The sequence below is a fragment of the Nocardia sp. CY41 genome (genome assembly GCF_009829325.1).
Classification (GTDB): Bacteria; Actinomycetota; Actinomycetes; order Mycobacteriales; family Mycobacteriaceae; genus Nocardia.
In genome coordinates, this window is record NZ_VUOS01000018.1 from 1 (window position 1) to 230,686 (window position 230,686).

Sequence of the window (230,686 nt, forward strand, 5' to 3'; positions counted from 1 at the left end):
TACGACTATCCGCGCGTGTATGCCGACCTGCGGCAACGTCGTATCACCGGGCACATCCCGCGCCGCGGCACCCGCGACAAGGTGACAGGGCGATGGATCGTCGAACAATCCCTGGCCCTGCTACACCGGTACCGCCGCCTGGCCACCCGCTGGGAACGACGCACCGACATCCACCAAGGATTCCTCGACCTCGCCGCCGCCCTCATCTGCTGGCGAAGACTCCGCAACCGAACCTGATAGGAGCTCTAAGCACTACGCGATGAGAGCGCGGGCGAGTCGCGCCGCCTCGTGCGCGAGACCTGTGGGGTCGGTCGCAATGAAAGTCGAGGTGCTCGCGATATTGCCCTGTGCGTACCACATGTCTCGGGGCCGACCGGAGATGAGAAGCTTGCCGGTGCCGGGTTCGGTGGTCAGGCCGCCGAACGGGTGCCGTTCGGCGGACGCGGAGGTCAGGAGCGAACGCACCAACCCCTCGGCAGCCTGTGGCACAGTGTAGGCCGGTGGGTTGACGGCATTGATCACCACGTCGGCGGTCCATTCGGTGTCGTCGGTCACGGTGAATCCGGTGCGGGAGTGCGGGTGGATCTTCTGCAGTCCCGCTCGCAGCCGTACCTGGCCGGAATCCAGCAGGCGCAGCAGGATATTCGCATTGTGCGGCACCATAGGTGAACTCAGGCAATTGATGGTGCGGAAGTGTGTGCCGCGCAGCAGGGCCTTGTCTTGCTCGCGAAACATCGGCCACACCGCAGGCGCGACGGTTCGGATGGCCCGGCCGAGCAGTCGCCGCCCCTGATGCGGGTCCGCAACCAAGGACAGCTGGCGCCGCAGCCGTTGCACGGGAGGTTCGGTGTCGTTGCCGATGACCTCATCGGTCAGTGTCCGGAAATCGTGCCCCAGCTCGGAGAGTTCCGCCTTCATCAGTTCGATCAGCATGGTGAGTGTCACCTGCCCTTGGTTGTCGCGAACTCGTCGCAACGCGTATTCGGGTGTCAGATACCGCGGCTCATATGGGATGGGACGTTGCTGTACGGCGGGCAGCACGCCGCTTCGCGACATCAGGGTGATCGGACCGGTGTGTCCACGGGAGACCAGCCCGGTGACGATGTCGACGGCGGTCAATCCGCTGCCGATGACAGCGACGTGCCGGTCCGCGGGAACTCCTGCCAATCTGCGGTGCAAGGGGTACGGCTCATGCACGTAACCCGGCGTGTCGGCCAGCCCATAGCTGTCGTGTGGCTGCCCGCCGCCGATGGACAGCACCGCGCGATCCACGGTGTACGCGCCGCCGGCGGCGGTGCGCAAGGTGGCTACAGGGTGTCGAGAGAACCCGGTGACGCCGGAATTGACGACGCTCACCCGCCACCCGTTCTCGCGCAGGTCGGCGATGGCGGTATGTGCGGTGTGTTCCAGGTATCGTCCGTACACCGCGCGCGGAACGACCGGTAGGCCGAGTCCTTCGTCGAGGTAACAGGCGAGTTCCGGGCGTTCCCGCAACCAACGCAGGTAATGATCCAAGTCTCCGCCACGGGCGGTCATGGCCATCGGTGGTGCATTCACTCGCACGGAGTCCTGGTCGCGTTGGTATGCGCGGCCGCGCCAGACGGCGGATGAACTCTCGAACACCGTGATTTCGCCCGGCTTCGCGGCCGAGCCGGCGAGCGCGTCGAGCAGGGCCACCGTAGCCATTCCTGCGCCGACGATTCCGATATGCATGGTCGATTCCCTTTCGAGTCAGGACGTACGTCGACCAGAATTGCGGGTCACCGTGCGACATCCCATCCCTCGATCGGGGGGTTCCGAGACCGTCCGACCACCCCTCAGGTGAGGGGTTGTCGGACTCCTCGTGCGCGGGAATCATGGCGGGCATGAGCAGGTCGACCAGTGATCCGTCGGGTGGTCTCCTGGCTGGAATCGCCGCGGCGTCCGACGCGGTGCGCCTGTTCGCCGTGACGTCGGACCGCCTGCGCCGCATCGCGCCCTTCGACGCGGCCGTTTGGGTTGCCACTGATCCGATCAACGGGTTGACCGCCGCGCCGGTGCGGATCGAAAACCTCCAGCAGGGCGGCTGCGGCATCTACTGGGAATCGGAATTCCTCGCCGATGCCGTCAATCCCTTTCGGCATTTGACGAAGTCTCCGGTGCCGGCTGCCGGATTACGGGAGGCAACCGGTGATCGTCCGTTGTCGAGTCCGTTGTATCGAGACTTCATGCGGCCGAGAGGCTTCGACGACGAACTGCGTGCCGTGTTCCGGGTCGATGGCAGGCCGTGGGGACAGCTGAGTCTGTTCCGCGAGCGCGGTCGAGCGCCCTTCCGGGCCGAGGAGATCGCGATGGTCGGCTCGTTGTCGAGTCCGATGGCGCAGCGGCTGCGCGCGTACGCCCAATCGGCGGAGCCGCCGCGTCGGTCCTCCGATACGCCGGGGATGCTGCTTTTCGACCGTGCGGGAAACCTGGCCTCGATCAATGACGAGGCCCGCCGCTTCCTCGCCGATATGCCGCCGGGCCCCCGCGCGGCGACGCCGTCCGGGATCGACCTGCCCCTGCCGGTGTGGATTCGTAGCACCGTCGGCCGTGCGCGCGAGACGGGTGGGAATGCGCGAATCCGCATGCGCGCGGTGACCGGCGGATGGCTGGTGTGTCATGCCTCGTGCCTGCGCGGTGCCGATGGCACCGCGGAGATGACCGCGATGACGATCGGGCCCGCGCCGGTGTCGGAGATCGCCACGCTGGTCATCGCCGCCTACGAGCTGACATCCCGGGAGCGCGAAGTCACCGAACTGATCGCGCGCGGGCTGTCCACCACTGAGATCGCGAGCCGATTGTTCTTGTCGCCGCACACCGTCCGAGACCATGTGAAGACGATTTTCCAGAAGGTTTCCGTAGCGAGTCGGGGAGAACTGGTCGCGAAGCTGTACACCGAGCACTACGAGCCGCTCGTGGCGCCCGAAAGCGCCCGCCGTCGCCACCCCTAGCAACAGTGTCCGGGAAGGGTGACTCAGCAGCGGCGAGGCTTATGCTTGCGGCTGACTCAGCGGGCAGTCGCCAACCATGCGCGTGGCGAGCATCCCACTCTTTGCGTGAACGCCCGCGAGAATGCCGGAGGGGTGGCGTACCCGAGTTCCGCGGCCGTGTGGGCAACCGAGGCGCCAGCGCGTAGCCGGTCCTGAGCGACCGTGATCCGCCACCCGGTCAGATACTCGGCGGGGGGCTGCCCCACCATCTCTTTGAACCGGGCGGCGAAAGAACTGCGGGACATGCGCGCTTCGCGCGCCATCGCAGCGAGCGTCCAGGGTCGCCCAGGCGACTCGTGGATGGCGACGAGTGCGCGGGCGAGGCTTTCATCGGAGAGCCCTGTCAGCAGCCCGGTGGGCAGCGCGAGTTCGTCGGCGTGGTCGAGTATCCAGCGGAACAGCTGGATGAGGACAACTTCGAAGAGCCGATCGGCGAGCACTTTTCGACCGCACCGCACATGGTCGATCTCTGCGAACAGCAGATCGAGCGCTGGTTCGAGAGTGTCGACTGCGTCCAGCGGGAGCACGATCACGGGAGGGAGCGTGCGCACCAGAGGGTGGGTCGGGCCGCCGTCGAAGTCGAGCGTCGCGCAGGCGAAGTCGGACTCCTCGGTGGGTGCGTTGTGAAAGGCATGGTCCAGCGGGCGTGGGTAGAACAGCAGGCTGGGCTTATCGATCTGTCGCTTTTCCAGCCGACCGCCGACACCACGGTGCGTCACCTCCATCTCACCGCATCGGAGCACATGGAGGAAGCCTCGCCCCGGTTGTGCGTCGAAGGTCGTTACGCCACACAACGGTCCGGCATGGAACAGGCGGGTTCGCACCCGGAAGCGTTCGAGTAGGGGCGAAAGCTGGTCGAGTGAAGACACAGACCAAGGATGGCAGACGATCTGGTAAGAAATCGAGATGATACGACTCAATAAGTCCATGTGAGCCAGGAAGTCTGAGAGTGCGTCGCCCGGCAAGACACTGCCGGGGCGTCGTCCGAATCACGACCCGAGGAGCACTCCATGTCTTTCGTCCCCCTTGTCGATCGCGAGTCCGCGACCGGAACCGTCAAGGACCAGCTCGATCGTGTCCATGCCGCGTTCGGCACCGTGCCCGCCATGTTCCGAGCCGTCGCGAACTCGCCCGCGGCTCTGACCAGCATGTGGGCGTCGTTCGGCGCCTTCAGCGGCGGTGCCCTGGGGCCGGCGCTGAGCGAGCAGATCGCCGTGGCTGTCGCCAACCGAAACTCCTGCGAGTACTGCCTGGCCGCACACACCGCTCTCGGACGCAAGGCCGGGTTGAGCCGTGCGGCGCTGGAAGCCGCGCAGACGGGCCGGTCCGACGACCCTCGGACTGCCGCACTCCTGGGCTTCGCGCTGAAGTTGGTGGAAGAGCGCGGCCAGGTCACGGCAGAGGACGTGCAGGCGCTGCGTGATCAGGGCTGGAGCGACGAGCACATCGTCGAGGTCATCGGACAGGTCGCGCTCAACCTGTTCACCAACTACCTCAACGTCGCTCTCGCGGTCCCGGTCGACTTTCCCATGGTGAGTCTGCGGCGGGCGGGCTGATGTTCCACCGGGTGCCGACGCCGACCGGATGCTTCCATCCTGCCGACGTCATGGCGTGGACGGCAGCGCTGACCATCCCGGCGATCGGCCCGATGCGGCCTGCGAGAGCGCTGAGGCCGTAGATCGCTCCGCGGCGGGCGCGCAGCCACTCGGACGCGCGCCCGCCCCGCTTCGGGAGTCGCAATCAGCCCGACCGACTCCGGTGGTCGAAGTTCTGCAGGAGAATCCCGCTGACCGGCGCCGCCGTCGTCATCCGCCACTCGCCGCGGCATTCGATGACACTTGGCGGCAGACCGACACGGCGATATCGGGGCAACCCTCCGACCGCCTGGTCACCACCCGATGGGGCGACGGGATCCAGTTGCGCGAGTTCATGATCACCCGCGTAGTGGAACTGGTTCTGCACGGCCTCGACATCGCCATCGCGCTCGGCGTGCCGGCATGGACCGCACCGGAAGCCGCTGCGGTAGTGTGTGACTTCTTGCAGATCGAGCCCGCCGCCACCCACCTGGGTTGGGACCGCCGGACTGCGTTGGCCAAAGCCGGCGGCCGCGCCGCGCTCTCTACTGAAGAGTCGGCCGAACTCGCACGCCTGAACCTCACCTGGAGACGGCTCGGCTAGTTGGACGACTGGTTCGCCGTCGGCGAATCTCGTCCGGCCAAACGGCATCACACAGGCGGACGGCCGCTCGCAGAGCATGCGTGGCTGGTTTCGCCGGCCTCGGCTATGCCGCCGCGATCATCGCGCACCGGACCGGTCGTCCATTGCTCGGGGTTGTCGTGGTCGGGTTGATCGGATGCGCCGTCGTCGTGATTCTCACGCGGCAACGGACCAGACGGCGAAGACCGGACTCCGTCGCCGAACAGCCCCGCGTTCGGGTACACAGCACCAACATCGCACCGTGCCCACTCGCCTGACATGAGTAGACTTCTCGCCCCGGTCGTGCATCAGGTCGGGCCGTCGCGTCACTGGCCGGTCGGCGCGTTGTGCGCCGACGCGGGACGCCCCAGCGCCTGAGCTTTCAGTTGCTCGAATTCCGCGTCGGTGATGACACCGGAGTCGTGGAGGGCTTTGGCGTCGGCGATGCTCTCGGCGGGGGACTTACCCGCCACCTCCCGGATGTACTGATCCGTCGCCTTCTGCGCCTCCGCCTGTGCGCGTTGGGCGCGCAGCGCCATGCCGCGCCCGCGGACGATCAGGTACACCAAGGCCGTGAGGTAGGGGAATATCACCAGGGCTATCACCCACAGCGCTTTGGCGACGCCGGATACGGAGTGGTCGCGGAACAGATCCACGAGAATCTGGAACAGCACGATCAGGTACGCCACGAAGGCGAACACGAGGATCGTGTACCACACGTAATCCCAGAACGAATCCATGTTGTGAACCTCCTGTGGCGGATCTTTCCCGTTTCGTAGCAGGCGGTGGATTCCGGCTGTGAAGTAGATCGAACCGCCGGTCGGCCGCTGGGGCGAAAACAGACCTTCGTTACGGTGACAGCATAGGAGCGCAGTTCGAAAATAAGCACAGAGCGACATCGGCGCCACAGAACGACGGAATTGTTCGAAATTCGGTACATGAGTCGGCGACTCTTGCCGAGGTACCGGAGGTCCGGCTGTCCAGCGCTCCGCTGAAACGTGATCGTCGACGTGCGGCGCTGATGATATCGCCACGTAGGCATCGCCGCCGAGCAAGTCTGCGGTACCGGAGACCGGGCTTACCCAGCTGTCGTTACCAGGAGTCGCAGACCCGGTGGGCGCTCCTCGGAATCTATTCGATACCGCGTTGATTTCGATTCGAACAAAGAAGCAATAAGCCTGAGAGCGAGGGAGAGCTCGATGGTCATCGGCGGATTACGGCTCCTCGATCATCGCGCGGTCGAACCCGGTCGCGCGCAGGCGATCCGGGAATACGGGAGGGGATAGCGAGGCCGCGGTAGCAGGGAACCCCGCAGTCCGCTGCGGTTGCACTACTGCGGCGGAGGCTGTTCGAGGGTTCATCCAGTGATCCGCATTTTCCCGTCGGCCGCCGACATGGGCGGTCGATTGCTCGCGCGACTCGATGAGCGCCTGGGTCGCTCGGTGGCGCGGGGGAGCGCCCGACACCTGATTGTGGGGTAGCCAAGATGTCGCTGAGTTATTCTTATCCGATGAGGCGAGCCGGTAGCGGCGGCCGTTGCATGGGCGCCGAGGGCCGATCGAACCCGGGTGTGCCAGACGACCCGAGAGGCACGGACGCGTCCCTCAGTCCACCACGATTCCAGTTCCTGCGCAGGCACCTCCGCTGCGCTACCTACGTAACCCGTTCGCGGCGGCCAGCGCTCCCTGCGAAGCGGATGCGGCATACCGCAACTGGAGAATCCCTCACATCGCCGACGAGAAGAGGTGAACGGCAATGTCAGCAACCGACGAGCATTCCGTCAAACAGGCGGTCGCCGCGGTAACGTCGATCGGCGCGGCAGTGCTTCTGCTCTCCGCCGGGATCCTGTCGATCTTGCAGGGAATCTCCGCCCTCGCCAAAGACGAGGTTCTCGTGTCCGGGCCCAACTACACGTATGAGTTCAGCACCACCAGCTGGGGTTGGATCCATCTCGTTCTCGGGATCTTGATAGTGATCGCGGCAGTCGGACTGATCGCCGGAGCCATGTGGGCGCGGGTGATCGCGGTCTTTCTCGCCGCGCTATCGATCCTGGTCAATTTCTTATGGCTGCCGTACTACCCGTGGTGGTCGACGGTGGTGATCGCCTTGAATGTGGTGGTGATCTGGGCCGTTACTACCTGGCGGCCCGGCCGAATCTGACCTGAACCGCACCGCAGGGGTGGAACAGCAGGGAACCCACCTGAGTCTCGGACTAGGTGTCGGCCCGCACCGTGGCCTCGGCATCGCGGTTCGTCCCGCGTTGTTCCCAGGCGAGGACAGGGCGAAGCAGAAGTTCCAGCGCGAGCAACGCCAGCAGCGCGCCGAGGATGATCCACACCACCACGAGCCCGGTGGGGTAGCGCCAGAAGACCAGCAGGAGCGCGGCGACGCCGACAATCGTCCAGCGCAGCGCCGTGCGGGCTCGGAAGGCCCACATCTCCACTCGATTCGGCGGACGCGATCGCCGCAGCTGCTGCACCGAGTCCATCCCGCGCCCGAACTGACGGCGTATCGCCGTGGCCGAAGCCGAACCGCCGCTGAGGTAAGCGACCAGTGCGATCGCCAGGCCGAGCACGGCGACTCCGCGCAACGCGGTCCGCAGTGGCAGGAGCACCGTGTCGGCGATCACGGTGGCCGCCTCCGGTGCCAGCACGTCGGCCGGGATCTCGTCCAGATACAGGGCCCGCGCCACGATCAACGCGATGGCCAGGATCAGCATGCCTGCCGCGAGCGCGACGCCGACGAAGACCAAGGCGCGCCTGCGACGCCCCGCAGGCGCCGCGGCGATCGCGGCCACGGCGGCCGCGATCGTCACCCACGGCAGCACTGCCGCAGCTTTGTCGAGATTGTCGACCGCGTGCTGTGCCCGGACCAGTTCCGGGGATCGGAACAACACGAACTGTTTGTCGACCGCGGGAATCTTCTCGGCGAAGGTGAATCCGCGGTCGAGCAGCCGGCCTTTGACGTTCTCGATCACCGTGCGCAGGGAGAGGGTCACCGTGCCGTTCTCGTCGACGGTCACCGACTCGGGGCCGACATGCCCGGTGGCCACCGCCACCAACGCGGTGTGGGCGGTGCGGTTGGCTTGCAGCCACAAGTCTTCGAACTGGTCGCTGCGCACGAAGGACAGCACGGTGTCGTTGACGAAGCCGCGGGCCTGCTGCGTGATCACGGGCGCCAGCCCTTCGACCGCACGATCCACCCGTGGCCGGTTCGCGGTCGCCGGGACCGCGTCGGTGAGTGCGGCGAGCGCGTCCGCGGTGAGGCCTTCGATGTCGACGCGGGCGAAGATCTCATCGGTGACCGTATTGGAGACCTCCGTCTGCAACACCGGATCCGAGCCGAGTGGCGCCACCGTGCTCAAGTACCGATCGGTGTCGAGCACCTCGCCGCGCACGAACCGCGACACCACCGTGGTGATCGCGAGAACAGCGACCAGCACCGTCAAGATCGCTACCGCGGTCCAGCGCCACGCATGCCGCGGCGGACGGCGAACCGGTGGCTCCGCACCGCGGCCCTTGGTTCGCAGCGCAGCCACCTCCACACGCAGCCGCTCCAGTTCGGCGCGCTCGTCGGCGCTCAACTTGCCGTCGGGTGCGTTATCCGGCGCATCGGAAGCCATCGGTATCCTCACTGCAAGAACGGATACGGGTTGTTCGCCGCTCGGTCACCGAGATCGACAGTGTCGGCGGCCGATGCCGCTGCCTCGGTCGGTCACGACCAACCGAGGCGACCGCGATCGTGCGGTCGGGTCGGGTGGCGCCACCCTGGTCTCGGGCGAGGGCGGCGCCACCCCGGTCTCGGCGGGCGAACCGCCGAGGGCGCGGTGAGCTGAGGGTTCCAGCTCGAGAGGGCCCTAGATGCCGAAAGCGGTGATCGAGTCGAGCACAGCAGCTGGTACGCAGTCTTTTCGGGACAGCATTCGCATCGAAGGCATGCGCTGAAATATTTCGGATCGAATCCGGTCAGCGCTCCCGAACCGAGCCGAAAAATAATGACCTGGTGGCGATCAGCGGCGTACGCTGACACTGACATTAGCACTGCCCGCGCCGATAATTCGCAGATTCTTCTCCTACCGGCGACACTCGGACGGGATGAATTTTCAGCGAGCTTCGCAAGAGTCGGGCTGCTACGACTTCCTTTCTGTAACGAAAGTGGGCTACAGTGACGGAAACCGATATCGACGTGTTAGGCCCGATCGACTATCTCGTGATCGAATTCCCGGCCGATAGACCTCCGAACGGTTCGGCGCTGCCCTTGCTGCGCGACCTCGTCGAGCGTGGCATTATCCGCGTATTGGATCTGGCGTTCGTCCGCAAGGACACCGACGGCTCACTCTCCGGAATCGACATAGCCGATGTCGGTCTCGAAGGAGCCTTCGACATCACCCTGTTCGCCGAGGCGGGATCCGGCCTGCTCGACGACGCCGACCGCAGGGAGGCCGGCGCCGCGCTCGAGCCGGGATGTTCGGCCGCGATACTCGTGTACGAGAACAGGTGGGCGGCGCCGTTCGCGTCCGCGCTGCGCCGCAACGGCGCCGAACTCGTTGCCGCCGGTCGGATCCCCGTACAGAGCATCTTGTCGTCCCTCGATGTCGTCGAGACGGAGAACTGAAGGAGAGTGTGATGCCTGGACTGCTCCGCGGCGTAGCCCGCACCGCCATGGTCGCCGGAACCGCGACCGCCGTCTCCAATCGCGTCTCCCGACGGCAGGGACAGCGCTGGGCGGTACAGGATGCGCAGTACGCACCTGAAGCGCAGTATGCGACACCGCAGCCCGCGCCCGCGCCGTCCTCGGGCGGCGGCGCGGGAATGGACCGGATCACGGCATTGAAGGAACTTGCCCAGCTCAAGGCGCAAGGTGTGCTCACCGATGCCGAGTTCGAAGCGGAGAAGGCCAGAATTCTCGAATCCTGACCGATTCGCCGAACAGCCGATGGGTGACGATGCGTCCGTCACCCGGCTCCCGGGCTCGTGGCGGCCGCGGCGGCTTGTCGAGGCAGCATCGCTCCGGCAAAGAATCCGGCCACCGCGATGGCGGCCAAGACGATCATCGCAGCGGCATAGGCGTGAGCCGTGAGCCCGGCTACGAGGATGGTGCCCGCGATAGCGGTGCCGAGCGAGGAGCCGAGGTTGGACACGCTGCGCGACAGCCCCGAGATTTCGCCCTGCTCGTCCTCACCGAAACTGGACTGGACGACATCGACCGCCGGGGTCAGCATGACACCGAGCCCTAGCCCGATCAGCAGCAGCCCGGGCGCGAACGCCCACGGGTGCGCGAAAGTCCCTGCGAGCGCGATCAGCACGCCGATGCCGGCGATGGTCACGAGAAACCCCGCCATGATCAGGGTGCGCTGAGCACGCCGCCGCGCCAGCCGTGCGGCGGCCAATGACGACACCAGCAGGCCCAGGGTGGCCGCTGTGAAGATCACGCCGGTCTGAATCGCGTTGTATCCCCGCACAACCTGGAGGTAGGCCGCCACCACGAACGACGTTCCCATCAACAGCAGCCACTGGATGTGTTCGGTGATCAGCCCCAGGTTGGAGATGCGGTTGCGGAACAGACCGGTCGAGATGAGCGGCTCGCGTCCGGACCGTTCCCGTGCCCGGATGTGCAGATAGAAGTACCCCAGAACAGCCGCGCCGAGCACCAGCAGGGCGAGCATGAGCCAGCCGTTGTCGTCGGCCGCCAGGATGCCCGTCACCAGCAGGATCAGACCGGCCGCCGACAGCACTGCGCCACCGACGTCGAACGCCCGGGCCGGGTCCGCGGGCAAGGGGTCGGCGATGCGCCGACCGAGCAGCACGATCAAGGCGACGACCAGCGCTTGGAACGCGAATGCGGCTCGCCAGCCGAACGTGGAGGTGATGACACCGCCGAGCAACGGTCCCGCCGCCGCGCCGATGCCACCCAGCGCCATGATCGCGCCGAATGCCCGTGCCCGCGAGGCGGTGCCGGTGAACAACAGAGTGGTGAGGATGTACACCGGTGGGATCAGCAACGCGGTGCCGACACCTTCGAGGATCGAATTGCCCAGGATCAGCACACCCAGCCCTGGCGCGAGCGCGCTCAGTATCGCGCCGACACCGTAGATCATCAGACCCAGTTCGAAACAGCGTTTGCGGCCGTAGCGGTCGGTGAGTTTGCCACCGGGAATCATCAGCGCCGCCATGACGAGCAAGAAGATCGTGATGACGATCTGCACGCCCTGCGCCGTGGTGTTCAGGTCGGCGCTGATGTCGTTGATCATCACGTTCATGTTCGAACCCGCGAAGCTGCAGATGAACTGCGCGAGCGCCAGCGGAACGAGCGCTCCGCGGGGCGGGGTGGACACAGCGCTGTCAGCCATCCGGCTGTACGTGCTTATCCGGACGTGGCCGGGGACGGGGCCTCGGCGCGATCGAGTTCGTCATCGAGGGCCATGGCGGCCGCGACCAGGGCCAGGTGGGTGAACGCCTGGGGGAAGTTGCCCAGCTGCTCGCCGGAGGGACCGATCTCCTCGGCGAAGAGCCCCACATGATTGGCGTAGGTGAGCATCTTGTCGAAGGCATACCGCGCTCGAGTCACCCGGCCGGCCCTGGCAAGAGCCTCGACATACAGGAAGCTGCACAGATTGAAGGTGCCTTCCACGCCGCGCAGACCGTCCGGAGATGCCTCCGGGTCGTAGCGGTAGACGAGGCTGTCTCGCACCAGTTCGTCGTCCATCGCGTCGAGAGTGCTCAGCCAGGCCGGATCCCGGGGTGACAGGAACCCCATGCGTGGCATCAGCAACAGGGAAGCGTCCAGCACATCGGTGGCGTAGTGCTGCACGAAGGCTTGTCGCTTCGCGCTCCAGCCGCGTTCGACGATCTGGGCGAACACCGCGTCCCGCACCTGGATCCAGCGAGCCACATCGGCCGGCCGGGAGTATTCGGTGGCCAACCGGATGCCCCGATCGAAAGCCACCCATGTCATCAGTCGGCTGTAGGTGAATTCCTGCCGGCCGCCGCGTGTTTCCCAGATACCCTCGTCGGGCCGGTCCCAGTGCTCGGTCAACCAGTCGAGGAGGTCGGCGAACGACCGCCACCCCCAGATGCTGCCGATGTCCGACGATTGAGCCAGGGCGTCGGCGGCCTCACCGTAAATATCCAGTTGGATCTGGTCGGCCGCCGCGTTGCCGACCCGCACCGGTGCGGAACCGCCGTAGCCCTCGAGATGGTCGAGCACCTCCTCTTCCAGATGCGGGTCACCATCGATGCGGTACATGATCTGCAGCGGCTCGCCGGACGCCGTGTCGCCGGCGTCGAGGCGGTCACGCATCCAGCGCCGGAACGCCAATGCCTCCTCGGTGAACCCGAGGTCGATCAGGGCCCGGACCGACAGGGACGCATCGCGGACCCAGGTGTAGCGGTAATCCCAGTTGCGTTCGCCGCCGAGTTGCTCCGGCAGACCCATCGTGGCCGCGGCGATCGGCGCACCGGTGGGTGCGTAGGTGAGCAGCTTCAACGTGATCGCCGAACGGTTGACCATATCCCGCCACCGGCCCCGGTAGGTGGACGAGCGCAACCATGACTGCCAGAAACTGCGGCACTGTTCCAAAGCGGTGGCGGTGTCCTCGCGCGAAGGATGCGGCGGCGCCGAACCACCGCTCGCCATGCTGGTGAGTACGATGACGGCGGTCTGCCCCTCCGAGAGCGTGAAACGAGCGGTGACGTCGTCGTCCTCGGTCTGCAGCTGCACCGGTTCGGTGGCCTGCAGATGCAGATCCGTGCCCGGACCGTGAAAGACCGCGGCCCGGTCGCCGAGCTGCTCCAAGCTGTGCCCCGCGCGTCCGTAGTCGAATCGTGGGCGGCAGGCGAGGGTGAGCGGCAGACTTCCCCGCACCACTCGGGCCAGGCGCACCAGCCGATGTCGGTCGGTGGGTTCGGAATCCTGGATCGGCTCCATGAAGTCGGCGACCTCGCCGACGCCTTCGGGCGCCATGAATCGCGTGACGAGAATGGCCGTGTCCGGCAGGTAGAGCTGGCGGATCGCCACGTCCTCCGTCGCGAGATCGGCGGCCAGCCGACAATGCCCGCCCCGCTCGCTGTCCAGTATCGACGCGAAGATGCTGGGGGAATCGAACCGCGGCGTGCACCACCAGTCGATCGTGCCCGCAGACGAGACCAGTGCCGTAGTCTGCAGGTCGCCGACGATGCCGTGCTCGGCGATCGGTGGGTAGGCGTTCACAACTCGCTCCTTCGTACCGGGGACAACCGGATGGCCGGACGTGGCCCGCCCGAGCGTCGGCACCTCCTCTCCGGAAGAACTGTCTTCACAGTGTGCGCCGCGCCGTCGCCGAACGGGTGGGACTGAAGAAAGAAGTTCCGCTCATCGGCAAATCTGCGGCGATCGCGCTGACAGTCTCCACTTCCTCCGAAGTTGCACCTCGTCCATGTCTTGCTTTCGACTATGCCCAGCAAGGCATGAGGATTGAATGGACCAGCAATCATCCGAGAATCTCGATCGCGTCGGCACTGGGACCCGGGATCGCCCCGACGAACGTTGTGAGGACCGATGGAACGCAGCAGACACCAGCTCTTGCACGGGCCGCTGTTCACCCGCAGCGTTCCGCTCGACCGCCGAAACGCGGCGAGCCGGATCAGCGCATACGTCTACGGCAACGTCCTCATCCTCGCCGCATTGATCCCGGTCACGCCGTCCGCCGACCACGTCGGCATCTTGGTCGTCCTCGGAACAGCCCTCTCGACGTTCATCGCACATGCTTTCGCTGAAGGCGTGGGTCAATCGGTGCGCCAGAGCCATGGCTTGTCGCCTCAGGAACGATGGGCGGACCTACGTGACTCCGTGCCCATCCTCAGCTCGGCCGTGCTGCCCTGCGCGATCCTGGCGGCCGCGGCGGTCGGGTGGATCGAACCGCGTCTCGCGCAGGTGCTCGCGGAGTCGGCCATGCTGGTGCGGATCGGCGGAATCGTGTTCGTCATCGGCCGACTCCACGGCGAGCGACCCCGGCGTTCGACGCTGCTGGGAGCGGTCCTGCTGGCCTGCACGGCCACGACCGTCGTGGCGGTCAAGATCATCCTGACCCACTGATCCCACTGGGGCGCGGAATCGGGCACCCCCGCGAAGCGGCGTCCACGTGCTCTTCGCCGGCTTCCTCGGGTTGGGTCGCGATCGAGCCGCAGTTACGCGATCCCGCGCACGTGGGGAGTGCACCCGGTGCAGAATCGCGCATATCCGAGCGGCTCGTCGAGGAAGGGAGCGCATCATGTCCGAGAATTCATCGGTCAAGCAGGGAGTCGCGGCAGGAACCTCGATCGGGGCCGCGATCATTCTTGTCACCGTCGGTCTACTGCAGTTGTTCCAAGGCATTGCGGCGGTGGCGGAGGACGAGGTCTTCGTCGTAGGCGTCGAGTACACCTACAAGTTCGATTTCACCACGTGGGGCTGGATCCACATCGCGCTCGGAGCGCTGATGCTGGCGGTAGGGCTCGCGTTGTTCACGGGAGCGCGCTGGGCGAGAATCGCGACGATCGTCATCGCGTCGATTTCCATTCTCGCGAACTTTTTGTGGCTGCCGTATTACCCGTGGTGGTCGGTATTGATCATCGCACTCGACATCGTTGTGATCTGGGCGGTCACCACCTGGAAACCGGACGTCTCCAGCGAACAGCGCTCGAGCGAGTTCTCCCACGGTGGGTCGCGGCCATGACCGATCGAGACGGTTCCTCCCGCCGCGGAGCCTGACGTGCGCACAGCCGCGCGCGACCGATGGACCAGGGCCGAGCGCGCCGAATACGGCAGATCGGCACGGCGCCGAACACCCGTCGGCGGGATGGCCGAATTCGAGCCCAGCACTGATCGCGACCCGCTCGCACTGCTCGAAGTCCAGGCCGCGACGCGAATTCCAGAACTGGTTCCGGTGCGCTACGGGCGAATGGCCGCCGCGCCGTTCGCGTTCTACCGCGGCGCCGCCGTGGTCATGGCCGAGGATCTCGCCCGCGCCCCGGCCACCGGCTTGATCACTCAACTGTGCGGGGACGCCCACCTCGCCAATTTCGGCCTCTTCGCGACACCGGAACGCAACCTTGCCTTCGACCTGAACGACTTCGACGAAACCTACCCCGGCCCCTTCGAATGGGACGTCCGAAGACTCGTCGCGAGCCTCGCGGTCGCCGGGCGCGACAACGACCACAGCGGCAAACAACGCAGAAAGTACCTGCGGGCCTGCGCCGCCGAGTACCGCGAAATCATGAACTCCCAGTCCGCGCGCGGAGAGCTCGCGGTCTGGTACGCGCACATCGATGCCGAGACCCAATTCGAGGAACTGCGCGAAGTTCTCGATTCGCCGACCAGGAAACGCATCAAGAAGACGGTCGACAAGTCCTGGCGCCGAGACAGCGTCCAGGCCTTGTCCAAGCTGACCACCGTGGTGGACGGGCAGCCGAGGATCACGAGCATGCCGCCGCTGATCGTCCCTGTCGAGGAGATCTTCACCGGCGCCGACGCCGCGCAGGTGAACCGGGCACTGATCGAACGGCTCGGCCACTACCGCGACACGCTGCCGCCCAACTGCCGGGCTTTGTTCGACCGATTCGAATACGTTCAGGCAGCGCGGAAGGTCGTCGGCGTGGGCAGCGTGGGCACCCGGGCCTGGATCATCCTGCTCCGCGGGCCGGGCGACGACCCGCTGTTCCTCCAGGTCAAGGAAGCCCAGCCATCGGTTCTCGCGAAGCACCTCGATGGTCCGTCGTTCACCGGCCAAGGCGAACGGGTCGTGGCCGGGCAGCGGCTGATGCAAGCTGCCGGCGATATCTTCCTGGGCTGGCAGCAGGGTGCGGGCGAAGACGGAGCGGTGCGGGACTACTACGTCCGTCAACTGCGCGACGGCAAAGGATCCGCCGATATCCAGACCATGTCTCCCGAACTGATGACTCGCTACGGCAGGCTGTGCGCACGCGTTCTCGCCCATGCCCACGCCCGCGCCGGTGACCGATTCGCGATCGCCGGCTACCTCGGCACGGACGACGACTTCGAGGAAGCGATGTCCGTGTTCGCCGAGAGTTACGCCGACCAGAACGCCCGCGATCACGCCGCGCTGCGCAAGGCGATCGATGACGGCACGATAATCGCCCGACCCGGGGTATAGATCGGTGCACGGCGACCGAGTCGTTCCCGCCGACGCGGTGCCCCGCGCCCGGCGTTGGTGCGGGCGCACGGCATTCGCTGCGGCCGTCTTCGTGGCGTCCGCAGAGGAGTCGCTGCTGCCCGCCACCGGTGAACCAGGTTTTGTCCAGGAGAGGAGCATCCGATGTCGTCGGCGCCGACAGTGAGGTCGAGCAAGCTCGTACTGGCCGTCTTGGCGTCGGGGCAGTTCTTGATGACGCTCGACAGCTCCGTGATGAATGTCTCCATGGCCACTGTCGCCCAGGATCTCGGTACCACGATCACCGGCATCCAGACCGCGATCACCCTGTACACGCTGGTCATGGCTTCATTGATGATCACGGGTGGCAAAGTGGGCGCCATCCTCGGCCGGCGCCGGACGTTCGGGCTCGGCCTCGTCGTCTACGGCGCCGGTTCGTTCATCACCGGTCTCGCCCCGAACCTGACGACCCTCCTGGTGGGGTGGTCGCTCCTGGAGGGAATCGGTGCCGCCCTGATCATGCCCGCGATCGTCGCCCTCGTCGCCGGGAACTTCGCGCCCGAACGTCGTTCCGCGGCTTACGGTCTCATAGCGGCGGCAGGGGCGATGGCGGTCGCCGTCGGCCCGTTGCTCGGTGGCGCCGTGACGACGTTCGCGTCATGGCGGTACGTCTTCTTCGGCGAGGTCGTCATCGTCGTGTTGATCCTGCTGGTCCTGCGCCGGGTCGAGGACGCCCCCGCGAGCCGGGTCCGGCTGGATGTCGTCGGCTCGCTTCTGTCGGTGATCGGTCTGGGCTCGGTCGTATACGGGGTATTGCGATCGAGCGAATGGGGGTGGGTACGGGCGGAGTCCGACGGACCGGCCGTGCTCGGTCTGTCGCCGGTCATCTGGCTGTTGATCGGTGGCCTGCTGACCTTGTACTTGTTCCTGCGCAGACAGACGTCTCTGGTGCGGCGGGGCCGCGATCCGCTCGTCGATCCGAGTCTGTTGCGGAACCGGCAACTCGTCGGCGGCTCCAGCATGTTCTTCGCGCAGTTCACCGTGCAAGCCGGAGTGTTCTTCGCCGTGCCGCTGTTCTTGTCGGTGGTGCTCGAACTCAGCGCGCTCGAGACCGGTGTGCGGATCCTTCCGTTGTCGGTCGCGCTCGTCCTGGCGGCGGCGGGCATTCCCCGGTTCCGGCCACATGCCGACCCGCGCCGGGTCGTTCGGCTGGGTCTGATCGCGATGATCATCGGCGTTCTGATCCTGGCGGCCGGGATGGACCCGGGCGCCAACGCGGGCGTCGTGTCCATCCCGATGCTGCTGATGGGACTGGGTCTGGGTGCGTTGGCCTCGCAACTGGGCGCCGTCACGGTGTCCGCCGTGCCGGATTCGCGGAGCTCCGAAGTCGGGGGACTACAGAACACCGCCACCACTCTCGGCGCGTCCCTCGGCACCGCGTTGATCGGGTCGATCCTGATCGCCACCCTCACTTCGAGCGTCGTCAGCGGCATCCAGAACAATCCGGCTGTTCCGGTGTCCGTGCAAGAACAAGCCACCACGGAGCTGGCTGCCGGGGTACCGTTCCTGTCCGACAGCCAGTTGGTGGCCGCGCTCGACAGCGCCGGTATCGATGACGCCACCGCCGACGCCGTTCTCGCCGTCAACTCCGACGCCCGCCTGGAGGCTTTGCAAGCGGCGTTCGCGGTCACCGCCCTGCTCGCGATCGCGGCGTTGTTCGGCACCGGCCTATTGCCTCGCCGGCCGGTAGCCCTGCGCAACGGGAAGGACCAGTTCTCGTCAGGAAAAGCCGAGCCCGAAGCCGAGCGATGACTGGGGCGGCCTCGGATGTACGCGCCCGGCTAGCGTCGTTCGCCGTCGCCGTTGTCCCGGCCGCGCAGGTAGCGGCCGATCGTGGTCTCGTCCAGAGCCAGTGCCTTGACGATCGATGCGGCGCCGACGATCACCACCGACAGGACGAAAAGCCAACTCACCGAGGTGAATGCCAGACCCAACGGACCGAAATGCTCTTGGGCGTTCGTCGTGATCCGAGGCAAGAGGACCCGGCCCGCCGCGTGCACCGCGGTCAAGCCGATCGCGGTGAGCATCCCCGACACCCACAACAGACGCCCGGTCAGCGCTCCCTTCGTCAGAAGATAAGGAGCGAGCATCCAGACGAACACCCAGATGACCACCTCGCCGAGCAGGGCGAGCAGCCGACCGGCGTAGCGGATTTGCTCGAGGTCACGTATCTGCCCCACCAGCCCGGCGGCGAGCGCCACCGCGAGTAGCGCGACCAGCCACCGCCACGCCTCTCGCGGACCGATCGCGGGAACCTTCCAGACCGCCTCGTACACCCGCGCGAGAGCCCGCGCGAACGAGGTACCGCCGAGCAGGACCATCAGCAGGCCGACCACACCGAACGCGGCTATCGCCGGATCGGCGGACAGGGATCCGCCGTCGGAATACAGCGTTCTGGAGTCGAAACCGAACTGGTCGTTGATCGTCTTCGCCGGCGCATGCCAGCCACTGAAGACGGACGCGGCGATCATCACCGGCAACACCGAGGTGAATATCTGGGCGGCGAGCGCCAGAGACCGATCCACCAGTTGGATCTCGGCCAGCCCCTCGATCACGCGGCGCAGCGTCCGGCCGTACGGCGTTCCGCGCAGCCGGCCGGTTGCGGCCTGCGTACGCGCGATGGACACTTCGCGGGCCAATGCCACCGACAATTTCACGGACCGCACCGCGCTCACTGTCCTTCTGCTCGTTCCGTCAGGATGTCGAATAGTGCGCAATGGTCTCGGTGGAGACGAAACGAACGCTACGCCGACATCCCGGCAACCACGTCGACTTGGTCGATTCCGATGGCAAGCCGAACCCACCCCGACGAGATCGCCGAGCGCCGCGGAAAACGGCACGCCGGATGGCCTGCCTGTGCCAGGATCATCGTGCGAGGGTCACCGATCGACGTATCCGTGGGACCCACGATCCGGTCCTGCGGAAGCGCCGGTGTCCACGCATCGAAGGCGCAAGCGGAATTCTCCACCGAATACGGGAGTAGGCCGATGAGAGCCAGGAAAAGCGTCAGCGGAATTGCGGCGACCGCGGTGATTCTGATCGTGGCCGCTGGGTGCGAGTCCGACAGCGGGTCGAATTCGACGACGTCGACGAGCGAGACGACGCACGATATGCGGAGCAGTATGGGCGCGACGGCGTCCTCTGTCGTGAGTTCGGCGCTCGATACCGCGCAGCAGAAGATCCAGGACGTGATCAACGCGGCGATCGCTGCCGCGCCGATCACCTTCGACAGTGGAAGCTCGGATCTCGGCGCGGGGGACGTCGCCACCATCAAAGCAGTCGCGATTCCCCTGAAAGGGAACGACACGAAGATACAGGTCACGACTTACGCCCAGGACTCGAATGCCGCTGCCGCCAAATCGCTGGCGAAAGCCCGCGGCGACAACATCGCGGCCCAACTGGAGTCGGAAGGAATCGACAAGGCGCGCGTCCTCGTCCGTGCCGAGGCCAACCCCGCAGCGCCGGATGTCGAAGTCGACGAGGCGAAGATCGAGGTGGTCGCCGGATAGGCACGAGCACGCGGGCACTTCCGCCGGTGTCATCCAGGGTTGGCAGGTGACGTGTCCGAGGTGTCGGACCGTTGATCCCACCGGGTCGGCTCCGCGGTCGGTCAGCGAGCGGAAGATGTCCCCGACGGTGGCGCGGCGTCACAGACCGAGTAGCACCGGGCGGCGCGGAATACCGTCGGTCATCAGCGCCTGCAGCAGGGTCGCGAGATCGCGTGGTGCGAACAAGTCGGCGCCGCGGTACCCGGAGATGTCCGGTAATCGCCACCAACGAAATGCCGTGATGTTCTCGGCCGCCAGTTGCTGGTCGGTCAGCGCGCCGCGGGGGGTGAACGACGTGGTCCGGACAAGGTAGAAGTCGTTGACCACGCCGTCGAAACCCGGTGCATGGTCGGGCGCGTCGACCTCTTGATGCCAGATGTGCGGCGGTTCCGCCTCGACCGCGAGGCCGATCTCTTCGCTCAGCTCACGCCGCAGCGCGGCGAGCGGTTCCTCCGCGGGTTCGATCCCCCCGCCCGGAGCGGCCCACACCACTGTTGCCGCAGGCTCCGTCACGGAGTGACCGCACAGCAGGATGCGGTCGTCGGCATCGAGAACGATCGCGCGCACCGCGTGACGCAGACGGGGCGAGGACATCACGACAGACTATGACCCGCGCCGCCCGTGCCTTCCGGCGCGGGTCATGGCCGCACATCGACAGCAACCGGTCGGTGTCATCGACGACCGGCACCCGACGTGCGCCGCGGCCGATGCCTGCGCCGTCCCGGGCGAGCGACCGGCTTCGGGCTCGTGGTGGGATGGTGCGGGATAACGACACGCACAGAACACCTTTCGGCGGCGTCACCCATCATGGTGATGACCACGACCCAACACGATGTGCGAAGCGGTGAGCCGATGACCACGACCGATACCCTGCTGTACGGCGGCACCCGATGGGACGAGCGCGGTCGCTGGTGCTACGAGCTGATCCGCGCAGACGGCACGACCGAACGTCTGCCCGCTCCGGGCGCGCGCTTGGCGTTCCGGGTCCGCGACACGGCGCGATACTGCCTGGGATACCACGGGTTCGGCAGTTTCCCAGGGCGGCGAGCGTGTCCGGATTCCGTGCAAGTCGAGAGCGGCCGGCAGTGTCCGCAGTGCCGGGTACGGGAGGGGTGGACGGCGGTGCACACGCACCGCGGCCCGATTTCCGCACTGCCCGAGCAGATCCGCGACTACGTGTCGCAGCCGCACCATCTCTACATCGCCTATTTCGGTGACGGGTTGACCAAAGTGGGTACGGCGTCGGCGATACGCCGGCATCGCCGCCTGTACGAACAGGGCGCGCTCGCCGCACGATTCGTCGCCGACTCACCGGACGGCTTGCATGTGCGCGAACTGGAACGGGTGGTATCGACACAAGCCGGTTTCCGGCAGGCCGTGGGCAGCGCTGCTAAAACCCGCGTCCTGGCCAAGCCGCTGGCTCCGTGGGCGGCAGTGGAGGCAGCGGTAGCCGCCGCGGCCGCCGATGCGCTCGCTGTGCTGCCCGCCGGGACGACTCGGACCGACACCACCTGGTCGGGTGGCAGCGAGTTCTACCGCACCGTCGCGCAGCGAGGCCGCTACGCGACCGTCGTCGATTTCAGTGGGGCGGCGCCGGGGGAGTACGTCCTCGACGCGGTGACCGCGCACGGGCACACCATCGCCTGCCGGCACGGATCCGAGACCGGAGAACTACTGCTGGTCAACGATACTCAGCTCATCGGACGACGTATCGAGCTCGACGACTCGATCACCGTCGCCCCCGTCGCCGCGCAGACCAGCCTTTTCTGATCCACTCAGCCGCACTGGCGGACTCCGGCCAGCCTCTCGGAGACCTCCCAGAGGCGGAGCTCCCTTTCCCGGTCCAGCGAGCGGGAGCTCGATTTCACCCGATCGTGCTCGGCTACGGCTCAGGACGCGTACACGTAGCCGGTACTCGAACTCGTATGGACATGTGCCAGCGGAGATGAAGTCGAGAATGCTGACCAATTGCCGCATGCGCTCGGTCGACGCAAGACGAGCCACGATCGGCGATGCGACAGGTCGAGGTTTGGACGCCACGAATACCCAAGCGAGATCCTGAGCTGCCCAAAGTCGTCAGATTACGTGCAGCCGATTCCGGCGCAGTGACGATCTCGGCGCGATGCCGCAGGTAAGCGGGCCGGAAAACGAGTAGTTAGCTACTCGCGTCGTGCAGGGCGGGAAGGGGCCAGACTCGGACTGGACCTCGAGAGCGTGCCGGTCTCGGGGGGAGGCGATCATGAGAAACGACTCGCGAATACTACTGGTCGCGGCGGCCTTGGCAGGACTGCTTGGCGCCGTGCCGGTATCGGTCGCGGCACCGGAGCAGGTACCCACCGCACCCGGCCCGCCGCCCAGCACGCCGAGACCGGCGTGGCCGGTTGCCACGCCGACGGATTTCCGGCTGCCCACCACCGAGGGGCATGATCCGCAAACGACCACGACCACGTCCGCGCAGCCCGAGCCGACAACCACGACCACGCAACCCGAGCCGACGACCACGACCATGAAGCCGGAGCCGACGACCACGACCACAAAGCCGGAGCCGACAACCACCACCGGGCAACCGCTCACGACGACTCCGCGACCGACAACTGCCGGTACGTCCATCGTTCCGAGCGGAAGTTCCGCTGTGCTTCCCGCACCCACCCTCGTCGCGCCGGCCACCGCCGAGCGGGGCACCGTTATCACGGTGCACGGCGATGGCTGGCCCTGCGAGTCGGTGCGCGCCTTTCCGGATTGGTCCGAGGCCGTGGACGCCCGGGTCCGAGGCGGTTCGTTCGATACACGCGTCGACGTTCCCGACGGAGTCGAACTGGGTGTGCACTCCGTTCCCGCCGCCTGCCTGGGTACCGCTCAGCGCATCGTCGTGAAGGCATCCGTCGAGGTGATCCCCGCGCGACTGGTTCCGACTACCGGTGAACCGACGGACACTGATCCGACCGGCGAGCGTCCGAGCCCGCCGTCGCAACCCGGTGACCGTGACCAGGACACCGGTGCCGGCGACATGCTGGGCCTCGGCGGGCTCCTGGTCGCACTCGGTGCCGCAGCGCTGGTCGTACGCAGCCGCCGGAACCGCCCGGGTGAAGCGCCACGCAACGCGGATCCGCCTCTCCCGCGGGTGCATGTGCGCGTGGTCGCCGACGGCCCCCCATCGATCCACGTGCGCCAGGCCGCCCGCACTCCGGACGTGCGGGTCCGGCTGCGGGCCTGCGAGCCGTGGCTGACTGTCAAGGAGGTGCTCTGATGACGAGTCCAGCGTCGATCAGGGCTCGGACGGTTCTGTTCCAGAACGCCCCGCACGAAGCCGGGGTGGGCGAACTGGCCGAGTGCCTGCACGAGAGAGGTGCCGAACACTTGGCCCTGCGTCGGGCGCCGGGCGTGGCCCCGATACTGGCGTCGACGGCGCTGCACGAGGTGGCCGAAACCATCGACGGGCTCCTTCAGGTCGACCTGGGCAGTGTGGCGATCGGAGGGTGGCGCCGCTACGACCTGCTGCGCCGGGCGGCGATGCGCACCCGCGCCGGAGGAGCCGAACAGGTCACGCTGCTCGAGCACGAAATCACCCAGACCTACCGTCCGTGCTTGGACGTCACCATCGACGAACAGCCGGTGGGAGAGTTCACGATAGAACTCTGCGTGGCGATATTGCTCCAGCCGCTCGCCGCCACCGTCCGCAACGGGACGCTGGTGGCACTGGGCCCCGGCGACTGCACCGTGACGGTATCGATCGGCGCGCCGGAGCTGGGCCCGATCATGACGCGCGAACGCACCCTGCGTACGGCGACGATGATCGACCTGCGGTGGCCCATACGGCTCGTCGAACAGCCTCCGACCGCGCCCGGCGTCGTGCCGAGGGTCCGGCCTCCGCAACCGAGGTGGGCCGGTGGCTGATGGACTCGCCCGCCACCGAGCCTCCGAAAAGCCGTTGCCGGAGCATGGCGTCCACTGCTACTTTTCGGGGGCCGTGCGAAAGACCGAGGAGGTGGTACCTGTGAACGCAGTATCGACATGGGTGCTCCCCTCTGGGGTCACGGTCGGGCGATAGGTCGTCCGGGAGCGCCGTCCAACAGCACTCCCGAAAGGCACGACCGTGCAGTTCACTTCCGAACAGCGCTTCGACGACGATGTCCTCGAGCGCGAATTCACCCGCGGCGAGATCCCCGGCATCCTGTGGACGCCCGGATCCGCATCCGCATCCGCACCAGCGCCGCTGATCCTGATCGGCCACCCCGGCGGGCTGCGCCAGATGTATCCCCGCCTGATGGGCCGGGCCCGGCACTCCGCGGCGGAGGGCTTCGCCGCGGCCACCATCGAGCTGCCCGGCAGCGGTGACCGGCCCCGGTCGGCCGCCGCCGAGCAGGCCCGCGCCGACCTGCGCCGGGCGGTGACGGCCGGCGAGCAGGTCGACGACGAGATCGTGGAACGGCTCGTCCTCCCGCTGGTCGAACAAGCGGTCCCGGAATGGCGGGCCGCTCTGGACGCCCTGCTCTCACTGCCCGAGATCGGCGGCCCGGTCGGGTACTCGGGAGGGCTGATATCCATCGGCCTGCGGCTGGCGGTGGTCGAGCCACGTATCTCGGCCGCCCTTCTGTTCGCCGGAAGTTACGTACCTCGCAGCATGTTCCAGGAGGCCCGGCAGGTCACCATTCCGCTGCAGGTCCTGCTGCAGTGGGACGACGAAGGAAACGACCGGCAGATGGCCTTGGACCTGTTCGACGCCTTCGGCTCCAAGGAGAAGACGCTGCACGCCAATATGGGCGGACACACCGGCGTCCCGCAGTTCGAAGGAGACGCCGGGAACCGGTTCTTCGCCCGGCACCTGAAGTGAGGCCGGGCCGTCAGGCCGGCAGCGGACGGTAGGAACTGTCGGCCGGCACGCCGCCATCGAGCACAGGCCCCGGCCGTGCTCGATGGCGGTTGCGGCAGGGGCACGAACCGCCCCGATCGCGGCGTGGTTCCGCCCATCGGCGGCACCGGCCGGTCGGGGCGGTGCTCGGCCACCCGCCCCAGCACACCAACGCCTTGTCCGCCCGAATCCGGGCTGAGCTACGGACACCCCTCCTCACGATATCCGCGTTGGGGAGGTCTCGACCTTCCCCAAACGGCTAGGAGACGGCGATCGTGACCGTCCTCGTCTGCGTCTGGGCGGGCAGCTTGGTGGTGTCGATCATCAGCACCTCGCCGGAGTCCTGCACGCCGTTGGCGAGCAGTTTCGCTTTCAACCCGAACGGTGGACGGTCGCCGGTGGCGGCGTCGATGCCGAAGTCGCTGTCATTGGCGATGTAGAGGGTCTTGCCGCCGTCGCGGGTGGCGATGCCCTCGATCTTGTCGTGGCCGAAGAACTTGCCGTCGGCGTTCAGACCGTCCAGCAGGCCGCCGAGGTCCAGGTTGGACTTCTTGGCGACGGGGGCGATGCCCGCCTTCCGCAACGCGGCGACGCCGTCCGCGGTCGGCACCGCACCGACGAGGAGTTCCAGCGGTTTGCCGTCGACCAGCAGGCCCAGCTCCGAATGGTATTGCGCGCCCGGGACTTTCGCCTGTGGACCGATGTCGGTGGCACCGGTGATGTCGATCGTCCACAGCTTCTTGTCGGCTTTGGGCGTTTGTTTGCCGTCGCGCTCGTCGACCAGGAAGGTGGTGTTGCTCAGTGCGGTGATCTCGGAGACCGCGAGTTTATGCTTCGGCTCCTCGAGCGGATACATGAATTCCTTGACGTCGCGGGTCTTCAGGTCCACGGTGACGATTCGGGTCATCGGCACCTCGCGCGCCGATGCGACACCCGGCGCGCTGAGCCCGCTCTGCATGATGCCGACCAGCGTGCTGCCATCCGGCGTGACGGTCAGCCCCTCCATGCCCTGGTTGGGAGTGCGCAGGGAAAGCTCCTTGGGCAGGCCACGTCCCGGCGCCAGCCGCTCCAGCTCGGTGCCGTTGGCGTCGAAGTGGACGATGAACGGTCCGTACTCGTCGGATACCCAGAAGGTCCCGTCGGGCAGCGCCACCAGACCCTCACTGTCGATGCCGTGATCGGTGGGCGGCAGGATGGTGCCGTCGAGGTCGCGGATGGTTTCGCCGGTGCCTGCGGAGGTATCGACCAGGCCGTTGAACGGCCGGCCCGCCGAATCCTTCAACAAGATGGTGCTTGTCGGCACCATCTTGTTGCCGACCACCTTGAATTCGGCGATGGCGGGCGTGAAATTCGGCACCGGATCGAGTTTTTCGTTCTTACCCTTGCCGTCCACATTCGGACCGCGGTCGGTCAGTCCGTAGAACTCGTCGGTCGAGCCGGGCACCGGCGTGAAGGCCGACCCGTACCCGCTGCCGGGCAGGCTCACCCCGCCGAAATCGCCCAGCGGTGGAATATCGGTGGTGAATACCTTGACGGCGTCGGTGGTGGTGACGGTGAGGCTGTCGGGCCCGGTATATCCGGCCGCCGGCGTGTACACCACCGCGCCGTCGGTGCGCCGGGTGATCGTGCCGTGCTGCGGATCGGCGATCCCGACCGCGGCGCTGCCGCCGGTCTCGGCGAGCAGATCATCCAGCGAGATCACCAAGGACTGATCCCTGGCGGCGGTGAAGTCCGCCTCCGAACTCGACGGCGAGCAAGCGGACAGGACGGCGGTCGCGCACACAGCGGCCATGACGAGTGCGCTTCGGATATTGCGGTGCGTTCTCACCAGTGATGCGTACCGTCCCGGCCCCACCATCGGTTGGCATCCAGCTGAACATGAACCGTCGATCCCCACAACCATCCGATGATTGTGCCGTGCCACCAGCATTGGCGAGGGTGGGGCAGACACCTCTAGTCGGGCCAGACAGGTGGGCGCTTCGCCAGGAAAGCCGCCATCCCTTCCCGGGCGCCAGGAAGTTGCGCGGCGGCGGCCATGACTTCCAGGGCGAGGGTGTAGGCATCCGCTTCGGGGCGGTCGAGTTGGCGATAGAGGGTGCGTTTACCGAGTGCCTTGCTCGCTCGGCTGCCACGGGTAGCGCGGGCGAGCAACTCGCCCACGGCGGTGTCGAGGTCGGCGTCCGGCACGGCTCGATTGATCAGGCCCCATTGTTCGGCGGTGCGGGCATCGATCGGGTCGCCGGTGAGGGCCAACTCCATCAGTCGTTTACGGCCCACGGCGCGGGCCACCGGCACCGCGGGGGTGTGGCAGAACCAGCCACCCTTACCGCCGGGGAGCGCGAAACCGGCTGATTCGGCGGCGACGGCCAGATCGCACGAGGCCACCAGTTGGCAACCGGCAGCCGTGGCCAGACCCTGCACCCGGGCTATCACCACCTGCGGCACCGACTGGATGGTCGACATGAGCTCGGTGCACAGCGTGAGCAGTTCCCGCACGCCGAGCAGGTCGCGCGCGGCGACGTCGGCGAAATCGTGTCCCGCGGAGAACACCGGACCCTGCGCCCCGAGCACGATGCCGGTGGCGTCGGTCTCACCGGCCGCCCGGAACGAGGCGAGCAGTTCGGCGAGATGCTCGCCCGACAGCGCGTTGCGCCGCTCCGGCCGGTTCATGGTGATGCGCACCGTGTCGCCGTCCCGCGCGACCAGCAGATGCCGATACTCCAAGGCGGTCATATCTCCACCGTAGAACGCGACGACACGCCATGTCGCGATCGCCGGTGGTAGGCATGGCCGAGCAGCGGACCGCGCTGCCGTTCGAGATGAGACGGCACCCATGGCCGACTCGGGGAACGTCGACCGAATCGCTGACGCAGGGTTCGCGCCTGACATGACTGGTCACGATCGGTAGCAGCCGCGACCGTACCGGTCCGGCGCTGCTCTGAGGAGCAGGTCGGCTCGGCGGCTGTAGCCAGTCGCCGGCGAACGAGGGGCGTGACCGCACAGGACGGTGCGGTCACGCCGGGAGCCGCGCCATCGGTCAGCTGCAGCAAGTGGCACCGGAGGCGATCGCTTCCTTCTTTGCCGTCGGACTGCAGCACGCACCTTCGGCGGCGGCTTCCGCTGTGGTGCCACAGCAAGCCTGAACCGCCTCGTTCTCGGCGGGCCCGGCCGCGCCGGTGAGTGCGGGTGCGGTGCCGAAGGTCTCACTGTCGGCCAGGACGGTGTAGACCTCCCAGCGCTCGTCGTTCGGTCCGGTGACCCAGACCTTGTCCTGTGTGGCGAAGCAGCAGGTCGTGGCGATCTGTTCTTCGGTGAACAGCCCCGCTTCCGACAGGCGGGCGATCTCCGCGTGCACTTGGTCGGAGCTTTCGACCTCGACGCCCAGATGGTTGAGGCCGCCGCCGTGGCCGGGGTTCTCGATCAGCACCAGTTTCAGCGGCGGCTCGGCGATGGCGAAGTTGGCGTAGCCGGGCTTGCGCTTGGCGGGCTCGGTCTTGAACAGGGTCGAGTAGAACCGCACGGCCTGGTCGATGTCGTCGACGTTGAGGGCGAGCTGGATGCGGGACATGACTACCTCCACTTATGTGACATATATCGAAGAACCGGTTCGGTGCCGAGTCTGCCACCTTTTCGACATATGTCAATAGAGCCGGTAGAGTCGATCGCATGCCCAAGACGCTGCCCGTGATCGACATGTCCGCCCCGGTCTGCTGCGCGCCGGTCGCGGCCGGGCCGATCGACGACGACGCCGCGCTCGCGGTGGCGCTGCGGTTGAAGGCGATCGCCGACCCGGCGCGGGTCAAGCTGCTGTCACTGCTGCTGACCAGCACTTCCGACGAGGAGAACGGCGGCGACCTCGCCGCGGCGGTCGGACTGTCGGAGTCCACGGTCAGCCATCACCTCGGCCAGCTCCGCAAGGCCGGGCTCGTGGCATCCGAACGCCGCGGCATGAACACCTTCCACCGCGCCCGCCGCGACGCCCTCGCGGCATTGTGCGTGGTGTTGGACCCCAACTGCTGCCGCTGACCTGTGCGCCCCGGCCCGATCGCGTCCTCACGCCGAGTCGGTGAAGCGCGCCGTCACCCCAGGGCCTGCTGCATGGCGACTCCGTCGACGTAGGAATGCTTCTCCTTGACCGCTCCGTCCTCGACCAGGACATAGTCCGCGAGATCGACGTGAACCTGCTTGCCGGTCGCGGAGGTTCCGGTCAGCTGCCACTGCACCACCCAGAAATCCTCCCCGACACGCAGCGATACCAAGTGGAAGGCCAGGTCGGGAACCAGGGCGAAGGTCCCCGCCGCGGCCTCGCGGATGGCGGGCCTGCCTCGTGCGGGCTCCTGGCCCGAGTGCAGGTGGAACACCGAGTCGACGGTGTGGAGTTCGGCGATTCGGTCCGGGTCGCGGTCTACCCAGCAGGCGTGGTAGCGCTCGAACAGTTCGCGCGTGGCAGTGGTCATGATGGTGATCTCCGGTACTCCGTCGTGCGGATCATGTCACCTCAGTGTCGTCGGCGGTGGTCCGTCGCGGCGACAGGCGCACGCCTCCACTTCATCCATTTTCGTTGTGCCCGTGCACAATGCGCGCTAGGTTGACGGCAGTGACCCAGGACACTCGTCTCGCGCACCCGCGCCTGCTCCGCGAGCTGCGGGCGGACCTGGCCGCGATCTCCGAGATGATCACCAAGAGAATCGAACACGATGAGAAGGACTACGGCGACGCCGTCCTCGCTCACCACGAATTGGCCACGCTCGTCACCGACAGTCTCGCGGCATTGCTGGACGCGATCGCCGGCAGCCGGTACTCGCTCGAACCCGCGCACCGGGCCGGACGTCTCAAAGCCGAGCGTGGCATTCCGCTGGACAGTTTGCTGCACGCGTTCCGCGTCGCGGGCATGGCGTTCTGGGAGGTCATCGTCGAACGCGCTCGGCCCGACGACCGTTCCGCGCTGCCTCACCTGTCCACCCGCGTCTGGGCCACTGTCGACGCGTACTCCGTCGCGGCCGCCGACACCTATCGGCGCGTCGCCTTCACCGGGGGCGATCACCCCGATCAACGGCTGTTGCGAGCACTGCTCGATCCCGACCTCCCACCCGCGCAGCGCGAGGACGTGGGCACACGGATGCGGCTGCCCGTCCGCGGCACGTTCGTCATCCTGGTCGGCGACATTCGCTTGGCCGCGGCCGAAGTGATCACCGTACGGACGATGCTCGCCGACGATCGCGTCACCCTCGCCGCCGCGCACTCGCCACTCGTGCTCGTCCAGGCGCTCCACGACGCCGCAACGCGCGGTGGCGCCAGCAGACCGTTCACCGACCTGGGCTCCGCGCCTGCCGCACTCGACCAAGCCCGCCTTGCCTTCCGGTGTCTGCTCCCTTCGGACAGCGAAATCCACACCTACGCTTCGTCGCCGGCCCGTGCTTTGATCGCGGCCCAACCCGCGCTTGCCGCGGACCTCTTCGCCGAGACGCTCACCGCATTCGACCGACTCCACCCCGGTGACGCCGATGCTCTGGTGCAGACCGCTCTGGCCTGGTACGAGCTCGGCGGTTCGACATCGGCGGTGGGGGAGCGCCTGCACCTGCACCGCAACACGGTCTTACACCGTCTCAAACGGATAGAGCGGCTCACCGGTTCGACATTCGCGGTGCCGGCCGATGCGGCGCTGTTGTATCTCGCGTTGCAAGCACGGTTGCTCCGGGCACCGGGCGACCGGTCCTGACGGCAACGCTTCTCCCGTTGCCGGGGCGGACGTGCGTCGGTGCGAAGGACGCATGAACTATTCGTCCGCCGACCGAATCGCCCGCTACGTCGCGGCCTCGCGCACACGCGGCGATCACCGAGCCGTCAGGCGCTCAGCGAATGGCCAACCCGCGTCACTGCTCCGGCACTTGTCGGCCGGGCGGGTCACGTCCGAGCCGGACCGTGCGGGTCGGTGTGCTAGCGGCGCTTCTTACCTGTGTAGTCGGAGTCCCAGCGGAGAAGTGCTCGGTAGAGCCAGTATTGAGCGGCTCCGGACGTGGTGGCTCCGGTGATCTCGGTGGTCAGTGTCCAGTAACGGTGGATGCCGGGGTGGTTGTCGGTGGCGTTGTCGAGGAGCCTGCGCCGCAGGCGTGGGGTGTCGCGTTCGCCTCGTGCGGTGGCGTGCGCGTCGATGAACCGGTCGAGCTCGGGGCCGGGACCTGGGCGGCGGTGTGCGGTGACGAGCGGATCCACGGTTTCGCATACTTCGGCGACCGCGGTCACCAGGGCGCGTTTGTCGTGAATTCCCCTGGGGTCTGTTCGCCACAGTTGACCTGCCATCGCGACGCTCAATGCGGGATCGCTGACGCGCGCGGCGAGTTCGGCGTACGCCGCCAGATGCTCGGACGGCGGATCGGCCGGCAGGTGCGGAATGTTCATCGCGACGAATGCGTCGAATATCGCCGTCGGCAGGGGAGCCAGTAGCCGCCGCCAGAACGCTACGAGACGATCCTGCGCGTGGCGGCGGTCCTGCACAGCGGCAAGCCATTCCAGTCGAGCGGCGCGTTCCGTGGGTGCCGCATCCTCGACGGCGCGCAGCGACGCCCGCCGCCAAGCCAGCACGCCGAGTTCGCTGTCCAGCGCCGCACGCTCGGCGGCGACCGCTTCGGTGATCGACGTGCGTCCGGCGAGGACGTCGATGATCGCCGACAGTCCCAGGCCGAGCGCGCGGAGTCGGCGCAGCAGCAGTACCCGGTCCACCGCGGTCGCCGGATCGAACAATCGGTGCCCGCCGGAACTACGCCGTGCCTCCAGAATCCCTTCGTCGCAGTAGAAGCGGAGCGTGCGGACGGGCACGCCGGTCGCGCGCGACAGTTCCCCGATGCTCACCAGGCCGTCACGGCATGTGTTCTCGGTCACGATCGCTGGAACCTCCACCCCGGTGGAGTTCCTACCGTACTGGAACACCCACCGAGACAAGGAGTGACACCGATGAACGAGCACACGACGATGAGCGCCGAGCGGATCTGGCGGGCAGTGGCCGCGGAGCGGGCCGGACTGGCCGAGATGCTGGCGCGACTGCCCGAAAGCGACTGGGACCGCCCTTCGCTGTGCGCGGGCTGGCGGGTGCGTGAGGTAGTCGCGCACCTGGTGTTGTCGGCGCGCGCCGATATCCGCTGGATCATGGTCGATCTGATCCGCGCCCGCGGCAGCCTGGACCGGGCCATCCGCGAGACCGCTGTCCGCCACGCCCGGCGTCGCGCGACCGGGCAGTTGCTCGGCGAGTTGCGCGACAGCGTCGACGCGCGAGTCACGGTCATCGGCACGACACCGGCGGATCGGCTGATGGATCTGCTGGTGCACGGCCAAGACATCGCGCTGCCGCTCGGGATCTCGCGGGAGATGCCGGGCCCCGCCGCCCGGACCGCGATCGACCGGATCTGGGCCACGGGCGCACCCTTCCACGCTCGCCGGAGGTTCGCCGGTTACCGCCTGGTAGCCAGCGACATCGAATGGGCAGCGGGCGAGGGAGCGGTCATCACCGGCCCGATCGCCGCTCTCCTGCTGGTCGCGACCGGTCGCCGGGAAGGGTGGGACCGGCTCACCGGCGACGGGGCGGCATCGGCGGCGGAACGTGATCGAGTGTGATCGCGGTCGCACCCGATGTCGTGTCGCGGGCCCGTCAGCCCTTCAGCGGATCGTGGCCCCAATTCATCAGCGAGTACCGCCACCTGCTGTTCTCGATCTCCCCGGAGGGTCGTTGCTCGAGATGGCGGTGCGCGTAGCCGACGACTCTGCGCATATGCGCGTAATCGTCATCGGTCAGGTCCTTCTTCTCGAGGATGTCCACGATGCGGCGTCCGCTCCGGTGCCCGGTCGACTCGCCGCCGTCCTCCGGTTTCTGTCCCACCGATTTCGACTCGTCGGTGTCGAGCCACCGACGTAATTCTGTCGCCGTCATATTGACGACGTCGTCGAATTCCGCGCGCGTGTCTTCGTTGTCTGCCGTCATGGCGGTTTCGACTGCCCGGTCAATCATTCCGTGGACGGAGAGCGTCGGGTTTGTGCACCGCGTCGCGACCGCTTTTCGCACTGCGCACGCGATACTGCGGATCTTCCTCGGATGCCCGGACGGTCCGGCCGGCGGCCTCGGTGGAGGAGGTGATCACCTCCTCCACCTCGCCTTCGGCGGTACTGCCGTGGCTGTTCCATTCCACTTCGTCACCTTTGCTGAAGGATCGCTTGCTCATGGTCACTTCCTTCCCTCTGCTCGGTTCGACGTGCACGTGGTACCCCTGGGAAGACATCGGAAACCGATAGCTGAACCGATACTGCATCGACTCGAGCGCCGGTCAGGAAGCATCCGGCCGGACCGAACAACAGGCGTCGCGGACGCACGGCCCGACGCGAGCACGTCACCCGCTCGTGACGCCGAGAAATTCGACAACCATGAGAAGCGAAATCCTGGAGCACGGGTCAGAGGAGTTCTTCGAAAGTTCGTTCAAACCCCAGCGCGCCGCGGCCGTCGGCCACCTGACGGTCGAGAAGATTTTTCAACGGCGCGACGAAATCGAGGGTGACATTCGCCTCGCGACTGGCGCGGCTGATCGCGTCGAGCGCGGCTTTGTGAAAGGCGATCGATTGGACGGGATCGGTGTAGGCGGCGGCGTCGACGACGGCGCCTTGGTGTGGCAGCGACTCCGCCATCGCGCTGACCCACGCGGCGGCCCGCCGGCCGAACTCGGCGGCCGAGACGCCGACGGAGCGCATCATGGCCGCACCGTGCAGGAAACCGCCGAACATGGCGTACATGGTCGCGAGCAGGGCGAAGTCATAGGTCGAGGCGAAGCCCGCGTCGTCGCCGAAAAATTCTGCCGAGGCGAGTAATTCCAAAGTCTCACGGTGCGCGTCGAAGATCGCCCGCGAGCCGCTGTAGAGGATCGCGGCGCCGGGCCCGCCGATCATGGGCGGCACCGCCATGATCCCGCCGTCGAGGTAGTCGCAGTCGAGGCCGGCCGCCCAAGTCGCGAGTTCGCGCGCCTCGCCCGGGGCGGTGCTGGTCAGGTTGATCAGTTGCCGTCCGGCAAGTCGCTCGGCCACGGGGTCGAGGGTGGCGTGCACCGACGCGTGGTCGAGCAGGACGGCGATGATCGGACCGCCGGCCTCGATCGCCTCGGTGAGGGTCTCGGCTCGGACGGCTCCGGCGGCGAGAAGGTCGGCATCCTTGCCCTCGGTGCGGTTCCAGACGGTCGTCGGCACGCCTGCCTTCAGGAATGCCGCGGCGAGTGCGCGGCCCATCGCGCCGAGGCCAAGGATGGTCACCGGGGTCTTCATGGTTTCCGCCATTGCGGAATCAACTCCTTGGGGTAGAGGAACGTCCTGGTCAGCGCGCTGGAACCAAGATTGCTCGCTGCCCGAGAAGGAGGCAAGTACCTACTATTTTGTCCGGTACTTACCTATTGGTTGGTGAACAGGTGGAAAGGGTGGCGATGGGTGCGAAAAGATCAGGGCCGTACTTCTGCGGCATCGACGCCGCGATGGATGTCGTCGGCGGCAAGTGGAAGGCGCTGATCCTGTGGGAGCTGGCGAACCATGGCGTACGACGCTTCGGCGAGCTGCGCAAGGGACTGCCGGGGGTCTCGGAGAAGATGCTGATCCAGCAACTGCGCGAGCTGGAAGAGGACGGCATCGTCAGCCGGACCGTGTACCGCGAAGTGCCGCCGCGGGTGGAGTACCGGCTCACCGAGATCGGGGTCGCGCTCAACGCCGCGCTGGAACCGTTGGGCGCGTGGGGAGGCGACCGGATCGCCCGGATCGGGGCGCGTCGCGTGCAGCACCAGCCTGAGTGAATCCTTCAAAAGTGAATGTTTCACTCGGGCAACATCGTTGACCGAAAGATCAAGCTACTAGTTGGTAACTTGAGTTACTTTTGTGCATACAGCGTGTAATTGACGCATAACCGGGCCCGTCGTATGTTCCACGTCACAACTTTGGCAAGATGTGGGTGGCGGCGCGGATGTCGGATGATGGGTATGACCTACGGGTCTTGCTGACGCGGGCGCTCCGCCGAATTCAGGAGTTGGAGGCACGGCCACAGCGTGAGCCGATCGCCGTCGTGGGTATCGGTTGCCGCTTTCCCGGCGGCGCGGAAACCCCGCAGCAGTACTGGGAACTGCTGTCCTCGGGCCGCGACGGGATCGTCGAGGCGCCGGAAAACCGTTGGACTGTCACGGATTCGGCGCCTCGACGAGCGCGGCGGCGGGCCGGCCTGCTGGCCGGGCCGATCGATGAAATGGACGCCGGGTTCTTCGGGATCGCACCGCGCGAAGCGGCGTCGATGGACCCGCAACAGCGGCTCGCACTCGAAATCGCCTGGGAAGCGATGGAAGACGCGGCACTGCGGCCCGACAGCCCGGCCGCGGCACGCGCGGGGGTATTCCTCGGCGTCAGCTGGCAGGAATACCAGCGCACCATCACCCCGGACTGGGTGCGGTCGGTGGACGCGCACACGCTCACCGGGACGATGTCGAGCATCGTGGCCGGGCGGGTGTCCCACGCGCTCGGGTTGCGCGGCCCAGCGGTGGCGATCGACACGGCGTGCTCGTCGTCGCTGGTGGCGGTGCATCAGGCGTGTCGCAGCCTGCGCGGGGGCGAATGCGACGTCGCATTGGCGGGTGGGGTGAATCTGCTGCAATCCGAACTCACCTCCGAGGCGCTGGCCCGCATGGGCGCGCTGTCGCCGGACGGGCACTGTCGTCCCTTCGACGCCCGCGCGAACGGGTACGTGCGCGGCGAGGGCGCGGGTGTCGTTGTGCTGAAAAAGCTTTCGCGGGCGATCGCCGACGGCGACGCGATCAGGGCGCTCATCCGAGGCTCGAGCGTGAACCACGACGGTCGTTCCATGGGCCTCACCGCGCCGAATCCGACAGCACAGCGCGAGTTGCTGCTCGACGCGCTGGCCGACGCCGGGTGCACCGCCGACCGGATAGGCTACGTCGAGACGCACGGCACCGGCACGCCACTGGGCGATCCGATCGAGATCGAGGCGCTGACCAGGGTTCTCGGCGCGCCGCGTCCGGATGGATCGGTGTGCCTACTGGGTTCGGTGAAGTCGCAGATCGGCCATCTCGAGGCGGCGGCGGGCATCGCCGGGCTGATCAAGGTGGTGCTGCAACTGCAGCATGAACGAATTCCGCGCCAGCACGATTTCGCCACGATGAACCCGAAGATTTCGCTCGACGGCACGGCGCTGGCGCTCCCGACCCGCGATGCCGGCTGGCCGCGTACGGAGCGGCCCCGGCTGGCCGGGGTGAGTTCGTTCGGTTTCGCGGGCACCAACGCGCACGTGGTGCTGGAACAGGCGCCCGAACCGCAGCCGCGCGCGATACCGGAAGGCCCCGCACTGCTCGCTGTCTCGGCGCGCACCCCGGCTGCGCTCGACGCGGTGTCCCGCCGTTACGCGGAGCAGTTGAGCCGGCCGGAGGCGCCGCTCGCCGATGTCGCTGCCACTGCGGCGCTGGGGCGCACGCATTTCGCGCATCGGCGCGCGGTCGTGGCGCGCACCGCCGAGGACGCAGCCCGCGAACTCGCAGCTCCGTCAGATCGGTCGACCGACTCGTATGCGGGCAAGCCGCGGGTCGCGATGCTGTTCACCGGGCAGGGCGCACAGTACGCGGGGATGGGCGCGGCACTCGACCGCAAGTATCCGGCCTTCCGCGCGGGGCTCGACCGCTGTGACGAGTTACTCGGACCACTTCCCGGCGGCATGCGCCTTCGATCGGTGCTGTTCGATGCCGCCGACGAGTTGCTGACCCGCACCGAGTACGCACAACCGGCGCTGTTCGCGATCGAATGGGCCTGCGCCGAACTGTGGTCGGCATTCGGCGTGCGTCCCGACGTCGTACTGGGCCACAGCCTCGGTGAACTGGTGGCGGCGACCGTCGCGGGAGTGTTCGACCTCGCCACCGGGTTGCGTCTGGCCGCCGAGCGTGGCCGGCTGATGCAGGCGGTCGCGCAGCGCGGGGCCATGGCGGCGGTGTTCGCCGCGCCCGCGGAATTCGAAGCGCTGATGGACGCGCTCGCGGCGACTGTGTCGGTAGCCGCGGTCAACGGTCCCGGACAGTTCGTGGTCTCCGGTGCGGTGGACGCGGTGGATCGAATCGTGCGCGCCGCCGAGGAGCGGTCGATCCGCACGGTGCGGCTTCCCGGTGCGACGGCCTTCCACTCGCCGCTGCTGGAGCCGATGCTGGAGGACTTCGAGACCCGGGTCGCGGAGCTGGTGCCCGACCCGCGCGCGGCGAGAATCGCGCTGGTGTCCAACGTGACCGGCGCGCCGATCGAGACCCGTATGGATGCCGCGTACTGGCGGGCGCACGCGCGCGGCACCGTCCGATTCGCCGACGGTGTGCGCTCGCTCGCCGAGTCGGGCGTGGACGCCTATCTCGAAGTGGGACCGCACCCGGTGCTGCTGGAGTTCGGGCGGCACACCGACCCCGGCGCTCTGTGGCTGCCGAGCATGCGCCGAAGTTCCAGTGACGACGAGGTGTTGCTGACCGGTCTGGGGCAGCTGTACTGCGCCGGTGCGGAGATCGAATGGACCGCGGTGGTGCCCGAGGGCGCGCGGCGGCGCAACGACCTGCCCACCTACCCTTTCGAGCGGGAGCAACTCGCCGTGCCGAACGCGGGCACGTCGTCGAGCACCGGATATCTTGCCGAGCACCGGTTCCGGGACCGCCCGGTGGTGCCCGCGGCGGATCTCGCGCTGCGTGCTCTGCGGGCGGCCGGAGACACCGACCACGAGCTGATCGACTTCGTCGCGGCGCGGCCGGTGCCGCTGGAGGAGTTGGCCGAGCCGGCCGTGTCCGAAGCGGGGGATCGCACCGAAGTGCGGTTCCACGTCGAGAACGGCAGTGTCACCGCGGTGTCCGCTGCGGTTCGAGCCGCTTCGGCGGGCCCACGCGAAGCCGGGGACCTGTCCGAGGCGCGGCGCGCGCTCAGCACCGAATGGGACGTCGCGGACTTCTACCGGCGGTGTGCCGACGCCGGATTGACCTTCGGCCCGCGATTCCGCTGGATCACGCGCTTGCAGGCCGGCGAGGGCAGCGTGCTCGCCGAAGTGCGACGCCCGGCCGAACTGGCCGGTGAACCGCACGCCTGGCTGCCGTGCCTGCTCGACGCCGCGGTGCAGACCGGCCTCGCGCTGGCCTCCAGGGACACCGACGCGGCTCGACTGCCGGTCGGTATCGGCCGTCTGCGGTTGGCCTGCGAAGACGCGGGTGCGGCCGCGTGCGTGCTGGCCGAGCGCACCGGCCGCACAGTTCGCATCACGGTGTTCGATACCGCGGGCGCCGTGATCTGCGATATCGAAGACGTATGGTTCGCCGAGTCCGGCGCCGCCGGACAGTCGCAGGATCGGGATCGCATGTCCGGCCTCACGCATCGTCCGACCTGGACGCCCGCCGCAGCGTCGCCGAGCGGACAGGGACCCACCGCCGCGCTGGTGATCGGCGTCGGTCAGCAAGCCGACCGGCTCGCCGCCGCGTTGCGCGCCGCAGGTGCCGATGCCGTTGCGGTGGAACGCACCACGGATTACGTTGTCCGGCCCGACGACGACCGCGCGGTGATCTACCTCGCCGACGTCGAGGCGGACGACAGCGCCGACGCGGCGCGGCGGGAAACGCACTTCGCCCTGAGTGTGATCCAACGGATGGCTCGCAGCGTCGCCGACGCACCCTTGTACCTGGTGACCCTCGGGGCAACCGGAGCGCTGCCCGGCGAACCCGTGCGCCCTGCTGCCGCGGCGCTGTGGGGATTGGGCGCGGTCGCGCGCACCGAACTGCCCGAATTGCGCTGCCACCTGATCGATGTGCCCGTCGACGCACCCTGCGACGACCACCGCTTGGTGAGCGAAATCTGCTCGGGCGCGGCAGATGAGGCGGTCGCACTGCGCGGGCACCACCGCTACACGCCGCGATTGCAGCCCTCCGACGACCTCGGCCCCCTGCCTCGCCTCGATCGTGGCGGCGCGTATCTGATCACCGGCGGGCGCGGAGCGCTGGGGTTGTCCGCTGCGCGGACGCTGGCCGAAGCCGGCGCCGGGACCGTGGTGCTGGCCGGTCGCAGCGACCCCGCTCCGGGTGACGAGCGGGAGATGGCGCGAATCGCCGCCCTCGGCGCGCGCGTCGAGACCGTGGTGGTCGACGTCGCGGATCGAGCGGCGCTGTCGCGCCTGCTCACTCGCTTCGATGACGAGCTGCCGCGGCTGTCCGGGGTGGTGCATTGTGCGGGCGTCCTGGACGACGCCCTGCTCGTCGAGCAGACGCCGGGGCACATCGATCGGGTGTTCGCGGGGAAGGTCGCCGGGGCGTGGCACCTGCACGAGCTGACCGTGGACAGATCGCTGGAGCTGTTCGTGCTGTTCTCGTCGGTCAGCGCCGCGGTGGGCACCGCCGGGCAGGGCAACTATGCGGCGGCAAACGCGTATCTGGATGCCCTCGCTCGCCTGCGCACGGCGCGCGGGCTGCCCGCGGTGAGCATCGCGTGGGGCCCGTGGGCGAACACCGGCATGGCCGGGGGACTCGGCGACGCGGCCCGCCGCGCGTGGTTGCGCCACGGCGTCGCCGAATTGGCCGTCGAGGACGGCGCCCGAGCGCTGCGCTCGCTGCTGTCGGCCGAGGGCGTCGTCGCGGTATTCCCCGCCGTCACAGAGGCTCCCGCGCAGGCGGAATCGATCGCCGAGGTGCACGCGCAAGACGCCCGGCCACCGAGCGAGCCGGCGGATCTGCTCGAACTGGTGCGTGGCCACGCCATGACCGCGCTGGGCCGCACGACGGCGATTTCCGAGCGCACGCCGCTGCGCGAACTCGGACTGGATTCCATGATGGCCGTCGAACTGCGCGACGCGCTCTCCGCCGATCTGGGCGTGCGACTGCCGGCGACCCTGCTGTTCGATCATCCGACCGTCGCCGCGGTGTCCGAGGAGATCGCCCGGCTCGGCGCGCGGTCCGCCCCCCGCCGCACGGCGCGAGAGCAGGCCGGACAACGACCGATCACGCGCACCTCCGAGCAGCTCACCACCCCCGTGTACCCAACCGAACTCCCGGTTACACCTATTACTTCGAACGTGTCGCAGCTCACAAAGCGTGAAACCGGCACTGCCCCGGACGAAGACGCCGATGCTATCGCGATCATCGGCATGGGCTGCCGTTATCCGGGCGCGGTCCGCGGGCCGGCCGACTTCTGGCGCGTGCTCGCCACCGAGACCGACGCGGTGACCGAGGTCCCCGCGCACCGCTGGGATGCGGACGCCTTCTTCGATCCGGACCCGGACGCCGAGGGCAAGACCTACACGCGCTGGGGCGGATTCGTCGACGACATCGAGGAATTCGACGCCGGATTCTTCGACATCTCCGTCGGCGAGGCGCGGATGCTGGACCCGCAGCAGCGTTTGTTGCTCGAAACAACCTGGGAGGCGCTCGAACACGCCGGATATCCGGCGAGTCGTCTGGAGGGCAGCCGGACCGGTGTCTTCGTCGGGTTGATGTCCAATGACTATGCCGAGCGGATGGCGCGGGCCGACCTCGCGCCCGATGCCTGGTTCGGTACCGGCAATCTCTCCAGCGTCGCCTCCGGGCGGCTGTCGTACTTCCTCGGCGTGCACGGGCCCAGCCTCACCATCGACACCGCGTGCTCGTCGTCCTTGGTGACGGTGCATACCGCGGTACGCAGCCTGCGCAGCGGCGAATGCGATCTGGCGCTGGCCGGTGGCGCCACCGTGGTGCTCACGCCCTCGCTCGACATCTATTTCGCGCGGGCACGGGGTCTGGCCGCCGACGGCCGGTGCAAGAGCTTCGACGCGCGCGCCGACGGCGTGGTCTGGAGCGACGGCGCGGGGATGCTGGTGCTCAAGCGACTGTCGGACGCCCGGCGTGACGGCGATCGGGTGCTGGGGCTGGTGCGCGGATCGGCGGTCAATTCCGACGGCCGCAGTCAGGGATTGAGCGCGCCGAACGGTCCGGCGCAGGAACGGGTCATCCGCGCGGCGCTCGCGGACGCGGCGCTCGCGGCGGAGGACATCGATTACGTCGAGACGCACGGCACCGGTACGGCGCTGGGTGATCCGATCGAAGTGAACGCGCTGGCCTCGGTGCTGGGGGAGGGGCGCACCCCAACGAGCCCCTTGTGGATCGGATCGGTGAAATCGAATCTCGGGCACACCCAGGCCGCGGCGGGCATCGCGAACATCATCAAAGTGATCGAATCGATGCGGCACGAGCGCATTCCCGCCTCGCTGCACTTCCGGTCGGGCAATCCGCATATCGACTGGGACTCGGTCGCGATCCGCGTGGTCGCCGAGCAGCGGCCGTGGCCGCGTTCGCGGCGACCGCGGCGGGCGGGTGTGAGCGCGTTCGGTATCAGCGGGACGAACGCGCACGTGGTGCTCGAGGAAGCGCCGCAGGAATCGGAGCACGCAACCGCCGACGACTCCGGACCCCATCTGCTGGTCCTCTCGGCGAAGAGCGCCGAGGCGCTGCGTGAACTGGCTGCTCGCTACCGGGATCTGCTGGCCACCCGCCCGGAGACCGCGCTCGGGGATTTGTGCGCGTCCGCCGCGGTGGGCCGAACCCACTTCGACGAGCGTGTGGCCATCGGCTTCGACACCGCCGCGCAGCTGCGCGCCGCACTCGGGAATGTCGCCTCGGGGACGATCGAGAGCGGATCGGTCGTCACGGAGTCGATCGGTTCGGCAGATCTCGCTCGCCGCTACGTCAATGGTTCCGAAATCGACTGGGCAGCTGTGTATTCCACTCGCAAGTGGCGTCGGGTCGATGTGCCGACCTACCCGTTCCAGCGCAAACGGCACTGGCTGGAGCTGACGCCGCGCTCCACGGACACGCCCTCCCCGCGCACGGTGCGACTCACTCCGGAGATGTTCGAAGGACACCGCCTGCGGGGTGTGCCCACGGTGCCCGCGGCGTGGCTGTGCGCTCAGCTGAACGAGATCGCCGCTGGACTGCCCGGGGCATGGGAGGTCACCGGGCTGCGACTGCTGCAGCCGCTGGAGGTCACCGCCGAAACGGTGCTGCGGGTGGAGCTCGAGCCCCGCCCGGATGGTCATGGCGTGCGTTTCCTTCGCCGCGATGACGACGTCACCTGCTATGCGCAGGCGAACCTGACTGTGGCGCAATCCGATTCGATGGCATCGCTCGGGGCTGCGGCGCGTGACCCCGAGCCAGGGATATGGCCCGCCTACTACAACAGGGTGGCAGGGCTGGGCCTGGATCTGGGTACCGACTACCGCTGTGCACTCGAATTCCGGCGGATCGGCGACACCGAAGCCGAAGCCGTGTTCCGGCTGCCCGGTGACCGCGCGACAGCGCTCGATCCGATCTTGCTCGATGCCTGTTTGCACACCATCGTGGTGACCGCTCGGGCCGAGGGGTTGTTCCTGCCGTCCGGTATGGGGAGAGTTCGATTCTTCGACGGACCACAGGCCGGGGATACGACCGTCCGGTGCCGGGTGCGGGTGACCGAACGAGGGGCACGCGTCATCGTCGGTGACGCCACACTGCACTCGCTCTCCGGGCGACCTCTCGCCGGTGTGCACGGGGTCGAGCTGATGGCTACGGGGTCAGGGTTTGCGCCCCACTCGTCGGCCGGCGAATCGGATTCGTCCCGGCTCACGCGTCTGCTGCACCACGTGGAATGGGTTCCCGCCGAGAGCGGCGCGTTCGGAGCAGAAGATCCCCCGGGCCGCTGGTTGATCTTCGGCGACGGGCCGGTCGGTGACGGCGTCGCCGCCGAGCTGGCTGCGCGCGGCGCGGACACCGTGGTCGTACGCCCGGACGACGCGGCCGATCCGCTCTCGTCGCCGCCGCGAGGCGTCGTCTTCGCGTGGACCGCGGCGTCCGCCCAGACCCGCATCGAAGCCGTCCTGCGGTTGACGCGCGCGCTGGACGCGGCGGCGCACCGGCCGTCCGCGCTGTGGTTGCTGACCGTCGACGCCCAGCACGTCGCGCCCGCCGACCGGCCGGATCCCGACCAGGCGCTGTTGTGGGGTCTCGGGCGCACGCTGAGGACCGAGCATCCGGAGTTCGGGTGCCGATTGCTGGATCTGTCCGCCGGGTTCGCCGCGGAGAGTGTCGTCGACGGGTTGCTCGGCGACCGCTCCGGTGAGTTCGCGATTCGCGACAACCGTTGGCTGACCGCGCGTCTCGCCGACGGCCCCGCGCCGTCCGCCGAGTACCGATTGGTCGCCGACCGCTCCGGCGAATTCGACCGGATGCGATTGATCTCCGGTGTCCGACGTGCACCGGCGGCCGGGGAGGTCGAGATCGAGATCGCCGCCGCCGGTCTCAACGCCCACGACCTGTGGGTGGCCTCGGGCATACATCCGCAGGGTGTGCTGCCGTTGGGTACGGAATGCGCGGGCCGGATCACCGCGGTCGGCGCCGGGGTCGACGGGCTCGCGGTCGGTGACCATGTCGTGGCCTTGGCGAGCGAGAGCCTTGCCCGCCACGTGACGGTCGACCAAGGCATGGTGGCACTGCTGCCGGATCACCTGTCCTTCGCCGAAGGCGCCACCGTGCCCTACGCCTTCACCGCCGCGTGGCATGCGCTGTTCGACCTCGGCGGCCTGCGCGCCGGGGACCGGGTGCTGGTCCACGGCACCGCCGACGGCATAGGTATGGCTGTGGTCCAGCTGGCCGCGCACGCAGGCGCGCAGGTGTACGCACCTGCCGCGCTGTGTCGCTGGGCGGCGACCGCGGGCCTCCCCGTGACACAGATCGATAGCTGGCGTAGCCACGGATTCGGCGAGAGCGCGCGGGCGGCAACTGCGGGGCACGGCGTGGATGTCGTCGTGCACACCCTGGGCGACGGATTCGCGGCGCGCGCCTCCGAGATACTGCACGCCGACGGCCGCGTGGTGGAAATCGTCGACCCGGTGCAGACCGGCGCGATCGACCGCCACGGCGATATCGGCGATCGGGCTTTCGATCCGGCCACCGTCGACCCCCCGCAGCTGGGCGCTGCCCTCCGCGCCGTGATGGCGCTGTTCGCACAGCGTGCGCTGACTGCGCTGCCGCACGCGATGCACGGGATCGATCGTGCCGCCGAGGCGTTCCGCGCCATGGCGCAACGAGATCATCCCGGTCGCGTCGTGGTGCTGGGCCGAGACGCCTCCGCCGCCGCGCACGAAGACCGGTTGCCCGATGGCACCTATCTGGTGACGGGAGGTTTCGGCGGCCTCGGCGCCGCGGCCGCGCGGTGGCTGGCCGATCACGGTGTCCGGCACTTGGTGCTGGTGGGCAGGCGCGCACCGGACGCGGCGGGAGCGCGCCTGATGGAATCGCTGCGCGCCACCGGTGTGCGGGTGACGGCGCGGCAGGCGGATGTCGGTGACCGTGGTGCCGTCGCGGCGCTGCTGCGGGGCATCGCGGAATCCGGGCTGCCGCCATTGCGGGGCGTCATCCACTGCGCGGGAGTGCTCGACGACGGCGTGGTGACCGAGCAGAGCTGGCCGAGGTTCCAGACCGTGCTCGGACCCAAATATCATGCGGCGCGCCACCTCGACGAACTCACCCGCGACCAGCCGCTGGAACTTTTCCTCATCTATTCGTCCGTGGCAGGCGTGCTCGGCACCCCGGGCCAGTCGAACTACGCCGCGGCCAACGCGGCATTGGATGCGCTGGCCTGGCGGCGGCGGGCCGAGGGACTGCCCGCACTGAGCATCGGGTGGGGACCGTTCGCCGATGTGGGTATGGCCGCGGGCCGGGCCGACGTCACCGCGCGGCTCGTTCGACGTGGGTTGCCGCCGCTGTACGAGGGGGACGCGGCCGCGGCGCTGGATCATCTCGTCCGGTCCGGCAGCACCGCCCCGGGCGTCTTCGACTTCGCGCCCGAACGGTGGCACGCGCAGCGGGCGCCGCACGTCACGGCGGCCGCCCCGCTGCGGACTCGACCGGAGATTGCCGAATCCCCGGCCACACCCGATGATGTCGCCCCCTGGGAGGCGCTCGTCCAGCGCGTCGCGATGCGGGTATTGGATCGAGCCGGTGCACTGGATCCGGAGGTCCCACTGCACGACACGGGCGTGGATTCGCTGACGGGGATGGAATTGCGTGCGGCACTGGCCGCCGAGGTCGGGATGCCGCTGCCCGCCGGGCTCGTCTTCGACTACCCGACGGTGCGTGACATCGCGCGGTTCCTGCACCGCAAGGGCGCGTCCGCTCCCCCGGCGGCACAGCACCAGACCGCCGCCCAGGCGTCTGCGCTCCCGTCCGCACCTCCGGAAACGTCGTCCTCGGAACATCCTGTGGAGCCACATTCTTCGACCGAAGCCGACTTTGGAAGCGACCAGCCCGACGACGATCCCATCGTCATCGTCGGCATGAGCTGCCGCTTCCCGGGCGGAGTACGCACGCCCGAGGACTTCTGGGATCTGCTGTGGCACGGCCGGGACGCGATCACCGAGGTGCCACCGCAGCGTTGGAACATCGACGACTACTACGATCCCGACCCGGCAGCGCTGGGCACGATGTACACCCGCTGGGGCGGGTTCGTCGACGACGCCGACGAATTCGATCCCGCGTTCTTCGGCATCGGCGCGGCGGAGGCGCGGGCGATGGACCCGCAGCAACGCCTCCTGCTGGAAACCACCTGGGAGGCGCTCGAACGCTCCGGTCGCGCGCCCGGCGCGTTGGCGGGCAGCCGCACCGGCGTGTTCGTCGGTCTGTGCTTCAGCGAGTATCCGGCGACACCGATCCGGGCCGCCGATCCGACCGCGATCGGCGCCTATTCGGTGATCGGTTCGGCGCCGAGCGTCGCGGCCGGTCGCTTGGCCTACGTCCTCGGGCTGCAAGGTCCCGCGATGACGTTGGATACGGCATGCTCGTCGTCGCTGGTGGCGTTGCAGGCAGCCGAGGACGGGCTGCGCGCAGGCCGGTGCGACCTGGCACTGGTCGGCGGAGTCAACCTCCAGCTGGCCGCGGAGACCACCGTCGGCTTCTGCCGTCTGGCCGCGCTGTCGCCCGACGGACGGTCACGGGCGTTCGACGCCGACGCCGACGGCTACGTCCGCGCCGACGGGTGCGGCGTGCTGATACTGACCCGACTGTCGCAGGCCCGCCGCCACGGTGATCGGGTGCTGGCCGTCGTTCGTGGCGTCGCGGTCAATCACGACGGACGATCCAACGGTCTCACCGCGCCCAACGGCCCGGCTCAGCAGCGCGTCATCAGCGACGCGCTGGCGCGGGCGGGGCTGCGGCCGGAGGCGGTGGACTACGTCGAGACGCACGGCACCGGAACCCCGCTCGGTGATCCGATCGAGGCCACCGCACTGGCCGAGGTGTACGGCGCCGGCCGTGCGCGGCCGCTGCTCATCGGGTCGGTCAAGACCAATATCGGGCATACGGAGGCGGCGGCCGGCGTCGCGGGAGTCATCAAGGCCGTGCTCATGTTGCAGCACCGCCGGATTCCGCCGAGCCTGCACTTCCGGACACCGAACCCGCTGATCGACTGGGCCGGTCTGCCGCTGGAAGTCGTGCGCGAGGGCCGGGAGTGGCCGCGTGCCGATCACGACCCGGCGATCGGCATCAGCTCCTTCGGGATGAGCGGCACCAACGCGCACATCGTGCTCGCCCAGGGTGACCCGGCGCAGGCGCCGCGCACGGAATCACCGGGCGCGCAACTGCTCGTCCTGTCCGCACGCGACCGGACCGCCCTCACCGACACCGCCAGGAACTGGGCAGACGAAATCTCCTCGGAGCATGCCTCCTTCGGCGATCTGGCCTACACCGCCGCGACCGCGCGGACCCATTTCGAGGAGCGGTTAGCGGTGGTCGCCGATACCGGCGCGGCGGCCGCGCGGCAGCTGCGGGACCGGCCGCCGACGCTGATCCACGGCCGCGTGGAACGAACAGCACGGGCGAAGGTGGCCCTGCTGTTCACCGGGCAGGGTTCGCAGTACCCCGGCATGGCGCGTGAGTTGTTCGACTCCGAACCGGTCTTCCGGGAGGCGCTGCGCAACTGCGACGCCGTGCTCGGACCGATCGCGGACGGCATCGGGCTGGTGGAGGCCGTCTACGGCGACCACGGTCCGGAGCTGCTGCGGCAGACGGCGTTCACCCAGCCGGTCCTGTTCGCCGTCGAGTGGGCGCTGTGGGAGCTGTGGCGGGCATGGGGGATCACCCCGGCCGCGGTGCTCGGGCACAGCGTCGGGGAATACGTCGCCGCATGCGCCGCGGGCGCGATGACCATGGCGGACGCCTTACAGCTCGTCGCCGTGCGCGGGCGGCTGATGCAGCGCCTGCCCGAGGGCGGCGCGATGATGGCCGTCGACGCTCCCGCCGAGCAGATCTCGTCGTTGGTCGCACGGTATGAGCCGGCGGTGTCCATCGCGGGATACAACGGACCGGCCCAGGTGGTGATCGCCGGACCGGAAGCCGCGCTCGACCGGCTCCGAGACGAACTGGCGGCCGGAGGTTTCCGGTCCGCCGCCCTCACCGTGTCGCATGCTTTCCACTCCGCGGCGATGGATCCGATCCTCGACGACCTCGCCGTGGCGGCGGCCAGGGCGACGATGACCGATCCAGCGATTCCGCTGGTCTCCAATCTCACCGGTGCACCGCTGCGGGCGGGCGAACTCACCCCGGAGTACTGGGCAGGGCATGCGCGCCGGCCGGTGCGCTTCGCCGAGGGGATGCGGGCCATGGCCGAGCTGGGCATCGGTGACTTCCTCGAAATCGGTCCGCAGCCGACGTTGTCGGCGCTCGGCGGGCGCGTGCTGGGCGACTCGGCACGGTTCGTCGCGTCGCTGCGCCGCGGCCGCGGCGACCGCGAGACGATGATGACCGCGCTCGGACAGCTGTATGTCGCGGGTGTGCCGGTGGATTGGGAGCAGGTGCACCGGCCACACGGACGACGACGGGTGCTCGCCCCGACGTATCCGTTCCAGCGGCAACGCTATTGGTTCGAGCAGCGATCGGATACCGCCGAGTTCGCGGTATCCGGCGCCCCGGCCGAGCACCCCGATCGTGCGATGCGTTTCGAAGACGCACATGCGGGGGCCGCACCAACACGATCCGGGAGCCTTTCACCACGAACCGGCAATGCGCCGCTCACGGTTCCGAGCACCGTTGTCTCCGGGCACGCGAATATCGCGGACAGCACGCCGCCGGAGCCGGATACGAGGCTCGCCACGCTGCCCGAAACCGCACTCTCGGACCACCGTGGGACGCCGGAAAACCTCCGCACGCTTGCGGAGGCCACTACCGTCGCCGAGACGTCCGGTTCGACGCGGCCTGGCATTCCGTATGCCCCGAGCGGCGCTCTCCCGCCGCACACGGACGCTTCAGCGACAACGGAAAGGGCCGCGGCTTCGACCGCCGGTCGATTGATCTACGGCGCGGCGACTTTCGATGTGCGCCTCGCCCCGGACTCACCGAGTTACCTGGCCGACCACGTCGTGGACCGCGCTGTCGTCGTACCGGGGGCCTGGTTCGTCGCGACCATCGCCGACAGGGCGCGCTCCCTGGTGGCCGGTGCGGTCATCGCGATCGACGACCTCGTGATCACCCACGGACTCACCCTGACCGGCCCGCGACCGGTGCGGGTGGGCTTCGAGCCGCTCGCCGACGGGTTGGCGGTGCGGGTGACGACCGAAGATTCCGGCACGCACGCGCGCGCTCAGGTCCGTGCCGCGGCGCAGCGGATCCCAGACGGCGCGGGCTTGGCCGAGGTCCTCGGCAACTGCAGGGAACATCTCGCCGCGGCGGCCTTCTACGAGCTGCTGGCCCGAGCGGGCCTGCCGTACGGACCAGCGTTCCGTCGCGTCGTCGACGTGCGCTTCGGCCGGCACGAAGCCCTGGTCACGTTGGCGGACCCGGAGACAGGGACCGGCACCGCGCCGGTGCACCCGGTGCTGCTGGACGCGGCGTTCCAAGCCACCTACGCGGCGATGTCGCCGCGCGCCGAGCAGCAGACGTGGGTGCCGTTCGCGGTGGACCGAGTGCTCGTCTCGCTCGCCGCGGACACCGTTCGATTCGGCCATGTGCGCGTCGTCGAGCAGACGCCACAGCTGTGCGTCGCCGATGTTCGACTGCTCGACGAGGAGGGTAACCCGGTGCTGGTCGCGAACGGATTGCGAGTGATGCCGAGCCCCACACCGCACTCGGGCGGGCAGCCGTCCCGTGTGCCGCACGATCGGTTCCTGGCGGACACCTATCGCATCGACTGGCAGGAGACCGACGCCGCGCTCCCCGCCCCGGCGACCGGACGCTGGCTGATCATCGGCGCGTCCGGGGACTTCGCCGACGTGCTCGCCGACGCCTTGCGGGCGCGTGGCGGGGAGTGTGTACTCGCCCGTCCCGGCCGTGGTTTCGCGTTCCGCGCAGACGACGAATTCGAGGTCGACCTGGGCGTACCCGCGGCGGTGCGCGCGCTGCTCGGCGCGGTGCGCGACGGACGCACACCGTTGCGCGGGATCGTTTCGGCGGTCGCGCTCTCGGCCGACGACGCGCCCGCGCCGGTCGTCGCCGAACGTCTGGTGGTCGGCGCTGTGCACCTCGTGCAGGCCGCCGCGGCGGCCGGGGAACCCGCGGTGTGGCTGGTCACCCGGCACGGGCAGCGGGTCGGTTCCGCCGATCCGGTGGCGCCCGAGCAGTCCGCGCTGTGGGGCTTCGCCCGCAGTGCGCAGCTCGAGCACCGCGAAATGGGTTGCCGCGTCCTGGATGTCGATCCGGTGACCGATGCCGGAACCGTCGCCGACGCACTCGTCGTGCCCGACGCGCCACGCCAGCTCGCGCTGCGTCAGGGACGCCGTCGCGTGCCGCGGCTCGTTCCGGTGCAAGCCGTGCCGGACGAGTCGGCTTCCGGAGCGGGACAGACCGTACTCATCACCGGTGGGCTCGGTGGAGTCGGCTTGCGACTGGCCCGCTGGCTCGTCGACCGGGGGTGGCCGGAGCTGGTGCTCGCGGGGCGGTCGGCGCCGGACGGGCGAGCCCGGTCGGTCATCGCCGAACTGCGGGAGCGTGGCGCCCGGATCCGGGTGCGGTCGCTCGACGTCGCCGATCGCGACGCCGTCGCGGCCACGCTGGCATGGATCGACCGCGAGCTGCCGCCGCTGGCCGGAGTGGCGCATCTGGCCGGGGTGCTGGACGACGGCGTGATCGCCGAGCAGACGGCCGCGCGGGTCGGGCACGTCCTCGGACCGAAGACCTTCGGGGCATGGCACCTGCACGAACTGACGGCGGATCGCTCCCTGCGTTTCTTCCTGTTGTTCTCCTCGGCCGCGGCGGTGGTCGGTTTGCCCGGCCAGTCGAGCTACGGCGCCGCCAACGCCTTCCTCGACGGCGTGGCCGAATCGCGCAGCTCCTCGGGCTCGCCCGCGCTGTCGATCGCGTGGGGCCCCTGGGCGGACACCGGCATGGTCGAGCAGCTCGACAGCGGCGCCGTACAGCGGCTGGCCCGCCGTGGTTACGGGATGCTGCGCCCCACGCAGGCCTTGGACACGCTCGCCCGCCTCATCGGTTCCCCGACGCCGGCAGTCATGGCGATGCCGCTCGCGCTTGCGGAAAGGACCGGTGCCGACGTGCCGGATGTGCTGCTGGATTTCACCGCGCCGGTCGAGAACGTGGCCGTGGCAACCGATACCGCCGGTCTGTCCGACAGGATGGAGGCTCTCGTGCGGCGCTGCCTGGGGTTGGCGCCCGGTGACGATCTGGATCGTCCGCTGCACGAACTCGGGCTGGACTCGGTGGCGGCGCTCGAGATCCGCGACGAACTGTCGCGCTCCAGCGGTCACCGCCTGCCCGCCACGCTGGCTTTCGAGTACCCCACTCCGCGCGCGGTGGTCGGCCTGCTGGTGCGGCTGGGCTCCGCGGACAAGCCGTCCGCGCCGCCGTCGGTCGAGAGCCGTGGCGATTCCTCCGATCGGGCGGCGGCGCGGACGCCCACGAGGTACCCCGCGGGGACTTCGACCGCATCGAACGGAGCCGTAGCTGCTCGACCGCAGGCGGCGGGCAACGGTTTCGCCGCGCACACCGACGGGCCGGGCGCGAACGGTGCGTCGAGCGCGGTCGATCGCCCGCCCATGAACGACATCCCGCCCGCACCGCAGCCGATGACCCGGCGCGCTTCGGACAACCCGGGCACCCCTGGTGCGGCCGACGCCTCGGGTTCCGGCCACCCCACCGGCGCGGTAGGAGATATCGCGATCGTGGGCGTCAGCGGACGCTACCCGGGTGCGAACGGTCTCGACGAGTACTGGCGGGTGCTGATCGAGGGACGCGACTGCGTCACGGAGATCCCCCGGGAGCGTTGGGATCACACCCGCTATTTCGTTCCGGACCGGAACAACCCGTTCACCGCCTACACCAAATGGGGCGGATTCCTCGACGACGTCGACTGCTTCGACCCGCTGTTCTTCGCGATTTCCCCGCGCGAGGCGGAGATCCTGGACCCGCAGGAGCGACTGTTCCTGCAAACGGCATGGGCAGCATTGGAAGACGCCGGGCACTCCCGGGCCGATCTGGCGCGCGGCGGCCTGCGCCCGGAACAGGCCGGTGTGTTCGTCGGCGTCATGTGGGGCACCTACCAGATGTTCGGGGCCGAGGAGTCCCGGCTCGGGCACGGCACGTTGCCCGGGTCGACATTCTGGAGCATCCCCAACCGCGTCTCGCACGCCCTGGACTTCCAAGGGCCGAGTATGGCGGTGGACACCGCCTGCTCGTCCTCGCTGACCGCGCTGCACCTGGCCTGCCAGAGCATCCGCACCGGCGAATGCAGGCTGGCGGTGGTCGGCGGGGTCAATCTGTCACTGCATCCCTACAAATTCGTCGCCCTCAGCCAAGGGCAGTTCGCCTCCACCGACGGCCGCTGCCGCTCTTTCGGCGCGGGCGGCGACGGATATGTGGCCGGCGAGGGTGTCGGGGCGATGGTGCTGCGGCCGCTGGCCGACGCCGAAGCCGACGGCGACACCATCTACGGCGTCATCAAGGGTTCGGCCATCAACCACGGCGGCCGAGTCAACGGGTTCACGGTGCCCAATCCCGACGTGCAGGCGGCGGTGATCCGTTCGGCGCTGCGCGCGGGCGGCGTCGATCCGGCGTCGGTGTCCTACGTCGAAGCGCACGGCACCGGCACCGCATTGGGCGATCCGATCGAAATCGCGGGGCTGGCCAAGGTTTTCGGTCGGTCGGGTGTATCGGAGCTGCCGATCGGTTCGGTGAAGTCCAATGTCGGCCACCTCGAGGCGGCCGCCGGTGTCGCGGCGCTGACGAAGGTGCTGCTGCAGATGCGCCATCGGACCATCGTGCCGTCCCTGCACGCCACGCCGCCCAACCCGAATATCGACTTCGCGGCCACACCGTTCCGGATCCCGGCTCAGCCGCTGCCCTGGCCCGGCGGCGATCCGGCGCGGCCGCGCCGGGCGACGGTGAGCTCGTTCGGCGCGGGCGGGGCGAACGCGAACGTGGTGGTCGAGGAGTACGTCGACCGCAGGCCGCAGACCCGGTTCAGCGGCGGGCAGGTCGTCCCGGTCTCCGCACGCGATCGCGAACGCCTCGCGGAGTACGTGGCCGCACTCGACGGCTACCTCGCCGCGCAGCAGCCGAACCTCGCCGATCTGGCCTACACCATGCAGGTGGGCCGTCAGGCGGGCCGCGCTCGCGCCGCGTTCGTCGCACGGGACGTCGACCAGTTGCGCGCCGCCGTCCGCGCGTGGGTCGACGACGCACCCGGCGCCAGGGCGTGCCGGGATGCGGGGGAGGACTCCCGGATCGCGCGCTGGCTCGGCGGCGGCGACATCGACTGGGCGACCGTTCGTGATCCCGGACCTCGACGCCGTATTCCCGCCCCCACGTATCCGTTCGCGCGTGAGCGGTACTGGATTCCGGACGTCACGCCTGCGCCCGAGTCCGAATCCGCGCCGGCCCGGCGAAGCGCTCCGACCACGGGAACCGTTGCCGCGCCGCAGTCGACGCCGAGTCGGCAGGCCGGAGCGGGCACCGACCCGGTGGCACAGTCCGCACACGCGGAGCCGTCCACGTTCGGGCCTGACCTCACATCGCTGCCACAACCATCAGCGGCGAATCCCGCCCTCGGGCCTCAGCCTGCTCTCGATCCGAGGTATGCGCGCACGCCGGAATCGCCGCGACTCGCGTCAGGGCAATGGTCCGACGCCGCGCCGCCGCCACTTCCGGCGGACCGGTCGGCAGCGGAATCCGCGCAATCCGCGTCGGCCGCGTGGCCCGCACCCGCTCAACAGCATGCGCCGACCCGGCAAACCGTCTTGCCGGAACGTCGATTGCTGGTTCCGGTCTGGCGGGAAGCTCCGCTGCCTCCCGGTGACCTGCGCGATCGCCGCGCCTTGGTGGTATACGACGCGCGCACCCCGCAGCCGCTGATCGAAGCGCTCGTCGACGCGGTGGGCGATTCCGGCCGTCTGGTGCGCCTGTCGGACGTGCCGGGAGACCTGAACCGTGACGACTTCGGCGCGGGCGCCGCGCTCGGCCGGGAGCTGGCGACGCGATATCCCGGCACCGACTGCGTGCTCGACGTGGGCGACCTCGTTCCCGCGCCCGGGGGCCGGCCCACCGGCGACCTAGGCCGGATGGGCCTGTATCAGGGTGTGCTCGAGGCGCGCACCGGTGCGCTCGTGCTGGTGCACGTCGCGGCGGGACATCCCGGCGCCGACGGACCGGAGTCGGCGCCGCTGGGTGGTCTGGTCGCGGCGCTCGCCGAGGAAATCCGGGACGTGCGCACACGCAGCGTCCACGTGGTCGCCGAGCGCGCGGCGGTGTGCGCCGATCCCACGCGATTGCTGGCGATCCTCGGCGCGGAGTGCGCCGAGGACAGCGCCCCGCGGGTGCGGTACCGCGACGGAAGACGCGAAGCCGTGGAACTCGCCGACGCCACGCCGCGCGCGGGTCTCGTGGTGGATCCCGCTCGCACCTACGTGGTGAGCGGCGGTACCCGTGGCCTCGGCGCGGAGTTCGCGGCGGCGCTGGTCGAACGCGGAGCACGCCGCTTGGCCGTCCTCGGCCGCGAAACACTGCCCGCGGAACCGGACTGGGACCGGGTGGCCGCAGGTTCCGGGCCCGTGGCCGACAAGGTGCGGCGGCTGGTCGCGTTGCGCGATCGCGGCGTCGCGGTGCGGACCTACTTCGGCAGCCTCACCGACGAGACGGCGTTGTCCGGCTTCTTCGATCGCGTGCGGCGCGAACTGGGCCCGATCGGCGGCGTGCTGCACTGCGCGGGCAGCGTCTCCGGCGAGAGTCCGGCGTTCGTGCGCAAGACCGGACCCGCCGTCGCGACCGTGCTCGAACCCAAGCTGGCGGGCACGGCGGTCCTCGCCGACCTACTGGCCGCCGACCGTCCGGACTTTTTCGTGTTGTTCTCCTCGGTGTCGGCGGTACTGCCCGGTCTGGCGGTGGGTTTGTCGGACTACGCTATGGCCAACGCGCACCTCGACCGCTTCGCCGAAGCCCAGCACGCCGTCGGACGGCCGTATTTCCGGTCGATCGAATGGCCCTCGTTCCGCGACACCGGATTCGGCGAGGTGACCAGCGCGGCCTATCGAGCCACCGGGCTTCCGGCGCTGAGTGCCGCGGAGGGATTCGAGCTGCTGGACGCTGTCCTCGGCCTGCCGGAGCCGGTGATTCTGCCCTATTACGGTGCGGCACTTGATCTTCCGACACGGACGAGCCGTCTCGCACCGCAGGCTGCCCCGGCGGTGCGGCCCATGGTGGCGAACGGATCCGCGGCGGCGTATCAGGAACTGTTGCAGATCTTCTCCGACGAATTGAAGCTCGCCCCGGCCCGTTTCGAGGGTGACAAGCGGTTCGAGGAGTACGGCGCGGACTCGGTGCTGATCGCCTCGGCGGTGCGCCGGATCGAGCAGGTCGTCGGCCGGCCCTTCGACCCGGCGCTGGTGCTGGAATTCCCGACGCTGGACGCGCTGGCGGGCCTGTTGACCGAACAGTACCCCGAACGTTTCGCGGCGGCCCCGGCTGCCGAAACGCAGCGGACGCCGAGCGATCCGCCGCCCGCGGAACAAACGCGGGAGTCGCGTCCCACCACAGCCGCCTGGGCCGCCGATGCCCGCCGCGGCCGGGCCGCCGAGCCGATCGCCGTGATCGGCATCGGTTGCCGCCTGCCGGGCGGGGACACTCCGGACGCGTTCTGGCGTCTGCTCGCCACTGGCGCCTCCGGCATCCGCGAGGTGGACTCGGCTCGCTGGGACCCTGCCCGCTTCTACCGACCGACCGGCGGGCCCGGACTGACCAACAGCAAGTGGGGCGGCTTCGTCGACGGCGTCGATCTGTTCGATCCGGAGTACTTCGGGGTCACCGACGAACTGGCCTGGCAGATGGACCCGTTGCAGCGGTTGCTGCTCGAGACCTCGGTGCTGGCGACCACCGACGCCGGATACCGGCGCGAGGAACTGGCGGGCAAACGGGTCGGCGTCTACGCGGGCAGCCGGGCGGCGAACTACTTCCACCGGATCCCGGTCCCGGACCGGCACACCGTCATCGGCATCGGCCAGAACTTCATCGCCGCGCGCATCTCCGACTATTTCGACTGGCACGCGGGCAACGTCGTGCTCGACAGCGCGTGCTCGTCGTCGCTGCTGTCGGTGCATCTGGCCTGCCAGGCGCTGCGCTCGGGCGAGGTGGACGCCGCACTGGCCGGCGGCGTGGAGGTGCTGCTCGACGAGATGCCGTTCGTCACCCTGGCGGCGGCGGGCGTGCTCTCACCGCACGGACGGTGTGCGACGTTCTCCGAGGACGCCGACGGTTTCGTACCGGGCGAGGGCGCGGCGCTACTGCTGCTCAAGCGGCTCGACGACGCGCTCGCCGACGGCGATCGGGTCTACGCGGTGCTGCGCGGCTCGGCGATCGGCAACGACGGGCACACCATGGGCATCACCACACCGAACATGCGGGCGCAGATCGAGGTGGTCACCGCGGCGCTCGAGGTGGCGGGCATGTCGCCGGACGCGCTGTCGTATCTGGAAGCGCACGGCACCGGCACCATGATCGGCGACCCCATCGAACTGAAAGGGCTGGCGACCGTGCTGGGCGACCGGTCGCGCGGTCCGGAGCCGTGCGCGGTCGGCAGCGTGAAAACCAATATCGGACATCTGCTTTCCGCGGCGGGCATCGCCGGCGCGGTCAAGACCATTCTGGCCGTCCACCATGCGGCGCTGCCGCCGTCGCTGCACTGCGACAACCTCAATCCGCGTTTCAAGTTCACCGGTTCGCCCTTGCAGGTCAATCGGGAACTGCGCCCGTGGCGGCCTGCCGACGGCAGGCCCCGCGCGGCGGGCGTCAGCTCGTTCGGCTTCGGGGGCACCAATGCCCACCTCGTCGTCGAGCAGGCGCCCGACGGGCACCGGCCGACGCGCCGTCCCCTGGATCCACCCGCATTCCGCAAGAGGAGCTTCATGCTGCCGAAAACGGTTCCCAGCACATCGACGGAGCCCGCGCCGCGGATCGTGGTGCCGATGACGACGAGCGCCCCCGCACCGTCGTTCCTGCGTGTGGAGCCGCTGGTATGAGCGGGATCGACCTGAACAGCTTCGCCACCACCCTGCGGGCCGAGGACCCGGTGGTGCGCGACCACCGAGTGCACGGTGTACGGATCCTGCCGGGTGTGGTGTATCTCGACATGATCCTGCGCGCGGCGATGGCGGCCGGGTACCAGCCCGGTGACCTGACGATCCGGGAAGCGTTGTTCCAGCGTCCGGTCGCCCTCGCCGACGACGGCGCGGCGCGCATCGCGTTCCGGGTAGATCGCCCGACCGGCCGGGTCGCCATCGACGTGCAGCGCTTGGATGCGGTGGGCGTGCCCGTCGGGGCGGTCGAACCGGTCGCGGAATGCCTTGTGCGGCAGACGCAATCAGCAGAGGAGCCGCAACGAATCGATGTCACCGGATTCCGGGCGTCGGCGGGGGAGCGCGGAATCGCCGAGATGTATGCCCAGAGCGGGAGCCGGGGTATCGAGCATCGCGCGTTCATGCGCGCCACCGGGCATTTCGCCCGCCGAGACGACGTGGTCACCGCGACGCTGGGGCTCGGCCCGGAGGCAGCCGAGCATCTCCCCGGCTTCCTGCTGCATCCCACCTTCTTGGACGCCTCCACGATCGTGCCGTTCATCGACCCGCACCGGCTCGGCGTGGACGCCGACAGCGCGTTCATCCCGATCTACTTCGGTGACGTCCGCGCGTGGCGGGCCACTCCCGAGGAGGTCTTCGTGCGGGCCTCGCTCCGCGGCGGGCAGGGTGGGGATCTGCTCGAAGCCGAGGTGGCGCTCTACGATCCGGACGGGTCACCGGTGGCGCGGTATCGGCTGACATCCAAGCGTGTGCGTGGCAGCGCGGACATCCAGCGGTTGCTGACCCAGCCGGAGGTGGCGTCCCCGCAGCGACCGGCCGCGCCCACCGCTGCAGCCGCGCCCACCGTCCCGGGCGACGCGCGTGCGGTGATCACCGCCGACTTGGCCGCACTCGTCGCGGGCGAACTCGGCGCCGAGCCCGCAGGCATCGCGACGGACGTGGGGTTCTACGAACTCGGCCTGGATTCCGGTCGCCTGCTGCGGTTGACCGCGCAACTGGAGGCCCGGGTCGGCGAGCCGCTCTACCCGACGTTGTTGTTCGAATACCAGACCATCGAGGCGCTCGCCGGGCACCTCACCGACACCGTCGGCGCGAACTACCGACCGGGTGACATCGCCGTCCCCGCGGCGGCGCCCCTCGGAACGGATGTCCATCCAACTGAATCAGCGTCGAGCGCACCACAATCGACTACCAGCGCCCAGACATCGGAAGCAGTCGCCACGCCGGTGGCATCCGCCCCGCCCTCCGCCGCGGACGACCTGATCACCTTCGGATTCGACTGGGAACCCGACCCCACCGCGCACCCACGTCGCGAACCGGCCGCTTTGCTCGTCTTCGATACCGCTGACCACCCTTACCCGCACGGCGCGGCCACGGTCGTCCGCGTTCGCCCCGGCAACGAGTTCCTGGCAGGAGCAGACGGTTTCGACGTCGACCCGGCGAACCCAGAGCACATGGAGCGGCTGGTCGCTCAACTGGCATCGCGGCGGGTGCGCTTCGATGCCGCGTTGTATCTGTGGCCCGAGGCGGTGACCGAGACCGACCCGCAAGCCTTGGTCGAACGGGTGTATCTGCCGCTGCGTGACCTGCTGCGCGCGGCCGCGTCGGCGCCCGAACCGCCGACACGGCGGATCCTCGCTCTCACGCCCGCCACACCCGCAGGTGAATCGAGTTGCGCCCTCCTGGGCGGTTTGGCGCGCACACTGCGGCTCGAGCAGCCACAACCGATCCTGCGGGCCGTTCAGCGCGAGCCCGGCGGTGCGATCGAGGACATCGTGGCCATCGAACTCGGCGTCGACGAACGTGACTCCGCCACCGAGATCCGCTATCTCGGCGGGCGACGCCAGATCCGCCGATCCCGGCTGATCGCCGACACCCCGAGGTCCGGGTACACGGTGCCGCGACCGGGGTCGGTTGTCGTGATCACCGGGGGGTTCGGCGGAATCGGCAGGCAGCTGGCCCGCCGCCTCGCCACCGCATACCGCGCCCGGATGGTGCTGGTATCGCGCCGTCCGCTCGACGCGGCGGCCGCCGCGCTGCTCGCCGAACTCGGCGACCTCGGCGCGGAAGCCGTGCACGTGCGCGCCGACGTGTCGGTGGCCGCGGACGCCGACCGGGTCGCCGCGATCGCCCACGCCACGTTCGGACCCGTCGAGGTGCTCTATCACGGCGCCGGACAGCTGCGCGACGGACTGCTGGCGGGCACCGGCCGTGACGACGCGATATCCGTGCTGGCGCCGAAGGTCTACGGCGTCACCCACCTGACACGGGCGCTGCCGGAGGTCCGCCTGACCGTGTTGTTCTCCTCCGTCTCCGCGGTGCTGGGCAACCCCGGGCAAGCGGATTACGCCGCGGCCAACCGCTATCTGGACGTCTTCGCCGAACAGCGCGATCAGGCCGGAAGCAGAACCATCAGTGTCGGCTGGCCGTTGTGGGCCGAGGGCGGCATGCGTCCACCCGCCGAACAGATCGCCGCGCTGCGGCGGGCCGGTGTGGGTCTGCTGCCGACCGCGACCGGCCTGGACCTGCTGTTGTCCTGCGCCACCCTGAACCGAGCGCACTCGGCCGCGGTGTGGGGTGAACCCGAGACGCTGCGCGCACGACTCCAACCGGCAGCCGCGCGGCCGACTGCCACCGTCACCGAGCACGCACCGGCCGAGCATCGCCCGTCCGTCACCGAGCCCATCGCGATCGTCGGAATCAGCGGTCGCTACCCGGACGCGGAGGACATCGAGGAGTTCTGGCGCAACCTGCGCGACGGACACGACGCGGTCGGCCCCGTCCCCGCCGAACGCTGGTGGCTCACCGCCGCTCGCGACGCGCCCGGCGCGCCCCCGATGATCGGCGGATTCCTGCGTGACGTAGGTGGTTTCGACCCGCAGTTCTTCCGCATCCCACCCGTCCAGGCGCCGCTGCTGGACCCCCAGGAGCGGCTGTTCCTGCAGCAGGCGTACGCGGCGCTGGAGCACGCCGGCTACCACCACACCGATCCGGCCGTGCGGGATCGCCGCGTCGGCGTGTTCGTGGGCTCCACCTGGAGCGACTACCGATTGCTCGGCGTCGCGGCCGGTCGCGAGGGCGATCCGGTGGCGGTGGCCTCGATCCCGTCGTCCATCGCCAACCGCACCTCCTACACTCTCGGCCTGCGCGGGCCGAGCCTCACCGTGGACACCGCCTGCTCGGCGTCGCTGACCGCGCTGCATCTGGCGCGGCGCAGCCTGCTCGACGGCGAATGCGACGCGGCGCTCGTGGGCGGGGTGAATCTGCTGCTGCACGAGGACAAATTCCTGCTGCTGCACAGCTTGGGCATGATGTCCGACACCGGACGGTGCCGACCCTTCGCCGCCGCGGCCGACGGTTACGTGCCCGGCGAAGGAGTCGGCGCCTTGTATCTGAAACCGCTGTCGACCGCCCGCGCCGACGGCGACACCATTCACGGGCTGATCCTGGGCAGCGCGGTCAACCACGGTGGCCAGACGTCCGGATACAGCGTGCCGCACCCCGGCGCGCAGGCCGAGGTGATCGTTGAGGCCCTGCGCGCGGCCGGGGTCGACCCCGCCGCGATCGACTACCTCGAGGCGCACGGTACCGGGACCCCGCTCGGCGACCCGATCGAAATCGCCGGTCTGGCTGCCGCATTCGGCAGATCTCCCGACGCCGGGCGCTCCCGCGCCCTGGGGTCGACGAAGTCGAACATCGGCCACTTGGAAGCGGCCGCCGGCGTCGCAAGCCTGACCCGGGTGCTGTTGCAGATGCGTCACGGCCGGATCGCGCCGACACTGCATGCCGAACAGGCCAATCCGGCCATCGCGTTCAACTCGGTGCCGTTCCGCCTGCCGCGCGAAGTGCAGGAGTGGCCGCGCCACACCGTCGACGGCGTCGCCGTGGCGCGTCACGCCGGAATCAGCGCGTTCGGAGCGGGCGGCGCCAACGCCCATGTGGTGCTCGCCGAATACCTCGACGACCGGGTCCGCCCGGCCGCCACGGGCGAACCGGAGATCTTCGTGCTGTCGGCGCGCAGTCCGGAGCGACTGCACCGCTACGCCGAGACCATGGCCCGGCACTTCCGCACCCTCGACCCCGCGGATTTCCGCGACGCGGTGCGCACCTTGCAGGTGGGCAGGCCCGCGCTGGCGCACCGCCTGGCGGTGGTCGCGTCCTCAGCTGCCGAGGTGGCCGACGCGCTCGACCAGTTCCGCACCGACCAGCTCGGAGCCGTGGTCACCGGCACCGTCGACGCGCAGACCCGGCCGCCGCTCTCCGCCCCCGCGGCCGACGATCAGGAGCTGGCCCGCCAGTGGGTTGCGGGCGCGGAGGTCGACTGGCGTGGGCGCGGCGGGCCGCGGCGTCGGATCCCGCTGCCCGGCTATCCCTTCGAACGCACCGATTACTGGATCATCGCACCGCCGCGATCGGGCTTCGACGCCGCGGTGGAGCGGTTCGAGGCGGCCGTCGAGACCGCGGGCGTCGTGGAGCCCGGCAAGGCCGAACTCGGCCGTTACGCGGCGATGCGACTGTTCGCCACGCTCGCCGGCATGGGGCTCACGCCGGGGGAGTGGACCGCGCGGTCGGTGGACGCGCGCCTGGGCATCCGACCCGAGTTCGACCGGCTGCGCACCAGCTGCCTGGACATCCTGCGGCGCCACGAGCTGGTGCGCTCGCAGGACGGCCGGATCGTGGTTCCCGGCCCGCCACCCGGCACCGGTGGGATGCGCGCCGACCTGCTCGCGCGCTTCCCGGAAACCCAGCCGTACGTCGCGTTGCTGGACGCCTGCCTGACCGCGTATCCGCGCGTCCTGCGCGGCGAGTTGTCCGCGACGGAGGTGCTGTTCCCCGGCGGCGACCTCGAACTGGTGGGCGCGATCTACCGCGGCAACGCCGCCTACGATTTCACCAACGGCTTGCTCGCCGCGCTGGTGTCGGCGGTAGCGCAGCGGCCGGGCCCGGCGCGGCCGCTGCGCGTCATCGAAATCGGCGCGGGGACCGGCGGTTCCACGCACGCGGTGCTCGACGCGCTCACCGAGCGCGGGATCGCGTTCGACTATCTCTACACCGACGTCTCGCACAGTTTCGTCGCGCACGGACGACGCACCTTCGGCAACCGCGAGCATCTTCGTTTCGCGGTGCTCGACATCGAAGCCGATCCGGTCGCGCAGGGATTCCCCGCGCACGAAGCCGACCTGGTGCTCTGCGCCAACGTCCTGCACGCGACACGGTCGATCGACGCGACGTTGCGCAACGTCCGGCGGCTGCTGACGCCCGGCGGTGTGCTCGCGTGCACGGAGGCGACCACCGACCTCGAGGTCCTCGCGCTGACCTTCGGGCTGCTGGAGGGCTGGCACGCCTACCGCGATCCGGAGGCGCGGCTTCCGCACTCGCCGTTGCTGTCCGAGTCGCAATGGAACACAGCGCTGGCCGCGGCGGGTTTCACCGGGATCCGCTCGTGGGGATCCGGCCTGTCCATGGATTCGGAGCCGAGTTTCCGGCTGCTGGCCGCCGTCAGCGCCTCCGTGCCCGCGCAGTCTCGCTCGACGGTCGCCGCCGTGGCGAAACTCCACCCTGCGGCCGCCGCGGAATTGCACGTCGAGCCTGCGCTCGTCTCCGGTGCGCAGTCCCAGCCGACAGTTGCCGCCGATCCGCAGCTCCAACCCACGGTCGCCGACTTGCAGGTCCAACCCACGGTCACCGACTTGCAGGTCCAACCCACGGCTGTCTCCGGCGTGCAGTCTCAGCCGACGATCGCCGCCGATCCGCAGGTCCGACCCGCGCTTGCCGTGGAATCGGCCCCCGTTGCGCCGCTCCACCCAGCAGGCGCCGCCCTACCAGTGGCCGAGGCGCGGACCGAACCCATTGTGACCGCACCTTCACAGCCCGGCACTGCGCAGGCGCTAGAGGCCGAGCTCACCGCCATAGTCGCTGACGGACTCGGTGTGGCACGTAGCGAGGTGCGGGTGGATTTGCCGCTTTCGGAGTATGGGGTCGACTCCATCCTCGCGGTGAAGATCATCGACCGGGTCAACGCCCGGTACGGCCTGGCGCTGCGCCCGACAGTCGTGTTCGACCATCCGTCGGTACGGCTGCTCAGCGCTCGCCTGGCCCAAGAGGGCGCCGAGGCGACGAGCGCATCCGGGGCACCAGCGCCCGCCTCGAACCTGCCGACGCCCGGCACCCGAACCGCCGCCGAGCGGTCCAGCGAGAGGCCTGCATCAATGGACATCGCCATCATCGGCATGTCCGGGCAATTCCCGGGCGCGGCGAACCTCGACGAGTTCTGGCGCAATCTCGCCGCCGGGCACGACGCGGTGACCGAGATCCCCGCGACGCGCTGGCCGATCGCCGACCACTTCCGGCCGGGACCGGCCACACCGGGCAAGACCTACTCCAAGTGGGGCGGCTTCCTCGACGGCGTCGAGGAGTTCGATCCGGCGTTCTTCGACCTGGTACCGGCCGAAGCCGACTACATGGACCCGCAGCAGCGGTTGTTCCTGGAACACAGCTGGCTGGCCCTGGAAGACGCCGCCATCGACCCGAAGTCGTTGCGGCGCAAGCGATGCGGCGTGTTCGCCGGGTCGCCGGGGTCGGACTACGCCACCCTGCTGCGCAACCGTGGAACGGTCGGCTCCCATCACCTGTTCACCGGCAACAGCCCGGCCATCCTGCCCGCCCGGGTGGCGTATCACCTGGATCTGACCGGTCCGTGCCTGGGGTTGGACACCGCGTGTTCCTCCGCGCTGGTCGCGCTGCACCAGGCCTGCCGCAGCCTCGCCTCGGGCGAGTCGGAACTCGCGCTGGCGGGTGGTGTCGCGGTGTTCGTGACGCCCGAATACCACCTGCTCGCCTCGTCGATGGGCATGCTGTCGCCGCGCGGGCGGTGCGCGAGTTTCGACGCCGACGCCGACGGTTTCGTGATCGCCGAGGGCGTCGGTGTGGTCGTGCTCAAGCCGCTGGCCGCCGCCGAACGCGACGGCGACCCGATCCACGGGGTGATCCGCGGGATCGGCATCAATCACGACGGCCGCACCAATGGCATCACCGCGCCGAGCGTGCGCTCGCAAACCGAACTGGAACTGGCGGTGTATCGCGACGGCGGGATCGATGCGTCCACCATCGGCTACGTCGAAACACACGGCACGGGCACGCGGTTGGGCGATCCGATCGAGATCGAAGCGCTCACCGCCGCCTTCCGCCGTTACACCGGCGCGGTCGGCGCCATCCCGGTGGGATCGGTGAAATCCAACATCGGGCACGCCTCGCATGCCGCGGGCATGGCGAGCCTGTTCAAGGTGCTGCTGGCGATGCGCGCGCGACAGTTGCCGCCGTCGCTGCACGTGGCGGCGGTGAACCCGCTGCTCGGGCTGGCGGATTCGCCGTTCGTCGTGAACACCGAACTGCGCGCGTGGGACGGTTCGCCGCGGCGCGCCGCGATCAGTTCCTTCGGATTCAGCGGCACAAACGCGCACCTGGTGGTCGACGACGCACCGGCCGTGGCAACCGCCGGGCCTGCGGCGCCGGGCGCACCGCAGGTGGTCGTGCTCTCCGCGCGCAGTGCGACGAGCTTGACCCGGATGGCACGCGCTCTGCGCAGGCATCTGTCCGCGCATCCGGATGCGGTGCTCGCGGATGTCGCGCGCACGCTGGCGTTCGGGCGCAGCGGCTTCGAGCATCGCCTCGCGGTGGTCGCGGACACGGTGGACGCCCTCGTGGCCCGGCTCGCCGCCTTCGCCGAGGGTGATCGGCCCGCCGGGGTCTTCACCGGCACGATCGACGCGCCCGCCGACCGAACCGGAGCCACCGTGCTGAACGACCCGGCGGCGACGGCGCAGGCGTGGGTCGACGGGGTGCGGGTCGAATTCGCGGGCTGGACCGATCCGGCGGCCCGCCGTATTCACCTGCCCGGTTACGAGTTCGACCGGGAAAGGTGCTGGGCGCCGGAGGTGGGTGCGTCTTCGGCCACCCGGCCGGCTGCGGTCGGGCGCTCGCCGCAGGGGGTCTTCCAACCGGCCGACAGCGAAGCCCCGGGCCTCGCCGCGATGCGTGGGCCGAGTTCCTCGACCGGCACGCGAAAGCTTCGGGCGTCCGCCACCGCCGACGGGACGCTTCCCGTCCCGCCCACGGTCGAGCAGGTTCTCGAAAACCTCTCCGCACCCTCGGAGAGTGCCGAAGAGAAACCCGCGACGGCTGCTCCGCGCCACTACAGCATGCTCCGGAACGCAGCCGACCACCTCGCCGGGGAGACCGGGATCGCCAAAGTGCAGGACCCCGACTTCGACGCGGCTCACGGATTCGCGTCGCCTGATGTCGGATCCACGTCGCCGGGCTCCCTGCCTGTGCGGCAATCCGCCGAGACCTACCTCAAAGGTCTGCTCGCCGAATACTGCAGACTCGACCCGCAACGGATCCGCACCCGTCTCCCGTTGCAGGACTACGGCATCGACTCGGTACTCATCAGCAAGATGAACGACCGGTTGGAAACCGATTTCGGCCCGCTGCCGAGCACCCTGTTCTTCGAATACCAGACCGTCCGCGACCTCGCGGGCTATCTCGCCGACGAGCACGCGCCGCGCCTGGCCGTGCTCACCGATTCGAAGCCCGAGACGACCTCGCCCGGCGACGTCGTCGCACCCGCGCACACGGCCGTACCCACCTCCGCCCGCGACAGCGCGGACGACGCCGAGGACATCGCCGTCATCGGCATGGCGGGCAAGTTCCCGATGGCGGGGGACATCGAAGAATTCTGGGCCAACCTGGTCGCCGGCCGCGACTGCATCGTCGAGGTCCCACCGCAACGCTGGGACCACCGCGAATACCTCTCCGACGACCCGGACGAACCCGGCACCACCTACGCGCGCTGGGGCGGATTCCTCGACGACGTGGACAAGTTCGACGCCCGCTTCTTCGGCATCACCCCCAAGGACGCCGAAGAGATGGACCCGCAACAACGGCTTTTCCTGGAAACATCCTGGGCCGCGCTGGAAGACGCGGGTTACTCACCGGACCGCGTGCGCCGCAGCGCCGCGGCGCGCGGCCTGCCCGATGCCGGAGTCTTCGCCGGGGTGGGTTACGCCGAATACCAGGCGTTCGTCGGCGTGCCGATCTCGGGATACTTCGCGGTGGCCAACCGGGTCTCCTACCACCTCGGCTTCAACGGCCCCAGTCTCGCGGTGGACACCGCGTGCTCGGCGTCGCTGACGGCGCTGCATCTGGCATGCGAGAGCCTGCGCCGCGGCGAAGCGGCCTACGCCCTGGCCGGCGGGGTGAACGTGTCGATCCACCCTGGCAAATACCTGCTGCTGGGCTACGGCCGCTGGGCATCCACCGACGGCCGCTGCCGGTCGTTCGGAGCGGGCGGCGACGGCTACGTGCCGGGCGAGGGGGTGGTCACCCTTGTGCTCAAACCGCTGCGGCACGCCCGCGCCGACGGTGACCGCATCCTCGGCGTGATCCGGGGCGGCACGCTCAACCACGGCGGACGCACGAACGGTTTCACCGTGCCCAACCCCGTCGCCCAAGCCGATCTCATCGGCCGGGCGCTGACCGCGGCGCGCGTCGAGGCGAGCGACATCGGCTATGTGGAGGCCCACGGCACCGGGACCGCGCTAGGCGATCCCATCGAGATCGCCGCGCTGACCAAGGCATATCGCCGCTCGACGGCCGAGCGCGGCTACTGCGGCATCGGCTCGGCGAAATCCAGTGTGGGGCATCTGGAGGCAGCGGCGGGCGCGGCGGGCGTGGTGAAGGCCCTGCTGCAATTGCACCACGACACCATCGCGCCGAACCTGCACAGCGACCCGCCGAACCCGGGAATCGACTTCGCGGCGACACCGTTCCGCGTCATCGATCGGGCCACGCCGTGGCCGCGCCCCGGCGACGGCAAGCCGCGCGTCACCGCCGTCAGCTCGTTCGGTGCGGGCGGATCGAACGCCCACCTGATCCTCACCGACGCCGAGCCCATCGCACCCACCCCCGAGGACGGACGACCGAGGATCGTGGTGCTGTCGGCGCGCGATGCCGACCGGCTCGCGGAACTGGCCGCCCGTACCGCCGACCGGCTGCGCGACAATCCGCTGTCGCTGCCCGACGTGGCGTGGACGCTGGCCGTCGGCCGGGCCGCGTTCGACCATCGCCTCGCGGTGGTGGCCACCTCCACGGCCGAACTGGTCGCCTTGCTCGACAGCACCGCCGATGCCGGCGTCCCCGCGCCCGCCGAGGGTCTGCTGGTCTTCCACGGCGTGGCACGCACCCACCGCGACCTCGACGAACTGCCCGGCGAGTCGGACGCCGACCGCGCCGAGGTGCGCGCGCTGCTGCGCTCGGGCAACCTTCCGCGAGTGGCCGAATTGTGGGCCGGCGGATGGACCGTGGACTGGGAACAGGGCTACGAGCAGCCATTCGGCCGGATCGTCGGCCTGCCCGGCTATCCGTTCGCGCGGCACAGGTACTGGATCGTGCCCGAGGACTACCGCAGACGCACGCACCCGGCGACGCAGGTGGTCGCGAAAACGGTGGTCGCGCAGGAAGCCGAACCGCCGCAGCCACAGCCGCGCAACGGCCATGCCACCAATGGCAGTGCTAGCCAGGCGATTCCGAGCGAACCGGTCGAGACACCTGCGGTCGTTTCCCCCGAACCGGCCGGCACCGAGCCGTCCGGCGACGAATCCGACAGCGCGTGGCGCGATCGGCTCGCCGAGCACATCCGCGACATCTTCGCCGATCTGACCAAGACCGACCCGGACGATCTCGATCTCGACGCCGAGTTCGCCGACTTCGGTTTCGACTCGGTGGCCACCGTCCGGATGCTCAACCGCCTGATGAAGCACTACGACGTGAAGATCCCGGCGGAGTCGACCGAGCTGTATCCGACCATCGCGTCGCTGTCGCGCTATCTGGTGTCCGAAGGCATCATCACCGGCGCCACGAAGGAGCAGGGTCCGCGCCCCACCACGGGCGCCGCGGCCACGGCTGCGCAGCAGGACATCCCCGTGGTGACCATGGACGCCCCCATCCCGGTGCGGTCGGTGTTCATCACCGGTGTCACCGGCGTGCTCGGCGGCAAACTGCTGCACGATCTGCTCACCCGCACCGATGTGCGGGTGACCTGCCTGGTGCGCGGCAAGACCGTGGCCGCGGCCGAGCGCCGGATCAAGCACTTCCTCGGCACCTACGACCCGGAAGCGACCCTCGACGAAGCGTTCGCAGAACGCGTCACCACGGTGCTCGGCGACGTCTCCAGTGAACGACTCGGCCTGGACGAGGTCACCTGGCGGCGCCTGGCCGACGACGTGGACCTGACCATCCACGCCGCGGGCCGCACCACCTTGGTCACCTTCTACGACGCGCTGGCCCCGATCAACGTCGAAGGCACCCGCCGCGCCGTGGAATTCGCGCTGCGCTCGCGCGGCAAGTACCTGCTGTACGTGTCGAGCTTCAGCGCGCTGGGCGACCGGCTCAACTTCAACAACCCGCCGTTCACCGAGCGCGATCTCGAACTGGGCCAGGGCTACGACCATCTGCCCTATCAGCAGACGAAGTACGAGTCGGAGAAACTGATCCGGGCGGCGAGCGAGCAGGGGCTGCTGTGGGACATCGTGCGCCCGGGCAACATCATGGGCGACAGCCGCACCGGCCGTTACCCGTTCTCCGAGGTCAGCGTCAAAGGCGCGTACTACGACATCCTCAAGACGATGATCGAGACCGGCGAGACGATGCTGACGCCGGTGCACTGGGACATCACCCCGGTCGACTACGTCAGCGCCGCGATGGTGCACATCGCCACGCAGCGTCCCACCTATCGAGAGACCTACCACCTGACCAATCCGGACATCCGCCGCTATTACGACGTGGTGCGCTATGTCCAGCGCGCCGGGTACGAGGTGGATCTGGTGCCGCTCGAGGAATTCCATCGCAGGGCCACCGACCGGCAGATCTACCGGCTGGGCACCGACGAGGTCTACGACAGCCAGACCCTGGAGATGTTCAAGTACGGCATCGAGTTGTTCGGCACGATCCACTACGAGGAAAGCTCCTACGCCGACTGCGCCTACACCCGGCGGGTGCTCGGCGCGGCGGGCATCGACTGCCCGCCGACCGAGGATCTGGTGCGGACCTACCTCGCGCACTGCACCGAGGTCGGCTACATTCCCGCGCCGCGCGGGGCCGAACCGGCCGCGGAGGTGCTGCGATGAGCGACGAGTACACGGTCGTCTTCCCGGGCCAAGGCGCCCAGCGGACCGGGATGGGCGCGGACTTCTGCGCCGAATTCCCCGTCGCACGCGACACGTTCGCCGAGGCGAGCGACGCGGTGGGCGAGGACCTGCTGCGGATCTGCGCCGAGCGGGATCCGCGACTGCATCGCACGGAGTACACCCAGCCGTGTGTGCTGACGATGGAGATCGCCGCTTACCGGGTGCTGGTGACCGAATTCGGCAGCAGGGCGGTATCTTTCGGCGGGCACAGTCTCGGCGAGTATGCGGCGCTGGTCGCGGCGGGCGTCGTCGAACTCGCCGACGGGGCGCGGCTGGTGCGCACCCGGGGCGCGCTGATGCAACGCGCGGTGCCGGAGGGCGCGGGTGCGATGGCCGCGCTGATCCTGCCGGGCATCGCCGAGACCGGTGTGGCCGAACTGGTGGCCGAGGCGGGCGCCGAGGTGGCCAACGACAATTCGACCGACCAGCTGGTCATCAGCGGTGCGCGCGACGCGATCGCGGCCGCGCGCGTCGTGCTCGCCGAACGTCATCCGGATCTGCGGTTCGTTCCGCTGCGGGTGAGCGCGCCGTTCCATTCCCGCTGGATGCGCGGGATCGAGGCCGAATTCGCCGGACACCTCGCCGACTGCGCGCCGCGGATGCGCGCCGAGCGCGCGGTCGCGGTGACCTCGAACTACACCGGGGAGTTCCACCGGCCCGAAACCGTTGCCGAGCATCTGGTCCGCCAGATCTCGGCGCCGGTGCGCTGGACCGCGAACATGCGCGCACTACTGCGCATGGGCACACCGCGCTACGAGGTCGGTCCGTCCGCGCCGCTGTCGAAGTTCTTCGCGACGTTGGGTGCACCGGTTACCCGGATAGCGACGGTCGCCGATCTGCGTGCCCTGCTCGAGGAATCGGCCCCGTCCACCGCCGGCGCCGCGTCTGTTTCGAATTCGGCGGCATCACCGGCCCTGCCCGGACTCGGAAGCCTCACGGCCGACGACCTCGCCGCACCGGTGACACCTTCGGCCACCATCGAACCGGAACCGGCTGCGGTGAAGATCGCTCCGGCTGTGGTCGCAATGTCGGTCGCACCCGTCGAACCGCACCCGACCGAGGCGGGCGGGCTGACCATCCACCGCAAGACCGCCGGCGCCCCGGCCCTGCGGTTGTTCTGCTGGCCGTTCGCCGGGGGCAAAGCCGCCGCCTACACCCCGTGGCGGCGCAGCCTGCCCGACTGGGTGGAGCTCTGCGTGATCGAATTGCCCGCCCGGCAGCGGCATCTGGCGCAGACACCGATCCGCCGCTTCACCGAACTCGTCGACGTCGCGCTGGCCCAGGTGCTGCCGCTGACCGATCTGCCGTTCGCCTTCTTCGGCCACAGTCTCGGCGCGCTGACCGCCTACGAGGTCGCCCGCCGTCTACCCGAGGGCATCGCGCCGCGGGCGCTGTTCCTCGGCGGCGCGGTGGCCCCGCACCTACCGAGGCCGGGGCGCCTGTCGCAACTGCCGGATCACGAGTTCGCCGCCGCGGTCGGCCATTACGGCGGGATCCCGCCGGAGGTGCGCGAGACCCCGGAGGTGATGGCGCTGTTCCTGCCCGCGCTGCGCAGCGACTTCGAGATTTTCGACGACTACCGTTTCGCCCCCGCCGCCGCGCCGACGTGCCCGGCCCACCTGTTCGGCGGCCGCGACGACCGCCAGGTCGCGGTCACCCAGTTGGAGGCCTGGCGCGACGTGCTGCCGGGGCTGCGCTCCACCGAGCTGCTGCCCGGCGGTCATTTCTTTCTCGTGGAGCAGCGCGCCGCGCTGCTCGGCTCGATCGCGGACAAGCTCGCCGCTGTCCGCCCCGACGCGGTATCCGCCTGATGAAGGGATGCAGTAATGAAGGTCGAAGTCCTCACCCCGTCGTGCAACCTCGACACCGTCCGCGACGGGCGCGGCGGCATTTTCACCTGGGTCCCGCCCGAGCCCCTGCTCGAGTTCAACCTGATCTACATGCACCCCGGCAAGGTGCGCGGCCTGCACTACCATCCGCATTTCGTCGAGTACCTGCTGTTCGTCGAGGGCAACGGCGTGCTGGTGACCAAGGACGACCACGAGGATCCGGACTGCCCCGAGGAGTTCATCCATGTCGGCAAGGGCATCTGCACCCGCACGCCGATCGGGGTGATGCACACCGTGTACTCGATCACCCCGCTGACGTTCGTCGCCATGCTGACCAAGCCGTGGGACGAGTGCGATCCGCCGATCGTGCAGGTGGCACCGCTGCCGCACACGTTGGAAGGCAACGGCGCGTGAACGCCGCGACCGGACGGCCGAGCCACGTAGCAGCGCTCGCGTACGGGCCCGGTGTGCCCGGCCCCCGGGCGCGGCGGCGCAGTCTCGTGCCGCCTGAAAAGGACTCGCGGTGAGCCGGTTACGTGTGGCCGTGGCCGGCGCGGCCGGATACGTGGGTTCCGCGCTGGTGGGAGCGCTGGAGCGGAGCGGCCGGGCGGAGGTGGTGCCGGTGGTGCGCGCCGACTACGAAGGGCATCGCACGGCAGGTCGCTACGACGTGCTGATCAATGCCGCCTGCCCGTCGAAACGGTTCTGGGCCGAGCAGCATCCCGGCGAAGACCGCCGGGAGACGGTGGACAAAACGCGCCTGCTGCGCGAGCAGTGGCGCTGGGATCGCTTCGTGCAGATCAGCAGCATCTCCGCGCGCACCCAGCTGGACACGGTCTACGGCCGCCATCGCGCGGAGGCCGAGCAGCTGTGTTCGGGCACCGACACGCTCGTCGTGCGGCTGGGCCCGATGTACGGCGGGGACTACCGCAAGGGCGTGCTGGCGGACATGGCCGCCGATCGTCCGGTGTTCGCCAGTGGCCGCTCGCGGCAGAGCTTCGCCCCGGTGGACTGGTGTGCCGAGTGGATCACCGGCCACCTCGACAACACCGGACTGCGCGAGGTCGGCGCACGCACCACCGTGACGCTGACCGAGGTGCGCGACGCGGTGGGCTCGCACTCACATTTCGCCAAAGACTATGTCGACGACCAGTTCCCGGTCACCGCCACCGGCTCCGACTGGCCGGAGGCGGCGGCGGTGATCGACTGGCTGGCCGGGCGCAGGGTCAGCGATGCGCAGGCGAGGTGACGCGATGCCTGCCGGGCCGCAAGTACTTCTCCGCGCACAGCGTGAGCAGGAAACGCACGCTGGTCGCCACGTCACGGGTGCGCATCTTGGACGCGCCCGCGGTGCGGTTGAGGACGTGGATCGGCACCTGCTCGATCCGGAAGCCATTGGCGGCGAGAATGTAGAGACTTTCGAAGAAGAAGGAGTATCCGGTCGATCGGACGCGATCGAAAACCGCCACCGGAACGACGTCCAGCCGGTAGTATCGGAACGCGCCGGTGGCATCGTAGGGCATTCGCAACAGTGTCACGGTCAGAAAATGCCCGACCCGGGTGAGGACCTTGCGGAAGGGAGTCCAGTCGGCCAGGCTGTCCTCTTTCAGATACCGCGATCCGACCACGACGTCGAACCCGGCAGCGGCGGCGCGCAATGCCGGAAGATACGACGGCGGATGCGCGAAATCGGAATCCATCGTGATGATGTGCGCGTATCCCTGCGCGTAAGCCCAGCGGATACCCGCCTGGTGCGCGGAGCCCACGCCCTGACGGCCGTCCCGGTGCAGCACATGGATGCGGGGTGCGTGCTGTCGGGCCAGCTCATCGAGCAGATTCCCGGTGCCGTCCGGGGAATTGTCGTCGACGAACAGGACGTCGAAATCGGAGCCCTGTTCCAGGATCTGAGCGAGCAACGGGCCCACGTTGCGACGCTCGTTGTACGTCGGAATCATTACCAGAGTTTTTTCGGAGGCCGCGCTCATGCAATCGAATTCTAATACCGGCGGCGACCGAAAGATAGGTATTGCCCGCTTTTTGGCTACCCGTTAGTCTCGGGGTTGGAGGTTTGATGAGAAAGGCGCTGATAACCGGCATCACGGGCCAGGACGGGTCTTATCTGACGGAATTCCTGTTGCAGCAAGGATATGAGGTGCACGGGATTATCCGGCGTGCCTCGAATTTCAATACCGATCGGATAGACCACCTGTATTCCGACACGCATTCCCAACGCCGGCTGTTTCTGCACTACGGGGATCTCATGGATTCCAGCAGTCTCAACCGGATCCTGGAGGACGTGCGGCCGGCCGAGATCTACAACCTGGGCGCGCAATCGCACGTGCACATCTCGTTCCAGATCCCGGAGTTCACCGCGGAGACCAACGCGATCGGCACGCTGCGCATCCTGGACGCTATCCGCAAGACCGGCATCGCGACCCGGTTCTACCAGGCCTCGTCCTCGGAGCTGTACGGCGGGCTGCACGACGTGGCGCTGAGCGAGCAGACACCGTTCCATCCGCGCTCGCCGTACGCCGTGGCGAAGCTGTACGCGTACTGGATCACGGTGAACCACCGCGAGGCCTACGGCATGTACACGGTCAACGGCACCCTGTTCAACCACGAATCACCCCGGCGCGGGGAGGTTTTCGTGACCCGCAAGGTGACTCGCGGCGCGGTGCGCATCGCGCAGGGCAAACAGGACAAGCTCTTCATCGGCAACCTGGATGCCCGCCGGGACTGGGGATACGCCAAGGAGTACGTCGAGGCGATGTGGCTCATGCTGCAACAGGCCGAGCCCGACGACTACGTCATCGCCACCGGCGAGACACACAGCGTGCGGGAGCTGTGCGAGACGGCCTTCTCGGCCACCGGTGTCGAATTGGTCTGGGAAGGAACCGGTTTGGACGAGAAGGGGATCGACCGGCGGACGTCGCGGGTGCTGGTCGAGGTCGATCCGACCTATTTCCGGCCCGCCGAGGTGCATCATCTCACCGGTGATCCGAGCAAGGCGCGCGAGAAGCTCGGATGGGAACCCCGTACGAGTTTCACCGAACTCGTCGAGTTGATGGTCGCCCACGATATGGAGAACGCGTGACGCAAACAGTGGCGGTGCAGGCCTGCCGGGTGTGCGGGAACACCCGGCTCGAGTCGGTGGTCGATCTCGGCACCATGGCGTTGACCGGGGTGTTCCCGGCCACCGATCCGACCGAGGTGCCGCGCTACCCGTTGGAGTTGGTGCGCTGCGTGCCCGAGAGCAGCGCGGAGTGCGGGCTGGTGCAGTTGCGCCACACGGCCGATTTCGACGAGATGTATTCCCCCGGCTACGGATACCGCTCCGGGCTGAACCGCTCGATGATCGACCACCTCGCCCACCGGGTGGCCCGCATCCGGCAGCGGGTGCCGTTGTCGCCGCAGGATCTGGTGATCGATATCGGCAGCAACGACGCGACGCTGCTGCGCGCCTACCCGGAAGGGTCGGCGACGATTGTGGGCATCGACCCACTGGGGGAGAAGTTCCGCCGGTTCTATCCACCGCACGTGCGGCTGGTCACCGGGTACTTCACCCGCGAACTGGCCGAATCGGTGCTGGAGGGGCGACGGGCCAAGGTGATCACCTCGATCGCCATGTTCTACGACGTGCCGAATCCGCTGGAATTCATGGGCGCGGTGTACGACAGTCTCACCGACGACGGCGTCTGGGTGCTCGAACAGAGCTATCTGCCCGCGATGCTGGCCACCACCTCCTACGACACGATCTGTCACGAGCATCTGGAGTACTACACCCTCGACCAGATCGAGTGGATGGCGCGGCGGTGCGGATTCGTGGTGCTCGAGGTGGAACGCAATGCCGTCAACGGCGGCAGCTTCGCGCTCACGCTGGGCAAGCGTGGGGTTGCCTCGGCTGCCGATGCCGCGGTGCTGGACCGGATGCGGCAGGAGGAGTCAGCGCTCGCGCTGCACACCTCCCAGCCCTACGCGGACTTCGCCAAACGGGTCGACCAGCACCGCGAACAGGTGCGCGATTTCTTCGACCGCTCTCGTAAGGCCGGTCTGCGCACGCTCGGTTACGGCGCCTCCACCAAAGGCAACGTGGTGCTGCAGCACTGCGGGATCGGCCCGGAGGACCTGCCGTACATCGCGGAGGTCAACGACGACAAGTTCGGCAAATTCACCCCGGGCAGCGCGATCCCGATCGTCTCCGAGGCGCGGGCGCGGGAGCTGGCGCCCGACCAGTTCTTCGTGTTGCCCTGGCATTTCCGCACCATGATGCTGGAGCGGGAGAGCGCCTTCCGCGCCGCGGGCGGGCGGCTGGTGTTCCCGCTGCCGGAACTGGACGTGGTGTGAGATGACCGTCGTCGTCACGGGCGCGGCCGGGCAGGACGGCACGCTGCTGTCGGATCTGCTCGCCGCGCGCGGCGAACGTGTGCTGCGGATCGGCCGCGCCGGCCCTGTCGACATCACCGACGCGGCCGCGGTCGAGGAACTGATCGCCACCGAACGCCCCGCGCAGGTGTACCTGCTGGCGGCGGTGCAGCACTCCTCGCAGGACGACCACGGCGACCCACACGAACTGGCCCGCGCCTCACACCGGGTGAACACGCTGCCGGTGCAACACTTCGCGGAGGCGATCGACCGGCACCGCACCGGAACCCGGCTGTTCTACGCGGCCTCGTCGCATATCTTCGGCTCCGACGCCGCCGCGGTGTGCGACGAGCGCAGCGGGCTGCGACCGGACTCCATCTACGGCGTGACCAAGGCGGCGGGCCTGCTGGCCTGCCGCGCCTACCGCGCCAGGGGCGTCTTCGCGGCGGCGGGGATCATGTTCAACCACGAATCGCCCTTGCGCGCGGAGAAGTTCGTCACCCGCAAGATCGTGCGCGCCGTCGCCCGAATCCAGCGCGGCGAGACCGCCACGGTGGAGGTGGGCAGGGTGGACGCGGGCGCCGACTGGGGATACGCGCCGGACTACGTCGAGGCGATGACACGGATCCTGGCCCTCGACGAGCCGGACGACTTCGTCGTCGCCACCGGCGAACACCACACGGTCGCGCAGTTCTGCGCGGCGGCGTTCGGCATGGCCGGACTGGACTGGAACGACCACGTCCGCGAACGCTCCACGGTGCTCACCCGCAGCGGGCAACCGCTGGCGGGCGACGCGACGAGGCTGCGCGAGCGGAGCGGGTGGCGTCCTTCGGTGGATTTCCACGGCATGGTGCGCGCCATGCTCGTCGCCGAGGGCGTGCGCCTGGTGGAGGAATCGAGGCCGGTGCGCACCGGCGGAACGGATGGATGACGTGACCTTGAACGACGAGAATGTCCTCGCCGCCCACTTGATCTCCGTCGCCGACGGTGTCTACGAGGAGACCGCCGCGCGGATCGGCGAGATCGGCACCGAGACCGTCGCCGACGCGGTGCTGAAAGAGATCGCCTGGCGCGCGAACTACGGTCCCCGGCCCGGACAACCGGTGACGGCGGTGTTCGAGCTGACCCACGACGGCAAGCAGCTGGACTATCTGCTCACCGTGGGCGCCGACGACCCCGCCGTCGCTCCCGGCACGCTGGAGGATCCGTGGCTGGTGGTGCGGCAGGATCTGGTGGAGCTGCTGCGCGCGGTCTACGGCCCGCCCGACGCCGCGCTCGGCACGCGCGCCATCGCGATCAAGGACGAGCCGGGGCCGGGCAGCTTCGCCCCGGACGATCCGTGGCGGCTGGCCCGCGACGCCGCGGCGGTCGCCGCCGACCGCATCGTCACCGCCTGCCGCCCGCACCACTACGACCTCAACGCGCTGTCGCTGCACTTCGGTTCGGACAAGTGGGGCGGACACTGGTACACCCAGCACTACGAGCGCCACTTCGCGCCCCTGCGCGACAGCCGCGTGCGCGTCCTCGAACTGGGCATCGGCGGATACACCGCGCCCGATGTCGGCGGCGCCTCACTGCGGATGTGGAAACAGTACTTCCGCCGCGGCCTGATCTTCGGGCTGGACTTCTTCGACAAGTCCGGCATCGCCGAGCCCCGCCTGCAACCGCTGCGCGGCGATCAGGGCGATCCGGTGTTCCTCGACGGGCTCGGCAGCTCGCTCGGACCGTTCGACATCATCATCGATGACGGCAGCCACATCAGCGGCGACGTCATCGCCTCGTTCCAGGCGCTGTTCGCGCACCTGCGACCGGGCGGGCTGTACGTGGTGGAGGACACCCAGACGTCCTACTGGTCGGGCTGGGGCGGCAGCAGCACCGCCACCGACGATCCGGCCACCACCATCGGCTACCTGAAAACCCTGGTGGACGGTCTGCACCAGCAGGAATTCGAGAAGGAATCCGGCCGCGCGGCAGGCGCTTTCGACGACTGGATCGGGGCGCTGCACTTCTACCACAACATCGTGGTGATCGAAAAACGCCGCAATGCCGAGCAATCGGCTCCATCATGGGTGCCTCGGCACACCAATCCGATGGAGTGGATGAAGCCGAAGGAGTGATCGGATGAAGTTTATTGTCGTGCCGGTGCCCTCGTCGGGACACCTGCTGGCGATGGTGCCGTTCTGCTGGGCGCTACGGCTGGCCGGCCACGAAGTGCTGGTCGCCTCACGCAACGACGTGACGGCCACGGCGCTGCGCTCCGGACTCAACGCGGTCGAGCTCACCGCGCTGAACGTGCCGATGGACCAGTTGCGCACGCAGGTGAATCCGGGCATGTTCCCGCTTCCGCTGTTCGCCGACCGCGACCGGTCCAGCGGACAGGGCCTGTGGCAGGTCGCCGCGCAGAACTGGCACAACCATGCCCGCCAGTACCTCGAGACGTTCGCGGAGGTGGCCGCCGACTGGCAGGCCGACATCGTGCTCACCGACCCGCTGGCCACCATCGGCCGTGCGCTCGGCGCCGAACTGGATCTACCGGTCCTGGTGCACCGCTGGGGAATCGACCCGACCGGCGGGCCCTTCACCGAACGCACCGCAGCGCTCGCCGCCGAGGCGGGCACGCGACTGGCCGATCCGGTGGCCGTGCTCGACATCTGCCCGCCGCGGCTGCAGGCGCCCGACGCCGCGGCGGGCATCCCGCTGGGGTACGTTCCGTTCAACGGCACCGGCGCGTTGCCGCCGTGGCACCACGCCGAGCACGGCCGCAAGCGGATCGCGGTGTGCATGGGCGGCAGCACGCTGGGCCTGACCGGGCCGCGACCACTGGAGTCGGTGCTCGCGGCGCTCCGCGCCATCGACGACGCCGAGGTGGTCGTCGCGCTGTCGGCACGCGACCGGGCCACGGTCGGCGAATTGCCCGGCCATGTCCGGGTCGTGGAAGAGGTTCCACTGAACCTGTTCCTGCCCGGCTGCGATCTGCTCGTGCATCACGGCGGCTCGACCACCGGCCTCACCGCGGGGTGGTTCGGGTTGCCGCAACTGGTGCTGCCCCAGATGTTCGACCAGTTCGACTACGCCCGCGGCGTGGTACGCAGCGGGGCCGGGCTGGCCGCCGAGACCCCCACCGGCCAAGGCGACATCGAAGCGCTGACCACCTCGATCCGCGCGCTGCTGCGCGAACCGCACTTCCGCGCCGCCGCCGAACAGATCGGCGCCGACCTGCGTGCCGCTCCCGCCCCGGGCGAGGTGGTGTCGCAGATCGTTCCGCTGCTGGCCGAGCACACCGCAGCAGCGACCAGATAGACCGTCCGCGCGGCCCGACCCGGGCGACGCGGGAACCGAAAGCCGTAGGTTGCAGATGATATCCAGGACATGGACCCGGTTCCGTGGTTCGCTCGACTACTTCGCCGCGATGTACGCGGTGTTCGTCGTCGGCATTCTCGTCCCCGTGGTGATGATCGTGCTCTCGCTCACCGGCCTACCGGGGCCGGTGACCGCGGTGCTCGGTGTCGCGTGCGCGGCGGTGTTGTTCGTGCTGTTCGTGCCCACCGTCCCCCACGAGTGGCGGCAGGTGATGCGCGGCAAACCGATCGTGGTGCGGCTGCTGTGGAGCGTGGTGATCCTGCTCGTGGTCGCGGTGCTGGCGCGGCTGACGCAGTTCATCCTCGACGCCGACAACGTGGACGCCTCGCTGTCGGCCGACGACGACTTCCTGGTGAAGAAGACCCACCTGTCGGGTTACATCAGCGGCGCGCTCATGGCCGAACACGACCCGGCCGGTCTCTACGACCGTCACCGCTACGAATCGCCCCAGGCGGATTCGGTGCTGCCCGCGGTGACCCCGCAGGATCGCGACGCCTACCTCTACCCACCGCCGTTCCTGCTGCTGCCGCGGTTGCTGCTGCTGTTCAGCCATGATTTCGCGACGTTGCGGGCGCTGTACTACGCGCTGTACGTGGCGATCGTGCTGGTGGCCATGTTCGCCATCGCCCGCTGGATCGGCGGCAGGCAGGGCGGGGTGCTGGCGGCGCTGACCCCGGTGGTGTGGCTCAGCCTGCCTACGTTGGCGACCGTGCAGATCGGCAATATCCACGTACTGGCGCTGTATGTCGGCGGTGCGGGCGCCATGGTCCTGTTCCAGCTGCGGCGCAACATCTTCGGCGGCGCGGCGCTGGCGTTCGCGATCATCGCCAAAGTGTCCCCGGCGATCCTGCTGGTCTACCTGCTGGTCCAGCGACGGTGGCGGCCCGCGGTGTGGACCGCGGTGTTCGGTGGGCTGTATTCGCTGGCCACGCTGGCGATCTTCGGCTGGGAGCCGTGGCGGCAGTTCCTGTCCGACGGCACCTGGCAGCGGCTGGCCAGTGGTGAGTTCCACCAGTTCGTGCTGGTGGAACGGGCCAACCAGCTGGTCAACTATTCACCGTTCGGGCTGCCGTACAAGGCGAACATCATGGGCTGGGACATCGGCGATCCCGTCGGACCCGCCCGCGTGATCACCAACATCTACACCTTGCTGCTGCTGATCTTGGTGGCGGTCACCGCGATTCGCATCCACCGGCGGCTGTCCGCCGGGGCCGAAGGGCCTCGGGTACGCGCGGAGCAGCTGGCCATCTGGCTGGCGGTGCTGACGCTGGCGTCGTTCCGCGCCCCGTTCGGGCCGTGGGTGTACATCGCCGTCGGCGCGGTGTGGATGCTGGCGGTCTACGCCGGACTGATGCGCGGCGGCAAACGCACCGTCGCCCTGCTCACCGTGGCCTGGCTGATCATCGCGGTCTACAACGAGAACGTCTACTTCACGCTGGTGGCGCAAACGGTCGTCTACGTCGCCTGCTTCGTCGTGGCCTGGCGGGCGAGCGCGGGCACCGAGCCGGAACCCGCGCCACCGCAGGAAGACACGCACCAGACCGAACGGGTCGGCGCGGCATGAGCGGTCAGGCCCGGAGGCGGCAGCGAAGCGTGACCACGCAGGGCCCCGCTCATGCCGGAATCGGACACAGCATGAGCGGTCAGGCCCGGAGGCCGCAGCACAGCGTGACCACGCAGGGCCCCGCTCATGCCGGAGACGGATACGGCATGAGCGGTCAGGCCCGCGGGCAGCGGAGAGGGAACAGATGAGCACCTATTGCGTGATCGGCGCGGGCGCGGCCGGTTTGGCCACCGCACGTGAGTTCGCGGCGGCCGGTTTGGATTTCGAGGTGCTCGAGGCGGCCGACGGAATCGGCGGGATCTGGGACGCACGGCGACCCGATTCACCGGTCAGCCGTAACACCCATGTGATCGCTTCCAAAGGAGTACAGGCGTTCTCCGGTTTCCCGATGCCCGAGGACTATCCAGACTATCCCGGACACGAACTGGTGCTGCGCTATCTGCACTCCTACGCCGACGCCTTCGATCTGTGGCCGCGCATCCGGTTCAACACCGCTGTGCAGCGCGTCGAGCCGGGCGCGGACGGCTGGTCGGTGATGCTGGCCGACGGGTCGCAGCGACGCTACGCGGGTGTCGTCATCGCCACCGGGCACGACCGCACCCCGCGTCGCGTCGACATCCCCGGCTCGGGCACAGTGCCCGTGCTGCATTCGAGCGAGTACCGCGAGCCCGAACAGGTGCTCGGCAAGCGGGTACTGGTGATCGGGGCCGGCCAGTCGGCGGCCGACATCCTGTCCGACTGCGCAGTGAATGCCGCGCTGACCCTGCACAGCAGCAGGCGTGGGTTCTATTGCATGCCCAAGTACATGCTGGGCCGCCCGACCGACAGCATGCTCCAAGGCCGGATGTGGCGGCCGCTGCGCAAGCGGGCCTTCGAGCGGCTGTTCTCGTATCTGCGCAGCCGCTCCCGCTCGTTCGGGCTGCCGGTGCCCGATTTCGGTGCGGGCATCGTCATCCCGATGCTCGGCGACCAGCTGCACCATCACTACACCCACGGTGACATCACGCCCAAACCGGATGTCACCGCGATCGACGACGACCGGGTGACCTTCGCCGACGGCACCGAGGAGAAAGTCGACCTGGTGGTGCTGGCGACGGGGTTCGTGCCGAGCTATCCCGTCGTCGACCGAGCCGAGCTGAACTGGTCGGAGGGCAGCTTGCGACCGGGCTTGTATCTCAACATCTTTCCGCCGCACGCTCGGAACCTTTTCGTGGTCGGAATGGTGCGCCCGATCGGCTCGCACTGGGACGTCTACGAGAAACAAGCCGGACTGGTCGCCGAGTACCTGCGTGTCAAGGCGAGCGATCCCCGTCGGGTCGAGCGATTCGATCGCGCCACCCGGGGCCGCCAGCCCGACCTGTATGCCGGGCTGCGGCTCTATCACGCCGACCAGTACCCGCTGGTGGTGGAGAAACAGGACTACGTGAACCAGCTGCGCAAGCACGCCAAGCTCTTGAAGTGAAAGGTCGGACCATGAAAGCACCCGGGCCCGGTCTGGTGGAAACCGGACGCATGCTCCCCAAACTGGCGAAGAACCCGCTGACGACAGTGGGCGCGCTGCTGGACGGCTACGGTGACGTCGTGCGGGTCAAGGCGGGCCCGATGTTGGTCTACCTCGTCGCGGACCCGGCGATGACGGAGTACGTCCTCAAGGACAACTACACCAACTACCGCAAGAGCCCGATCTACGACGAGTTCAGCATCCTGCTCGGCGACGGGCAGCTGACCACCAACAACCTGGAGTACTGGCGCAAACAGCGCAAACTCATCTCCCCGGCGTTCTCCCACTCGCACGTCAAGGGTTTCGCCGACGACATCACCGACAGCGCCGCGGCGATGCTCGACGGCTGGGACGCCGCGGCCGGGCAGTTCCGCGACATCTACGACGACTTCGTCGAGCTGCTGCTCGCGGTGACCGGCCGCATCCTGTTCGGCATCGACCTGTCCACCGACACCACCCAGGTGACCGACGCGATGCGCGCGGCGTTCGCGTTCATCATGAAGCGGGTGAACGCACCGGTGAAACTGCCGCAGTCGTTCCCCACCCCGGAGGCCCGCCGGGTCGCGCGCAAGGTGGGCGAACTCGACGACGTGGTGCGCCATCTCATCGATGAACGCCGCCGCGGCGGCGACACCACCGACGTGCTCACCGCCCTGGTGCGCGCCCGCGACGAAGGCGGCCAGGGCATGCGCGAAGAGGACCTGCTCAACGAGATCAAAACCTTGCTCGTGGCCGGGCACGAGTCTCCGGCCAACGCCCTGTCGTGGGCGTGCTACCTACTGGCCACTCACCCCGAGATCCAGGAGAAACTCGCCGAGGAGGTGCGCACCGTACTGGGCGACCGCACACCGTCCTTCGCGGATCTCGGACAGCTGAGCTATTGCCGCATGGTGATCGAGGAAACCATGCGACTGTATCCGCCCGCCTGGATCGTCGAGCGCACGCCCATCACCGATGACGAGATCGGCGGCTACCACGTACCGGCGGGCGCACGAGTCACGTTGTGCATGTACTACATTCACCGCGACAAGCGGCTGTGGGAAGACCCCGAGGAATTCCGTCCGGAGCGTTTCACCGACGCCGCGGTGGCCGAGCGGCACAAATTCGCGTTCTTCCCCTTCTCCGGCGGCCCGCGCATCTGCCTGGGCAAGGACATGTCGATGACGGAAATGGTGCTGATCCTGGCCATGACGGTGCAACGCTTCCGGCTCGAACTCGACGCCACCCACCCGGTGGTGCCACTGGCCTCGGTGAACCTGCGCCCGGAGTTCGGCATCCGCATCCGCCCGGTCCGCCGCGTCACCGAGCCTGTGACGACCTGACGACCACACGCCGGTTGCCGCGATGGCAGTCCATGTCTCGCGGGCACTGGACATCGCGCGCTACCGGCCCAGCAGCGCGACGCTACAAGAGATGATCCAAACCGCCCACCCCAGCCACCCGATCAGGCCGACGACCGCGATGCGGCCTGCACCGTCGACGTTGTAGGGACCGGCCGACGCCGAGACGAACAGTAATGTGGCGCTCACGTACCCGAGCCAGGCGGTCCAGTCCGCCAAGAGCCCGGCGTCGGCCCCGGCGATGCTGAAACCCAGCAGTGCCGCCGCGAGGAAGACCTGATTGAAGCCGAACAGGACATTGCTCGTTCCCCACAACCCCGCAGTCGTACCGCGGCTGTGGGTGGCGGCCGCGGCCATGCCGAATCGTAGCGCCTCGATGAGGGTGAACGTCGCATTCTGCATCAGTACTCCGGCGAATCCGATCAGCGCCCACGCTTGCGGGCCCGCGCCGCCGCGCCACAGCACCCCCAGCAGCCCCGCGGCGAAAACGGTGAGGCACAACCACATCGCGGGAGCGAGCGTCGAAGGTCGCGGCAGTGCTCGGCCGACGGTGGCGAAGGCTTCCTCGACCGCGTCGATCTTCTCTGCCGACATCGGCAACGGTAGCCGCGCGCGCACGTACAGGAGGTTGACGGCCAGCGCCGCCGCCACGAATCCGATGCCGCCCAAGCCCGCCACGGTGGTGAATTCCATCGAAGTGCCTCTCCGCACAGAGGTTGCTCGCCGGACGTCCCCGCGCGGCAGCCATTTGGATTTACGTAGTCTATATTGAATATAGGATCAGACAATCCGGAGGGCAATGGTGAACGCACAGCCAGAGCGTCGGCGCTACGACTCGCTGCGCAGGCAGACGCAGGCGAAACGCACTCGCGCCGACATCGCCGCGGCCGCAGGCCGGCTGTTCGTCACCCGAGGCTGGGCCGGGACCACCATCGCCGACGTGGCCCGCGAGGCCGGTGTGTCCGTACCGACGGTGTACGCGGCGTACGGGGGCAAGAAAGCGCTGGTCTGGGCTTTGGTGGACGCGGCGGACCTGTCCGGGGACATGCCCCGCATGCTCGCGGAACTGGAAGCCTGTCCCACCCCCGCCCAGCAGCTGGCCGCGATGGCGGGCTACGACCGGCGCCTGTTCCAGCGCGCCGGAGACCTCATCGCACTGGTCCGGGAATCCGGGCGCACCGAGCCCGAGCTCGCCGACCTCTACGAGCAGGCACGTCACGTCGCCGATCGGACACGCGTCGATGTGTTCTCTTCGTGGCCCGACGGCACGCTGCGCTCGGGTCTGGACATCACCACCGCCACCGACGTCTACGCCGCGCTGTGCAACATCGACGTCTACGCCACGTTCGTCACCGAACGCGCGTGGGCCCCCGAGGCGGTCGAACGCTGGTGGAGTGAAGCGCTGGCGCGCGAACTGCTGTCCCCGTGAACCACGCTCAGAGCCGGTCCCTGTTGTCGGCGAGCCAGCGGCCGGTCGCGGGGGACACCGAGCACAGCAGTCCCGTGCAGGAGAAGAACAGGACGGTGCCGAGGAACACCCAGTCGCTGCCGCGAGCGCTCTCACTCAGGCCGGCTCCGACTCCGACCAAGCCGACCAGCGTGAGAATCCCGGTGCCCAGTGCCACGGCGATGCGGCCGGCTCGCTTGCGCCGGAACAGGGCGATCGAGCCGCCGATCAGTAGCAGTGCCATCGCGGTGGAAATCGCCATGGGGGCGAGGAGTTCGAGCGCGACCTCACGCAGCGTCTGGCGACGACCGTATTCGATCTGCGGGGTCATCAGCTCCATCACCCCGTTGGCGACGATCAGACAGAAGACCAGACCGAACCCGAGCGCGACGACAGCGCCGATCCTGGGAACGACGCCGGAGGGCCGGACCGGATCGTGGATGGGCGTGAGAGGTTGCAGCGGCGGTAGGTGTTCGGCCCGCCACCGTGGTTCCGAAGGCTGGTTCAGCCGGGTCGGGGCCGAACGCGGCCACGGGTCGACCGCCGTGGCCGGGTGGGCGGAGCGCTGGTTGACGAAGGTCGGCGCGGGCGCCGCGGCGGGAGCGTCGCCGCGCAGGGCCGCCGCCGCGGCTGCCGCGAAATCGCCGCAACTGGCGAATCGTTCGTCCCGATGCTTGGCCAGCGCGCGAGCGATGACCTCGTCGAGTCGCCGTGGCAACTCAGGGCGGGTATCGCTGAGGCGCGGCACCGGCTTGGCGATGTGCCCGGCGACGATTTGACCGGGATTGGTCGAGGGGAACGGTGGTTGCCCGGCCAGCATCGTGTAGAGGGTGCAGCCGAGGGAGTATTGATCGGCGCGGTGATCGACCGGCTCACCGGACAGTTGTTCCGGTGAGGCATAGGCGAGGGTGGCGGTGAACGTTCCGGTGGCGGTCAATTTGGTATCGGCGTCGAGCAATCGCGCGATGCCGAAATCCGTGATCAGGGCGCGTGTTTCGCGACCTGCTTCCGGCTCGGCGATCAGGATGTTGGCCGGTTTGATGTCACGGTGCAGCACACCTCGGCTGTGGGCGTAGTCCAGCGCCTTCGCCGTATCGCCGACGATCTGCAGGACCTGCTCCGGACGGGTGGACCGGGGATCGAGCCGGGCGGCGTCGGTGCCGCGGACGTACTGCATGGAAATCCACAGGTGCCCGTCGTGGGTGCCGCGATCGTAGACGCCCACGATGCCCGGATGTTCCAGTCTGGCAACCACATTTGCTTCCAGCTCGAAACGTCTGCGCAGCTCCTCGTCCTCGGACACCGCGCGATTGAGCAGCTTGAGCGCCACCAGTCGTGGCAGACGCGGGTGGCGGGCCAGATAGACGGTGCCCATGCCGCCTTGCCCGAGCACGCCCTCGATCAGATACCCGGCGAACGATTCCTGCTGCCTCAACACCAATTGCCCCCTTCCAGACCGCAGCCCACCCGGACCGCAGGCAGCATAACCCCCCGTTTCCGGATCAGCGGTGCTCAGCTCGCGATCACGCGGCCGATCCATTGCGTGGACCTTCTCGGCATACCGGCTCGTCTCGGTCGATCACTTCCAGCACCCCGTCGGGTGTCGTCACCGGACGCCCGGATGGCCTGCCGACACCTCGACCCGGCGGCGGAGCAGACAGAATTCGTTCCCCTCCGGATCGGCCAGTACATGCCACGGTGCGTCGGCGGGCTGGCCGATGTCGACCTTGCGCGCACCGGCGGCGAGTAGCCGCTCCAGTTCGGCGTCCTGATCGCGGTCGGTGGGATTCACGTCGAAGTGCACCCGCAGTTTCCCGCGCTTCGGCTCGGTGCTGCGAAGGAACACCACCGTGGGTTGCGGCCCACCGAAGCCGGTTTCCGGCGGCCCGATCTCCAGAGCGTCGTCACCCTCCCAGCCGAGCTCGACGTAGCCGAGGACTTCGCACCAGAAGTCGGCCAGCCGTCGCGGATCGGCGCAGTCGATGACGAGTTCGGTGATCCTGCAAGCCATGCACGCGACACTACGCGTGCACGGCAATTCCTCCGGGATCTCAGGCCCTCCCGGCGGCACAGAGCACGCCGGCTCCTCGAGCCCAGCCGCTCGTTCGACCCTGCACGGCTGTCGCGCAACTGCAAGAGGGAGGAACGCCTGCTCACGGCCGCGTCGACGGCGGCGACGCTCGCGTGTCGGGGCTCAGCCGAGCAGTTCCCGGCTCAACGCCAGCAGTTCAGCGGTCGAGAGGACTTCCTCCACCAGCGGTCGCTGATCCGCATCCGGCGCAGCGGGGGCCGGGGACGCCGCCTCCGTCGCCGGGTTAGCCGGGGTGAGGCGGAGGTCGAGTTCGGCCGCCAATAACTCGACGGTGGGGCAGCCCCAGATGATGGCGGCGGGGACGTCGACACCGAGGCGGGCCCCGAGGCGCGCCGACAGCTCCACAGCGTGCACCGAGCCGATCCCGAGCTGTTCGAAGTTCTGCCGCACGGCCACCCGGTCGGGCGCGATGCCGACGACTTCGGCCAGTTCGGTGGTGACCAGAGTGGCGAGCGCCGCTACACCAGGCGTAGTTCCGTGCTCTCCGGCCCGGGAGGGCGACGCGAGCGCTGCCGGGCGCGGTAGCGAGTCGGCAACCGTCGCGGTGTTTCCGATTCTTTCCGGAGTCGTCACCGACGCCCCCGCAGGCGACCTTCGAACCGATCCGTCAGGAGGAGCGATTTCGACGAGCGATTCGTCCCGCGAAGGCGTCGCGGGCGCGGCGACGCCGAGTGCCCGGTCCTGGGCCTGCGGGTCCGCCCAGTGCCGTTCGCGCTGGAACGGATAGGTGGGCAGCGAGATCGTGCGGCCCGGTGGGTTCACCGCCGCCCAGTCCGGTTCCACGCCACGCTCGAACAGCGTGCCCGCCGCGTGCAGTAGGTCGCGATGAGCCACGGTGCCGGGACGCAGGGCCGCGCTCAGCAGTAGACCCAGCACCTCGTTCTCGTCTGCGTCGGCGTCCTCGGTGGCGCCGTCGAGATAGGCGTCGAGGAATTCCACAACTTGGTCGATATCGTCGGCGACCGTCGCAATTCGCTGCTGGAGAACGGATCTCGTGGCGAGAGTATGTGCGAGGTCCCCCAAGCGGATGTCCGGATGGTTCACGAGATACTCCCGCAGCCGACGCGCGTGCTCCCGCAGCGCGGCTTCACTGCGTGCGGACAGCACCACCAACCGCTCCGCGACGCCGCTGTCGCCGACCGGTTCGAACGCGGGCGCGGCTTCGACGAGGACGTGAGCGTTCGAGCCGCCGAAACCGAACGCGCTCACCGCAGCACGCGCGGGGCCGTCGTGGCGCGGCCAGGCCATCGCGGTGTCGGCCACCCGCACTCCGGTCGCGGCGGGACCGAACCCGTCGGGCACACGGTCGAAATGGAGACTGCGCGGGATCCGCCGACGCGACACGGCGAGCGCGACTTTCACCAGTCCGGCCATGCCCGCGGCCGCCTCGGTGTGCCCGATATTCGTCTTGACGGAGCCGACGATCAACGGTGCGCCGGGAGCCCTTCCCGCGCCGTACACCGCGGCCAACGCGGAAAGTTCGGCCCGGTCCCCGACGGCGGTGCCGGTGCCGTGCGCCTCGACGTAGTCGATCGTCGACGGGTCCACTCCCGCCCGTTCGCAGGCTCGCCGCAGCAGTTGCCGCTGCCCGTCGGCGCTGCTGGCGGGCATGGAGTGGTGCCTGCCGTTGTTGTTGGTGGCGCTGCCGAGCAGGGTGCAGTAGACGCGGTCGCCGTCGCGCAGGGCTTGGCGCAATGGTTTGAGCACGATCACCGCGCCGCCTTCACCGCGCACGTAGCCGTCGGCGGAGGCGTCGAAGGTGCGGGATCGGCCACCGGCGGACAGCACACCCAGCGCGGACAATCCGATCGCGGTCTCCGGTATCAGGTTCAGTTGCACGCCACCCGCGAGGGCCAGCGCGCTCTCACCTGCCCGCAGGGCCTGGCAGGCCAGATGCACGGCGACCAGCGATCCGGCGCAGGAGGCGTTCACCGTCATGCTGGGTCCGTCGAAACCCAGGACGTACGACACCCGATTGGCGATCACACCTTCGACATCTCCGGTGCTGGTGAACGGCGTGATCGCGGTGGCGCCCCTGGCGAGTTTGACGGCGCGGTAATCGTTGAACTTGTTGGCGAGGTACACACCGGTGTGCGGCGCCCGATCGGGCCGGATCCCCGCGTCTTCGCATGCCTCCCACGCCAATTCCAGTGCCAACCGTTGCTGCGGATCCATGTCGGCGGCCTCGCGCGGGGTGATGCCGAAGAAATCGGCGTCGAAGCCGGCGACATCCGCCAGATACCCACCGGCGACCGACACCGTCTTGCCCGCGGCCGCTCGGTCCGAGCCGAGATGATTCCCCGGCCAGCGACCGGGCGGGGGCGCGTCGGCGATCGCGTCGGTCTCCTCGATCAGCAACCGCCACAACGCTTCCGGCGAATCGGCGCCTCCGGCGAAGCGGCAACTCATGCCGATCACGGCGATGGGCTCCGCGGCACGCGCCGCGGCGTCGACCTCCGGCTGCGGACGGATGCGCCGCTTGGCCTTCTTCACGCTATTCACCTGCCCGCGATCCACCGGCCGCACACCCGCGCAGCGGGTGACGCGGTGAATCCGCCGATCTTGTTGTGGGGGAGGGACATGTGCCGGAGACTTTACCTGTGCTGTTTTCCGAACGTCCCGTTTTCGCTCGGGTGACGTCCGCGCTGGGGGGCGAGGCACGGCGTCGAGAACTATTACGTTTCGCCTCTGTCGGTGTCGCCGCGTTCACGCTGGACACCGCGGTGTTCCTGACGTTGAAGAGCACTGTGCTCGAGGCGCATCCGGTCACGGCGAAAGTGGTCGCGGTGCTGGCGGCGATCACGCTGTCGTATGTGCTCAACAAGCAGTGGTCCTTCGACGGGCGCGGCGGGCGGCGCGGTCATCACGAGGCCGCGCTGTTCTATCTGGTCAGTTTTCTGGCCGTCGCGATCAACACCGCACCATTGTGGGTGTCGCGGTATGTGCTGCATCTCGAGGTGCCCGAGGTCTCCCGCTTCACCCAGAACCTGGCCGACTTCGTCGCCGCGCAGCTGATCGGCACAGCGCTGGGCATGGTGTTCCGGTTCTGGGCCTTCGTGCGAGTGGTGTTCCCGGACGAGGTACAGCCGCCCGGCGCGGCGGGAGAGTTCCGCTCACCCTGACGACAAACCTGCCGTGCGCGATCGCGCACCGTGCGGGCCGAATCGCCTCGCCTCGACACCCCGGCCGGACGTTTGCCCGGCCGCGCGGGTGGTAGGAAAGGGAGCGTGTCCGCAACTGGCGAAGGAATCGACCCGAACAGAAGCTCCCGCGCGGTATCGGAAGTGGTGGAGCTGGTCAGTACGCTGATCCGCTTCGACACCTCCAACACCGGCGAGCTGGCCACCACCAAGGGTGAGCGCGAATGCGCCCAATGGGTGGCCGACCAGCTGCACCAAGCGGGATATGTCACCGAATACGTCGAGTCCGGCGCGGACGGGCGCGGCAACGTCTTCGCACGGTTGGAGGGCGCCGACCGCAGCCGTGGCGCGCTGATGATCCACGGGCACCTGGACGTGGTGCCCGCCCAAGCCGCGGACTGGAGCGTGCACCCGTTCTCCGGCGCGGTGCGCGACGGTTATGTGTGGGGTCGCGGCGCGATCGACATGAAGGACATGGTCGGGATGACGCTGGCGGTGGCCCGCCAGTTCAAGCTCGAGGGCACGGTGCCGCCGCGCGATCTGGTCTTCGCCTTCCTCGCCGACGAGGAGAACGGCGGCAAGTGGGGCTCGCAGTGGCTGGTGGACAACCGCCCCGACCTGTTCGACGGCGTCACCGAGGCGGTGGGGGAGGTCGGCGGGTTCTCGCTGACCGTACCGCGGCCCGACGGCACCGAGCGCAGGCTGTACCTGGTGGAGACCGCCGAGAAGGGCCTGGGCTGGATGCGGTTGCGCGCCAAGGCCCGCGCCGGTCACGGTTCCTTCCTGCACGAGGACAACGCGGTCACCATCCTCGCCGACGCGGTGGCCCGGCTGGGCAAACACACCTTCCCGCTGGTCGTCTCGGATTCGGTGGCCGCGTTCCTCGCCGCCGTCGCCGAGGAGACGGGTCTGGAGTTCGATCCGGCGAGTCCCGATATCGAGGGCCAGCTGGCGAAGCTGGGCACCATTTCCCGCATCATCGGCGCCACCCTGCGCGACACCGCGAACCCCACCATGCTGCAGGCCGGTTACAAGGCCAACGTGATCCCGCAGACCGCCGAGGCGGTGGTGGACTGCCGCGTGGTGCCCGGGCGGCAGGCGGCGTTCGAGCGGGAGGTGGACGAGCTGATCGGTCCCGACGTCGAACGCGAGTGGATCACCAAGCTCGACTCCTACGAGACGACCTTCGACGGCGATCTGGTCGACGCGATGAACAACGCCGTGCTCGCCCACGATCCGCGCGGACGCACCGTGCCCTACATGCTCTCCGGCGGCACGGACGCGAAAGCGTTCGCCCGCTTGGGTATTCGCTGCTTCGGCTTCGCACCGCTGCAGCTGCCGCCGGAGCTGGACTTCACCGCCCTGTTCCACGGCGTCGACGAGCGGGTGCCGGTGGAGGCGCTCGAATTCGGCACCCGCGTGCTGGAACACTTCCTACTGCACAGCTGATCCGATCACCGGAAGAGAGGTTCCATGACCTACAACCCCTACGACGCACTGCCGCAGGTGCCGTCGTTCACGCTCACATCCGACGATGTCACCGACGGGCAGCCGTTCAAGAACGAGCAGGTCAGCGGCATCTTCGGGGCGGGAGGCCAGGACATCTCCCCGCAGCTGTCCTGGTCGGGTTTCCCTGCGGAGACCAAGAGCTTCGCGGTGACGGTGTACGACCCCGACGCGCCCACCGCCTCCGGCTTCTGGCACTGGGTCGTCGCGGACATTCCCGTGAGCGCGACCTCCCTGCCCGCGGGCGCGGGCAGCGGCGAAGAGGGCGGCGCGATGCCGACCGGCGCGATCACCCTGCGCAACGACGGCGGCTTCCACGGTTTCGTCGGCGCGGCCCCGCCGCCCGGCCACGGACCCCACCGCTACTTCATCGTCGTGCACGCCGTCGACGTCGAGAGCCTCGGCATCGACGAGACCGCCAGCCCCGCCTACCTGGGCTTCAACTTGTTCTCCCACACGTTGGCGCGCGCCACCCTGATCGCCACCTACGAGCAGAAGTAGTCCTTGACACGATTGTGGCCCCGAGCGAAAAGCTCGGGGCCACAGTGCTCTCTCCAGCGAGGTTTACGGAGCGGTAAACGATCGCCGTGAACCTGGCGCAAGCCGTGGTCGCGGGATCCCGCCGCCAGCGGCCGAGCGCCGACCGCGACCCATCACGGCTGGCAAAGCACCGTGAATCGCGCCTATTTCGTTCCGTATGGCGAGCTCGTAGCCGAGTAGGACCGCAACCCGATCCGACCGGTTGGTCTTCCCAGTATTGGTTCGTTTCGCGCCGAGCCGCAACCGACCGGAGGGGCTACGCTGCCGCTGGACAGCCGCCCAAGAGGGCGTGCGAGGACTGATGAGGGTACGAACTTGATCATTCGCACGGAAACGGCCTGGGTGCTCTTCTTCGCCGGGCTCATCTTCCTGTGGGCACTGGCGCTCGGCGTATGGAAGTGGCAGGCGATGACCACCTCGCCGGACGGCCTGGCCCACCCCTACGTGGACATCGCGCACCGAGCCGCACTGCTGTACTCCTTCGCGACCGGATTGATCGCGTGGTTCGTCGAGTTGTCCGGCTGGCCGACCGCGGTGAACGCCGTCGCGGCGGGGGCCATCATCCTGCTGTTCGTCGTGACGATCTCGAACTACATCCGGCTCGGCTTGCAGCGGGAGACCGACAACCAGATGCGCAATCCACCGCCGTCGATGCGGTTCGTCCTCGTCGCGCTGATCATCGGCGAGATCGGCGGATTCGCCGTGCTGCTGGTCGGCTTCGCGGTAGAACAGCTGGGGTAGCGCCGCCTCGGAGTGCCCGGCTCGCGGCCGCCACGTCGAAGCAGGGCGACCGCGAGCGCGGCACTCGAGCACAACCACCGACCAGCCCGTTCGGCGTTTCTCGGGCGCGATCGGTCGCTCATCCTCCTTCACTCGACATGCGCTGGCGCAGGGTTGCCGCCCGGAGCGTCAGGTGGTTGCGTTCGGCCAGGTTGTGCGCCTGTGCGGCGGCCCGCGCGTAGAGCTGCGCTGCCGTGGCAAGGTCTCCGGCCCGCTCATGCAAGTAAGCGGACGAGGCGGTGTACCGCGGCAGCGCCGGGTCGAGCTCGGCGAGCGCGGCCAGCCCCGCCCGCGGTCCGTCCGCCTCCCCCACGGCGACGGCGCGATTGAGCCGCACCACCGGGCTGTCGGTGAACCGGAGCAGTTCGTCGTACCACTCGACGATCTGCACCCAGTCGGTTTCCTCGGCGGTCTGCGCGTCGGCGTGCAGGGCCGCGATCGCGGCCTGCGCTTGGTATTCCCCGAGCCGGTCGCGGGCCAGCGCCGCTTGCAACACCAGCACGCCTTCGGCGATCAGGTCGCGCCGCCATAGGCTGCGGTCCTGCTCGGACAGCGGCACCAGGCTACCGTCGGCGCGCGTGCGGGCCGGGCGTCTGGCGTGGTGGAGCAGGAACAGGGCCAGCAGGCCCGCGACCTCCGGGTCCCCGGTGGTCGCGGCCAGCTGCCTGGCAAGCCGGATCGCCTCGGCGGCGAGGTCGACGTCGCCGCTGTATCCCTCGTTGAACACCAGATACAGCACCCGCAGCACGGTGCTCAGGTTTCCGGGACGGTCCAGCCGGACCTCGGCGACGGTGCGTTTGGCGCGGCTGATCCGCTGGGCCATGGTCGCTTCGGGCACGAGGTAGGCCTGCGCGATCTGGCGGGTGGTGAGACCGCCGACGGCCCGCAGCGTCAGGGCGACGGCCGAGGCGGGGGTGAGGCTCGGGTGCGCGCACAGAAAGTAGAGCTGCAGCGTTTCGTCCACCGAGGTGGTGGGTCCGGGCGGTGGCTCCTCACAGTCTCGCAGCTCCCGGCGGTACCGGGCGAGGTCGGAGCGGGCCAGATCGAGGAAACACCGCCACGCCGTGGTGATCAGCCACCCCTTCGGATCGCCGGGGCGCTGCTTCGGCCACGCCTCGACAGCCCGGATCAGCGCTTCCTGCACGGCGTCTTCGGCGGTCGCGAAATCCGCCCCGCGGTGGACGACGGCCGCCAGGACGCCCGGGATCAGGTCCCGCAGCTGGGCTTCGTCCACCGCGTCGGCATCCGTCATTCGGTGACGGTCGGCGCGGCGGTCAGCAACGGCCGCACCTCGAGCCACTCGTGGATCGGCTTGCCGCCCGCACCCGGCGCCGCGGACAACTCGCCGGCCAGTTCGACGGCGCGCTCGTAGGAGTCGACGTCGATGATCATCCACCCCGCGATCAGGTCCTTGGTCTCGGCGAACGGGCCGTCGGTCACCGGGGGTTTGCCCTCGCCGTCGTAGCGCACCCACGCGCCCTCCGGTGCCAGGGCTTGGCCGTCGACGAACTCGCCGGTGCCCTCCAGGCGGGCGGCGAAGTCGTTCATGTACTGGATGTGCGCCGCGATCTCGGAGGGCGTCCACTGGTCCATAGGCACGTCGTTGACCGCCGCCGGAGCGCCGCGGTAGTGCTTGAGAAGCAGGTACTTGGCCATGACATTCATCCTTCCCGAACCCGCGACCCCGGTTGGTCGCTCACCCCTGGGACGGAGCCGCCACGACGTTCTCGACATCCGTCGGCGAACTTTTTCGAATTTTTTCCAAAGAATCTGTCCGTCCCGGCGACACGGCGCTCGAACAGACCAGCCGACGTCGGCGGTCCGCGTGCTACTCCGTCATGCCGCGAGCAATCCCCGGGTTCGTTCGCTGAAGTCCGCGACCAACGGATGCGAGCCGAAACCGGCCATGCGCTGCTGAATGTCGCGGACGGCTTCGACGGAGCGGGAGGACTTGACCTTCCGCGCGAGATCCACTGTTCGTACCCCGGCGGCGTGCGCGGCTTCGAGGTCTCGTTTCTGCAGGTGGGTCACCGCGAGGGCGGCGTGCGAGAGAGCACCCCGGCGGGCGCGATTCTGCATGCGGGCGTGGGCGATCGATCGGCGAGCGTGCGACGCGGCTTCGTCCGGTTGTCCGAGATCGCGGAACGCGTTCGCCCACTCGCCGCAGATATAGGCCTGATCTATGAATCGCGCCCACTCGGGTTCTCGATCGGGCTCGACGCGGGCGAACGCGCTTTCGGCGGCGTTGATCGCGCGGGCAGTACCGGCCTTGTCACCGATGACCGCGAGCGCGCGGGCCTCCAAGGTCCACAGATCCGCCAGACAGGCGGGCGCATCCACCTTCGACAGACCCTGGCGGCCCGCCTGGGCGAGTCGCCGGCCTTCGTGCGGATGCCCGAGCAAGGTTGCCTGGTCGGCCAGCCCAGCCAGAACGTGCGCGCCGAGCGCGGGATCACGCGATTCTTCGGCCAACCGCAGCGCTTGGATCAGATAGCGCTGCGCGGTGCCGTGCTCGCCGTTGTCGAACGCCATCCAGCCGAGCAGATAGGTCTGCTCGGCTGCCGCACCGCAGAGCGCCGAGCGGATCTGCTCGGTGTACGTCCGCCGCAGCAGCGGGTAGACGTGCTCGTTCATATAGGCCGCCAACACGAGCCGCCCCGAGCCTCCGCCCTGGAAGATGTCCATCTGTTGGAATGTGCCGAACATGTTCTTCACGGCGGTGACGTCTTCGAGTCGTACCCGTCGGCGTTGATCCGGTAGCTGGTCGAGAGTGTTCAGCAGCCAGTCGCGGGATGGCCCGATGGCCGCGGCTGCGGCGAACGGAGCTGTAGCGAGGAATTTCCTGCGATCCACGTCTGCCCTCCCGAGGTCGGCGACTGCTTCGAGTGTTCTCGTCCACGATGGGTCGTAGACGAGGGCGCGGTCAACGGGCGGCATTTCACCCAGGCCCAGGTCGTAGGTTGTCACGCGATAACCGAAGCGCGTGGAGAACAGATCGGCGAGGATCGCCGGAACCGGCGGGCGTGGGCGCTCGCCCTCGTCCACCCAGCGACGCACGCTGGACGCGTCGGGTCTGATCTGGGGCTCGCCCCATTCGATCGCCACAGTGCGCACACGCCGCGCCAATTCGCTGCGACTCCAACCGGAACGGGACAACCACTCGGAAAGGTGCATGTTCGCACTGTTCATCACGCCCGCCATTTCGTCACCGGAAGAGGTCGATCCACCACCTTTCAACACCCGCTGCGACCTTACTCGCAGCAACTTCTCGGTGTGTGCTGAATACGCGCCCGGTGGGGGAGTTCAGCGCAGATTCGGCGGAAATCCCACGCAAGGACTCGGGCGCTCCACCGTCCGACCAGGCCGGTAAGCATCTGCAGCGTCGATCGCTTGAACAGGGGGTTTCATAGTGCGCCACATGTCTTTCGGGAATACGCCGCTGTCGCGGTGCGCCTACTACCGGCGGGTGTGCGATCTGCCCGCGGAGGTCGATCCTCCCCACGTGGGGCGCATAGTCCTACGCATGGGAGTGGCGTGGGCGGTGATCATGCCCGCCACGCTGGGCCAGGATGTGAAAGTCTGGATGCAGCGGCAGGGCTATGCGATCGGGCCGATCATGTCGCATCCTCGATCCAAGCGATGGACTTATCTCACGCGACCCGATCTACCGGACGACAGGTCTTTGTTCGCGGAGATGTTTCGGCTCAACGTGTCGGTGGTGCGGGCGGGCGGCACCGTGGCGTTGCCGAGTCCGGCCGATCGTGGGACGACGTTCCGTGCGTGGGTCGAGCGGCCCGACAGCGCTTTCCGTCCTTCCGGCAGTGTGGTGGTGGCGGCGATCCGTGGATGCGTTGCCGAGTGCGTCCAGCGGCGCAGGCGGGGCCTGGCGTATGGCTGAGAGTGTCACCGAGATCCGGAAGATGTTGGCGCACTGCCGAATGGTGGCATTCGGACGCCAGGAGGCCGGTGCTCATGCGCGATGACGAAGCGCCGGCGAATCGTGCCGAGCGCCGTGGCTCTCCGCGGCCGTCCGAGCCGGACGTCCATCTGTCGGTCTTCTGGCACGGCGTGCGGATGGACTTCGTCGCCTGCGTCACCGCCGCGTGCTTGTTCGTCCAGGAGTGGCGTGCCCGGCACTGGCACGATGCGGTCGAGGTGTCGATGGATGGCACCGACGAGTATCCGCGACTGCCGTGCGAGCGGTTGTATCTGGAGCCGTGAGACAGCGCTGTGGCCCGGGAAACCCAAGGCCACAGCGCTTTCGAGGGAACTTACTTGACGCTGATCACCCGTTCGGAGGGTTCCTTGGCATACAGCGCTTCGATCTCGGCCTGGTACTTGGCCGCGATGGGGGCGCGCTTGAGCGACATCTTCGGGGTGAGCTCGTCGCCGCCGGGTTCCCAGACCGCGCCGAGGATGGTGAACCGCTTGATCTGCTCCACGCGGGAGAGTTTGGCGTTGCCCGCCTGGACCGCGGCGAGCACCTCGTCGACGATCTGCTTGCGGGTGGCCAGGGTGGCGATGTCCTCGCCGGTGGCGTCGAGTTCCTTCGCCCGCAGCGCGGCGACGTCGGGGTCGAGCACGATCAGGGCCGCGATGTAGGGCTTGGCGTCGCCGAGGGCGACGACCTGGCCGATCAGCGAGGAGACGGCCTTCACCGAGTTCTCGATATTGCTGGGGGCGATGTTCTTGCCCGCCTCGTTGATGATCAGTTCCTTCTTGCGGTCCACGATCCGCAGGTAACCGTCGGCGTCGAGGGTGCCGATGTCACCGGTGTGCAGCCAGCCGTCGGAGTCGATGGCCTCAGCGGTCTTGTCGGGCATGTTGCGGTAGCCGCGGGTGACGATCGCGCCGCGCACCAGCACCTCGCCGTCGGCGTCCAGCCGCAGCTCCACGCCGTCGGCCGCGCGCCCGACCGAGCCGGGGCGCGGCTTGTCGAGCTCGGTGTAGGTGCCCACGCCGGTGGTTTCCGACATGCCCCATACCTCGCTGACGGTGAAGCCGAGGCCGAGGAAGTACTCCAGGGTCTCCGGCGGGATGGGGGCGGCGCCGGAGGAGGCGACTTTCAGTTGCTCCAGGCCCAGGGCGTGGCGCAGTTTGGCCAGCACCAGCGTCTCGGCGATCTTGTGCTGCGCGCTCAGCAGCGGACCGCGGCCCTTGCCCGCCAGATCGGCGCGGGCGGCGGCAACACCGGTGGCGATCGCCCAGTTGGCCAGCGCCTTCTTGACCGGGCTCGGTTCTTCGGCGAGTTTGCCCTCGACACCGGCCTTGATCTTCTGCCAGACGCGCGGGACGCCGAAGAATGTGGTCGGGCGCGCGTCGGGCAGGGCGGCGGCGACTTCGCGCGGGTCGGGCACGGTGGTGATCTGGATGCCGGTGAGCAGGTTCAGCGCGTGGGCGGAGATCCGGTCGGCGACGTGGGCGGCGGGCAGGTAGGACACCACGCGGTCGTCGAGGCCGACCTGCAGCGGGCCGTTCACCAGCACGATGATCTGGGCCAGCACGTTGCGGTGGGTGATCTCCACGCCCTTGGACGGCCCGGTGGTGCCGGAGGTGTAGATGAGGGTGGCCAGGTCGTCGGGGCCGACGGCCTGCCAGGCGGCGTCGAAATCGAAGTCGGCGGCGGGTGCGGCCTCGACCTGTTCCAGGGTGAGGGCGCCCTCGGCGGGTCCGTCGACCATGATGATGTGCTCCACCGGCACTCCGGCCGCGATGATGCGGTCGAGGAACACCTGTTCGGTCACCACGACTTTGTTGCCCGCGTTGGTGAACAGGTGGGAGATCTGGTCGGGGGAGCTGGTGTTGTAGATGGAGAACGGGGTGGCGCCCAGGTGCAGCGCGGCGGTGTCGACGAGATTGAACTCGGGGCGGTTGGTGAGCATGATGCCGACGGTGTCGCCGTGGCCGACGCCGAGGCCGGCCAGGCCCGCGGCGATCGAGCGCACCCGTTCGGCGTACTCGCGCCAGGTGTATTCCTGGGTGCCGCCCACCTTGCGCAAGGCGATCTGGTCGGGGCGCAGCCGCGCGGTCTCCTGGAATGCGGCCGGCACGGTGTAGACCGTTTTGCCCGACTGGTGCGCGTATCCGATTTCTGTTGTCGTCATATCCCTGTTCCCGGTAGCGCTGGCGTGAACCGGGGGCCGGTCCGCGCCGGCGCCCGATCCGGACTCGAAGCCCTGACACGGCGCGGCGATGGCGCTGTCAGCCTCTCACGAGTCGGCGCGCCACATGTGGCGCGGCTCACTCATGGTAGCCACATGCGGCAGACGGGGTGGGGCAAACTTCAACAATCCTTCAGGCACCGATCAGATCCGGCGCGGAGCCCGGCCCCGGCCGCGGCCGAACGTGGTCACCGGGGGCGATCACGACCGGATCGACGGCCGTGGGCTGCTCGGCGGCGGCGCGGTCGCCGTCGTCGCCAGGTGCCCACGGCGCGGAATCGGTCGGGATCCAGTGCTTGCGCCGGGTGCGCTTGGCCTCCAGATAGTCGCGGGCCCGCTCGCTGAGCGCCCTTGTGCGCAGCGGCACCGCTGTGACCTGCAACCCCTCCTGCCGCAGCGCGTCGACCTTGGCGGGATTGTTGGTCAGCAACTGCACCGAACGCAGGCCGAGATCGGCCAGGGCCCGGGCGGTGGCCACATAGGTGCGGGCGTCGGCGGGGTAGCCGAGAGTCTCGTAACTGGTGAAGGTGTCCGCGCCGGAGCGCTCGCTTTCCCGGTAACCCAGTGCCTTGGCGATCAGCCCCGCGCCACGTCCCTCCTGCTCGAGGTAGACCAGCACTCCGGAGCCGGCGGCCTGGATGAGATCCAGCGCCTTGTCCAGTTCCGGCCCGCAGTCGCAGTCCTGCGACCGCAGCGCTTCCCCGTACAGGCAACGCGAATGCACCCGCACCAGGCAGCCGTCGGCGACCGCGCCGAACAGCAACAGATGCCCCTGCTCACCGCCCCCGCGCAACTCCACCACCCGAACTCGCAGATCTTGCCCGTTGCGACGGAACCGATGCTCGGTGTCGGCAGGATCCACAACGTTGGTCAATGCTCCTCCGTAGCGAGTTTGTAAATTCGCTCGACCTCACTCACCAGTGGCATTGCCCCGGGGACGTCCCCGATCGATTGCGTCGCCACCATTGCGGCGGTCGCCCAGACGTAGTCCTTGCGTGCGGCGGGGCGGCGCGTCGAAACGAGACGATATACCAGGGCGGCGGAGAAGGCAGCGTGAGCGCCGACCGAGTCGTCCAGCGCCGTCGGGAACGGCTGGAATCGGTCGCTGAGCTGGTCGGACCACACGGCGCACCGGAAATCCTGGATCGCGCAGACCGCGCCGACACCGAGGGCGCGCAGCCGGGTGGCGGTCTGCTCCTCGTCCGAGGGCGCGCCGTCGGAGGCCATCGCCAGCGCGTGCAGGTCCTTGTCGCCACCGACGAGGTAATCGACCACACCCAGGTGCTGATACAGGTACTGCGGCCGCTCCAACCGCGGCGCCGGATGCACGACCACCAGCGGCCGCTGCGGCAGGCCGCGCAGCTGCCCCATGACCTGCTCGATCACCCCGGTGGGTTGTTCGAAGGTCAGCAACACCGCCTCCGACGCCGCGATCGCCGAGCGGATCGCGTCACTGCGTAGATCCTGGGCGCTCAACCGGATCCGCTCGTCCTTGCAGCCGATCGTGCTCGCCGCTCCGGTGCCGGCCACGATCACCGCGGTCACCGGAGTCGGGGCGTAGGGCACCACTTTGACCAGTTCGGTGTCGACGCGTTCGCTGCGCAGGTATTCCAGGATGCGGCCGCCGGCGTCGTCGTCGCCGACCGCCGAGATCAGCCGCACCCGCAGTCCGAGCCGGGCGGCCGCGACCGCACGGGCGAGCCCTTTACCGCCGGGATGTTCGCGATAGCTGCCGCGTGTGGTGCCCCCGGGCCCGGGAATCCGGTCGACCACGTACAGGTGATCGATCACCGCGTCACCGATCACCGTGACCACACCGCGGGATTGCGACGCAACCGGTTCGGTCGCAACGGTTTGCGCGGACGCACCGAAGTCGACGACGTGCGCGCCGTCGAACACCGAAGCCGTGGCCAGCTGCGCGGCCAGCTCGGTGAACGCCCGGCGCTCGGGAGCCCCGCGCAGCGAGCGCACCGTCAGCCTGTCCGGAATCGGTTGCGCGCCAACGGCTTCGTGCAGCGCCGCCCACTGCTCGGCGAGGTACTCGCGCCGCTCACCCAGATCCGCGGCGTAGAGCAGGCCGGGATCGACACCGGCGGGCGGGTTTTCACGCAGCAAACCCAGCGACAATTCCGCGTCGACGACGAGCCGGTCGGTGGGGTCGAGCCGCAGGGCCAGATCACGCACCAGCGGCAGCACCGCCTCTTCCCGATCGATGCCCGCGCGCCGCGCGTACTGCCGCACGGCCAGCAGATCCAGCAGGGGCAGCACGTCGATTTCGGTGCTGCGCAATCGATCCGAGCTCAGCCCCGACCGTTTGCACAACCGGGTGAGGATATTGCGAACGGCAACCATCCCCGAATCCTGCGGGACCATGGCGATGCCACCCTCCTCTATCGGCGCGACACCGGGGCGTCGCGCGCATGTTGGCCACGCAAATCGGGTTTAGCCAGCGGGCAAATAGTCAATTACCAAACTACAACGGCAATTGCGCGCGGGGAACGGCAAATGCCACACTGGATGTGGCGATCCCCATCGCACCACCAGACACATCGGGAGGGCTGGTGAGCAGGATGATTCTTCAGATACGGCAGCCGCGACGGCGGCGGCGACACCGTCCCGCCGGATCCGATACCGAGCTGGTGCCGAAGCCGGTGATGGACTGAACGAGCCGCCGCCCACCCCGCACGGCAACGCAACCGTCACCGCCCGCACCACGCCGGCGCGCAAGCAAGCACCGTCTCGGGCTCGCCCCCTGGGCGTCGCGCCCGCCACGCGGCCGGAGCCACGAATCCGGCCACCCGCGCGGCGCCGGCCGCCACGCGGATCCGACCGCGCACGCCCCGGTCGCCACTATCCACCCCGCTCGCCCCGCGCTGCGATTCCCCCGACCGCCGCACACCTGCGAGCCGCCCCCTGGACCACCGGGCCGGGCAGCGGACTTGCTCCGCCCGGCCGACCACACCGCCGACCACGGCGGAATACATGAAGCGGCGGCCCCACCGCGCCGCACCAGCGCAGGCACGACGCGAGGCATTCGTGACCATCAGACTCAGCGCCCTGGAGCCGGCCTCACTCCACCTGTCGCACCGGAGACCGCGATGACCATCCACACCACCGAATGGACGATGACCAGTGACATAACCCCGGAATCGGCCTACCGCGACACCGACGCGCCCGACAGCTGGCGGCTGAGCTGGCTACCGGACCGACGGCTGACCCGCAGCCAGGCCCTGGCCGGGATGTCGCTGGATGAACTGCTCAGCGACCCCGACGTCGTGCATGACCGCATGACCCAGGCCCGCGTCGAGGTCTACGCCGACCACTTGGGCATCCTGCGCGATCACGCGGTGATCCTGCTCGCCAAGGCCATGGCGGCGCGGTTGGGCCAGGAACTGCGACCCAAGGGAGATCCCGCACCGCCGGGGCACAGCCGGTGGACCCGGCGAGTGCGTACTCCCGAACCACCATTCGTGCACGGCTGAGCACCATGGTTCAGGCGTGCGCCGTGTGCTCCGCTCCGACGGCCTCACCGATGCTGTGATACCCGCCGGCGCGCAACCGCTGCGCGAGGCCCCGATGGATGCGGCGCATCCAGAACGGACCGCCGTAGATGAAACCGGTGTAGCCCTGCAGCAGCGTCGCCCCGGCGAGAATGCGTTCCCACGCCTGATCGACGGTCTCGATGCCGCCCACCGAGATCAGCACCAGCCGATCACCCACCCGCCGGTACAGCCGCCGCAACACCTCGAGCGAACGATCGGCGACCGGCGGGCCGGACAACCCGCCCGCGCCCATGGCGGCCACCTCCGCCGGATCGGTGCGCAGACCGTCGCGGCGGATGGTGGTGTTGGTGGCCACGATGCCCGCCAAACCGAGTTCCACAGCCAGATCGGCGACCGCGTCGATGTCCTCGTCGGACAGATCCGGGGCGATCTTCACCAGCACCGGCACCCGCACACTGTCCAGCACCGCCCGCAGCAGCGGGCGCAGCGACTCCACCGCCTGCAGATCCCGCAGGCCCGGCGTGTTCGGGGAACTGACGTTGACCACCACGAAATCGGCCAGCGGCCCCAGCAAGGCGGCGCTGACGGCGTAGTCCGCGGCCGCGGCCTGCGGCTCGACGATCTTGGTCTTGCCGATGTTCGCGCCGATCGGCACCCCGCCGCGGCGCACGCGCAGTCGTTCGGCGGCCGCGGCCGCGCCGTGATTGTTGAAACCCATCCGATTGATCAGCGCACGGTCGGCGGGCAGCCGGAACAGCCGCGGCGCGGGATTGCCCGGCTGCGGTTGCGCGGTCACGGTGCCGATCTCGGCGAAACCGAACCCCAGCGGCGCCCAGGCGTCGACGCCATCGGCGTTCTTGTCGAAACCGGCGGCCAGCCCCAGCGGCGCGGGGAACTCGACCCCGAACGCCTCGGCGCGCAGGATCGGATCACGGGTGACGAGAAGTTTGCTCATCGTCCAGCGCAACGGCGCGAACCAGGCGGCGAACCGCATGGCAGCGAAGACGACATGATGGATGCGTTCCGGTGCGACCAGGAACATCAGTCGGAGTAGCAGGGCGTACATCGGCTCACATTCCGGGTTCGGGCTGGGGTAGTAGGGCGGATTTTCGCCGCCGCAGCAGCACCCGCCTGCTGCCGTCGGTGTAGGCGCGCACCCGCGAGAGTTCCCAGCCGCCGAACTCGGCCTGGATCGCCAGCCGCATGGACGCGGTCACCCGCGTGACATCCGGTGGCAGCCGCAGCGGCACGTATTCGTAGTCGTCGCTGGTGGTCTCCCAGCCCGCGGGCAGTGCGCGCCCGCGCCCCCGGTGTGCTGCCGGATCGGCAGCTGCCGCGGTATCCTCGCCCGCGCGTGGTGTCCGAGCCATCAGTGCCCTCTCTTCCGATCCTCCGCACCGATCCGTTGCAGACCGTCGCCGGTCGCGGACCCCACGAACAGATCACCGGTGCGTTGCTCGACGGCCACCGAGTTCGGTTGTCGGACGGTGGCGTAGCGGCCCACTTCCTTCGGTATACCAGTCGACAAGTCGAATCCGACGACTTCGTTGCGCTGCGTGCACGTCACCCACACGGTGTCGGACCGCTGATCGTAGGCGAGTGCGTAAGGCGAAGATCCTACCGGGAAACGCTGGCGCAACACGAGCGGTCCCGCGGTGTAGACCAGCAGTTCGCCGCCCGCGGTGTCGGTGACCACGAACCGGCCGCGCGTGTCACCGATCAGCCGCGTGGCCCCGTCACCGGCCCGCAACGCCAATCCGGGCCGCTGCTCACCCGGGTCGAGCTCGAAGATCGCGGTCTGACGCCGATCCAGCACGGTCAGCTCGCCGCCGGCTTCGGCCAGTTCGTCGGCCGACACCAGCCCCGAGACCGTGGCGGTGACCGCACCATCGGCCGCCACATCCAGCACCCGGCCGTCGGCGGTGCCGACCAGCAGCCCGCCGTCCGCGCGGGCCAGCACCGACCGCACCTCGCCGTCCACGGCCACCGCGGTGACCGCCCCGGAGGCAAGCTCCACCCGCAGCACCCGTCCCGGCGCGGCCGCCAGCATCTCACCCGGCCTGCCCGCGGTCAAACCGCTCGCGCGCTCGGGCAATGTCACCGTGCGCACCACCGGCTGGGCCGCCTCCGGGTCGACCACGGTGAGGGTGGCCCCGTCCAGGGCGGCCAGCAACCCGCCGGCGGAATCGGCGGCCAGCTCGGCGACCGGACCGGCGGGCAGCACCCGCCCGGCCGGCGGCGTCGAGGCCGCGGGCGCGAGCGCCGCGGTGGCCGGCTCTCTGGTCGGCAGGTCGGGACCGCCGGCACCGGAGGAGCATCCGGCCAGCAGCACCAGCACCGCGGCACCCGCGAATGCCGAGACGAGCCAGGCGCGAGGGCGCATCGACCGAACTCCTTCTACCGACGAATCTTCCGCAACCTCCCCATCTGACCATGATGACGCAACCAACCGACCGACCGGGGTGTCGGCTCGAGCGGAATGTCGGTAACCGGAGTTACGGTGGAGACCACACCGTCCGATATAGGGAGACCTGGGTTGAAAGCCGACCATACGTCGGGATTTGTCATCGAAGACATCACCGTCGGCGCGTACGCGCACGGCTTCGGCACCACCGCCGACGGCCATCCCTTCGCCTTCCGCACCGTCCGCGCCACCCTGACGCTCGAGATCTACCGCCGCGATCTCGCCGACGCCGTCCCCGGTCCCGAGGACGTTCTGGCGGTCGCCGAAGCCACGGTCGCCGACATCGACCTCGACGACGAACGCAGTATCGGGGCCCTGGTGCGGGATATGATCCCCGACGCCGCGACGATCGACGCCGCCGCGGAACGGGACGTCACGACCGTGCGTGCCCTGCTGGGACGGATCAGCTCCGTCATCGAAGGTATGTAGGAAGCGATGACCCACACACGACTCGCCCGCACCGCGCTCGCCGTCGCGGGCCTGCTGATGGCGGTGGCCGCCGCCGCGTGCGACAGCGGCACCGACGAAGCCGCCGTCGACGCCGCCCGCTCCTCGGCGAACGCCTCGCTGTCGTCCTCGATCGCCGCCTCCTCCAGCGCCGCCCACCCCCCGCTGCCCACCGCCGCCGACCTCGACGCCCAGATCAAGCGGGCGCTGGACCCGGCGCTGCCCGACAGCGAACGCACCGCCCTCATCGAGGACGGCGACTCCTTCCGCCAAGCCATCCCCGACATGTACAAGGCGCTGCAGGACAATCCGCGCGCCGTCTACGGGGTGACCGACCCGGTGTTCGACAACCACGACGGCACGCTGACCGCCACCATGCGGCTGGACAAGGACGGCACCGGCGCCGCGGTCCGCACCACCGTCGTGCACTTCGTGCTCATCGACGGCAAGTGGAAGATCTCACGCACCGACCTGTGCGGCATCCTGCGCTCGGCCGACTACCGCACCCCGGCCTGCGGCTGACCGGGCACCGCGACGCGATGCACCGTTCCGGATCACTGCGGTGGGGGCGGTTCGTGCACCGCCACCGCGTCCTCGTCCTCGGCTTCTTCGTCCTGTTCGTCCTGGTCTCCGGCTGGTACGGCCGCGACCTGGCCGGACGGCTGACCCAGGAGGGCTGGTTCGACGAGAGCAGCGAATCGGTGGCCGCCGCCGAACTGGCCGACCGCACCTTCGGTCGCGACACCGACAGCGACCTGATCCTGCTCTACACCGCCCCCGACGGCGCCACCGTCGACGACCCGGCCGTCCGCGGCCCGGTCACCCGGCACCTGGCCGGGTTGCTGACCACCTATCCCGATCGCATCCAGAAGATCGACAGCTATTGGGACAGCCCGTTCTCCGCCCAGGCCACCGACGCCACCCGCACCCATGCCTTCGCCAGCGTCGGGTTGCGCGGCTCGGGCACCGCGACGGTGGAGAACTACCTGGCGATCAAGGACCACCTCGGCGCCGGGCGCGCCGGCGGCGGCCCGGGCGGCACCACGGTGCAGCTGGCGGGACTGCAGCCGATCGTGGAGGGCATCAACACCGGCATGCAGCGCGACATCAAACGCGCGGAGATGATCGCGCTGCCACTGGTGGCGATCCTGCTGTATTTCGTGTTCGGCGGCGTCGTCGGCGCGCTGCTGCCGGTACTCATCGGCGGCATGACGATCCTGGGCACCCAGGGCGGACTGCGGGCGCTGACCGACCACATCGAGGTCAACGTCTTCGCCAGCGCCGTGATGACCTTGGTCAGCCTGGGCTTGGCGATCGACTACGGCCTGTTCACCGTCACCCGTTTCCGGGAGGAACTCGCCGCAGGTCACCCCGTCGAGGAAGCCACCGCCCGCACCGTCGCCACCGCCGGGCGCACCGTGCTGTTCTCCGCGGCGATCATCGCCCTCAGCCTCGGCGCGCTGTTCATCTTCCCCAACGGCGTGCTGCGCTCGGTGCCGCTGGGCGGCATCAGCTCGGTGCTGCTGGCCGCGCTGCTGTCGGTGACCGCGCTGCCCGCGGCGTTGAGCGTCGTCGGACACCGCATCGACTTCCTGGGCTGGAAGCGGTTCTCCCGCACCAGGACAGAAGCGCAGATCGACGCCGGATTCTTCTCCCGCCTCGCACTGTGGGCGATGCGCCGCCCCTGGGCGGTCGCCGTGCCGATCGTGCTGGCCCTGCTGGCGCTGAGCATCCCGATGCGCCACATCGAATTCGGCGGACTGAGCGAACGCTACCTGTCCGACGACAACCCGGCGCGGGTGGCGCAGGAACGTTTCGACGCCCTGTTCCCCAGCTTCCGCACCGAACCGCTGAAACTGGTCGTCCTCGGCGCCGACCCGCAGCAGCTCGGCGACATCCGCTACGCCGCCAACCAGGTCCCCGGCCTGACCGGACGTTTCGAGCCCGCCGCACCCACCAAAGACGGCCTCAACGTGCTCGCCGCCGGACTGACCGACAAACGCGACGCCGACCGCGTGATCGCCGCGCTGCGCGCCATCCCCGAACCGCCCGGCGTGCGGGTGATGGTCGCCGGGGTACCAGCTTTGGAACGCGACAGCATCAACGGACTACTCGACGGCCTTCCCGTGCTGCTGGCCATCCTCGTCGCCGCGGCGCTGGCGCTGATGTACGCGGCCTTCCGCTCGGTGGTATTGGCAGTGAAGGCGGTCGCGATGAGCGCGCTCAGCCTCGTGTCCACCCTCGGCGTCCTGACCTGGGTGTTCGTCGAAGGCCACGGCGCGGGCATCTTCCACTTCACGCCGGGACCGCTGATGTTCGCGGTGCTGGCGCTGATCGTGACGGTGGTGTTCGGGCTGTCCACCGACTACGAGGTGTTCCTGCTGTCGCGCGTGTCCGAAGCGCGCGCCGCCGGCGCGGACGCGCCCGAGGCCATCCGCTACGGCATCGCCCACACCGGCAGCGTGATCACCTCCGCCGCCGCGATCCTCATCGTGGTCACCGGCGCGTTCGGCTTCTCCGATCTGGTGCTGATGAAATACATCGCCTACGGCATGATCGCCGCGCTGATCCTCGACGCCACCGTGATCCGCATGCTGCTGACCCCCGCGGTGCTGAGACTGATCTGGCGGTAGGTCCCGCCGGTCCGCTTTCCCCTCGCGACACCGGCGTCGGCCGCTGGAAGAACCGGCAGCCGAAACTTCGGGTGCGCCGCGCCGCGAACGGGCGACGCTGACGATCGCCGGTGTGTACCGGAATGCCGGACTGCCCGGGCCGCCCCACACCGGACGGTCGCTACGGCTTCGGGCACCGGCCCAACGCTCGAGCCGTGGCATCTACACCGCCGTTCGGCACAGGTCCTCGGCACCGAAGAGACGACCGGCGGGTCGACTCGATCAGCGGCGGACAGGCAGCACCAGTTGGGCGCCGGTGACCGGATGGTCGAGCACTTCCACCGGGTGCTGGTAGACCTTCGTGAGCAGCTCGGTGGTCAGCACTTCCCGGGGCGGGCCGTCCGCGGCGATACAACCGGCATCCAGGACGGCCACCCGATCGGCGTAGGCGGCCGCGACACCGAGGTCGTGCAGGACGACGACCACGGCCGCGCCCGCCGCGGCGCGCTCGGCGGCCAGACGCAGCACTGCCTCTTGGTGGCCGAGGTCCAAGGCGGCGGTCGGCTCGTCCAGCAGCAGCGTCGCGGTGTCCTGCGCCAGCACACGCGCCAACGCGACCCGGGCGCGTTCACCACCGGACAGGGTGGGGAACGAGCGCGTGGCCAGATGCGCGACGTCGGTGACGGCCATCGCGGCGGCGATCTGTTGCTCGTCGTGTTCGCGGCGTTCGGTGCGCACCCACGGCGCGCGGCCCATCGCCACCACTTCCCGCGCGGTGAACGGGAACCCGACGGTGTGGGTCTGCGGCAGCACCGCCCGCCGCCGGGCCATGTCCAACGTCGTCCAGTGCGCCAACGGCTGCCCCTCGAGTTCCACCGTCCCCACGCTCGGCGCCAGCTCCCCGGCCAGCACGGCCAGAAGCGTCGACTTACCGGCGCCGTTGGGCCCGACGAGCGCCACGACCTGCCCCGCGACCGCCTCGAAATCCACACCGTCGAGCACCCGCCGCGCCTGCCCGCCTCCGCGCCGCTGCACACTCACCCCCGACGCCCGCACGGTCACATCCCCCCGCACCGGCCACCCCGGCGCCTCGTGCACCATCCGCACCCTCACCCCACACCTCCGGTCGAGTGGCACACCACCGAGAGGACTGCTCGGCAGTCACCGCGACCATGTGCCACTCGACGATGCCCGATCACGCCCAGCCCCCGGAGCGAGCTCGAGTGCGGCGCAACAGCCAGAAGAAGACGGGGCCGCCGATGAGGGAGGTGAGCATGCCCAACGGCAGGTCGGCGTTGTCGACCAGCGAGCGGGCGGCGACATCGGCGGCCAGCAGCACCACCGCGCCGACGACGGCGCTGAGCGGGATCAGGATCCGATGGGCGGGACCGACCAGCATCCGCACCAGGTGCGGAACGATGAGCCCGACGAACAGGATGATGCCGGTGAACGCGACACCGGCGGTGGCCAGCACCGCCACCACGACGATCACGTTGCGGCGCAACCGCTCCACATCGACACCCAGATGACGAGCTGCCGACTCCCCGAGCGCCAGCAGGTCCAGTCGCGGCGCCAGCAGCACCGCCGCCGCGACACCGACCGCGCTCAGCGGCGCCACCACACCCACCGACTCCCACGTGGCCCCGTTGAGCGACCCCAACTGCCAGAACACGATCTGATCGCGCGCGGCGGGGGAGGCCACGAACAGCAGCAACGCGATCAACCCGCCCGCGAACGCGTTGATCGCGACACCGGTCAACACCAGGGTGACGACCTCGGTGCGGCCGCCCGAGCGCGCCAGCAGATACACCAGCAACGTGGTCGCCAAACCCGCCACGAACGCCGCCGCCGCCACCGACCACGCCGCCACGAACGCCCCGCCCACCACGATGACCGTGCCCGCACCGACCGCCGCCCCCGCCGACACCCCGATCACACCGGGCTCGGCCAGCGGGTTGGCGAACACGCCCTGCAACAACGCACCCGCTGTCGCCAGCGCCGCACCGACCAGCATCGCCAGCACCACCCGCGGGAACCGCACCTCCCACAGCGTCACCTCACCCGCGGGATGCGCGGGCATCGGCCCCAGATCCACCCCGATCCGATGCAGCACACTGCCGGCCACCTCGGCGGGTGTCGTCGGCACCTGCCCGATCGCCGCCGACGCCACCGCCAGCGCGACCAGCCCGGCCACCGCGACCACGAACACCAGCAGCACCCGCGAGCGGCCCCGCGACTTCGGCAGCGGCGGCACCGGCGGCCGCGCCGTCTGCGTCCCCGAAACACTCATGCGTGACCGGTGCCGTACACCGCCGCACTCAACGCCGCGATCACCCGGCCGGTGTTGGGCCCGAAACTCAGCAGCACCGCATCCGACATGTCCACCACCCGCCGGTCGCGCCCCGCCGGGGTCTGCGCGATCCCGGGCACCTTCTGCAACCCCTCCACACCGCCGACGGACTTCAACCCGTCCGACATCACCAGCAGCACATCCGGCGCCGCACCGATCATGGCCTCACTGGTGATCGCGGTGAACGGCTCTTTCAACCCCGCGACGGTACCCGCGTCCCGCGCACGCAACGCCGCGATCAACGCGTCCGCCCCCGACCCAGGCCCGGCCAGCATCGTGATCGCGGTGGACCGCAGATACAGGAACGCGATGGTCGGCTGCGGATCCTGCGCGGGCACCGCGGCACTGGCGGCGGCGATCTCGTCGCGGGTGCGCTGCGCCAGCGCCTGCCCCCGCTCCGGCACCCCCAACGCGCCCGCCACCGCCTCGATCTGCGGCACCACCCCGTCCATCGTCCGCTCCGGATCGAAATACACCACCGTCACCCCGGCCGCGCGCAACTGCTCGCGCACCGCGGGCGCGGCGCTGGTGGTGTCGGTGAGAAACACCGACGGCCGCATCGCCAGCACCGACTCCACATTCAGCGACCCGTTGCCCCCGGCCACGTTCGGCACGTCCCGCACCGCCGGAAACGCCGCCGAGGTGCTGCGCCCCACCAGCTTGGGCCCCAACCCCAGCGCGTACACGATCTGGGCGAGGGTGCCGTAGCGGTCCACGGCGATGATGCGGGAGGCGTCGGTGACGGTGACCTGCGCGCCGTCGAACGAGCGCACCGTCACCGGCAGCGCCGGGGTGGGCTCCGGCCCGATGGGCACCGGATCCAGATCGGTCAGCGTCGCCGTCGTCGGCCCGTGCCCGCCGTGCGAGGACCCCGCGTCGGCGCCACACGCGACCGTCCCCGCCAGCAGGCCCACCGCGAACAACGCCGCGACGGCACGCCACCACCCGGCTCGGACTCCGCTCCCACGCCCACCCCCGGTCGCTGCAGTGCTCATGCAGGCAAGGCTAATCTGTGTCACTCGGCGCGCGCACTGACGTCGTCCAGGGCCGCGGCGATCGCCCGCGGCAGCTCCAGCGTCTCCGCGGCCAGCACACCGGTGAGCTGCCCGATGTCGCGGGCGCCGACGACCATGCTCGCGATACCCGGCCGGTCCCGGATCCAGGCCAGCGCCACCGCCAGCGGCGAGGTGCCCAACCCGTCGGCGGCGGTCACCAGCGCATCCACCACCCGGGTGGCGCGCTCGTCGAGACCACTGCGGATCTCCGCCGCGGTCGCCTCGTCGGCGCCGCGCGAATCGGCGGGCACACCGTCGCGATACTTGCCGGTCAGGATGCCGCCCGCCAACGGCGCCGAGGCGATCACCCCGACCCCGTGGAACTGCGCCGCGGGCACCACATCGGCCTCCGCACCCCGCGCCAGCAGCGAATACGGTGTCTGCGCCGCCGTCACCGGCGCGACCGCGGCCAGGCTGGCCAGCTGCCAGGCCCCGAACCCGCGCACGCCCGCGTACCGCACCCGCCCCGACCGCACCGCCTGCTCCAACGTCGAGGCGACCTCCTCGAGCGGAGTGCGCGGATCCCACACCGCGACATTCCACACGTCGAGGTGATCGGTGCCGAACTCCAGCAGCGTGCGATCCAGTTGCCGCAGCAGCGCCCGCCGCGAGGTGTCCACCGTGACCTGCGCCGCCCCGGGCACCCCGGCATCGGCATACCCCCACGGCGCGGTCCCCGCGCACCCGCTGAGCACCAGCTCGTCACGCGAGACCAGATCACCGAGCAACTCGGCCAGCATCCGCTGGGAAGCCCCGCCCGCGTAGGCGGGGGAGGTGTCCACCAGCGTGCCGCCCGCCTCGACGAACGCCACCAGCTGCCCCGCGGCGTCCTCGGCGTCGGTGTGCGAACCCCAGGTATGGGTCGCCAGGCCCATCCGCGACACCCGCAGGCCGCTACGGCCCACCGTCCGCTGTTCCATCACCGTGTCCGCGCATTCGTCACGGCGCCAAGCCTAGAGTGTGGAGACGCGACCGGCCGCCCACCAGCACAGTGGGTCGCGCTCCGGTGCGCCGGAAACCTGGGTACCTGCGCGCCGGCGCCGGCGCAACAGCCGGACACGCTGCTGCGGCCTCGACACTGTACTGTCGCTGCGTGATTGGGGCGGCAGGCCCGACGACGCGACCGGCCGCCGCGGCAATGCCCAGGTAGCAACCCGTATTTCGGGCGGAAGTGGAGGATGGTTCGTGGTTGGCGAGTCGATGACCTGGGTGCAGGCGTTGGTGCTGGGTCTGGTGCAGGGACTGACGGAGTTCCTGCCGATCTCCTCCTCGGCGCATCTGCGCATCGTGTCGTCGGTCTTCTTCGGCGACGACGCGGGCGCCTCGTTCACCGCGGTCACCCAGCTGGGCACCGAGGCCGCGGTACTGGTGTACTTCGCCAAGGACATCTGGCGGATCGTGTTGGCCTGGTTCGCGGGTCTGCGCGAGCGGGCGACCGCGCGCGGTCGCCAGCAGCTGCCACTGCACGATCAGCCCACCACGAGACTGCCGGTCCTCACCGCCGACCACCGGCAAGTGCTCGACGAGCAGGCCCAGCGCGAACTCGACTACCGCATCGGCTGGTATGTGATCATCGCCACCGTCCCCATCGGTGTGCTGGGCTTCTTGTTCAAAGACGAGATCCGCACCGGCGCCCGCAATCTGTGGCTGGTGTCGTTCATGCTGATCTTCTTCGCGCTGGTCATCGCCGCTGGTGAGCACTTCGGCCGCAAGGAACGCCCGCTCGAGCAACTGACCACCCGCGACGGGCTGGTCATGGGTTTCGCCCAGTGCCTGGCGCTGATCCCCGGTGTCTCCCGGTCGGGCGCGACCTCCACCGCGGGCCTGTTCCTGGGATTGGAACGCGAAGCGGCCGTACGGTTCTCGTTCCTGCTGGCCATCCCCGCCGTGACCGCCTCGGGCCTGTTCAGCCTGCCGGACGCGTTCGAACCCGCCGGAGAGGGACTCAACGCCAGCGGCCCGCAACTGCTGGTGGCCACCGTGCTGGCCTTCGCGGTCGGCTACGCCTCGGTGGCATGGCTGCTGCGTTTCGTGGCGCGCCATTCGCTGTACTGGTTCGTCGGCTACCGCATCGTGCTCGGCGCGATCCTGCTCGGTCTGCTGGCGGGCGGGGTGGTCTCGGCGACATGATCGCTAGGCTGGCCGCATGACGGTGATCCTGTTGCGGCACGGTGTGTCGACCTCGAACACCGCCCGCACCCTGGCCGGTCGCAGCACCGGCGTCGAGCTCACCGAGCGCGGCGAGGAGCAGGCGAGGACCGTGGCCGAACGACTGGCCGGGCTGCCCATCGAACGTATCGTGCACTCCCCGCTGCTGCGCTGCCAGCGCACGGTCGCGCCGCTGGCGGAAAAGTTCGGGCTGGAACCGGTATTCGACGACCGGCTGCTCGAAGTGGACTACGGCGCGTGGACCGGCCGCCCCATCGCCGAACTGCTGGCCGAACCGCTGTGGAAGGTCGTGCAGCGGCACGCCTCCGGCGCGGTGTTCCCCGGCGGTGAGGGCCTGGCGCAGGTGCAGGCGCGCGCGGTCGCCGCGATCCGCGAGCACGACCGCGCCCTCGCCGAGCAGCACGGCCGCGACGCACTGTGGGTGGCGTGCACCCACGGCGACGTGATCAAGTCGGTGCTGGCCGACGCGCTGGGCATCCACCTCGACGGCTTCCAGCGCATCGTCGTCGAACCCGCCTCGATCAGCGTCGTGCGCTACACGCCGACCGCACCGTACGTCTGGCGGCTCAACGACACCGGCGCCGACCTGTCGGCCCTCGCCGCGTCCGGCGGGCAACCCCGCGCGGCCGGGTCGGCGTCGCCGGAACCCGAGACCTCCGGACCAGTCCCCGGTGGCGAACTCGGCAATAGCGGGAGTGCGGATAATGGGAATGCGGAGCGCCGAGATTCCTTGTAGACAACCGGACGGTCGTTGTATGGAACCCCCGCACCGCGGGTAGTCGTTCAGGGTCACGTATCAGGAGGTGCATGTGTCACGCGCAATCCATGTATTCCGCACCCCCGATCGTTTCGTCGCCGGGACCGTCGGTGAGCCGGGCGATCGCGCGTTCTATCTGCAGGCGGTGCAGGAGCCGCGCGTGGTCAGCGTGCTACTGGAAAAGCAGCAGGTCAAGGTGCTCGCCGACCGGATGGGTCTGCTGCTGGACGAGGTCGCGCGCCGCTTCGGCGCCGAAGTGCCCCCGCAGGCCGAGGACGTCAGCGACAACGCACCGCTGGTCACCCCGATCGACGCCGAATTCCGGGTCGGCACCATGGGCCTGGGCTGGGACGCCGACGCGGGCGCGGTGGTGGTGGAACTGCTCGCGATCACCGAGACCGAGGTCGACGAGTCGGTGGTGCTCGACGACACCGAGGAGGGCCCCGACGCGGTGCGGGTGTTCCTCACCCCGATCCAGGCCCGCGAATTCGCGCTGCGCTCCACCCGGGTGATCGCGGCGGGCCGCCCGCCGTGCCCGCTGTGCGGGGAGCCGCTCTCGGCGCGCGGGCACATGTGCGTGCGCACCAACGGCTACAAACGCGGTGACATCTTCGGCGCGGCCGAACTAGAGGAGTGATTCGGTGGCCGAGGCCGGGGACGGATTCCACAGCGGCGAGCTGACGGTGATCGGGCGGGTGAGCACCGCCAGCAACGTGACCCTGGTCTGCGACGTCGGCGACAGCACCGGCGCGGCGCCGCTGCGGGTGGTCTACAAACCCATCCGCGGCGAACGACCGCTGTGGGACTTCCCCGACGGCACCCTCGCCGGCCGCGAGGTGGCCTCCTATCTGATCTCCGAGGCGATCGGCTGGGGCGTGATCCCCGAAACCATCCTGCGCGACGGCCCTTTCGGTGTCGGCATGGTGCAGCGCTGGGTGGTGGGCGTGGACAACCACACCGACCGTGGCGACCGGCTCGACCTGATCGACCTGTGCCCGGCGGGCGCGGTACCCGACGGATTCCGCGAGGTGCTGCGCGCGGTGGACGACATGGGCAACGAGGTGTCGCTGATCCACGCCGACGATCCGCGGCTGCACCGGGTGGCGGTGCTGGACGTGCTGCTGAACAACGCCGACCGCAAGGGCGGGCACGCGCTGGAAGGGGTGGACGGGCAGGTCTACGGCGTCGACCACGGCATCTGCCTGCACGCCGAGCACAAACTGCGCACCGTGCTGTGGGGCTGGGCCGGTCAGCCCATCGACGAGGCGTTGATCGCGGACATCACCGCGTTCGCCAAACAGCTGCCCGGCGCGTTCGCCGACACTCTCAGCGAGCACATCACCGACGCCGAGATCGACGCGTTGATCGAACGCACCCAGCAGGTGCTCGACGAGCCGGTGATGCCGGTGCCGCGCACGTCGCGGCCGATTCCGTGGCCCGCCTTCTGACCGCGGGCCCTGCCGGGGGCGGCGTTTCCTGGCACAGTTGAAGCTTCCGGCAGCCGGCGCGACGAGGAGGACGCGATGCCCCACTCCACTCCCGACCGCACGGCACCGACGGTGCGGATCGTCATCGGCGCACCGACCTACCGCATCGCGTTGCACTACGTGCACCTCTACGACAAGAAACCCTATCCCGACACCGACCTTCACCTCTACGACAACGGCGTCTACTGGCTGAGTTCCGCGGGGGAGAACCACTTCGGCGTCTACGTCCTCACCGAGGGTTCGGTGGACTCCGGGCGGTTCACGATGCGGTTCATCTCGTTGCCTTCCGCGGACTGGGGCGATACGGTCGCTTATCACGAGCTCGAGTTCGACGTCGCTCGCGGCGCGTTCACCCAGATCGCGCTCGCCGACACCGATCCCGACATCCCGGAACTGGACGGCACCTTCGCGATCACGCCCAACACGATCGCCGACCCCACCGGCCCCGCCGACAGCTGATTCAGCGAAACCGTAAGTATTGACATCCCACGATTTGCTGGAAGACGCAGGTCGCGGCGGGCGGCCGCCGCGGCGGAACGGTCGGGGCCACCGGGCCGGGGAAGGATGATCTCGCCCACACCTCTACCCTCGTAAGCATGCAGTCCTGGTCCGACACCGCCATCCCCACCGTCCCCGGAGCAGGACCGCCGTTGCGGTTGTACGACACCGCCGACCGTCAGGTGCGCCCGGTCACCCCCGGCGCCACCGCCACCATGTACGTCTGCGGCATCACCCCCTACGACGCCACCCACCTCGGCCACGCCGCGACCTACCTGACCTTCGACCTGGTCAACCGGCTGTGGCGCGACGCGGGCCACGACGTGCACTACGTGCAGAACGTCACCGACGTCGACGACCCGCTGTTCGAACGCGCCGCCCGCGACGGCGTCGACTGGCGCGAGCTGGGTGCGGCCGAAACCGATCTGTTCCGCGAGGACATGGCCGCACTGCGGATCCTGCCGCCGCGCGATTACATCGGCGCCGTGGAATCCGTCGACGAGGTCGTGGAGGTCGTGCAGAAACTGCTCGCTTCCGGCGCGGCCTACATCGTGGAGGACGCCGAGTACCCCGACGTCTACTTCCGCGCCGACGCCACCGAGCAGTTCGGGTACGAATCCGGCTACGACCGCGCCACCATGGAGCGGTTGTTCGCCGAGCGCGGCGGCGACCCGGACCGCCCCGGCAAACGCGACCCCATCGACGCGCTGCTGTGGCGCTCGGCGCGGCCCGGCGAACCGTCCTGGCCCGCCCCCTTCGGCCCGGGCCGTCCCGGCTGGCATGTGGAGTGTTGCGCGATCGCGTTGAACCGCATCGGCCCGGAATTCGACATCCAGGGCGGCGGCAGCGACCTGATCTACCCCCACCACGAATACTCCGCCGCGCACGCCGAGTCGCTCATCGCCGGCCGCCGCTTCGCCCGCCACTACGTGCACGCCGGCCTGATCGGGCTGGACGGGGAGAAGATGTCGAAATCCCGCGGCAACCTCGTGCTGGTGTCGGCGCTGCGCCGCCAGGACGTCGACCCGGCCGCCATCCGCCTCGCCCTGCTCGCCGGGCACTACCGCCAGGACCGGATGTGGACCGACGCCCTGCTCGAGCAGGCGCAGCGGCGCCTGCAGCTGTGGCGTGCGGCCGTCGCACCGCAGGCAGGCCCCTCGGCCACCGACACCGTCACCCGGCTGCGCATGCATCTCGCCGACGACTTGAACACCCCCAAAGCGCTCGACGCGCTCGACAACTGGGCCCGCCAAGCCCTCGACTACGGCGGCCGAGACACCGACGCGCCCGCGACGATCGCCACCGCCGTCGACGCACTGCTCGGCATCCGCCTGTAACGACCTCTTGCCCGCGGCACCGCACCCGTGATGAGGTTGGCGCGTGTGCGGCTTTCCCGGCGCGGGACTGTTCGGTTCCGGCGGCAAACTGGCGACCCTGGCGGCCGGGCGACTGCGGCCCGCCGCCGACCCCACCGATGCGCGCACGATCGCGGCGCGCACCCGATTCTTCGGCGCCGACACCGTCGATCCGGCAAGCGGTGCCCTGCGCACCGACCGGGTCGTGCTGTCGTGGGTGGGATGCACCACCTTCGCGCTGGCCATCGGCGGTTCGGTGTTCCTACTCGACGCGTGGGTGCCGCGGCTGACCAGCACGGGCTACGTCCCGGCCACCCCGCAACAGCTGGCGGACCTGGCCCCGGCGGCCATCTTCATCGGACACGGCCACTTCGACCACGCCGGGGACGCAGGCCGCATCGCACAGGCCACCGGCGCCACCGTGCACGGCACCGCCGAGCACTGCGCGAGGATCGCCGCGCAGATCACCGATCCCACCTTCCCCCTCGCCCCCCACGGTGACGCCGCCACCGCGATCGGCGCCCGGGAGGACTGCACCGTCGGCACGGTGGAGGTGACCGTCATCCGGCACCTGCACTCCGCGCGCACCCCACCCGACCCCGCCGGCGGATCACCACGCTTCTTCCCACGCCCGGAACCGGGCGTCGTGCGCACCCACCCACCGACGCTCAGCGGTCTACTGCAAGGCCTGCCGCGACTGCGCGACCCCGAAGGCGGAGTGCTGCTGTATCAATTCCGGGTCCCCGGCTTCAGTCTGGTGTGGCACGACTCGTCCGCGCCGCTGACCGAACGCGCGCCGCAGGTGTTCGACGCCTTCGCCGCGCTACCGGCCACCGACGTGCAGATCGGCGCCGTGCAGGGCCACAACCAGATCAACAACGGCCTGCGCGATCCCCGCACCTACATCGAGGCGCTGCGCCCGGCGCTGTTCGTCCCGAGCCATCACGACAACTGGCTGCCCGGGCTCACCGCGAGCGCCGCGACCTACGACGCGCCGCTGCGCGCGGAACTGCACAAGATCCCCGCCGCGCGCCGACCGCAACTGCGCCCCCTGCACGACCCGGCCGACTACATCCGGCCGCAGCGGCTCACGTTCCCGCTGTGACCGAGTCCGCTCCGCCGACGCGGGATGGCCGCGGCTGGGGTTCGTGCACGGTCGCGGCGAGCTCCTCGGCGTAGAGCAGCGCGATCTGTTCGGCGTATTTGTCCGCGATCGGTGTGCGCCGCAACTTCATCGTCAACGTCACCTCGTCACCGCCGGGCTCCCAGAACACCGGCAGCACGGTGAACCGTTTGATCTGCTCGACCCGTGACAACGTGGCATTGCCCGCGGCCACCCCGCGCGCGATCTCGGCGATCACATCGGCGTCGGCCGCCAGCGCCGCCGCCGACGCGTCCGGCAGCGCGCGCTCGGTCGCATACAGTGCCGCGGTCTCGGCATCGATGACGATCAGCGCCGTGTTGTAGGGGCGCGCGTCCCCGATGGTGGCGATGGCGCCCACCAGCGGCGTCGCGGCCTTGATCGCGTTCTCGATGTTGGCCGGGGACATGTTCTTGCCCGCCGAGTTGATGATCAGCTCCTTCTTGCGATCGACCACCCGCAGATACCCGTCGGCGTCGACGGAGAGGATGTCACCGGTGTGCAACCAGCCGTCCGCGTCGAGCGCTTCGGCCGTCTGCTGCGGCTGTTTGCGGTAGCCCTTCATCACCAGCGGCCCGCGCACCAGGAATTCCCCGTCCTCGGCGATGCGCCACTGCATCCCCGGCAGCATCCGGCCCACCGAACCCAGCCGCGCCTGCTGCGGCGAGCAGGCGCTGGCCACACAGGTCAGTTCGGACATGCCCCAGATCTCCGAGATCGGGATGCCGATGCCGAAGAAGAACGCGAGGGTCTGCGGCGGAATCGGCGCGGCCCCCGACATCGCCCACTTCAGTTCGTCCAGACCGATTCTCGCGCGCAACCCCGCCAGCACCCGTTCGTCGGCCCGCGCCCATTCGGCCGCCAGCCGCGCGTCGATCGGTTCGCCGCGCAGCCCGGCGGCGGCTTTGCGCGCCGCCACGCCCAGCCCCCACTCCAGGGCCACGCGCCGGGCGTGGTCGGGTTCGGCGGCGACGGAGAACTCGATGGCGGCCTTCAGCTTCTCCCACACCCGCGGCACCGCACCCCAGATGGTGGGGTGGACGTCGGCGAGCGCGGCGGGCAGCAGCGACCGGTCGGGCACCACGGTGATCTGGGTGCCGTATACCTGCTGCAGATACAGCGAGCAGAACCGGTCGGCCATGTGCGCCGAGGGCAGGTAGGAGGTCTGGCGGTCACCGAACTCGACCGGCAGCACCGCGTGGAAGGCCCGCGCCTCGGCCATCAGGTTGGCGTGGGTGATCTCCACGCCCTTGGGGTTGCCGGTGGTGCCGGAGGTGTAGACGAGGGTGAGCACGTCCTCGGGCCGCACGGCTCGCCAAGTGGCCTCGAAGTCGAAATCGGGACGGCCCATGGCTTCGAGCTCGTCGAGCCCCACGGTGCCCTCGGCGGCGGCATCGAGGCAGACGATGGTCTCGATCGGCGCGCCGCAGGCGCGGATCCGCTCCACGTACTGCTGCTCGCAGATGACCACTCGGTTGCCCGCGTTGGCGAACACGTAGGCCAGCTGCTCGGGGGCGAGGGTGTTGTACACCGAGAACGAGGTGGCGCCGGTGTGCTGCGCACCGACTTCCAGGGGATAGAACTCCATCCGGTTGCCCATCATCAACGCCACCGTGTCGCCACGGCCGACACCCAGCGCGGACAGGCCCGCCGCGACCGCCCGCACCTGGTCGGCGTACTCGCGCCAGGTGAGCGTCTGTGTCCCGCCGATGGACCGGACGGCCACCGCGTCCGGGTCGATCGCCGCGCTGCGCTGGAATGCGGCGCAGGACGTGTTCGGTTCGGTCATCGCACAACCCCGTTCGGTACAGCCGGCTTTGTCAGACCGTAAGTGCCCGAGTGCGCCGCGTGGGGCGTTTTCGACCGTTTCCCGACCCGCGACCGGTTCATTCCGCGCACCGCCGAACCACCTCTGCCACAACAGGTTCGGCGGATGGGGACGGACAGGCGGGGGTGTCGCGCAGCCGGGGTGCGCCCGGTCGCGGACGAACGCCGCGACCGGGCGGGTCAGGCCGCGCTGCCGCTACCGGCTCCAGCGGGGCCAGTAGCGCCACGGCGGAGTCGGTCACGGCGCCTTCGGCGGCGGTGGCATCGACGATGTCGTAGGCCGCGGCGTCGACGCCGCCGAAGCGGCGGGCGGTGGTCATCGAGGCGACGGCGCTTTTCGGAGCGAGCTTGGCCTGGATCAACGCGGCCATGCCGGGGGTGAAGCATATGCGGAGGTCGACTTCGGGGAAGCAGAAGTAGCCGCGGTCGGCGCGCATCACGCGGTAGTCGTGTGCGATGGCGAGCATGGCGCCTGCGCCGAAAGCGTGACCCGGTAGCGCGGCGGCGGTGGGCACGGGCAGGGTGAGCATCCGCGCGAGCAGCGCCTGCACTCGCGCGACGTACCACTCGGCGCGATCGGCGTTGGCGCCGAGCCAGTCCACGTCCAGTCCGTTGGAGTAGAATTTGCCGCTCGCGGTGGTGACCAGCCCCTGGGCGCCGTCGGCGAGGACGGTGTCGAGGTGGGTTTCGACCTGGTCGAGGAAGTCGGGGGAGAAGCGGTTTTCGTCGGCGCCGAGATCGAGAACGGCGATCTTGTCCTGGTAGTCGAGTGTGGGCATGGCGAATCCTTCCGGTAGGGGTGAGAGCGAAGATCAGGGCGGTGGCGGGCCGACGGCGAGGACGGCGCGCACGGCGCCGCGCAGGTATTCGCGCGCGTGGGGATCGGCCAGTCGGTCGCGGCGCAGCAGCACGGCGGTGGGCAGATCGACCAGGCACAGCGTCATGACGTCGACGGCGTGACGATCGCCGCGCTGCCACAGCCGCCGCGACAGTCGCACCAGCAACTCCACCAGCACCGCGTCGGTGGCCGCCAGCTCGGCGGCGACACTCTCGGGTACCTCGCCGAGCAACTCCTCACGCCGCACGGCCAGCAGCAGCCGCGACGAATCGGGATGCCGTTCGGCGAACAGCGCGGGCGCCTCCGCGGCCGAGACCACGGCTTCGACGTCGCCGCCACGGTCGAGTGCGGCGTCCACGAGCGCGGTTTGCAGGTCGAGAAACCGGCGCGCGGCGCGCAACCAGGTACGGGCGAGCAGCTCCGCGCGTGATCCGAACGTGTGGTAGATCGCGCCGTTGGACACGCCGGTGACGGCGGCGACCGCGCGCGTGGTGACCGCGGCGGGGCCGGAGCGAACGGCCAGCGTTTCCGCGGCGTCGAGCACGGTGTCGGGGTCGTGCGTGCGGGGGCGGGGCATGGCGCCACTATAACAGAGCAATTGCTCTGTTATAGGGGTGCGTTCTTCCGCGACCAGATCACCTACGGGCGCTGAATATCTCAGCAGGTAACAGGTACCGACGCGTCTTCTCGGCGTACGCATCGGTACTTCCCGAGCGCGGTCCGCCCGACGCTACGATGGGGTACTGTTCGGTCCCTTCCCCCTTGACCGAACGAGAGAACGGCGCGCGTATGTCACGAGTGGTCACCAAGGAGCAGTACTTCGACACCGGGTTGGAAGTGCTCGCCGAACTCGGCTTCAAAGGCCTGAACATCGGGGTGCTGTGCCGGCAACTCGGCGTCACCAGCGGATCGTTCTATCACCACTTCGGCAGCTGGCAGGGCTTCGTCGACGCCCTGCTCGAGCACTGGGAGAACCGGCAAGTGCGCATCCTGGGCACCATGCCGTTCAACCAAGGCAATCCCGACGACGACATCCGCGCCATGTCCGACCTCGCCGCCGGACTGCATCACGCCGCCGAAGCCGCCATCCGCGCCTGGGCGGCCAACGACGAATCGGTCAACCTCGCCCTCAAGCGCGTCGACGAATCCCGCAGGCGCACCGTGCACAAAGCGATCAAAGGTGTCGTCGGCGACGACGACACCGCCGCCGTGGTCACCTCGCTCGGCATGGCCATGCTCGTCGGCTACCAGCAGATCGCCGCGGGCGGGGAGAACCTGTCACTGGACCAACTGCTGGCCGAATACGCACGCCTGATCTACTCCCACGCCCAGCGCTGACCCGCCCCTCACCCGAGCAGTTCATCGACGAAACACCAGCGCCACGCCTCACCCGGCTCCACGCTGCGCATCACCGGATGACCACTGGCCCCGTGATGCTTCGTCGCGTGATTGCCCGGCGAGGAGTCGCAGCAGGCCACGTGCCCGCACGCCAGGCACATCCGCAGATGCACCCACGCCAGCCCCTCCGCGACGCACTCGGCGCATTCGTCGGGCCCGGCGTAGGCACGCACCAGCGGCGCTTCCCGCAGATGCGCGCACGCCTCCTGGGCCGCAGGCGCGGCCAGCGGTTCGACGCGTTCCTCCTCGGCCTCGTCGAACCGATCGATGATCGACTCCTCCAGATCCAGTTGCGCCAGCACGTGCTGCAGGATCTCGTAATCGACATGGCCCGAATCGCGCACCCGCAACACCGTTTCGCGTTCGGCCTGCAACATCGCCAACCGCAGCCGCCGGTACTCCGCGGTCGGGGTCACCTGTTCGGACTCCGCCCGCCCGAGCCGCTCCCACGCCGCATTCGCCTTCCACGAGACGCGATCACGCAACGTCTGCACGACACCGGGCGGCGTATCCGGTGTGATCTGCTGTTCGAGCGCCGCCAAACCGGCCGCCGTCGCCTGCTGCAACACATTCGCCTTCTGCAACGCGTCCTCGGCGCGACTGGGCGCACGCAACCGCAGCCACCGCACCAGCCACGGCAGCGACGTGCCCTGCACCAGCAGCGTTCCCGCCACCACCAGCGCCAGCAGCTTGAGCACCGCCAGCAACGGCGTGTCCGGCGACAGCAGCAGCACCGCCGCCAACGTCACCACACCACGCATCCCCGCCCAGGACACCACCACCAGCTCACGCACTCCCACCGCCGCGCCGCCACCGAGGCTGCGCGACACCAGCGAGGAGCCGAACACCCAGATCGGCCGCGCCAGCATCGTGGTGGCCAGCACCGCCAGCGCCGACCCCACCAGGGTGGCGTGATCGAGTTCGCTGTGCCACGCACCCTCCACGATCCCGCGCACCTGCAACCCGATCAGCACGAACACCGCGCTTTCCAGGATGAACTGGATCGTGCGCCAGTTGATGCGCTCGGCGATGCGCGAGGCGGCGCTCTGCCAGGCCGGCGCGTTGTGCCCGAGGATCATGCCGCACACCACCACCGCGATCACCCCCGAGGCGTGAATCCCCTCGGCGGGCAGGTACGCCGCAAACGGCGCCAGGAACGACAGCGTCGTGTCCATCACCGGATCTGTGATGCGGCGCCGCAGCATCGCCAGCAGATAGGCCACCACCACCCCGACCGCCGCGCCGCCACCGGCCGCCAGCAGGAAGTCGGCCCCGGCCGCCCACACCGACACCGTGCCCGCCGTCGCGGCCAGCGCGGTCCGTAACGCCACCAACGCGGTCGCGTCGTTGAACAGCGACTCGTCCTCCAGGATCGTCACGATCCGCCGCGGCATCCCGATCCGCCGCGCCACCGCCGTCGCGGCCACCGCGTCCGGCGGAGCCACCACCGCACCCAACGCCACGGCGACCGCGAACGGCACCGGCAGCAGCCACCACACCACCACCGCCACCGCGAACGTCGTGAACAACACCAATCCGACCGACAACAACGCGATCGTGCGCACATTCGCCCGGAAATCCACCAGCGACGTGCGGATCGCGGCGGTATACAGCAAAGGAGGCAGGAAACCGAGCAGAATGATCTCCGGTTCCAGGTGGATCTCCGGCACGAACGGCAGATACGACGCCGCGACCCCGCCCACCGTCAGTACCAGCGGTTCGGACACCCCGAACCGACGCGCCAGCGCCGCCAACGCGGCCGCCGACGCGACGAGAACAACCAGGCCGATCGCGACATGCACGGTGGAATTCTCGCAGAGCGCACGATCGGCAAATGGACCGCGCGGTAGATGACACGTGCGCGGTCCACCGAACTACTGTGCCCGGGCGCACCCACGCGCCATGCTTGTCGACGACAAGGAGGTAGATATGGAGGAGTTCGCGTCCTGGCGGGCGAACGGACGACGCCACACTCATCGCGGCCACCAGATCTTCTGGCGCGACGGAGGCGCAGGCGCCGACGGGACGCTGGTGTGCATCCACGGATTTCCCACCGCGTCCTGGGACTGGCATCGCATCTGGCCCGGTCTGTGCGAACGGTTCGCCCGCGTCATCGCCCCCGACATGATCGGTTTCGGCTGGTCGGCCAAACCCCGTCACTACGACTACCGCATCACCGACCAAGCCGACATCCACGAGAATCTGCTGCGCGAACAGGGCATCGGCCGCTACCACATCCTCGCCCACGACTACGGCGACAGCGTCGCCCAGGAACTGCTGGCCCGCGACGCCGAACGCCGCGCGGCCGGCGACGAATCCCTGGTGCTCGACTCGGTGTTCCTGCTCAACGGCGGCCTGTTCCCCGAAGCGCACCGCCCCCGCCCGGTGCAGCGACTGCTGGCCGGCCCACTCGGCCCGCTGGTCGGTGTCCTCGGTAGCGAACGCACCTTCCACCGCAGCCTGGCCGCGGTGTTCGGACCCGACACCAAACCCACCGACGTCGAACTGCACCAATTCTGGCTGCTGTGGTGCAGCAAGCACGGCAAACGCAACGGCCACAAGCTCATCCGCTATATGGCCGAACGACGCAGGCATCGGCAGCGCTGGGTGGGCGCGCTGCAGCAGGCTCAGATCCCCATCCGGTTCGTCGACGGCGTCACCGACCCGGTCTCCGGCGGCCATATGGCGCGCCGCTATCGCGAGCTGATCACCACTCCCGACGTGGTGGAACTGCCCCGCATCGGCCACTACCCGCAACTGGAAGCACCCGAGCAGACCCTCACGGCGCTGCTGGAATTCCACGGCGACCGGGTACAGAAGCCCACCGCGTGACCCTCGTCGTCGCGGACCGGCCGAGCCGGTCCCCCACCGAGAACCCATAGCAGGTGGACGCCCTAGTATGGCGGTATGGCAACCACACGTCGATCCCGCAACGCCCAAGCCCCACGCCCACCCAGGGGCCAGGCACGGCAGCGCATGATCGACGGCGCGATCGACTCCCTGCGCGTGCACGGCGCCACGGCCACCAGCGTCGATCGGGTCCTGGCCGCCACCGGCGCTCCACGCGGGTCGGTGTACCACCACTTTCCCGGCGGACGCACCGAACTGATCACCGACGCCCTCGGCACCGCGGGGGAGCTGATGTCGACCTTCATCGAACGTCTGACCGGCGACAACGAACCCGCGACCGCGCTGGACCGCTTCGCCGCGATGTGGCGGCGCACCCTGCTCGACAGCGATTTCCGGGCCGGCTGCCCGATCTTCGCGGTCGCCGTCGAGACCAACGACGAAACCCCGGAGTTCGCCCGCCTCGCCGGGGAGATCTTCCGCCGCTGGCAACAAGCCCTCACCGGGATGCTGACCCGTCACAACGTGCCCGCCGACCGCGCGCACCGCCTGGCCACGCTGACGGTCGCCGCGTTCGAAGGCGCCATCGCGCTGTGCCGGGTCCAGCGCGACATCACGCCTCTCGACGACGCCCTCGCCACGTTGCACGAGCTGATGCCCGCCGCGAGCTGACCCACCCCACCGCAGCCCGCATCAACCCTTGACACACCGACTATGGTGAATGCCATAGTCGGGAACAAGGGCCGCGCCACCCCCGAATCACCCTCGCGCGGACACCATCTCGCCTTCCGACCGCTGACATGCGCACCGAAGGAGCCGCCGATGCCCGCCGCCGACCTGCACCTGGAAACCATCCAACTCGAACAGACCGGGCGGGTACTGACCGCACGCGTCGTCGCACCACCCTTGAACTTCGTCACCACCGCCGTCGTCCGCGACCTCGACACCCTCACCGCCGCGGCCGACACCGACGACACGATCGGCGCGGTCGTGCTCACCGGAGGCCTGCCCGGCCGCTTCCTCACCCACGCCGATCCCGCCGCCCTCAGCGGCATGATCGAACGGCCCCACCCCTTCGTCCCCGCCCGCGCCGCCGCCCCGTTCCTGCGTGCCGCCGCGGCCGCGCTGCGCGTACCCGGCGCCGCGGGAATGGTCGAACGCCACGGCGGAGGCCTCGGCGCCGGCCTGGTCTGGGGCCACCGCTGGAAACGCACCACCCTGCGGATGAACCGCTCCGGCGTCGCCTACCTCGCCGCCGTCAACGGACCCGCACTCGGCGGCGGCCACGAGATCGCACTGGCCTGCGACCTGCGCTACGCCGCCGACGCCGACCACGTACGCCTCGGCCAGATCGAGACACTGGCCAACCTCATCCCCGGCGGCGGCGCCACCCAACGCCTCACCCGCCTGCTCGGCGCCGCCAAAGCCATCGAGATCACCCTCGAAGGCACACCGTTCACCGCCCGCGAAGCATTGCGCCTCGGCCTGGTCCACCGTCTGCTGCCCGCCGCCGACCTCCTCGCCCAGACCCAGGCCACCGCGGCGCGGCTGGCCGCCCGCAACCCCGTCGCCGTCGCCGAACTCAAACGCGCCGTCTACTTCGGACCCGACAAAACCCTCTCCCGCGGCCTGGACGCCGAACAAGCCGGATTCGTCTCCGTCGGCACCACAGCCGCGGCCGCCCGCACCACCCGAGCCTTCTTCCAGGACCTCGACCGTCTCGCCGACACCCCCTTCCTCGCCGACCCGCAACCCTGGCTGGACGGCACCCGCGTCGACCAGGTGAGCCGATGACCACCCCCGCCGCCACCGCACCGTGGCACAAGACCGCCTGCATCCTGTGCGAGAACAACTGCGGACTGCTCATCCAGCTCGACGACCGCCGCTTCGCCAAGATCCGCGGCGACAAAGACCACGTCGCCTCCGCCGGCTACACCTGCAACAAGGCACTACGTCTGGACCACTACCAGAACGGCGCAACCAGGCTCACCACCCCGCTGCGCCGCGAACCGGACGGCACCTTCACCGAAATCGGCTGGGACACCGCCATTTCCGAGATCGCAGCCCGCTTGACCACGGTCAAGGACACCTACGGCGGCGACAAGATCTTCTACTACGGCGGCGGGGGACAGGGCAACCACCTCGGCGGCGCCTACAGCACCGCCCTGCGCCGCGCCCTCGGCAGCCGCTACCGCTCCAGCGCCCTGGCCCAGGAGAAGACCGGCGAAGGATGGGTCGACGCCCACCTCACCGGCGGCCACACCACCGGCGACTTCGACCACGCCGAAGTATCGATCTTCCTCGGCAAAAACCCCTGGCAGTCCCACGGCGTCCCCCGCGCCCGCACCGTCCTGCAACAGATCGCCAAAGACCCCGCCCGCACCATGATCGTCATCGACCCGGTGCGCACCGAAACCGCCGACCTCGCCGACATCCACCTGCAACTACGTCCCGGCACCGACGCCTGGTGCCTGGCCGCCCTCCTGGCGATCCTCGTCCAGGACGACCTGCTCGACCACACCTTCCTCACCGCACACACCACCGGATCCGACACTGTCCGCACCGACCTCGCACACATCGACGTCCCCGCCTACGCCGACATCTGCGGTGTCCCCGAAAACCTCCTGCGCAGCACCGCCCACCGCATCGCCGCCGCGACCAGCGTCGCCACCTACGAAGACCTCGGCGTCCAGCAGAGCCCCAACAGCACCCTCATCTCCTACCTGAACAAACTGCTGTGGCTGCTGACCGGCAACTTCGCCAAACCCGGCGCCATGCAACCCCATTCCTGGATGGCACCCCTGGCCGGCTACAGCCGCGAGGTCAAACGCAGCCCCGTCACCGGCGCACCCCTGTTCGGCGGCATGCTGCCCTGCAACGCCATCGCCGAAGAAATCGACACCGACCACCCCGACCGCTTCCGCGCGATGATCATCGAATCCGCCAACCCCGCCCACTCCCTGGCCGACTCCACCGCGTTCCGCGACGCATTGCACACCCTGGACCTGGTCGTCGTCATCGACATCGCCCTCACCGAAACCGCCCGCCACGCCGACTACGTCCTACCCGCCGCCAGCCAATTCGAGAAATGGGAAGCCACCTTCTTCAACCTCGAATTCCCGCACAACCCTTCCACCTGCGCGCCCCCGTCCTCGACCCGCTCCCCGGCACCCTGCCCGAACCCGAGATCCACGCCCGACTGCTACGCGAACTCCACGCCGTCGGCCGCGGCACACTCGCCCTGCTGCGCACCGCCGCGAAACTCGGACGACGCCCCTACGCCTGGACTTTCGCCGCCCTGCTGGCCACGAACAAATCCCTCCGCGGCCTCGCCCCCTACCTGCTGTACGAAACCCTCGGCCCCACCCTGCCCGACGGCGCGCGCTCCGCGGCCGTGCTGTGGGCACTGGCCCAGCGCGTCGCCAAGGTCTACCCAGCCGCGATGCGCCGCGCCGGACACCGCGACGCCGACACACTGTTCGACGCCATCCTCGCCGGCCGCTCCGGAGTCACCTTCACCCTCGACGACTACGACGACGCCTGGGACTACCTCCCACACGCCGATAAACGCATCCCACTGGCCATCCCCGAACTCCTGCACGCCCTGCGCGAACTCGCCACCACACCAGCCACCCACACCACCCCGGAATTCCCGTTCGTGCTGGCAGCGGGGGAGCGCCGCTCCTTCACCGCCAACACCATCTTCCGCGACGACACCTGGCGGCGCCGCGACCCCGAAGGCGCACTACGCCTCAACCCCGGCGACGCCGCCCGCCTCGGCCTCACCACCGGCGACCGAGCCCGCATCACCACCCGCCGCGGCAGCGCCGTCGCCACCGTGGAAACCAACGACCGCATGCAACCCGGCCACGCCTCCCTGCCCAACGGCCTCGGCTTGGACCTGCCCACCGGCGACGGCACCCGCCGCACCGGCGTCGCCCCCAACGACCTCACCGACCTCACCTGGCGCGACGCCATCGCGGGCACCCCCTGGCACAAACACGTCCCCGCCCGCATCGAACCCGCGTGACGATCCGGCACCGAACCGCGGTGGACACGGCAATTCCGCTCGCGCCGCTATCCTGATCGGCCACAGCTACGTGCCCCGGACCACCCCGGACGCACCACCGTTCCGCACCCGCCTGCCCGCACCACCGACGAGATCCGATCGCGCGCTGTCCTCTACCCGGGCACCCCCGGGAAAGGATGTCGGATACGCCCGATTGCACAACACGGCACCCGCCTCCAACCCGCACACGGCGCACGCCAGGGGAGGGGAACAGCACAGAAGCAGCACACCCGACGTCGGCTACCGGATCACCGCGCACACGCGGAACCGGCAGTCGGCGCAAAACGGCATCACCCGCACCGCCTCAGGCGGTCACCGCGGACACGTTCTCACTCACTCCGACGCCCTCGTCGTTCTCGACAGACGCACGCGTCACCGTCACCCACGTGTTGTTCACCGCCGCCGTGCCCGAGAACGTGTCCGTCAACGCCGGATCGTGCAGCAGGTTCACATTCGCGCCGGGCAGTGACGCCGCCACCGTCCATCCGACACCGGGCTCCTGATGCCCCCACCCGTGCGGAATCGCCACCGTCCCGGCCCGGATATCGTCGCTGACCTCCAACGGCACCACGATCGAACCGGTCCGCGAACGCACCGTCACCGATTCACCATCACGCAACCCACGCGCCGCCGCATCCTGCGGATGCATCAACGCCGTGCACCGATCCCGACCCTTCACCATCGACGGCACATTGTGCAGCCACGAATTGTTGCTGCGCAGATGACGACGACCGATCAACTTCAAGTCGTACCCGTCCGCAGGCGCGGTCACCGCCCTACCCCGCCGCGCGTCCGCAAGCACCTCACGTGCCGCCGCCACGAAATCCTCCGGCGCCACATGCACCTTCCGATCCTTCGTCCCGAGCAACGACCGCAACCTCGGCCGCAACGGCCCCAGATCGATGCCGCCCGCCGACGCACGCGCCTTACCCACGGTCAAACCCCGGCGGCCCCGCCGCAACACCCCATACGGCCCCGCCGCCACCCCGAGCGCCGCGATCCGCACGGGACTGACCCGATCGAACAACGCGTTCAGCACCCGCGCGGTGAACCGGCGCGCCGGCAACGGCACCACCTCGGTGACCAGCCGCGCCATGATCTGCCAATCCTCCAGCCCATCGGCAGGCGGCTCGAACACCCGCGCGTCGAAACGCAGATTGTTGCGCACACTGAACATCGGGAACAGGATGTTGACGTCCTCGCGCTCCAACGGCGAGATCGGTGGCAGGATGATGTCCGCGTGCCGCGTCGTCTCCGTGACGTACATGTCCACGGCCACATAGAAATCCAGCCCGTCCAGCGCCGCGCCCAACCGGCCGCGCTGCGGCGTGGACAACACCGGATTGCCCGCATACGTGATCATCGCGCGGATCCGGCCCGGCCCCTCGGTCAACATCTCCTCCGCCAGCGCCGCCACCGGCAACTCCGAGCGGAACGACTTGTAGGTTCCCGAGCTGTCGGTCCACGCCCCGTACCCCATCGGCAGATACTTCGCATACCGCGGCGCGTCGATCGGCGGCGTCGCGAACATCTGACCACCCGCCCGATCCAGGTTGCCCGTCACCGCGTTGATCGTGTTCACCAGCCAATGCGTCAACGTGCCGGTCACCTGCTGACACACCCCGATCCGCGCGTACAGCACCGCCGAGGCCGCCGCCGCGTGCTCCCGAGCCAGCCCCCGAATCGTCTCCGCATCCACCCCCGCGTACTGCGCCATCTGCTCCGGCGACGCCTCGGCCACCAACGCACGCAACCGCTCCCAGCCCGTACTCGACGCGCGAATCGCCTTCTCGTCACACAAGTCCTCGGCGACCAGCACATGCAACATCGCCAACAGCAGATACACATCCCCACCCGGCGCCACCGCGACATGCTGATCGGCCAGTCGCGCCGTCTCCGTCCGGCGCGGATCGATCACCACGACCTTCCCACCACGCCGCCGCACGTCCCGAATCCGCTGCTTCGCATTCGGCATGGTCGTCACCGACCCGTTCGACACCGCCGGATTCGCCCCCAGGATCACCAGCCGATCGGTCCGATCGATATCGGTCACCGGCATCAGCACATTCGAGCCGAACATCCGCCACGCGACGAACTCCTGCGGGAACTGATCGATCGAGGAAGCCGAGAAGAAATTCCGCGTCAACAGCACCGACCGCAGCAGCACCGCGTACAGCACCGACGAACTGTGCGCGGCCGGATTCCCCAGATACATACCGATCGCACTGTTCCCGTGCTCCCGACGCACCTGCCGCAACCGCTGCCCGATCTCCCGGAACGCCTCGTCCCAGCCGATCGGCTCGAACGACGAACCCACCCGCCGCACCGGCGTACGCAACCGATCCGGATCGTGGTGCAACCCGCCCATCGCCGTCGCCTTCGGGCAGATGTACCCCTTCGACAGCACATCCTGCGGATTGCCCTCGATCCGCGTCACCTGATCACCGGAGACCGTGACAAGGATTCCGCAGTGCGCCTCACACAGGGTGCACTGGCGGGCAATGGTGGTAGCGCTCATCAATTTTCACCTTCTGCCGGATCACTTCCCACAGGCTATCTGGGACAGCTCATTCCGTACAGATCTCTATGGTGGACGGATACGGGCATGCAGATGCATGTCGTGCCAACCATCCACGTGCAACCCCGCACTACGCCGGACACTCTCCGGCGCGAACCCCGCCTTCACCGCCGCACGGCACGACGCCGGATTGCGCACCGAATGCGACACCTCCAACCGATGGAAACCCACGCCGAAAGCCCACCGGGTCACCGTCTCCACCGCCGCGGGCGTCACCCCACGTCCCCGCCATCCCGGAGCTGTCCAGTACGCGATCCCCGCCGACCCATCCGGCGGCGACATCCCCCGCAACCCGACCCGCGCCGCCACCACACCACCGACCACGACCGCCCACTGCGGACCGTCACCATCGCGCCACCCCGCCCGCCAGCGCGTGATCAACTCCAGCGCCTCACCCTCGGACACGACGTCGCGCACATGCCAGCGTTGGATCTCCGGATCCTGATAGACCGCCCGGATCACCGCCGCATCGGCCTTCACCCACGGCCGCAACAACACCGCCTCACCCCGCAGAACGGGCTGAGACCCGGCCGCGAACACGTCGGCGGCGACCACATCGGGCAGCAGAGCGGACACACCCGGATTGTCACCCGCACAAGCTGCCCGCCGCCACATGTTCATCGGCAAAGTCTTCGATGACCGTTCGCACCAGACCGTCTCGTGCGTACCAACCTTCGAGCCGACCTCCCACACCGGAGGGCCACCAGCGCGTCGCGAGGTACGACCAACCGAGCATCCGCGCCGACCTCCCACGCGGTCGACGCCCGATCCGATCACCCGAAGAGACGACCGCAGCGAATATCTGGGCACGCAGCCGATCGAACTAGTTCACCGACGAAGCCGATCCTATGGGACACCCCGCCGCAACAGTTCGACAGCTCCAGGAGCCGCATCGGTCACGTGTCAGCCGGGTTGAAAGAATTCGAGCATCTTCCGGCCGGCGTCCGGCGACATCAAGATCTCCTGCACCCGCGCGGACATCCGGGCGGCAGCGCTCGTGCGTTCGAACATCTCGCGTTCGTATTCCTCGACCGCGGCGGGCAAGTCGTCCGGGTGCGCGGCCAGCGCGAGGCCCAGCACGGCGCCGTCGATCATCGCCATGTTGGCGCCCTCGCCCACCGGCGGCATCAGATGCGCCGCATCGCCGACCAGCGTGACGTCTGGCCTCGACGGCCAGGTCAGACCCGCCGGAAGAGCGGTGATCGACCGCGGCACCACCGTGTCGTCGCAGGCGGCGATCAGCGCGGTGAACCGGAAATCCCAGCCGGAGAGCAACTCGATCAGCCGCGCCCGAGCCGCGGCCGGGTCGTCGAAAGGGATCCCGCTGGTAGCGAACCAGTCCTCACCGGTGCGATAGAAGCTGACGCCGATGCGAACGCGACCGTCGCCGTTACGCTGCGCCGCCAGGGACAGTCCGTTGCCGAGCACCCAATAGTTGCCGCGCCCGACCATCGCCGCGAGATCGGGGTGGGTACGGTCGATGTCGGGAATGCCGAGTTCGACGACGTTCTGGCCGATATGCGCCGGGCGGGCGTCGGTGAGCAACGCGCGGACCCGAGAGTACGCGCCGTCCGCGCCGACCAGCAGGTCATACGACGCCCTGCCGCCGTCGGCGAAACGCAGCAGTCCGTTATCGGCCGAGTCGAACGCGTGCCCCCAGCGCACCATGTCTACGGGAAGCGAATCCAGCAGCAAGCCACGCAGATCGGCGCGGTCGACCTCGGGACGATCGAGTGGGGCGTCGTCGGGCGTGTCCTCCCGGAGCAGCAACGTGCCGTCCGGTTGCAGAAGCCGCATGTCCTGCCCTTCACCGCGGGCGATCGCGTGGAACCGGTCGATCAGACCGGCCTCGCGCAGCGCACGCTGCCCGGAATGGATGTCGAGCATGCCGCCCTGATCACGCGCGTGGCGCGCGAGTTCACGTTCGTACACGACGGCGTCGATGCCGTTCACATGCAGCACTCGGGCGAGAGTCAGACCGCCCAGCCCGGCTCCGACGATCGCGATGTCCATGACCCTCCTTCGATACACCGCACGTGTCGATACACTGTATCGAACGGTGCGATGTATGGTCATCGGCATGTTGGTGTGGGAGAGGCCCGAGCCGCCGGAACGACCGACACCCGCCCCATTGAGCCGGGAACGGATCGTAGAAGCGGCGATCCGGCTGGCCGATGCGGACGGTCTGGCGGCCGTGTCGCTGCGCAAGGTAGCCGCCGCACTGAACGTCGGACCGATGCGGCTGTACGGCTACATCGCCACCAAGGACGAGTTGCTCGACCTGATGGTCGATGCGGTCTACGCCGAGATCCGGCCCGCCGGAGACAGTTGGCGAGAAGTGCTGCGCTCCCTTGCCGAAACCACCCGCCAGGCCGCCCATCAGCACGAATGGCTCGCCGACCTGATCGGAGGACGACCCCAACTCGGGCCGCACGCGCTGGCCAGGGGAGAGGCCGTGGTGGCCGCGATGAACGGTGTCGACGTGGACGCCATCATGCCCGTGGTCGACGCCGTCAACGCGTACGTGATCGGCGCGGTCCGCCGCGAGATCACCGAGCGGCGCGCCGAGCGGACCACCGGGATGGACAGGCAACAGTGGCAGGTATCCTTCGGACCCTATCTACAGCGAACCTTCGCAACCGGCCGATTCCCCGCGCTGGCCACCGTCATCCGCGATGCCGCACACCTGGACGCCGACCAAACCTTCCGGACCGGGCTCGACTTCCTCCTCGACGGCATCCAAGCCCGCATCTCCAGCTGAACGCGGACACGGCACTCGTGGCGCCACGAACCCCGCCGGCCATGACCGATCGGCGCCGAACGAACAGCGTCTCGAGCATCGTGGTGCCGCGGCCAGCGCGCATGGTTCTCTTCCGGATCCGCGACTAGAAGCGTCACAGTGACGATTAGGATGCTCTTGCGGGGAGAGAGTAGGGGAGCCCTGGCCACCCGACTAAGCGGTCGGGACCCCCGCAGCCACCTCGACAACAGGCGCCGGCTTCGGCGCCGCAAATCCCGGCAGGAATCGGTTCACCGCGGGAATCATCAAATGGATCAGCGGGCCGATCCCAAAGGCGTACACCAACGTACCGATGCCGACACTGCCGCCGAGCACAAACCCCGTCGTCAACACCGCCACCTCGATCGCCGTGCGCACCACCCACACCGATCGACCGGTCCGCCGAACCAGTCCAGTCATCAGTCCATCCCGCGGACCCGGACCCATACCCGCCCCGATGTACAACACACTGGCCACCGCATTCAGCACGACCGCGGCCCCCATGGCGCCGACCCGCACCACCATCGCATCCCACGACGGCAACCACGCCAGTCCCGTGTCGACCGATACCGCGATCACCACGACATTGCTCACGGTGCCCAAACCGGGCATCTGCCGCAACGGAATCCAGGCCAACAGCACCACGACACCGGTAATCGCCGTCACCGCACCGAAACTGACCGGCACATGCCGCGCCACGCCTTGATGGAACACATCCCACGGATCCAGCCCGAGCCCAGCCCGCACCATCCCCGCCATCGACAACCCGTACAACCACAAACCCGCGTACAACGCGACCAACCGACGAACCAGCACCGACCCAGCGTGCCCACAACTGGCCACCACAACCAGAGCCAATCACCGATCACTGGACCCATGCGCGGCAACCACCCAACACCCGGCAGCACCCTACGATTCGTCACTGTGACGTTTACATACACTCCGGAGCTAGCTCAGGGGAGGTCAATCTAGAGAAATCCCAAGATTCACCAAGCAAGGCAAGAAACACCGAAAAATTTTCACCAACCGGACAAACCCGCCGAGCGTCCCGCCGATCCGGCAACGACATCGACCGCCCGAGACCCGAGACCGACTCGGTGGCACGCCCAAACAAGCTGCGAAGCAACGGAAAACCAGCCGTAAGCCACCTCGCCGACCCGCGCCGAAATCGCGCCGATAATCGACATTATGTCAACTAGAGGTGCATCGACGCTCCGGGGAAGCAATCAGCCCTCCCCGCCCCTCAGATGAGACGTGTCCGCCAGGCTCACCATCGAGCGGTTGCGCCAGTAATCATCGTGCCGCAAATGGGTGATCGCGCCGGGCGAAGTCGCGAACGACGCGAAACCGACCGCCTCCACCGGCAGCATCATCCAAGTGGTGATGACGAAAGTCAGCGCGTAGCCGTGCGTGACGACGATATGGTCGTGCTCGGCGTCGGCCATCAACTCACGCACGCACGCGCCCACCCGTGTCGCGACCTCACGCCGCGTCTCCGCACCATGGATCGGCCCGCGATGGTCGAGCCGATCGTGATCCGGTGCGGGAACCTGCCGCTGGGCGAGCCACGCATTCGGCCGGCCGCCCGCTTCGCCGAAACTGATCTCCCGCAACCGCTGATCGACCGTCACCGGAACGCCGAACTCGGCCTCGATAAATCGCGCCGTCTCCACACAACGGGCCAGATCCGACGTCGTGATCCGCACCGGCCGTACCGCACCGTCACGCCGACGTACCAACTCGGCGGCGACAAGACATGCCTCGCGCCGTCCGCGCGGCGTCAGTTCCGAGTCGTACCACCCACCCACGAGATCATGTTCGGTGTGCTCCGCATGCGGGTGACTCACCACATAGAGATCCTGCATCCCACTCCCCCCATTCCCAGACCGACCTGTCCGGCCCCGACGCATCACCCTACCGGCCCGCGACTCACGGCCGCGCCTCGGCGCCGGGCCCAACCCCGAAACAGGCCCGGCGCCGCGGTCCGGGAACTCAACCCAGCATGTCGGCCAGTTCCGCGTGCAGGTCGAACAGCGCCGGAATCTGCTCCGCAGGCCGGCGTCCCATGCCGCACTCGGTGGCGATGCCGAAGTCGGCGACCACAGAACGGGCGGCTTCGATGCGCTGCAGCGCGCCCGCACGGCCATCGGTGGCGTGCACCAACCCGAGGTGCAGATCCGTCTCGGCCGGAAGGGCGAGATCGGCAAGGGGCTTGAAATAGTCCGCGTCGGTACGCGAACGCGGGACCGGCAAGTGGATCCAGTTGACCGGCCGCTGCAGCCCGGCCAGGATCCGGCCTGCGACCGCCGCGAGCCGGCCGGTGTCGGCGGGTTCGGCGAAGTGCCGGTGCCCGAAGTCGCCGTAACAGAGGTGGTAGCCGAGCTCGACCGGTCGGGGCACCGCGGCGCCCAGCCGGACCAGACGCTGCCCCACTTCCTCCAGCTGCGTCGCGTAGTCCGAACCGAACCAAGACGGGAAGATCCCCTCGAAAATGGCGAACTCGACCGCGGCATCCCATTGCACAGCAAGGTCTTCCGCCGGTATCGCCGCGACGATGGCGGCCAGCTCGTCGAGCAGGCGCGCTTCGTATCGGCGTTCCAACTCCCCCTGCGGTCCCGCAACGAACGCCCCGATCACCGCGATCGGAGTCGGCAGGCTCACTTGGAACCGGATGCCCGCCGGGATCGTGCCATCCGCGCGCAACTGCTGGAATACCTGCCAGGATTCCACCGCCGCCTCCGCGTACCCCAACGGACCGAAGTCGATCGATGCCGCGTCCACGCCGGGCTTGGGCTGCACCCGTTCGCTCGGCCCGTACTCCGGGCTCGGCGGAGGAACGGTTTCCAGGTCGGGATGTGCCTGCATCTTGGGCAGCTGCCACACCACCCAGTTGTCCCGTATCCCGGTCTCGCCGTCCGGAATCCGTTTCACATGCTTCCCGAGGCGCATCGCCGCTTCGGAGAAGACGGTCCGCGCATCCGCCAGCGGAACACTGCCGCACAAATGAACTCCACGACCCTCACCCACCGCAACCTCCTGCACATGGCCTACCGCTGATCCAGCCGGGCCCGGTTCGAAACCAGACGTTTGCCACACGTGCTACCCACGAGTCCGGCCAACGCGGGCAATCGATCAGGCCGAGCTATGCGATGCAGCGTAGGCGGGCCCTCATCGCTCGGATCCCCAGCTTTGGGAAACAGTCAGCCACCCAGTTACTGATCGGGCTTTCGGCTCGCCTCTTGCCCCCATCACGCTCGCCGCCTTGCCGAGCATGCTGCGGAGCAACGAGAATCACGAGACGACGGTCAGAGGATCGCCGACCCGGCGCCGCTGGCCGCTCTGGAGGTCTCGTCACATCTGCGAACTACTCATCATGGTCAACGGCCTACCCGGCTCCGGCAAATCGACGTCGGCTCCCCCGCTGGCACGAGAACTACGCGCGCACCTGATTCGCAAAGACCTCGTCAAAGCGGCACTGGTTTCCGGGCTGGACGGCACCGCTGTCTTGCCGAACATCGGAGCGATCGCGATGGAAGCGGTGTGGGCGCTGGCCGCCGCGTTGTCCGGCGTCGTCGTGGTCGACTCCTGGTGGTTCAAGCCTCGTGACACGCGGTACGCCGCGAACGGGATCGCGATCTCCGGTGCCACACGCGCCGTGGAGGTCTGGTGCTCGGTCCCGTCCGACGTCGCTCTCGCGCGATTTCGCAGCCGCGCCCGCGCGGATCTGTACCAGGACGACGCGCATCTGGCGCAGGACTGGGACCGGTGGGCGCGATTGGCCGAACCCCTCGCACTCGCTCCGGTCGTCACCGTCGACACCACCGCCCCCGTCGACTACCCCGAGCTCGCGCGCCGGGTGATGGCCGCGGCCACAGTCACCATCGGCGACGTCCTCTAGCGGAAAGTCCTCTGCCGCCGAGCTACTCGCTCCTTCGGGGCCGGTCCAGGGTTGCCTCTCGGCGTCCATGCTCTTTTTGATGGGTAGGTGGCTTGATTCGAATGCTATGCAGAGTTGCTTTATATGCATATATACGCACAGGAGCGTATCGCAATGGTATTTCACCGAGGCGTTTACTTCAGGGCCACAACAACTCCCGCAACGAGGAAGCACTCAGTCGGCTCGATCTCTATGCCCCGTTGTGGATTCCGACTACAGCCTGGACCCCACCCACCCTCCTCTACCCCGCAGGTAGACAACTACCCCGCCCCGACAACGTCATTCGCAAACAGATAGCAAGCTGAACTAACGTTCGAACGGTGCTTGGACATTCACACGCGACCAGTGGCGCGCTGGCCTGGTCGGCGGCAGCGGCGACGCTGCCGGTCACGATCTTGACGTTTCCCGCTCTCCAGGATGCGACGGGACACCTCGGCACCGTCGATCTGCTGCTGGGCGTCTTCCTGACCGCCGGGGCGGCGCTGCTGCCCGACGCCGACCATCCCGACGGGACGATCTCGCACACCCTCGGTCCGATCACGCACACCGCGTGCAAGGTGATCTCGTGGGTCTCGGGTGGCCATCGCGGCGCCACCCACTCCTTGGCGTTCGTCGCGGCCGTCGCCTACGGCACGTGGGCCGGCGAGCATTGGCTCGGTCGCTGGTTCACCCTGAGCCTGGTCTTCTTCCTTCTCGCCCTGGCCGTGCGCGCCCTGCACCTGTGCCCCTCCGGCAACAACTTCAAGGCGTGGGGGCCGATCGTGGTGCTCGCCTCCGCGGGCACCTTCGCGATGGAGCATTGGATCGCCGACAAGCCGGTCTGGCTGCCGTTCGCGGTCGGATTGGGTGCGTTCGCACACCTCCTCGGCGACTGTCTGACCGAGCGCGGCTGCCGCCTGTTCTGGCCCTTCGGTCTTCGAGTCAGCATTCCGGTCATCGATCGCACCGGGAACAAGGTCGAAACATTCCTTGTGGCACCGCTGTTCACGCTCGGCACCCTGGCGATTCTCTGGTACACCATCACCCATCAGCCCTGACAACTCGGCGCCGCCGCCGGGGCGTTCCACTACCCCGCCCCGGCGGTCGCCGCGTCACAGCGCGCGGGGCCGCTGCGTGGTAGTACTCGGGTCTTGCCGGTGACTCCCTCCCCTCCTTGCCGTACTTGTGGTGGCTTGTCAGGGAATGTTGAGTGCTTCAGCTTATATAGTTGAATGCGCATATCTACGTAAGGACATTTTACATACCTTCCATTCACCACTTTCGTTCGTTCATCACCCCGCCGAGGGCGGTCCCCTACCCGGAACCGTTTCTTCCCGGAACTCCGCACTCCCCCGGCTACCCTGAGGCCATGCTTGCCTCGACCATGCAGCCGCAGCGATGGACGCCGCCGCCCTCCCCCGCTCGGGCACGCCGCACGCACAGCACGCCGCCCCTTCCCGCAGTCCGGCGCCTCGAATTGCCCGGCGCGGGGCCCGAGGATGTCGTGCTCTCCCCCGACGGCAGGATCATCGCAGGCATCGAGAACGGCGCGATTCTCAGCATCGATCCGGCCACCGGCGATATCCGCGAACTCGCGAACACCGGTGGTCGCCCGCTCGGCCTGCACGCCGACGCCGACGGGCGCGTGCTGATCTGCGATTTCGAGCGTGGGCTGCTGGAGTTGGACACCGACGGCACGCTGACCGTGCTGGTCGACAAGATCGATGGTGAGCCCCTGCAATTCGCCAGCAATGTCGTGCGGGATGCCGACGGCACGATCTACTTCTCTGCGTCGTCGCGCCGATACTCCCTCGACGAGTACATGGGCGACATCTTGGAGCACTCCGGAACCGGCCGCCTGTTCCGCCGGGATCCGGCAGGCGGGGTGCACACGCTCATGGACGATCTGCAGTTCGCCAACGGACTGGTCCTGGCGCCGGATCGCGCCAGCGTGGTGGTCGCGGAGACCGGCGGTTATCGGTTGACACGCTATTGGCTGTCCGGCCCCGAGGCCGGCACGTGGGAGAGGTTGATCGAGAATCTGCCCGGGTTCCCGGACAACTTGGGCCTCGGCAGCGACGGCCTGATCTGGATCACGTTGCCATCGCCGCGGAATCCCTTGCTGGACCGGCTTCTTCCGCTGCCGGGCATTCTGCGGCGCATCGTGTGGACGCTGCCCAGCTGGGTGCAGCCGAAACCGGCGCGGACGGTGTGGGTGATGGCGGTCGATTTCGCGGGCGAAGTCGTGCACGACCTGCAGGTGGAAGGCACCGATTATTCGATGGTGACCGGCGTGGTGGAGCAGGACGGCGTGTTGTATCTCGGCAGTCTCACCGAGCGGGCGGTGGCCGTCTCGCGCGTGCCGTAGGGTTTCGCGAACACTTTTTCAGTGCACATTTGTACACTGAAGTCATGACGGAGAGCGCGCGCCAACGGCAAGCGGAGGTCAGGGCGCTGGCCCGGCTGGCCGGTGACGAACTGGGCGGAGCGGTGGATGGGATCGCCGCCGTGCACCGGGCCATCGCGCACCGGGCCATCGCGCACCGGGTGTTCGCCGCGGTGCGGTGGCGTGTGGGACCGGCGGCCACGCCGGTCGAGCTGATGCACGATGCGATCGCAGAGAGTGTCTATCGTGTGGTCAGCGGATCGGCGGTGGCGGCGGGCATGGTCGCCGAGCGGATGGCGGACCTGCCCGGCGAAGCGCCGTCACGCACGGTGTACGGCTCGGGGTTACTCGCCGCGCTGCAGGGTCTGATCGGTGACGATCTCGAGCAGGCGCGACCGATTCTGGCCGCGCCGATGACGTTCCGGATCGACGGCGCGCCCGTACGAGCCGAGTCGGTCGGTGCGCGAGTTCAGCGGCCCGGAGCGCACGTCGTGGTGTTCCTGCACGGGCTGGTGGAGAGCGAGCACGCGTGGCGCCTGGGCGGCGGGCCGACCTATGCCGAGCGGCTGGAGGGCGACATCCGTTGTACGGCGCTGCAGGTCCGGTACAACTCCGGTCTGCATATCTCGGAGAACGCGGCGCAGCTCAGCGAACTGATGCAGTGCGTGGTCGAGCGATGGCCGGTGCCGATCGAGCGGGTGTCGCTGGTTGGTCATTCGATGGGCGGGCTGGTCGCTCGGGGCGCGTGCTTCGTGGCGGGTGAGGCCGGATTGCCGTGGGTGCGGCTGGTGCGGCAGGTGGTGTGCCTGGGTTCGCCTCATCTGGGTGCACCGCTGGAGCAGGTGGTGCATTTCGCGTCGGCGGCGTTGGTGCGGTTTCCCGAGACTCGTCCGTTCGGGCGATTGTTGCGTCGGCGGAGCGCGGGGATCCGGGATCTTCGAGACGGCTCTCTGGTGGACGAGGATTGGCGTGATCTGGACGCCGACGCTTTGCGTCGGCGGGTGGTGCGCGAGGTTCCGCTGCTGGTGGGCGCGGACCACTATTTCGTCACCGCTACGGTCACTCGCAGTCCTCGGCATCCGCTGGGGCGTGTGCTCGGTGACGGGCTGGTTCTCACTCCTAGCGGTTCGGGTAGTGCTCGGGCTCGTCGCATCGGGTTCGACGTCGAGAAGGGAATGCATCTGGCGTCGGCGCATCATTTCACGTTGCTGAATCACGAAGCGGTGTATCGAGCGCTGCGTACTTGGTTGACGTCGGAGGTCGCCGAAGTCTCTCCGTGAGCCGTTCAGGGGCGGGACCGGCGTGGCCGTGTCCCGCCCGTGGGTTCAGAGGAGGTCTTCGGGGTCGGCGTCGGCTTCCAGGCGTACGTCTTCGGCGAAGTGGGCTTCGGCGTCGTCGTGGTCGGTGTGGGCGGCGTAGAGCAGCAGGCAGCCGCGGATGCCGTCGAGGAGGTCTTCGAGGAGGTCGAGGGCGGGGCGGGCGGGGTCGAGGCGGCTGATGCGGAAGCCGGTGAGCATTGCTTCGCGGGTGTCGGCGTCGACGCCGAATCGGTGGGCTTGGGCTTCGATTTCGGCGACGCGGGCGACGAGGCTCCATGGCGCGGGGACGCGGCCTTCGTGTACGGCCATCGCTTCGGCGATGAGGTCGAGGACGACTTCGGTGGGGGTGTCGCCCGCGGCGAGTCGTTCGAGTACGAGGGTGGGGGTTTCCACTTGCAGGGCTTCGAGGTCGTCGGCTTCGGCGACGACATCGGTGGTGGGCACGTTGGCGGCTTCGCCGGCGACTTCGGCGGCGGCGTAGAGCCAGTGTGCCGCGGCGACGGAGGCGGAGGCGGGGTCGAGTTCGGTGAACAGTTCGATGCTGCCGAGCGGGTCGGCGCGCAGGAGTGCGTCTGCGGCGTGGACCTGGGCCGGGGAGACGTCGGGGCGGGATAGTTCGACGGCTTGGCGGGCGCGGCCGGAGAGATCGCCCCGTTCGGCGGATTCGATGGCTTCTTGTTCGGTGCGTACTTCGGCGGCGACGGTGTCGAGCAGGGCGGCGTCGTCGATGTCGTGGAGGGTACGTCCGATGCGGTGGGCGGATTCGACAACGCCGCTGTAGGAGACGAGCAGTCCTTCGTCGGTGGGCAGGTGGGGGCTGCGCAGGCCGGTTTCGACTTCTTTGAAGTTGCGGCGTTCCTCGGCGCGGCGCCAGGCTTCGCTGTTGGGGACGTCGGGGTCGCCCGCGGCGCTGGCCGGGTGGGTGTAGGTGCGCCATTGGAATCGCGAGAGTGTGGTGAGGTTCGACGCGAGATCGGTTGCCTGGTCCTTGGTCACCCGCGGGGGCAGGGTGGCCACCGTCTGGGCGAGGTCACCTCGTCCGGTCGCCCAGGTGGCGACGAGGGCGGCGCGGTCGGCATCGAATGCGTATCTGGTCACGTGGGCAAGTCTGGTCGATCGGCGGCGGTTGTGCTCGGTCAATTGCCTCGCTTGTGTGATGTTGTGCGGCGTTTCCGGGGGGGTTGGGGTTGGCGTGGATCGTGACGGTGGCGCAATCGGCGACACGCGGATTCCTGCACGGCCGCCAGCAATCCCACAGCTACGCTACGTCGATGCGTATACGGACTCACCGGCGCGGGTTCGCCGCGTTGTCGGCCGCTGCGGCTGTGCTGATGGCTTCTGGTGTTTCCGCTGCTCAGCCGAGCCGGGAGCTGCCTGCGTTCGATGCGGATTTTCTGTGGGGTGTGGCATCGTCCGGGTTTCAGTCCGAAGGTCATGCGCCGGACAGCAACTGGTCGCGTTTCATCGCATCGGGTGAGACGGCGGATCCGTATCACGATTCGGTGGACTTCGCCCGCCGCTATGGCTCCGATATCGATCTGGCGGCGCGACTGGGTGTGCGGGTGTATCGGGTGGGGATCGAGTGGGCGCGATTGCAGCCGGCGCCGCATGCCTGGGACGAGGCGGCGTTCGGGTTCTACGACAAGGTGATCGCGCGGATCGTGGCGGCGGGGATGCGGCCGATGCTGACCTTGGATCATTGGGTGTATCCGGGGTGGGCGGCGGACCGTGGTGGGTGGCGCGATCCCGGAATGGTCGAGGATTGGCTGGCGAACATGCGCAAGGTGGTGCTGCGGTATGCCGCGCGTGATCCGTTGTGGGTGACGTTCAACGAGCCCGCGGCGTATGTCGGCACCGAGTTGCGGACGGGTGGGATCAGCGTGGCGGAGGCTCCGGTGATGCTGGATCGGATCGCACAGGCGCACAACGAGATCTACGACGTCATCCATCACTATCGGCCGGGGGCGCAGGTGACCAGCAATCTGGGTTATGTGGCGGGCGCGGAGACGGAGGTGAATCAGCCGATCGTGGATCGGATCGCGGCGAAGCTGGATTTCATCGGGGTGGATTACTACTTCGCTCCGTTGCCGCAGACCGGGGAGGCGGCGCAGGGTGGCGCGGAGGGTGGTCCTGCGATGTGGGAATTGCCGGTGCACCCGGAGGGTATCTACTACGCGTTGCGGCATTACGCGCGCCAGTTTCCGGGGCGTCCGCTGTATGTGGTGGAGAACGGTCTTCCGACGGAGAACGGGCAGATACGTCCGGATGGCTATACCCGCGCCGACCATCTGCGGGACACGGTGTACTGGCTGCAGCGGGCGAAGGCCGATGGGATGAACGTCATCGGCTACAACTACTGGAGTCTGACGGACAATTACGAGTGGGGTTCGTATGCGCCGCGGTTCGGGCTGTACACGGTGGATGTGCTGACCGATCCGGCGTTGACGCGCCGTGCGACCGATGCCGTCGACGCGTATGCCCGGTTGATCCGTGCGGGTGGCGTGGCGCCGTCTTATCGGCCGACGCGGGCTCCGGTTCCCTGTCTGCAGATCGACGCGGCGGATACGTGCGCCGGGGACGACCCGGCTTAGGGGTTCGGGTCGGGCGATGGCGGTTGCCGCCGTGCGGTGGTGGGGTTGGGGTAACGTCGGCGGCGAGCACGTGTCGCGTTCGCGGGTGGTGCAGGCTCCGCCCGGAAAGGTGATTCATGACCATCGACAGTCACCTGCCGCTCGGCTTGCAGTATCCGGCGGCGTCCTTCTCGGAGTTCCTGCGCCGGTATGCGCCGCAGTTGTTGCCCGACGTGGGTTTCGATGCCGGTGGCGAGGTCGATTTCGCGCCGCACGGGACGACGATCGTGGCGATCGCTTATCGCGGTGGTGTGCTGGTGGCGGGTGATCGCCGGGGCACGATGGCGCATCTGGTGGCGACGCGGGACATGCAGAAGGTGTTCGTCACCGACACGTATTCGGCGGCCGGTTTCGCGGGCACGGTGGGTATGGCGCTGGAGATGATCCGGTTGTTCGCGGTGGAGCTGGAGCATTACGAGAAGATCGAGGGGGCGTCGCTGACGTTCGACGGCAAGGCCACGAAGTTGTCGGCGATGGTGCGCGCGAATCTGCCTGCGGCGTTGCAGGACATGGCGGTGATTCCGGTGCTGGTCGGTTATGACGTGGACGCCGCCGAGCCGGAGCGGGCGGGCCGGATCGTGTCGTATGACGCGGTGGGTGGGCGGCAGGAGGAGCGTTTCGGTTACACCGCGGTCGGTTCCGGGTCGGTGTTCGCGAAGTCGTCGTTGAAGAAGACGTATCACCGCGATATCGATGAGCAGGCGGCGTTGCGGCTGGCGGTGGCGGCGTTGTTCGACGCGGCCGACGACGATACCGCGACGGGCGGGCCGGATCTGTCGCGGGCGATCTATCCCACCGCAGTGCTGGTGGATGCCGAGGGCGCGGTGGAGGTTCCGGCGGAGCGTCTGGCGGAGATCGCCGGTGTGGTCGCCGACGCGCGTGCGGCGGCGGAGGGGCGTTGAGAGTGTGCGCCGCTTCGTGCGGTGTCCGGGGATTCCGGTGTGGCGCTGCGGGTCCGCGGTTTGTGCGGTCGTGCGAATGGGTGTGGTGCGGGTTTGTGACCGATGTCCCACTGCGCACTTGTTAAGCCTGTCACAGCAATTGAGGTGAGCAGAGGTTCTGCGTCGGGCGGCGAAACTGCGAATGCCGAGTTCAACGCCGTGCGTGAAAAGTTACTCATCGGTTGGGTCACTCTCCGCTGGTATGCCTCAGGAGCTGCGGCGATGTGTGGGAGATCGATCACGCTTGCCTGCTGTCGCCGCGCTGCTTACGGTGATTTTCGTCGATGGCCGATGACGCCCGATCGAATTACATCTCATTGATGTGCCGCGATTTCCGGCCTTTGGGCAATTCCACTGTTATTGCATTGAGCGTCCGGGAAATTCATGCGGCACCGGCGAAACTGGAGCAATGGTACAACCAACCCCCTGGCAGGTAAGCGAAGCGCGAGACGGCCGGAGCCGCGGCTCCGGAGGCAGGGCACGCGACGCGAAGCCACCACGGGGCCTGGATTGGGGATTCTTGTTCGCCGCGGCCACGAGCGCGGCCGGCTTCGCCTTGCTGTTCCAGCCGTGGCTGTCGGCGTCGGGTTCGGGTGGCGAGGCTCGCTCGAACGCATTCGGGCGGGTCACCGGGGTCACTCACGGTTTCGACGAGTGGTCGGTGTCGAAATTCCGTGACGTGAACATCAGCGGCGCCTGGGGTCTGCTGGCAGCGGCCGCGATGATGGTCACCGTGTTCGCGGTGGCGGCACAGGTGCGGTCGCGTACCCGCGTGCTGGCTCACGTGATCATCGGTTCCAGTGTGGCCGCGGCGATCCTGGTGCTCATCGGACTGCTGTACTTGAATGCCAGGGCGCCGGAACTGCGGATCCTGGTCGATCCGGGTGAAGGTCTCGGTGCGGGGTTGATGCATCGCCTGTTCGGTGAGGGTGCGTCGGCCACTTCGGATAACGGTGATCGGCGCATGGCCGCCGCCGGGCTGACGCCCGTCGCGTTGATCGCGGGTGTGCTCAGCTGCTCCGCCGCGGTGGCCGCCGTCGCGCAGGGCAGTCGGCGCTACGGTTCGAGCCCGATGCGGGCGCTGGCTTGGCTGGTGACGCCGCTGCCGGCCGAGCAGGCACAATCTCCGGCCGCCGCCGAGGCACCCCGCCCGACCGTCGCCGAGGCGCCGCGTCCGGCCGCTGCCCAGGCGCCACGTCCGGCGGCGCAGCATGAACCGGACGCGGCCGAGCGGCTGTTGCTGTGGGACGAGCTGGTCTTCGACGACGATCTGGTCGCCAATGTCACCTGGGTGCGCAACACCGAACCACCGGGGCATGCGACCTCCGGGCATCGGTCCAAGACATCGACGCCGGTCCTCACCCGCTAGCGGATGCGGGCTGATCCGGTCCCAGCACGCGTGCCCGCGTTTGGGGCGACCACTGCACGTATTCCAGCTGCGCCCCGTCGGCGTGCCGGACGTACACGAAGGTCCCGGTGGCGCTGGTGAACGGTCCGGCGATCAGTTCCGCCCCGTATTCGGTCACCGTCCGCAGCAGGGCGTCGAGATCGTCCACTATCACCGGGCCGACCGTGGTCCGGTACTGCTCGACGTCTTGCGGCCGGCCGGCGATGAGCAGGAAATCGCCGACCGCGGCGAGTTCGGCGTCCTCGAAGCCGAAACGCAGATCCGCCTTCGCGCCGACCAGCTGTTCGTAGATCGGCAGGGCGGTGTCGAGGTCGGTGACGAAAACTCTGGCATAGGTTTTCAGGATGCGCACCGCGTCACTCCGGGAGCGGGGGAAGTTCGAGGTTGTCGCGGAAGGTCGCGCCGACGTAGTCGGTGCCGAGGATGCCGCGGCGTCGCAGTTGCGGCAGCAGTCCGTTGACGACGAAGTCGCGGGTGCGTTCGTCGGCGAGCCCGCCGAGGGAGATCACGTCGAGAACGCCTGCCCGGTAACGTTCTTCGACGGCGTCGGCGAGTTGTTCGGGGGTTCCGGCCGCCGCCCAGTGGCCGGTGTCTTTGGCGGCGATGATCAGCTCGCGCAGTGTCTTTCCCGATCGCGCGAAGTTGCTGAAGATCTCTACCCGGCCGCGCCTGCGGTGTACCGACGCCACGTCGGGCAGCAGGCTCTCGGGGAGAGGCTTGTCCAACGGCAGGCCGGACAGGTCGACGCCGCCGCCGAGCATGTCGGCGAGGGCGGCGCGTCCGGCGTCGAAGTCGGTCGCTTCCGCTTGTTCCCGGGCCAGGCGCCTGGCCTCGGCTTCGGTGGCGCCGTAGGTGGCGTGGAACGAGCTCATGATCAGCGGCAGGCCTCGGGCGCGGCCGAGTTCGCTCGCCCGGGCGCGAATGCGTTTGGTGTAGGTCACCGCGTCTTCGAGGGTGGGCAGCGAGGTGAACACCACTTCGGCGAAGCGCGCGCCCAGTTCGATGCCGCCTGCGGACTGCCCGGCCTGGAACTGGACCGGTCTGCGTTGCGGCAGGGGCGGGATGTTCAGCGGTCCGCGCACGGTGAAGTACCGGCCCGCGTGGTCGATGGGCCGGACGCGGGTGGGGTCCAGGATCGCGCCGCCGTGTCCGTCCGGGGTCAGCGCGCCGGGCCGCCAGCTGTCGAACAGGGCGTTGACCACCTCGAGGGATTCGGTGGCGCGTGCGTACCGGTCTTCGGGGCTGGGCAGGTCCTGGTCGCCGTAGTTTTCCTCCCCTACCGAGGAGGTCACCGCGTTCCAGGCGGCGCGGCCGTTGCTGATGTGGTCGAGCGTGCCGAAGAGCCGGGCGAGGTTGTAGGGGTGGTGGAAGGTGGTGGTCACCGTCGCGATGAGTCCGACGTGTGCGGTGACGGCGCTCAGCGCGGACAGGAAGAGCAACGGTTCCTGTGCGCCGATCGCGCCTTGTGCGCCGAAACTGAGCAGGTCGGCGGCGAAGAGGGCGTCGAATCGGTGTTGTTCGGCGAGCTTTGCGACCTCGATCGATGACGCGAGTGTGGTCGCGGTCGGATCGATGGCCGCCGCGTATACGCTGACCGCGCCGCTGACTCCCGTGACGGTTTTCAGCGGCCGCCGTCGTCCACCCGCATTGCCCATTGCGGCGACGCTACCGGCGCGCGCCTGCGGGGTAACGGGTTGCGATCAGCGAGATGTTTTCTGTGTGAGCAGTATTGGATATGCGGGCGGGTGTGCCCATCCGCTGCCGAACTGCGTGCTGGGCGGCGGTTGCCGAGTTGGAGTGCGGAATGTGCTCGAGCCACCGGTGTCCGGACGTTCCGAGGTATGGGAGACGGTCCTAGGCGTCTTGCTCGCGCCGGTCGCAGTGGTCGTCGGCTGTGGGGCGCTCCACGCGCGGCACCCGCACCACTCCGGTGTCGAGGTCGATGTCGAATCGCGGCGTGTGGGTCTGTCCGTCGCTGTCTTCGCTGCCCTCGTGGGTCAGCTTCTTGCCCGGAAACAGCTCCCCGATGACGCCCATACGATCACGATACGCGCGCGGCGGCCTGGAGCCGGGCCGGCCACTGCCGAGCCGAATGGCGAGTCGCCACGCGATAGCCGAGAACGGTCCCATTTCGGCACCCGGGGGCCGCGGCTCGGTTAGCATCATGTTCTGCTCCTATCGGCCGGGGACCGCGGCACGGGGGCACTGGGCGACCGGCACTTGTATCGAACGACAGATCGGCCACCGCATGGAACAAGACGCCGACCTCGCCCAGGCTCGGGTCTTCTTGGAGCTGCTGACCCGGCAAGCCCGGACCTTGGCGCGGGACATCGAATTCTCCTACCGCGGCGACCCCGCCGCGCGGCACCAGTTGCACAGCGAACTGTGCGTCGTGCGCCGCTATATCGAGCGGCTGCACCGTAGGTTCCCGGAAACCGCAGGGCCACAGGGTGATCGGCAGCTGGCGGCGGTCCAGGGCGTCGGGCTACGGCGGACGCTGGGCTGAGCGACGGGAACCGCGCCGATCTCAACGTCCGAGCGTGGTGGCGGCGCGCTCGGGAATGGGCACGGTGAGCATGGCGACGATCATGTCCACGATTTCCGCGCCGTCCCCGGGATGGGCGGTGCGCACCCCCGATTCCAGGGTGCGCTCGTAGTCGGCGATCAAGGCGAACATGACGGTGGCCATGGTCTCCAGGCGCTGCCTGCGCAACTGCCGCGGCAGGCGGGTCAGCGCCGCGTCGAGGCGGGTGGCGATGATGCGGACCGCGGCGCGGTCGGCGTCCGCGAGACGGTGCGCGTCCGCCACCACGGGATGGGTGCGTACGACTTCCAGGAACCGGCCCAGGTGGGTGACCCGGTCGTGGCCGAGCAGTTCGAGGATCGGTGTCGCGAGCATGGCGACGAGGGTGTGCACGTCGTTGGCGCGGCCGTCGGCTTCGTGGGCGGCCAGCAGTTGCATCCGCCGCTGTTCGAGCCAGTTCATCCGCCGCTCGACGATGGCCTCGATCAGGCCGGTGCGCGAAGCGAAGTAATAGTGGACCGCGGAGTTGTTGCGCTGCCCGGCGGCGGCGGCGATGTCGCGCAGCGGCACGTCGACGCCGCGTTCGGCGATGAGGCGTTCCCCGGCGTCGAGCAAGGCGGTGCGCGATGCGTCGCTCGGCATATCCGCACTGTACTAAACACTGGTATTGACGATGTTAAACACAGATGCTTAATTGAACGGCGTGGTTGATGTGGCGGTGGTCATCGGTGCCGCGTCCGGTTTGGGCGCCGCGCTGTGCCGCCTGCTGGCGGCACGCGGCGTCGCGGTCGTGGCGGCCGATATCGACGCGGCAGGGCTGGTGGGGTTGGCCGCCGACACCGCGATCCACACCCAGGTCGTCGACGTCTCCGACGACGATCAGGTACGCCGCCTGATCCACGGCGCGGTGGCCGAACTGGGGCGCATCGACTTCCTGTTCAACAACGCGGCCATCCGCCTCGGCGGCACCGTCGAGCACATGCCGTTGCCGCAGTGGCAGCGGATCGTGGAGGTGAACCTGTGGGGTGTGGTGCACGGCACGCGGCACGCCTACCCGCTGATGCGCGCGCAGGGTTCCGGGCACATCGTCAACATGGCCTCGCTCGCGGGACTGACGCCGGTGACGCCGTCGGCCGCCTACGCGATGACCGAGCACGCCGTGGTCGGACTCAGCACCGCGCTGCGCGTGGAAGCGGCCGCCGCCGGAGTCAAAGTGAGCGTCGCGGTGCCCGGCGGGGTGGCGACCGACATCGTCGATTCCGGGATCGACCTGCCCGGGTACTCCTATCGGCAGGCGGCGCGCCGGACGCCGGTCGGGATGATCAGTGCCGAACGGGCCGCGCGGCACATCTTGCGCGGCATGCGCAAGAACAAGCCCTACATCGTGTTCCCGCACTACAACAGGGCGGTGGTCGCCGCGCACCGATGGTGTCCCGGTCTGATGAGCCGTCTCGGGGGGCGCGGATGATCGCCCGCGGTCAGATCTTCCAACTCTGCTGGGTGGTCGCCGATCTCGCCGCGGCCTGCCAGGCGTTCACCACGCGGTACGGGGTCGGCGAGTGGTTCACCATCCCGGAGGTCCACTTCGGTCCCGGCGCCGCCGAACTGCGCGGCGCCCCGGCGGAGTACACGATCGCCGTGGCGCTCGGCTATGCCGGTGGCCAGCAGTTGGAGCTGATCGAGCCGCGCGGCGGAGCGAGCCTGTATGCCGAGCATCTGGACCGTCTCGGTCCCGGACTGCATCACGCCGCCTGGGTACCCGAGGACTACGACGCCGCGCTCGCGGAGGCCGCCGCGGCGGGGATCGAGATCGCCGCGCGCGGCAGGTTCGAGGGCGTCGGTATGGAGTTCGCCTACCTCGCGGGCGGCCCGATCGGCTCGCATATCGAACTCCTGCGGTTGTCGCCGGAGATGAAGGCCCTGTTCGACCACTTGATTCCGGAAGGCTTCACCAACCCATGGCAGTAGGCGGTGATCTCCCGGGTGGCCTCGGCTCTGTCGGGGCGGCTCGGGTCCGCTTGCGGCCTTTCCTCTCCCGTTCCGGTCACGGCCCGCCGCGCGGGTACCGGCGCCGGGACCCGCGCGGCGCGCCGGACGCGCCGGGAAGGCGAGCATCATGCGTTTCACCTACGCCGCGACGAGGACCGATCCGTCGTATTACCTCGCTCTGGCCAAAGCCGCCGAGGAGGCGGGCTACACCTCCATGGCCGTGGCCGACAGCGTGGCGTATCCAAAGGAATCCGACGCGAAGTACCCCTACACCCCAGACGGAAGCCGCGATTTCTTGGAGGACAAGCCGTTCGTCGAGGCGTTCGTGCTCAGCGCGGCGATGGCGGCGGTGACCACCACGTTGCGTTTCACGCCGTTCGTGCTGAAGCTGCCGATCCGGCCGCCCGTGCTGGTGGCCAAGCAAGCCGCCTCGGTGGCCGCGCTGAGCGGCAACCGGTTCGGGCTCGGTGTCGGCATCAGCCCGTGGCCGGACGACTTCGAGATCATGGGGGTGCCGTTCGACAAGCGTGGCGCGCGGATGGACGAGTGCATCGATATCGTGCGCGGGCTCTCGGCGGGCGGGTACTTCGAATACCACGGGCAGTTCTACGACATTCCGCCGATCAAGATCAGCCCGGTGCCGACCGAACCGGTGCCGATCCTGGTCGGCGGGCACAGCAGACCCGCGCTGCGGCGGGCCGCGCAGCGTGGTGACGGGTGGATGCACGCCGGCGGCGACGGCGCCGAACTGGACCGGCTGCTGGCCGAACTGGACGCGCTGCGTGCGGAGTACGGCACCCGCAAGGACTTCGAGGTGCACGTCATCTCGCTGGACGGGTTCACCGTCGACGGCATCAAACGCCTCGAGGACAAAGGGGTCACCGACGTGATCGTCGGCTTCCGGCTGCCGTACACCACCGAGCAGGACACCGAGCCGCTGGAGACGAAGATCGCCAACCTGTCGCGCTTCGCCGAGAAGGTCATCGCGCGGGTCGACGGCTGAGGACCGCCGCGGGTCACGCCGCGAGCGCCGCGGCGGCCGCGGCGAGGGTCCGCGCCCGGTAACCGGCGCCGAACAGCGCGACGTGCACCAGCAGCGGATGCAGCTGGTGCAGCGGCGTGCGGGTGCGCCACCCGTCGGCGAGCGGACGGGTCTCGTGGTAGGCGGCCTGGATGCGGTCCAGGTGCGCGGTGCCGAAGAGGGCGAGCATGGCCAGGTCGGTCTCACGGTGGCCTGCGTGCGCGGCCGGGTCGACGAGCACCGCGCGTTCGGCAGTCCACAGGATGTTGCCCGACCACAGGTCGCCGTGGATGCGGGCCGGTGGTTCGGGCGGTCCGGCCAGCTCGTCGATGCGGTCGATGACGCGCTCGATCAGGCGGGTGCCGTCGGCGCCGAGCGCACCGGCCGCCCGGGAGAGGTAGGGCGTGAGGCGATGTTCGGCGTACCAGCGCGGCCACGGTCCGTCCGTCGGGGTGTTGGGCAGCGGCAGGCTCGCGATCCATCCTTCCCACGGCGCCCCGAACTGCTCGGATCCGCCCGCGTGCAGCGCGGCCAGTTCCCGGCCCAGCCGCTCGGCGGCCGCGGGCGTGGGGCCGGTCTCCCGCAGCCATGGCAGCACCAGCATCCGCTCGTCTGCCGCCAGTACCCGCGGCAGCAAGCTGCCGTCGCCCGCCGGGCCCGGCGCGCCGCTCCGCAGCCAGGTCAGTCCCGCCGCCTCGGCCGCGAAGACGGGTGTCGGATCGGTCGAGGCCTTCACGAAGACGATCCGGCCGTCGGCCAGCTCGGCGCGGTGCAGCGTCCAGGCATGGCTCGCGCCGAGATCGGTGACGGTGCGAATCCGCGCCGCCAGCAGTGCCGACAGATGGGCGGCGTAGCTCAACGGACGCCCGCGGTGAGCCGTTTCATGGTGTCCTCGTCGGCGGGGAAGAACGATTCGATGGCCAGTTCGGCGACGGTGACGTTCATCGGGGTGCCGAACACGGTCGTGACACTGAGAAACGACAACTCGGCGCCGTCGTAGTCGATCCGCAGGGGAACCACCGCCTGGTCGGGTTCGGGGACGGCGAGTTCCACTTCGCCGCCGGGGTAGGACCGCAGTTCCTCGAGCAGGTCGGCCAGGTCCCGGGATCCGGTGACCTCGGTCTGGCGCGCCAGGCGGGCGAAGATGTGGCCGCGCCATTCGGCGAGGTTGCGGATGCGCCCGGCCATCCCGTCGGGGTGCAGGCTCAGCCGCAGGGCGTTCACCGGCGGTTGCGTCAATGCCGGGTCGATGCCTGCGATGAGAACGGCCACGCCGCTGTTGGCGTCGATCATCGTCCAGTTCTGGTCGATGGCCAGCGCGGGATAGGGCTCGTGGCCGGCCAGGATCTGGCGCATCGCGCCGCGGACGGCGTCCATGGCCGGGGTGTCCAGGCCGGGTTGCGCATAGGCCGGGGCGTAGCCCGCGGCCAGTAGGACGCGGTTGCGTTCGCGCAGCGGGATCTCCAGATGCTCGGACAGGTGCACGATCATCGTCCGGCTGGGGGTGGCGCGTCCGGTCTCGATGAAGCTGAGGTGCCGCGCCGAGGTGTCGGCTCGTCCGGCCAGCTCGAGCTGGCTCAGCCTGCGTTCCAGGCGCCAATGTCGCAGCAGGTCACCTGCCGTCGGGGTACTCACGCCCCGATCCTACGAACGGTCACCCGGTGGGGCCATTACCTCGCGGGTAATCGACAGCGCTACCCGCAGGTCGCGGCGCCGGTCGTCGACCGCGCGCCGCGCGTCACCGGCCGGAATGCTGTTCCGGCCGGGATGCGCTTGCGGTCAGGCCATCTCGGGGACGCGCAGATGCGCGAAGGCCAGATCGAACTCCCCCACCTCCAGGACGTTGGCACCGACCCGCTGGGTCGCCGTCGCCCTGATCCGATTGGTCTGCTCTCGGCTGCCCTCCATCGCCGCCCGGTTCTCCCACACCGTCGCGCCCACCGCTCGGCCGCTGTTCCGGTCGATGAACAGGCTCGCGCTGCAGAAACCGTCGAGCATTTCCGTCTGCGGCAGCACTTCGTTCTTGAATGTGTCGGCCAGCCGATCGAGCTGGCCCGGATCCACCTGAACCCACGTGCACCGGGTGCAGGAGCCGTCCCCGGCCGGATGGTCGCGGTGCATCACCGCGATCTCCCATTCCTCCACCCGCTCGGCCCGCCCGCCGAGCCGCCGGGCCAGGCCCTCGCGCAACGGCTGCACGCGTCCTCTGCTGGCGTGCAATGCCTCCTCGGTCTCCCAAGAGGTCGCGGCGATGCAACGTCCCGTCGACCGGTCGGCCATCAGGGACAGACCGACCCACCCTTGGATCTCGGGCAGATTCGGCATCAATTCATCCCGCAGATACGCGAGCCCGTCGTCGATCGAGGACGGCTGGGCCGCGATGGTGCTGGAACGTGCGTACACGGGCCACCTCCCGCCTGTCAGGGTGGTGCCCCGGTGGCGCCACCGGACATATTCACCTTCCTCCAGCCCGCCTCCGCATGCAATGCCCCCGCTACCGTCCAGCTACCCGGCGTCCCGGCGGCCGCGGGCCAGGCGCGCCAACGCCGCGCGCAGCTCCGGGAGGGGCCGCGAGGCGGTGAGTTCGGCCAGTGCGATATCCGCGATCGCCGCGACGAGGAGCGTCGCGACCGGTTCGGGGTCGTCCCACCCGGCGGCGGCGAGATCGTCGATGACGATCAGCGCCGCTTGCCGATTGCGCGCGGCGACCTGCTCGCCGAGGCCCGCTACCGAGCGCGCCTGGATCAGCAGTGCTTTCGTGGCGGGCTGGCCAGGCATGGCCGATTGGTGAAGGATCCGATCGACGCGGCCATCCATCAGGCCGTCGCGTTCCAGGAGACCGCCGGTCACTACGTGCTCGTACGGAGCCGACCGGCGGTCGCGCCGATTGGGCTCGCGGATACCGGGTAGGCCCCGGGCATGGAACTGTTGGTGATTCTCGGCCTCGCGGTGCTCGTGGGCGCGGTGATCCTGTATCGCAAGAGGACCGGCAAACGGCCCGGCGCACCCGAGGTACCCGGCAACGACGGCGAGTAGGGAGCGGCTATGAGCGCGATGGATCCCGATCCCGCGAAGACCCCCGATCTGGAACCGGGCGGCGGCGTACCGCCCGGTTCCACGCCCCCGGACACGCCGCAGACCTCCGGGCCGTCGGCGCCGGAGCCGAGCACAAGACACCACTTCCCCGTCACCGGGGTCGTGGCGATGCTCATCGGGGCGGTAATCATCCTGCTCTTCGTCGCCGCGGCGGTCGGCATCGTGGTGTCGATGCTGTGACCGGCGCCCCCCACGGTCGGCCGCCCGGAGTGCGGCCGACCGTGGGCTCATCGTGCGCGCACTCTCACAGGATCGGCCTGCCCCCGGTGACCGCGATGCGGGCGCCGGAGATGTAGCTGCCGTCGTCGGAGGCCAGCATCACGTAGGTGGGCGCCAGTTCGGCCGGTTGACCGGCACGACCCAGCGGGGTGTCGTCCCCGAACTTCGCGACCTTCTCCACCGGCATCGTGGCCGGGATCAGCGGGGTCCAGATCGGCCCCGGCGCGACGCTGTTGACCCGGATCCCGCGTTCGCCCAGCAACTGCGCGAGGCTGGCGGAGAAATTCGCGATGGCGGCTTTGGTCGCCGCGTACGGAGCCAGGGTGGGGGAAGGCATGTCGGAATTGACCGAGGAACTGCCGATGATCGATGAGCCCGGAGGCATGTGCGGCAGCGCCGCCTTCACCAGGTAGAAGTACGCGTTGATGTTCAGTTCGACGGTGTGCTCGAATTCCTCGTCGCTGATCTCCTCGAGCGTCTCGTGCGTCATCTGGAACGCCGCGTTGCTCACCAGGACGTCGATCTTCCCGAATTCACGCACCGCCCGATCGATGACGGCGCGACAGTGCGCGGCCTCGGACAGGTCGCCGGGCACGAGCACGGCTTTGCGTCCTGCCTGCGTCACCAAGTCGGCGACCTGCTTCGCGTCCTCGTCCTCGTCGAGGTAGGAGATGAGCACGTCCGCGCCCTCGCGCGCGTAGGCGATCGCCACCGCCCGTCCGATCCCGCTGTCGGCGCCGGTGATGACGGCGGCTTTACCGGTCAACTTCCCGGAGCCGCGGTAGCTGTCCTCACCGCAGTCCGGGACCGGGGTCATCCTGGCCTGGATGCCGGGGACGTCTTGCTGCTGTTCGGGAAAACCCATGTCGTCTCTTCCTCCTGTGCACTTCGGCGCTACGGGTGATTCACGTGTCCTGCTGCTGCCGCCAGTCGCGCACCGCGTCGCGCGTGCGGTCGAACAACGCCAACGGTGGGCCGGCCAGCAGGTTCGCCAGCGCGGACTCCCCCGTGTGCGGATGCGGGCGGGTCGGCGCCACCGCCTCGGCAGCTCGCACCGATCCGGCCATCCGCTTCAGCTGGCTGCTGGAGAACTGTGCGCGCAGCAGCGGGAACTCCTCGGCTTCCTCGTGCGTGGCGTGTTCGTCGACGGCGTCGGCGAGCCGGGCCAGCCTGGCATCGAACTCCGGATGGTCCACGCCGAGGTCGTAGAGGTCGGCCAGCGCGCGTTTGGCCGCGTTCTCCTCCTCCAGTCGCGGTTGCACGATGTCGGCGTCGGCGCCGAAACGGGCGCGCCCGGCGACCGGGTGCACGACCTCCTCCTCGGCGCTCTCGTGCACGGCCAGCAACCGCACCAGATCGGTGAACAGATCCTGTTTCGCGTCGGGACCCGCCTGCAGTCGCGCCAGCAACTCGCGGATCTTCGCGTGCTGGGCGGTGAGCAGGTCGACGACATCCTGGTCGGTCATCGCAACACTCGTTTCTGTCGCTACGGAATGAATTCCTGGACTTTCGCTTTCGCGCCCTGCGCGACCAGGTGCCAGGCGTCGGGGTCGCCGCGCAGCACGGCTTCGGCGGTGTCCTTCATCTGATCCCAGGTCGCGTGCGGCGGGATGGGCGGCACGTCGGGGTCGCAGTGCACGTCGAGCACGACCGGGCCGTCGGCGTGCAGGGCGCTGTCCCAGGCCGGGCCGAGGTCCTCGGGTGTCCGAACGGTGATGCCCGTCAGGCCGGCGCTGCGGGCGACCTCGGCGTAGGAGACGTCGGGAAGTGTTTGCGACTGCTCGAATTTCGGCGCGCCGCCCATGGCCCGAAGCTCCCAGGTGACCTGGTTGAGATCGTTGTTGTGGAAGACGCAGACCACCAGACGCTGGTCGCGCCAGCGGGGGCGGTAGCGGGCGATGGTGAGCAGTTCGGCCATGCCGTTCATCTGCATGGCGCCGTCGCCGACCAACGCGATCACGGGCCGGTCGGGGTGGGCGAACTTGGCTCCGATGGCGTAGGGCACACCGGGGCCCATGGTGGCCAAGGTGCCCGACAGCGATCCGCGCATCCGTCCCCGGAAGCGCAGGCAGCGGGCGTACCAGTTGGTCGAGGAGCCGGAGTCCGCGGTGACGATGGCGTCCTCGGGAATGCGTTCGGACAGCTCCCACACCACCCGCATCGGGTTGACCGGTTCGGCGTCCAGCAAGGATTGGCGTTCGACGGTCTGCCACCAGCGGGCGACGTTCTTCTCGATCCGCTCCCGCCAGCTGCGGTCGTCCTTGCGCCGCACCAACGGGATCAACTCCGCCAGCGTCGATTTCGCGTCGCCGACCAGGTTCACCTCGGTGGGGTAACGCATGCCGATCATGGCGCCGTCGAGGTCGATCTGCACCGCACGCGCCTGCCCCGGTTCGGGCAGGAACTGGCTGTAGGGGAAATTCGAGCCGACGATCAGCAGCGTGTCGCAGTCACGCATCAGCTCGTAACTGGGCCTGCTGCCGAGCAATCCGATCGCGCCCGTGACGAAAGGCAGGTCGTCGGGCAGCACGTCCTTGCCCAGCAGCGCCTTCGCCACGCCCGCTCCGGTGCGCTCGGCGAGCTCGACGACCTCCTCGGCGGCCGCGCGGGCGCCCTGACCCACGAGGACGGCGACCTTCGATCCGGCCTCGAGCACCTCCGCCGCGCGCCGGATGTCCCCGTGCGCGGGCACCACGCGCGTCGAGATCGAGCCCGGTGGGCTCGACGGCACCTGCTTGAAGGCGTGCTGTGGTGGATGATATTGCTCTTCTTGCAGATCCGACGGGATGATCACCGCGGTCGGGGCCCGGCGCGCGGTCGCGATCCGGAAGGCGCGATCCAGCGCGTTGGGCAGCTGGCTGGCCACGTTCACTTCGACCAGATAGTCGGACGCGACGTCCTTGAACAGGCTCTGCAGATCGACTTCCTGCTGATAGCTGCCGCCCATCGCGCTGCGCGCGGTCTGCCCGACGATCGCCACCACCGGGACGTGATCGAGCTTCGCGTCGTACAGCCCGTTGAGCAGGTGAATCGCCCCCGGCCCCGAGGTCGCGGTGCACACGCCCACCTTGCCGCTGAATTTGGCGTATCCGGTGGCCTGGAACGCCGACATCTCCTCGTGGCGGGCTTGGATGAACGCCGGCTTGTCGTCGGCGCGGCCGAAAGCGGCGATCAGGCCGTTGATCCCGTCGCCGGGATAACCGAAGACCTGCTCGACGCCCCATTCCCGCAGACGTCGCACGACGTAGTCACCGACCTGTTGAGCCATAGGGTTCCTCCTGTCCGTGTGCCGGTGGCAGGGTCCGTCGCCCGGCGGATACCCGGGCGCTGGGGCGCCAATCAGCGCGCGGCCGCCCCTAGGCGGTCTCTTGCGCGGGCAACAGCCGCGGAAGCAGCACGGCGGCGGCGGTGGCGGTCGTCGCGCACGTGGTCGCGATCCCCCACCCGACGGGATCCAGCGGGCGGCAACCGAAGTAGCCGCACAGCCCCGGCGTCATCACCACCGCGCCGAGCACCGCGCCACTGGCCGCCGTGGTGAGCCACACCAGCGGGCTGCGGTACCCGGAGACCAGCGTCTGCCCCAGCTGCGTGCCGATGAGCGCGACCAAGCCGATCGTCGCCGCACGCCGCTGCGTGCCGGTCATGCGGCCGAGGGTCCAGGCGACCGACGCGCTGGTGGCCGTCGCGACACCGCGGACGCCGAGCGTGCGCAGCAGGTCGGTGCCCAGGTCGGCGCGCGGGAGTCCGGCTAGCCGCTCTCCGGCTCGCTCCGCCTGCGCCCGCGGATCGTCGGCGTCGTCGGGATCGGCCGCATCGCGCTCGCGCGACAGCGCCAGCGCCATGGCGGGGAACATGTCGGTGAGCATGTTGACCAGCAGGAATTGCCTGGTGCCCAGCGGCGCCCTGCCGCTGACGGCGGTGCCGTACAGCGTGAAGGCCACTTCACCCGCGTTGCCGCCGACCAGCACGCCGACGGCGTCGGTGACCCGCTGCCACATGCCGCGGCCTTCGACGAGGGCGTGTAACAGCACCAGCGGGTCGGGATGGGTGAGCACCATGTCGGCGGCATTGCGGGCGGCGATCGAACCCTGGGCGGCCAAGCCGATTCCGACGTCGGCGGTGCGGATGGCGGCGGCGTCGTTGCTGCCGTCGCCGGTCATGCCGACCACGTGCCCCGCCCGCCGCAGCGCGGACACGATGCGCACCTTCTGTTCCGGGTCGACGCGGGCGAAGACGGTGCTCTGCTCGATCAGCTCGGTCTGCGCGGTCTCGTCCAGACGGTCGAGATCCGCGCCGGTGACCACCTGGCCGGCTTCGATGCCGAGCTGGCGGGCCACCGCCGCGGCGGTCACCGGGTGGTCGCCGGTGATCATGCGCACGCTGATCCCGTTGCCTTGCAACGCGGTGACCAGCGGCAGCGTCTGGGGGCGCGGGGCGTCGGCGAGACCGAGGAAGCCGAGCAAGGTGAGTTCCTCGACGGCCGCCTCGACGTCGTCGGGTTCACTGGGCAGATCGCGGCGGGCCACCACCAGCACCCGCAGGCCCTGCTCGGCGAGGTCGCGCACCGCCTTCTCGGCGCGTTCGCGCATGTGCTCGTCGAAGGGATGGTCGGTGTCGTCGGTGCGCACCCTGGTGCAACGCGACAGGACGACTTCGGGAGCGCCCTTCACGATCAACCGCAGTTTGTGGGCGGTGTGGCCGAGTGTGGCGGCGTAGCCGCGGTTGGATTCGAACGGGATCTCCTCGATCGGATCCCAGCGGCGTGCGTCGTCGCCGAGCGCCTCGGCCGCGGCGTCGACCACCGCGCGGTCGGTGGCGTGCACGATGGGGCCCTCGGCGGGATCGGGGCAGGCGCGGGCCGCGGCGCGCAGCAGGCGCTTGGCGTGTTCGGAGCCTGCGTCCGGGGACCACTGGTCGTCGAGATCGGCGAGGGTGGTCAGCCTCAGCCGTCCTTCGGTGAGGGTGCCGGTCTTGTCGAAGCACAGGGTGTCCACCCGGCCCAGGGCCTCGACGGTGCGACTGGCGCGCACCAGCACGCCGTGCCGCGACAGTCTGCGGGCGGCGGCCAGCTGAGCGACCGTGGCCACCAGCGGCAGTCCCTCGGGGACCGCGGCGACCGCGACGGCCACACCATCGGCGATCGCGGTGCGCAACGGCCTGCCGCGCAGGATGCCCAACCCGGTCACGACGCCGCCGCCGGTCAAGGTCAGCGGCAGGGCGCGGTCGGTCAAGCGGCGCAATTGCGCCTGCACGCCTGCCTTCTCCGGCGGGATGGCCCCGGCCGCGGCGCGGCCTGCCTGGGTGTCGGGGCCGACGGCCACGACGATCGCCCGCGCGGTGCCGTTGACCACGGTGCTGCCCTCGAAGACCATGCAGGCGCGGTCGGCCACCGACGTGCCCGGGGTGGCGGGCACCTGCTTGTCGACGGTGATCGACTCGCCGGTGAGGCCGGATTCGTCCATCTCCAGGTCGTCGGCGCGCAGCAGTCGCGCGTCGGCGGGGACCACGTCGCCGCCGCGCAGCACGATCACGTCGCCGAGTGCGAGCACAGCGGCGGGCACCTGCCGTTCACGGGGTTCGCGCGCGTCGAGGTCGGCGCGATCGATCACGCGGGCGGTGAGCCGCTCGCCCTCGAACAGGCGATACAGTGCGCCCTCGGCACGCTGCCGTTGCCAGGCCGACACCAGCGCGTTGACCCCGAGCACCGACGACAGCAGCACCGCGTCCGACGGCGCGCCCAGCACGGCGGTGGCGACCGCGCCCACCCCGAGGATCGGAGTGAGCGGATCGGCCAGCTCGCGGCGCAGTTGGCCCGCGAACGACGCCGCCGAGGCGAGCACGCGCGCGCCGGGGATGCGGGCGGTGGGACTGGGCGCGGCGCGCTCCTCGACGGGAACGGGCCGCGGCAACCGGCTCAGCACCTCACCGGGTTCGAGGGCGTGCCACGGAAGCAGCGGCGCGAGGGTGGCCGGTGGCTCGGCGCGCGCCGTGCGCCAGCCGGTGTAGGCGCCGCTGAGCAGGCCGGTGTAGTGGGCGGCGGTCATCGGCGAGGACCGGCCCGCGCTGTCCGGGGCGACGGCCAGCAGCAGCCCGCCCAGCGCGGCCGCCGACAGGGCCAGTGAGCGGCCGCGTTCGCTCACCTGACGGGCCGGGGCGATGGCGGCGAGCACCCGATGGGCCTGTCCGAGATCGCGGCAGACCGCGTCGGCGGTCCAGGGCATCTGCAGCGCGTTGTCCTCCCGCACCGCTATCCCGATGCCGACATCGGCGAAGGCCAGGGCCTTGTGCGCGCGGGGGCTCAGCACGGCGACGACGTGGCCGTCCCGTTGCAGGGTGCGCACCCGCTCGCTGAGCGAACGCGACGGGGAGACGAATTCGTCGGCCATGGACCGCAGTTCGGCGGCGTCGGCGCCCGCGGCCAGGGTCACCCGCAGGCCCGCGCTGCGCGCCCGGCTCAGCAGGGCGTGGGCGCGCCGGTCGAGTTCGCGTCCGACCAGCACCCGTCCCACCGGTGTGCCGTTGTCGTGGAGTTCGCGCCATACGGCGCGGCGGGTGTCACCGTCGTCGGGCCTTCCGGTCGCGGGGTGCACCAGCCGCCGGTGGCCGCCTGCCGACAGGTAGCGGTCGGTGTCGTCGGGCAGCAAGTCGTCCTGGGCGCCTTCCCCGGCCTCCTGCTCCCACAGCAGCCGCTGGCTCGCGCTCCATACTTCGGCGACCGACCATCGTGGATCCGTGGCTTCGGCGTCGAGGATCAACCGGCGTGCGGTCAACAGCGACTCTCCGTCGATGACCAGCGCCGACAATCGGTCCAGCCGCCGCCACACGCGCGGGTGCAGCGTCAGCACGCCCGCCCGGCCCAGCATCGTCGAGACCAGCGCCCCGTAGGCTTCGCGGCTGGCCCGCGCCGCCTTGGGCGCGCCCAGTTCCAGTGCGTCGGCGGCGCCGAACAGGCCGCGGCCGCCGAGCACGGAGGTGACCGCGCCCACCAGCGCGCCCGCGGCCGTTTCGTCGGCGACCCGCTCGATCGGTCCCTGCGGCATATCGACCACGCGGGCGGGCGGCGTCAGCGGATCGCAGACTTCGGCCGGGCGGCGGTCGATGTCGGCTTCCCAGTCGCGCCATTGCGCGTACCGGGTCAGCGACTCGGTCAGGGTGAGCCCGCGGTGCACGGCGTCGATCACCAGGTTCGCCGTGCCCGCCGCCGCGGTATTGCCCAGGGCGTTGCCGATGGCGTTGGCCGTGGTGAGCAGCAGATCGGTGCGGGGACGGCCGAGCTGTTCCTCCAGGGGTTTGCGCAGGCGGGGCTGAGTGTCGACGAAGGCGGCCGCCGCGCGCAGCACGCGGGCGGGCTTGCGCAACGGCAGCACCGCGGCCACCGTCGACAGCGCGATCGCGCCCACGTCGCCGGCGACCTGGATCCCGGCCGCCAGCAGCGGCTCCCGATCACCGGGGTGCTCACAGCCGCGGCTCCAGTCCAGGTCGCCGACCGCGGTGTCGGCCTCGACGGATTCGATGGCCGACACCAAGGCGGGCAGGTCCGCCGCGCCGTGCTCGAGCGCGGCGACCACGCGCCCGGTCACCGCGTTCACCCGCCACCAGCGCACGTCGCGGCGCCGGTCCAGGGTCCGGTGCAGCGCCTGGGTGACGTCGCCGCTCTTGCCGGAGTCCAGGCCGCGCACCTCCACGGTGGCCCGGTCCTCGTAGAGGGCCACCCGGCGGCGGGTGCGCAGCGCATGCGGATCCATCAGCGCCGCGAGTTCGTCGCGCAACTCCTCGTCGCGTCCCAGGTTCAGCAGCGACGCGCCCGCCCGCGCGCCCGCCGCCACCGCCTGCACCGGCGCCTGTGCCGCTTTCGCGCCCAGACCGACGGCCTTCTCCACCCCTGCGCGGGCCATCTCGGCGGCGACGGAGGTCGGCGCCTCGAGCCACCACGGCGAGACGGTTGCGCGTAGTAAGAAGCTCATACACGGCAGCTACCCAGGCCCGAACAGAGCAAACCGTCCGCGGCCGCGGTCTCGGACGACCGCGGCCGGGTCCGGGGACCCGCCGCGCCGGTCAGTTCGTGGCGGTCGGGTCGAGCACGACTTTGATCGCCCCGTCGGTCTTCTGCTGGAAGTCGGCGTAGCCCTGCGCCGCGGCGCTCAGCGGCAGCCGGTGGGTGGCGAAGCCTTCCACGCCCAGCGGGTCGCCGTCGCGTAGCAACGGCATGATGTCCTCCACCCATCGTTTGACGTTCGCCTGGCCCATGCGCAGCTGGATCTGCTTGTCGAACAACACTCGCATCGGCAGCGGATCCCGCATGCCGCCGTAGACGCCGATAACCGAGATCGTGCCGCCGCGGCGGACGATGTCGATCGCGGAGTTCAGCGCCGCGAGCCGGTCCACGCCCGCGGTGTCCATCACCTTCTGGGCCACCGCGTCCGGCAGGAACGCCGCCGAACGCTGAGCCACCGACGCGATCGGCGACCCGTGGGCCTCCATGCCGACCGCGTCGATCACCGCGTCGGTGCCGCGGCCTTCGGTCCAGCCCCGAATGATGTCGCCGACCGGCTCGTCGGCGGCGGCGAGGTCGATCACCTCCACGCCGCGCTCGGCGACCCGCGCCAGCCGCTCGGGCACCCGGTCCACGCCGATGACGCGATAGCCGCGCTGCGCCGCGACCCGGCAGGCCATGTCCCCGATCGGGCCGAGACCGAGTACGGTCACCGATCCGCCGTCGGGCACCCCGGCGTATTCCACCGCCTGCCACGCGGTGGGCAGCACGTCGGACAAATACAGGAAACGGTCGTCGGCCGGTCCCTCGGGCACTGTGATATGGGTGGCGTCCGCGTGCGGCACCCGCAGATACTCCGCCTGGCCGCCGGGCACCTGCCCGTAGAGCTTCGAATAGCCGAACAGCGCTGCGCCGCAACCGTACCGGCGGACCTGGGTCGTCTCGCACTGGGTGGGCAGGCCGGTGCGGCACATGTAGCAGGCGCCGCAGCTGATCTGGAACGGGATCACGACACGGTCGCCGCGGGACAGCCCGGTGACCGCCGAGCCGGTCTCCACCACCCGTCCCATGGCTTCGTGACCGAGGACGTCGCCGGTGCTCATATAGGCGCCGAGCACCTCGTACAGGTGCAGGTCCGAACCGCATATCCCGGTGGAGGTGACCTCGATGATCGCGTCCGTCGGGGCCTCGATGCGGGGATCGGGCACCGTTTCCACGGCGACTTTGCGTCGTCCTTGCCAGGTCACTGCCTTCATCCGGACGCTCCTCGGGTCGGTGTCGATACAGTCCCGGTCCTACCCGGAGGCCTGTGCCCGAAACGACCGCCGGTGGATCGGCTGACGACCCCGCTGGTGCGAGTCGACGGCGAACTCGTGGCGACCGACTGGGACACCGCGATGGACCGGATCGTCGCGCGGCGCTCGAGGTATGGGTCGTGAGCTCCGCCACCGACGCCGAGGCCGCGCACGTGCGCGAAGGCGACCTGTTCGAATCGCCACGAATCACCGGAATCCGGCCCGGCGTCGTCTTCCCTTCCACTACGGGTACTGGGATCGCGGCGACGGCGCGCACGACCGGGCGGCGAACGAGCTGACGCGCACCGATGTCGATCCCGCGTCCGAGCAGCCGCTGTTCGAAACCTGCGGCGCCCGCATCCGGCGGGCATCGTAAGACGCAGGTGTGCCGTCGCGGATTCGGGGTAGGCGGGAGCCGTGGACCATACACGAGCTCCTCTGCTGGAAGCGCTTGCCGACTATCACCGGCTGGGCCGGTACGGCTTCACGCCCCCTGGGCATCGGCAAGGACGCGGAACCGACGAACGCGTCCTGGATGTGATCGGCCGGGACGCCTTCGGCTCGGATGTGCTGGCCGTCGCCGGGCTGGACGACCGGCTCTCCCGCGGCGGTTTCCTGGCCCGGGCGGAGGCACTGATGGCCGACGCGGTGCGGGCGGAATCGGCGTTCTTCTCCACCTGCGGCAGTTCCCTCTCGGTCAAGGCGGCCATGATGACCGTAGCGGGCGGCCACGACGGCGGCCTGCTCGTGGCGCGGGACAGTCACAAATCGGTTGTCGCCGGGCTCATCTTCTCCGGCGTCCAGCCGCGGTGGATCACGCCGCGCTGGGATACCGAGATGCACTTCGCGCACCCGCCCTCCCCGCAGCAGGTCCGCGAAGCCTGGGACGCCCACCCCGACGCAGCGGGCGCGCTGATCGTGAGCCCGAGTCCGTACGGCACCTGCGCCGACATCGCCGGCATCGCCGAGGCCTGCCACGAGCGCGGCAAGCCGCTCATCGTGGACGAAGCGTGGGGCGCGCATCTGCCGTTCCACGACGACCTGCCGACCTGGGCCATGGACGCCGGCGCCGATCTGTGCGTGGTCAGCGTGCACAAGATGGGTGCCGGGTTCGAACAGGGTTCGGTGTTCCACCTGCAAGGTGATCTCATCGACCCCATCCGGCTCAGCGAATGCGCCGACCTGCTGATGACCACGAGCCCCAACGTGCTGGTCTACGCCGCGCTCGACGGCTGGCGCAGGCAGATGGTCGAACGTGGCCGGGAACTGCTCGGTGACGCGCTGCTGGTCGCCGACCAGGCCAGGCGGCAGCTCGGGGAGATCCCCGGTATCAGGGTGCTCGAGAACGAACTGCTCGGCACGGAAGCCTCCCACGACCTCGACCGGCTCCAAGTCCTCATGGACGTGTCCGGCACCGGAGCCAGCGGCTATCAGGCCGCGGACTGGCTGCGCGAGCACCGGCGCCTCGACCTGGGTTTGAGCGATCACCGCCGGCTGCTCGCCACCCTGTCGCTGGCCGACGACAAGGACACCGCCGACACCCTGATCGACGGCATCGCTGCCTGGCGCGATCAACTGGACGATCCCCACCCGCCGAGCATCGACCTGCCCGCACCGGAGGATCTGCAGCTGGAATCGGTGATGCTGCCGCGCGACGCGTTCTTCGGGCCGGTGGAGACCGTGGACGCGCACGAGGCCGTCGGCCGGATCGCCGCCGAGCAGCTCACGCCCTACCCACCGGGCATACCGGTGGTCGTGCCCGGTGAACGCATCGACGCCGCCGTCGTCGACTACCTGCGCACCGGGCTGGACGCGGGCATGAACGTGCCGGACGCCGCGGACTCGCGGCTGCGCACGATCCGTGTCGTCGCCCGCGACCGAACCGGAAGTTGATGTCGAACAGGAGGTTTGCTTCATGGCCGGACCGACCGCCCTCGCGCTGGTGTGCACGCTGAAGAAGTCACCCGCCGAATCCAGCAGCGACCTCATCGCCCGGCAGGTGCTCGACGAGCTGGCCCAGCACGACGTGCCGGGCACGGCGCTGCGCGTGGTGGACTACGACGTGCTGCCCGGCGTCACCGGCGACGAGGGGCCCGGCGATCAATGGCCGTCGATCCGTGAGCGGATCGCCGCCGCCGACATCCTGCTGATCTCGACCCCCACGTGGGTGGGGCACATGTCGTCGGTGGCGCAGCGAGTGCTGGAGCGTCTGGACGCCGAGCTGTCCGAGACCGACGACGAGGGGCGTCCCGCGATGGTCGGCAAGGTGGCCACGGTGGCGGTGGTCGGCAACGAGGACGGCGCGCACAAGATCGTCGCCGATCTGTACCAGGGGCTCAACGACATCGGATTCACCATCCCCGCGCAGGGCTGCACGTACTGGAACGATCAGGCCATGGGCGGCACCGACTACCAGGATCTCGATTCGGTGCCCAAGGCGGTCGCCTCCGCGACCGCGGCGCTGGCCCGGAACGCCGCACACCTGGCCCGGGTGCTCAGCGCCCAGCAGTACCCGCCCGCCGGATGATCCCCGTTCCTGCTCGCGCCGGCACCTCCCCCCGGGTGCCGGCGCGTTCGCGTGGTCAGGCGAGGACGGCGTCGACGGTCTTCTTCAAGGCCGAGGGCTGCGCGGGTGAGGTCGGCGCCTTCTTTCTGAGTTCCTGCATCCGCGCGCCGATCTCCTGCAGTTGCTTACGTCCCAGCTGTTCGCGCACCTTCGGGAACCACTCGTTCTCTTCCTCGTCGATGTGATGGTCGACGTTCTCGATCAGCACGGTGGTCTTGGCGGTGAAGTGCTCGTCGTCGGGCTTCATCGTGGCCAGCTCGGTGACCAGCACGTCGGCGACGTGATGCTCCTCGTAGGACTCCAGGATGTCCTCCTCGAGGTCGGGAACGAGTTTGCGCACCTCCGGGTACATGCACTCGTTCTCGAGATAGGTGTGCACGGTGAGCGCCTCGATGATCTTCTTCACCACGTCGCCCTTGGTGTCGACGGCGTCGTCGCCCGCCTTCTCGAACTGCCGGAACAGCTTCCGGATCGCCTTGTGGTCGTCGCGAAGCAGCACGATCGCGTCGGTGGTCATTGCTTTCTCCTTGCGTCGGGGGCCGAGTCTTCTGCCGACATTCCCGGCGCCGCGGCGCCGAAACCGTGGTGTGCGCCGCGCGGCTCACCTCGTCGCCGGCCGTATGGTGAACAGGCAGCGAACACAGGAAAGGACGAAGATGCCCCACGCGGACGACTACGCACAGGAGCTGGCCGAATTGGCGCAGAAGGCGGAGATCACCGTGGCGGTCGCGGAATCGCTCACCTCCGGACGGCTTTCGGCCACCCTCGGCGCCGCGCCGAATTCCTCCGAGTGGTTTCGCGGCGGCCTCGTGGCCTACAGCACCGAGGTCAAGCAGACCGTTCTCGGGGTGCCCGATGTGCCGGTGGTGTCGCGAACCGCGGCCGAAGCGATGGCCACGGGCGTCCGGACACTGCTGAAAGCGGTTGTGGCCGTGGCGGTCACCGGCGCGGGCGGGCCGGATCCGCAGGACGGCCAGCCGCCAGGGTCGGTGTGGTTCGCGATCGCCGGGGAGCAGGGTGTGCGGGCCTGGCACCGTCAGTTCGACGGCGAACCCGCGGACGTGGTCGCGCAGACCGTCGCCTGCGCCACCGAAACGCTGCTCGACACCGTCCGGTCACTGTGCCCGGACGGCTCGTCGTCGTGACCCGCGGTCACGACGAGCGGCGCCGCTTGCGGTGGCTGGTGTCGCAGAACGGGTAGTTCTTCGAGCGCTTGCACAAACACAGCGCCACCACGAACCGGTCGGACCGGACCGTCCGGCCGTCCGCGGTGACGAATTCGACCGGGCCCTCGATCAACGCGGGGCCGTCGGCGGTGAGCGTCACCCGCCGCCACTGCTCATTGCCGGATGCGGTCGGCACGGATCACCACCAGGTCTTCCATTCGCTGACCGGGTTCGATCAACCCGGCCGATTCCAGCCATTCCGCGCGGCGGCGCAGCACCGGCCCGAACGGCACGGTCGCCCGTGCCACGATCGCGGCCTTGAGCTCCCGCTCACGCAACTGCGCCAACGTCTCGTCGGGATCGCTCAACACCGAATGCACGATCAACGCGACGCCCCGCGGTTTCAGCAGGGTGGGCAGCGCCGCGCACAACTGGTCGAGGATCGCCCTACCCCCGGCTCCGGCGTCCCACGCCCGGGCGAGGCCGCGGCTGTCGGTGCCTTCGGGAGCGGGCACGTAGGGCGGGTTGGCCAGCACGAGATCGAAACTGCGCCCGCCGAGGACCGCCCCGAAATCCCCGCGCAGCACCTCGGCGTCGATCCCGCGCAGCCGGCAGTTCAACCAGGCCGACACGACAGCGGCACGGGAGACGTCCACCGCCGTCACCCGCGCGGCTCCGGTGTACGCGGCGGCGACGGCCAAGGCGCCGGTGCCGGTACACACGTCCAGCGCATGCCCGCCCTGCGGTACGCCCGCCTCGGACAGGGCACGGACGAGCAACCAGGTGTCGAGCTGCGGCGGATAGACGCCGGGAGGTCGAATCAACATCACATCCAGCGGATAGCCCGCCGAGCACTGCTTAATCCCCCGCGCCGCCCGGGCCGCTGCCGGTCGCGAGCAACGAGCTGCCACCAGAGCGCCACGCCGCCAGCACATGATCGGCGAATCGGTCCTCCAGCAGGTTCGTCACCTGGATGCCGAAAGCCACCGACTCGGTCAGCGCGGGTTCGCGCCGCAGCAGGTCACCGATCACGCCGGTGCGCATCACCTGCTCGTGCACCGCGTCGGCTTCGACGTGTTCGCGGTAGAACAGCACACACGCCGGATCGGCGTCCAAGCGCTCCAACGCCTCCACCAGACGCTGAGCGCCGGGCGGGGAGGTGATCTCCACCGTCGCGAAATGGCCGACCAGCGCGCCGCGCCACGAGCGATGCAGCCCGAACAGCGACATCATGTTCACCAGCGCGAGCATCGGCGCGGGCACCGCGTCCAGATAGTGCAGGTATTCCGGGTCCAGCCCGGCGCCTGCCAGCAGATCGGCATACAGCTGCGCGTGCACCCGTTCGCCGCGCCCGGCACCGAATTCGTCGAACTCGACGGCGACCAGCGATGCCTTGGCCTGGCCCCGCAGCCGGGGAATCACCCAAGCGTAGGGGTCGGCCTCTTTGTGGTGGTAGATCGAACGATGCACGAAGTATTCGCGCATCTGCCACCACTCGCCCTCCTCGCGGAGGAAACCGCTCAGTCCGTCCGGCTCGGCCGGCGTGACCAGCAAATGTTCGAGTTCCGCATCCAGATTCGCTCCCTGCGGCACGTCGTCGCGCAGCGCACCGAGGAACTGCTTTTCCATCGCGGCCCGCAGACTCAGCAGACCCGGGTCCCACTCCCACCCCGCATCGACCGGACCGAAACCGTGATAGTGCAGCTCGTAGCAGGTGTGCAGGGCCAGATGCAGGTCTTCGCCGTACGGGTCCACCGCGCCCAGCCCCGGCACCGGGTCACCCGGCCTGCCGCGCAGCAGTTCCACCACCGCCTCCGACAGCTCGCCACGCGGGCGGGGCAGATCCTGCTGCTGGGGGTCGATCATCACCGTCATACCGGTCGCTTACCCCGGCCCGGCGACGTTATCGCTTATCCGTTCGCCTTCTTGTACGCCTCGACGACCTCGGCGGAGATCCGTCCCCGCGCCGACACATCGATGCCGTTCTTGCGCGCCCATTCCCGGATCACCGTGGCCTGTTCCCGATCGGTCGCCGACCGCAGGACACCGCCGCGGCCGCGGCGCGCACGACCGACCTTGCGGGCATACGGAACCCACTGTTCGAAGAATCCGCGCAACTGGCCGGCATTCTCCGTCGACAAGTCCATCTCGTAGGCCACGCCGTCCACGGCGAAAGACACGGTTTCCTCGGCCTGAGACTTGCCGTCGTAGTCATCGACCAGTGTCACGACGACCTTGCGTGCCATAGAGATAATCCCTTCACGGTTACCGAGCGCGTGCAGTCGAAAAAAATTCGTAGCCAGTAGATAACAGATCAGTTCGGCCCACCGGACAGCGGGGTCCCCCACCGCGGCACGGAGTGCGTCGCAACCGGCGACGCAGCACCGGCGACCGTCGAGCCTCCACATATTGCCCGCGCACCCGGCGCGACTGCAAACGGCCCCTCGGCGAATTGCCGAATCCGGCCGCACCGACCCAGTCGCATTTCACCGGAGCCGGTCCACACCTGCGGCCGGTCGAATTCAGTCGGCGATCTCCTGCCGCACCGAGACGTGCCCGCGGCTTTCGCCGGTGAACGGCTCGCGGGCCCATCCGTCCCAGGGTTTCACGCAGCCGCGGACCGGCCGGCTGGGCCATCAGGTCAGCTCGGCGGGCCACACGTAACGGGAGCCCGCACCCTGGCACCGTAACGTGCCGAAATCCCCTGGGCCCCCCAATTTTTCGGGGCATTCCGGCTCCCACCGCTGAGAAGGCCGCGACTCCTCCCCCGCCTAGTCTGGACGGCGCCCGGTCGAGCCGGAATACTGGCCTGCGCCGGTTTCACAGGAGCCGACCATGCCGGGTGCGGGTAGCCGGTCGGTTCACGGTTCGGACGAAAGGATCAACTCTCGATTCTGCAGGCAGGCAATCGGCCCGTTGAGGACGGCGGGGGGCCGAGTACCGTTCCGAACTCTGTCGAGCGAGTGGGACATCCGCGGGAGGCGGACCCCACAACGAACCAGATGTCGGCCGATTCACCGGACTCGGCCCGACGAGCCCAGTGCACGAGCGGAAGTCGATAGTATGCGTGTGGCCTTGTTGCCCGCAGGTACCAGGGGCGATCATCAACCGTATCTCGCGTTGGCGCACGAATTCCGCGCCCGCGGGCACGACGTGGCGATCACCGCCACCCGCAATCAGGCGCACATCGTGCGCAACGCGGATTTCGAACCCCAGGTGATTCCCTTCGACGCCGCGGAACTGCTCGAGACGACCGCGGCCAAACGCGCTTTGGCCTCCGGCAAGACGCTGCCGTTCGTGCGCATCATGCTCGACACGGTGAAGATCATCGAAGGCGAGCGGGGCGTGGCCATGCACGACGTGCTCGCGCAGACCTGCGCGGCCGCCGATGTCGTCGTCGCCTGCGCGTCGACGCTGCCGTGGGCGATGGAGTTCCGCGAGAAGACCGGAACGCCGGTGCTCGGCTGCCTGCCCTACCCGCTCGAACGCACCGACGAGTTCCCGTCGTCGTTCATGGCGAAGAACATGACCTCGTCGCGGCTGCTGTCGCGGGCGACCTACAGCCTCTTCGAACTGTCCTACACGTTCCTGTACCGCAAGGTCGACCGGCAATTGCGGCAGCAGATGGGTCTGCCGGGCAGGCCGCGCAATCCGTTCCGGCGACTACGTGCCGAGCAGATTCCGCTGGTTCACATGGTCAGTCCCGTGCTGTTGCCGAAGCCGCACGATTGGCCGGAACGGGCGACGATCGTCGGCGCCTCCATTCTGCCGTCGGCGCTGCGGGACGCCTGGGGCGAAGCGATCGTCGACCCGGAACTCGACGCGTGGCTCGACGAAGGGGAGCCACCGATCTATTTCTGCATGACCGGAATGCCCGTGCTCGATCCGGTGGAATGTCGCGAGATGATCGCGACGGTCTGCGCGCGCTTGGGCGCACGGGCGCTGGTCACGGTGAAAGGCGAGGGATTCCCGAAAGGATTCAGCGCCGACCGCTCCCTGTTGATCATCGATTCGTTCGACTACGACCGCGTGCTGCCGCGCTGCAGCGCCGTCGTGCACCACGGTGGCAGCGGGAACACTCACGACGTCGTGCGGGCGGGGATCCCGGCCGTGGTGATCCCGGTGCACAGCGACCAGTTCTTCTACGGATGGCGCATCGCCGCGCTCGGTATCGGAGCGACCTTTCCGTATCGGACGATCACCACCGACCGCTTGCATCGCGCGCTGGCGCAGGTCCGCACACCGCGGGTGCGGCAGCGAGCGACGGAGATCGGCCGCACGGTCGCGGCGGAGAACGGTGTGCTCGCGGTGGTCGACGCCGTGGAGAAACTCGCTGCCGCGACCAGCCGACCATGAGCCGCCGGTCGGCTCGCGGGCGATCCCGGCGTCGTCCGGCGCGCGCACGACAACCGTGACAGTCGAGTTCCGAAGGTTGAACCGCATGACCGAATACCGTTCGTTCGTCGATGTCCTGCTCAGCCGTGGCGAAACCCACTCGGCCGGCACGGCTTACCGCTTCCTGCGGACGGGTGACGCCGACGGTCCCGTCGACGAGATCACCTACGCCGCCGTGTCGGTGCGGGCGCGGGCGATCGCCGCCGCTGTGCAGGATCGCGGCATCCGCCGGGCGCTGCTGCTGTATCCGTCCGGATTGGATTTCATCGCGAGCTTTTTCGGCTGCCTGGCCGCGAACGTCGTCGCCGTGCCCGCACCGCTGCCGCAGCTGGACGCGCGGTCCCTGCGGCGGTTGCGGCACATGGTCACCGATGCCGGCGTCGACGCGGTGCTCACCACCGGCCGGGTCCGCGCCGACGCGGCCGCGGCGGTCGAGCAACTCCCCGAGCTGCGGGCACCCGCTTGGCTGGCCACCGACGAGATTCCCGACGACGCGGCGGCCGCGTGGCGCAGGCCCGACGTCGGCCCGGACTCGGTCGCTTTCCTGCAATACACCTCGGGTTCGACGAGCGCGCCGCGCGGCGTCGTGGTCACCCACGCGAACCTGCTGCACAACGAGGGCGCCATCGCCAGGGCGCTGGGCCATACGCCGGAGGTGCTGGCGTCGCTGCCCGACGCGTTGTTCGTCAGCTGGCTGCCGATGTACCACGACATGGGGCTCATCGCGCCGGTGTTGCAGACGATGTTCGTCGGGGCGAACGCGGTGCTGTTCTCGCCGAGGCACTTCCTGGAGCGCCCCGAGCGCTGGCCGCAAGCGGTGTCGGCGTTCGGCGCGCACACCAGCGGCGGCCCCAACTTCGGCTACGAGCTGTGCCTGCGCCGGATGACGTCCGAGCAGATCGATCGGCTCGACCTGCGCGGCTGGCGGGTGGCGTTCAACGGCTCGGAGACGGTGCGTCCGGCCACCGTGCGCCGGTTCGCCGACACCTTCGCGAGCGCGGGATTCCGGGCGGAGTCGTTCCAGCCGGTTTACGGCCTGGCCGAGGCGACGCTCATCGTCAGCGCCGCCGAACTCGGCGCGCGGCCGACGGTGCTCCTGCCGCCGGGCCGGTCGGAACTGGTCGGCGTGGGGCGTGCGGCCGACGGACTATCGATCGTCGTCGCGGACCCGGAGCGGCGCACCGAGTGCGCCGACGGCGTCGAAGGCGAGATCTGGGTGTCGGGCACCAGTGTCGCGGCAGGGTATTTCGGCAACGAAGCGGCCACCGCCGAGACCTTCCACGCCCGGCTCGACGGTGACGCCCGCGCCTTCCTGCGCACCGGGGATCTGGGTTTCCGATCCGGCGGCGAGCTGTTCGTCACGGGCAGGCGCAAGGATCTGCTGATCATCGACGGCAAGAACCATTACCCGCAGGACCTGGAGCTGACGGCCGAAACGGCGCACGAGGCCGTCCGCGCGGGGTGTGTGGCGGCGTTCTCCGTGGACGAGGGCATCGAGGGGGAACGGCCTGTCGTCGTCGCCGAGGTGCGCAGCGAGGATCCGGCCGAACTAGCCGACGCCGAAGACGCGATCCGCGCGGCGATCGGCGCCGAGCACGGGCTCACGCTGCGTTCGGTGGTCCTGATCCGGCCCGGCGCGCTCCTGAAGACCAGCAGCGGCAAGGTGCAGCGGCAAGCCTGCCGCGCGGCGTATCTCGACGGCGAGTTCGCCCCGGTGCTGCCCACAGGCGGTGAGTTCGAGGAGTTCGGCGCCCCGGAGAGCGCGCCGGCCGGTGCCGCGATGACCGCCGAAGAATTGCAGAACCGGCTGGTGGAGATCATCGCCCGGTTGGCCTACCTCGATCCCGCCCGCATCGACGTGCATCGTCCGCTGGTCGAATTCGGCCTGGGCTCAGCGGATCTCGTCGAGCTCGTCGTGGAGTTGTCCGACCAGGTCGGACGGACGCTGGACACCAACTTGTTCTTCGAGCATCCCACCATCGCGCAAGTGGTGGCGGCGCTGCACCGCACCGGAGCCGAGACCGCGCCCGTCGCGCGCCAGGAGCGCACCGACGACGCCATCGCGATCATCGCGATGGCCTGTCGTTTCCCCGGCGGCGCCGACGATCCGGAATCGCTGTGGCGCATGCTGGACGACGGACGCGACGGACTGTCGGAGGTGCCGCCGGGGCGCTGGAGCGTCGACGGGCTCTACGACCCGGACCCGGCGGCGGAGGGCAAGGCGTACACCTTCCGCGGTGGGTACCTCACCCAGGTCGACGAGTTCGACGCCGCGTTCTTCGGCATCGGTCCGCGCGAAGCGGCGGTGATGGACCCGCAGCAACGGTTGATGCTGGAACTGAGCTGGGAGGCGATCGAACGCTCGGGCCGCGACCCGAGACAGCTGCAGGGCAGCATGACCGGCGTCTACTTCGGGGTGTACAGCACCGGCTATCTCGCCGACCCGGCACCGCAGCAGCTCAACGGGCAGGTGGGCACCGGTCTCTCGCCGAGCGTGGCTTCCGGCCGGGTCGCGTACACACTGGGCTTCCACGGACCCGCCGTCACCCTCGACACCGCGTGCTCCTCCTCGATCGTCGCCATGCATCTGGCCGCGCAGGGCTTGCGCGCGGGCGAGTGCGATCTCGCGTTGGCCGGGGGCGCGACGCTGCTGATGGGCCCGACCGCGCACGTGGAGTTGTGCAAACTCGGTGTGCTTTCTCCGTCGGGCCGCTGCGCGCCGTTCTCGGCGGGCGCGGACGGCACGGTCTGGGCCGAGGGCGCCGGTCTGGTGTTGTTGAAGCGGCTCGAGGACGCCCGGCGCGACGGCGACAAGGTGCTCGCGGTGTTCCGCGGCTCCGCGATCAACCAGGACGGCCGCAGCCAAGGAATCAGCGCCCCCAACGGGTTCGCCCAGGAACAGGTCATCAACGCGGCGTTGCGCTCGGCGGGACTGACGCCCGCGGACGTGGACTACGTGGAAGCGCACGGCACCGGCACCGCCCTCGGCGATCCGATCGAAGCGCGCGCGCTGGCTCGCGTCTTCGGTCCCGGCCGGGAGCCGGAGCGTCCGCTCGGGGTGGGCTCGCTGAAATCCAATGTCGGCCACACCCAGGCGGCGGCCGGCATCGGCGGGGTCATCAAGCTGGTCCTCGGGCTGCACCACGAACGGATACCGGGGATGGCGCACGACGGGCCGCTCACCGCGCAGATCGACTGGGACGGCAGCGGATTGGCCGTGCGAACCGATCCGATGCCGTGGCCTCGCGGCGCCCGGCCGCGCCGCGCGGGAGTCAGCGCGTTCGGGCTCAGCGGCACCAACGCCCATCTCATCCTGGAGGAGGCGCCCGCACTCGACGACACGTCCGGCGAGTTCGACGACGCGCCGGAGGACATTCGGGTGGCCCTGCTGCCGATCTCGGCCCGCAACCGGGCCTCGCTGCACGGTCAGGCGCGCCGTCTGCTCGAGCACGTCACCGGTGACCACGCTCTGACGCCCGCACCCGTATCCCGCTCCCTGGCGGTGCAGCGCACCCCGTTCGAATGGCGCGCCGTCGTCGTCGCGGGCGACCGCGACGACATGTTGTCCGGCCTCGGCGCTCTGGTCGAGCGGCGGACGGCGCCCGACGTCGTGGTGGCCGCGGACGCGGCGCTCACCGCCGGCAAGACGGCGTTCGTGTTCCCCGGCCAAGGCGTGCAGTGGGCGGGGATGGCGCGGGACATGCTGGCCCGCTCCGAAGTGTTCCGCGCCGAGTTCGCCCGCTGCGACGAAGCGTTCCGCCACCGCACCGGATGGTCGCTGGCCACCGCGCTGTTCGGGCTCACCCCGGCGCAACTGGGCGACTTCACCCTCGTGCAGCCGCTGCTGTTCGCCACCATGGCCGCGCTCGCGGCCACCTGGCGGGACGTGGGCGTCCTCCCGGATGCCGTGATCGGGCACAGCCAAGGCGAGATCGCCGCCGCCTATGTCGCCGGCGCGTTGACGCTCGACGAGGCGGCACAGGTCGTCGTGGCCCGCAGCCGCCTGCTGGCAGGCATCGCCGAGGAAGGCGCGATGGCGATGGTCGGCCTGCCCGAGCAGCGGCTCGCGCCGCGCTTGGCCGCGGACGCGGCGGTGTCGGTCGCGGCGGTCAACATTCCCGGCTCCACGGTCGTGGCCGGAGCCCGCCACGCGGTCGAGGCGCTGGCACGAGAACTCGAAGACGACCGGGTCGAGGTGCGGATACTGGCCGCGGGACCGGCGCTGGCAGGACATTCGGCTCTGCTGGAACCGATCCGCGAGCCACTGCTGGACGAACTCGCCGGGTTGACCCCCGCGTCACCGGCTGTCGCGTGGTACTCCACCGTGCTGGGTGAGCAGCTGACGGATGATTCCGCCGACGGCGGCTACTGGTATCGCAATGCCCGTGAACCGGTTCGGTTCGCCGACACCATCGAGCGCATGATCGGCGACGGGTTCCGCTATTTCGTCGAACTGGGCGTCCATCCGCTGCTGACCACCGCGGTGCGGGCCGTCGCGGAGCAGACCGGTCGCGAGGTGGTCGCGGTCGGTTCGCTGGTGCGCGAGCAGGACGGGCCGCGCAGCCTGGCCCGCGCCCAGGCCGCGCTCTGGGTGGCGGGCCGCGACCTCGACTGGTCGCGTCTGGTGCCCGCGCGCGGCAGCGTCGACCTGCCGACCTACGCCTTCGACCGGCGGCGGTTCTGGACCGAATCGGCGTCCGAGGACGCCGCCGCGCTCGGGTTGCAGTCCGCGGGCCATCCCTTCGTCGGCGCCGTTGTGCCGCACCCTGATTCCGGCGGCGTGACGCTCACCGGACGGATCTCGCTGCGGACCCATCCGTGGCTGGCCGAGCATGCCGCGCCCGGCGCGGTGATCCTGCCCGGGACCGGTCTGGTGGAACTGGCGATCCGCGCCGGTGACGAAGTGGCCGCGGGCGACGTGCGCGAACTCGTGCTGCACGCCCCGCTGGTGCTTCCGGAGGAGGCGGCGGTGCAGCTCCAGGTGACGGTCGGGGACGCCGACGCGACCGGCGGCCGTCCCGTCTCGATCCACTCGCGCCTGGAACGAGATCTGGACACGGCATGGACGTTGCACGCTCGCGGGGTGCTGGCGCAGGAACAGGAAGCCGATGCCGGTCATCTCGACGCCGCCGTATGGCCGCCGGCCGGTGCGGCGAGCGTCGACGTGGACGACATGTACGCGCGGCTGTCCGGGCGGGGGCATCGGTACGGGCCGATGTTCCGGTCGGTGCGCGCGGCGTGGCGGCGCGGCGCGGAAGTCTTCGCGGAGGTGGCCCTTCCGCAGGCCGCCCACGGTGACGCCGCGCGGTTCGAGATCCATCCGGCGTTGCTCGACTCCGCACTCCACGCGGCGCTGCTGCTGAGCGCGGACGAAAGCGATTCGGCGCTGCTGCCGTTCGCGTGGGCCGGGGTGAGCTTGCGCGCCTCCGGCGCGACGACTCTGCGGGTGCGGATCTCGCACGACGGCTCCGAGGGGGTGCGCGTCTGGGCGAGCGATCCCATCGGCCGCCCGGTCGTGTCGGTGCGATCGCTGGTGCTGCGGCCCGCGCCCGTGGCGCAACTGCTCGACGGGGCGCTGTCCGTCGCGCGCCGCACGTTGTTCCGCCCGGAATGGACGGCCCTTCCGGCACCGGCGACGGTCCGGCCGGTCACCGCGGTGTCCTGGTCGGCGCTCGGCCCGGAGCACCCCACCCCGGAAGCGGTGCTCATCGAGGTCGCCGAGGGCGATTCGATCGACGCGGTGCACGCGGCGGTCCGGCACACGCTCGAAGCCTTACAGGCGGCAGTGGACGACCCGCGTCTGGCGGCGGCGACCATCGTGGTGCGTACCCGCCGGGCAATGGCGCTGCCCGGCGAGGACATCCCGAACACCGCGGGAGCCGCGGTCTGGGGCTTGGCTCGGGTGGCGCAGTCGGAGAATCCGGACCGCATCGTGCTGGTCGACAGTGCTGACGCCGACCTGAATATGGCCGCGGTGCTGGCCTCCGGTGCGGCGCAGGTGCTCGTACGCGACGGCGCGCTCTCCGCGCCGCGGCTGGCGCGGCCGCCGATGACGGTCGATGTGCCGGGCCGCCCGGACTTCGGAGACGGCTACGTGCTCGTCACCGGAGCGCCGGGACGGCTCGGGTCACTGCTGGCCCGGCACCTGGTGCGGGCCTACGGCGTCGGCAAGCTGCTGCTGGTCAGCCGCCGAGGGGCCGACGGACCCGGCGCCGACGAACTGCGCGCCGAATTGACCGGTCTCGGAGCGGATGTGGTCTTCACCCGCTGCGACGTCGCCGATCGGGCCGCGCTGGCCGAGGTGCTGCGTGGACGCACGCTCAGCGGCGTCGTGCACGCCGCGATGGTGCTCGACGACGGCACGCTCGGTTCGCTCACGCCCGAACGGCTCGCGGCAGTGCTGCGCCCGAAAGTCGACGCGGCGCACCATCTGCACGAGCTGACCGAGGACATGGATCTCGCCTGCTTCGTGCTGTTCTCGTCCGTCGCGGGCGTTCTCGGCAATCCAGGCCAGGCGAGCTACGCCGCCGCCAACGCCTACCTCGACGCCCTCGCCACGCATCGGGTCGCGCAGGGACGCACGGCGCAGTCGCTGGCGTGGGGTCCGTGGAGCCTGGACATGCACGAGGTGCTGGCGGCGGCCGACATCCGCCGCATGGAACGCTCCGGCGTGCGGCCGCTGTCCGCGCACGACGGCTTGGCCGCGTTCGACGCGGCGTTGCGGCGCACCGAGCCGGTGCTGGCGCCGATGCGGATCGACGCCGACGCGATGCGGCGCGCGCCGGCCGTCCCGGTGCTGCTGCGCGGGCTGATCCGTCCGTCGTCGCGCCGCACGGCCGTCCATCGCGAGGCAGGCGATCCGTCGATGCGGTCGCGGTTCGCCGAGCGGCTGCGCGGCTTGCCGCCGAGCGAGTCGACCGCGCTCGCGGTGGAGGTGGTGGCGCGCCGGGCCGCCGACGTGCTGGGACATACCGGCGTGGACGCCATCACGCCCGATCGGTCGTTGCAAGGACTGGGCATGGACTCGCTGATGGCGGTGGAGCTGCGCAACCGGTTGCGCGACGACACCGGCATCCTGGTGCCGCTGAGCGAGATCTTTGCCCATCAGAGTCCCGTCGCGCTGGCGGAGTACCTCGTCGGCGAGGCAGCGCGCACGGACACCGCCGAGCCCGCCGCACGCCCGGCCGAGCAGGACGTCCCCGAGGTCGTCACCCTGCCCGTCACCCGGGACTTGATGCGGCTGCTGCGCACCGCGCAGCAAGGCATTCCGAGTGCCGCCCAGACCGGCGGGCTGGCCATGCGCCTGCACCGGGCCGTCGACCACGCCGAACTGGACGCGATCCTCGCCCGCCTCGCCGGGCGGCATGCGGCGCTGCGCACGGTCGTGGTGCCCAGCGAGGAGCACGGCACCCGGCTGCAGGTGCGGGCCCGGCCGGGCGGGCCGCTGCTGCGCTGCACGGCCGTCGATCGGCTCGACCACACCGTCGCGCGCACCAGGTTCGGCGAGCTGATGCGCGAGCCGTTCGACCTGGCGCAGGGGCCGCTGTGGCGGTTCGAGCTGCTGATCTCCGACAGCGGCGAGCAGACGCTGATCTTCGGCGCGCACCACGGCATGTGCGACGTCCAATCGATGGTGCTGGTCGCCGGGGAGATCGACGCCGAGCTGTCCGGCACGCCGTACCCGGACATCCCGTCCAACAAGGACATCCACGATCTGCTCGCCGCGCAGGCGCCGCAGGCCGAGCCCGACGCCGAGTGGCGTGCGGAGTTCGCGGGCTGCCGCCGCCTCGACCTCACCCTCGCCCGGCCCCGGCCCGCGCAGCGCAGTCACCGTGCCGGAGAAGTACTGCTCGAACTGCCCTCCGGGCTGCAGGATCAGGCGGCGCGGCGCGCCCGGGAACTCGGCATCACGCCCGCCGCGCTGTTCCTCGGCACGCTCACCGTCCTGCTCGCCCGGCGACAGGACACCGATCGCTTCGCGCTCGCCGTCCCCGTGGACACCCGTATCCACGCCGACGCGCCGACGGCCGTCGGCTATTTCGGTGTGCCGGTGCCCTATCCCGCGACCGTCGAGCCCGGCGAGTCGGTCGACGACCTGCTGCGCCGGACCGGCGACCGGCTGCGCAGGCTGCTGGTGCCCGGAGCCGGGTTCTCCGGCGTGCTCGCCGCGCTCGCCGTGGAGGGCCTGTACCGGGACAACGCGCCGCTGGTCGAGGTGTACTTCAACTACCTGCGGGCCGGCGCGCCGAGCCGGCGCGCGGACATCGTCCCGGTGGGAACCGGGTACTCGGATCTCGACCTCATGGTGGCCGTACTGGCCGACACCGGTCGGATCTGGTTGACCTACAACGCCGACATCATCGACGACGCGTCCTGCACCCGCCTCGGGCACGACTACCTGGCGCTGCTCGGTGAAGTCGTCGAGCAGGCCGGGATGCCGGTGCGCCCGCAGTCGAGCGCAGCGCGCCCCGACGTACCGCACGGTGTCGCGTTCGGGGCCACGTTCGCGTTGGGCAAGCTGCCGGATCTGTACAGCGCGGCGTCCGCGCACGGCCACGGCGCGGACGGGCCGACCGTGCTCGAAGCGCCCTACCACCACGTCCTGGCCGGACTGCGCGACCCGTCGGGAGTGTTCGCCCAGCCGTCGACCGCGCTGGGCATCGTCCTGGTGCGGGCGGCGGACCTGGAGCGATTCGGCGCCCTGTCCGACGACGCGCTCACCGACCTGGCCGCGCAGTATCCCGCCGCCGTCCGGGAAGCGGCCGAGCGCGCCCGGGTACCGATCATCGTCGGATTCCTCCCCGCGCCCGCCCTCGACGAGCGACTGGCGCGGTGGCAGCGGCGCACCGCCGAGCAGATGCGGGAGATTCCCGGAGTCGCGGTGCTCACCGAGTCCGACTGGACCCGGGATCACCCGGTGGCGCACCGCTTCGACGAGCGGACCGACGCGCTGGCGCATCTGCCGTTCACCGAGGAGTTCCAGGCCGCGGTGGCGTTGACGCTCGCCGCCGTCGCTCGCGTCGCCCTGCTGCCCGCGCCGAAGGTCGTCGCCGTGGACGGCGACGACACCTTGTGGAGCGGCGTCGTGGGCGAGATCGGGCCGGCAGGCGTCGGTTTCGACGCACCGCGCCTCGCGCTGGCGCGGCGGTTGCGGCAATGGCGCGCCGCCGGGACCTTGCTCGTGCTGATCAGCAACAACGACGAGGATTCCGTCCACGCGGTCCTGGACCGCCCCGACAGTCCACTGCGCGCCGCGGATTTCACCGTCGTCTCCACCGGATGGGAGGACAAGGCCGAACGGCTCGCGCAGGCCGTCCACGCTGTGGGGCTCGCGCTCGATGACGTGGTCTATCTCGACGACAACCAGGTCGAGATCGCGAAGATGCGCTCGCGGCTGCCGGAAGTGCTCGCGGTGACCTGCCCGCCCGTCGGCGAGCTGGAGGCGTTTCTGACCCGGTTGTGGCCGGTGACGCCGGTGGCGGTGACCGCGGAGGACGCCGAACGGGCAGAGTTCTACCGGCACGAACGCGAGCGCGACCTGGCCCGCGAGCAACTGGACTTCGCGCAGTTCCTCGACAGTCTGCAGTTGGCGGTGACCGTCGAGCGTCTGACCGACCGCACGCGGGCGCGCGCCGCCCAACTGGTCCGGCGCACCAGCCAATTCGCTCTCAGCGCCGGTACCGAGCAGGATGTCGACCGCTGGCGCGCGGACGGCGAGGTGTGGACGGCCGCGGCGCGGGACCGGTTCGGTGACTACGGAACCATCGCCGTGCTGGCCCTGCACGCCGACGGGACCGTGCTGCGGGTGCTCGGCTGGCATCTCAGCTGCCGCGCCCTCGGCCGCGGCGTCGAGGAACGCCTGCTGAGCTGGCTGGCCGACCGCGCGGCGGCGCTGGGCTGCGCGACGGTGCGCATGACCGTCCACCGCACCGCGCGCAATGTGCCCGCGCGCCGGTTGGCCGCCGCGCTGGGCGGCGGCGACGTCGACGCCGAGCGGCTCGAACCCGAAGTGCCGCTGGATCGCCTGCGGACGTTCCGATCCTGGGCGCAATGACCATGGCCGACAAGGAGTTTCCTGTGCGCAGCGTGAACGGTGAGCACCCGCGAGCGGATCGGCGCGACCTCGCCGAGGCCATCGAACGCGGCGGCGGTCTGGACGTGGCCGCGCTGCTGGCGCGCGCCGGGGGCGCGACGCGCACCGCGACGGCGGCCGTCGAGCGTCCCCGGGAATGGGACGTCGAGTCGCTCACGGCGGCGGTCACCCAGGTGGCGAACCGGTTCACCGCCGAGACCGTCGGGCCGGACACGGATTTCTTCGACGGCGGCGGCACGTCGGTCGCCGCGGTGCAGTTCGTCGCGACGCTGGCCGGCGAACTCGGCGTGCACCTCGAGCTGGACGACGTGTTCGCCGACGCCCGTCCGCGCAGGCTGGCCCAGCGCTGGCTGGGCTCCCCGCCGACCGGACAGGCCACCACCGTGGCGGTCCCGGAGACCGTGGACGAGCAGCTCGCGCAGATCATGTCCGATGTCGCCGGAGCCGACCGGCTGCCGTTCGTGGACCCGCCGCAGCGCGTCGTCCCGCGTCGGGTGCTGCTCACCGGCGCCACCGGCTTCCTCGGCAGCCATCTGCTGCTGGATCTGTTGCGCGGCAGCGACGCGCACGTCGTCTGCCTGATCCGCGCCCAGGACGAGGCGGCCGCCCTCGATCGGCTGGCCGCGGCGCTCACGCGGTTCCTGCTGCCGTGGTCGGCGGAGGTGCGCAGGCGCGTGACGGTGCTGACCGGCGATCTGCGCGAGCCGTGTCTCGGGTTGTCCGAGGAAGGCTGGGCCACGCTGGCGGAGGAGATCGACGCGATCGTCAACGTCGCCGCCGCGGTCGACTTCCTGCGCGGCTACCCGTCTCTGCGTAGCGGCAACGTCCTGGGCCCGCTGACCCTGGCGCGGCTGGCGGCGACCGGCAGACCGAAACCGCTGCACCACGTCTCCTCGATCGCGGTGTTCAACGAGCTCGGCATCGCCGCGATGGGCGAGGACGACCCGGTGGCGAACGTCGGCAAACTCGTGATCGGCTACGACCGGACGAAATGGGCCGCCGAGGCGGTGCTGCGGCGGGCACGCGAGCACGGGGTGGTCGTCACGGTGCTGCGCCCCGGCGGCATCGGCGGGCATCGCGAGACCGGCGCGCACAATCCCCGCGACCTCAACAGCGGCATCATCGCGGCGCTGTCGCGGTTCGGCACCGTCCCCGCGCTGCGCAATCTGCATGTGGCCCCGGTGGATTGGGTGAGCAAGGTCGCCGCGGCGATCGTGGGGGCGCCGGACGCGTGGGGCCGCAACTACCATCTCACCGGCACGCCGACCACGCTGGAGCAGATGCTCGGCGAGTCGGCGGCGATCGGCATGGACATGCGGGTGCAGCACTGGGCGGCCTGGTGCGACGAGGTGGTGGAACGCATCCGCACCGAGCCGGTGCCGGAGCTGGAATCGCTGGCGCAGGTGCTGCAGAGTCCCGTCGCCCGTCACCCGCTGGAGACGATGGCCTCCGCGCCCGCCGCGGGTGACGAGCGCACCCGCGCTTTCCTGCGCGCCCACAACCTGCCCGAGCCGGTCCGCTACGGCGCGCAGTCGCAACGCAAGACGCTGGAGATGCTCGCGGGCGGCGGCTTGGCGCGGCTGCCCCAGCCGGAGGACACGCCGTATCTGTGGTTCACCGAGACGCTGGTGGGCGCGCTCGGGCCCGTCGACGCGGCCGCCGACACCTCCTGCACGCTGACGCTGCGGCTGTCCATCGCGAGCACCCACCAGCTGGTGGCCGGGCGCACGGTCGACGTCAGCGGCGAGATGCGCTGCGCCCGGCTGCACGACGAACCGCTCACCGTATCCGGAGCGCTGTCGGTGCGCCCGCACGACGGCATTCCGCTGCGCCACGGGTGGAAGCATCCGCTGATGCACTACCGGTTGTCGCTGCGCGATGCCGAAGGCGGCGCGTGGTGGCTGTCCGGGTACAAATACGCCGAGGCGCGCCGCACCGTCGTCCGGCAGGCGCGCACGCTCACCGTGGAACTCGGACGCGCGGGCGAACCGGTGAGCCTCACCGGCGAGGTCGCCGTCCCGCTGGAGACCTACCTGCGCGATCAGATCGACGGCATCGAGGTGGATCCGCGCTTGTCCGAACGGCAGCGGCGGACCGCGAAACTGTTGTGGCTGAGCTGGTTCGGATCCCAGCTCGGCAAGGGCCTGCTGGAGCCGGCGTTGCGCGTGGGCACCGAGCTGCTGGATCTGCGCCGGAACGCGAAGGAGTCGCGCTGATGCTCACCCCCATCCGCCCGGGCGCCGCGCCCGCCGTGGAGGAGATCCCGTTCCAGGCCGCCGACGGCATTCGGCTGGGCTTGCGCCGTGTCGTCGTCGACGACGCCGACCGGCCCGCGGTCCTGCTGGTCCACGGCCACGGGGTGTCCTCGGACATGTTCCTGCTGCCCGAGATCCGCAACCTCGTCGACGCGCTGCTCGACGCGGGATACCAACCGTGGCTGCTGGATTGGCGCGGCAGCTGCCGCCTGCCCTACAACGCCGCCGGTCCGCGCTTCAGCTTCGACGACGTGGCCCTCTACGACCTTCCCGGCGCCGTGGAGCAGATCCGCGCGCGCATCGGCGACCGGCCGCTGTTCGTGGTCGCGCACTGCGTCGGCGCCCTGGCGCTGTCGATGAGCCTGGCCGCGGGATTGGTACCGGGCCTCGCCGGGGTGGTGGCCCAAGGTGTCTTCCTCACCCCCAAGGTGAGCAGCTCGGTGCGGATGCGCGTGCTCGTGGGCGGCGAACTGCTCGGCTCCCGCGTCCACCACGTCGAGTCCGATTTCCGAAAAGTGGGGCTGTGGTCGCGTAAAACGCTGCTCTACGCCCTGCTCACCCGGAAAGGCGAATGTACCGATCCCACCTGCCGGATGGTGCACGGCGGCTGGGGCATGGGTGTGGAGCTGTTCGTGCACGACCATCTCGATCCGCGTACCCACGACCGGCTCGCCGAGCTGTTCGGGCCGATCCCGGTCCATGTTCTTCCGCAGCTGCGGCGCATGGAGCTGGCGCACGCGGTGCAGCGCTGGAACGACAACGACGACCGCTACCGCGCGCTGCCGGAGAACGCGCTCGACCATGCCGATCGGATCGACTGCCCGGTGCTGCTGCTGTCGGGCAGCCGCAACGAGGTCTGGCTCGATTCGAACAAACTGTGCCACGATGTGCTCGGCACCCGGCATCCCCAGCTGGACGTCCGCTACGTGGAGATCCCTTCCTACGGTCATCTCGACACCTTCCTCGGTCGCGGCGCGGCCCTGGACGTGTACGGGCACATCCTCGAATTCCTCGACGGCTGTCGGCAGCCGGTCCCCCGATCGCGGGGCACCGTGTGAGCGAACCGAACGGCGACGGCCGTGCGCTGCGCATCGCCATGTTCGCGGACTTCCACCCCGCCACCCTCGGTGGCATCCAGACGTCGATGCGCGCGCAGCGCGCGGCGTTGGAGCGGCTGGGGCATCACGTCACGGTATTCACCATTCCGGCACCGCGATCCACACCGCCGGACCCGGATATCGTCCTGCTGGCGACCACGAGCGGAGTGACGGTGAACGGCTATCCGGTCGCCCTGCCCACCCGCCGCAACGCACGCCTCGTCGACGCGGTGTTCGCCGTGCGCGGCTTCGACGTCGTGCACGCGCAGACCACCTACGGCGCGGGCGTCGCCGGGTTGCGCGCCGCGCGCCGCCACGGCCTTCCGGTCGTGCAGTCCATGCACAGCCGCGACGACTCGTTCATCGAACGCAATTCCCCGTCCCCCTACCTCGCCGCGCTGACCACGCGCCTCCTGCACGGTGCGTTCGTCGGTCTGCGCGAGGCGATGCCGCGCCTGCCGGAAAGCCGCACCGCGCGGCACGCCTGGCGGCCGCTGGTCGCCCAGGCGCAGGCCGCGGACCAAGTCGTCGTGCCTACCCGGCATTTCGCCCGGCGGCTGGCCGCGCACGGCGTGGACCGGCCGATCCACGTGGTGTCCAACGGGGTCGACGACGATCTCGTGCGCGCGCTTCCCGAGCGCTCCGGCAGCCGCGATCGTGAGCTGCGAGTGCTCTGGTGCGGCCGGTTCTCCGCGGAGAAGCGGCCGCTGGACGCCATCGAGGCGGTGCACCGGGACGCGGGCTGCACCCTCGACATCTACGGTGCGGGAGCGCTGGAGGCGCGTGTGCGCGCGGCGGTCGACCGGCTCGGGCTGCGCGAGCGGGTCCGGTTGCACGGCGAGGTGAGCCAGGCGGAATGCCTGGCGGCCATGCGGTTCCACGACGTGCTGCTGTTCCCGTCCGCCGGGTGCGACACGCAGGGCATGGTGCTGCTGGAGGCGGTCGCGGCGGGCATTCCGGTGCTGCACTGCGACCCCGACGTCACCGAAACCGTGCCGGAGGGTGGGGAATTGCGTGCCCGTGATTCCTCGACCGACGCGCTGGCCGAGGCGCTGCGCGTGCTGGTGGAGCAGCCGGACCGGCTCGCCGCCATGCGGGAGGTCCTCGCCCGCCACGCCGGCCGGACGCTGCAGTCCCGCTTCACCGAACGCCTCGTGGCGGTTTATGCCGAGGCGATCACGGCGGCTTCCTCAGGCCGGTTGCCGTAGCGGCAGGCCCGCGGCCGCATAGATGGCATCGATGACGGTCATCGTCGCCACCGCGTCGTCCGGCGAGGTGAGCGCCGGCTCACCGTCGCGCACCGCCGCGGCGAAGGCGTCGAGCTGATAGGCGTAGGTGCTGCGGCGCGAGATCTTCTCCGTGCGCCTGCCGCGCTCCGAACGCACCCACAGCCTGCGCGGCAATTGCGGCGCCACCGGGTTGAGCAACCGCAGTTCACCGCGCTCACCCACCACGCGCGCGCCGATGCGAAGCACGTCCGACGACCACATCGAGCAACGCACCCGGCCGGTGTGACCGGACGGGAAACGCAGTTCGGCGCTCATCGCGCGGTCGATGCGCGGGCCGCGCAGCTTCGCGGTGGCCGCGACGACCTCCGGTTCCTCGCCGCCGAACACCCTCGCCATGTGCACCGCGTAGCAGCCCGCGTCCATCAGCGCCCCGCCGGCGAGCGCGTAGTCGTAGCGGATGTCGGAGAATCGCGGCAGCGGAAAGCACATCGCGGCCTCCACCCGCACCAGCTCGCCGAGTTCACCGGAGGCGATGATCTGCTCGGCCCGCCTGGTCATGGGGTGGTAGCGGTAGTGAAACGCCTCCATGACCACCCGATCCGACCGCACCGCCAGCGCCGCGACCTCCTGTGCCTCGGCGGCGTTGGCGGTGAACGGCTTCTCGCACAGCACGTGCTTGCCCGCCCCGATGGCCTCCTTCGTCCACCGGCCGTGCAGGCCGTTCGGCAGCGGGTTGTAGACGGCGTCGATATCCGGCGCGGCGATCAGCGCGGCGTAGCTGTCGAAGACCCGCTCGATGCCGTGCTCGCGCGCGAACGCACGTCCGCGTTCCGGCTCGCGCGCGGCCACGGCGGCGACCACCACGTCCGGGTGCGCCCGCGCGGGGCGCACGACAGCGGCGGGGGCGATGCGGGCGGCGCCCAGGATGCCGATCCGCAGGGGTTGCGTCATGGGCGCGACTGTAGCAATGAATCCGTTTGCGCGGCCGTGGGTTCCGTCAGCGCTGCGGTGCGTCGCCGTAGACCGTCAACCAGATCGCCCGGCCCAGCGCCTCGGCGAGCGCGTCGTCGGTGACGCCCGAGCCGGAGGAGAATCCGGCGGCGATCGCGCGTTCCACCATCGAGGTCAGCACCACGGCGGTGGCCTGCGGGTCGATCGCCGGGCTGATCCGGCCCTCGGTCCGGTCGGTCTCCAGGCGCGATCGCACCACCTGCACGAACGAGGCGACCCGGCCGCGCCAATACGCGCCGACGTCGCGGTCGTAGGCCGCCACCTCGCTCAGCGCCAGCAGCAGCGACCGGTGCTCGCGAAACCCCGCGATCATGGTCCGCACGGCCGCCACCACGCCCGCCTGCCCTCCGGTGTGCTCGGCGATCCACCAGCGCTCGGCGGCCTCGAACAGATCCGCCGTGGCCAACTCGGCCATGCGGATCAGCAGTCGGCTCTTGTCCGGGAAGTACCGGTAGAACGTCGACCGCGCCGACTGTGACGCGGCGGCGATCCGGTGCACGGCGATCTCGGTGTAGGGCGTGCCGTCGGCGAGCAGGTCCTCCACGGCGGCGAGGACGCGTCGCTCGAACTCCGCGCGCCGATCGTCGACCGGTTTGCGCGCGTTTCTGGGGACGCGGGTCAGCGAGGGCATCCGGCTCCTCTCTGCGGCACGGGCCGCGTTGCTCGGCTGTGCCGGGTCGGGTGCGTCTCCCCATTCTGCCGACACGGCACCGATATTGACATTCGGGCGGCCACCGCTCACCATCGATCGGACACAGTGTCCGAGACTATGTGACCGAGGTGTTCGGGCATGCGCGGATCCCCCTCTCCGGCAATCGAGTACACCGATGTGGTGGTGGTCGGCGCACGCTGCGCGGGGTCCGCGGCCGCCGTCGCCTTCGCGCGGGCCGGGCGTGACGTCCTCGCACTGGACTCCGCGCGGTTCCCCTCCGACACGCTGTCGACGCACCTGCTGTGGCCCGGCGGCCTGGCCGAACTGCGCCGCGTCGGTGCCCTCGCGCGTGTCCTCGGGCTCGGCGCGCCCCCGCTGACCACGGCCTTCGCTGACGGCGGCGGCTACCAGGTCCGGTCCTCGTTCACGCCGGTGGACGGCGTCGACTACGCGATGTGCGTGCGGCGGACCGGATTGGACGCCGCGCTCGTCGCCACCGCTGTGGACGCCGGCGCGCGGGTTCGCCAGGGCGTCCGGGTCACCGACCTGCTGTGGTCCGGCGATCGCTGCGTGGGCGTCCGCTATGCCGACGGGGATGGCGCTCGTGAGGTGCGCGCCCGCCTGGTCGTCGGAGCCGACGGACGTCGCAGCACGGTGGCCCGGCTCGTCGGCGTCGACCGCCCCCGGCTGTCCGCGCCGAGCGGACGGGACTGCTACTTCGCGTACTGGTACGACGGCGCGCCCGATCAGCGGCACATCGCGTCTCAATGGCGGTCCGGTCCCGATCTCGGCACCGCGTTCCCCTGCGACGACGGCTTGCTGCTGAGCCTCGTCCAGCCGCCCGCGCACCCCGGCGAACCGGGCGCGGGGCGCGCCGAGCGCCGCTATCAGGAGGCGATCGAGCAGCTGCCCGGGCTGCAGCGGCGCCTGCGGGACTGCCGCCGCGTCGGGCGAGTGCGTTCGGCCACCCGCTTGGCCTCCTACTTCCGGCACTCCACCGGCCCGGGGTGGGCGCTGCCCGGCGACGCGGGCCATTTCAAAGATCCGGTGACCGCGCAGGGCATCCGCGACGCTCTGCGCTACGGCCGGCTGCTCGGCGAGCTCACCGCGCCGGCCCTCGACAACCCCGAGCACCTCGACACCGCATTGGCCGCGTGGGAACGGCTGCGCGATCGCGAATGCCTGAGCGTCTACCAGTGGACCAACCGGCTGGCCCGGGGCACGGCGATGCGACCACTGGAGATCGAGCTCTATCGCAGAGCCGCAACCGATCCCACGCTGGCGGACGCGGTGACCGAAATCTTCTCCCGCACCGTGACTCCCGCGGAGGTCTTCACTCCCGCACGCGCGGCGACGTTCGCGGCGGGCGCGCTGCGCGCCTCGTGGCGGGCTCCCTGGCCGATCCTCGCGGACCTGGTGGGCGAATGCCGCGACGCGGTCTCCGAACGGAGGGAGGCCTGCGCATTCACGCGCCCCGATCCTGCCGACGCCATCCAGTCCCGGCCGCCGCGGCGCGCTCTCGCGGCATCTTCAGGAGATCGACATGCATGACTCGCGTCCTCGGCCGACCATCGACCTCACCCGCCGCGACCTGCTGCGCGGCTCGCTCGCGGCCGGCCTGGCCGTCGCCGCCGCACCGGCGCACGCGGCCCCCACAGCACGCTGAACGCCCGGGCCGCGCACCGGGGGCAAGTCGGTCGCGATCCTCGGCGGCGGAGTCGCCGGGCTGTCGGCGGCACACGAACTGATCGAACGCGGCTACGCGGTCACCGTCTACGAACCGGCGTTCCTCGGCGGCAAGGCCCGCAGCATGGGCGTGCTCGGCACCGGCACCGGCGGCCGGGCCGACCTGCCCGGCGAGCACGGCTTCCGGTTCTTCCCCGGCTGCTACCAGAATCTCCCGGACACCATGCGGCGCATTCCCTTCCCGGGCAATCCCGATGGCGTCGCGGGCAACCTGGTCCGGGTCGAGGGCACCGTCGCGGGTTTCCGGGGCAGGCCGCCGATCTACGCGCCGGTCGAATTCGGCGGCCTGGACCAGCTCGACCCGCAGCGGTTGCAGAACACCCTGATCGGCGCCTTCGGCTTCATCCCCGAATTACCACCGGCCGAACTGGCGTTCTTCGCCAAACAGATGGTCGTCTGGTTCACCTCCTGCACCGAACGTCGCTTCGGACAGTGGGAATACGTGACGTGGGAGCAGATCCTGCGCGCCGAGGGCAAGTCACCGGCTTATCGCGAATACCTGGTCAGCGCCCTGACCCGGATCACCGTGGCGGCCAAACCTCAGGTGAGTTCGGCCCGGACGATCGGCACCATCGGCGAGGCGCTGGTGCTGGCGGGCAGCGGGGCGATCCCGCAGTATTCCGCCGGTATCGACCGCATTCTCAACCGCCCCACCAATGAGGCTTGGATCGACCCCTGGGTGGCTTATCTGCGGTCACGGGGCGTGCAGTTCGCCATGGGCAAGCGGGCGACGCGGCTGCAGTTGCGCGACGGCAGGATCGCCTCGGCGACGGTGACCGATCCCAGCGGCCGCACCACGGCGGTCACCGCGGACTGGTACCTGTGCGCGATGCCGGTGGACAACGCGGTGCCGCTGCTCAGCGACGACATCCTCGACGCCGACCCGCATCTGGCCGGCATGCGGGAGCTGCGTACCGATTGGATGGTCGGCATCCAGTACTACCTCGCCCGTCCCACCGAGCTGCCGGAAGGCCACATCGCGGCGCTCGGCTCCCCGTGGGCGCTCACCGCGTTGCGACAAGCGCCGATGTGGGTGGGCGATTTCGCCGCCCGCTACGGCGACGGCACCGTGCGGGAATGCCTTTCGGTGGACATCTCCGACTGGGATTCCCCCGGCATCCGCTTCCGCCGTCCGGCCAAACAGTGCACCGCCGCCGAGATCGCCGAAGAGGTGTGGGCACAGCTCACCGAATGGCTCAATACCGGAACGGGCTGGCTTCGTCCCGAGGACATCCGCTCCTGGCATCTGGACCCCGGGATCAGCTGGAGTCCGAGCGGCATCCACAACGCGACGCCGCTGCTGGTCAACACGGTCGGCTCCTACGACCATCGCCCGCAGGCGCGCTGCGCCGTTCCGAACCTGTTCTTCGGCGGCGACCATGTGCGCAACAACATCGACCTGGCGACGATGGAGGGCGCCAACGAATCCGGACGCGCCGCGACCAACGCCATCCTCGATGCCGCCGACGACCCGGCGCCCCGCGTGCCGATCTTCCCGCTGGTGTCCTTGCCGGTGTTCGAGCCGTGGAAACGCATCGACGCCGACCGCTACCGGGCCGGGTTGCCCCACCTGCTCGACGTGTGACCGGGCGGCGTCTCGGGATATCCGTCCGGGGCGCTCAGGACGCCTCGGCGGCGGCGCTGCTCGTGGTCGTCAGGATCGTCTGCGCGACCAACCGCGGGTCATCGATCATCGGCACGTGACCGGTGTCGGGCAGCACGGAGTACACGGCCTCGGGCAGCCGAATTCGGGCGATCGGGCCGTGGATCGGTTCGGGCAGCACCCGGTCGTGTTCCGCCCAGGCCACTGTGACCGGGCACGGCAGCGGGGCGAGCGGAGCGATCTGTTCGTCGGTGCCGAGCAAGTCGGCGGTGACGGTGCACCCCAGCAGGTCGCGTAAGCAGGTCATGGCCTGCGCCGCGCTGAGGCGATCACCGTGCACGGCGATGTTGCGCAACGCGATCCGCCGCACCACCGCGCTGCGCAGCCCCAGCGGGGCGAGGAATCCCAGCAGCTGCCCGGTGAGCGCCTCACGGGTGATGCGGCGAGTCGCGGCCGACCGGCTGCGGTCGCTGGAGTCCCAGAACCCGGCGGGCGAGAGCGCGCAGACGGTCTCGGCTCGACCGCGACGGGCCAATTCGATCGCCATCCAGCCACCCAGCGAATTGCCCGCGAGGTGCACCCGGCGCAGCCCCAGCCCGTCGAGCCGCCGTTCGATGTCGTCCACCAGATGCTCGACCCGCGCCGGTCGCCGCAGGGCGGGCGGGCCGCCCCGATGGCCCAGCGCGGTCGGTGTGATCACCTCGTGCCGGGCGGCGAGCAAGGGCGTGACGTCGTCCCACACCCGTTCGGACATCGTGACACCGTGCAGAAGAACGAGCGGGGGCTTGCTGGGCATTGGCGTCCCTTCGATTTCGTAGTGCGGTCCGGAAGGTGGATACCACAACCTCGCCTATGGTGACAGCCCAAAGGCCGACTGCACCGATCGATCGGCGAAGTTTGCTCACCGGAACGCTACGCGCCGCGCGGGTATCGCAGGCACACCGCGGCGGAGGCTCCGGTTTCCGTTCACCGGAGTATGAAAGCGCCGCAATGTTCTCCATGAAGCGAGCCCCTGGGGATACACCGAAGCCGTCCCCGATCCCGCGGCGATGTCGAAACGCGCGATCTCGGCGCCGGTGGCCGTAACGAGCAGCCGCAGAAGCGATCCCGCGATTCGTCCGAACGGCGCGCCGTCGGCGGACGCGCACACCACGACGCGATCGACGCCGGGCTCCACTCGAGCCGAGTCGACCTCGAACGCGTCGGCCGCACCCTGCCCGCCGAGGTATCGGACGGCGCCGCAAAGGCGTTCGGGTTGGTTGTAGAACACGAAGTCCGCGTCCGACCGGACCCGGCCTGCCGCGCTCGACAACAGCGCCGACAGGTCGGGTGCGGGCACGCCGGGGCCGGCCGGCCACTCCAGGACCGCGCGCACAGCCGGCGCGGCGACGGGCGCGTTCGCCCCTTTGCTCAGGTGGGGCACGCCCTCCAGCGTGCCGTCCGCGGGCGCGCGGGCGCGAATGTCCGCCCGGTCAGACGGCTTCCGGCCGCCACGTGGCCACCGCCCAGATCACGACGATGTTCAACGCGATCACCAGGATCGACCACGCCGGGTAGTACGGCAGCCACATGAAGTTCGCGATGATCGACAGGGCCGCCAGGCAGATCGCCGCCACCCGCGCCCACGTCGCGCCGGTCATCAGGCCCAGCGCCGCGATGACCAGCAGGATGCCGATCACGATATGAATCCAGCCCCAGGTGGTGGTGTCGAACTTGTAGACGTACTCGGCGCCGACGATGATGAGTTCGTCCTCGGCGACGGCCGAGATGCCCTCGAAGATCGACAGCACACCGACGGTCAGCAGCAGGATCGCGGCCGCTATGGACGTGCCCGCCGCGATGCCACGGCGGACGGGGTGTGGCTCCGGTTCGGTCATGTGCGTCATCGGTCGCCCCCTTTCTCGGGAAGTAGTGGACGGACGCCTTCCGAATCTCCACCAGTCACACCGTCCGGCACTTCACCCGTTTCGGGTGACTCCGATATTTCGCGGCCTTGCGAAATGAAAATTCCATAACGACGACACACGACGGGATCGAGCCGACTTCCCATTGGGTATGTTCCGCTACCGAGGCGCGGTAGTGATCTGTCAGCACACGGCCCGGGAGGCACGGTGACCACCTCGCACGTCCCCGCTCTACGCCGCATCCCCGCCGCGGCGGAATCCGCTGCCGAGATACCGGCGTTGCCGTTCACTCCGATTCCCCGGCCCACGCTCTACGCCGACGCCGACCGGTTGTCGTCCGCTCGCGACGGACACGTGCTGCTGATCTGCGCGCCCGCTGGGACCGGGAAATCCGTGCTGACGGCCGACTGGGCCGCCCGGCGCGCCGCGAACGGATCCGATGTCGCCTGGCTGACCGTCACCGACCGGCTCGACGATGCCGCGGCTCTGTGGACCGCGCTGCACGCGCGCTTCGACATCGCGGTCACCGCGTGCCCCGGACCGCCGATCGCCCAGGCCGCGGCGCTCGTCGAAGCCCTGTCGGCACGGACGACGCGGACGGTCCTCGTACTCGACGACGCTCATCTGCTCACCGACCCGCTCGCGCTGGCCGGCGTCGAATACTTCCTGCACCACGCCCCGCAGACGGTCACGACGGTGCTGTGCGCCCGATTCGCTCCGCCGATCCGCTGGCACGTCCTCGACCTGCACGCCCGGCTCACCCGATGGGGTCCGGGCGAACTCGCCTTCACCCCGGCCGAGATCGACACGCTGTGCCGGGATCACGGCTGCGAACTCACCGGCGCCGAACTCGAGACGCTGTGCACCCTGACCCAGGGCTGGGCCGCCCTCGTGCGCATCGCCGCGACCCAGGTGGCCGCCAGGTCCGACGACCGCGGCGCGGCGCTCACCGTGCTCGCGCGCCCGGCGCGCGCGATCGCCGACTATCTGACGAGCGAACTCGTCACGGGCCTGCCGCCCGCGCTGCGCCAGTTCCTCACCTACACCAGCGTTCCCGTCGCGTTCACCGAGCAGCTCGCCGACGAGCTCGTCGGCGGCGGTGCGGGGCATCATCTCTACGAGCTCGATCGGATCGACTTCCCGATCGCTTCCGTCGTTCGCGACGGCGACGTGTGGTTCTCCTGTCATCCGCTGGTGCGCGCTCTCTTCCTCGCCGAGGGCCGCCGCCTGGGGCCGCAGCTGTGCGCGGAACTGCACCGCCAGTCGGCCCGCTGGTTGTGCTCGGCGGGGCTGCCCGCTGCCGCGCTGCCGCACGAGCTCGCGGGCGCGGACCCGCACCAGCTCCGCGAATTCCTGTCGACCTGCGCGTTGCGCATGGTCCTCGACGGGATGGGCGCGACGTTGTTCGATCAGCTCGCCCGCTCGGCGCCCGACCTGCTCGACGACCCGTTCCTGTGGCTGGTGCGCGTCGTCGACGCGTTGGTGGCGGGCAGCACCGCCGCCGCGGTGGCCTGCCTGGACACCGCGCGGGCGCGCCGCGCCGCGAAGGTCTCCTTCGCGTCCCACGAGCGGCTGGACGCGCTCACGCTCGCCGCGACGATCGACGTCGCGGCGACCACCGGGGCCGTCCCGACCCGGATCCCGGACGACGTCGCGCCGACCGGCGACCCCGATCTGGACGCCTACACCGAGATCCAGATCGGCACCGCCTTCATCGCGAGCGGCGCCGTCGAACGCGGCGAACAACTGCTGCATTCCGGACTCGCACTCGCCGAGCACGCGACCCGTCCCCGCTTGGTGCTGCGAGCACTGACCCGGTTGGCGTTCGCCGCCGACGCCGTCGACGCCGCCACCGCGATGCGTGACCGCGCGGCGCGTGCACTGGCGATCGCGGAGGAACACGGCCTGCGGGAGACCACCGATGCCGTCCAGGCGACCGCTGTGGCCGCTTACGGCGCCTACCTGCAAGGCGAGACGCCCGACGCGGCCCAGGTCGAATCCCTCCTCACCGAGCGTGTCGATCACGACGGTTCCTGCGGACCGGTCGCCGGTTGGCGCGGCCATGTCGTGGGCCGGTTGCTGGAGCTCGAGCGGGCCGAGGGACAGTCGGCCGCGGTCGACGCGCTGCGTCGCAGCCTGCTGGCCCTGCTGGAGCACCGGGCGGTTCCGGCCGCCACGGGCAGCCTGATCCTGCCGGTGGTGTGGGCGCTGCTGCGTGTGCACGATGCCAGGACGGCGCAACTGCTGGTCGAACGCGCCCGCGGCATCGTCGGGGAAGTCCCCGAAGTGCGCTTGGCCGATGCGGCGCTGCACGCGGTGGCCGATCGTCGCAAGGCGAGCTGCGCGGTCCTCGAACCGCTCCTGGATCGCGCCGGCGACCTGCGGCCGGTCAGCGCGGTGACCGGCTGGCTGCTGTACTCCGCGGCGCAGCACGAGTCCAGGGCCCCCGCCAAAGCGCTCACCGCGCTCGAGCACGCGCTCGGGTCCGCGACGCCGCACCGGCTCCTGCGCCCGTTCCTCGACGTGCCCGCCGCGATGCCGCTGCTGGACAGCTACGCGGGCCGGCTCGGCCGGGCGGAGAGCTTCGCGGAGTCGATCCGGCGGCATCCCGCCGCGCGCCGCAGGCCCGCCTATCCCGCCTTGACCCACACCGAGATGACCGTGCTCAAACAGTTGCCCTCCGGCCGCACCGCCCAGCAGATCGCCGAGGACCTCGGTGTCTCCGTCAACACCGTCAAAACCCATCTGCGCGGCATCTACGGCAAGCTGGGCACGAATTCGCGGGTCGACGCGCTCGACCACGCACGCCGCGGCGGCCTGCTCTGACCTACCGGCGCCCGCGACGCCTTCCCGCCGCTGAGCGCGGTCTTACGCTGAGATATGGCCCTCTCACGTCGCGAACTGTTCCGAGTCGGCGCCGCAGGGTCGATGGCGGTCCTGGCGGGCACCGCGGCCGCGAGCAGCGCCCGCTTTCCCGCCCCGCGGCGGCTCGGCGACCCTTTCTCCCTCGGCGTCGCATCCGGCGATCCGGCCCCCGACGGCGTGGTCCTGTGGACGCGGCTGGCGCCGGACCCGCTGGCGCCGGACGGTCTCGGCGGCATGCCGGTGGATCCGGTCACGGTCGACTACGAAGTGGCGCACGACGAGCAGTTCCGCCAGGTGGTGGCCCGGGGGTCGGCGGTGGCCACTCGCGCGCTCGGCCACAGCGTGCATCCGGAGGTACACGGCTTGGCGCCGGACCGCTGGTATTTCTACCGGTTCCGGGCGGGTTCGGCCGTGTCGCCGGTGGGGCGCACGCGCACCGCCCCGGAACCCGGACAGGCTCTGGCGCGGCTGCGGTTCGCGTTCGCCTCCTGCCAGTCGTGGAGTTCCGGCTACTACACCGCCTACGAGCACATGAGCCGGGAGGACCTGGACCTGGTCGTGCATCTGGGCGACTACATCTACGAGCGGGCATGGCTGCGCGGGCGAGCGGGCGTCGCCATGGGTCCGCATTTCCGTGACGAGGCCGTTGACCTGCCCGGGTACCGGCTGCGTTACGCGCTGTACAAATCGGAGCAGCCGCTGCGCGCCGCGCACGCGGCGTTCCCGTGGCTGGTCACCATGGACGATCACGAGGTCGACAACAACTGGGCGGCCGATTCCCCCGGGATCGGCCTGGACATCTGGCGCGTGCCGGCCCTGTTCCGCCGTCGCCGGGCCGCCGCCTTCCAGGCCATGTACGAGCACCAGCCGCTGCGCCTGGCACAGCTGCCGTCGGCCGCGGGCGTCGGGCTGCATCGCCGCTTCCGGTTCGGTGACCTCGCGGACATCACGATGCTCGACACCCGCCAATACCGCACACCGCAGGTGTGTTCGGACGGCGTGGTCAGCGGGTGCGCCGAGCGTTTCGCGCCGGAACGCACGATTCTCGGCGATGCACAACGGGATTGGCTGATCGACGGGCTGACCCACTCGCCGGCCCGCTGGCAGGTGCTCGGCAACCAGGTCGGCATGAGCCAGAACGACTCCGATCCGGGCCCTGAGATCACCGTCTCCACCGACGCCTGGGACGGCTATGTCGCCGACCGCAACGCCGTGCTCGGCGCCGCCGCGGCGCGCGGCATCGGAAACCTGGTGGTGATCACCGGCGACCGGCACGAGAACCAGGCCGCCGACCTGCGGCGCGACTACTCCGATCCCGGTTCACCGGTCGTCGCGGCGGAATTCACCGGCACCTCGATCACCAGCAACGGCGACGGAGCCGACTTCGGCGACAAAGGCCGCAGGCTGCTCGCGGCGAACCCGGACGTCAAGTTCTTCAACGCCCAGCGCGGCTACGTCCGGGTGGAACTCGATCATCAGCTGTGGCGCAACGACTTCCGCGTCGTGCCCTATGTGCGCCGCCCCGGCGCGCCCATCCACACGCGCGCCAGCTATGTCGTCCAGAACGGGATTCCGGGTGTGACCGAAGCATGGAGTCCCGGAAACCCGCCCGACCCGCCGCCCGCGCCGGATGCCGCCAGCCAGGCCGACGCCGACCGCGGCCACCGCTGACCTCTAGGCTCGAGCGGCCGCCTGCTCCGAACGCAGGATCAGCACGGTGATCTCACTCGGTGCGAACACCCGCAGCTGCGGCCCCCAGAACCCGGTGCCGCGGCTGGTGTAGAGCTGAGTGCGATCGCCGTGGCGGCTCAGCCCGGCGACGACGGGTTGATCGAGGCGGACGAGGTAGTGGAAAGGCCAGATCTGGCCACCGTGGGTGTGGCCGGAGATCTGCAGCGCCACACCCGCGGCGGCGGCCTCCGCGATCTGCTTGGGCTGGTGGGCGAGCAGGACGACCGGCGCCTCCGGGTCGGCCCCCGCGAGCGCGGCGGGCAGGTCGGGACCGTGGCCGGGCAAGGCGACGCCGGTGGGGTCGTCGATGCCCGCGATGACCAGCCGATCCTCGCCGCGGCAGACGATCTCGTGCCGGTTGTGCAGCGGCTGCCAGCCCAGCGAGGCCATGTGATCGATCCAGCCCTGGGCGTCGCCGAAGTATTCGTGATTGCCGGTGATGTAGAACCGGCCGAGTTCGGCCTCGACCTTGCCGAGCGGGTCGACCTGCGCGTGCCGCTTCGCCACCGATCCGTCCGCGAGGTCGCCCGCGTGACAGGCGATATCGGGACGCTGCGCGTTCACCACCTCCACCACGCGTTCCGACCAGCGCAGCCGATCCAGTGCTGCGTAATGGGTGTCGGTCACCACGACCATGCGCAGTCCGTCCAGCGCTGCGCCGAGCCCGGGAATGCCTACCTCCACCGTGCGCACCCGCGGCACCCGGCGCGCCTCGACCACGCCCCACACCACCAGCACCGTCGTGGCCGCGAGCACGCCGACCGCGACGATCCCGGAGCGCGCCGGATCGGTCACGCCCGCGACGGTCAATCCGGCGCGCGCTAGATTGCCCAGCACCGACCAGCTGAACAGCACCCACATCACGCCGAGCAAGGTGTCGCCCACGATCGAGGCCGCATCCGATTGCGCGGGCCCGTGCCCGAGGAACATCGACGCGGGCAGGCTCGCGAACCCGAGCAGGAACAGTGCCGAACCGAGCCAGAACAGCGGGCCGGATTCCGCGGTGGGCGCCGCCACGAGCGTCCACCAGGGCAGCAGGAACAAGACGGCGGGAATCGCCAGGAACAAGATCAGGCGGGGCACATACTTCAAGAGGGCTCGTCCTCGTGCGCGGGTGTAGCGCGCGGTCCCTCTCCGGCGCCATGGGCGATGTCGACCATAGCAGCGGTCATGCCACACCGAGCCGCTCGGCGGCCACGGTGAGATCCTTGTCCCCGCGGCCGGACAGGCACAGCACGATCAGGGACCCTTCGGGAATCTCGCCCCGGTCCGCCATCTCCATCAGATGGCCGACGGCGTGGGCGGATTCGAGTGCGGCGAGGATGCCTTCGGTGTGGCTGAGTGCCTGCATGCCGCGCAGGGCGACCGCGTCGGTGGCGGCTCGATAGGTCACCCGGCCGCTGTCTTTCAGATGGCTGAGCTCGGGGCCGACGCCGGGATAGTCCAGTCCCGCCGCGATGCTGTGGGTGCGCGCGATCTGGCCGTCCTCGTCCTGCAGCAGATAGCTGTAGGAGCCGTCGATCTCACCGGGGCTGCCCATGCACAGGGTGGCCGCGTGCTCGCCGGTGTCCACGCCGAGCCCGGCCGCTTCCACACCGATCAGCCGCACCCGCGGGTCGTCGGCGAACGGGTGGAAGACGCCGATGGCGTTGCTGCCGCCGCCCACGCAGGCCAGCACGTAGTCGGGCAGCCTGCCTTCGAGGCGTGCGATCTGGTTCCTGGTCTCCACACCGATCACCGTCTGGAAGTCCCGCACGATCCGCGGGTACGGCGCGGGCCCGGCCGCGGTGCCGAACAGGTAATAGGTGCTGTCCACCGCGGCCACCCAGTCGCGGACCGATTCGGTGATCGCCTCCTTCAGCCGCCGCGAACCGATGTCGACCGGCCGCACCTCCGCGCCGAGCAGTTTCATCCGCATCACGTTCGACGCCTGGCGCCGCATGTCCTCGGTGCCCATGTAGATCACGCAGGTCAAACCGAGCATCGCCGACACGGTCGCCACCGCGACGCCGTGCTGGCCCGCGCCGGTTTCGGCGATGATCCGTTTCTTGCCCATCCGGCGGGCCAGCAACGCCTGCCCGATGGCGTTGTTGATCTTGTGGGCGCCTGTGTGCGCCATGTCCTCGCGCTTGAGATACACCCGGGCGCCCGGCACACCCAGCAACTCCCCGAAACGCGGTACCTGATGCAGCAACGTGGGACGGCCGACCCGATCGCGCAGCAGCTCCCGGTACTCGGTCACGAAACCCGGGTCGGCGGTGGCGAGGTGGTAGGCGTCCTCCAGTTCCAGCAGCGCGGCCATCAGGCCCTCGGGGACGAATCTGCCGCCGAACACGCCGAACCGGCCGCGCTCGTCGGGGAACATCTCGTGCCGGGATCCGCGCACCGCCACGTCAAGGTCAATCCTCATCAACACCAACGCTTTCACCGCCAACGAGCCGACGGGTCAGTCCGTTCCGCTAGCGCTAGCACAACCCCACGGGTTGGCAACGACCGAGTTAACAGACTAAATCGTTCGGTTGGCTAAAGTGTTCTCACTGGTGGAGGCGATCCGCGCGGCCGGCCGGCCGGCGCCTGGCTACCGGTCGGCAGGCATGGTGGCGGAGATCTGGGCGACCAGCCGCCACGGCCGTTCTGTATCGGTCGTGGCCTTGCCGCTGGTGAGGATCGCCCCGGACAGCCCGCGCGCCGGGTCGGCCCAGCCGTACTGGGTGGTCAATCCGCTGCGCCCGAAATGGGATCCGGTGTCGCGGCCGAATTTCGACCGGCGCCCGCCGAGTTCGAAACCCGCTCGGCTGACACGTCCGGCGACGCCGGGTATCCAGCGCGCCGGGCGCACCGCGTCCTCCAGCGTCTCCGCGCGGATGACGCGGCGGCCGTCCGGCCCGCCGCGCGTGAGAATCTCGTAGAACCGCGACAGTTCGGACGCGGTCGTGATCAGATTGCCCGACGGCAGCTCGGCGGTGAGGAACCCGTCGGTCGCCGCGCGCGACGCCCGGTCCATCCGTCCACCCACCGCCTTGCGCGCCAGAAAGCTCGCGGTGCGGGAGGGAGCCGGACCGGTCTTCACGCTGGGCACGACCTTGTCCAGGTCTTCGGGTCGCACACCGAAGTTGGTCCAGCGGAATCCGTACGGCTCGAGCACCTGCTCGGCGAGATGCTCGCGCAGTGGCTTGCCGGTCGCGCGCCGCACCAGCGAGCGCACGATCAGTCCGAGGGTGAGCGCGTGGTACACGCGGAACCGTCCCGGCTTCCAGCTCGGCACCAGGTCGGCCAGCGCTTGCACGGCCAGTTCCTCGTCGAGCACCAGATCGACGCCCTGATACGGCGGCGGGACGAAAGGTATCCCGGCCGAGTGCGAGAGCACGTCGCCGATCGTGATCGCCGCCTTGCCGTTGGCCGCGAACTCGGGGATGTAGCGCGACACCGGCTCGTCGAGGGTGAACGCGCCCTGTTCGACGAGCATGAACATCAGCGCACCGGCCACTCCTTTCGCCGTCGAGAACCCGCAGAACGGCGTGTCCGGGGTGGCCAGGATCTTGGCCGCGTCCGGCCCGTCACCCGGCGCAGTGCCCCAGCCGTGGCCGATGGTGCGGTTCAGCGCGATCTTGCCGTTCCGGCGCAGGCAGACCTGGATCGCGGGGGTGGTGCCCAGGCGGTACCACGCCTGCACCGACTCCCACACGGACTCCACGTCGGCGCGGCTGAGCCCCGACGCCGCGGGATCGTCTTCGGGGCCCCGGGTCGTCACGGCCTCCAAGTCGTCGGCGATCGGCACGGTTCCAGCCGTTGGTGCGCTCACCCGGCCAGCTTATCCACCGTCCGCGCCCTGCCGCCGCGCTGCTCGGAGGGCGGCGGACCCGCCGCCGCCCTCCCCGGTTGCCGCGAACACGGGATTCGACAACCCTGGGCACTGCCGATCGACACTTCCCCGGGAGCCGACATGCCGATCCTGCTCGCTCGCGTCATCGCCGTCCCGGTCAGCCTCTGGCTGATCGCCGCCCTCGCCGTCAACGCCGACTACCGCGCAGACAACATCTTCGCCCTGCCCGACGCCGCCTTCTCGCTCCTGCTGCTCATCGCCGCAGCACTACCCACCCGCCCAGCTGTCCCCGCCCTGATCACCGGTTTCCTCTTCGGCGCGGGCGTGATAACGGTCGCTGCCCTCGACCGCTTCGACCGCACCGACACACCCCAGGGCATCTTGAACCTCGTTGTCGCGGCGGTCTATCTCACCTGCGCTGTTCTGCTGATGCGTCGGCAGGAAGCAGCAGCCACCGCGTAGCGAGAACAGCCGGTCATGTACCGCCGCGGCCGACGTCGTCCGGTCGTCACCGAGGCTGAGGTTCGAACCTTCCCCGCATCCACTCTGATCGACTGGTGCGGTGCCCTCGTTCAGTACCGCTACTCGAATCCACACCTTGGATGGTCTTCGCCTCGCCGCTACCGCGGTCACTCCCGAGCGCATGGACGCGGGATCCACGTCAGCCATCACGCAATCGAGGGCGTCACCTGCCGATCGCGATCGGCGTTCTACCTGCAACCTCCCTGACACCGCGCGGGGCATTGCCGGACTCTCGCTGCGATCGCGGACACGACGCACTCCGACAACGGGCGTACTCCGCCGGTCCTTCAGCAGGAAAACAAAGTCCGCCCGCGGCAGCCGTCACTGCATTGCCGCGTCACGCACATCGCAATCAGGATCTGCGGCCAACCGCGCCAGCAGTCGGCGCGCCTCGCTGCCTCGGTACCGGCGCAAGGCCCATGCAAGGCTACAACGGACTTCCGGGTTCGGGTGATCGATCAAGTGTGCGACGTCAATGACGTCACCGCGACTCCTTCGAGCCAGTCCGTAGAGGGCGTCGATCAGATCATCGTCGTTGTCCGCCTGACGCAATCGGGCCAGCAGTTGCGGTTTGGTCAGCTCCAGCTCGTCTGTGGCGAACCGGTGACGAAGGTCAGCGGCCTTGAACTCACCGCGCCCCAAACACGCCGGACACGCGCAGGGCCGCCGGCCGTGCGCGTTCGGGTGATACCGCCACCCCGTTACCTGCCGCACCTGCCGAATCCGATGTAGTTCGGCAGGTGTGATCGCGCGAGGCACCAGGATCTCATACCCTCGCGCGTCCCCGACATGAAGAATGACCGAAATAGCCTCAGCCGCAGTCAGTTCTGTCTGCGCCGCGCCGTAGTGTCCGACGAGGACCGGCTCGTCGTCGGGAATCCGGAAGTCCACGGCGACGATCAGCCGCTGGCCGCCGCGGCGCAATTCGCGCAACCATTGATGCGACAGTACATAGGACGGCATCACCGGCATACAGAACACTCCGCGACGGAAGCCGTTCGCTGCGATGCCCGCACGGCGGATACGCCGCGCGTTCTTCTCCGGCGTCAGATGCACCATCAGGGCCATAACGCGAGCGTAGTGGTTGACCGACGATGGCAGCCGATGTGTCAACCGACTCAGATAGCGCACCCCGCCCAGGAGCCGGTGTTTCGCCCGTTCCGGAAACCAGCATTACCTGTCGCGGCCGAGGACGCTGCGGCGACGTGCCACACGGTTAGGTCGGGTGCTCGGCAAGTCGCCCGGGGCTGTCGGCGTGGGTGCAATCATCGGTCGCCGTCCGATCACCGCTCCTCGCCCGGACTACTGAGGCATGCGGCCGACGGCACCACGAGTACTGCCGCCCTGTTCGTGAGATCGTCATGGACCACGGCTGCATGCTCTGGTCGCGGCTCTCGCCGACATCTCAGTCCTTCGGCGCAGGATTGATCGTGTCGCCGTACCAGCTCAGATCCGATTTCTCGGCGATCTCGAAGACCTCGAAAAGATCGTCGGCCACAACCGCATCGATCAAAGCCCGTGAACCGGCGACGATCGTGGAGTCGAAGTCGATCTCGCTGGCCACGACCCACGCGTGGTCGGCGGGCCAGAGCAGCTGGGGCGTCACTCCGGGGAAGTCGGTCGTCCATCCCAGACCCGCCGCATACACCCAACCGGGGTCGGCGAGTTCGGAGAGACTGGTGTCGAACAGCAGGAAGTCGCGTCCCGGCCACTGCAGGAAAGGCCCTGCCTCGACCGCCCGTCTGACCTGCGGCGCGACCGAGGCAGCCAACTCGGCGTCGATTCGAGCTCGCTCGCGCTCCAGGTTCTGCGGATCGCCGTCGGTGGACGCGACGAACACCGCGCCCGAGGATGTGTTCAGCTCGCCGAATCCATTCCAAACGCCGGCCGTCAACTCTTCCGGGGCCTCGGTGGCTGCGCGCAGGTGGACCGTGAGCGCGGCCAGCAGGCTCGGGTCGAACCACCCCTCGACGCTCTGGCCGACTCTCCAGCCGTCGTCGAACGACATCGCCGCTTCGTCCTCACCGTCGGTGAGGTTGCGCCACTGCACCAGCGGGTGCATCACTCTGCCGTTGCGCACGGCGACCTCGGCCCACGGCCACATCGCCTCCTCCACGATCTCGGGATTGCCCCATTCGTCGGTGACCGTGACGTCGCGGCGGGTCGCCTCGACCGGGTGCAGGATCCGCGCATAGGCCTCGAAGCCGGTACCGGCGACGCCGCCGTGTTCGCCAACGCGCGCCAACAGCCACCCACCACGCTCGACATCCGTTGTGAACTCCACCCAGTCAGCCTAGTGAGCCACGCCTGACGGGCAGCTCTGTCTCTGGCGTCGCCTCCGTCGAGCCGCTGTAGCCGTTCGGGGATCGACCGCGTCTGCCCGCGGTGCTGCGCGCCACCAGCGGCTGCACCTGGACTACGGGTTCATGGCCTTGCTACGCGTGAACCGAACACGCCGCGCGATCACCGCGTCCAGCGACCAGCGGCCGGGCCCGACCCACAGCAGGAAGATCAAACCGAGCAGCATCGCGAAGTCGGTACGCGCGTCGTGGGCCATCCCCCAGAAGCCTTCTACCCCGTGAAATCCGCCGGGGCGCAGCTCCCGTAATTTGGTCAACACGATCGCCCCGCTGATGTCGATCAGCAGCGGCACCGCCGCCGGCCGCGTCAACAATCCGAGCACGATCAACGCGCCGCAGGCGATTTCGACGACACCGTCGAGATCGGCGAAAAACGTCGGCGCCGGTATCCCGAGCTTGTCGAACCGACCCGGGCCCAGCGTCTCCGGATAGAGGAACTTCTGGATCCCCTCGCTGAGGAACACCAGTCCTACCGCCACCCGGATACAGATCACCGCCGCGGGCCCGTCCGCGCCGAGCATTCGCGACCACGACTCTGTTCCCGTCATCGGCCTTCGCCTCCCGATATCGTCACCCGACCCTACCGGCGAGCGCGCCGCCGCGGACGGACTCCACGCCTGGACGCTACCCATGATCGACGGGCGCCCGATCGCTGTCACCAGCAGCATCGACGGCACGGTGCAGGTCTGGGACCTGTACACCGGTCGCGAACGAGCCGTGCTCTACCGGTCACACCAACTGGGTCCGAGCCGTCGCCGGCAGTCACATAGACGGCTGACCGATCGCCATCACCGCCAGCGCCAGCCGCACACTGCGAATATGGGATCTCACGACGATGACTGGCATCGCGGTGCTCGACTGCCCGTCCCCAGCACCCCTCGTCCGCACAGGTCCGAACGATGAACTGCGCATGGCCCTCGACAACGACATCGCAGTACTCGCGTATGCGCGGTGGCGCCGCGCGGGGCGATGACCGATGAGCAGGTGGCCAGATCATCCACCCGGGACAGGCCGCACGGCGCGCCGCCGCCGTGCATGCGGCGGTCGGCGCCCGTCGCCCAATGCCAATACAGTCGGGTCGACCGGTTCATAACGACGGGAGCGGCCTTGGGGGTGGCCTGGAATTCCGACGGCAGCCGGGGCGCCGGTGTTGTTGTGGCGCGCCGACAGAGCGCACCTGTCCGATCTTGGTGACCATCTCGTCGCCGAGAAGATTGTTCGCTGCCTCACCGAGGCGGCGGTCATTGAACACCGCCCACGACCTGCATCGCACCGGAAGAAGGGGCGCTCAGTGACGTCTCGCGCACCCGAAGTTCCGTACGATCGAACACTCGAAGCGACCCCTGATGGGAAGGGGACGGTGGAGCGCGGTGAAGGTGAGACGACCGTCGGACTCGATGACAGCCCTATTCCGCTCGCGCAGCATCCCGGCGGAGCATCGAACTCGTCGCGGCCGGGTTTCTGTCAGGACCTCTCGCAAGCAGGCGACACCCCTGCCGACGTTGCATTAGAGCACTCGTCGTGCGTTCTCACTGAAAAGCCGACTCTTGGTCGGTTTTTGCCCCGAAAAGGCGACTAATGGCCGCGGTGAGCGGTCCAGACGAGGCGCTTTCCGCATTTCCAGGTCTAGAACCAACTTACATAACTTTCATATGATGTTAGAAGTGCGAACTACCGATGACATTGCTTTGATTCCGGAGGATCATAAGATATTGACCGGCTCGGAGTAGGCAACACGGACCGCGCCTTGTAGTCGACAAAGGGCTACAGGCAGGTGAACTGACTATGCCTTTGGTTGTGGAGGTTTGGCCCACACCGAAGGCTCGATGATGCTGGACATATATCACGTACCGGGACCAATCATGAGCTATGCCGAAACTATCAAGTCACAGCAAGAAACCCCTCTAAGTGCAACGAGCGACGAACCACAATTACCGCGCAAATTTGAAAGAGATGACATTCAAAGCAGAGAAGTGATGTGGAGCGCACCGATCTCTCACGGCGATTGCACGCTATCGGGTCTCATCTTCGGAACCCTTGATAAAGGACCAACCTTCCGGTTCCGTTCGGACGGAACCTGTGAGCTTTTGGCCAGGTTTTTCTCGACTGACTCAGGTGATGCTTGGGTCATCCACAACCTCTATTTGCAGGACGTGAACGGAACGGTTCTTTTCAAGATGCCGAAGTTCTCCAGCCCCGGAACAGTAACCGAGAACCAGGTAATCGACTGGGTTCGACCGCTACTGTATCCCGCCATTCACTTTCCGTACATTACTCAGGTGACTATTACTTGTAGTTGCTGAACTCCTCCTCCGTTCGCCGTGCCCCTGCCGCTCCTCGCATGGGCGGCGCGCATTTTACCCGTAACCACCCGGTAGTTGTTGTTGTGCTATTCGGCAGCTGAGACTGCACGAGCCAGGTGGCCGCGAGCGGGGGTCTTCATAGCCGCGACGACTCGCCGTCCTCGGGGAATTGATCGTTCAGGGGTCTGGGTCGCCGGCGCCGCCATGTTGATCAGGCTGGCTCGTTGGCTGAGACCGCCGCTGCTAGATAGTCGGCCCAGCTGGAATGGGCGAAGGCGGCCCACTGCTGGGCCGAGCCGATCGAGATGCGCGCAGGCTCCGATACGAAGGTCGATCCTCGATGGCAGGATGCGGGTGTGGGTGACCATTTCGAACGAATCATCGATCTCGACGTAGCCTCGGCCGACGCGAGCACACTGGCCGAGCACGTGGTGGACTGGATGGTGTCGCGGCGATGGCTGCTTCGGCAGACTTCGCGCGAGGCGATGTACAGCCTCCAGGTCGACGAAGGCTATGTGCCAGGCCCCGACTGGCCGCAGATCACCCAGGAGTGGGGCGCCGATTGGATTCCCGGCCCGGTCGCCGTCATCGTCGGCCGCCACGACCACTATCCCGGGCAAGGCGGCATCGAACCTGCCTCTGCGGTATGCCCACGCTGCCAGGCCACCACTGTGATCATCGACTACCCGCACCGATGGGAGGCCGATCCCGCTGTATGGCAGCCGTTCTCGGACGCGATCGACGCCTGGAAGCAGACAGGCACCGGCGCAGCGATCTGCCCCGCCTGCACCGCACCGAGCCCCATCACCGCCTGGCAATGGGCAGACGGATTCGCCTTGGGCGCTCTCGCCTTCGACTTCTGGGGTTGGCCGCCCCTCACCGAGGCCTTCGTCACCGATTTCGCTGCCCGACTCGGGCACCGAATCGAACACCACACCGGCAAGTTCTGAACCGAGGCTTCCTACGATCGAGCAGGCACTCCCTGGTTCAGTTCGTCCGGAATCGCGTTGATCGGCCGGCGTGGATAGCGAGTCGGGGCAATCCAGCACGTGAGCTCCCCTGATCGAGAAGGTCGCCCTCGGCGGCGGCGTGCTTCGGGTGCCAAGATGACGCGATGAGCAGCGTGTCGAGGCAACCGGCCAGCGAGGAAACCGTGTATCTGTTCATGGATTACGGGCAGTTCCGCATCGACGGCGGCGTCGAGAGTCCGGTCGATGAGCTCGAACTCCTCGACCGCGCGCTGGCGGCGCATCCGTTCGCCTCCGATGGTCTGGCGGTGATGGTGTTGAGCCCGCACCAGAACAACTTTCATATGCCGGTGACGGTTCAGGTGTGGGACGAGCGGCCGCCCGGCGATCGTGCCGAGTGGCAGCAGGTGTGTGAGACGAGGTTGCGAGTCGGACCGGAGGGCATACTCTGCCTGTCGTCGCCGACCGACGGCGCGGTCGACTGCGCGGTTCCCGAGGGCCGGTATCTGATCGAGATCAGCGGCCGTGGATTCGTCAACTACGGCTGGCCTGGGTCGACCGAACCCGGCGATGTGTGGCGTATCCGGCTCTGGCCGGACGACAGCAGTGAACCGCTACCGGCTGTGCAGTGGGACATGCCCGGATACGGTGTGCCTGACAATATTCCCCTGCCCGACGTCACCGCGGCGGTCGACGACACGGAGGAATGGGTCGTCGTAGTCGACGACAAAGGCTCTCGCCGCCTGCGCATCGCCGAACTGCAAGAACAAGCGGCCGCTTTCCAGCGGCGGCGCTGGGGCGGGGAACCCATACCCCGGCTCGAAGATCACCCCGGCGCGGAAGACCTCGCACGCCATGACCGCGCGGTCGCCGAGGCCATCGCCACAATGGGTGATCCCGAGTTACGGCGATTGGCGCACTGGTCGGCGACCCAAGCCTGCGCGAAAGCCGGGCTCACCGACCGGCCGTGGGTGTGGCCCGCCTTGGCGGCGCTGCGGGACGGCCGACCGCTGCCGCCCCCGTTCGATGACATGGACGCGGCCATGACCCGGCTGCACGACGAGGACTTCGGCCCGCCGGACGACGAGCACGTCGGCACCATCGAAGCAACGATCGTCCCCGGCTCGGCCGCTGCGGCGGCGAACCCTTTCGATCTGGGCCCGATCCACCGCCCGTCCTTCGCGCTGCCGACCCTCATCGACGCGTACCAACCCGACGCACTCGATGCAGCGATGACGGCCCTGTACGCCACCGGATTGGTCTTCGGCCGCGAGGTGGACACGCTGTTCGCCGCCCTCAGAACGGAATTCGGGATCTGCTGAGCCGAAAGGCGGGGACGATCGTCAGTTCGGCGGCGACGATAAGGGCTACGACGGTGAAGGTCCCGTGTGTTCCGCCTGGGGAACGCTTGGGGTCGTCAGCCTGATCAGCACCGAATTCGAAGGCCGGGCCCGCGACGCCAACGGCCAGTGGTGCGACAAGGGCAGCCATCCACCAGCCACGACGGCGACAACAACCCCGGCAACTGAGCCGCAATCAGCGCCGCGACGGCCGCTGGAGAAAGGGCTAAGTTCTCCGAGGGAGTCGTCGATGTCGGTCGCTTCCAGTACGACCGTCGACACGTCGCCCATCGGCTTCCTGCTCCTGGTCCAACGTTCTTGTAGCCGCCCGTCGGGAACTCCACAGCCCAGTGCGAGCGGCCGTGCGCGGCCGCACGGCCTGCCCTGGCTCGATGTACCGAAAACGGACTCGTACCAGTAACTTCGGGCTTTCGGAACCATTCGCCGATCCGCTCCGTATCGAATACCCGCAACTGCGACATGTCGACGTGGTATCGATGGAACAGGGAGCTGAAATCGTGCCTCGAGCATATGGCCGACCTCTTCGGCTCAGATCAGCGCGCGGCGTGACTGCAGTGTGATTCCGTCCCCGTGCCGTCGGCAGCTCCGAGGCACCAGCGTGCGCCTCCCAGCTGGGTGCCGGCGCCTTCGAGGACGGAATCTCGCCGAGTACCTAGACGGCTTCGAGCAGCCCGGTGGGCTCACTCGGCGCTCGCTCGAGCGAGCGCTTCATCGGCAAGCGCTACCGCCGCCTCGACCGGCGCGTACGTGGCCAGCGCGGCGACGAGGTCACGGATTTCGCTGCGAATCGACGGTGCCAGCCGGGCGTGGCGGGCGACGTCGAGCTCGTTTGCGATGGTCAGGACGGCGAAATCACGGAGTTCCGTTCCTCCGATCGTCTTCGAGCCGCCGCTGAATCTGTCGGTCACGGGCAAGGGCCGTCGGCCGAGCTCGCGGTAGGTGCGCGAGCGATCGCATGCGCCGTAGAGGTACACCAGCGCCGCCGCGTCGGGGCCGATGACGTGATCCAGCCGCTGGCGATCCGTGCTCGGCAGCAGGGCATGCGGCAACCCATCGGTGCCGTATGACGCGTGGCAGATCGACGCCAGCCGGGTTCGTGGCGCCGAGTTCCATTCGACCGTGAGGGCGTGCACCCGACGAAGGTGCTCGAACAGGGTCCCGCCTGGGTGATCGATCTGTTCGGCGCCGAGCGTGCGCTGTAGCTCGAACGCGCGGCGGACGACGTCGTCGGTCCCGAGCCACTTGGTGGCGTGGGCCGAAACGATGCGCGCGAGTTCCGCCGGTGCGTCGCGAGCGACGAGGTGCCCGGCGTCCGGTACGCGGGTAACGGTGACACGCCGGTTGGTCATGCGTAGCCGGTCCACGTCGGCGTCGCCGAGCGGAGACCGTCGTCCTCCCCGCACGAGCAGGATGGGCAGGTCCGATGCCGCGATGATCGCGTGAAGTTCGGAGCGGGACGCGAGAATGTCGTCGGCGAGCTCGGCATCGCGGGCGAGGAGTCCGTGGTCGTCGAGCCAGCGCCGGGCGCGATCCGCATCGATATCGGGCACGACGTCCACGAGCACGAGGCCGGCGACACGCTGCGCGACGGACGACTCCGCGAGGGCGGCGACGGCGGCGAACCCTCCGAGGGAGGCGCCCACCACGACGATCGGCGCCGGTTCGCGAACCACCATCTCGATCACGTCGTCGGCGATCGCCCGCAATGTAGTCGCCCGCCCGGAGCTCTCGCCGTGCCCGCGCAGATCGAAGGCCACCGTCCGCAGTCCGCACTCGGTCATCTCCTCCGTGACCGGTGCCCAGACATCGCGTCGCTCTCGGCCCGCGTGAAGCAGCAGGACCGTGGGGCCCGCGCCGGTCACCGTGGCTCGAAGTGTGACGTCGCGCAGCGTGAGGGTCATGTCTGTCATCGCTGATTCACCTCCGTGCCGAATCTTTCTCCGAGCGCCATGATTTCGACCATCGGCATACCCTCTTCGATTTACCTTGAGCCGTCGCGGTAACGATACGCAGCGAAACCTTGGCTAGTCAAGGTAAGATTCCGAGGTGACCAATTCGAGAACGCGCAGATCACCGGACGAAGCCCGTCGGTTGATCCTCGATGCCGCGGCTTCGCTGCTGGCCGAGGGAGGCGTCGCCGCTGTACAGGTGCGCGCAGTGGCAGCACGGGTCGGCATGACCGACGCCGGCGTCTCGCATCACTTCGGCAATCGCGAGAAGCTGCTCGCCGAACTCCTTCGCCATGGTGGACGCCGGCTTCGAGCCGCGCTCCAAGACGTCATCGCCGCATGGCTGGAGCACGGCACCGATGTCCTCGAGCTCGTCGAGTCGCTCGAGTCCGTGTATCGGAGCGGCTATGGCGAACTCGCGGTGGCGCTGCACGCGGCGGGTTGGCGCGACCGCGGTGGCGGCATGCTCGACCCGGTCGTCGACGCCCTGCATCGGAGTCGGCCTCCCGGAAGTTCCCTCGACGAGACACGACTCGCGGTCGCCGCCCTCCACCAGGCGATGGCAACCGAGCCCCTTTACGGCAGCGATTTCCGTCGGAGCGCCGGCCTCACCGGCGCGGCAGCGCAAGACTCGACCGCTCACCTGCGCTGGTGGGCAAGCCAGCTTCAACGCGCACTCGACATCGAACCGGCGCGCCATTGACCCGAGCGGCGGTCAATCCCCTCGGCATCAGAAGTGCACTCCGAATCCGGTGTTCCCGCGTGATGACCAGTGGCGGGAAGCCATTCGCGACGAACACACCGCACGCGGACGCGATAAGCGGATCAGCGCCGAGCCCGATGCGGTAAAGATCGAACCCTCAGTGTGTGGCACAGGTAGTCAGGCGCCGGACATCCAGTCGAGGAATGCCCGCACGGCCGCACGAGCAGCGGCCGGGTCGGAGGCCGACGGCGCCACGGCCCCCCTCTTTCGGAGTTCGGCGCATTCGGGTGTGAGTGTCGGCTGTTCGGCCCGGCGGTCAGTGGGGTGGGTTTGCCGCGCGATCAGTCGCAGGGTTTCGAGCTCGTCGATGATGACGGTGGCGTCGGACGGTTCGCAGAGTGGCCACCACCAGCGCCTTGAGGCGAGAAATCTCACCCGATGAGTACGAACTGCCCATCACAGGCTATTGTCGATCAAGTGCGTGACATGTCACGCCAAGCGTCGTAGATCGCATTCGCTTCGCAACCAGCGTTTGCCGCATCCGCTCTTCTTACGGCGATCGATTTTGCCCATCGGCAATCTCGCCACTTCGTGCCCCCGGCGCGGACCCGGAAGGTCCACAGACGGCTCGGGCACCACCTGATGTCCGAAAGGCACCACAACACCTATGAGTTCTGCTGACATCTCTTTCGCCGCGCTCGGTGTGAGCGCACCGCTGGTGAAGGCGTTGACTCGCGCCGGGATCACCGAACCTTTTCCGATCCAGACCGACACCCTGCCCGATTCGCTGGCCGGACGCGACGTGCTGGGCCGTGGCCGGACCGGCAGCGGCAAGACGCTCGCCTTCGCCATCCCGATGGTCGACCGTCTCGGCCGCGGTCTCGCCGGTAGGCGCGCACCGAGCCGCCCGACCGGCCTGGTGCTGGCGCCGACTCGGGAATTGGCCACCCAGATCACGGCCGCGCTGCAACCCCTCGCCGCGGCCTATCGCATGACGGTCACCACGATTTTCGGCGGGGTCCCGCAGAACCGGCAGGTCCGGGCGCTGCGCGCCGGTGTCGACATTGTCGTCGCCTGCCCCGGCCGGCTCGAGGATCTGATGAACCAACGTCTGATCTCCCTGGATGCCGTCCAGGTCACCGTGATCGACGAGGCCGACCACATGGCCGACCTCGGGTTCCTGCCAGGCGTGACCCGCATTCTCGCGGCCACCCCGAATGACGGTCAGCGCCTGCTGTTCTCGGCCACCCTCGATAACGGCGTCAACAAGCTGGTCAGCCGCTTCCTGCCGGATGCCGAGCTGCATTCCGTCGATGAGGCGAACTCCCCGGTCGCCGCCATGACCCATCACGTTTTCGAAACCGCGAGCGTCGAAGCCAAGCGCGAGGTCGTACACCGGCTCGCCTCGGGTTCGGGTCGGCGAATCCTCTTCATGCGCACCAAACATCAGGCTCGCAAACTGGCCAAGCAGCTGACCCTCGCCGGAATTCCGGCCGTCGATCTGCACGGCAACCTCTCGCAGAGCGCCCGCGACCGCAACCTCGCGGTCTTCGCCGCCGGTGATGCTCTGGTGCTGGTGGCGACCGATGTGGCCGCCCGCGGCGTGCACGTCGACGGTGTCGAGCTGGTCGTGCACGTTGATCCGCCCGCCGAACACAAGGCGTACCTGCACCGCTCGGGCCGTACCGCGCGGGCAGGCAACTCCGGTGAAGTGATCACCCTGGTGCTGCCCGGCGAACGACGCGACCTGGCCGACCTCATGCGCAAGGCCGAGATCACGGTGACCCCGCAACGGGTCACCGCCGATTCGCCCGTGGTGGCCGAGCTCGTCGGCACGATTGCCCCGTTCGTCGCGCCCTCCTACAGCGAGCGGGCGGCACGTGAAGACGACCGCCGTAGCAGTGGCGGCCCGCGCAGGGGCAGCGGCGGACCGCGCCAGAGCAGGGGCCGTCGCAACGGCAGTACGGCGCAAGGTCGGTCGCACGCCAAGCCGCGCGCTCACTCCGCGCGCGGAACGGTCGCATAGGCCCCTTTTTGTTCGCTCCCCCAGGCAAACCCATGCCGAGATCGCCGCGTCGCTGAGCATCGCCAGCGGATTGCCGGGCATCGAATGCTGGTGAACATGGCTGACGACGCCGGTACTGGCGGGCAACCCATCGAGCGCGAGGCACCGCGCCATCGTCCTGGTGTACAGCGGAGGGGTCACCAGAGAGAGGGCGGTTTCACCGATGCGCAGGGGGCTGGCGGGCACCGCGGACTGGGTGGTGAAACGCAGGTCTCGGGCACGAACCAGCCACCGTTTCCCACTACTGCTGTGCTGATCGCCGCTGTCGTGGATGGCGCTGTCCAGGCGGTTGACCGCGGTGATGGTGACCACCTTGTCCCGGGTGGGCAGCATGGCCGCGACCTCCGGCCAGGTCAGCGGTGCGGCCGCACCCACGCTCGGGTTGTCGCCGAAGCCGATGGTCACGCTGGTCACGATCAGATCCACCGTCACCAGCCTGCCATTTCCGCTCGATCTCGAGCCGCTGCCTTGAAGTGCTGACGGCCGACGCGACGCGTAAGCACCGCCTGAGCCTCACCAACTCCTGCCGAATCGAGGCGTGACGGGAGCATGGCTGCTCCGAGGACCCCGCGACCGGTCGTGATCGACGTTATCGCTTCGAGTCGCTTGTGGCGGCGCGCCGTTATCGAGAGTTGAGAACGACTTACAGTCGCCGGCGGCAACTGGTCGATCCGCATCGAAAGGCCGAGACTGGTTACTGCCTGCCCGCGACATCTCGGCACGCGACCACCTGGGTCGCGCCGACCTCGAAACCGCTGGATCGGGCGAGGTGCGTGGGTCTCCGCCATCGACAGGAAGGAGGCTGAAAATGAATCACTCGAAAGTGGACCCCACCTTCTATCGGAGCGCAGCGGAGGCGGCTGCCGCCCCACCGGAGCGACTGGCATACGTTGTCGCGTTCGACCGCGCGGCACAGAAGCCGGATGCGCTGTCGGTCATCGATGTGGAACCGGGCTCGGTCACCTACGGGCACGTGGTGGGCTGGACCGAAGTACCCCACCTGGGCAATGAACTGCACCATTTCGGCTGGAACGCTTGCAGCAGCGCCCTGAAGCACGAGGGCCACCATATGGAGGGGCTGGCTCGGCGGTACCTGATCGTGCCGGGTCTGCGCTCGTCCCGTCTGTACGTCTTCGACACCCAGCCCGACCCACGCCGGCCCACCCTCGACAAGATCGTCGACAGCTCCGAGCTCGCGGCCAAGGCCGGCTACTCGCGTCCGCACACGCTGCACTGCGGCCCGGACGGCGTGTTCATGACATGCCTCGGCGCGGCGGACGGATCGGATGGGCCGGGCGGGATCGCGCTGCTCGACCACGACACGTTCGATGTCCTGCGGCAATGGGAGACCGACCGTGGGCCGCAATACTTCGCGTACGACGCCTGGTGGCATCTCAATCAGAACACGCTGGTCAGCAGCGAGTGGGGGACCCCGTCCATGATCGAGGACGGGCTCGAACCGGAATTGCTGCTGGAAAACCAGTACGGCCACGCGATCCATTTCTGGGACCTCACCGCCGGTCGGCACCAGCAGCGGATCGATCTCGGCGAGCAGTACCAGATGCCACTCGAGCTGCGCCCTTCGCACGATCCGGACGCCACCTGGGGGTTCGTCGGCGTGGTGATCTCGACCGAGGATTTGTCGGCCTCCGTGTGGCGTTGGCACCGCGACGGCGGAGCGTGGGCGGTCGACAAGGTGATCACCATCCCGGCCGAGCCGGCTGATCCGGACCTGCTGCCGCCGGCGCTGAAACCGTTCGGCGCGGTGCCACCACTGGTCACCGACATCGACCTCTCGGTCGACGACGGATTCCTCTACGTCTCGTGCTGGGGTATCGGGGAGCTGAAGCAGTTCGACGTGCGAGATCCGGCCAACCCGAAACAGACCGGGTCCGTCCGGCTCGGCGGGATAGTGGGCCGCACCGCCCACCCGGCAGCGCCGAACCAGCCGATTGGCGGTGGCCCCCAAATGGTCGAGGTCAGCCGTAACGGCCGACGCGTCTACGTCACCAATTCGCTCTACGGCGCGTGGGACGACCAGTTCTACCCCGACGGCGTCGGCGCCTGGATGGCCGTGATGCGCACCGATCCCGACGGCGGAATGACCATCGACGAGTCCTTCTTCCCCCACGACCAGGACTTCCGAGGTCTGCGGGTGCACCAGGTGCGCCTGCAGGGCGGCGACGCCTCCTCCGACTCGTACTGCTACCGATAGTTACTATGTGCCCACTGCCACGTTCGGCATCCCACCGATCCAGCAGTGCGGGCAGCTCCTTGCCCATCCATACGAAGAACTCGTGCATATCCCGCACTCGCGCGACGTCCTCGCCGTTCGCGTCGTCGAACAGTGCCAGCCCGCGGGAGGTCGTCTCGGTCAGTTGGTCGTACGTGCCGGACTGCTGCCTGGTGAGCTCGGGCTGGATGCCCGGCCGCAGGGAATAGTAGTCGCGGCGGTCGCCGGGCTTGTCGACCCACCGCATGGTGGTGAGCGTCTGGCCTGGCTCGCCGGGACGAGCCGTTACCGCAAAAGGGGAACCACCGCCAGCGATCAAGACATGATCGCACTCACGCTACCGGAGATCCGACGCCTCACCACCGCTCTGCTCCTACCCGCCGTCCGCTGCACCCACCACGTCTGGACACGGTCGAACTGGCGCCGCCGACGACAACACCAAGCCCGCCTCTCCCACTACCGACGCCGAGGACACCCACTCACCTAACTGCCGTTGCAGTATCAGCCCGGCAGATCACAAGCCGGCCTGACCGGACTCCTGCCGTTCCTCACCGGACTCGACCCAAGACTACGATGCGGCGGTCGCCAGGTTGACCCAGCTCGGCAGTATCGACAGCCGGCGCAGCATTCCTACCCCATCAGCGTTCGGGCACGCGCACGCCGCCATCGAATATCGGCGAGCCGGTTTTCGAATTCGTGCAACGGAATGTTGACCGACCCGGCCAATGGATTCCAGCATGTGCTCGGCACGTGCCGGGTGTCGAGCACTATAACCCCGCGCCCGACGGCTTCGGCCGGCCCTACGGAGGTGGCGACCGGGTAGCTACCGGTTGCCGGTCAGGTCGAGTCCGTCAGCGATCACTACCGCCCAGTAACGGTTTCGTCTATGTTTCGAATCGAGGGGCACTGGGTCGATGCGATTAACAGAGAACCGAAAAGTCCAGGACGACTATTACACCGCATCGACTTCGCACCAACCCATGCCGCACCGCAATACGCTGACGGTGTAACTGATTACGTTGTGGCACAGCGTGATTGGTGAGCCAGTTCACAAAAGTGCGTCGTGAGCATCCGGAAACCTCCAATTTTTCCCCAGGTGACCAACCGGACACACACCGAGCGTGAACTTGGTCCATCGGTGACCACCCGGACACCAGCGGGCGCACTGCCAATCACCGAATTCCCACCCGACCACGCCCAGGAGACGAACCATGTCGGCACCCACCACATCGACCTCTGAGATCGACAAGGCGATCGAGGAGAACATCGCGAAATCGCTCGCCGAAATCCCGCACCCGGCCCTGCCGAAGGGCACCAGTATCTACGGCGGCACCAAGATCTTTCCCGACTATCAGGCGGAGGCAGGGGAAACCTATTTCACGCTGGTTCACGGCATCGCCCATGAATCATCGGTGAGTTTCGTGGCCATCCTGCAGGCGACGCGCGCACTTCGCAAAGGTTTCGAATCCGCCATCTACTTCTACGGTCCCGGCGCGATCAACTGCCTTGCCACCCGCGGCTTTCCGACCACGGGCGACAGCGGGTTCCCCGGTGAGCAGAACATCAACGAGGCCCTCGCCACCTTCATCAAGGAGGGCGGGAAGGTGTTCGCCTGCCGGTTCGGTCTCGCCTTGCACGGTGCCCGCGAGGAGGACCTCATCGAAGGTGTGATCCCGGCGCATCCCCTGGACGTGCAGGACGCGCTGATCCACTACGCCCGCAAGGGCGCCATCATCAACTCCACCTACCAACTGTAGGCCGACCGTCATGACCGAGGTATCCACGCGAGTAGATCTCGCACTCTTGGGAATCCGCGTCGATGTGCCGGTGCAGCGCCGTTCCGGTGCCGGCCCCAGTGACGACGGTCATGTGCTGTTCGGGGGTGCCGGCGCTGCCATCCCCCTCCGCCCGGAGAGCCCATACACGATTCGTGCCGATCGGCTGCTCTACGAGGGCACCGATCTCGGCGTGACCGTCGAACCGGTGCGCCGACCCCTTTTCTACGACCTGCGCACCGCCGACGGCGTGGCGTACGAGCAGATCGCCAGACTGCATGGAAAGGATGTGCTGGCGACCACGGTGGTGCAGACCTGCATCCGCTACGGCGAAGACCAACGGTGCCGATTCTGTTCGGTCGAGGCATCTCTCGCGTCCGGCAGCACGATCGCCGTCAAGCGACCGGATCAGCTCGCCGAGGTCGCCGAGGCGGCAGTGCGGCTCGACGGTATCCGGCAGCTGGTGATGACCACCGGCACCTCGGCCGGAAAAGACCGTGGTGCAAAGCACCTCGCCCGCTGTGTGCGAGCCGTCAAGCAAGCGGTGCCGACCCTTCCGATCCAGGTGCAGTGCGAGCCGCCCGGCGACCTTGCGACTCTGAGCCAGCTACGCGACGCGGGAGCCGATGCGATCGGCATCCACGTCGAGTCGCTCGACGACCGAGTGCGTGCTCGATGGATGCCGGGAAAGTCCACCGTGCCGCTGTCCGACTACCGGGCAGCCTGGGCCGAAGCAGTGCGAGTGTTCGGCCGTAACCAGGTCTCCACCTATCTACTCGTCGGTCTGGGCGAAGACCCAGACGAATTGGTCTCGGGTGCCGCGGAACTCATCGCCATGGGCGTGTACCCGTTCGTGGTGCCGTTCCGGCCGCTCGCGGGAACCCTGGCCGTCGACGTCGACGGTGCGAGCCCGCCGACCGCGGCGGTCCTCGAGGACGTGACCCGGCGCGTGGCAGCGGAGCTACGCCGGGCCGACATGCTCGGCACGGACCAGAAGGCCGGATGCGCGGCGTGTGGGGCGTGCAGTGTGCTGCAGACCGCAGGAGGCTGAGATGACGACGACCGAACCGACGGCCGCACCCCGATCCTGGATCGACGAACTGTCCGGAGTACGTGCTTCATCGCCGGATTACTGCGTCCTTTCCGGAAATCCGTCCCCGGCCGACCCCGCGGGCGGATTCCTCATCCAGCTCGCCGATACCCGACATGTCGCCGTCTATCGCGCATTGCGCCGACAGAACTTCGTTACAGAGCAGGGCATGTTCGCAGGCAGCGACGCCGACGACATCGATGACGACCCCCGGGCCCAGATCCTGGTCGCGATCGCCCCGGACGGAGCCCTGCTGGGCGGAGTGCGCCTGGCACCGGCCACCGCCGAAGACCTCGGGTGGTGGACCGGCAGTCGATTGGTGGTGGACTGCGGGCGTCGCACCCATGGTGTGGGCCGTGCACTCGTGCAAGCGGCGTGCGCTTATGCCGAAACCCATAACGTTCTTCGGTTCGAGGCCACCGTGCAAACCCGCTACCGGTCGCTGTTCTCCCAACTCGGGTGGACAGTGCTCGCCGAAACCACCGTGGCAGATACACCGCACCTGAAGATGCGCTGGCCGATCGACCGAATCGAGCGGCTGGCCCGAACCACCAAGGCAATGCTCGGGCAAGCGCTGTCCGAGCTGGGCGATACACCGACGACACTGGGCGGCGCCGGATTCCGAGGCGATGACGGCGCACCGGTCCCGGGCTGCGACCTGGTCGCCGCGTGCGACGCGATCCTGCCTTCCATGGTCGAACGGGACCCGGAATGGGCCGGATGGTGTGCGGCCCTGGTCAACCTCAACGATCTCGCCGCGATGGGTGCAGAACCGATCGGCCTTCTCGACGCGGTCGCCGCGCCCACCCGGTCGCTGCTGACCCGGGTGCTCCGGGGCCTGGGTGCCGCCAGCCGCATCTGGGAGGTGCCGGTGCTGGGTGGCCACACCCAGTTGGGTGTCCCGGCGGCGCTGTCGGTCACCGCGCTCGGCCGTACCGCCCGGCCGGTGCCAGGAGGGGGCGGCGAGGTCGGCGACGAGCTCCGGCTGACCGCTGACCTGGGCGGCGGCTGGCGGTCCGGATATACGGGGCGACAATGGGATTCGTCGTCACATCGGAGCGGCACGGAATTGCGGGCACTGGGCCGGTTCGTCTCGGACACCGGTCCGAAGGCCGCGAAGGATGTCAGCATGGCCGGCATCGCCGGGACCGCGGGGATGCTCGCCGAGGCCAGCGGTGTCGGGGTCGAGCTCGATGTGGCGCGCATCCCGCGCCCGCCGGGCGCCGAGCTCGCCGACTGGATCACCTGCTTCCCCGGCTTCGCGATGCTCACCGCCGATCGCCCCGGCACCCCCGTCAACCCGGTAGGCCCGGCGACGACCGCCGTGTGCGGCGTGCTCAGCGCGACTCCCGGCGTGCGGCTGCGCTGGCCTGACGGAGAAGTCACTCACGCGCTCGACAGCGCGGTAACCGGATTGGGACACTCATGACCGAACTATCGATCTCCGTGGCCGCCGCCGAATTCGGCCGCGACATGGAGGCGTGCTACGCCACCATCGGCTCGCTGATCGAACAGGCGCAGCAACGCGGTAGCCGACTACTGGTGCTGCCCGAGGCCTGCCTGGGCGGCTATCTGCCCAGTCTGGGCGGCGGTGGGGAGAGCGAGGAGGCCAAGCAGCGCCGTCTACGCAGTCTGCCGCCGGCGCTCACCCTCGACGGCCCGGAACTGCGCCGCATCGCGGCGATGGCGGGTGAACTCGTCGTCACTCTCGGATTTTGCGAAGCCGATGGTGATCTCCGCTACAACGCCGCCGCGACACTCACCGGCGACGGGGTTCTGGGCTCCTACCGCAAGGTACATCAGCCCCTCGGCGAAAACCTCTGCTACGCTGCCGGATCCGAATATCGCGCCTTCGACACCCCGGTCGGCCGCATGGGCATGCAGATCTGCTACGACAAGGCATTCCCCGAAGCCGCACGAGCGCTGGCACTGGACGGCGCGGAGATCATCACCTCGCTCTCGGCCTGGCCCACCGCCCGCACCGCCACCACCGAACGACTCGAAGACGACCGCTGGACCCAGCGCTTCGATATCTTCGACCGCGCTCGCGCAGTCGAGAACCAGGTGGTGTGGGTCGCGTCGAACCAGGCCGGGACGTTCGGCTCGTTGCGCTTCGTGTGCAGCGCCAAGATCGTCGGCCCCGGCGGCGACCTGCTCGCCACCACCGGTACCCGGTCTCGTCACCGCGACCGTCGACGTCGATCACGCACTCGAATTGGCACGCGGCGGCGGCATGTACAACCTGCGCGACCGACGCCCCGAGCTCTACCACAGCGTCGTCGCCCGCCATGGCGTGGTCGGGCAGCCCGCGGTGCCCGAAGAGCTGGAGGCGATCCATGCCTGAGGTGACATTCGACATCCGCTGGCCGGACGGCAATGTCCAGTCCTGCTATTCGCCCTCGCTGGTGATCCATGATCATCTGGCCACCGGCGTCGACTATCAGATCGACGACTTCCTGACCCGCGCCTCGAGCGCTTTGAACAGCGCGGCCGAGCGGGTGCGCGAGAAGTTCGGCTTCTACTGCACCTCCGCCATGCAGACCCTGGACGCCATCGAAGCAAGCGCAGCACAGGCCCGGACATCACCGGGCACGGTACGCGTGCTGTCGATGACTCCGCCGTCGGTCGAGGCGGCAAACACCGGAGGAAAACCATGACCCCGCAGACCGACTCGGGTACCACCGTGGAGCACCGTGACGTCGTCGTGATAGGCGCGGGACAGGCCGGGCTCTCGATCAGCTGGCATCTGACCACTCGCGGCATCGACCATGTCGTCCTCGAGCGCGACACCATCGCCCACGAGTGGCGCGACACCCGCTGGGATAACTTCACTCTCGTCACTCCCAACTGGCAGTGCGTGCTGCCCGGTTACCGTTACAACGGACCCGACCCGCACGGCTTCATGAAACGCGATGAGGTCTACACATGGGTCCGCGCCTATGCCGACACCTTCGATCCGCCGGTTCGCGAACACGTCGCCGTCACCGCGGTCACGGTATCGCTCGACGGCGGCTTCGACATCCAGACAACGTCGGGCCCACTGCATTCCGATCAGGTGGTGGTCGCAGTAGGCGGTTACCACACGCCGATCGTGCCCCGCTTCGCCGAGCGGATGCCGAGCTCGATCCAGCAACTCCACTCCGCCGAATACCGCAGCCCTGCGGACCTGCCCGACGGCGCCGTCCTCATCGTCGGTACCGGCCAATCAGGAGCACAGATCGCCGAGGACCTCCATCTGGAGGGTCGGCGGGTACATCTCGCGGTCGGGACCGCGCCCCGCGTCGCCCGCTTCTACAGGGGCCGCGATTGCGTCGCATGGCTGGAGGACATGGGCCACTACGACATCCCGATCGAAGATCAGCCGGGTGGGCTGGGCAAGCGGGAGAACACCAACCACTACGTCACCGGTCGAGACGGCGGCCGCGATATCGACCTGCGCCAATTCGCGGTCGAGGGGATGGCGCTCTACGGCAGGATGGTCGATGTCGCCGACGGCACAGCGTACTTCGAGCCGTCGCTGGAGCGGGACCTCGATGCCGCCGACGCCGTCGCCGAGAGCATCAAGGACTCCATCGACACCTATATCGCCCGTGCTGGCATCGACGCGCCCACCGAACCGCGGTACCGCCCGGTGTGGCGTCCGCAGCGCGAGATCACCGAACTCGATCTGTCGGCAAGCAATATCAGGTCGATAGTGTGGTCGGTCGGGTTCCGTACCGACTACCGGTGGCTGCGCGTCGGCGTCTTCGACGGTGAGGGTCACCCGTGCCACAACCGCGGCGTCACGACCACGCCCGGGCTGTACTTTCTCGGGCTGCCCTGGCTGCACACCTGGGGCTCGGGCCGCTTCGCCGCCATCGCCCGCGACGCCGAGCACCTCGCCGGGCAGATCACCGCCATCGCCCGCACCACCGCGGCGGCCTGAGGCGGACCCATGACCGTCACCCGAATAGCGGCTGTCGCAGCACATTTCGGCGCAGACATCGCCCGCGCTCTGGACAAGATCGCCGGTATCATCGACCGGCTCACCCAGGACGGCGTCGACCTACTTGTGCTACCAGATGCGAGCCTCGGCGGCTACATCGGAGACCTCCGCAACCCGGATCCAGCCGCCGGGCCTGAGGCCATCGACCCCGATGGACCCGAGTTCCGGCTGTTGTGCCGGTTGGCCGGGGATATGACGATCTGCGTCGGCTATGCCGAACATGCAGACGGTGCCCGCTACAACGCCGCAGTGTGCCTCACCGGCGACGGGGTGCTCGGCCGCCACCGCAAAGTACACCAGCCGGCCGGCGAACACCTCGCGTATGCGGCCGGAGATCGCTTCGCGGCATTTGATACCCCGGTCGGCCGGATCGGCATGCTCATCGACTACGACAAGACGTTCCCGGAATCCGCGCGAGCTCTCGCTCTCGACGGTGCCCGCACCATCGCGGCGCTGTCGGCCTGGCCCGCCAGCGTCACCGATCGCGCCTCCCGGATGCCCAACGATCGGCAATCCCGCCTCTTCGACCTGTACGACCAGGCCCGCGCCGCCGAGAACCAGGTTGTTCTCGCATCGTCCAATCAAACCGGAATCACCGGCAACCTGCGTTTCCTCGGCCAAGCCAAAGTGGTCGGCCCCGGCGGTGACATCCTCGCCAAAACCTGGTCCAAGGGCGGCCTAGCGGTGGCGGACCTCGACATCGATGCCGAGGTCGAGCGAGCCCGGCGCGTCCTGCGGCACCTGGACGAACGCCGTGTCGACGCCTACCACAACTTGATGACCGAAAAGAGCGGCTACTGATGCGGATCGCACTTCTCACGTACTCCACCAAACCCCGTGGAGGTGTCGTGCATACGCTCAATCTCGCCGAGTCGCTCGCCCGGCTCGGCGCGGATGTCACCGTATGGACGCTCGGACGTGGCGGGGATGCCGCCTTCTTCCGCCCCGTGGATTCCTCCGTGACAGTTCGCGTCGTTCCCTTCACCAGTGCCGACGGCGAACAGGTCGGGACGCGAATCATGCGCTCCATAGACGTACTGCGGCAGGCGTTCACTCCCGAGGAATACGACATCGTGCACGCACAGGACTGCATCAGCGCCAACGCCGTCGACTGCCGCATCCGCACCATCCACCACCTCGACAACTTCACCACCCCCGAACTCGCCCGCTGCCATGAACGCGCCATCGTCGAGCCTTACGCACACATCTGCGTGTCGGCCGCCGTCGCGGCCGAGGTTGAGGCCGTTTGGGCTCTGCGCCCCACCGTGATTCCCAATGGCGTCGAATACGACCGCTTCGCGGCCGCCGCAGATGACTCTCCCGACGCCACGGATGCCCGCGTCGCCTGGCGACGCCGACTCGGCCGGTACATCGTGGCCGTCGGCGGCATCGAACCCCGCAAAGGCAGCATCGACCTGCTCGAGGCGTTCGCCCTGCTACGGCACGATCATCCAGACCTGCACCTCGTCTTCGCAGGCGGCGAAACACTCTTCGACTACCGCGACTACCGGATCCAGTTCAATGCTCGCGCAACCGAACTCGACATCCGACCCACCATCCTCGGCACCGTCCCACACACCGAACTCCCCGCACTCGTGGCGGCATCGACCCTCCTCCCGTTCTTCTCCACCAAAGAGGGATTCGGGCTCGCGGCCATGGAAGCCCTAGCCGCCGGAGTCCCAGTCGTAGCACGCGATCTCCCGGTGCTGCGCGAGGTATTCGGCGAGGCCATCAGCTACGCGGCCACTCCCGCCGAGCTGGCCGCAGAACTCGCGCGAGCATTGGTTCCCGACCCTTGCCGCACCGAGCACGGCAAAGCCCTCGCCGCCCTGTTCAGCTGGGACCGAACGGCCCGAGCCCACCTCGAGTTCTACCGCACCCATTCCACAGCAGTACCGCCCCGAATGCTCACCACACACCGCTGAACCAGAGAACATGGGAATCCCGACCAACATGGGGAACTCCTACCTGGCCGCCAACGGCGACCTGCCACCGGCCACCAGCGGCGACTCTGTCATGGCCACGGACACCGACCGCCCCGGAAAGTGAGGCTATTCTCCAGGCAGCCCGATGTCGACGACCTGTTTTCTGCCTGGTCGGTCCCGGTAGACCCCGCCCGTCGCAGCACCCGGCCTCGAACCCGTCCCGTCTGCGCGGCCATGGCCGCACTCACCCCAGCACTGATCAGGACAGCACCAGCCACCTGTCAGCCGATCCCTTCTGGTCCGCTGCTAGACCGTGACTATCTTCTTGCCGGCGTGGAGCCCTTTCTCGAGGTGGCGGTGCGCCTCGACGACGTCGTCGAGGGCGAATACCTTGTCGATGGCGGGCCGCAGTGCGCCGAGGCGTACACCGGCGTTGAGGAAGGCCGCCATGCGCTTCACCACGACGGTGTCGAGGGTGTGCTCGAAGCTTCGGTAGCTGAAGATCGTGAGCGGCGCGCTTGTCGGGAAGGGTGTGGGCCGAGAGTCCAGAAAGCCTGCGGCAACCAGTGTTCCGCCGGGGCGGACCGCCTTCAGGAGGTCCTGCTGGCCGGGGCCCATGACAACGTCGAGGACGATGTCCGCGCCGGTCCCGCCGGTGTGGCGGCGGACGGCTTCGACGACGTCCACGCCGTCGGTGGCGATGACCGCGGCGGCGCCGGCGGCGAGCAGGTCGTCGGTGTTCGCAGTGTGCCGAGTGATGGCGATGGGCACGGCGCCGATCTGATTGGCGATCTGCATCGCCGCGCGGCCGACGCCGCCGGACGCGGCAGTGATCAGGACGTGGTCGCCGGGCCGCAACCTCGCCTTCTCGACGAGCGCGCCGTAGGCGGTGGAGTACGCGACCCAGATCGCCGCCGCCTCCGTGATTGCGAGCCCGGCAGGCCGGGCGAGGACCCGGCTCGCGGGAACTGTGGTGTATTCGGCGTAGCTGCCCCTGACGCCAGCGTCCGGAATGGCCGTGAGGATGACCGGATCTCCGACCTTCAGCCCGGTGATCTCGGGGCCCAACGCATCAACGACGCCGGTTCCTTCAACGCCGAGGCGAGCGTGTGGCAGGGGGACGGTTGCGGGCGAGGTGCCGGAACGCATCATCTGGTCGAGCGGGTTGACGGCAAACGCTTCGATCCTGACCCGTACCTCGCCGACTGCGGGCTCGACGACCGGTTCCTCGATGATCTGCATGACATCCGGCCCGCCGAACTCGTTGAACACGACGACTCGTGGCATGGTGACTCCTCCGCATCCAGTGCTGATTTCGTTGCTCGCGGATGACGTTACGGAGTCGTGGGTTACCTCCTGGTACCTTTGATTTTCATGCAGAACGCGGCTGGACCTGCTTTCCTGGCCGACTGCCCCACGCGCCTGGCGGTCGAGATCATCTCCGACAAATGGACTGTGCTCGTGCTCTTCGGGCTCAGCCATCAGCCTCGCAGGCACGGTGAGCTCGTCGACCTCATCGGCGGTATCTCGCGCAAGGTCCTCACCCAGACGCTGCGCCGACTCCAGCGGTACGGTCTGGTCGAACGTCATGCCGAAGCGCCCCGGCGAGTCGAGTACAGCCTCACTGACCTCGGCAAAACCCTCGTCGAGCCGATCGAGGTCCTGACCAACTGGGCGAGGGATTACGGCGGCGCCATCATCGACTTCCAGGAGGCGGCGGAAGCCGCTACTTCTGCTCAGGCACGCACGGCGGGTTGACTCGGCGGCCTCGCAGGCGGGGCTGCGACCGTCGATTTGCGCGGCGGCTTGTCGGCCAGCGGCCCGCTGGTGGTGATCGACGGCTCCACGGGCCGAGCCGCCCGTTTGCGAGAGTTGCGGGGGACGGCCCACCTTGCCACGCAGGCCAACAGCGGCGTCATCCCCCGCCCGTCGACTTCGGGTGACTGCGCCGATATCACCATCCACAATTGCCGCGGTCAGCTCCATGAATACAGAAACGTAGACATGCTCGACGCTGGTGCGCAGTTGCTCGTCGACAGGAATGAATCAACCTGCGTCGGAATCGATTCCGGCGACGTCAAGGCCGAGTGCGGCGGTGTTGGGTCGCCGTCCCACGCCGACGAGCACCACGTCCGCGTCGAGTTCCCGGGCATGCTTCCGCCGACGGTCACCACAGCGCGTTGGTCCGCGCGATGGCTTCGCCCGTCGAGTTGGTGAGCACGGTGATGCCGCGTTCGGTGAAAGACCGGCCCAGCGCGGAGCCCACGTCGGCGTCCTCCCCCCTGGAACAGCGGAACGGTCGAAGGCCACGTCGGTATCATTCTGTGGAATCTCGAAAGTCAAGCGACATCGATGTCAGCTGAAGTACTCGTGCACAACGATGCCCCTGCAGACCTCCGCCATTCACTAGGTGGGCCAATGACGCCAGTCCCACGCGGATCGCGGCATCAACCGAGTGTTCGGGCTGTGTGGCGGGGTGGGGCTACCTATGGGTTGGGTATCGGCCGTCGGCGGCCGCGGTGAGTCGGCAGGCCAGGGCGCGTACGGCGTCTTTGAGGGTGTCGGGGTGTTCGATGACGAACGGACGATTCAGGCCGGCGAGGACCGGGGGAATCCAGTCGAGTTGTTCGGCCCGGATTCGGACCCGGACCCACGGGCGGGTGTCGGCCGGCGGTGAGTCGATCTCGTGCATGGTCGCGATCGTCGCGGGGAGCAGCGGGCGGACCTGGCTGAGCGTGCCCTGCACTCGAATCGATACCTCGTGCCGGTAGGGCGCCGTGGCAAGTGCGGACAGCAGGTGAGCTGCCGGCTCGAATCCGGTGGGCGGAGTGAATGTTCCGGGCAGTGTGGTCACCGCGGTGATGCGGTCCACCCGGAACTGGCGTAGTTCGTCGCTGTTGCTGTCCTGCCCTGTCAGGTACCACCGGCCGGAGTGGTCGACGAGCCCATAGGGGTGCACGGTCCGCTCGCTGGGCCGCCCGTTTCGGTCGGTGTAGTCGATCGCGACCGGTCGGTGCTCGCGGGTGGCCTCGGCGAGGCGGAGCAGGACGGTGGTCTCGACAGTGACTTCCGGGCAAGCGTCGGCGGTGAACTCGACGGTGTTGATCAGTGCGTCCAGCCGGGCCGTCAGGCGGGTGGGCACGACGCGGCGGAGTTTGGCCGTCGCGCTGTCGGCTGCGCGGGCGGAAGCTGTCGATCGGTCGGCGCCGCGGTTGGTGAGGAGTCCGAGTAACACCGCCACCGCCTCGTCGTCGGTCAGCATCAGCGGCGGCATTCGGTACCCAGGGGCGAGCTGGTATCCCCCGTAGCGGCCCCGAACCGATCGGACGGGGATATCCAGGTCGGTGAGATGCGTGACGTATCGCCTGACGGTGCGTTCATCGACGCCGAGCCGTCCGGCCAGTTCACCGACGGTATGGGTACCGCCGGCCTGCAACAGCTCGAGCAGGGCCAGCACTCGGGCGGTGGGGCGCGTCATCTCCGAAATTCTCGCATCTATACCGGGCGGAAACTGTCCCGTATCGACTCTACCGTGGCATGCGGCGGTGGAACTTCCGCCTCATCCGACAGCAGGAGCACATAATGAAGCTCGTCTCGATCCGCCTGATCACCGATGACATCCAGCGGTTGGTCAGCTTCTATCAGCACGTGACCGGTGTCGAAGCAACCTGGGCTACAACGGATTTCGCTGAAATCGTCACACCGGCCGGCACCCTCGCGATCGGAAGAACCCGCACCGTGGCGCTGTTCGCTGCGGGCAGCGCGCGCCCAGCCGACAACCACACAGCGATCATCGAATTCCTGGTCCCCGATGTCGATGCCGATTACCGGCGGTTGCGAGACGTGGTCGAGGATTTCGTCAACGAGCCCACGACGATGCCGTGGGGGAACCGGTCGTTGCTGTTCCGCGATCCCGACGGCAACCTGATCAACCTCTTCACGCCGGTCACCGCGCAAGCCGTCGCAAAGTTCACCTTTTGACATCCGCCCATCGGCATTTCAGGATGGTGGTCCTACCACTGCCTCACCGATCCATCAGGATTCGTGCTCTCGCCGCGGCAAATCACGGGGCTGCTAGCTCTCAGCGCGCACACGCCCGGATCCGTGGATCAACGACCGGGGGCCGCAACGAATTGGTGACCGTGTTCGCGGAGGAACTCGGCGAACGTCT

The 230,686-nt window shown here is 69.1% G+C and carries 178 protein-coding genes and 3 pseudogenes (1 of these 181 cut by a window edge); 102 read left to right on the top strand and 79 right to left on the bottom strand.

The genetic code is table 11. The annotated features are described in order from the left end of the window. Nucleotides 1-237: pseudogene (locus tag GVY64_RS19775) on the top strand (IS5/IS1182 family transposase); the annotation flags it as partial. A gap of 15 nt (nt 238-252) precedes the next feature. Here GVY64_RS19775 and GVY64_RS19780 read toward each other — a convergent pair. Further along, nucleotides 253-1,713: an FAD/NAD(P)-binding protein gene (locus GVY64_RS19780; RefSeq protein ID WP_159843566.1), complete on the bottom strand. Its 1,461-nt coding sequence runs from the start codon at nt 1,711-1,713 to the stop codon at nt 253-255. A gap of 152 nt (nt 1,714-1,865) precedes the next feature. Between GVY64_RS19780 and GVY64_RS19785 the strand changes: the two genes are divergently transcribed. Further along, nucleotides 1,866-2,972 carry a helix-turn-helix transcriptional regulator gene (locus GVY64_RS19785; RefSeq protein ID WP_159843568.1) on the top strand — a complete coding sequence of 369 codons (1,107 nt, stop codon included), beginning with the start codon at nt 1,866-1,868 and terminating at the stop codon, nt 2,970-2,972. 56 nt (nt 2,973-3,028) lie between these two features. Here GVY64_RS19785 and GVY64_RS19790 read toward each other — a convergent pair whose 3' ends face one another. Then, the gene (locus tag GVY64_RS19790) at nt 3,029-3,940 is read right to left on the bottom strand and encodes an AraC family transcriptional regulator (protein ID WP_236566998.1); all 912 of its coding nucleotides are present in this window, start codon (nt 3,938-3,940) and stop codon (nt 3,029-3,031) included. Nucleotides 3,941-4,021: 81 nt separating this feature from the next. Here GVY64_RS19790 and GVY64_RS19795 point away from each other — a divergent pair, with 81 nt between their 5' ends. Further along, nucleotides 4,022-4,567 carry a carboxymuconolactone decarboxylase family protein gene (locus GVY64_RS19795; RefSeq protein WP_159843570.1) on the top strand — a complete coding sequence of 182 codons (546 nt, stop codon included), beginning with the start codon at nt 4,022-4,024 and terminating at the stop codon, nt 4,565-4,567. Nucleotides 4,568-4,769: 202 nt separating this feature from the next. Next, nucleotides 4,770-5,189 carry a maleylpyruvate isomerase N-terminal domain-containing protein gene (locus GVY64_RS19800; RefSeq protein ID WP_236566999.1) on the top strand — a complete coding sequence of 140 codons (420 nt, stop codon included), beginning with the start codon at nt 4,770-4,772 and terminating at the stop codon, nt 5,187-5,189. 344 nt (nt 5,190-5,533) lie between these two features. Here GVY64_RS19800 and GVY64_RS19805 read toward each other — a convergent pair whose 3' ends face one another. After that, a complete protein-coding gene (locus tag GVY64_RS19805) occupies nt 5,534-5,947 on the bottom strand; it encodes an SHOCT domain-containing protein (RefSeq protein WP_159843574.1) in 414 nt (137 codons plus the stop codon). 1,015 nt (nt 5,948-6,962) lie between these two features. Here GVY64_RS19805 and GVY64_RS19810 point away from each other — a divergent pair. After that, nucleotides 6,963-7,367, top strand: coding sequence for a DUF7144 family membrane protein (locus tag GVY64_RS19810; protein WP_159843576.1), 405 nt, complete (start codon nt 6,963-6,965; stop codon nt 7,365-7,367). A 52-nt stretch (nt 7,368-7,419) separates the two neighbouring features. Here GVY64_RS19810 and GVY64_RS19815 read toward each other — a convergent pair whose 3' ends face one another. Next, nucleotides 7,420-8,829 carry a hypothetical protein gene (locus GVY64_RS19815; RefSeq protein ID WP_159843578.1) on the bottom strand — a complete coding sequence of 470 codons (1,410 nt, stop codon included), beginning with the start codon at nt 8,827-8,829 and terminating at the stop codon, nt 7,420-7,422. Between the two features lie 542 nt (nt 8,830-9,371). Between GVY64_RS19815 and GVY64_RS19820 the strand changes: the two genes are divergently transcribed. Together GVY64_RS19820 and GVY64_RS19825 are read left to right on the top strand one after the other, a co-directional pair. Next, nucleotides 9,372-9,821, top strand: a complete 450-nt coding sequence (locus GVY64_RS19820) for a DUF6325 family protein (RefSeq protein ID WP_159843580.1) — start codon at nt 9,372-9,374, stop codon at nt 9,819-9,821. 11 nt (nt 9,822-9,832) lie between these two features. Continuing rightward, entirely contained in the window at nt 9,833-10,123 is a 291-nt protein-coding gene (locus tag GVY64_RS19825; RefSeq protein ID WP_159843582.1) for an SHOCT domain-containing protein, read from the top strand. A 38-nt stretch (nt 10,124-10,161) separates the two neighbouring features. Here GVY64_RS19825 and GVY64_RS19830 read toward each other — a convergent pair whose 3' ends face one another. Further along, a complete protein-coding gene (locus GVY64_RS19830) occupies nt 10,162-11,556 on the bottom strand; it encodes an MFS transporter (RefSeq protein WP_159843584.1) in 1,395 nt (464 codons plus the stop codon). Between the two features lie 14 nt (nt 11,557-11,570). Continuing rightward, a complete protein-coding gene (locus GVY64_RS19835) occupies nt 11,571-13,415 on the bottom strand; it encodes a glycoside hydrolase family 15 protein (RefSeq protein WP_159843586.1) in 1,845 nt (614 codons plus the stop codon). 327 nt (nt 13,416-13,742) lie between these two features. Here GVY64_RS19835 and GVY64_RS19840 point away from each other — a divergent pair, with 327 nt between their 5' ends. The 4 genes from GVY64_RS19840 to GVY64_RS19855 all read left to right on the top strand — a co-directional run bounded on the left by GVY64_RS19840 (nt 13,743) and on the right by GVY64_RS19855 (nt 18,144). Continuing rightward, entirely contained in the window at nt 13,743-14,279 is a 537-nt protein-coding gene (locus GVY64_RS19840) for a hypothetical protein (protein WP_159843588.1), read from the top strand. Between the two features lie 175 nt (nt 14,280-14,454). Continuing rightward, on the top strand, nt 14,455-14,898 hold the full coding sequence (locus tag GVY64_RS19845) for a DUF7144 family membrane protein (RefSeq protein ID WP_159843590.1): 444 nt from the start codon (nt 14,455-14,457) through the stop codon (nt 14,896-14,898). A 36-nt stretch (nt 14,899-14,934) separates the two neighbouring features. After that, entirely contained in the window at nt 14,935-16,335 is a 1,401-nt protein-coding gene (locus GVY64_RS19850; protein ID WP_236567000.1) for a DUF2252 domain-containing protein, read from the top strand. A 162-nt stretch (nt 16,336-16,497) separates the two neighbouring features. Further along, nucleotides 16,498-18,144: an MFS transporter gene (locus GVY64_RS19855; RefSeq protein WP_159843592.1), complete on the top strand. Its 1,647-nt coding sequence runs from the start codon at nt 16,498-16,500 to the stop codon at nt 18,142-18,144. 29 nt (nt 18,145-18,173) lie between these two features. On the opposite strand, the gene GVY64_RS19860 is transcribed toward GVY64_RS19855, so the two are convergent. After that, complete coding sequence (locus GVY64_RS19860; RefSeq protein ID WP_236567001.1) at nt 18,174-19,058, bottom strand: hypothetical protein; 885 nt, start codon at nt 19,056-19,058, stop codon at nt 18,174-18,176. Nucleotides 19,059-19,379: 321 nt separating this feature from the next. On the opposite strand from GVY64_RS19860, the gene GVY64_RS19865 reads away from it, so the two are divergent. Next, nucleotides 19,380-19,901 carry an OmpA family protein gene (locus tag GVY64_RS19865; protein ID WP_159843594.1) on the top strand — a complete coding sequence of 174 codons (522 nt, stop codon included), beginning with the start codon at nt 19,380-19,382 and terminating at the stop codon, nt 19,899-19,901. 138 nt (nt 19,902-20,039) lie between these two features. On the opposite strand, the gene GVY64_RS19870 is transcribed toward GVY64_RS19865, so the two are convergent. After that, on the bottom strand, nt 20,040-20,534 hold the full coding sequence (locus GVY64_RS19870) for an NUDIX domain-containing protein (RefSeq protein WP_159843597.1): 495 nt from the start codon (nt 20,532-20,534) through the stop codon (nt 20,040-20,042). A 258-nt stretch (nt 20,535-20,792) separates the two neighbouring features. Between GVY64_RS19870 and GVY64_RS19875 the strand changes: the two genes are divergently transcribed. Continuing rightward, on the top strand, nt 20,793-21,710 hold the full coding sequence (locus GVY64_RS19875) for a DUF2797 domain-containing protein (RefSeq protein ID WP_159843599.1): 918 nt from the start codon (nt 20,793-20,795) through the stop codon (nt 21,708-21,710). Between the two features lie 306 nt (nt 21,711-22,016). On the opposite strand, the gene GVY64_RS19880 is transcribed toward GVY64_RS19875, so the two are convergent. Beyond that, nucleotides 22,017-22,550, bottom strand: coding sequence for a hypothetical protein (locus GVY64_RS19880; protein WP_159843601.1), 534 nt, complete (start codon nt 22,548-22,550; stop codon nt 22,017-22,019). 22 nt (nt 22,551-22,572) lie between these two features. Between GVY64_RS19880 and GVY64_RS19885 the strand changes: the two genes are divergently transcribed. From GVY64_RS19885 to GVY64_RS19895, 3 genes are all read left to right on the top strand, one after another. Beyond that, nucleotides 22,573-23,187, top strand: coding sequence for a hypothetical protein (locus GVY64_RS19885; RefSeq protein ID WP_159843603.1), 615 nt, complete (start codon nt 22,573-22,575; stop codon nt 23,185-23,187). Further along, a complete protein-coding gene (locus GVY64_RS19890) occupies nt 23,187-23,834 on the top strand; it encodes a hypothetical protein (protein ID WP_159843605.1) in 648 nt (215 codons plus the stop codon). Before GVY64_RS19885 ends, GVY64_RS19890 begins: the two co-directional genes overlap by 1 nt. A gap of 199 nt (nt 23,835-24,033) precedes the next feature. After that, complete coding sequence (locus GVY64_RS19895; protein ID WP_159843607.1) at nt 24,034-24,771, top strand: alpha/beta hydrolase; 738 nt, start codon at nt 24,034-24,036, stop codon at nt 24,769-24,771. 277 nt (nt 24,772-25,048) lie between these two features. Here the strand turns inward: GVY64_RS19895 and GVY64_RS19900 are convergent, their stop codons facing one another. From GVY64_RS19900 to GVY64_RS19910, 3 genes are all read right to left on the bottom strand, one after another. Then, the gene (locus GVY64_RS19900; protein ID WP_236567002.1) at nt 25,049-26,617 is read right to left on the bottom strand and encodes an esterase-like activity of phytase family protein; all 1,569 of its coding nucleotides are present in this window, start codon (nt 26,615-26,617) and stop codon (nt 25,049-25,051) included. A gap of 125 nt (nt 26,618-26,742) precedes the next feature. Next, entirely contained in the window at nt 26,743-27,522 is a 780-nt protein-coding gene (locus tag GVY64_RS19905; protein ID WP_159843609.1) for an enoyl-CoA hydratase-related protein, read from the bottom strand. Nucleotides 27,523-27,826: 304 nt separating this feature from the next. Next, on the bottom strand, nt 27,827-28,357 hold the full coding sequence (locus tag GVY64_RS19910) for an ArsI/CadI family heavy metal resistance metalloenzyme (protein WP_159843611.1): 531 nt from the start codon (nt 28,355-28,357) through the stop codon (nt 27,827-27,829). 98 nt (nt 28,358-28,455) lie between these two features. On the opposite strand from GVY64_RS19910, the gene GVY64_RS19915 reads away from it, so the two are divergent. Continuing rightward, a complete protein-coding gene (locus tag GVY64_RS19915; RefSeq protein ID WP_159843613.1) occupies nt 28,456-28,815 on the top strand; it encodes an Rv2640c family ArsR-like transcriptional regulator in 360 nt (119 codons plus the stop codon). 53 nt (nt 28,816-28,868) lie between these two features. Here GVY64_RS19915 and GVY64_RS19920 read toward each other — a convergent pair whose 3' ends face one another. Beyond that, on the bottom strand, nt 28,869-29,246 hold the full coding sequence (locus GVY64_RS19920; RefSeq protein WP_201298072.1) for an ester cyclase: 378 nt from the start codon (nt 29,244-29,246) through the stop codon (nt 28,869-28,871). A gap of 140 nt (nt 29,247-29,386) precedes the next feature. Here GVY64_RS19920 and GVY64_RS19925 point away from each other — a divergent pair, with 140 nt between their 5' ends. Beyond that, nucleotides 29,387-30,508 (top strand): PucR family transcriptional regulator, encoded by a 1,122-nt coding sequence (locus GVY64_RS19925; protein WP_159843615.1) that lies wholly within the window; start codon nt 29,387-29,389, stop codon nt 30,506-30,508. A 218-nt stretch (nt 30,509-30,726) separates the two neighbouring features. Here GVY64_RS19925 and GVY64_RS19930 read toward each other — a convergent pair whose 3' ends face one another. After that, nucleotides 30,727-31,668, bottom strand: a complete 942-nt coding sequence (locus GVY64_RS19930) for a MerR family transcriptional regulator (protein WP_159843617.1) — start codon at nt 31,666-31,668, stop codon at nt 30,727-30,729. A gap of 72 nt (nt 31,669-31,740) precedes the next feature. Here GVY64_RS19930 and GVY64_RS19935 point away from each other — a divergent pair, with 72 nt between their 5' ends. After that, the gene (locus GVY64_RS19935) at nt 31,741-32,397 is read left to right on the top strand and encodes a maleylpyruvate isomerase family mycothiol-dependent enzyme (RefSeq protein WP_236567003.1); all 657 of its coding nucleotides are present in this window, start codon (nt 31,741-31,743) and stop codon (nt 32,395-32,397) included. 34 nt (nt 32,398-32,431) lie between these two features. On the opposite strand, the gene GVY64_RS19940 is transcribed toward GVY64_RS19935, so the two are convergent. The 3 genes from GVY64_RS19940 to GVY64_RS19950 form a co-directional block, all read right to left on the bottom strand. Then, the gene (locus tag GVY64_RS19940; protein WP_159843619.1) at nt 32,432-32,761 is read right to left on the bottom strand and encodes a DUF3140 domain-containing protein; all 330 of its coding nucleotides are present in this window, start codon (nt 32,759-32,761) and stop codon (nt 32,432-32,434) included. Nucleotides 32,762-32,780: 19 nt separating this feature from the next. After that, nucleotides 32,781-32,999 carry a DUF2945 domain-containing protein gene (locus GVY64_RS19945; RefSeq protein WP_159843621.1) on the bottom strand — a complete coding sequence of 73 codons (219 nt, stop codon included), beginning with the start codon at nt 32,997-32,999 and terminating at the stop codon, nt 32,781-32,783. Nucleotides 33,000-33,225: 226 nt separating this feature from the next. After that, nucleotides 33,226-34,095: an NAD(P)-dependent oxidoreductase gene (locus GVY64_RS19950; protein WP_159843623.1), complete on the bottom strand. Its 870-nt coding sequence runs from the start codon at nt 34,093-34,095 to the stop codon at nt 33,226-33,228. 143 nt (nt 34,096-34,238) lie between these two features. Between GVY64_RS19950 and GVY64_RS19955 the strand changes: the two genes are divergently transcribed. The 6 genes from GVY64_RS19955 to GVY64_RS19980 all read left to right on the top strand — a co-directional run bounded on the left by GVY64_RS19955 (nt 34,239) and on the right by GVY64_RS19980 (nt 71,685). Continuing rightward, nucleotides 34,239-34,598 carry a winged helix-turn-helix transcriptional regulator gene (locus tag GVY64_RS19955; RefSeq protein ID WP_159843625.1) on the top strand — a complete coding sequence of 120 codons (360 nt, stop codon included), beginning with the start codon at nt 34,239-34,241 and terminating at the stop codon, nt 34,596-34,598. Between the two features lie 167 nt (nt 34,599-34,765). Then, a complete protein-coding gene (locus GVY64_RS19960) occupies nt 34,766-56,308 on the top strand; it encodes a type I polyketide synthase (RefSeq protein ID WP_159843627.1) in 21,543 nt (7,180 codons plus the stop codon). Further along, nucleotides 56,305-68,547, top strand: coding sequence for a thioester reductase domain-containing protein (locus GVY64_RS19965; protein ID WP_159843630.1), 12,243 nt, complete (start codon nt 56,305-56,307; stop codon nt 68,545-68,547). Before GVY64_RS19960 ends, GVY64_RS19965 begins: the two co-directional genes overlap by 4 nt. Next, nucleotides 68,544-70,418, top strand: a complete 1,875-nt coding sequence (locus tag GVY64_RS19970) for a thioesterase domain-containing protein (RefSeq protein WP_159843632.1) — start codon at nt 68,544-68,546, stop codon at nt 70,416-70,418. The genes GVY64_RS19965 and GVY64_RS19970 overlap by 4 nt, the downstream gene beginning before the upstream one ends. A gap of 15 nt (nt 70,419-70,433) precedes the next feature. Further along, nucleotides 70,434-70,850: a cupin domain-containing protein gene (locus GVY64_RS19975; RefSeq protein ID WP_039798180.1), complete on the top strand. Its 417-nt coding sequence runs from the start codon at nt 70,434-70,436 to the stop codon at nt 70,848-70,850. A 109-nt stretch (nt 70,851-70,959) separates the two neighbouring features. Next, entirely contained in the window at nt 70,960-71,685 is a 726-nt protein-coding gene (locus tag GVY64_RS19980) for an NAD(P)-dependent oxidoreductase (protein WP_201298073.1), read from the top strand. Here the strand turns inward: GVY64_RS19980 and GVY64_RS19985 are convergent. Next, the gene (locus GVY64_RS19985; protein ID WP_159843634.1) at nt 71,663-72,391 is read right to left on the bottom strand and encodes a polyprenol monophosphomannose synthase; all 729 of its coding nucleotides are present in this window, start codon (nt 72,389-72,391) and stop codon (nt 71,663-71,665) included. The genes GVY64_RS19980 and GVY64_RS19985 overlap by 23 nt on opposite strands. 116 nt (nt 72,392-72,507) lie before the next feature. Here GVY64_RS19985 and gmd point away from each other — a divergent pair, with 116 nt between their 5' ends. The 8 genes from gmd (at nt 72,508) to GVY64_RS20025 (ending at nt 82,545) form a co-directional block, all read left to right on the top strand. Further along, complete coding sequence (gene gmd, locus GVY64_RS19990) at nt 72,508-73,530, top strand: GDP-mannose 4,6-dehydratase (RefSeq protein WP_159843636.1); 1,023 nt, start codon at nt 72,508-72,510, stop codon at nt 73,528-73,530. Further along, nucleotides 73,527-74,780, top strand: a complete 1,254-nt coding sequence (locus GVY64_RS19995) for a class I SAM-dependent methyltransferase (RefSeq protein WP_201298074.1) — start codon at nt 73,527-73,529, stop codon at nt 74,778-74,780. Before gmd ends, GVY64_RS19995 begins: the two co-directional genes overlap by 4 nt. A 1-nt stretch (nt 74,781) precedes the next feature. Continuing rightward, nucleotides 74,782-75,729, top strand: a complete 948-nt coding sequence (locus GVY64_RS20000; protein ID WP_159843641.1) for a GDP-mannose 4,6-dehydratase — start codon at nt 74,782-74,784, stop codon at nt 75,727-75,729. A 1-nt stretch (nt 75,730) separates the two neighbouring features. Then, entirely contained in the window at nt 75,731-76,915 is a 1,185-nt protein-coding gene (locus GVY64_RS20005; RefSeq protein WP_159843643.1) for a class I SAM-dependent methyltransferase, read from the top strand. 4 nt (nt 76,916-76,919) lie between these two features. Further along, the gene (locus GVY64_RS20010; RefSeq protein WP_159843645.1) at nt 76,920-78,098 is read left to right on the top strand and encodes a nucleotide disphospho-sugar-binding domain-containing protein; all 1,179 of its coding nucleotides are present in this window, start codon (nt 76,920-76,922) and stop codon (nt 78,096-78,098) included. A 55-nt stretch (nt 78,099-78,153) separates the two neighbouring features. Further along, nucleotides 78,154-79,722 carry a glycosyltransferase family 87 protein gene (locus GVY64_RS20015; protein WP_159843647.1) on the top strand — a complete coding sequence of 523 codons (1,569 nt, stop codon included), beginning with the start codon at nt 78,154-78,156 and terminating at the stop codon, nt 79,720-79,722. Nucleotides 79,723-79,906: 184 nt separating this feature from the next. Continuing rightward, on the top strand, nt 79,907-81,184 hold the full coding sequence (locus GVY64_RS20020; RefSeq protein WP_159843649.1) for a flavin-containing monooxygenase: 1,278 nt from the start codon (nt 79,907-79,909) through the stop codon (nt 81,182-81,184). A gap of 11 nt (nt 81,185-81,195) precedes the next feature. Further along, on the top strand, nt 81,196-82,545 hold the full coding sequence (locus GVY64_RS20025; RefSeq protein WP_159843651.1) for a cytochrome P450: 1,350 nt from the start codon (nt 81,196-81,198) through the stop codon (nt 82,543-82,545). 60 nt (nt 82,546-82,605) lie between these two features. On the opposite strand, the gene GVY64_RS20030 is transcribed toward GVY64_RS20025, so the two are convergent. Further along, complete coding sequence (locus tag GVY64_RS20030) at nt 82,606-83,256, bottom strand: hypothetical protein (protein WP_159843654.1); 651 nt, start codon at nt 83,254-83,256, stop codon at nt 82,606-82,608. Between the two features lie 106 nt (nt 83,257-83,362). Here GVY64_RS20030 and GVY64_RS20035 point away from each other — a divergent pair, with 106 nt between their 5' ends. Next, nucleotides 83,363-83,992 (top strand): TetR/AcrR family transcriptional regulator, encoded by a 630-nt coding sequence (locus GVY64_RS20035; protein WP_159843656.1) that lies wholly within the window; start codon nt 83,363-83,365, stop codon nt 83,990-83,992. Between the two features lie 7 nt (nt 83,993-83,999). Here GVY64_RS20035 and GVY64_RS20040 read toward each other — a convergent pair whose 3' ends face one another. The 3 genes from GVY64_RS20040 to GVY64_RS20050 all read right to left on the bottom strand — a co-directional run bounded on the left by GVY64_RS20040 (nt 84,000) and on the right by GVY64_RS20050 (nt 88,595). Next, nucleotides 84,000-85,448 carry a serine/threonine-protein kinase gene (locus GVY64_RS20040; RefSeq protein WP_159843658.1) on the bottom strand — a complete coding sequence of 483 codons (1,449 nt, stop codon included), beginning with the start codon at nt 85,446-85,448 and terminating at the stop codon, nt 84,000-84,002. 168 nt (nt 85,449-85,616) lie between these two features. Beyond that, complete coding sequence (locus GVY64_RS20045; RefSeq protein ID WP_159843660.1) at nt 85,617-86,021, bottom strand: VOC family protein; 405 nt, start codon at nt 86,019-86,021, stop codon at nt 85,617-85,619. 183 nt (nt 86,022-86,204) lie between these two features. Beyond that, the gene (locus tag GVY64_RS20050; RefSeq protein ID WP_159843662.1) at nt 86,205-88,595 is read right to left on the bottom strand and encodes a beta-ketoacyl synthase N-terminal-like domain-containing protein; all 2,391 of its coding nucleotides are present in this window, start codon (nt 88,593-88,595) and stop codon (nt 86,205-86,207) included. 107 nt (nt 88,596-88,702) lie between these two features. Here GVY64_RS20050 and GVY64_RS20055 point away from each other — a divergent pair, with 107 nt between their 5' ends. From GVY64_RS20055 to GVY64_RS20070, 4 genes are all read left to right on the top strand, one after another. Further along, a complete protein-coding gene (locus GVY64_RS20055) occupies nt 88,703-89,224 on the top strand; it encodes a GtrA family protein (protein WP_236567004.1) in 522 nt (173 codons plus the stop codon). Between the two features lie 105 nt (nt 89,225-89,329). Next, nucleotides 89,330-90,691: a M20/M25/M40 family metallo-hydrolase gene (locus GVY64_RS20060; protein WP_201298075.1), complete on the top strand. Its 1,362-nt coding sequence runs from the start codon at nt 89,330-89,332 to the stop codon at nt 90,689-90,691. 24 nt (nt 90,692-90,715) lie between these two features. Continuing rightward, entirely contained in the window at nt 90,716-91,249 is a 534-nt protein-coding gene (locus GVY64_RS20065; protein WP_159843664.1) for a YbhB/YbcL family Raf kinase inhibitor-like protein, read from the top strand. A gap of 360 nt (nt 91,250-91,609) precedes the next feature. After that, nucleotides 91,610-92,029 carry a hypothetical protein gene (locus GVY64_RS20070; protein ID WP_159843923.1) on the top strand — a complete coding sequence of 140 codons (420 nt, stop codon included), beginning with the start codon at nt 91,610-91,612 and terminating at the stop codon, nt 92,027-92,029. A gap of 118 nt (nt 92,030-92,147) precedes the next feature. On the opposite strand, the gene GVY64_RS20075 is transcribed toward GVY64_RS20070, so the two are convergent. From GVY64_RS20075 to GVY64_RS20085, 3 genes are all read right to left on the bottom strand, one after another. Further along, nucleotides 92,148-93,320 (bottom strand): RNA polymerase sigma factor, encoded by a 1,173-nt coding sequence (locus tag GVY64_RS20075; RefSeq protein ID WP_201298076.1) that lies wholly within the window; start codon nt 93,318-93,320, stop codon nt 92,148-92,150. Then, complete coding sequence (locus GVY64_RS20080) at nt 93,317-93,724, bottom strand: YciI family protein (RefSeq protein ID WP_159843666.1); 408 nt, start codon at nt 93,722-93,724, stop codon at nt 93,317-93,319. The genes GVY64_RS20075 and GVY64_RS20080 overlap by 4 nt, the downstream gene beginning before the upstream one ends. 180 nt (nt 93,725-93,904) lie before the next feature. Beyond that, the gene (locus GVY64_RS20085; protein WP_201298077.1) at nt 93,905-95,242 is read right to left on the bottom strand and encodes a hypothetical protein; all 1,338 of its coding nucleotides are present in this window, start codon (nt 95,240-95,242) and stop codon (nt 93,905-93,907) included. A 244-nt stretch (nt 95,243-95,486) separates the two neighbouring features. Between GVY64_RS20085 and GVY64_RS20090 the strand changes: the two genes are divergently transcribed. Together GVY64_RS20090 and GVY64_RS20095 are read left to right on the top strand one after the other, a co-directional pair. Beyond that, nucleotides 95,487-95,966: a DNA-directed RNA polymerase subunit beta gene (locus GVY64_RS20090; protein WP_236567005.1), complete on the top strand. Its 480-nt coding sequence runs from the start codon at nt 95,487-95,489 to the stop codon at nt 95,964-95,966. Between the two features lie 74 nt (nt 95,967-96,040). Further along, on the top strand, nt 96,041-96,289 hold the full coding sequence (locus GVY64_RS20095; RefSeq protein WP_159843672.1) for a hypothetical protein: 249 nt from the start codon (nt 96,041-96,043) through the stop codon (nt 96,287-96,289). A gap of 50 nt (nt 96,290-96,339) precedes the next feature. Here the strand turns inward: GVY64_RS20095 and GVY64_RS20100 are convergent, their stop codons facing one another. From GVY64_RS20100 to GVY64_RS20110, 3 genes are all read right to left on the bottom strand, one after another. Continuing rightward, nucleotides 96,340-98,172 (bottom strand): AMP-dependent synthetase/ligase, encoded by a 1,833-nt coding sequence (locus GVY64_RS20100; RefSeq protein WP_159843674.1) that lies wholly within the window; start codon nt 98,170-98,172, stop codon nt 96,340-96,342. A gap of 190 nt (nt 98,173-98,362) precedes the next feature. Further along, nucleotides 98,363-99,103 carry a GTP cyclohydrolase II gene (locus GVY64_RS20105; RefSeq protein WP_159843676.1) on the bottom strand — a complete coding sequence of 247 codons (741 nt, stop codon included), beginning with the start codon at nt 99,101-99,103 and terminating at the stop codon, nt 98,363-98,365. After that, nucleotides 99,100-100,581: a carbohydrate kinase family protein gene (locus tag GVY64_RS20110; protein ID WP_236567006.1), complete on the bottom strand. Its 1,482-nt coding sequence runs from the start codon at nt 100,579-100,581 to the stop codon at nt 99,100-99,102. Before GVY64_RS20110 ends, GVY64_RS20105 begins: the two co-directional genes overlap by 4 nt. A gap of 746 nt (nt 100,582-101,327) precedes the next feature. Between GVY64_RS20110 and GVY64_RS20115 the strand changes: the two genes are divergently transcribed. Continuing rightward, nucleotides 101,328-101,711, top strand: a complete 384-nt coding sequence (locus tag GVY64_RS20115) for a hypothetical protein (RefSeq protein ID WP_201298078.1) — start codon at nt 101,328-101,330, stop codon at nt 101,709-101,711. Between the two features lie 10 nt (nt 101,712-101,721). On the opposite strand, the gene GVY64_RS20120 is transcribed toward GVY64_RS20115, so the two are convergent. Genes GVY64_RS20120 through GVY64_RS20130 form a run of 3 tightly spaced genes read right to left on the bottom strand, consistent with a single transcriptional unit; the run spans nt 101,722 to nt 104,115 of the window. Continuing rightward, complete coding sequence (locus tag GVY64_RS20120) at nt 101,722-102,798, bottom strand: quinone-dependent dihydroorotate dehydrogenase (protein WP_159843681.1); 1,077 nt, start codon at nt 102,796-102,798, stop codon at nt 101,722-101,724. A gap of 4 nt (nt 102,799-102,802) precedes the next feature. Continuing rightward, nucleotides 102,803-103,102 (bottom strand): DUF5703 family protein, encoded by a 300-nt coding sequence (locus GVY64_RS20125; RefSeq protein WP_236567007.1) that lies wholly within the window; start codon nt 103,100-103,102, stop codon nt 102,803-102,805. Then, nucleotides 103,102-104,115, bottom strand: coding sequence for a YncE family protein (locus GVY64_RS20130; protein ID WP_159843683.1), 1,014 nt, complete (start codon nt 104,113-104,115; stop codon nt 103,102-103,104). The genes GVY64_RS20125 and GVY64_RS20130 overlap by 1 nt, the downstream gene beginning before the upstream one ends. A gap of 153 nt (nt 104,116-104,268) precedes the next feature. On the opposite strand from GVY64_RS20130, the gene GVY64_RS20135 reads away from it, so the two are divergent. The 3 genes from GVY64_RS20135 to GVY64_RS20145 are packed head-to-tail and all read left to right on the top strand — an operon-like array spanning nt 104,269 to nt 107,276. Continuing rightward, nucleotides 104,269-104,625 (top strand): hypothetical protein, encoded by a 357-nt coding sequence (locus tag GVY64_RS20135; RefSeq protein WP_159843685.1) that lies wholly within the window; start codon nt 104,269-104,271, stop codon nt 104,623-104,625. A gap of 6 nt (nt 104,626-104,631) precedes the next feature. Beyond that, nucleotides 104,632-105,165 (top strand): hypothetical protein, encoded by a 534-nt coding sequence (locus GVY64_RS20140; RefSeq protein ID WP_159843687.1) that lies wholly within the window; start codon nt 104,632-104,634, stop codon nt 105,163-105,165. Nucleotides 105,166-105,182: 17 nt separating this feature from the next. Beyond that, the gene (locus GVY64_RS20145) at nt 105,183-107,276 is read left to right on the top strand and encodes an MMPL family transporter (RefSeq protein WP_159843927.1); all 2,094 of its coding nucleotides are present in this window, start codon (nt 105,183-105,185) and stop codon (nt 107,274-107,276) included. Nucleotides 107,277-107,537: 261 nt separating this feature from the next. Here GVY64_RS20145 and GVY64_RS20150 read toward each other — a convergent pair whose 3' ends face one another. The 4 genes from GVY64_RS20150 to GVY64_RS20165 form a co-directional block, all read right to left on the bottom strand. After that, nucleotides 107,538-108,356 (bottom strand): heme ABC transporter ATP-binding protein, encoded by an 819-nt coding sequence (locus tag GVY64_RS20150; protein WP_159843929.1) that lies wholly within the window; start codon nt 108,354-108,356, stop codon nt 107,538-107,540. Nucleotides 108,357-108,450: 94 nt separating this feature from the next. Further along, nucleotides 108,451-109,545 (bottom strand): FecCD family ABC transporter permease, encoded by a 1,095-nt coding sequence (locus tag GVY64_RS20155; protein WP_159843689.1) that lies wholly within the window; start codon nt 109,543-109,545, stop codon nt 108,451-108,453. After that, the gene (locus GVY64_RS20160; protein ID WP_159843691.1) at nt 109,542-110,600 is read right to left on the bottom strand and encodes a heme/hemin ABC transporter substrate-binding protein; all 1,059 of its coding nucleotides are present in this window, start codon (nt 110,598-110,600) and stop codon (nt 109,542-109,544) included. Before GVY64_RS20160 ends, GVY64_RS20155 begins: the two co-directional genes overlap by 4 nt. 20 nt (nt 110,601-110,620) lie before the next feature. Then, a complete protein-coding gene (locus GVY64_RS20165; RefSeq protein WP_159843693.1) occupies nt 110,621-111,580 on the bottom strand; it encodes an aldo/keto reductase in 960 nt (319 codons plus the stop codon). A gap of 280 nt (nt 111,581-111,860) precedes the next feature. On the opposite strand from GVY64_RS20165, the gene GVY64_RS20170 reads away from it, so the two are divergent. The 7 genes from GVY64_RS20170 (at nt 111,861) to GVY64_RS20200 (ending at nt 118,031) form a co-directional block, all read left to right on the top strand. After that, a complete protein-coding gene (locus GVY64_RS20170; protein WP_159843931.1) occupies nt 111,861-112,790 on the top strand; it encodes an undecaprenyl-diphosphate phosphatase in 930 nt (309 codons plus the stop codon). A gap of 16 nt (nt 112,791-112,806) precedes the next feature. After that, nucleotides 112,807-113,565 (top strand): histidine phosphatase family protein, encoded by a 759-nt coding sequence (locus GVY64_RS20175; protein WP_159843695.1) that lies wholly within the window; start codon nt 112,807-112,809, stop codon nt 113,563-113,565. 73 nt (nt 113,566-113,638) lie between these two features. Beyond that, nucleotides 113,639-114,223 (top strand): DUF3090 domain-containing protein, encoded by a 585-nt coding sequence (locus GVY64_RS20180; RefSeq protein ID WP_039798216.1) that lies wholly within the window; start codon nt 113,639-113,641, stop codon nt 114,221-114,223. A 4-nt stretch (nt 114,224-114,227) separates the two neighbouring features. Beyond that, nucleotides 114,228-115,034: an SCO1664 family protein gene (locus GVY64_RS20185; RefSeq protein WP_159843697.1), complete on the top strand. Its 807-nt coding sequence runs from the start codon at nt 114,228-114,230 to the stop codon at nt 115,032-115,034. Between the two features lie 75 nt (nt 115,035-115,109). Further along, nucleotides 115,110-115,532: a hypothetical protein gene (locus GVY64_RS20190; RefSeq protein WP_159843699.1), complete on the top strand. Its 423-nt coding sequence runs from the start codon at nt 115,110-115,112 to the stop codon at nt 115,530-115,532. A gap of 137 nt (nt 115,533-115,669) precedes the next feature. Then, nucleotides 115,670-116,908, top strand: coding sequence for a cysteine--1-D-myo-inosityl 2-amino-2-deoxy-alpha-D-glucopyranoside ligase (mshC, locus tag GVY64_RS20195; RefSeq protein WP_159843702.1), 1,239 nt, complete (start codon nt 115,670-115,672; stop codon nt 116,906-116,908). Between the two features lie 43 nt (nt 116,909-116,951). Next, nucleotides 116,952-118,031: an MBL fold metallo-hydrolase gene (locus GVY64_RS20200; protein ID WP_159843703.1), complete on the top strand. Its 1,080-nt coding sequence runs from the start codon at nt 116,952-116,954 to the stop codon at nt 118,029-118,031. Here the strand turns inward: GVY64_RS20200 and fadD11 are convergent. The 3 genes from fadD11 to GVY64_RS20215 all read right to left on the bottom strand — a co-directional run bounded on the left by fadD11 (nt 118,015) and on the right by GVY64_RS20215 (nt 121,309). Next, the gene (gene fadD11, locus GVY64_RS20205) at nt 118,015-119,856 is read right to left on the bottom strand and encodes a fatty acid--CoA ligase FadD11 (RefSeq protein WP_159843705.1); all 1,842 of its coding nucleotides are present in this window, start codon (nt 119,854-119,856) and stop codon (nt 118,015-118,017) included. The two genes, GVY64_RS20200 and fadD11, sit on opposite strands and share 17 nt — an antisense overlap. A 97-nt stretch (nt 119,857-119,953) precedes the next feature. Continuing rightward, nucleotides 119,954-120,673 carry an enoyl-CoA hydratase-related protein gene (locus GVY64_RS20210; RefSeq protein WP_159843707.1) on the bottom strand — a complete coding sequence of 240 codons (720 nt, stop codon included), beginning with the start codon at nt 120,671-120,673 and terminating at the stop codon, nt 119,954-119,956. A 33-nt stretch (nt 120,674-120,706) separates the two neighbouring features. After that, entirely contained in the window at nt 120,707-121,309 is a 603-nt protein-coding gene (locus tag GVY64_RS20215) for a TetR/AcrR family transcriptional regulator (protein ID WP_159843709.1), read from the bottom strand. Nucleotides 121,310-121,494: 185 nt separating this feature from the next. Here GVY64_RS20215 and GVY64_RS20220 point away from each other — a divergent pair, with 185 nt between their 5' ends. Continuing rightward, nucleotides 121,495-122,070 carry a TetR/AcrR family transcriptional regulator gene (locus GVY64_RS20220; protein WP_236567009.1) on the top strand — a complete coding sequence of 192 codons (576 nt, stop codon included), beginning with the start codon at nt 121,495-121,497 and terminating at the stop codon, nt 122,068-122,070. 8 nt (nt 122,071-122,078) lie between these two features. Here the strand turns inward: GVY64_RS20220 and GVY64_RS20225 are convergent, their stop codons facing one another. Beyond that, nucleotides 122,079-123,932: a Na+/H+ antiporter gene (locus tag GVY64_RS20225; RefSeq protein WP_159843711.1), complete on the bottom strand. Its 1,854-nt coding sequence runs from the start codon at nt 123,930-123,932 to the stop codon at nt 122,079-122,081. Between the two features lie 127 nt (nt 123,933-124,059). Here GVY64_RS20225 and GVY64_RS20230 point away from each other — a divergent pair, with 127 nt between their 5' ends. The 4 genes and pseudogenes from GVY64_RS20230 to GVY64_RS20245 all read left to right on the top strand — a co-directional run bounded on the left by GVY64_RS20230 (nt 124,060) and on the right by GVY64_RS20245 (nt 129,007). Beyond that, nucleotides 124,060-124,962 carry an alpha/beta fold hydrolase gene (locus tag GVY64_RS20230; protein WP_159843714.1) on the top strand — a complete coding sequence of 301 codons (903 nt, stop codon included), beginning with the start codon at nt 124,060-124,062 and terminating at the stop codon, nt 124,960-124,962. Between the two features lie 75 nt (nt 124,963-125,037). Further along, complete coding sequence (locus tag GVY64_RS20235; protein ID WP_236567010.1) at nt 125,038-125,649, top strand: TetR/AcrR family transcriptional regulator; 612 nt, start codon at nt 125,038-125,040, stop codon at nt 125,647-125,649. A gap of 150 nt (nt 125,650-125,799) precedes the next feature. Further along, nucleotides 125,800-126,771, top strand: coding sequence for an enoyl-CoA hydratase/isomerase family protein (locus GVY64_RS20240; RefSeq protein WP_236567011.1), 972 nt, complete (start codon nt 125,800-125,802; stop codon nt 126,769-126,771). After that, nucleotides 126,768-129,007, top strand: a pseudogene (locus tag GVY64_RS20245) (molybdopterin-dependent oxidoreductase). Before GVY64_RS20240 ends, GVY64_RS20245 begins: the two are co-directional and overlap by 4 nt. A gap of 343 nt (nt 129,008-129,350) precedes the next feature. Here the strand turns inward: GVY64_RS20245 and GVY64_RS20250 are convergent. The 3 genes from GVY64_RS20250 to GVY64_RS20260 all read right to left on the bottom strand — a co-directional run bounded on the left by GVY64_RS20250 (nt 129,351) and on the right by GVY64_RS20260 (nt 133,637). After that, nucleotides 129,351-131,564 (bottom strand): molybdopterin oxidoreductase family protein, encoded by a 2,214-nt coding sequence (locus GVY64_RS20250; protein WP_159843718.1) that lies wholly within the window; start codon nt 131,562-131,564, stop codon nt 129,351-129,353. Between the two features lie 66 nt (nt 131,565-131,630). Next, entirely contained in the window at nt 131,631-132,200 is a 570-nt protein-coding gene (locus GVY64_RS20255; protein WP_236567012.1) for a GNAT family N-acetyltransferase, read from the bottom strand. A gap of 327 nt (nt 132,201-132,527) precedes the next feature. After that, complete coding sequence (locus tag GVY64_RS20260; protein ID WP_159843721.1) at nt 132,528-133,637, bottom strand: FAD-dependent oxidoreductase; 1,110 nt, start codon at nt 133,635-133,637, stop codon at nt 132,528-132,530. A 67-nt stretch (nt 133,638-133,704) separates the two neighbouring features. On the opposite strand from GVY64_RS20260, the gene GVY64_RS20265 reads away from it, so the two are divergent. Beyond that, nucleotides 133,705-134,385, top strand: coding sequence for a TetR/AcrR family transcriptional regulator (locus GVY64_RS20265; RefSeq protein WP_159843723.1), 681 nt, complete (start codon nt 133,705-133,707; stop codon nt 134,383-134,385). Nucleotides 134,386-134,577: 192 nt separating this feature from the next. Here GVY64_RS20265 and yczE read toward each other — a convergent pair whose 3' ends face one another. The 3 genes from yczE to GVY64_RS20280 form a co-directional block, all read right to left on the bottom strand. Beyond that, entirely contained in the window at nt 134,578-135,219 is a 642-nt protein-coding gene (gene yczE, locus GVY64_RS20270; RefSeq protein ID WP_159843726.1) for a membrane protein YczE, read from the bottom strand. Nucleotides 135,220-135,629: 410 nt separating this feature from the next. Then, the gene (locus GVY64_RS20275; protein ID WP_159843728.1) at nt 135,630-136,268 is read right to left on the bottom strand and encodes a histidine phosphatase family protein; all 639 of its coding nucleotides are present in this window, start codon (nt 136,266-136,268) and stop codon (nt 135,630-135,632) included. A 127-nt stretch (nt 136,269-136,395) separates the two neighbouring features. Next, nucleotides 136,396-137,430 carry a hypothetical protein gene (locus GVY64_RS20280; RefSeq protein WP_159843730.1) on the bottom strand — a complete coding sequence of 345 codons (1,035 nt, stop codon included), beginning with the start codon at nt 137,428-137,430 and terminating at the stop codon, nt 136,396-136,398. A gap of 346 nt (nt 137,431-137,776) precedes the next feature. Between GVY64_RS20280 and GVY64_RS20285 the strand changes: the two genes are divergently transcribed. The 4 genes from GVY64_RS20285 to GVY64_RS20300 all read left to right on the top strand — a co-directional run bounded on the left by GVY64_RS20285 (nt 137,777) and on the right by GVY64_RS20300 (nt 141,985). Next, complete coding sequence (locus GVY64_RS20285) at nt 137,777-138,301, top strand: AAA family ATPase (protein WP_159843733.1); 525 nt, start codon at nt 137,777-137,779, stop codon at nt 138,299-138,301. A gap of 359 nt (nt 138,302-138,660) precedes the next feature. After that, a complete protein-coding gene (locus GVY64_RS20290; protein WP_159843735.1) occupies nt 138,661-139,377 on the top strand; it encodes a metal-dependent hydrolase in 717 nt (238 codons plus the stop codon). A 170-nt stretch (nt 139,378-139,547) separates the two neighbouring features. Then, nucleotides 139,548-140,687 (top strand): SMP-30/gluconolactonase/LRE family protein, encoded by a 1,140-nt coding sequence (locus GVY64_RS20295; RefSeq protein WP_236567013.1) that lies wholly within the window; start codon nt 139,548-139,550, stop codon nt 140,685-140,687. 44 nt (nt 140,688-140,731) lie between these two features. Then, nucleotides 140,732-141,985, top strand: a complete 1,254-nt coding sequence (locus GVY64_RS20300) for a lipase family alpha/beta hydrolase (protein ID WP_159843738.1) — start codon at nt 140,732-140,734, stop codon at nt 141,983-141,985. A gap of 45 nt (nt 141,986-142,030) precedes the next feature. On the opposite strand, the gene GVY64_RS20305 is transcribed toward GVY64_RS20300, so the two are convergent. Then, nucleotides 142,031-143,122 carry a hypothetical protein gene (locus GVY64_RS20305; protein ID WP_159843740.1) on the bottom strand — a complete coding sequence of 364 codons (1,092 nt, stop codon included), beginning with the start codon at nt 143,120-143,122 and terminating at the stop codon, nt 142,031-142,033. 173 nt (nt 143,123-143,295) lie between these two features. Between GVY64_RS20305 and GVY64_RS20310 the strand changes: the two genes are divergently transcribed. The 3 genes from GVY64_RS20310 (at nt 143,296) to GVY64_RS37285 (ending at nt 146,964) form a co-directional block, all read left to right on the top strand. Then, complete coding sequence (locus GVY64_RS20310; RefSeq protein WP_159843742.1) at nt 143,296-144,615, top strand: family 1 glycosylhydrolase; 1,320 nt, start codon at nt 143,296-143,298, stop codon at nt 144,613-144,615. 116 nt (nt 144,616-144,731) lie between these two features. Further along, complete coding sequence (gene prcB / locus GVY64_RS20315; protein ID WP_159843744.1) at nt 144,732-145,556, top strand: proteasome subunit beta; 825 nt, start codon at nt 144,732-144,734, stop codon at nt 145,554-145,556. Nucleotides 145,557-146,115: 559 nt separating this feature from the next. Further along, on the top strand, nt 146,116-146,964 hold the full coding sequence (locus GVY64_RS37285) for a hypothetical protein (protein ID WP_201298079.1): 849 nt from the start codon (nt 146,116-146,118) through the stop codon (nt 146,962-146,964). Here the strand turns inward: GVY64_RS37285 and GVY64_RS20325 are convergent. The 3 genes from GVY64_RS20325 to GVY64_RS20335 form a co-directional block, all read right to left on the bottom strand. Next, a complete protein-coding gene (locus GVY64_RS20325; RefSeq protein WP_159843746.1) occupies nt 146,954-147,355 on the bottom strand; it encodes a VOC family protein in 402 nt (133 codons plus the stop codon). The two genes, GVY64_RS37285 and GVY64_RS20325, sit on opposite strands and share 11 nt — an antisense overlap. 4 nt (nt 147,356-147,359) lie before the next feature. Then, nucleotides 147,360-148,658 carry an NtaA/DmoA family FMN-dependent monooxygenase gene (locus GVY64_RS20330; RefSeq protein ID WP_159843748.1) on the bottom strand — a complete coding sequence of 433 codons (1,299 nt, stop codon included), beginning with the start codon at nt 148,656-148,658 and terminating at the stop codon, nt 147,360-147,362. 199 nt (nt 148,659-148,857) lie between these two features. After that, nucleotides 148,858-149,040 carry a hypothetical protein gene (locus GVY64_RS20335; RefSeq protein ID WP_159843750.1) on the bottom strand — a complete coding sequence of 61 codons (183 nt, stop codon included), beginning with the start codon at nt 149,038-149,040 and terminating at the stop codon, nt 148,858-148,860. Between the two features lie 211 nt (nt 149,041-149,251). Between GVY64_RS20335 and GVY64_RS20340 the strand changes: the two genes are divergently transcribed. Next, entirely contained in the window at nt 149,252-149,509 is a 258-nt protein-coding gene (locus tag GVY64_RS20340) for a hypothetical protein (protein ID WP_159843752.1), read from the top strand. A 21-nt stretch (nt 149,510-149,530) separates the two neighbouring features. Here the strand turns inward: GVY64_RS20340 and GVY64_RS20345 are convergent, their stop codons facing one another. Beyond that, nucleotides 149,531-150,169: a TetR/AcrR family transcriptional regulator gene (locus GVY64_RS20345; protein ID WP_159843754.1), complete on the bottom strand. Its 639-nt coding sequence runs from the start codon at nt 150,167-150,169 to the stop codon at nt 149,531-149,533. Nucleotides 150,170-150,230: 61 nt separating this feature from the next. On the opposite strand from GVY64_RS20345, the gene GVY64_RS20350 reads away from it, so the two are divergent. The 3 genes from GVY64_RS20350 to GVY64_RS20360 all read left to right on the top strand — a co-directional run bounded on the left by GVY64_RS20350 (nt 150,231) and on the right by GVY64_RS20360 (nt 152,519). After that, nucleotides 150,231-150,995, top strand: coding sequence for an SDR family NAD(P)-dependent oxidoreductase (locus tag GVY64_RS20350; RefSeq protein ID WP_236567014.1), 765 nt, complete (start codon nt 150,231-150,233; stop codon nt 150,993-150,995). Then, a complete protein-coding gene (locus tag GVY64_RS20355) occupies nt 150,992-151,495 on the top strand; it encodes a VOC family protein (protein ID WP_159843758.1) in 504 nt (167 codons plus the stop codon). Before GVY64_RS20350 ends, GVY64_RS20355 begins: the two co-directional genes overlap by 4 nt. A 148-nt stretch (nt 151,496-151,643) precedes the next feature. Continuing rightward, on the top strand, nt 151,644-152,519 hold the full coding sequence (locus GVY64_RS20360; protein WP_159843760.1) for a TIGR03619 family F420-dependent LLM class oxidoreductase: 876 nt from the start codon (nt 151,644-151,646) through the stop codon (nt 152,517-152,519). Between the two features lie 13 nt (nt 152,520-152,532). On the opposite strand, the gene GVY64_RS20365 is transcribed toward GVY64_RS20360, so the two are convergent. The 4 genes from GVY64_RS20365 to GVY64_RS20380 form a co-directional block, all read right to left on the bottom strand. Then, complete coding sequence (locus GVY64_RS20365; RefSeq protein ID WP_159843762.1) at nt 152,533-153,396, bottom strand: fructosamine kinase family protein; 864 nt, start codon at nt 153,394-153,396, stop codon at nt 152,533-152,535. Beyond that, nucleotides 153,393-154,172, bottom strand: coding sequence for a helix-turn-helix domain-containing protein (locus tag GVY64_RS20370; protein WP_159843765.1), 780 nt, complete (start codon nt 154,170-154,172; stop codon nt 153,393-153,395). Before GVY64_RS20370 ends, GVY64_RS20365 begins: the two co-directional genes overlap by 4 nt. 144 nt (nt 154,173-154,316) lie before the next feature. Beyond that, the gene (locus tag GVY64_RS20375) at nt 154,317-154,940 is read right to left on the bottom strand and encodes an antibiotic biosynthesis monooxygenase (RefSeq protein WP_159843767.1); all 624 of its coding nucleotides are present in this window, start codon (nt 154,938-154,940) and stop codon (nt 154,317-154,319) included. Nucleotides 154,941-155,042: 102 nt separating this feature from the next. After that, nucleotides 155,043-155,387, bottom strand: a complete 345-nt coding sequence (locus GVY64_RS20380) for a hypothetical protein (protein ID WP_159843769.1) — start codon at nt 155,385-155,387, stop codon at nt 155,043-155,045. Between the two features lie 69 nt (nt 155,388-155,456). Between GVY64_RS20380 and GVY64_RS20385 the strand changes: the two genes are divergently transcribed. Continuing rightward, nucleotides 155,457-155,573: an LPXTG cell wall anchor domain-containing protein gene (locus GVY64_RS20385; protein ID WP_159843771.1), complete on the top strand. Its 117-nt coding sequence runs from the start codon at nt 155,457-155,459 to the stop codon at nt 155,571-155,573. A 9-nt stretch (nt 155,574-155,582) separates the two neighbouring features. Then, complete coding sequence (locus tag GVY64_RS20390) at nt 155,583-155,813, top strand: DUF6480 family protein (protein WP_159843774.1); 231 nt, start codon at nt 155,583-155,585, stop codon at nt 155,811-155,813. A gap of 64 nt (nt 155,814-155,877) precedes the next feature. Here the strand turns inward: GVY64_RS20390 and GVY64_RS20395 are convergent, their stop codons facing one another. From GVY64_RS20395 to GVY64_RS20415, 5 genes are all read right to left on the bottom strand, one after another. Further along, the gene (locus tag GVY64_RS20395) at nt 155,878-156,717 is read right to left on the bottom strand and encodes an SDR family oxidoreductase (RefSeq protein ID WP_159843776.1); all 840 of its coding nucleotides are present in this window, start codon (nt 156,715-156,717) and stop codon (nt 155,878-155,880) included. Nucleotides 156,718-156,757: 40 nt separating this feature from the next. Further along, nucleotides 156,758-157,318 (bottom strand): hemerythrin domain-containing protein, encoded by a 561-nt coding sequence (locus tag GVY64_RS20400; RefSeq protein ID WP_159843778.1) that lies wholly within the window; start codon nt 157,316-157,318, stop codon nt 156,758-156,760. 20 nt (nt 157,319-157,338) lie between these two features. Beyond that, nucleotides 157,339-159,120 carry a thiamine pyrophosphate-requiring protein gene (locus GVY64_RS20405; protein WP_159843780.1) on the bottom strand — a complete coding sequence of 594 codons (1,782 nt, stop codon included), beginning with the start codon at nt 159,118-159,120 and terminating at the stop codon, nt 157,339-157,341. An 88-nt stretch (nt 159,121-159,208) separates the two neighbouring features. Beyond that, nucleotides 159,209-163,816 carry a cation-translocating P-type ATPase gene (locus GVY64_RS20410; protein WP_159843782.1) on the bottom strand — a complete coding sequence of 1,536 codons (4,608 nt, stop codon included), beginning with the start codon at nt 163,814-163,816 and terminating at the stop codon, nt 159,209-159,211. Nucleotides 163,817-163,907: 91 nt separating this feature from the next. Next, nucleotides 163,908-165,101 carry an alcohol dehydrogenase catalytic domain-containing protein gene (locus tag GVY64_RS20415; RefSeq protein ID WP_159843785.1) on the bottom strand — a complete coding sequence of 398 codons (1,194 nt, stop codon included), beginning with the start codon at nt 165,099-165,101 and terminating at the stop codon, nt 163,908-163,910. A gap of 179 nt (nt 165,102-165,280) precedes the next feature. On the opposite strand from GVY64_RS20415, the gene GVY64_RS37290 reads away from it, so the two are divergent. The 3 genes from GVY64_RS37290 to GVY64_RS20425 all read left to right on the top strand — a co-directional run bounded on the left by GVY64_RS37290 (nt 165,281) and on the right by GVY64_RS20425 (nt 167,667). Then, complete coding sequence (locus tag GVY64_RS37290) at nt 165,281-165,439, top strand: hypothetical protein (RefSeq protein ID WP_201298080.1); 159 nt, start codon at nt 165,281-165,283, stop codon at nt 165,437-165,439. Nucleotides 165,440-165,557: 118 nt separating this feature from the next. Continuing rightward, nucleotides 165,558-167,033 (top strand): aminotransferase class I/II-fold pyridoxal phosphate-dependent enzyme, encoded by a 1,476-nt coding sequence (locus GVY64_RS20420; protein ID WP_159843788.1) that lies wholly within the window; start codon nt 165,558-165,560, stop codon nt 167,031-167,033. A gap of 22 nt (nt 167,034-167,055) precedes the next feature. Further along, nucleotides 167,056-167,667: a flavodoxin family protein gene (locus GVY64_RS20425; protein WP_159843790.1), complete on the top strand. Its 612-nt coding sequence runs from the start codon at nt 167,056-167,058 to the stop codon at nt 167,665-167,667. A 55-nt stretch (nt 167,668-167,722) separates the two neighbouring features. On the opposite strand, the gene GVY64_RS20430 is transcribed toward GVY64_RS20425, so the two are convergent. After that, nucleotides 167,723-168,223 carry a hemerythrin domain-containing protein gene (locus GVY64_RS20430; RefSeq protein WP_159843792.1) on the bottom strand — a complete coding sequence of 167 codons (501 nt, stop codon included), beginning with the start codon at nt 168,221-168,223 and terminating at the stop codon, nt 167,723-167,725. Between the two features lie 139 nt (nt 168,224-168,362). Here GVY64_RS20430 and GVY64_RS20435 point away from each other — a divergent pair, with 139 nt between their 5' ends. Next, nucleotides 168,363-168,851: a CinA family protein gene (locus tag GVY64_RS20435; RefSeq protein WP_159843794.1), complete on the top strand. Its 489-nt coding sequence runs from the start codon at nt 168,363-168,365 to the stop codon at nt 168,849-168,851. A 7-nt stretch (nt 168,852-168,858) separates the two neighbouring features. On the opposite strand, the gene GVY64_RS20440 is transcribed toward GVY64_RS20435, so the two are convergent. The 4 genes from GVY64_RS20440 to GVY64_RS20455 are packed head-to-tail and all read right to left on the bottom strand — an operon-like array spanning nt 168,859 to nt 171,118. Continuing rightward, nucleotides 168,859-169,068, bottom strand: coding sequence for a CDGSH iron-sulfur domain-containing protein (locus GVY64_RS20440; protein WP_159843796.1), 210 nt, complete (start codon nt 169,066-169,068; stop codon nt 168,859-168,861). After that, a complete protein-coding gene (locus GVY64_RS20445) occupies nt 169,046-169,699 on the bottom strand; it encodes a HemK2/MTQ2 family protein methyltransferase (RefSeq protein ID WP_159843798.1) in 654 nt (217 codons plus the stop codon). Before GVY64_RS20445 ends, GVY64_RS20440 begins: the two co-directional genes overlap by 23 nt. Nucleotides 169,700-169,730: 31 nt before the next feature. Continuing rightward, complete coding sequence (locus GVY64_RS20450; protein WP_159843800.1) at nt 169,731-170,747, bottom strand: iron-containing redox enzyme family protein; 1,017 nt, start codon at nt 170,745-170,747, stop codon at nt 169,731-169,733. 35 nt (nt 170,748-170,782) lie between these two features. Continuing rightward, a complete protein-coding gene (locus tag GVY64_RS20455) occupies nt 170,783-171,118 on the bottom strand; it encodes a histone-like nucleoid-structuring protein Lsr2 (protein WP_039798258.1) in 336 nt (111 codons plus the stop codon). 817 nt (nt 171,119-171,935) lie between these two features. On the opposite strand from GVY64_RS20455, the gene GVY64_RS20460 reads away from it, so the two are divergent. The 5 genes from GVY64_RS20460 to GVY64_RS20480 all read left to right on the top strand — a co-directional run bounded on the left by GVY64_RS20460 (nt 171,936) and on the right by GVY64_RS20480 (nt 187,920). Continuing rightward, nucleotides 171,936-173,228 (top strand): glycosyltransferase, encoded by a 1,293-nt coding sequence (locus GVY64_RS20460; RefSeq protein ID WP_159843802.1) that lies wholly within the window; start codon nt 171,936-171,938, stop codon nt 173,226-173,228. Nucleotides 173,229-173,313: 85 nt separating this feature from the next. Continuing rightward, a complete protein-coding gene (locus tag GVY64_RS20465) occupies nt 173,314-183,321 on the top strand; it encodes a hybrid fatty acyl-AMP ligase/type I polyketide synthase (protein WP_159843804.1) in 10,008 nt (3,335 codons plus the stop codon). Beyond that, complete coding sequence (locus GVY64_RS20470; RefSeq protein WP_236567015.1) at nt 183,318-185,576, top strand: thioester reductase domain-containing protein; 2,259 nt, start codon at nt 183,318-183,320, stop codon at nt 185,574-185,576. Before GVY64_RS20465 ends, GVY64_RS20470 begins: the two co-directional genes overlap by 4 nt. Continuing rightward, nucleotides 185,576-186,673 (top strand): alpha/beta hydrolase, encoded by a 1,098-nt coding sequence (locus GVY64_RS20475; RefSeq protein WP_159843806.1) that lies wholly within the window; start codon nt 185,576-185,578, stop codon nt 186,671-186,673. The genes GVY64_RS20470 and GVY64_RS20475 overlap by 1 nt, the downstream gene beginning before the upstream one ends. Then, nucleotides 186,670-187,920 carry a glycosyltransferase gene (locus GVY64_RS20480; protein WP_236567016.1) on the top strand — a complete coding sequence of 417 codons (1,251 nt, stop codon included), beginning with the start codon at nt 186,670-186,672 and terminating at the stop codon, nt 187,918-187,920. Before GVY64_RS20475 ends, GVY64_RS20480 begins: the two co-directional genes overlap by 4 nt. Here the strand turns inward: GVY64_RS20480 and GVY64_RS20485 are convergent. Beyond that, a complete protein-coding gene (locus GVY64_RS20485; RefSeq protein WP_159843808.1) occupies nt 187,903-188,892 on the bottom strand; it encodes a Gfo/Idh/MocA family protein in 990 nt (329 codons plus the stop codon). The two genes, GVY64_RS20480 and GVY64_RS20485, sit on opposite strands and share 18 nt — an antisense overlap. Before the next feature lie 46 nt (nt 188,893-188,938). After that, on the bottom strand, nt 188,939-189,583 hold the full coding sequence (locus GVY64_RS20490; protein WP_159843810.1) for a TetR/AcrR family transcriptional regulator: 645 nt from the start codon (nt 189,581-189,583) through the stop codon (nt 188,939-188,941). A 159-nt stretch (nt 189,584-189,742) separates the two neighbouring features. On the opposite strand from GVY64_RS20490, the gene GVY64_RS20495 reads away from it, so the two are divergent. Genes GVY64_RS20495 through GVY64_RS20500 form a run of 3 tightly spaced genes read left to right on the top strand, consistent with a single transcriptional unit; the run spans nt 189,743 to nt 192,935 of the window. Next, complete coding sequence (locus GVY64_RS20495; RefSeq protein ID WP_159843813.1) at nt 189,743-191,155, top strand: NAD(P)/FAD-dependent oxidoreductase; 1,413 nt, start codon at nt 189,743-189,745, stop codon at nt 191,153-191,155. Next, nucleotides 191,148-191,270: a twin-arginine translocation signal domain-containing protein gene (locus tag GVY64_RS37910; protein WP_236567017.1), complete on the top strand. Its 123-nt coding sequence runs from the start codon at nt 191,148-191,150 to the stop codon at nt 191,268-191,270. Before GVY64_RS20495 ends, GVY64_RS37910 begins: the two co-directional genes overlap by 8 nt. Nucleotides 191,271-191,306: 36 nt before the next feature. Next, complete coding sequence (locus tag GVY64_RS20500; RefSeq protein ID WP_236567023.1) at nt 191,307-192,935, top strand: hydroxysqualene dehydroxylase; 1,629 nt, start codon at nt 191,307-191,309, stop codon at nt 192,933-192,935. A gap of 34 nt (nt 192,936-192,969) precedes the next feature. Here the strand turns inward: GVY64_RS20500 and GVY64_RS20505 are convergent, their stop codons facing one another. The 3 genes from GVY64_RS20505 to GVY64_RS20515 all read right to left on the bottom strand — a co-directional run bounded on the left by GVY64_RS20505 (nt 192,970) and on the right by GVY64_RS20515 (nt 194,839). Continuing rightward, the gene (locus GVY64_RS20505) at nt 192,970-193,707 is read right to left on the bottom strand and encodes an alpha/beta fold hydrolase (protein WP_236567018.1); all 738 of its coding nucleotides are present in this window, start codon (nt 193,705-193,707) and stop codon (nt 192,970-192,972) included. Nucleotides 193,708-193,854: 147 nt separating this feature from the next. Further along, the gene (locus GVY64_RS20510; RefSeq protein ID WP_201298081.1) at nt 193,855-194,376 is read right to left on the bottom strand and encodes a TerD family protein; all 522 of its coding nucleotides are present in this window, start codon (nt 194,374-194,376) and stop codon (nt 193,855-193,857) included. Nucleotides 194,377-194,425: 49 nt separating this feature from the next. Next, nucleotides 194,426-194,839, bottom strand: a complete 414-nt coding sequence (locus GVY64_RS20515; protein ID WP_159843817.1) for a DUF7144 family membrane protein — start codon at nt 194,837-194,839, stop codon at nt 194,426-194,428. A gap of 225 nt (nt 194,840-195,064) precedes the next feature. Between GVY64_RS20515 and GVY64_RS20520 the strand changes: the two genes are divergently transcribed. Together GVY64_RS20520 and GVY64_RS20525 are read left to right on the top strand one after the other, a co-directional pair. Then, a complete protein-coding gene (locus GVY64_RS20520) occupies nt 195,065-197,683 on the top strand; it encodes a LuxR C-terminal-related transcriptional regulator (RefSeq protein WP_159843819.1) in 2,619 nt (872 codons plus the stop codon). A 54-nt stretch (nt 197,684-197,737) separates the two neighbouring features. Next, the gene (locus tag GVY64_RS20525) at nt 197,738-199,393 is read left to right on the top strand and encodes an alkaline phosphatase D family protein (protein ID WP_159843821.1); all 1,656 of its coding nucleotides are present in this window, start codon (nt 197,738-197,740) and stop codon (nt 199,391-199,393) included. 3 nt (nt 199,394-199,396) lie between these two features. Here the strand turns inward: GVY64_RS20525 and GVY64_RS20530 are convergent, their stop codons facing one another. The 3 genes from GVY64_RS20530 to GVY64_RS20540 all read right to left on the bottom strand — a co-directional run bounded on the left by GVY64_RS20530 (nt 199,397) and on the right by GVY64_RS20540 (nt 203,255). Further along, on the bottom strand, nt 199,397-200,545 hold the full coding sequence (locus GVY64_RS20530) for a metallophosphoesterase (protein WP_159843823.1): 1,149 nt from the start codon (nt 200,543-200,545) through the stop codon (nt 199,397-199,399). A gap of 76 nt (nt 200,546-200,621) precedes the next feature. Continuing rightward, entirely contained in the window at nt 200,622-201,863 is a 1,242-nt protein-coding gene (gene trpB / locus GVY64_RS20535) for a tryptophan synthase subunit beta (protein ID WP_159843825.1), read from the bottom strand. Between the two features lie 168 nt (nt 201,864-202,031). Further along, a complete protein-coding gene (locus GVY64_RS20540) occupies nt 202,032-203,255 on the bottom strand; it encodes a serine hydrolase (RefSeq protein ID WP_159843827.1) in 1,224 nt (407 codons plus the stop codon). Nucleotides 203,256-203,396: 141 nt separating this feature from the next. On the opposite strand from GVY64_RS20540, the gene GVY64_RS20545 reads away from it, so the two are divergent. Beyond that, nucleotides 203,397-203,738, top strand: coding sequence for a hypothetical protein (locus GVY64_RS20545; RefSeq protein WP_159843829.1), 342 nt, complete (start codon nt 203,397-203,399; stop codon nt 203,736-203,738). 381 nt (nt 203,739-204,119) lie between these two features. On the opposite strand, the gene GVY64_RS20550 is transcribed toward GVY64_RS20545, so the two are convergent. The 3 genes from GVY64_RS20550 to GVY64_RS20560 all read right to left on the bottom strand — a co-directional run bounded on the left by GVY64_RS20550 (nt 204,120) and on the right by GVY64_RS20560 (nt 206,679). Then, nucleotides 204,120-204,866: a HEAT repeat domain-containing protein gene (locus GVY64_RS20550; RefSeq protein WP_159843831.1), complete on the bottom strand. Its 747-nt coding sequence runs from the start codon at nt 204,864-204,866 to the stop codon at nt 204,120-204,122. Nucleotides 204,867-205,203: 337 nt separating this feature from the next. Further along, nucleotides 205,204-206,082 (bottom strand): hypothetical protein, encoded by an 879-nt coding sequence (locus tag GVY64_RS20555; protein WP_159843833.1) that lies wholly within the window; start codon nt 206,080-206,082, stop codon nt 205,204-205,206. 132 nt (nt 206,083-206,214) lie between these two features. Then, on the bottom strand, nt 206,215-206,679 hold the full coding sequence (locus GVY64_RS20560; RefSeq protein WP_159843949.1) for a DoxX family protein: 465 nt from the start codon (nt 206,677-206,679) through the stop codon (nt 206,215-206,217). A 1,341-nt stretch (nt 206,680-208,020) separates the two neighbouring features. Here GVY64_RS20560 and GVY64_RS20565 point away from each other — a divergent pair. The 3 genes from GVY64_RS20565 (at nt 208,021) to GVY64_RS37915 (ending at nt 210,751) form a co-directional block, all read left to right on the top strand. Then, a complete protein-coding gene (locus GVY64_RS20565; protein ID WP_159843835.1) occupies nt 208,021-208,461 on the top strand; it encodes a DUF6294 family protein in 441 nt (146 codons plus the stop codon). Between the two features lie 356 nt (nt 208,462-208,817). Next, nucleotides 208,818-209,411: a hypothetical protein gene (locus GVY64_RS20570; RefSeq protein ID WP_159843837.1), complete on the top strand. Its 594-nt coding sequence runs from the start codon at nt 208,818-208,820 to the stop codon at nt 209,409-209,411. 164 nt (nt 209,412-209,575) lie between these two features. After that, nucleotides 209,576-210,751 carry a hypothetical protein gene (locus tag GVY64_RS37915; protein WP_236567019.1) on the top strand — a complete coding sequence of 392 codons (1,176 nt, stop codon included), beginning with the start codon at nt 209,576-209,578 and terminating at the stop codon, nt 210,749-210,751. A 719-nt stretch (nt 210,752-211,470) separates the two neighbouring features. On the opposite strand, the gene GVY64_RS20580 is transcribed toward GVY64_RS37915, so the two are convergent. Next, nucleotides 211,471-212,700 carry an alpha/beta fold hydrolase gene (locus GVY64_RS20580; protein WP_159843839.1) on the bottom strand — a complete coding sequence of 410 codons (1,230 nt, stop codon included), beginning with the start codon at nt 212,698-212,700 and terminating at the stop codon, nt 211,471-211,473. Nucleotides 212,701-212,881: 181 nt separating this feature from the next. On the opposite strand from GVY64_RS20580, the gene GVY64_RS20585 reads away from it, so the two are divergent. The 12 genes and pseudogenes from GVY64_RS20585 (at nt 212,882) to GVY64_RS20640 (ending at nt 226,515) form a co-directional block, all read left to right on the top strand. Beyond that, complete coding sequence (locus GVY64_RS20585; protein ID WP_201298083.1) at nt 212,882-213,442, top strand: TetR family transcriptional regulator; 561 nt, start codon at nt 212,882-212,884, stop codon at nt 213,440-213,442. Nucleotides 213,443-214,109: 667 nt separating this feature from the next. After that, nucleotides 214,110-215,468 (top strand): DEAD/DEAH box helicase, encoded by a 1,359-nt coding sequence (locus tag GVY64_RS20590; RefSeq protein WP_159843843.1) that lies wholly within the window; start codon nt 214,110-214,112, stop codon nt 215,466-215,468. Between the two features lie 310 nt (nt 215,469-215,778). Next, complete coding sequence (locus GVY64_RS20595; RefSeq protein WP_159843845.1) at nt 215,779-215,979, top strand: hypothetical protein; 201 nt, start codon at nt 215,779-215,781, stop codon at nt 215,977-215,979. Nucleotides 215,980-216,315: 336 nt separating this feature from the next. After that, nucleotides 216,316-217,722: a selenium-binding protein SBP56-related protein gene (locus GVY64_RS20600; RefSeq protein ID WP_159843847.1), complete on the top strand. Its 1,407-nt coding sequence runs from the start codon at nt 216,316-216,318 to the stop codon at nt 217,720-217,722. A 1,229-nt stretch (nt 217,723-218,951) separates the two neighbouring features. Continuing rightward, nucleotides 218,952-219,497: an MSMEG_0572/Sll0783 family nitrogen starvation response protein gene (locus tag GVY64_RS20605; protein WP_039804722.1), complete on the top strand. Its 546-nt coding sequence runs from the start codon at nt 218,952-218,954 to the stop codon at nt 219,495-219,497. A gap of 10 nt (nt 219,498-219,507) precedes the next feature. Next, nucleotides 219,508-220,566: an MSMEG_0568 family radical SAM protein gene (locus GVY64_RS20610; protein WP_159843849.1), complete on the top strand. Its 1,059-nt coding sequence runs from the start codon at nt 219,508-219,510 to the stop codon at nt 220,564-220,566. 40 nt (nt 220,567-220,606) lie between these two features. Then, on the top strand, nt 220,607-222,034 hold the full coding sequence (locus GVY64_RS20615; RefSeq protein WP_442939606.1) for an MSMEG_0567/sll0787 family protein: 1,428 nt from the start codon (nt 220,607-220,609) through the stop codon (nt 222,032-222,034). Further along, nucleotides 222,031-222,949: pseudogene (locus tag GVY64_RS20620) on the top strand (carbon-nitrogen hydrolase family protein). Before GVY64_RS20615 ends, GVY64_RS20620 begins: the two are co-directional and overlap by 4 nt. Continuing rightward, complete coding sequence (locus GVY64_RS20625) at nt 222,942-223,262, top strand: MSMEG_0570 family nitrogen starvation response protein (RefSeq protein ID WP_159843853.1); 321 nt, start codon at nt 222,942-222,944, stop codon at nt 223,260-223,262. Before GVY64_RS20620 ends, GVY64_RS20625 begins: the two are co-directional and overlap by 8 nt. Beyond that, the gene (locus GVY64_RS20630; RefSeq protein WP_159843855.1) at nt 223,259-224,530 is read left to right on the top strand and encodes an MSMEG_0569 family flavin-dependent oxidoreductase; all 1,272 of its coding nucleotides are present in this window, start codon (nt 223,259-223,261) and stop codon (nt 224,528-224,530) included. The genes GVY64_RS20625 and GVY64_RS20630 overlap by 4 nt, the downstream gene beginning before the upstream one ends. Before the next feature lie 9 nt (nt 224,531-224,539). Then, nucleotides 224,540-225,391, top strand: coding sequence for a carbon-nitrogen hydrolase family protein (locus GVY64_RS20635; protein ID WP_159843857.1), 852 nt, complete (start codon nt 224,540-224,542; stop codon nt 225,389-225,391). After that, complete coding sequence (locus GVY64_RS20640; RefSeq protein ID WP_159843859.1) at nt 225,391-226,515, top strand: MSMEG_0565 family glycosyltransferase; 1,125 nt, start codon at nt 225,391-225,393, stop codon at nt 226,513-226,515. Before GVY64_RS20635 ends, GVY64_RS20640 begins: the two co-directional genes overlap by 1 nt. Nucleotides 226,516-226,821: 306 nt before the next feature. Here the strand turns inward: GVY64_RS20640 and GVY64_RS20645 are convergent, their stop codons facing one another. Continuing rightward, nucleotides 226,822-227,787 (bottom strand): zinc-dependent alcohol dehydrogenase family protein, encoded by a 966-nt coding sequence (locus GVY64_RS20645; RefSeq protein ID WP_328820982.1) that lies wholly within the window; start codon nt 227,785-227,787, stop codon nt 226,822-226,824. A gap of 102 nt (nt 227,788-227,889) precedes the next feature. On the opposite strand from GVY64_RS20645, the gene GVY64_RS20650 reads away from it, so the two are divergent. Then, entirely contained in the window at nt 227,890-228,273 is a 384-nt protein-coding gene (locus GVY64_RS20650; RefSeq protein WP_159843863.1) for a winged helix-turn-helix transcriptional regulator, read from the top strand. 724 nt (nt 228,274-228,997) lie between these two features. Here the strand turns inward: GVY64_RS20650 and GVY64_RS20655 are convergent. Then, a complete protein-coding gene (locus GVY64_RS20655; protein ID WP_159843865.1) occupies nt 228,998-229,993 on the bottom strand; it encodes a helix-turn-helix transcriptional regulator in 996 nt (331 codons plus the stop codon). A gap of 104 nt (nt 229,994-230,097) precedes the next feature. On the opposite strand from GVY64_RS20655, the gene GVY64_RS20660 reads away from it, so the two are divergent. Further along, nucleotides 230,098-230,496, top strand: coding sequence for a VOC family protein (locus GVY64_RS20660; RefSeq protein ID WP_159843867.1), 399 nt, complete (start codon nt 230,098-230,100; stop codon nt 230,494-230,496). A gap of 128 nt (nt 230,497-230,624) precedes the next feature. On the opposite strand, the gene GVY64_RS20665 is transcribed toward GVY64_RS20660, so the two are convergent. Further along, a protein-coding gene (locus GVY64_RS20665; RefSeq protein ID WP_159843870.1) for an NmrA family NAD(P)-binding protein crosses the window boundary here: on the bottom strand, nt 230,625-230,686 show its final stretch. 892 nt of this gene lie beyond the right edge of the window; the window shows 62 of its 954 coding nt (coding positions 893-954); its start codon lies off the right edge, out of view; its stop codon occupies nt 230,625-230,627.

Excerpts from the sequence above, each read along its gene's own strand:
- GVY64_RS20015 (WP_159843647.1), top strand. The coding sequence starts at position 78,154 with ATGATATCCAGGACATGGACCCGGTTCCGTGGTTCGCTCGACTACTTC.
- GVY64_RS20485 (WP_159843808.1), bottom strand. The coding sequence starts at position 188,892 with ATGACGCAACCCCTGCGGATCGGCATCCTGGGCGCCGCCCGCATCGCC.
- GVY64_RS20240 (WP_236567011.1), top strand. The coding sequence starts at position 125,800 with ATGCCCGCCGCCGACCTGCACCTGGAAACCATCCAACTCGAACAGACC.
- GVY64_RS19805 (WP_159843574.1), bottom strand. The coding sequence starts at position 5,947 with ATGGATTCGTTCTGGGATTACGTGTGGTACACGATCCTCGTGTTCGCC.
- GVY64_RS20610 (WP_159843849.1), top strand. The coding sequence starts at position 219,508 with ATGACCGAGGTATCCACGCGAGTAGATCTCGCACTCTTGGGAATCCGC.
- GVY64_RS20640 (WP_159843859.1), top strand. The coding sequence starts at position 225,391 with ATGCGGATCGCACTTCTCACGTACTCCACCAAACCCCGTGGAGGTGTC.
- GVY64_RS20400 (WP_159843778.1), bottom strand. The coding sequence starts at position 157,318 with ATGACCGACCAGGATGTCGTCGACCTGCTCACCGCCCAGCACGCGAAG.
- GVY64_RS20550 (WP_159843831.1), bottom strand. The coding sequence starts at position 204,866 with ATGGCCCTGATGGTGCATCTGACGCCGGAGAAGAACGCGCGGCGTATC.
- GVY64_RS20595 (WP_159843845.1), top strand. The coding sequence starts at position 215,779 with ATGGCGCTGTCCAGGCGGTTGACCGCGGTGATGGTGACCACCTTGTCC.
- GVY64_RS20345 (WP_159843754.1), bottom strand. The coding sequence starts at position 150,169 with ATGCCGAGCGACGCATCGCGCACCGCCTTGCTCGACGCCGGGGAACGC.
- fadD11 (WP_159843705.1), bottom strand. The coding sequence starts at position 119,856 with ATGACCGAACCGAACACGTCCTGCGCCGCATTCCAGCGCAGCGCGGCG.
- GVY64_RS20265 (WP_159843723.1), top strand. The coding sequence starts at position 133,705 with ATGTTGGTGTGGGAGAGGCCCGAGCCGCCGGAACGACCGACACCCGCC.
- GVY64_RS20235 (WP_236567010.1), top strand. The coding sequence starts at position 125,038 with ATGGCAACCACACGTCGATCCCGCAACGCCCAAGCCCCACGCCCACCC.
- GVY64_RS20025 (WP_159843651.1), top strand. The coding sequence starts at position 81,196 with ATGAAAGCACCCGGGCCCGGTCTGGTGGAAACCGGACGCATGCTCCCC.
- GVY64_RS20415 (WP_159843785.1), bottom strand. The coding sequence starts at position 165,101 with ATGAAGGCAGTGACCTGGCAAGGACGACGCAAAGTCGCCGTGGAAACG.
- GVY64_RS20395 (WP_159843776.1), bottom strand. The coding sequence starts at position 156,717 with ATGGGTTTTCCCGAACAGCAGCAAGACGTCCCCGGCATCCAGGCCAGG.
- GVY64_RS20525 (WP_159843821.1), top strand. The coding sequence starts at position 197,738 with ATGGCCCTCTCACGTCGCGAACTGTTCCGAGTCGGCGCCGCAGGGTCG.
- GVY64_RS20120 (WP_159843681.1), bottom strand. The coding sequence starts at position 102,798 with ATGTACGCCCTGCTACTCCGACTGATGTTCCTGGTCGCACCGGAACGC.
- GVY64_RS19950 (WP_159843623.1), bottom strand. The coding sequence starts at position 34,095 with ATGGCGGAAACCATGAAGACCCCGGTGACCATCCTTGGCCTCGGCGCG.
- GVY64_RS19780 (WP_159843566.1), bottom strand. The coding sequence starts at position 1,713 with ATGCATATCGGAATCGTCGGCGCAGGAATGGCTACGGTGGCCCTGCTC.
- GVY64_RS20100 (WP_159843674.1), bottom strand. The coding sequence starts at position 98,172 with ATGACGACAACAGAAATCGGATACGCGCACCAGTCGGGCAAAACGGTC.
- GVY64_RS19865 (WP_159843594.1), top strand. The coding sequence starts at position 19,380 with ATGAGAGCCAGGAAAAGCGTCAGCGGAATTGCGGCGACCGCGGTGATT.
- GVY64_RS19970 (WP_159843632.1), top strand. The coding sequence starts at position 68,544 with ATGAGCGACGAGTACACGGTCGTCTTCCCGGGCCAAGGCGCCCAGCGG.
- GVY64_RS20650 (WP_159843863.1), top strand. The coding sequence starts at position 227,890 with ATGCAGAACGCGGCTGGACCTGCTTTCCTGGCCGACTGCCCCACGCGC.
- GVY64_RS37915 (WP_236567019.1), top strand. The coding sequence starts at position 209,576 with ATGAGCAGCGTGTCGAGGCAACCGGCCAGCGAGGAAACCGTGTATCTG.
- GVY64_RS19845 (WP_159843590.1), top strand. The coding sequence starts at position 14,455 with ATGTCCGAGAATTCATCGGTCAAGCAGGGAGTCGCGGCAGGAACCTCG.
- GVY64_RS19875 (WP_159843599.1), top strand. The coding sequence starts at position 20,793 with ATGACCACGACCGATACCCTGCTGTACGGCGGCACCCGATGGGACGAG.
- GVY64_RS20335 (WP_159843750.1), bottom strand. The coding sequence starts at position 149,040 with ATGGGCGTCATCGGGGAGCTGTTTCCGGGCAAGAAGCTGACCCACGAG.
- GVY64_RS20590 (WP_159843843.1), top strand. The coding sequence starts at position 214,110 with ATGAGTTCTGCTGACATCTCTTTCGCCGCGCTCGGTGTGAGCGCACCG.
- GVY64_RS19790 (WP_236566998.1), bottom strand. The coding sequence starts at position 3,940 with ATGGACTTATTGAGTCGTATCATCTCGATTTCTTACCAGATCGTCTGC.
- GVY64_RS20405 (WP_159843780.1), bottom strand. The coding sequence starts at position 159,120 with ATGGCTCAACAGGTCGGTGACTACGTCGTGCGACGTCTGCGGGAATGG.
- GVY64_RS19985 (WP_159843634.1), bottom strand. The coding sequence starts at position 72,391 with ATGATTCCGACGTACAACGAGCGTCGCAACGTGGGCCCGTTGCTCGCT.
- GVY64_RS20515 (WP_159843817.1), bottom strand. The coding sequence starts at position 194,839 with ATGACGCACATGACCGAACCGGAGCCACACCCCGTCCGCCGTGGCATC.
- GVY64_RS20300 (WP_159843738.1), top strand. The coding sequence starts at position 140,732 with ATGACGGAGAGCGCGCGCCAACGGCAAGCGGAGGTCAGGGCGCTGGCC.
- GVY64_RS20460 (WP_159843802.1), top strand. The coding sequence starts at position 171,936 with ATGCGTGTGGCCTTGTTGCCCGCAGGTACCAGGGGCGATCATCAACCG.
- GVY64_RS20605 (WP_039804722.1), top strand. The coding sequence starts at position 218,952 with ATGTCGGCACCCACCACATCGACCTCTGAGATCGACAAGGCGATCGAG.
- trpB (WP_159843825.1), bottom strand. The coding sequence starts at position 201,863 with ATGAGGATTGACCTTGACGTGGCGGTGCGCGGATCCCGGCACGAGATG.
- GVY64_RS19830 (WP_159843584.1), bottom strand. The coding sequence starts at position 11,556 with ATGGCTGACAGCGCTGTGTCCACCCCGCCCCGCGGAGCGCTCGTTCCG.
- GVY64_RS20635 (WP_159843857.1), top strand. The coding sequence starts at position 224,540 with ATGACCGTCACCCGAATAGCGGCTGTCGCAGCACATTTCGGCGCAGAC.
- GVY64_RS19965 (WP_159843630.1), top strand. The coding sequence starts at position 56,305 with ATGAGCGGGATCGACCTGAACAGCTTCGCCACCACCCTGCGGGCCGAG.
- GVY64_RS20010 (WP_159843645.1), top strand. The coding sequence starts at position 76,920 with ATGAAGTTTATTGTCGTGCCGGTGCCCTCGTCGGGACACCTGCTGGCG.
- GVY64_RS20660 (WP_159843867.1), top strand. The coding sequence starts at position 230,098 with ATGAAGCTCGTCTCGATCCGCCTGATCACCGATGACATCCAGCGGTTG.
- GVY64_RS19855 (WP_159843592.1), top strand. The coding sequence starts at position 16,498 with ATGTCGTCGGCGCCGACAGTGAGGTCGAGCAAGCTCGTACTGGCCGTC.
- GVY64_RS20115 (WP_201298078.1), top strand. The coding sequence starts at position 101,328 with ATGACCATCCACACCACCGAATGGACGATGACCAGTGACATAACCCCG.
- prcB (WP_159843744.1), top strand. The coding sequence starts at position 144,732 with ATGACCATCGACAGTCACCTGCCGCTCGGCTTGCAGTATCCGGCGGCG.
- GVY64_RS19810 (WP_159843576.1), top strand. The coding sequence starts at position 6,963 with ATGTCAGCAACCGACGAGCATTCCGTCAAACAGGCGGTCGCCGCGGTA.
- GVY64_RS20580 (WP_159843839.1), bottom strand. The coding sequence starts at position 212,700 with ATGACAGACATGACCCTCACGCTGCGCGACGTCACACTTCGAGCCACG.
- GVY64_RS20250 (WP_159843718.1), bottom strand. The coding sequence starts at position 131,564 with ATGAGCGCTACCACCATTGCCCGCCAGTGCACCCTGTGTGAGGCGCAC.
- GVY64_RS19905 (WP_159843609.1), bottom strand. The coding sequence starts at position 27,522 with ATGACCGCCTTGGAGTATCGGCATCTGCTGGTCGCGCGGGACGGCGAC.
- GVY64_RS20285 (WP_159843733.1), top strand. The coding sequence starts at position 137,777 with ATGGTCAACGGCCTACCCGGCTCCGGCAAATCGACGTCGGCTCCCCCG.
- GVY64_RS20310 (WP_159843742.1), top strand. The coding sequence starts at position 143,296 with ATGCGTATACGGACTCACCGGCGCGGGTTCGCCGCGTTGTCGGCCGCT.
- GVY64_RS20545 (WP_159843829.1), top strand. The coding sequence starts at position 203,397 with ATGCCGATCCTGCTCGCTCGCGTCATCGCCGTCCCGGTCAGCCTCTGG.
- GVY64_RS19975 (WP_039798180.1), top strand. The coding sequence starts at position 70,434 with ATGAAGGTCGAAGTCCTCACCCCGTCGTGCAACCTCGACACCGTCCGC.
- GVY64_RS20090 (WP_236567005.1), top strand. The coding sequence starts at position 95,487 with ATGTCTTTCGGGAATACGCCGCTGTCGCGGTGCGCCTACTACCGGCGG.
- GVY64_RS20275 (WP_159843728.1), bottom strand. The coding sequence starts at position 136,268 with ATGCAGGATCTCTATGTGGTGAGTCACCCGCATGCGGAGCACACCGAA.
- GVY64_RS20455 (WP_039798258.1), bottom strand. The coding sequence starts at position 171,118 with ATGGCACGCAAGGTCGTCGTGACACTGGTCGATGACTACGACGGCAAG.
- GVY64_RS19840 (WP_159843588.1), top strand. The coding sequence starts at position 13,743 with ATGGAACGCAGCAGACACCAGCTCTTGCACGGGCCGCTGTTCACCCGC.
- GVY64_RS19785 (WP_159843568.1), top strand. The coding sequence starts at position 1,866 with ATGAGCAGGTCGACCAGTGATCCGTCGGGTGGTCTCCTGGCTGGAATC.
- GVY64_RS20215 (WP_159843709.1), bottom strand. The coding sequence starts at position 121,309 with ATGCCCCGCCCCCGCACGCACGACCCCGACACCGTGCTCGACGCCGCG.
- GVY64_RS20445 (WP_159843798.1), bottom strand. The coding sequence starts at position 169,699 with ATGTTGATTCGACCTCCCGGCGTCTATCCGCCGCAGCTCGACACCTGG.
- GVY64_RS20230 (WP_159843714.1), top strand. The coding sequence starts at position 124,060 with ATGGAGGAGTTCGCGTCCTGGCGGGCGAACGGACGACGCCACACTCAT.
- GVY64_RS20465 (WP_159843804.1), top strand. The coding sequence starts at position 173,314 with ATGACCGAATACCGTTCGTTCGTCGATGTCCTGCTCAGCCGTGGCGAA.
- GVY64_RS19890 (WP_159843605.1), top strand. The coding sequence starts at position 23,187 with ATGACGAGTCCAGCGTCGATCAGGGCTCGGACGGTTCTGTTCCAGAAC.
- GVY64_RS20140 (WP_159843687.1), top strand. The coding sequence starts at position 104,632 with ATGACCCACACACGACTCGCCCGCACCGCGCTCGCCGTCGCGGGCCTG.
- GVY64_RS19945 (WP_159843621.1), bottom strand. The coding sequence starts at position 32,999 with ATGAGCAAGCGATCCTTCAGCAAAGGTGACGAAGTGGAATGGAACAGC.
- GVY64_RS20390 (WP_159843774.1), top strand. The coding sequence starts at position 155,583 with ATGAGCGCGATGGATCCCGATCCCGCGAAGACCCCCGATCTGGAACCG.
- GVY64_RS20430 (WP_159843792.1), bottom strand. The coding sequence starts at position 168,223 with ATGACCACCGACGCGATCGTGCTGCTTCGCGACGACCACAAGGCGATC.
- GVY64_RS20600 (WP_159843847.1), top strand. The coding sequence starts at position 216,316 with ATGAATCACTCGAAAGTGGACCCCACCTTCTATCGGAGCGCAGCGGAG.
- GVY64_RS20145 (WP_159843927.1), top strand. The coding sequence starts at position 105,183 with ATGCACCGTTCCGGATCACTGCGGTGGGGGCGGTTCGTGCACCGCCAC.
- GVY64_RS20170 (WP_159843931.1), top strand. The coding sequence starts at position 111,861 with ATGACCTGGGTGCAGGCGTTGGTGCTGGGTCTGGTGCAGGGACTGACG.
- GVY64_RS20065 (WP_159843664.1), top strand. The coding sequence starts at position 90,716 with ATGACCTACAACCCCTACGACGCACTGCCGCAGGTGCCGTCGTTCACG.
- GVY64_RS20045 (WP_159843660.1), bottom strand. The coding sequence starts at position 86,021 with ATGGCTTGCAGGATCACCGAACTCGTCATCGACTGCGCCGATCCGCGA.
- GVY64_RS20565 (WP_159843835.1), top strand. The coding sequence starts at position 208,021 with ATGAGCTATGCCGAAACTATCAAGTCACAGCAAGAAACCCCTCTAAGT.
- GVY64_RS20560 (WP_159843949.1), bottom strand. The coding sequence starts at position 206,679 with ATGCTCGGCGCGGACGGGCCCGCGGCGGTGATCTGTATCCGGGTGGCG.
- GVY64_RS19955 (WP_159843625.1), top strand. The coding sequence starts at position 34,239 with ATGGGTGCGAAAAGATCAGGGCCGTACTTCTGCGGCATCGACGCCGCG.
- GVY64_RS20330 (WP_159843748.1), bottom strand. The coding sequence starts at position 148,658 with ATGGGCAATGCGGGTGGACGACGGCGGCCGCTGAAAACCGTCACGGGA.
- gmd (WP_159843636.1), top strand. The coding sequence starts at position 72,508 with ATGAGAAAGGCGCTGATAACCGGCATCACGGGCCAGGACGGGTCTTAT.
- GVY64_RS20625 (WP_159843853.1), top strand. The coding sequence starts at position 222,942 with ATGCCTGAGGTGACATTCGACATCCGCTGGCCGGACGGCAATGTCCAG.
- GVY64_RS20495 (WP_159843813.1), top strand. The coding sequence starts at position 189,743 with ATGCGCGGATCCCCCTCTCCGGCAATCGAGTACACCGATGTGGTGGTG.
- GVY64_RS20260 (WP_159843721.1), bottom strand. The coding sequence starts at position 133,637 with ATGGACATCGCGATCGTCGGAGCCGGGCTGGGCGGTCTGACTCTCGCC.
- GVY64_RS19880 (WP_159843601.1), bottom strand. The coding sequence starts at position 22,550 with ATGGACGTACCGGCAGTTGTCGGTCGCGGAGTCGTCGTGAGCGGTTGC.
- GVY64_RS20085 (WP_201298077.1), bottom strand. The coding sequence starts at position 95,242 with ATGCACCTTTCCGAGTGGTTGTCCCGTTCCGGTTGGAGTCGCAGCGAA.
- GVY64_RS19935 (WP_236567003.1), top strand. The coding sequence starts at position 31,741 with ATGAACGAGCACACGACGATGAGCGCCGAGCGGATCTGGCGGGCAGTG.
- GVY64_RS20655 (WP_159843865.1), bottom strand. The coding sequence starts at position 229,993 with ATGACGCGCCCCACCGCCCGAGTGCTGGCCCTGCTCGAGCTGTTGCAG.
- GVY64_RS20165 (WP_159843693.1), bottom strand. The coding sequence starts at position 111,580 with ATGGAACAGCGGACGGTGGGCCGTAGCGGCCTGCGGGTGTCGCGGATG.
- GVY64_RS20425 (WP_159843790.1), top strand. The coding sequence starts at position 167,056 with ATGGCCGGACCGACCGCCCTCGCGCTGGTGTGCACGCTGAAGAAGTCA.
- GVY64_RS20080 (WP_159843666.1), bottom strand. The coding sequence starts at position 93,724 with ATGGCCAAGTACCTGCTTCTCAAGCACTACCGCGGCGCTCCGGCGGCG.
- GVY64_RS20130 (WP_159843683.1), bottom strand. The coding sequence starts at position 104,115 with ATGCGCCCTCGCGCCTGGCTCGTCTCGGCATTCGCGGGTGCCGCGGTG.
- GVY64_RS20150 (WP_159843929.1), bottom strand. The coding sequence starts at position 108,356 with ATGGTGCACGAGGCGCCGGGGTGGCCGGTGCGGGGGGATGTGACCGTG.
- GVY64_RS20030 (WP_159843654.1), bottom strand. The coding sequence starts at position 83,256 with ATGGAATTCACCACCGTGGCGGGCTTGGGCGGCATCGGATTCGTGGCG.
- GVY64_RS20190 (WP_159843699.1), top strand. The coding sequence starts at position 115,110 with ATGCCCCACTCCACTCCCGACCGCACGGCACCGACGGTGCGGATCGTC.
- GVY64_RS20020 (WP_159843649.1), top strand. The coding sequence starts at position 79,907 with ATGAGCACCTATTGCGTGATCGGCGCGGGCGCGGCCGGTTTGGCCACC.
- GVY64_RS19870 (WP_159843597.1), bottom strand. The coding sequence starts at position 20,534 with ATGTCCTCGCCCCGTCTGCGTCACGCGGTGCGCGCGATCGTTCTCGAT.
- GVY64_RS20125 (WP_236567007.1), bottom strand. The coding sequence starts at position 103,102 with ATGGCTCGGACACCACGCGCGGGCGAGGATACCGCGGCAGCTGCCGAT.
- GVY64_RS20435 (WP_159843794.1), top strand. The coding sequence starts at position 168,363 with ATGCCCCACGCGGACGACTACGCACAGGAGCTGGCCGAATTGGCGCAG.
- GVY64_RS20160 (WP_159843691.1), bottom strand. The coding sequence starts at position 110,600 with ATGAGCACTGCAGCGACCGGGGGTGGGCGTGGGAGCGGAGTCCGAGCC.
- GVY64_RS20210 (WP_159843707.1), bottom strand. The coding sequence starts at position 120,673 with ATGCCCACACTCGACTACCAGGACAAGATCGCCGTTCTCGATCTCGGC.
- GVY64_RS37910 (WP_236567017.1), top strand. The coding sequence starts at position 191,148 with ATGCATGACTCGCGTCCTCGGCCGACCATCGACCTCACCCGCCGCGAC.
- GVY64_RS20385 (WP_159843771.1), top strand. The coding sequence starts at position 155,457 with ATGGAACTGTTGGTGATTCTCGGCCTCGCGGTGCTCGTGGGCGCGGTG.
- mshC (WP_159843702.1), top strand. The coding sequence starts at position 115,670 with ATGCAGTCCTGGTCCGACACCGCCATCCCCACCGTCCCCGGAGCAGGA.
- GVY64_RS20450 (WP_159843800.1), bottom strand. The coding sequence starts at position 170,747 with ATGACGGTGATGATCGACCCCCAGCAGCAGGATCTGCCCCGCCCGCGT.
- GVY64_RS20095 (WP_159843672.1), top strand. The coding sequence starts at position 96,041 with ATGCGCGATGACGAAGCGCCGGCGAATCGTGCCGAGCGCCGTGGCTCT.
- GVY64_RS20340 (WP_159843752.1), top strand. The coding sequence starts at position 149,252 with ATGGAACAAGACGCCGACCTCGCCCAGGCTCGGGTCTTCTTGGAGCTG.
- GVY64_RS20175 (WP_159843695.1), top strand. The coding sequence starts at position 112,807 with ATGACGGTGATCCTGTTGCGGCACGGTGTGTCGACCTCGAACACCGCC.
- GVY64_RS20000 (WP_159843641.1), top strand. The coding sequence starts at position 74,782 with ATGACCGTCGTCGTCACGGGCGCGGCCGGGCAGGACGGCACGCTGCTG.
- GVY64_RS20410 (WP_159843782.1), bottom strand. The coding sequence starts at position 163,816 with ATGAGCTTCTTACTACGCGCAACCGTCTCGCCGTGGTGGCTCGAGGCG.
- GVY64_RS20475 (WP_159843806.1), top strand. The coding sequence starts at position 185,576 with ATGCTCACCCCCATCCGCCCGGGCGCCGCGCCCGCCGTGGAGGAGATC.
- GVY64_RS19825 (WP_159843582.1), top strand. The coding sequence starts at position 9,833 with ATGCCTGGACTGCTCCGCGGCGTAGCCCGCACCGCCATGGTCGCCGGA.
- GVY64_RS19795 (WP_159843570.1), top strand. The coding sequence starts at position 4,022 with ATGTCTTTCGTCCCCCTTGTCGATCGCGAGTCCGCGACCGGAACCGTC.
- GVY64_RS20110 (WP_236567006.1), bottom strand. The coding sequence starts at position 100,581 with ATGGTTGCCGTTCGCAATATCCTCACCCGGTTGTGCAAACGGTCGGGG.
- GVY64_RS20470 (WP_236567015.1), top strand. The coding sequence starts at position 183,318 with ATGACCATGGCCGACAAGGAGTTTCCTGTGCGCAGCGTGAACGGTGAG.
- GVY64_RS20355 (WP_159843758.1), top strand. The coding sequence starts at position 150,992 with ATGATCGCCCGCGGTCAGATCTTCCAACTCTGCTGGGTGGTCGCCGAT.
- GVY64_RS19960 (WP_159843627.1), top strand. The coding sequence starts at position 34,766 with ATGTCGGATGATGGGTATGACCTACGGGTCTTGCTGACGCGGGCGCTC.
- GVY64_RS20035 (WP_159843656.1), top strand. The coding sequence starts at position 83,363 with ATGGTGAACGCACAGCCAGAGCGTCGGCGCTACGACTCGCTGCGCAGG.
- GVY64_RS19910 (WP_159843611.1), bottom strand. The coding sequence starts at position 28,357 with ATGTCCCGCATCCAGCTCGCCCTCAACGTCGACGACATCGACCAGGCC.
- GVY64_RS20155 (WP_159843689.1), bottom strand. The coding sequence starts at position 109,545 with ATGAGTGTTTCGGGGACGCAGACGGCGCGGCCGCCGGTGCCGCCGCTG.
- GVY64_RS20505 (WP_236567018.1), bottom strand. The coding sequence starts at position 193,707 with ATGTCCGAACGGGTGTGGGACGACGTCACGCCCTTGCTCGCCGCCCGG.
- GVY64_RS20360 (WP_159843760.1), top strand. The coding sequence starts at position 151,644 with ATGCGTTTCACCTACGCCGCGACGAGGACCGATCCGTCGTATTACCTC.
- GVY64_RS19940 (WP_159843619.1), bottom strand. The coding sequence starts at position 32,761 with ATGACGGCAGACAACGAAGACACGCGCGCGGAATTCGACGACGTCGTC.
- GVY64_RS20630 (WP_159843855.1), top strand. The coding sequence starts at position 223,259 with ATGACCCCGCAGACCGACTCGGGTACCACCGTGGAGCACCGTGACGTC.
- GVY64_RS20490 (WP_159843810.1), bottom strand. The coding sequence starts at position 189,583 with ATGCCCTCGCTGACCCGCGTCCCCAGAAACGCGCGCAAACCGGTCGAC.
- GVY64_RS19915 (WP_159843613.1), top strand. The coding sequence starts at position 28,456 with ATGCCCAAGACGCTGCCCGTGATCGACATGTCCGCCCCGGTCTGCTGC.
- GVY64_RS19920 (WP_201298072.1), bottom strand. The coding sequence starts at position 29,246 with ATGACCACTGCCACGCGCGAACTGTTCGAGCGCTACCACGCCTGCTGG.
- GVY64_RS20075 (WP_201298076.1), bottom strand. The coding sequence starts at position 93,320 with ATGACGGATGCCGACGCGGTGGACGAAGCCCAGCTGCGGGACCTGATC.
- GVY64_RS19815 (WP_159843578.1), bottom strand. The coding sequence starts at position 8,829 with ATGGCTTCCGATGCGCCGGATAACGCACCCGACGGCAAGTTGAGCGCC.